At 63.6% G+C, this 222,630-nt stretch carries 225 protein-coding genes, 26 tRNA genes and 9 pseudogenes (2 of these 260 cut by a window edge); 153 read left to right on the top strand and 107 right to left on the bottom strand.

Going from position 1 to position 222,630, the window contains the following annotated elements:
- Positions 1-1,913: the 3' portion of a sensor histidine kinase gene (locus E5P3_RS34555; RefSeq protein WP_162590522.1), read on the top strand. The gene continues 79 nt to the left of window position 1, outside the view; 1,913 of the gene's 1,992 nt are visible here — the last part of the coding sequence; the start codon falls outside the window, past its left edge; the stop codon is at positions 1,911-1,913.
- A 62-nt stretch (positions 1,914-1,975) separates the two neighbouring features.
- Here E5P3_RS34555 and E5P3_RS34550 read toward each other — a convergent pair.
- The 7 genes and pseudogenes from E5P3_RS34550 to E5P3_RS34520 all read right to left on the bottom strand — a co-directional run bounded on the left by E5P3_RS34550 (position 1,976) and on the right by E5P3_RS34520 (position 8,833).
- Positions 1,976-3,459, bottom strand: a pseudogene (locus E5P3_RS34550) (cytochrome c oxidase subunit I).
- A 166-nt stretch (positions 3,460-3,625) separates the two neighbouring features.
- On the bottom strand, positions 3,626-4,324 hold the full coding sequence (locus E5P3_RS34545; protein ID WP_162590521.1) for a CBS domain-containing protein: 699 nt from the start codon (positions 4,322-4,324) through the stop codon (positions 3,626-3,628).
- Between the two features lie 27 nt (positions 4,325-4,351).
- A complete protein-coding gene (locus E5P3_RS34540) occupies positions 4,352-4,780 on the bottom strand; it encodes a DUF488 domain-containing protein (protein ID WP_162590520.1) in 429 nt (142 codons plus the stop codon).
- A gap of 14 nt (positions 4,781-4,794) precedes the next feature.
- Positions 4,795-5,001: a hypothetical protein gene (locus tag E5P3_RS34535; RefSeq protein ID WP_162590519.1), complete on the bottom strand. Its 207-nt coding sequence runs from the start codon at positions 4,999-5,001 to the stop codon at positions 4,795-4,797.
- 510 nt (positions 5,002-5,511) lie between these two features.
- The gene (locus E5P3_RS34530; RefSeq protein ID WP_162590518.1) at positions 5,512-5,793 is read right to left on the bottom strand and encodes a hypothetical protein; all 282 of its coding nucleotides are present in this window, start codon (positions 5,791-5,793) and stop codon (positions 5,512-5,514) included.
- Between the two features lie 445 nt (positions 5,794-6,238).
- Positions 6,239-7,941 (bottom strand): annotated as a pseudogene (gene ybaL, locus E5P3_RS34525) (YbaL family putative K(+) efflux transporter).
- A gap of 517 nt (positions 7,942-8,458) precedes the next feature.
- Positions 8,459-8,833, bottom strand: coding sequence for a hypothetical protein (locus E5P3_RS34520; protein WP_162590517.1), 375 nt, complete (start codon positions 8,831-8,833; stop codon positions 8,459-8,461).
- Between the two features lie 506 nt (positions 8,834-9,339).
- On the opposite strand from E5P3_RS34520, the gene E5P3_RS34515 reads away from it, so the two are divergent.
- From E5P3_RS34515 to E5P3_RS34505, 3 genes are all read left to right on the top strand, one after another.
- Complete coding sequence (locus E5P3_RS34515; protein ID WP_162590516.1) at positions 9,340-9,795, top strand: hypothetical protein; 456 nt, start codon at positions 9,340-9,342, stop codon at positions 9,793-9,795.
- Between the two features lie 46 nt (positions 9,796-9,841).
- A complete protein-coding gene (locus E5P3_RS34510) occupies positions 9,842-10,096 on the top strand; it encodes a hypothetical protein (protein ID WP_162590515.1) in 255 nt (84 codons plus the stop codon).
- An 858-nt stretch (positions 10,097-10,954) separates the two neighbouring features.
- Complete coding sequence (locus E5P3_RS34505; RefSeq protein ID WP_162590514.1) at positions 10,955-11,833, top strand: universal stress protein; 879 nt, start codon at positions 10,955-10,957, stop codon at positions 11,831-11,833.
- Positions 11,834-12,027: 194 nt separating this feature from the next.
- Here E5P3_RS34505 and E5P3_RS34500 read toward each other — a convergent pair whose 3' ends face one another.
- The 3 genes from E5P3_RS34500 to E5P3_RS34490 form a co-directional block, all read right to left on the bottom strand.
- Positions 12,028-12,639 (bottom strand): N-acetyltransferase, encoded by a 612-nt coding sequence (locus tag E5P3_RS34500; protein ID WP_332107428.1) that lies wholly within the window; start codon positions 12,637-12,639, stop codon positions 12,028-12,030.
- Positions 12,640-12,894: 255 nt separating this feature from the next.
- Positions 12,895-13,425: a hypothetical protein gene (locus tag E5P3_RS34495; RefSeq protein WP_162590513.1), complete on the bottom strand. Its 531-nt coding sequence runs from the start codon at positions 13,423-13,425 to the stop codon at positions 12,895-12,897.
- Between the two features lie 80 nt (positions 13,426-13,505).
- Entirely contained in the window at positions 13,506-14,435 is a 930-nt protein-coding gene (locus tag E5P3_RS34490; RefSeq protein ID WP_162590512.1) for a universal stress protein, read from the bottom strand.
- Between the two features lie 855 nt (positions 14,436-15,290).
- Between E5P3_RS34490 and E5P3_RS34485 the strand changes: the two genes are divergently transcribed.
- On the top strand, positions 15,291-15,710 hold the full coding sequence (locus E5P3_RS34485) for a hypothetical protein (protein ID WP_162590511.1): 420 nt from the start codon (positions 15,291-15,293) through the stop codon (positions 15,708-15,710).
- 65 nt (positions 15,711-15,775) lie between these two features.
- Here E5P3_RS34485 and E5P3_RS34480 read toward each other — a convergent pair whose 3' ends face one another.
- The 3 genes from E5P3_RS34480 to E5P3_RS34470 all read right to left on the bottom strand — a co-directional run bounded on the left by E5P3_RS34480 (position 15,776) and on the right by E5P3_RS34470 (position 18,361).
- Positions 15,776-16,168 (bottom strand): hypothetical protein, encoded by a 393-nt coding sequence (locus tag E5P3_RS34480; protein WP_162590510.1) that lies wholly within the window; start codon positions 16,166-16,168, stop codon positions 15,776-15,778.
- 353 nt (positions 16,169-16,521) lie between these two features.
- Entirely contained in the window at positions 16,522-17,118 is a 597-nt protein-coding gene (locus tag E5P3_RS34475) for a DUF1643 domain-containing protein (protein ID WP_162590509.1), read from the bottom strand.
- 196 nt (positions 17,119-17,314) lie between these two features.
- The gene (locus E5P3_RS34470) at positions 17,315-18,361 is read right to left on the bottom strand and encodes a DNA-binding protein (RefSeq protein ID WP_232073670.1); all 1,047 of its coding nucleotides are present in this window, start codon (positions 18,359-18,361) and stop codon (positions 17,315-17,317) included.
- 172 nt (positions 18,362-18,533) lie between these two features.
- On the opposite strand from E5P3_RS34470, the gene E5P3_RS34465 reads away from it, so the two are divergent.
- Both E5P3_RS34465 and E5P3_RS34460 read left to right on the top strand, forming a co-directional pair.
- On the top strand, positions 18,534-18,833 hold the full coding sequence (locus tag E5P3_RS34465) for a YlcI/YnfO family protein (protein WP_162590507.1): 300 nt from the start codon (positions 18,534-18,536) through the stop codon (positions 18,831-18,833).
- The gene (locus tag E5P3_RS34460) at positions 18,830-19,141 is read left to right on the top strand and encodes a type II toxin-antitoxin system RelE/ParE family toxin (protein WP_162590506.1); all 312 of its coding nucleotides are present in this window, start codon (positions 18,830-18,832) and stop codon (positions 19,139-19,141) included. The genes E5P3_RS34465 and E5P3_RS34460 overlap by 4 nt, the downstream gene beginning before the upstream one ends.
- A gap of 178 nt (positions 19,142-19,319) precedes the next feature.
- On the opposite strand, the pseudogene E5P3_RS34455 reads toward E5P3_RS34460, so the two are convergent.
- The 8 genes and pseudogenes from E5P3_RS34455 to E5P3_RS34420 form a co-directional block, all read right to left on the bottom strand.
- Positions 19,320-19,670: pseudogene (locus E5P3_RS34455) on the bottom strand (hypothetical protein); the annotation flags it as partial.
- A 48-nt stretch (positions 19,671-19,718) separates the two neighbouring features.
- Positions 19,719-22,712 (bottom strand): Tn3 family transposase, encoded by a 2,994-nt coding sequence (locus E5P3_RS34450; protein WP_024815559.1) that lies wholly within the window; start codon positions 22,710-22,712, stop codon positions 19,719-19,721.
- A 42-nt stretch (positions 22,713-22,754) separates the two neighbouring features.
- The gene (locus tag E5P3_RS34445) at positions 22,755-24,065 is read right to left on the bottom strand and encodes a site-specific integrase (RefSeq protein WP_024815560.1); all 1,311 of its coding nucleotides are present in this window, start codon (positions 24,063-24,065) and stop codon (positions 22,755-22,757) included.
- Between the two features lie 24 nt (positions 24,066-24,089).
- The gene (locus E5P3_RS34440; RefSeq protein ID WP_153587080.1) at positions 24,090-24,236 is read right to left on the bottom strand and encodes a hypothetical protein; all 147 of its coding nucleotides are present in this window, start codon (positions 24,234-24,236) and stop codon (positions 24,090-24,092) included.
- Positions 24,237-24,370: 134 nt separating this feature from the next.
- The gene (locus E5P3_RS34435) at positions 24,371-24,991 is read right to left on the bottom strand and encodes a superoxide dismutase (RefSeq protein WP_054433628.1); all 621 of its coding nucleotides are present in this window, start codon (positions 24,989-24,991) and stop codon (positions 24,371-24,373) included.
- Positions 24,991-25,338 (bottom strand): hypothetical protein, encoded by a 348-nt coding sequence (locus E5P3_RS34430; RefSeq protein WP_024815562.1) that lies wholly within the window; start codon positions 25,336-25,338, stop codon positions 24,991-24,993. Before E5P3_RS34430 ends, E5P3_RS34435 begins: the two co-directional genes overlap by 1 nt.
- A gap of 149 nt (positions 25,339-25,487) precedes the next feature.
- A complete protein-coding gene (locus tag E5P3_RS34425) occupies positions 25,488-26,717 on the bottom strand; it encodes a chromate transporter (RefSeq protein ID WP_051463546.1) in 1,230 nt (409 codons plus the stop codon).
- 215 nt (positions 26,718-26,932) lie between these two features.
- Positions 26,933-27,904 carry a chromate resistance protein ChrB domain-containing protein gene (locus tag E5P3_RS34420; RefSeq protein ID WP_024815564.1) on the bottom strand — a complete coding sequence of 324 codons (972 nt, stop codon included), beginning with the start codon at positions 27,902-27,904 and terminating at the stop codon, positions 26,933-26,935.
- Positions 27,905-28,107: 203 nt separating this feature from the next.
- On the opposite strand from E5P3_RS34420, the gene E5P3_RS34415 reads away from it, so the two are divergent.
- Positions 28,108-29,145 carry a Cj0069 family protein gene (locus tag E5P3_RS34415; protein WP_230305084.1) on the top strand — a complete coding sequence of 346 codons (1,038 nt, stop codon included), beginning with the start codon at positions 28,108-28,110 and terminating at the stop codon, positions 29,143-29,145.
- A gap of 210 nt (positions 29,146-29,355) precedes the next feature.
- Here the strand turns inward: E5P3_RS34415 and E5P3_RS34410 are convergent, their stop codons facing one another.
- A complete protein-coding gene (locus tag E5P3_RS34410; protein ID WP_024815566.1) occupies positions 29,356-29,862 on the bottom strand; it encodes a GlcG/HbpS family heme-binding protein in 507 nt (168 codons plus the stop codon).
- Positions 29,863-30,592: 730 nt separating this feature from the next.
- Between E5P3_RS34410 and E5P3_RS34405 the strand changes: the two genes are divergently transcribed.
- Entirely contained in the window at positions 30,593-30,910 is a 318-nt protein-coding gene (locus tag E5P3_RS34405; protein ID WP_024815567.1) for a hypothetical protein, read from the top strand.
- 7 nt (positions 30,911-30,917) lie between these two features.
- Here E5P3_RS34405 and E5P3_RS34400 read toward each other — a convergent pair whose 3' ends face one another.
- Both E5P3_RS34400 and E5P3_RS34395 read right to left on the bottom strand, forming a co-directional pair.
- Positions 30,918-31,247: a helix-turn-helix domain-containing protein gene (locus E5P3_RS34400; protein ID WP_024815568.1), complete on the bottom strand. Its 330-nt coding sequence runs from the start codon at positions 31,245-31,247 to the stop codon at positions 30,918-30,920.
- A 65-nt stretch (positions 31,248-31,312) separates the two neighbouring features.
- Positions 31,313-31,616: pseudogene (locus tag E5P3_RS34395) on the bottom strand (type II toxin-antitoxin system RelE/ParE family toxin).
- A 278-nt stretch (positions 31,617-31,894) separates the two neighbouring features.
- Here E5P3_RS34395 and E5P3_RS34390 point away from each other — a divergent pair.
- A complete protein-coding gene (locus E5P3_RS34390) occupies positions 31,895-32,992 on the top strand; it encodes a DNA-binding protein (protein WP_024815569.1) in 1,098 nt (365 codons plus the stop codon).
- Between the two features lie 30 nt (positions 32,993-33,022).
- Positions 33,023-33,607, top strand: coding sequence for a cation diffusion facilitator family transporter (locus E5P3_RS34385; protein WP_443083311.1), 585 nt, complete (start codon positions 33,023-33,025; stop codon positions 33,605-33,607).
- 944 nt (positions 33,608-34,551) lie between these two features.
- Here the strand turns inward: E5P3_RS34385 and merR are convergent.
- Entirely contained in the window at positions 34,552-35,034 is a 483-nt protein-coding gene (gene merR / locus E5P3_RS34380) for an Hg(II)-responsive transcriptional regulator (RefSeq protein WP_162590503.1), read from the bottom strand.
- Positions 35,035-35,107: 73 nt separating this feature from the next.
- Between merR and merT the strand changes: the two genes are divergently transcribed.
- The 7 genes and pseudogenes from merT (at position 35,108) to E5P3_RS36080 (ending at position 39,682) form a co-directional block, all read left to right on the top strand.
- Positions 35,108-35,458: a mercuric ion transporter MerT gene (gene merT / locus E5P3_RS34375; protein ID WP_162590502.1), complete on the top strand. Its 351-nt coding sequence runs from the start codon at positions 35,108-35,110 to the stop codon at positions 35,456-35,458.
- Positions 35,459-35,470: 12 nt separating this feature from the next.
- Positions 35,471-35,749 carry a mercury resistance system periplasmic binding protein MerP gene (gene merP / locus E5P3_RS34370; RefSeq protein ID WP_162590501.1) on the top strand — a complete coding sequence of 93 codons (279 nt, stop codon included), beginning with the start codon at positions 35,471-35,473 and terminating at the stop codon, positions 35,747-35,749.
- Positions 35,750-35,760: 11 nt separating this feature from the next.
- The gene (gene merC, locus E5P3_RS34365; protein WP_162590500.1) at positions 35,761-36,180 is read left to right on the top strand and encodes an organomercurial transporter MerC; all 420 of its coding nucleotides are present in this window, start codon (positions 35,761-35,763) and stop codon (positions 36,178-36,180) included.
- A 36-nt stretch (positions 36,181-36,216) separates the two neighbouring features.
- Positions 36,217-37,899, top strand: coding sequence for a mercury(II) reductase (merA, locus tag E5P3_RS34360; protein ID WP_162590499.1), 1,683 nt, complete (start codon positions 36,217-36,219; stop codon positions 37,897-37,899).
- A 9-nt stretch (positions 37,900-37,908) separates the two neighbouring features.
- The gene (gene merB, locus E5P3_RS34355; RefSeq protein ID WP_232073648.1) at positions 37,909-38,565 is read left to right on the top strand and encodes an organomercurial lyase MerB; all 657 of its coding nucleotides are present in this window, start codon (positions 37,909-37,911) and stop codon (positions 38,563-38,565) included.
- A gap of 237 nt (positions 38,566-38,802) precedes the next feature.
- On the top strand, positions 38,803-39,354 hold the full coding sequence (locus E5P3_RS34350) for a peroxiredoxin (RefSeq protein ID WP_162590498.1): 552 nt from the start codon (positions 38,803-38,805) through the stop codon (positions 39,352-39,354).
- A gap of 42 nt (positions 39,355-39,396) precedes the next feature.
- Positions 39,397-39,682 (top strand): annotated as a pseudogene (locus E5P3_RS36080) (GDCCVxC domain-containing (seleno)protein).
- 88 nt (positions 39,683-39,770) lie between these two features.
- On the opposite strand, the gene E5P3_RS34345 reads toward E5P3_RS36080, so the two are convergent.
- On the bottom strand, positions 39,771-40,454 hold the full coding sequence (locus E5P3_RS34345) for a heme-copper oxidase subunit III family protein (RefSeq protein WP_162590671.1): 684 nt from the start codon (positions 40,452-40,454) through the stop codon (positions 39,771-39,773).
- Positions 40,455-41,033: 579 nt separating this feature from the next.
- Entirely contained in the window at positions 41,034-41,444 is a 411-nt protein-coding gene (locus E5P3_RS34340; RefSeq protein WP_162590497.1) for a hypothetical protein, read from the bottom strand.
- A gap of 219 nt (positions 41,445-41,663) precedes the next feature.
- Between E5P3_RS34340 and E5P3_RS34335 the strand changes: the two genes are divergently transcribed.
- Entirely contained in the window at positions 41,664-42,107 is a 444-nt protein-coding gene (locus tag E5P3_RS34335; RefSeq protein ID WP_162590496.1) for a DUF411 domain-containing protein, read from the top strand.
- A gap of 41 nt (positions 42,108-42,148) precedes the next feature.
- Here the strand turns inward: E5P3_RS34335 and E5P3_RS34330 are convergent, their stop codons facing one another.
- The 11 genes from E5P3_RS34330 to E5P3_RS34280 all read right to left on the bottom strand — a co-directional run bounded on the left by E5P3_RS34330 (position 42,149) and on the right by E5P3_RS34280 (position 50,140).
- Positions 42,149-42,745, bottom strand: coding sequence for an SCO family protein (locus E5P3_RS34330; RefSeq protein WP_162590495.1), 597 nt, complete (start codon positions 42,743-42,745; stop codon positions 42,149-42,151).
- A 12-nt stretch (positions 42,746-42,757) separates the two neighbouring features.
- Entirely contained in the window at positions 42,758-43,414 is a 657-nt protein-coding gene (locus E5P3_RS34325) for a cytochrome c oxidase subunit 3 (protein ID WP_232073647.1), read from the bottom strand.
- Positions 43,415-43,461: 47 nt separating this feature from the next.
- Complete coding sequence (locus E5P3_RS34320; RefSeq protein WP_162590494.1) at positions 43,462-43,845, bottom strand: hypothetical protein; 384 nt, start codon at positions 43,843-43,845, stop codon at positions 43,462-43,464.
- A 190-nt stretch (positions 43,846-44,035) separates the two neighbouring features.
- Positions 44,036-44,545 (bottom strand): peroxiredoxin family protein, encoded by a 510-nt coding sequence (locus E5P3_RS34315; protein WP_162590493.1) that lies wholly within the window; start codon positions 44,543-44,545, stop codon positions 44,036-44,038.
- A gap of 1,025 nt (positions 44,546-45,570) precedes the next feature.
- On the bottom strand, positions 45,571-45,972 hold the full coding sequence (gene arsC, locus E5P3_RS36390; RefSeq protein WP_162590669.1) for an arsenate reductase (glutaredoxin): 402 nt from the start codon (positions 45,970-45,972) through the stop codon (positions 45,571-45,573).
- A gap of 394 nt (positions 45,973-46,366) precedes the next feature.
- On the bottom strand, positions 46,367-46,735 hold the full coding sequence (locus E5P3_RS34305) for a hypothetical protein (protein ID WP_162590492.1): 369 nt from the start codon (positions 46,733-46,735) through the stop codon (positions 46,367-46,369).
- Positions 46,736-46,759: 24 nt separating this feature from the next.
- A complete protein-coding gene (locus E5P3_RS34300) occupies positions 46,760-47,443 on the bottom strand; it encodes a DUF7673 family protein (RefSeq protein ID WP_162590491.1) in 684 nt (227 codons plus the stop codon).
- A gap of 177 nt (positions 47,444-47,620) precedes the next feature.
- Entirely contained in the window at positions 47,621-48,196 is a 576-nt protein-coding gene (locus tag E5P3_RS34295; protein WP_162590490.1) for a hypothetical protein, read from the bottom strand.
- A gap of 80 nt (positions 48,197-48,276) precedes the next feature.
- Positions 48,277-48,693 carry a hypothetical protein gene (locus E5P3_RS34290; protein ID WP_162590489.1) on the bottom strand — a complete coding sequence of 139 codons (417 nt, stop codon included), beginning with the start codon at positions 48,691-48,693 and terminating at the stop codon, positions 48,277-48,279.
- 83 nt (positions 48,694-48,776) lie between these two features.
- A complete protein-coding gene (locus tag E5P3_RS34285) occupies positions 48,777-49,934 on the bottom strand; it encodes a site-specific integrase (protein ID WP_232073645.1) in 1,158 nt (385 codons plus the stop codon).
- Positions 49,931-50,140 carry a hypothetical protein gene (locus E5P3_RS34280; RefSeq protein WP_162590488.1) on the bottom strand — a complete coding sequence of 70 codons (210 nt, stop codon included), beginning with the start codon at positions 50,138-50,140 and terminating at the stop codon, positions 49,931-49,933. The genes E5P3_RS34285 and E5P3_RS34280 overlap by 4 nt, the downstream gene beginning before the upstream one ends.
- A gap of 288 nt (positions 50,141-50,428) precedes the next feature.
- Here E5P3_RS34280 and E5P3_RS34275 point away from each other — a divergent pair, with 288 nt between their 5' ends.
- The 3 genes from E5P3_RS34275 to E5P3_RS34265 all read left to right on the top strand — a co-directional run bounded on the left by E5P3_RS34275 (position 50,429) and on the right by E5P3_RS34265 (position 52,682).
- The gene (locus E5P3_RS34275) at positions 50,429-51,553 is read left to right on the top strand and encodes a DNA-binding protein (RefSeq protein ID WP_162590487.1); all 1,125 of its coding nucleotides are present in this window, start codon (positions 50,429-50,431) and stop codon (positions 51,551-51,553) included.
- Between the two features lie 574 nt (positions 51,554-52,127).
- Positions 52,128-52,307: a hypothetical protein gene (locus E5P3_RS34270; protein ID WP_162590486.1), complete on the top strand. Its 180-nt coding sequence runs from the start codon at positions 52,128-52,130 to the stop codon at positions 52,305-52,307.
- Between the two features lie 111 nt (positions 52,308-52,418).
- The gene (locus tag E5P3_RS34265; RefSeq protein ID WP_162590485.1) at positions 52,419-52,682 is read left to right on the top strand and encodes a hypothetical protein; all 264 of its coding nucleotides are present in this window, start codon (positions 52,419-52,421) and stop codon (positions 52,680-52,682) included.
- Between the two features lie 1,115 nt (positions 52,683-53,797).
- Here the strand turns inward: E5P3_RS34265 and E5P3_RS36070 are convergent.
- Together E5P3_RS36070 and E5P3_RS36065 are read right to left on the bottom strand one after the other, a co-directional pair.
- The gene (locus E5P3_RS36070; protein WP_232073643.1) at positions 53,798-54,538 is read right to left on the bottom strand and encodes a site-specific integrase; all 741 of its coding nucleotides are present in this window, start codon (positions 54,536-54,538) and stop codon (positions 53,798-53,800) included.
- Positions 54,454-54,945, bottom strand: a complete 492-nt coding sequence (locus E5P3_RS36065; protein WP_232073642.1) for a hypothetical protein — start codon at positions 54,943-54,945, stop codon at positions 54,454-54,456. The genes E5P3_RS36070 and E5P3_RS36065 overlap by 85 nt, the downstream gene beginning before the upstream one ends.
- A 75-nt stretch (positions 54,946-55,020) precedes the next feature.
- Between E5P3_RS36065 and E5P3_RS34255 the strand changes: the two genes are divergently transcribed.
- From E5P3_RS34255 to E5P3_RS34240, 4 genes are all read left to right on the top strand, one after another.
- Positions 55,021-56,154: a DNA-binding protein gene (locus E5P3_RS34255; RefSeq protein ID WP_162590484.1), complete on the top strand. Its 1,134-nt coding sequence runs from the start codon at positions 55,021-55,023 to the stop codon at positions 56,152-56,154.
- Between the two features lie 110 nt (positions 56,155-56,264).
- Positions 56,265-57,263, top strand: a complete 999-nt coding sequence (locus E5P3_RS34250; protein ID WP_162590483.1) for an AAA family ATPase — start codon at positions 56,265-56,267, stop codon at positions 57,261-57,263.
- A 15-nt stretch (positions 57,264-57,278) separates the two neighbouring features.
- Positions 57,279-59,783, top strand: coding sequence for a S8 family peptidase (locus tag E5P3_RS34245; RefSeq protein WP_162590482.1), 2,505 nt, complete (start codon positions 57,279-57,281; stop codon positions 59,781-59,783).
- Between the two features lie 209 nt (positions 59,784-59,992).
- A complete protein-coding gene (locus tag E5P3_RS34240) occupies positions 59,993-60,160 on the top strand; it encodes a hypothetical protein (RefSeq protein ID WP_162590481.1) in 168 nt (55 codons plus the stop codon).
- 73 nt (positions 60,161-60,233) lie between these two features.
- On the opposite strand, the gene E5P3_RS34235 is transcribed toward E5P3_RS34240, so the two are convergent.
- The 9 genes from E5P3_RS34235 to E5P3_RS34195 all read right to left on the bottom strand — a co-directional run bounded on the left by E5P3_RS34235 (position 60,234) and on the right by E5P3_RS34195 (position 69,935).
- Positions 60,234-61,289 carry a DMT family transporter gene (locus E5P3_RS34235; protein ID WP_162590480.1) on the bottom strand — a complete coding sequence of 352 codons (1,056 nt, stop codon included), beginning with the start codon at positions 61,287-61,289 and terminating at the stop codon, positions 60,234-60,236.
- A 21-nt stretch (positions 61,290-61,310) separates the two neighbouring features.
- Positions 61,311-61,547, bottom strand: a complete 237-nt coding sequence (locus tag E5P3_RS34230) for a hypothetical protein (RefSeq protein WP_162590479.1) — start codon at positions 61,545-61,547, stop codon at positions 61,311-61,313.
- Between the two features lie 126 nt (positions 61,548-61,673).
- Entirely contained in the window at positions 61,674-62,069 is a 396-nt protein-coding gene (locus E5P3_RS34225; protein ID WP_174263172.1) for a hypothetical protein, read from the bottom strand.
- Positions 62,070-62,156: 87 nt separating this feature from the next.
- Entirely contained in the window at positions 62,157-65,297 is a 3,141-nt protein-coding gene (locus E5P3_RS34220; protein WP_162590478.1) for an efflux RND transporter permease subunit, read from the bottom strand.
- A gap of 13 nt (positions 65,298-65,310) precedes the next feature.
- A complete protein-coding gene (locus E5P3_RS34215) occupies positions 65,311-66,486 on the bottom strand; it encodes an efflux RND transporter periplasmic adaptor subunit (protein ID WP_162590477.1) in 1,176 nt (391 codons plus the stop codon).
- Complete coding sequence (locus tag E5P3_RS34210; RefSeq protein ID WP_162590476.1) at positions 66,483-67,109, bottom strand: hypothetical protein; 627 nt, start codon at positions 67,107-67,109, stop codon at positions 66,483-66,485. The genes E5P3_RS34215 and E5P3_RS34210 overlap by 4 nt, the downstream gene beginning before the upstream one ends.
- Entirely contained in the window at positions 67,106-68,368 is a 1,263-nt protein-coding gene (locus E5P3_RS34205; RefSeq protein WP_162590475.1) for a TolC family protein, read from the bottom strand. The genes E5P3_RS34210 and E5P3_RS34205 overlap by 4 nt, the downstream gene beginning before the upstream one ends.
- A 133-nt stretch (positions 68,369-68,501) precedes the next feature.
- Positions 68,502-68,855, bottom strand: coding sequence for a hypothetical protein (locus tag E5P3_RS34200; RefSeq protein ID WP_162590474.1), 354 nt, complete (start codon positions 68,853-68,855; stop codon positions 68,502-68,504).
- Between the two features lie 201 nt (positions 68,856-69,056).
- Positions 69,057-69,935, bottom strand: a complete 879-nt coding sequence (locus E5P3_RS34195) for a hypothetical protein (RefSeq protein WP_162590473.1) — start codon at positions 69,933-69,935, stop codon at positions 69,057-69,059.
- A 393-nt stretch (positions 69,936-70,328) separates the two neighbouring features.
- Here E5P3_RS34195 and E5P3_RS34190 point away from each other — a divergent pair, with 393 nt between their 5' ends.
- From E5P3_RS34190 to tnpC, 9 genes are all read left to right on the top strand, one after another.
- Positions 70,329-70,583, top strand: coding sequence for a hypothetical protein (locus E5P3_RS34190; RefSeq protein WP_162590472.1), 255 nt, complete (start codon positions 70,329-70,331; stop codon positions 70,581-70,583).
- 266 nt (positions 70,584-70,849) lie between these two features.
- Positions 70,850-71,770, top strand: a complete 921-nt coding sequence (locus E5P3_RS34185) for a 2OG-Fe(II) oxygenase (RefSeq protein ID WP_162590471.1) — start codon at positions 70,850-70,852, stop codon at positions 71,768-71,770.
- 711 nt (positions 71,771-72,481) lie between these two features.
- Positions 72,482-79,507 (top strand): polyketide synthase, encoded by a 7,026-nt coding sequence (locus E5P3_RS34180; RefSeq protein ID WP_232073641.1) that lies wholly within the window; start codon positions 72,482-72,484, stop codon positions 79,505-79,507.
- Positions 79,504-84,513 carry a non-ribosomal peptide synthetase gene (locus E5P3_RS34175; RefSeq protein WP_162590470.1) on the top strand — a complete coding sequence of 1,670 codons (5,010 nt, stop codon included), beginning with the start codon at positions 79,504-79,506 and terminating at the stop codon, positions 84,511-84,513. The genes E5P3_RS34180 and E5P3_RS34175 overlap by 4 nt, the downstream gene beginning before the upstream one ends.
- A 131-nt stretch (positions 84,514-84,644) precedes the next feature.
- Positions 84,645-85,415 (top strand): TIGR04325 family methyltransferase, encoded by a 771-nt coding sequence (locus tag E5P3_RS34170; protein ID WP_162590469.1) that lies wholly within the window; start codon positions 84,645-84,647, stop codon positions 85,413-85,415.
- Positions 85,416-85,453: 38 nt separating this feature from the next.
- Positions 85,454-86,323 carry a methyltransferase, TIGR04325 family gene (locus tag E5P3_RS34165; protein WP_162590468.1) on the top strand — a complete coding sequence of 290 codons (870 nt, stop codon included), beginning with the start codon at positions 85,454-85,456 and terminating at the stop codon, positions 86,321-86,323.
- A 52-nt stretch (positions 86,324-86,375) separates the two neighbouring features.
- Positions 86,376-86,783: an IS66-like element accessory protein TnpA gene (tnpA, locus tag E5P3_RS34160; protein ID WP_162590467.1), complete on the top strand. Its 408-nt coding sequence runs from the start codon at positions 86,376-86,378 to the stop codon at positions 86,781-86,783.
- Positions 86,780-87,112: an IS66 family insertion sequence element accessory protein TnpB gene (gene tnpB / locus E5P3_RS34155; RefSeq protein ID WP_162590466.1), complete on the top strand. Its 333-nt coding sequence runs from the start codon at positions 86,780-86,782 to the stop codon at positions 87,110-87,112. The genes tnpA and tnpB overlap by 4 nt, the downstream gene beginning before the upstream one ends.
- A gap of 119 nt (positions 87,113-87,231) precedes the next feature.
- Positions 87,232-88,752 (top strand): IS66 family transposase, encoded by a 1,521-nt coding sequence (gene tnpC / locus E5P3_RS34150; RefSeq protein ID WP_162590665.1) that lies wholly within the window; start codon positions 87,232-87,234, stop codon positions 88,750-88,752.
- A 501-nt stretch (positions 88,753-89,253) separates the two neighbouring features.
- On the opposite strand, the gene E5P3_RS34145 is transcribed toward tnpC, so the two are convergent.
- Positions 89,254-90,516: a type II restriction endonuclease gene (locus E5P3_RS34145; RefSeq protein ID WP_162590465.1), complete on the bottom strand. Its 1,263-nt coding sequence runs from the start codon at positions 90,514-90,516 to the stop codon at positions 89,254-89,256.
- A gap of 231 nt (positions 90,517-90,747) precedes the next feature.
- Here E5P3_RS34145 and E5P3_RS34140 point away from each other — a divergent pair, with 231 nt between their 5' ends.
- The 25 genes and pseudogenes from E5P3_RS34140 (at position 90,748) to E5P3_RS34020 (ending at position 115,538) form a co-directional block, all read left to right on the top strand.
- Positions 90,748-91,095: a DUF2946 family protein gene (locus tag E5P3_RS34140; protein WP_232073640.1), complete on the top strand. Its 348-nt coding sequence runs from the start codon at positions 90,748-90,750 to the stop codon at positions 91,093-91,095.
- A 105-nt stretch (positions 91,096-91,200) separates the two neighbouring features.
- Complete coding sequence (locus tag E5P3_RS34135; RefSeq protein ID WP_162590463.1) at positions 91,201-91,536, top strand: hypothetical protein; 336 nt, start codon at positions 91,201-91,203, stop codon at positions 91,534-91,536.
- Positions 91,533-92,954: a TolC family protein gene (locus tag E5P3_RS34130; RefSeq protein ID WP_162590462.1), complete on the top strand. Its 1,422-nt coding sequence runs from the start codon at positions 91,533-91,535 to the stop codon at positions 92,952-92,954. Before E5P3_RS34135 ends, E5P3_RS34130 begins: the two co-directional genes overlap by 4 nt.
- A gap of 22 nt (positions 92,955-92,976) precedes the next feature.
- Positions 92,977-94,389 carry a copper oxidase gene (locus tag E5P3_RS34125; RefSeq protein WP_162590461.1) on the top strand — a complete coding sequence of 471 codons (1,413 nt, stop codon included), beginning with the start codon at positions 92,977-92,979 and terminating at the stop codon, positions 94,387-94,389.
- A gap of 44 nt (positions 94,390-94,433) precedes the next feature.
- Positions 94,434-94,937, top strand: a complete 504-nt coding sequence (locus E5P3_RS34120) for a cupredoxin domain-containing protein (RefSeq protein WP_162590460.1) — start codon at positions 94,434-94,436, stop codon at positions 94,935-94,937.
- Positions 94,938-95,012: 75 nt separating this feature from the next.
- Positions 95,013-95,363: a copper-binding protein gene (locus E5P3_RS34115; protein ID WP_162590459.1), complete on the top strand. Its 351-nt coding sequence runs from the start codon at positions 95,013-95,015 to the stop codon at positions 95,361-95,363.
- A gap of 112 nt (positions 95,364-95,475) precedes the next feature.
- Positions 95,476-95,805, top strand: a complete 330-nt coding sequence (locus E5P3_RS34110; RefSeq protein ID WP_162590458.1) for a four-helix bundle copper-binding protein — start codon at positions 95,476-95,478, stop codon at positions 95,803-95,805.
- Between the two features lie 179 nt (positions 95,806-95,984).
- Complete coding sequence (locus E5P3_RS34105; RefSeq protein ID WP_162590457.1) at positions 95,985-96,959, top strand: AcrVA2 family anti-CRISPR protein; 975 nt, start codon at positions 95,985-95,987, stop codon at positions 96,957-96,959.
- Between the two features lie 20 nt (positions 96,960-96,979).
- Positions 96,980-97,828, top strand: coding sequence for a methyltransferase, TIGR04325 family (locus E5P3_RS34100; RefSeq protein ID WP_162590456.1), 849 nt, complete (start codon positions 96,980-96,982; stop codon positions 97,826-97,828).
- Positions 97,829-98,173: 345 nt separating this feature from the next.
- A complete protein-coding gene (locus E5P3_RS34095) occupies positions 98,174-98,767 on the top strand; it encodes a MerR family transcriptional regulator (protein ID WP_232073639.1) in 594 nt (197 codons plus the stop codon).
- Between the two features lie 368 nt (positions 98,768-99,135).
- Positions 99,136-99,471 (top strand): DUF2933 domain-containing protein, encoded by a 336-nt coding sequence (locus tag E5P3_RS34090; RefSeq protein WP_443083310.1) that lies wholly within the window; start codon positions 99,136-99,138, stop codon positions 99,469-99,471.
- Between the two features lie 174 nt (positions 99,472-99,645).
- Complete coding sequence (locus tag E5P3_RS34085) at positions 99,646-100,926, top strand: TolC family protein (RefSeq protein WP_332107427.1); 1,281 nt, start codon at positions 99,646-99,648, stop codon at positions 100,924-100,926.
- Positions 100,923-101,447 carry a heavy-metal-associated domain-containing protein gene (locus E5P3_RS36060; RefSeq protein WP_232073638.1) on the top strand — a complete coding sequence of 175 codons (525 nt, stop codon included), beginning with the start codon at positions 100,923-100,925 and terminating at the stop codon, positions 101,445-101,447. The genes E5P3_RS34085 and E5P3_RS36060 overlap by 4 nt, the downstream gene beginning before the upstream one ends.
- A gap of 90 nt (positions 101,448-101,537) precedes the next feature.
- A pseudogene (locus tag E5P3_RS36055) lies at positions 101,538-101,886 on the top strand (polyphosphate kinase 2); the annotation flags it as partial.
- Positions 101,887-102,045: 159 nt separating this feature from the next.
- The gene (locus E5P3_RS34070; protein ID WP_162590455.1) at positions 102,046-103,734 is read left to right on the top strand and encodes a DUF3141 domain-containing protein; all 1,689 of its coding nucleotides are present in this window, start codon (positions 102,046-102,048) and stop codon (positions 103,732-103,734) included.
- A 385-nt stretch (positions 103,735-104,119) separates the two neighbouring features.
- Positions 104,120-104,554: a hypothetical protein gene (locus tag E5P3_RS34065; RefSeq protein WP_162590454.1), complete on the top strand. Its 435-nt coding sequence runs from the start codon at positions 104,120-104,122 to the stop codon at positions 104,552-104,554.
- A gap of 282 nt (positions 104,555-104,836) precedes the next feature.
- The gene (locus E5P3_RS34060) at positions 104,837-105,175 is read left to right on the top strand and encodes a DUF2933 domain-containing protein (RefSeq protein ID WP_162590453.1); all 339 of its coding nucleotides are present in this window, start codon (positions 104,837-104,839) and stop codon (positions 105,173-105,175) included.
- A gap of 21 nt (positions 105,176-105,196) precedes the next feature.
- Positions 105,197-105,859: a methyltransferase family protein gene (locus E5P3_RS34055; protein WP_162590452.1), complete on the top strand. Its 663-nt coding sequence runs from the start codon at positions 105,197-105,199 to the stop codon at positions 105,857-105,859.
- Positions 105,860-106,097: 238 nt separating this feature from the next.
- The gene (locus E5P3_RS34050; RefSeq protein ID WP_162590451.1) at positions 106,098-107,456 is read left to right on the top strand and encodes an MBL fold metallo-hydrolase; all 1,359 of its coding nucleotides are present in this window, start codon (positions 106,098-106,100) and stop codon (positions 107,454-107,456) included.
- Entirely contained in the window at positions 107,456-108,964 is a 1,509-nt protein-coding gene (locus E5P3_RS34045) for a thymidine phosphorylase family protein (RefSeq protein WP_162590660.1), read from the top strand. Before E5P3_RS34050 ends, E5P3_RS34045 begins: the two co-directional genes overlap by 1 nt.
- A complete protein-coding gene (locus E5P3_RS34040; protein ID WP_162590450.1) occupies positions 108,961-109,848 on the top strand; it encodes a ribose-phosphate pyrophosphokinase in 888 nt (295 codons plus the stop codon). The genes E5P3_RS34045 and E5P3_RS34040 overlap by 4 nt, the downstream gene beginning before the upstream one ends.
- Positions 109,849-109,875: 27 nt before the next feature.
- The gene (locus E5P3_RS34035) at positions 109,876-110,202 is read left to right on the top strand and encodes a hypothetical protein (protein WP_162590449.1); all 327 of its coding nucleotides are present in this window, start codon (positions 109,876-109,878) and stop codon (positions 110,200-110,202) included.
- Positions 110,203-110,221: 19 nt separating this feature from the next.
- Positions 110,222-111,805 carry an oleate hydratase gene (locus tag E5P3_RS34030; protein ID WP_162590448.1) on the top strand — a complete coding sequence of 528 codons (1,584 nt, stop codon included), beginning with the start codon at positions 110,222-110,224 and terminating at the stop codon, positions 111,803-111,805.
- A gap of 59 nt (positions 111,806-111,864) precedes the next feature.
- Positions 111,865-114,264 (top strand): heavy metal translocating P-type ATPase, encoded by a 2,400-nt coding sequence (locus E5P3_RS34025; RefSeq protein WP_162590447.1) that lies wholly within the window; start codon positions 111,865-111,867, stop codon positions 114,262-114,264.
- 11 nt (positions 114,265-114,275) lie between these two features.
- A complete protein-coding gene (locus E5P3_RS34020) occupies positions 114,276-115,538 on the top strand; it encodes an MFS transporter (protein ID WP_162590446.1) in 1,263 nt (420 codons plus the stop codon).
- Positions 115,539-115,766: 228 nt separating this feature from the next.
- Here the strand turns inward: E5P3_RS34020 and E5P3_RS34015 are convergent, their stop codons facing one another.
- The 3 genes from E5P3_RS34015 to E5P3_RS34005 form a co-directional block, all read right to left on the bottom strand.
- On the bottom strand, positions 115,767-116,159 hold the full coding sequence (locus E5P3_RS34015) for a DUF4148 domain-containing protein (RefSeq protein ID WP_162590445.1): 393 nt from the start codon (positions 116,157-116,159) through the stop codon (positions 115,767-115,769).
- Between the two features lie 556 nt (positions 116,160-116,715).
- Positions 116,716-118,314, bottom strand: a complete 1,599-nt coding sequence (locus E5P3_RS34010; RefSeq protein WP_162590444.1) for a phospholipase D family protein — start codon at positions 118,312-118,314, stop codon at positions 116,716-116,718.
- Between the two features lie 503 nt (positions 118,315-118,817).
- Complete coding sequence (locus E5P3_RS34005; RefSeq protein WP_162590443.1) at positions 118,818-119,246, bottom strand: DUF1622 domain-containing protein; 429 nt, start codon at positions 119,244-119,246, stop codon at positions 118,818-118,820.
- A gap of 97 nt (positions 119,247-119,343) precedes the next feature.
- On the opposite strand from E5P3_RS34005, the gene E5P3_RS34000 reads away from it, so the two are divergent.
- The 8 genes from E5P3_RS34000 to E5P3_RS33965 all read left to right on the top strand — a co-directional run bounded on the left by E5P3_RS34000 (position 119,344) and on the right by E5P3_RS33965 (position 126,819).
- Positions 119,344-119,676 carry a copper-binding protein gene (locus tag E5P3_RS34000; RefSeq protein WP_162590442.1) on the top strand — a complete coding sequence of 111 codons (333 nt, stop codon included), beginning with the start codon at positions 119,344-119,346 and terminating at the stop codon, positions 119,674-119,676.
- A gap of 860 nt (positions 119,677-120,536) precedes the next feature.
- The gene (locus E5P3_RS33995) at positions 120,537-120,884 is read left to right on the top strand and encodes a hypothetical protein (RefSeq protein ID WP_162590441.1); all 348 of its coding nucleotides are present in this window, start codon (positions 120,537-120,539) and stop codon (positions 120,882-120,884) included.
- A 265-nt stretch (positions 120,885-121,149) separates the two neighbouring features.
- On the top strand, positions 121,150-121,311 hold the full coding sequence (locus tag E5P3_RS33990) for a hypothetical protein (RefSeq protein WP_162590440.1): 162 nt from the start codon (positions 121,150-121,152) through the stop codon (positions 121,309-121,311).
- Positions 121,312-121,761: 450 nt separating this feature from the next.
- Positions 121,762-122,070 (top strand): hypothetical protein, encoded by a 309-nt coding sequence (locus tag E5P3_RS33985; RefSeq protein WP_162590439.1) that lies wholly within the window; start codon positions 121,762-121,764, stop codon positions 122,068-122,070.
- Between the two features lie 119 nt (positions 122,071-122,189).
- The gene (locus tag E5P3_RS33980; protein ID WP_162590438.1) at positions 122,190-123,005 is read left to right on the top strand and encodes a periplasmic heavy metal sensor; all 816 of its coding nucleotides are present in this window, start codon (positions 122,190-122,192) and stop codon (positions 123,003-123,005) included.
- Between the two features lie 139 nt (positions 123,006-123,144).
- Positions 123,145-125,205 (top strand): 2Fe-2S iron-sulfur cluster-binding protein, encoded by a 2,061-nt coding sequence (locus tag E5P3_RS33975; RefSeq protein WP_162590437.1) that lies wholly within the window; start codon positions 123,145-123,147, stop codon positions 125,203-125,205.
- Positions 125,206-125,207: 2 nt separating this feature from the next.
- On the top strand, positions 125,208-125,957 hold the full coding sequence (locus E5P3_RS33970; RefSeq protein WP_162590436.1) for a hypothetical protein: 750 nt from the start codon (positions 125,208-125,210) through the stop codon (positions 125,955-125,957).
- 1 nt (position 125,958) lies between these two features.
- Complete coding sequence (locus E5P3_RS33965; RefSeq protein ID WP_162590435.1) at positions 125,959-126,819, top strand: cytochrome c3 family protein; 861 nt, start codon at positions 125,959-125,961, stop codon at positions 126,817-126,819.
- A gap of 276 nt (positions 126,820-127,095) precedes the next feature.
- Here the strand turns inward: E5P3_RS33965 and E5P3_RS36050 are convergent, their stop codons facing one another.
- Positions 127,096-127,281, bottom strand: coding sequence for a hypothetical protein (locus E5P3_RS36050; RefSeq protein ID WP_232073637.1), 186 nt, complete (start codon positions 127,279-127,281; stop codon positions 127,096-127,098).
- Here E5P3_RS36050 and E5P3_RS33960 point away from each other — a divergent pair.
- The 10 genes and pseudogenes from E5P3_RS33960 to E5P3_RS33915 all read left to right on the top strand — a co-directional run bounded on the left by E5P3_RS33960 (position 127,280) and on the right by E5P3_RS33915 (position 136,977).
- On the top strand, positions 127,280-127,624 hold the full coding sequence (locus E5P3_RS33960; protein ID WP_232073636.1) for a hypothetical protein: 345 nt from the start codon (positions 127,280-127,282) through the stop codon (positions 127,622-127,624). The genes E5P3_RS36050 and E5P3_RS33960 overlap by 2 nt on opposite strands.
- Before the next feature lie 32 nt (positions 127,625-127,656).
- A complete protein-coding gene (locus tag E5P3_RS33955; RefSeq protein WP_162590300.1) occupies positions 127,657-127,851 on the top strand; it encodes a hypothetical protein in 195 nt (64 codons plus the stop codon).
- 48 nt (positions 127,852-127,899) lie between these two features.
- Positions 127,900-129,279 (top strand): annotated as a pseudogene (locus E5P3_RS33950) (NAD-dependent succinate-semialdehyde dehydrogenase).
- 74 nt (positions 129,280-129,353) lie between these two features.
- On the top strand, positions 129,354-130,388 hold the full coding sequence (gene adhP, locus E5P3_RS33945) for an alcohol dehydrogenase AdhP (protein ID WP_162590433.1): 1,035 nt from the start codon (positions 129,354-129,356) through the stop codon (positions 130,386-130,388).
- A 78-nt stretch (positions 130,389-130,466) separates the two neighbouring features.
- Positions 130,467-130,988, top strand: coding sequence for a four-helix bundle copper-binding protein (locus E5P3_RS36385; RefSeq protein ID WP_332107426.1), 522 nt, complete (start codon positions 130,467-130,469; stop codon positions 130,986-130,988).
- Entirely contained in the window at positions 130,898-132,877 is a 1,980-nt protein-coding gene (locus E5P3_RS33935) for a copper resistance system multicopper oxidase (protein WP_443083309.1), read from the top strand. Before E5P3_RS36385 ends, E5P3_RS33935 begins: the two co-directional genes overlap by 91 nt.
- A complete protein-coding gene (locus E5P3_RS33930; protein WP_162590432.1) occupies positions 132,874-133,641 on the top strand; it encodes a copper resistance protein B in 768 nt (255 codons plus the stop codon). The genes E5P3_RS33935 and E5P3_RS33930 overlap by 4 nt, the downstream gene beginning before the upstream one ends.
- 759 nt (positions 133,642-134,400) lie before the next feature.
- Positions 134,401-134,934: an NAD(P)-binding domain-containing protein gene (locus E5P3_RS33925; protein ID WP_443083308.1), complete on the top strand. Its 534-nt coding sequence runs from the start codon at positions 134,401-134,403 to the stop codon at positions 134,932-134,934.
- A 4-nt stretch (positions 134,935-134,938) separates the two neighbouring features.
- Entirely contained in the window at positions 134,939-136,762 is a 1,824-nt protein-coding gene (locus tag E5P3_RS33920; RefSeq protein ID WP_162590431.1) for a glycoside hydrolase family 15 protein, read from the top strand.
- A 23-nt stretch (positions 136,763-136,785) separates the two neighbouring features.
- The gene (locus tag E5P3_RS33915; RefSeq protein WP_162590430.1) at positions 136,786-136,977 is read left to right on the top strand and encodes a hypothetical protein; all 192 of its coding nucleotides are present in this window, start codon (positions 136,786-136,788) and stop codon (positions 136,975-136,977) included.
- 125 nt (positions 136,978-137,102) lie between these two features.
- On the opposite strand, the pseudogene E5P3_RS33910 reads toward E5P3_RS33915, so the two are convergent.
- A pseudogene (locus E5P3_RS33910) lies at positions 137,103-137,877 on the bottom strand (IS110 family transposase); the annotation flags it as partial.
- Positions 137,878-138,115: 238 nt separating this feature from the next.
- Here E5P3_RS33910 and E5P3_RS33905 point away from each other — a divergent pair.
- The 4 genes and pseudogenes from E5P3_RS33905 to E5P3_RS36570 all read left to right on the top strand — a co-directional run bounded on the left by E5P3_RS33905 (position 138,116) and on the right by E5P3_RS36570 (position 139,452).
- Positions 138,116-138,613: a hypothetical protein gene (locus tag E5P3_RS33905; RefSeq protein ID WP_162590429.1), complete on the top strand. Its 498-nt coding sequence runs from the start codon at positions 138,116-138,118 to the stop codon at positions 138,611-138,613.
- Positions 138,610-138,920 (top strand): annotated as a pseudogene (locus tag E5P3_RS33900) (transaldolase family protein); the annotation flags it as partial. The gene E5P3_RS33905 and the pseudogene E5P3_RS33900, both read left to right, overlap by 4 nt.
- A gap of 140 nt (positions 138,921-139,060) precedes the next feature.
- Entirely contained in the window at positions 139,061-139,252 is a 192-nt protein-coding gene (locus E5P3_RS36575) for a transketolase-like TK C-terminal-containing protein (protein ID WP_443083307.1), read from the top strand.
- Positions 139,249-139,452, top strand: coding sequence for a transketolase-like TK C-terminal-containing protein (locus E5P3_RS36570; RefSeq protein ID WP_443083306.1), 204 nt, complete (start codon positions 139,249-139,251; stop codon positions 139,450-139,452). Before E5P3_RS36575 ends, E5P3_RS36570 begins: the two co-directional genes overlap by 4 nt.
- 109 nt (positions 139,453-139,561) lie before the next feature.
- Here E5P3_RS36570 and E5P3_RS33890 read toward each other — a convergent pair whose 3' ends face one another.
- From E5P3_RS33890 to E5P3_RS33860, 7 genes are all read right to left on the bottom strand, one after another.
- Positions 139,562-140,080 carry a cupredoxin domain-containing protein gene (locus E5P3_RS33890; RefSeq protein ID WP_162590428.1) on the bottom strand — a complete coding sequence of 173 codons (519 nt, stop codon included), beginning with the start codon at positions 140,078-140,080 and terminating at the stop codon, positions 139,562-139,564.
- Positions 140,081-140,118: 38 nt separating this feature from the next.
- Positions 140,119-140,853 carry an amino acid ABC transporter ATP-binding protein gene (locus E5P3_RS33885; RefSeq protein ID WP_162590427.1) on the bottom strand — a complete coding sequence of 245 codons (735 nt, stop codon included), beginning with the start codon at positions 140,851-140,853 and terminating at the stop codon, positions 140,119-140,121.
- A gap of 9 nt (positions 140,854-140,862) precedes the next feature.
- The gene (locus tag E5P3_RS33880; RefSeq protein WP_162590426.1) at positions 140,863-141,552 is read right to left on the bottom strand and encodes an amino acid ABC transporter permease; all 690 of its coding nucleotides are present in this window, start codon (positions 141,550-141,552) and stop codon (positions 140,863-140,865) included.
- Positions 141,552-142,289, bottom strand: coding sequence for an amino acid ABC transporter permease (locus E5P3_RS33875; protein ID WP_162590425.1), 738 nt, complete (start codon positions 142,287-142,289; stop codon positions 141,552-141,554). Before E5P3_RS33875 ends, E5P3_RS33880 begins: the two co-directional genes overlap by 1 nt.
- A 37-nt stretch (positions 142,290-142,326) precedes the next feature.
- Positions 142,327-143,229, bottom strand: a complete 903-nt coding sequence (locus tag E5P3_RS33870; RefSeq protein ID WP_162590424.1) for a transporter substrate-binding domain-containing protein — start codon at positions 143,227-143,229, stop codon at positions 142,327-142,329.
- 22 nt (positions 143,230-143,251) lie between these two features.
- Positions 143,252-144,406, bottom strand: coding sequence for a trans-sulfuration enzyme family protein (locus tag E5P3_RS33865; RefSeq protein WP_162590423.1), 1,155 nt, complete (start codon positions 144,404-144,406; stop codon positions 143,252-143,254).
- 106 nt (positions 144,407-144,512) lie between these two features.
- Positions 144,513-144,965, bottom strand: coding sequence for a hypothetical protein (locus tag E5P3_RS33860; RefSeq protein ID WP_162590422.1), 453 nt, complete (start codon positions 144,963-144,965; stop codon positions 144,513-144,515).
- Between the two features lie 96 nt (positions 144,966-145,061).
- On the opposite strand from E5P3_RS33860, the gene E5P3_RS33855 reads away from it, so the two are divergent.
- Positions 145,062-146,000, top strand: coding sequence for a LysR substrate-binding domain-containing protein (locus E5P3_RS33855; protein ID WP_162590657.1), 939 nt, complete (start codon positions 145,062-145,064; stop codon positions 145,998-146,000).
- 156 nt (positions 146,001-146,156) lie between these two features.
- On the opposite strand, the gene E5P3_RS33850 is transcribed toward E5P3_RS33855, so the two are convergent.
- The 7 genes from E5P3_RS33850 to E5P3_RS33820 all read right to left on the bottom strand — a co-directional run bounded on the left by E5P3_RS33850 (position 146,157) and on the right by E5P3_RS33820 (position 155,003).
- Positions 146,157-146,816, bottom strand: coding sequence for a c-type cytochrome (locus tag E5P3_RS33850; RefSeq protein ID WP_162590421.1), 660 nt, complete (start codon positions 146,814-146,816; stop codon positions 146,157-146,159).
- Between the two features lie 256 nt (positions 146,817-147,072).
- Positions 147,073-147,447 carry a copper-binding protein gene (locus E5P3_RS33845; RefSeq protein ID WP_332107424.1) on the bottom strand — a complete coding sequence of 125 codons (375 nt, stop codon included), beginning with the start codon at positions 147,445-147,447 and terminating at the stop codon, positions 147,073-147,075.
- A gap of 430 nt (positions 147,448-147,877) precedes the next feature.
- Positions 147,878-149,326, bottom strand: a complete 1,449-nt coding sequence (locus E5P3_RS33840) for a heavy metal sensor histidine kinase (protein ID WP_162590655.1) — start codon at positions 149,324-149,326, stop codon at positions 147,878-147,880.
- Between the two features lie 2 nt (positions 149,327-149,328).
- Positions 149,329-150,012: a heavy metal response regulator transcription factor gene (locus tag E5P3_RS33835; protein WP_162590420.1), complete on the bottom strand. Its 684-nt coding sequence runs from the start codon at positions 150,010-150,012 to the stop codon at positions 149,329-149,331.
- A gap of 58 nt (positions 150,013-150,070) precedes the next feature.
- Entirely contained in the window at positions 150,071-152,038 is a 1,968-nt protein-coding gene (locus E5P3_RS33830; protein ID WP_162590419.1) for a DUF4396 domain-containing protein, read from the bottom strand.
- Between the two features lie 53 nt (positions 152,039-152,091).
- Complete coding sequence (gene cueR / locus E5P3_RS33825; protein WP_162590418.1) at positions 152,092-152,580, bottom strand: Cu(I)-responsive transcriptional regulator; 489 nt, start codon at positions 152,578-152,580, stop codon at positions 152,092-152,094.
- Positions 152,580-155,003, bottom strand: coding sequence for a heavy metal translocating P-type ATPase (locus E5P3_RS33820; RefSeq protein WP_162590654.1), 2,424 nt, complete (start codon positions 155,001-155,003; stop codon positions 152,580-152,582). Before E5P3_RS33820 ends, cueR begins: the two co-directional genes overlap by 1 nt.
- Between E5P3_RS33820 and E5P3_RS36380 the strand changes: the two genes are divergently transcribed.
- The 4 genes from E5P3_RS36380 to E5P3_RS33800 all read left to right on the top strand — a co-directional run bounded on the left by E5P3_RS36380 (position 154,942) and on the right by E5P3_RS33800 (position 157,668).
- On the top strand, positions 154,942-155,376 hold the full coding sequence (locus E5P3_RS36380) for a heavy-metal-associated domain-containing protein (RefSeq protein WP_332107423.1): 435 nt from the start codon (positions 154,942-154,944) through the stop codon (positions 155,374-155,376). The two genes, E5P3_RS33820 and E5P3_RS36380, sit on opposite strands and share 62 nt — an antisense overlap.
- A gap of 212 nt (positions 155,377-155,588) precedes the next feature.
- Positions 155,589-155,906, top strand: a complete 318-nt coding sequence (locus tag E5P3_RS33810) for a cell envelope biogenesis protein TolA (RefSeq protein WP_162590416.1) — start codon at positions 155,589-155,591, stop codon at positions 155,904-155,906.
- Positions 155,907-156,098: 192 nt separating this feature from the next.
- Positions 156,099-156,536 (top strand): hypothetical protein, encoded by a 438-nt coding sequence (locus E5P3_RS33805; RefSeq protein WP_162590415.1) that lies wholly within the window; start codon positions 156,099-156,101, stop codon positions 156,534-156,536.
- A gap of 667 nt (positions 156,537-157,203) precedes the next feature.
- Complete coding sequence (locus E5P3_RS33800; RefSeq protein WP_162590414.1) at positions 157,204-157,668, top strand: hypothetical protein; 465 nt, start codon at positions 157,204-157,206, stop codon at positions 157,666-157,668.
- An 18-nt stretch (positions 157,669-157,686) separates the two neighbouring features.
- Here the strand turns inward: E5P3_RS33800 and E5P3_RS33795 are convergent, their stop codons facing one another.
- Positions 157,687-157,908 carry a hypothetical protein gene (locus tag E5P3_RS33795; RefSeq protein ID WP_162590413.1) on the bottom strand — a complete coding sequence of 74 codons (222 nt, stop codon included), beginning with the start codon at positions 157,906-157,908 and terminating at the stop codon, positions 157,687-157,689.
- A 103-nt stretch (positions 157,909-158,011) separates the two neighbouring features.
- On the opposite strand from E5P3_RS33795, the gene E5P3_RS33790 reads away from it, so the two are divergent.
- The 5 genes from E5P3_RS33790 to E5P3_RS33775 all read left to right on the top strand — a co-directional run bounded on the left by E5P3_RS33790 (position 158,012) and on the right by E5P3_RS33775 (position 161,311).
- Positions 158,012-158,458 (top strand): heavy metal-responsive transcriptional regulator, encoded by a 447-nt coding sequence (locus E5P3_RS33790; protein WP_162590412.1) that lies wholly within the window; start codon positions 158,012-158,014, stop codon positions 158,456-158,458.
- Positions 158,455-158,715 carry a thioredoxin family protein gene (locus E5P3_RS33785; protein ID WP_162590411.1) on the top strand — a complete coding sequence of 87 codons (261 nt, stop codon included), beginning with the start codon at positions 158,455-158,457 and terminating at the stop codon, positions 158,713-158,715. Before E5P3_RS33790 ends, E5P3_RS33785 begins: the two co-directional genes overlap by 4 nt.
- 29 nt (positions 158,716-158,744) lie before the next feature.
- A complete protein-coding gene (locus E5P3_RS33780; protein WP_332107422.1) occupies positions 158,745-159,413 on the top strand; it encodes a cytochrome c biogenesis CcdA family protein in 669 nt (222 codons plus the stop codon).
- Positions 159,413-159,658: a GDCCVxC domain-containing (seleno)protein gene (locus E5P3_RS36040; RefSeq protein WP_232073634.1), complete on the top strand. Its 246-nt coding sequence runs from the start codon at positions 159,413-159,415 to the stop codon at positions 159,656-159,658. Before E5P3_RS33780 ends, E5P3_RS36040 begins: the two co-directional genes overlap by 1 nt.
- Positions 159,659-160,150: 492 nt before the next feature.
- Positions 160,151-161,311: an SGNH/GDSL hydrolase family protein gene (locus tag E5P3_RS33775; RefSeq protein ID WP_162590410.1), complete on the top strand. Its 1,161-nt coding sequence runs from the start codon at positions 160,151-160,153 to the stop codon at positions 161,309-161,311.
- Positions 161,312-161,494: 183 nt separating this feature from the next.
- On the opposite strand, the gene E5P3_RS33770 is transcribed toward E5P3_RS33775, so the two are convergent.
- From E5P3_RS33770 to E5P3_RS36370, 10 genes are all read right to left on the bottom strand, one after another.
- Complete coding sequence (locus E5P3_RS33770) at positions 161,495-161,941, bottom strand: DUF411 domain-containing protein (protein ID WP_162590409.1); 447 nt, start codon at positions 161,939-161,941, stop codon at positions 161,495-161,497.
- A 43-nt stretch (positions 161,942-161,984) separates the two neighbouring features.
- A complete protein-coding gene (locus E5P3_RS33765; RefSeq protein WP_162590408.1) occupies positions 161,985-164,255 on the bottom strand; it encodes a copper-transporting P-type ATPase in 2,271 nt (756 codons plus the stop codon).
- Positions 164,256-164,683: 428 nt separating this feature from the next.
- Positions 164,684-164,941: a hypothetical protein gene (locus tag E5P3_RS33760; RefSeq protein ID WP_232073632.1), complete on the bottom strand. Its 258-nt coding sequence runs from the start codon at positions 164,939-164,941 to the stop codon at positions 164,684-164,686.
- A 61-nt stretch (positions 164,942-165,002) separates the two neighbouring features.
- Complete coding sequence (locus E5P3_RS33755; protein ID WP_162590407.1) at positions 165,003-165,365, bottom strand: hypothetical protein; 363 nt, start codon at positions 165,363-165,365, stop codon at positions 165,003-165,005.
- Complete coding sequence (locus E5P3_RS33750) at positions 165,352-168,522, bottom strand: efflux RND transporter permease subunit (RefSeq protein ID WP_162590406.1); 3,171 nt, start codon at positions 168,520-168,522, stop codon at positions 165,352-165,354. Before E5P3_RS33750 ends, E5P3_RS33755 begins: the two co-directional genes overlap by 14 nt.
- Positions 168,519-170,177: an efflux RND transporter periplasmic adaptor subunit gene (locus tag E5P3_RS33745; RefSeq protein ID WP_162590405.1), complete on the bottom strand. Its 1,659-nt coding sequence runs from the start codon at positions 170,175-170,177 to the stop codon at positions 168,519-168,521. Before E5P3_RS33745 ends, E5P3_RS33750 begins: the two co-directional genes overlap by 4 nt.
- Positions 170,178-170,179: 2 nt before the next feature.
- On the bottom strand, positions 170,180-171,505 hold the full coding sequence (locus E5P3_RS33740) for a TolC family protein (RefSeq protein ID WP_162590652.1): 1,326 nt from the start codon (positions 171,503-171,505) through the stop codon (positions 170,180-170,182).
- A gap of 142 nt (positions 171,506-171,647) precedes the next feature.
- Positions 171,648-172,088: a hypothetical protein gene (locus E5P3_RS33735; protein WP_162590404.1), complete on the bottom strand. Its 441-nt coding sequence runs from the start codon at positions 172,086-172,088 to the stop codon at positions 171,648-171,650.
- Positions 172,089-172,384: 296 nt separating this feature from the next.
- A complete protein-coding gene (locus E5P3_RS36375) occupies positions 172,385-172,795 on the bottom strand; it encodes a hypothetical protein (protein ID WP_332107421.1) in 411 nt (136 codons plus the stop codon).
- 78 nt (positions 172,796-172,873) lie between these two features.
- The gene (locus tag E5P3_RS36370) at positions 172,874-173,062 is read right to left on the bottom strand and encodes a hypothetical protein (RefSeq protein WP_332107420.1); all 189 of its coding nucleotides are present in this window, start codon (positions 173,060-173,062) and stop codon (positions 172,874-172,876) included.
- A 122-nt stretch (positions 173,063-173,184) separates the two neighbouring features.
- Between E5P3_RS36370 and E5P3_RS33725 the strand changes: the two genes are divergently transcribed.
- Positions 173,185-173,778, top strand: a complete 594-nt coding sequence (locus E5P3_RS33725; protein WP_162590403.1) for a TetR/AcrR family transcriptional regulator — start codon at positions 173,185-173,187, stop codon at positions 173,776-173,778.
- A 486-nt stretch (positions 173,779-174,264) separates the two neighbouring features.
- Here E5P3_RS33725 and E5P3_RS33720 read toward each other — a convergent pair whose 3' ends face one another.
- Positions 174,265-175,005: a DUF305 domain-containing protein gene (locus E5P3_RS33720; RefSeq protein ID WP_162590402.1), complete on the bottom strand. Its 741-nt coding sequence runs from the start codon at positions 175,003-175,005 to the stop codon at positions 174,265-174,267.
- 418 nt (positions 175,006-175,423) lie between these two features.
- On the opposite strand from E5P3_RS33720, the gene E5P3_RS33715 reads away from it, so the two are divergent.
- Complete coding sequence (locus tag E5P3_RS33715) at positions 175,424-175,807, top strand: hypothetical protein (protein WP_162590401.1); 384 nt, start codon at positions 175,424-175,426, stop codon at positions 175,805-175,807.
- A 20-nt stretch (positions 175,808-175,827) separates the two neighbouring features.
- Here E5P3_RS33715 and E5P3_RS33710 read toward each other — a convergent pair whose 3' ends face one another.
- From E5P3_RS33710 to E5P3_RS33695, 4 genes are all read right to left on the bottom strand, one after another.
- Positions 175,828-176,073, bottom strand: coding sequence for a hypothetical protein (locus E5P3_RS33710; protein WP_162590400.1), 246 nt, complete (start codon positions 176,071-176,073; stop codon positions 175,828-175,830).
- 104 nt (positions 176,074-176,177) lie between these two features.
- The gene (locus E5P3_RS33705; protein WP_162590399.1) at positions 176,178-176,603 is read right to left on the bottom strand and encodes a helix-turn-helix domain-containing protein; all 426 of its coding nucleotides are present in this window, start codon (positions 176,601-176,603) and stop codon (positions 176,178-176,180) included.
- 42 nt (positions 176,604-176,645) lie between these two features.
- A complete protein-coding gene (locus tag E5P3_RS33700) occupies positions 176,646-177,518 on the bottom strand; it encodes a restriction endonuclease (RefSeq protein ID WP_162590651.1) in 873 nt (290 codons plus the stop codon).
- Positions 177,519-177,597: 79 nt separating this feature from the next.
- Complete coding sequence (locus E5P3_RS33695; protein WP_162590398.1) at positions 177,598-178,008, bottom strand: hypothetical protein; 411 nt, start codon at positions 178,006-178,008, stop codon at positions 177,598-177,600.
- Between the two features lie 278 nt (positions 178,009-178,286).
- On the opposite strand from E5P3_RS33695, the gene E5P3_RS33690 reads away from it, so the two are divergent.
- The gene (locus E5P3_RS33690) at positions 178,287-178,496 is read left to right on the top strand and encodes a hypothetical protein (protein WP_162590397.1); all 210 of its coding nucleotides are present in this window, start codon (positions 178,287-178,289) and stop codon (positions 178,494-178,496) included.
- Positions 178,497-179,500: 1,004 nt separating this feature from the next.
- The gene (locus E5P3_RS33685; RefSeq protein ID WP_162590396.1) at positions 179,501-179,815 is read left to right on the top strand and encodes a hypothetical protein; all 315 of its coding nucleotides are present in this window, start codon (positions 179,501-179,503) and stop codon (positions 179,813-179,815) included.
- A 196-nt stretch (positions 179,816-180,011) separates the two neighbouring features.
- Here E5P3_RS33685 and E5P3_RS33680 read toward each other — a convergent pair whose 3' ends face one another.
- Positions 180,012-180,347, bottom strand: a complete 336-nt coding sequence (locus tag E5P3_RS33680; protein WP_162590395.1) for a hypothetical protein — start codon at positions 180,345-180,347, stop codon at positions 180,012-180,014.
- Between the two features lie 477 nt (positions 180,348-180,824).
- Between E5P3_RS33680 and E5P3_RS33675 the strand changes: the two genes are divergently transcribed.
- Complete coding sequence (locus E5P3_RS33675) at positions 180,825-181,655, top strand: metallophosphoesterase (RefSeq protein WP_162590394.1); 831 nt, start codon at positions 180,825-180,827, stop codon at positions 181,653-181,655.
- 135 nt (positions 181,656-181,790) lie between these two features.
- Here E5P3_RS33675 and E5P3_RS33670 read toward each other — a convergent pair whose 3' ends face one another.
- Both E5P3_RS33670 and E5P3_RS33665 read right to left on the bottom strand, forming a co-directional pair.
- Entirely contained in the window at positions 181,791-182,387 is a 597-nt protein-coding gene (locus E5P3_RS33670) for an HNH endonuclease (protein WP_162590393.1), read from the bottom strand.
- Between the two features lie 46 nt (positions 182,388-182,433).
- Complete coding sequence (locus E5P3_RS33665) at positions 182,434-182,925, bottom strand: H-NS family nucleoid-associated regulatory protein (protein WP_162590392.1); 492 nt, start codon at positions 182,923-182,925, stop codon at positions 182,434-182,436.
- A gap of 168 nt (positions 182,926-183,093) precedes the next feature.
- Here E5P3_RS33665 and E5P3_RS33660 point away from each other — a divergent pair, with 168 nt between their 5' ends.
- The 7 genes from E5P3_RS33660 (at position 183,094) to E5P3_RS33630 (ending at position 187,363) form a co-directional block, all read left to right on the top strand.
- Positions 183,094-183,453: a VVA0879 family protein gene (locus E5P3_RS33660; RefSeq protein ID WP_162590391.1), complete on the top strand. Its 360-nt coding sequence runs from the start codon at positions 183,094-183,096 to the stop codon at positions 183,451-183,453.
- Positions 183,446-183,835 (top strand): hypothetical protein, encoded by a 390-nt coding sequence (locus E5P3_RS33655; protein WP_162590390.1) that lies wholly within the window; start codon positions 183,446-183,448, stop codon positions 183,833-183,835. Before E5P3_RS33660 ends, E5P3_RS33655 begins: the two co-directional genes overlap by 8 nt.
- Positions 183,822-184,544, top strand: a complete 723-nt coding sequence (locus E5P3_RS33650) for a YkgJ family cysteine cluster protein (protein WP_162590389.1) — start codon at positions 183,822-183,824, stop codon at positions 184,542-184,544. The genes E5P3_RS33655 and E5P3_RS33650 overlap by 14 nt, the downstream gene beginning before the upstream one ends.
- Before the next feature lie 198 nt (positions 184,545-184,742).
- Entirely contained in the window at positions 184,743-184,982 is a 240-nt protein-coding gene (locus tag E5P3_RS33645; RefSeq protein WP_162590388.1) for a hypothetical protein, read from the top strand.
- A complete protein-coding gene (locus E5P3_RS33640; RefSeq protein WP_162590387.1) occupies positions 184,979-185,278 on the top strand; it encodes a hypothetical protein in 300 nt (99 codons plus the stop codon). The genes E5P3_RS33645 and E5P3_RS33640 overlap by 4 nt, the downstream gene beginning before the upstream one ends.
- Before the next feature lie 73 nt (positions 185,279-185,351).
- On the top strand, positions 185,352-185,588 hold the full coding sequence (locus E5P3_RS33635) for a hypothetical protein (RefSeq protein ID WP_162590386.1): 237 nt from the start codon (positions 185,352-185,354) through the stop codon (positions 185,586-185,588).
- A gap of 146 nt (positions 185,589-185,734) precedes the next feature.
- Positions 185,735-187,363 (top strand): DUF4942 domain-containing protein, encoded by a 1,629-nt coding sequence (locus E5P3_RS33630; protein ID WP_232073626.1) that lies wholly within the window; start codon positions 185,735-185,737, stop codon positions 187,361-187,363.
- Between the two features lie 15 nt (positions 187,364-187,378).
- Here the strand turns inward: E5P3_RS33630 and E5P3_RS36285 are convergent, their stop codons facing one another.
- A complete protein-coding gene (locus E5P3_RS36285; protein WP_269474025.1) occupies positions 187,379-187,504 on the bottom strand; it encodes a hypothetical protein in 126 nt (41 codons plus the stop codon).
- On the opposite strand from E5P3_RS36285, the gene E5P3_RS33625 reads away from it, so the two are divergent.
- A complete protein-coding gene (locus E5P3_RS33625; protein WP_162590385.1) occupies positions 187,503-187,859 on the top strand; it encodes a hypothetical protein in 357 nt (118 codons plus the stop codon). The two genes, E5P3_RS36285 and E5P3_RS33625, sit on opposite strands and share 2 nt — an antisense overlap.
- Here E5P3_RS33625 and E5P3_RS33620 read toward each other — a convergent pair.
- A complete protein-coding gene (locus E5P3_RS33620) occupies positions 187,811-188,362 on the bottom strand; it encodes an HD domain-containing protein (RefSeq protein WP_162590384.1) in 552 nt (183 codons plus the stop codon). The two genes, E5P3_RS33625 and E5P3_RS33620, sit on opposite strands and share 49 nt — an antisense overlap.
- Before the next feature lie 119 nt (positions 188,363-188,481).
- Here E5P3_RS33620 and E5P3_RS33615 point away from each other — a divergent pair, with 119 nt between their 5' ends.
- From E5P3_RS33615 to xseB, 7 genes are all read left to right on the top strand, one after another.
- Entirely contained in the window at positions 188,482-189,729 is a 1,248-nt protein-coding gene (locus E5P3_RS33615) for a site-specific DNA-methyltransferase (RefSeq protein WP_162590383.1), read from the top strand.
- 258 nt (positions 189,730-189,987) lie between these two features.
- On the top strand, positions 189,988-190,587 hold the full coding sequence (locus tag E5P3_RS33610) for a LuxR C-terminal-related transcriptional regulator (protein WP_232073662.1): 600 nt from the start codon (positions 189,988-189,990) through the stop codon (positions 190,585-190,587).
- A gap of 121 nt (positions 190,588-190,708) precedes the next feature.
- Entirely contained in the window at positions 190,709-192,610 is a 1,902-nt protein-coding gene (locus E5P3_RS33605; protein WP_162590381.1) for a hypothetical protein, read from the top strand.
- Complete coding sequence (locus E5P3_RS33600) at positions 192,607-192,948, top strand: hypothetical protein (protein ID WP_162590380.1); 342 nt, start codon at positions 192,607-192,609, stop codon at positions 192,946-192,948. Before E5P3_RS33605 ends, E5P3_RS33600 begins: the two co-directional genes overlap by 4 nt.
- Before the next feature lie 250 nt (positions 192,949-193,198).
- The gene (gene xseA, locus E5P3_RS33595; protein WP_232073624.1) at positions 193,199-194,527 is read left to right on the top strand and encodes an exodeoxyribonuclease VII large subunit; all 1,329 of its coding nucleotides are present in this window, start codon (positions 193,199-193,201) and stop codon (positions 194,525-194,527) included.
- Positions 194,485-194,964, top strand: a complete 480-nt coding sequence (locus E5P3_RS36035) for an exodeoxyribonuclease VII large subunit (protein ID WP_232073622.1) — start codon at positions 194,485-194,487, stop codon at positions 194,962-194,964. Before xseA ends, E5P3_RS36035 begins: the two co-directional genes overlap by 43 nt.
- Before the next feature lie 12 nt (positions 194,965-194,976).
- On the top strand, positions 194,977-195,186 hold the full coding sequence (xseB, locus tag E5P3_RS33590; protein WP_162590379.1) for an exodeoxyribonuclease VII small subunit: 210 nt from the start codon (positions 194,977-194,979) through the stop codon (positions 195,184-195,186).
- A 291-nt stretch (positions 195,187-195,477) separates the two neighbouring features.
- Here the strand turns inward: xseB and E5P3_RS33585 are convergent, their stop codons facing one another.
- Together E5P3_RS33585 and E5P3_RS33580 are read right to left on the bottom strand one after the other, a co-directional pair.
- Positions 195,478-195,849, bottom strand: coding sequence for a hypothetical protein (locus E5P3_RS33585; RefSeq protein ID WP_162590378.1), 372 nt, complete (start codon positions 195,847-195,849; stop codon positions 195,478-195,480).
- Between the two features lie 32 nt (positions 195,850-195,881).
- Positions 195,882-196,301 (bottom strand): hypothetical protein, encoded by a 420-nt coding sequence (locus tag E5P3_RS33580; protein WP_162590377.1) that lies wholly within the window; start codon positions 196,299-196,301, stop codon positions 195,882-195,884.
- A gap of 316 nt (positions 196,302-196,617) precedes the next feature.
- Here E5P3_RS33580 and E5P3_RS33575 point away from each other — a divergent pair, with 316 nt between their 5' ends.
- The 10 genes from E5P3_RS33575 (at position 196,618) to E5P3_RS33535 (ending at position 202,877) form a co-directional block, all read left to right on the top strand.
- The gene (locus tag E5P3_RS33575) at positions 196,618-198,021 is read left to right on the top strand and encodes a methyltransferase (RefSeq protein ID WP_162590376.1); all 1,404 of its coding nucleotides are present in this window, start codon (positions 196,618-196,620) and stop codon (positions 198,019-198,021) included.
- Complete coding sequence (locus E5P3_RS33570) at positions 198,018-198,275, top strand: hypothetical protein (protein WP_162590375.1); 258 nt, start codon at positions 198,018-198,020, stop codon at positions 198,273-198,275. Before E5P3_RS33575 ends, E5P3_RS33570 begins: the two co-directional genes overlap by 4 nt.
- 39 nt (positions 198,276-198,314) lie before the next feature.
- A complete protein-coding gene (locus E5P3_RS33565) occupies positions 198,315-198,713 on the top strand; it encodes a hypothetical protein (RefSeq protein WP_162590374.1) in 399 nt (132 codons plus the stop codon).
- 92 nt (positions 198,714-198,805) lie between these two features.
- Entirely contained in the window at positions 198,806-199,219 is a 414-nt protein-coding gene (locus E5P3_RS33560) for a hypothetical protein (protein ID WP_162590373.1), read from the top strand.
- Complete coding sequence (locus tag E5P3_RS36280; protein WP_269474024.1) at positions 199,216-199,347, top strand: hypothetical protein; 132 nt, start codon at positions 199,216-199,218, stop codon at positions 199,345-199,347. The genes E5P3_RS33560 and E5P3_RS36280 overlap by 4 nt, the downstream gene beginning before the upstream one ends.
- Positions 199,348-199,362: 15 nt before the next feature.
- Entirely contained in the window at positions 199,363-200,037 is a 675-nt protein-coding gene (locus tag E5P3_RS33555; protein WP_162590372.1) for a hypothetical protein, read from the top strand.
- Complete coding sequence (locus E5P3_RS33550; RefSeq protein ID WP_162590371.1) at positions 200,034-200,849, top strand: hypothetical protein; 816 nt, start codon at positions 200,034-200,036, stop codon at positions 200,847-200,849. Before E5P3_RS33555 ends, E5P3_RS33550 begins: the two co-directional genes overlap by 4 nt.
- A complete protein-coding gene (locus E5P3_RS33545) occupies positions 200,798-201,676 on the top strand; it encodes a hypothetical protein (RefSeq protein ID WP_162590370.1) in 879 nt (292 codons plus the stop codon). Before E5P3_RS33550 ends, E5P3_RS33545 begins: the two co-directional genes overlap by 52 nt.
- A 9-nt stretch (positions 201,677-201,685) precedes the next feature.
- Positions 201,686-202,273 carry a hypothetical protein gene (locus E5P3_RS33540; RefSeq protein ID WP_162590369.1) on the top strand — a complete coding sequence of 196 codons (588 nt, stop codon included), beginning with the start codon at positions 201,686-201,688 and terminating at the stop codon, positions 202,271-202,273.
- Positions 202,274-202,382: 109 nt separating this feature from the next.
- The gene (locus E5P3_RS33535; RefSeq protein ID WP_162590368.1) at positions 202,383-202,877 is read left to right on the top strand and encodes a hypothetical protein; all 495 of its coding nucleotides are present in this window, start codon (positions 202,383-202,385) and stop codon (positions 202,875-202,877) included.
- Positions 202,878-202,934: 57 nt separating this feature from the next.
- On the opposite strand, the gene E5P3_RS33530 is transcribed toward E5P3_RS33535, so the two are convergent.
- The gene (locus E5P3_RS33530) at positions 202,935-203,297 is read right to left on the bottom strand and encodes a hypothetical protein (RefSeq protein WP_162590367.1); all 363 of its coding nucleotides are present in this window, start codon (positions 203,295-203,297) and stop codon (positions 202,935-202,937) included.
- A gap of 456 nt (positions 203,298-203,753) precedes the next feature.
- On the opposite strand from E5P3_RS33530, the gene E5P3_RS33525 reads away from it, so the two are divergent.
- Positions 203,754-204,410 carry a DUF6988 family protein gene (locus tag E5P3_RS33525; protein ID WP_162590366.1) on the top strand — a complete coding sequence of 219 codons (657 nt, stop codon included), beginning with the start codon at positions 203,754-203,756 and terminating at the stop codon, positions 204,408-204,410.
- 25 nt (positions 204,411-204,435) lie between these two features.
- On the opposite strand, the gene E5P3_RS33520 is transcribed toward E5P3_RS33525, so the two are convergent.
- Positions 204,436-205,002 (bottom strand): hypothetical protein, encoded by a 567-nt coding sequence (locus E5P3_RS33520; protein WP_162590365.1) that lies wholly within the window; start codon positions 205,000-205,002, stop codon positions 204,436-204,438.
- Between the two features lie 444 nt (positions 205,003-205,446).
- On the opposite strand from E5P3_RS33520, the gene E5P3_RS33515 reads away from it, so the two are divergent.
- The 29 genes from E5P3_RS33515 (at position 205,447) to E5P3_RS33375 (ending at position 210,318) form a co-directional block, all read left to right on the top strand.
- A tRNA-Gly gene (locus E5P3_RS33515) sits at positions 205,447-205,524 on the top strand.
- Positions 205,525-205,678: 154 nt separating this feature from the next.
- Positions 205,679-205,763 (top strand) — tRNA-Leu (locus E5P3_RS33510).
- Between the two features lie 8 nt (positions 205,764-205,771).
- Positions 205,772-205,847, top strand: a tRNA-Trp gene (locus tag E5P3_RS33505).
- Positions 205,848-205,878: 31 nt separating this feature from the next.
- Positions 205,879-205,955: transfer RNA gene (locus E5P3_RS33500), tRNA-Thr, on the top strand.
- Between the two features lie 10 nt (positions 205,956-205,965).
- Positions 205,966-206,042: transfer RNA gene (locus E5P3_RS33495), tRNA-Glu, on the top strand.
- 28 nt (positions 206,043-206,070) lie between these two features.
- Positions 206,071-206,149 (top strand) — tRNA-Met (locus E5P3_RS33490).
- A gap of 50 nt (positions 206,150-206,199) precedes the next feature.
- Positions 206,200-206,276 (top strand) — tRNA-Gln (locus E5P3_RS33485).
- A 14-nt stretch (positions 206,277-206,290) separates the two neighbouring features.
- A tRNA-Pro gene (locus E5P3_RS33480) sits at positions 206,291-206,366 on the top strand.
- A gap of 97 nt (positions 206,367-206,463) precedes the next feature.
- Positions 206,464-206,552 (top strand) — tRNA-Ser (locus E5P3_RS33475).
- Positions 206,553-206,560: 8 nt separating this feature from the next.
- A tRNA-Ala gene (locus tag E5P3_RS33470) sits at positions 206,561-206,636 on the top strand.
- 9 nt (positions 206,637-206,645) lie between these two features.
- Positions 206,646-206,721, top strand: a tRNA-Asp gene (locus E5P3_RS33465).
- Positions 206,722-206,726: 5 nt separating this feature from the next.
- Positions 206,727-206,802: transfer RNA gene (locus tag E5P3_RS33460), tRNA-Phe, on the top strand.
- Between the two features lie 9 nt (positions 206,803-206,811).
- Positions 206,812-206,905: transfer RNA gene (locus E5P3_RS33455), tRNA-Ser, on the top strand.
- Positions 206,906-206,922: 17 nt separating this feature from the next.
- Positions 206,923-207,014 (top strand) — tRNA-Ser (locus E5P3_RS33450).
- An 18-nt stretch (positions 207,015-207,032) separates the two neighbouring features.
- Positions 207,033-207,124 (top strand) — tRNA-Ser (locus E5P3_RS33445).
- Positions 207,125-207,145: 21 nt separating this feature from the next.
- Positions 207,146-207,222, top strand: a tRNA-Arg gene (locus tag E5P3_RS33440).
- Between the two features lie 9 nt (positions 207,223-207,231).
- Positions 207,232-207,316 (top strand) — tRNA-Tyr (locus tag E5P3_RS33435).
- Positions 207,317-207,323: 7 nt separating this feature from the next.
- Positions 207,324-207,397, top strand: a tRNA-Gly gene (locus E5P3_RS33430).
- Between the two features lie 24 nt (positions 207,398-207,421).
- Positions 207,422-208,483, top strand: a complete 1,062-nt coding sequence (locus tag E5P3_RS33425; RefSeq protein WP_232073621.1) for an RNA ligase family protein — start codon at positions 207,422-207,424, stop codon at positions 208,481-208,483.
- Positions 208,484-208,523: 40 nt separating this feature from the next.
- Positions 208,524-208,610 (top strand) — tRNA-Cys (locus tag E5P3_RS33420).
- An 11-nt stretch (positions 208,611-208,621) separates the two neighbouring features.
- Positions 208,622-208,697 (top strand) — tRNA-Arg (locus tag E5P3_RS33415).
- Positions 208,698-208,804: 107 nt separating this feature from the next.
- A complete protein-coding gene (locus E5P3_RS33410) occupies positions 208,805-209,005 on the top strand; it encodes a short-chain dehydrogenase (RefSeq protein WP_162590364.1) in 201 nt (66 codons plus the stop codon).
- A gap of 37 nt (positions 209,006-209,042) precedes the next feature.
- Positions 209,043-209,119: transfer RNA gene (locus E5P3_RS33405), tRNA-Asn, on the top strand.
- A 12-nt stretch (positions 209,120-209,131) separates the two neighbouring features.
- A tRNA-Ile gene (locus tag E5P3_RS33400) sits at positions 209,132-209,206 on the top strand.
- A gap of 8 nt (positions 209,207-209,214) precedes the next feature.
- A tRNA-His gene (locus tag E5P3_RS33395) sits at positions 209,215-209,288 on the top strand.
- Between the two features lie 17 nt (positions 209,289-209,305).
- Positions 209,306-209,392: transfer RNA gene (locus E5P3_RS33390), tRNA-Leu, on the top strand.
- A gap of 57 nt (positions 209,393-209,449) precedes the next feature.
- Positions 209,450-209,525: transfer RNA gene (locus E5P3_RS33385), tRNA-Met, on the top strand.
- Positions 209,526-209,628: 103 nt separating this feature from the next.
- A tRNA-Arg gene (locus E5P3_RS33380) sits at positions 209,629-209,702 on the top strand.
- 52 nt (positions 209,703-209,754) lie between these two features.
- Entirely contained in the window at positions 209,755-210,318 is a 564-nt protein-coding gene (locus tag E5P3_RS33375; protein ID WP_162590363.1) for an HNH endonuclease, read from the top strand.
- A gap of 65 nt (positions 210,319-210,383) precedes the next feature.
- Here E5P3_RS33375 and E5P3_RS33370 read toward each other — a convergent pair whose 3' ends face one another.
- The 13 genes from E5P3_RS33370 to E5P3_RS33310 form a co-directional block, all read right to left on the bottom strand.
- A complete protein-coding gene (locus E5P3_RS33370; RefSeq protein WP_162590362.1) occupies positions 210,384-211,268 on the bottom strand; it encodes a hypothetical protein in 885 nt (294 codons plus the stop codon).
- A gap of 413 nt (positions 211,269-211,681) precedes the next feature.
- On the bottom strand, positions 211,682-212,269 hold the full coding sequence (locus E5P3_RS33365) for a GIY-YIG nuclease family protein (protein ID WP_162590361.1): 588 nt from the start codon (positions 212,267-212,269) through the stop codon (positions 211,682-211,684).
- A gap of 129 nt (positions 212,270-212,398) precedes the next feature.
- Positions 212,399-214,030, bottom strand: a complete 1,632-nt coding sequence (locus E5P3_RS33360; RefSeq protein WP_162590360.1) for a hypothetical protein — start codon at positions 214,028-214,030, stop codon at positions 212,399-212,401.
- Between the two features lie 123 nt (positions 214,031-214,153).
- Complete coding sequence (locus E5P3_RS33355; RefSeq protein WP_232073619.1) at positions 214,154-214,408, bottom strand: hypothetical protein; 255 nt, start codon at positions 214,406-214,408, stop codon at positions 214,154-214,156.
- A gap of 29 nt (positions 214,409-214,437) precedes the next feature.
- Positions 214,438-214,791, bottom strand: coding sequence for a hypothetical protein (locus E5P3_RS33350; protein WP_162590358.1), 354 nt, complete (start codon positions 214,789-214,791; stop codon positions 214,438-214,440).
- Entirely contained in the window at positions 214,788-215,453 is a 666-nt protein-coding gene (locus E5P3_RS33345; protein WP_162590357.1) for a hypothetical protein, read from the bottom strand. Before E5P3_RS33345 ends, E5P3_RS33350 begins: the two co-directional genes overlap by 4 nt.
- A 31-nt stretch (positions 215,454-215,484) precedes the next feature.
- Complete coding sequence (locus E5P3_RS33340; protein ID WP_162590356.1) at positions 215,485-215,949, bottom strand: hypothetical protein; 465 nt, start codon at positions 215,947-215,949, stop codon at positions 215,485-215,487.
- 421 nt (positions 215,950-216,370) lie between these two features.
- Entirely contained in the window at positions 216,371-217,072 is a 702-nt protein-coding gene (locus tag E5P3_RS33335; protein WP_162590355.1) for a hypothetical protein, read from the bottom strand.
- A gap of 65 nt (positions 217,073-217,137) precedes the next feature.
- A complete protein-coding gene (locus E5P3_RS33330) occupies positions 217,138-218,043 on the bottom strand; it encodes a hypothetical protein (RefSeq protein ID WP_162590354.1) in 906 nt (301 codons plus the stop codon).
- Positions 218,044-218,048: 5 nt separating this feature from the next.
- On the bottom strand, positions 218,049-219,044 hold the full coding sequence (locus E5P3_RS33325; RefSeq protein WP_197894039.1) for a hypothetical protein: 996 nt from the start codon (positions 219,042-219,044) through the stop codon (positions 218,049-218,051).
- Positions 219,037-219,594 (bottom strand): hypothetical protein, encoded by a 558-nt coding sequence (locus tag E5P3_RS33320; RefSeq protein ID WP_162590353.1) that lies wholly within the window; start codon positions 219,592-219,594, stop codon positions 219,037-219,039. Before E5P3_RS33320 ends, E5P3_RS33325 begins: the two co-directional genes overlap by 8 nt.
- A 21-nt stretch (positions 219,595-219,615) precedes the next feature.
- The gene (locus tag E5P3_RS33315) at positions 219,616-220,038 is read right to left on the bottom strand and encodes a hypothetical protein (RefSeq protein WP_162590352.1); all 423 of its coding nucleotides are present in this window, start codon (positions 220,036-220,038) and stop codon (positions 219,616-219,618) included.
- Positions 220,031-221,140, bottom strand: coding sequence for a hypothetical protein (locus E5P3_RS33310; RefSeq protein ID WP_162590299.1), 1,110 nt, complete (start codon positions 221,138-221,140; stop codon positions 220,031-220,033). Before E5P3_RS33310 ends, E5P3_RS33315 begins: the two co-directional genes overlap by 8 nt.
- A 517-nt stretch (positions 221,141-221,657) precedes the next feature.
- On the opposite strand from E5P3_RS33310, the gene E5P3_RS33305 reads away from it, so the two are divergent.
- Positions 221,658-222,630, top strand: the 5' portion of a protein-coding gene (locus E5P3_RS33305; RefSeq protein WP_162590351.1) for an ATP-dependent DNA helicase. It continues 1,631 nt past the right edge of the window; 973 of the gene's 2,604 nt are visible here — the first part of the coding sequence; it begins with the start codon at positions 221,658-221,660; its stop codon lies beyond the right edge, outside the window.

Genomic DNA, 222,630 nt, shown 5'->3' with positions numbered 1-222,630 from the left:
TGCCGCTGCTCGGTCTGCTCTTGCTCGTCTGGGGCCATACGGCGTTCGAACGCATGTTGATCACCAAGGTCCGTAGCGACCTCGCGGTGGCCAATGGCTACCTCGAGCGTGTGCTCGCTGAGGTCGGAACAAGAACCGCTGCGGTTGCCGGCTCTCATGGCTTGCACCTGGCGAGGTCGATGTCAGAGATCCACGCGCTGCTTCAGCAGGCCAAGAGCAGGGGAGGGCTGGACTTCCTGAACCTGCGCGCGGCCGACGGCACTCTGCTCGTCACCGACTGGGGCGTGCCGCCTGCAGTACCGCAGCTCGACGCTGCATCGCGGCTGGAGCAACGTTTGGACCGTTGGGAAGGAGACGCGGACCCCACAGCCAGCATCGAAGTGCTGTCGCCCGCCGCGTTCGCAGCACTGGCGCCCTCGCTCCAGTCGCGCGTGGTGGTGCCGATCGTAGCCGGTCGTGGCACCGAGCCGAGCGCCGGCGCGAGGGAAGACCGCGCGATGGTCATGCTTGCGCTGGCCCCCGTTAGAGCCGCTGAAGGCCGCTTGCTCGGCTACGTGCAGGGGGGCGTGCTGCTCAACCGGAACATATCGCTGATCGATCACATCAATGGAGTCGTCTACCCCGAAGGCTCACTGCCCTTCGGCAGCCAAGGGACTGCGAGCCTGTTTCTCGGAGATCTGCGCGTCAGCACCAACGTGCGACTGTTCGGCAATGAGCGTGCGATCGGCACGCGCGTGTCGCAGTCCGTTCGCGACACGGTGCTGGAGAACGGTAGCGCTTGGCTTGATCGCGCTTTCGTCGTCAATGACTGGTACATCTCGGGATACCAGCCGCTGATGGACGGCGCCGGTCAACGCGTCGGAATGCTGTACGTGGGCTATCTTGAGCGACCCTTCGCAAGGTTCAAGTACGGAGTGCTGGTAGGAGTTTCGGCCATCTTCCTCTCGGCAATGATCATCGCCACACTCGTTTCGTTGCGCTGGGCGCGCAGCATTTTCCGCCCCCTTGAACAGATGGCGCGCACGATGCAGCAGGTGGAGGCCGGGGCGATCGACGTCCGTGTGGGTGCGGTGGACAGCAACGATGAGATCGGGCAGCTGGCCGGTCAGCTGGATCACCTCCTCGATGCGATCGACGTCAAGGTCGCCGAGCGCACGCGCGAGCTCGAGGCCAGCCATGTCTCGTTGCAGTCTGCGCAGCAGCGGTTCGTTCGCGCGGAGAAGCTCGCCGCAGTCGGCCGCCTTACGGCGGGCATCGCACACGAGCTGAACAACCCCATCGCAGTGATTCAGGGCAACCTCGACCTGGTGCGCGAACTCCTCGGCGCGGATGCCAGCAGAGTGGGCGCGGAGCTGAAGCTTGCAGATGAGCAGATCGAGCGTATGCGTCTGATCGTGACTCAGCTACTCCAGTTCGCGCGGCCGACGGAGTTTGCTGGCTACGTCACCCATGTCGATGTGCCGGAGGTGATCGAGGAGAGCTTCAGGCTGGTGGGCCATCTACATTCCGCGGCGAACATCAGGGTGGATCGCCAGTTCACCAGCGACCGCACAGCCGCGATCAACCGACAGGAGCTGAAACAGGTGCTCGTGAACATACTGGCCAATGCGATCCACGCGATGCCGGATGGAGGAACGCTGGAGCTGTCCACCCGCGACTGGGACGACGACGGTATCGAGATCTCGATCGCTGACAGCGGCCCCGGTATGAGCGAGGAACTGATCGCGGAAGTGTTCGAGCCCTTCGTCACCCGAAAGTCTGGTGGAACTGGGCTCGGCCTTTGGATCAGCCGCAGCATTGTCGAGAGATATGGCGGTGACATCCGCGCGTCCAATCGCCGCGGCGGAGCGCGCGGCGCGGTGTTCTCCGTGCTGCTGAGAGGCAGGCTGAACCTGGACGGCGAGCCCCCCTGATGGCCAGGTGAGCGTCATCGCGATGTTGTTGTCAGCCCCCGCATCCCGGCCAGGCGGCTGCCTCAGGCCGCGATGCGAGTGGCTGTCGCATCCAGCCTCGGTGGATGCTCGAATGTATGCCAAGGCGCGGGAGACGGGATCTCCCACTCCAGGCCTTCTGCACCTTCCCAAGGTTTCTGTGGTGCGGGCGTCCCCTTGCCACGCAGCATGAGAACCACCACGAAGACGAAGAAGTAGACCTGTGCGAGACCGAAGCCGAGCGCGCCCACAGAGGCCACGACGTTGAAGTCGGCGAACTGCATGGGGTAGTCGGCGTAGCGGCGCGGCATTCCCGCAAGCCCGAGAAAGTGCATTGGGAAGAAGGTGAGATTGAAGAAGATCATCGAGCCCCAAAAATGAACCTTGCCAGCACCTCGCGGTACATGACGCCGGTCCATTTCGGGCCCCAGTAATAGACTCCGCCGAACATGGCAAACAACGAACCTGCGACGAGAACGTAGTGAAAATGCGCTACCACGTAGTAGGTATCCTGTACCTGGGTGTCGATCGGCACTACCGCCACGATGAGCCCCGTGAACCCGCCCATGGTGAACACGAAGATGAAGCCGACGGCGAACAGCATCGGAGTCTCGAAGGTCATCGAGCCTCTCCACATCGTCGCGAGCCAGTTGAAGATCTTGACGCCCGTCGGTACCGCGATCAGCATCGACGCATACATGAAGAACAACTGTCCCGTCACCGGCATGCCGGTGGTGAACATGTGGTGCGCCCAGACGATGAATGAAAGGATCGCGATGGACGCGGTCGCATATACCATCGACGTGTACCCGAACAGTTTTTTCCGTGCAAAGGTGGAGACGATCGCGCTGATGATTCCGAAGGCCGGCAAGATCATGATGTAGACCTCGGGATGGCCGAAGAACCAGAAGATATGCTGGTACATCACAGGGTCGCCCCCCGCTGACGGGACGAAGAAGGCCGTGCCGAAGTGACGATCGGTCAGCGTCATGGTGATGGCGCCGGCGAGCACGGGCATCACGGCGATCAGAAGGTAGGCGGTGATGCGCCAGGTCCAGCAGAACATCGGCATCTTCATCAGCGTCATGCCCGGGGCGCGCATGTTGAGGATGGTCACGATGATGTTGATCGAGCCCATGATCGAGCTGACGCCAAGGAGGTGCACCGAGAAGATGAGAGTATCCATCGACGGTCCCATCTGCAGAGACAGCGGCGGGTACATCGTCCAGCCTCCTGCTGGTGCGCCGCCGGGCATGAAGAAGGAACCCACCAGCATGATGGCCGCCGGAATCAGCAGCCAGAAGCTGAAGTTGTTCATCCGCGCGAAGGCCATGTCGGAGGCGCCGATCTGCAGTGGAAGCATCCAGTTCGCGAAGCCGACAAAGGCCGGCATGATCGCCCCGAAGATCATGATGATCCCGTGCATCGTCGTGAGTTGATTGAACAGCTCCGGGTTCACGAACTGGAGTCCTGGCTGGAACAGCTCCAACCGGATGCCCATCGCCAGCACGCCGCCAACAATGAGCATGGTGAAGGAGAACAACAGGTACAGCGTACCGATGTCCTTGTGGTTGGTGGCGAGTATCCAGCGCCGCCAACCAAGCAGACGTGCAGGGCGGTGAGCCTCCGCGAGCTTGCCCATGACGGGGCCGCCTTGAAGGCGTGCGGCATGAGGTTTGGCACCGTGCGCCACGTCAGACCATCGCCTGCCAGGCGGCGAACGGGATGCGATTGTCTTCCACGGCACGAACACCGGGCACGTTCTCCGCTGCGATGCGAGCTGCTTGCCTCTCATCTTCGCATTCGAGCAAACCGCGGTAGCTCACGACCCCGTCACTGACATACACGGCTGACCAGTCGGAGCGCCACCACCGCTGGTTCTCCAGTTCCGACAACAGTCGCTGCCTGATGCCTTCGTCCGTCTGCGCGCGGAGCGGTGCAGGAGCCTGCGTGTTCTTGGCGAGGGCTCGGACCAGATCTGCACGGGTCACGACGCCAACGAGTTGTTTTCCGCGCAGAACAGGAAGTCGCCTGATGTGACGGGCTTCCAAGTTCGATGCAATCTGCTGGAGCGACGTATCCTCTGTGACCACAACGACTTGCCTCGTCATGATGTCACGAGCCCGACCGGCGTGGGATTTGACATAGTTGGCTGAGAATCGGTCGGGCCTGATCAATCGCGCCCACCAGGAGCGCTGGTCCACGTCGCCGTCGGTACCGATCTCGTACCGATGAAGAAGATCGCCTTCGTTGACTACGCCGACCACGTGCCCGTTCGCGACGACAGGTACCCCGCTGATGCGCTTCTCGAGCAGCAGCGTCACGATGTCACGTATCTGGGCGTCGGGCGCGATGGTGATGACCGGCGTGGTCATGATGTCCGCTGTATTCATCGCCGTGCTCCTCTCGTGGACGGATGTTCAGTCAAAGCGCCTCTCGGCTAGGACGTCTCGCAGCACGACAGCGTTGTTGCGCGACTCGTCGCTCGCGTCGTAGACGAGCGTTACTCGGCCATTGCGGCACAAGTCATCGAGGCGTCGCAGCAGCTCTGGCCGCTGCTCGAGCTCGGAGCGGTACTTCTCGATGAAGGACGTCCAACGTCGTGGATCGTGTCCGTACCAGCGGCGCAACGCACTGCTCGGCGCCACTTCCTTGAGCCACAGATCGACCGCTACCTTCTCCTTCGTCAGGCCGCGCGGCCAAAGTCGGTCGACGAGAACGCGCAAACCGTCGTCAATCGAAGCGCTCTCGCGAACGCGCTTCAAGACGATCGGCTGACACGTTACGCCCCCATTCACGTGTTTCTCAGTTTCGGTACCGGCAAGGACCTTGGAAATGGACAGTCGCATGATGGATCCTTCGCTTACTGTGCCGCTGTCGCGATGAGGCAACGGGCGCCGATCCTGGCCTCAACCATCGTCCAGACCTGGCCGAGAAATCTCACGGAGCGGACAAGCAGAGTGCTTCTGTCTTCCGCTGAGCCCTGCCGGTAGGTGCTCAGCGTCACGGCCGAGAAGAAGCGCACCAAGCTCTCGGGGGCACGGAGGAGGGTGGGCAGCTCGATAGACATTCCTGGCTCCTTCACCACGACGAATCCAGAGGTGAATGTTCGGCCGACCGAATCGGGAAGTACAACGACATATATTGGCCTTTCAATGCAATATTGTTGATATCAACTGCTGTCGACGTCCCCTGAACGGCGGCGAATCACAAAGATGGCTGTCGCGCAATCGGGAATCGTCAGCGAACTCCCGAACAGGAGAGCACCAATGACAGCGAACTCCCAAGGACGACGCCAAGGCACACGGAGGAGATGATGCGCGCGGCCATCATGGCTCGCACCGTTTCGACGGCCCGCTTCAGCCGCGGGGCTGCGCCTAACTCTCGCTCACAGCACTTCATGTGGCGGGCAAGGCTCGCAAAGTCGGTCTCAACGAAATCTGACGGGTCAGAGGATGCTTTGGTGCGTTTGAAGTCTCGCATGTCGATCAAATTGCCATTGCTAAGCAAATCAGAATCGGGCAGGAGTAGCGCGATGCGTCCGACCTGAAGATTTAGAACCTGCAGTCCTTGATCCGATTCAAGGGTTCTGCTGCTGCGTCGGCACTTCCTCGGCTAACGCCATGGCGTGCGAGGCGAAACGGCCCGCCTGCCCGCGGCTCAATGTTCTTCGACCATGCGCAGTGATCTTGAGGACCGTGGCCGGATCCTGCCTTTCACAATCATCGGGGTCTATGTGTGCGGGCGGGATAAGAGCCACGACACAACCGGCAGCGTCGAGTACACGTACTAAGTCGATCTGTGACGTATCGGCGACGCGGACCGGAAGCTTCGAGTTCGCGAGCTTGCGCAACAATTCCATGCACATTTCAACCTCCTTGAATTGAGCGCATCAATGACGACCGATGGCGAGACAGAGGTCTGCGCTTGCGCCTGCAAGCTGAATCCCTCCGATCGGCGTTCAAGATCGCTGTCTCGCGTGCTCTCCAGCGCTTCGTGCGCATGGACGGCAGTCTGCCGCTTGGATCGGCATTCCTACCTCCGCATAGGTAGCGCTGGAAGGCATTGATGTTCAGCCGGCCTTCACCAAAAGGCCAGTGACTTATATTGACCCTTCAATGCAATAGTTTTGGTATCGCGGTGCTGACGTCTGCGCGCAGCCCAACGATGGCCAGCATCTCGGCGCATATCCGCCGTTTCGAACTCGTTAGCTGCGAATCCGCCTGAGGATGAGATTCTCTCTGTGTGCCGCTGCCCTGGCCTCGTTCACCCCAATGGGACCACCGCCGCTCGCAGTCGCGACGCGCCTAGACTTCGTGCTGCTGGGCAAAACGCTGCAGCACATGGCTTGTCATTCCTTTGGCAAGCTCCTCTTCGCCAAAGAATACTGTGCCGACAGCGTCCTTGCGCAGAAGTTGCGACTCGTCCTCATTGTGAGTGCGCACCACCACTTCGATAGACGGGTTGAGCGTGCGAGCGATCTCTGCCATCTGACACACTCCTAGGGTGTCCGGCATTGCGGCGACCAGCATCGCTGCATTCGCAATGTGTGCTTGGATCAATACCTCCGGTTCCACCGCGTCGCCCGAAACCGCAGCGACACCCTGCTTGCGGAGCGTCTCCACCAGTTCGCGATTCCGATCAACGACGATGAAAGGAACGCGGCGCTCGCTCAAGGCGCTGGCGATACGCCGCCCCACCCTCCCGTACCCCACCAGCACCACCTGACCCACGAGGTACTTTTGCTCCGTACTCATGGGCGACGCGGCGAAGGGATCCTCCCGGCGGTCGAGACGCCGCGCGAGCTCCGAACGCCGGAGCAGCCACCTGCTGACGGGGGCAATGCAGGCGAACACGAAGGGGTTGAGCGCAATGGAGATCAGTGCGCCCGCGAGGACCAGGCTTACCCCTTCGGAAGCGAACAAACCGAGCGACATTCCAAGTCCGGCCAGGATGAAGGAGAACTCGCCGATCTGAGCCAAACTGGCTGCGACGGTCAGCGCCGTATTGAGCGGATAGCGAAAGGCGAGCACCAGCCCCGTCGCCGCAATCGACTTGCCGACGATGATGATGGCGACGGCCCCCAGAACATGGAACGGCTCCTCAATCAGCACCCTTGGCTCGAACAGCATGCCGACGGCGACGAAGAACAGCACCGCGAATGCATCACGCAGCGGCAACGATTCCTGGGCCGCGCGATGGCTGAACTCAGACTCGCGCATCACCATCCCGGCGAAGAACGCTCCAAGCGCGAATGAAACCCCAAACAGCGCTGCTGCGCCGTAAGCGATGCCGATCGCGGCCGCAACGACCGATAGGGTGAATAGTTCCCGGGAGCCCGTGCGGGCGACGTGCCACAGCAGCCAAGGCAGTATGCGGCGACCGGCGATCAGCATCAGGGCGATGAAGGCTGCGACCTGAAGAAGCGTCAGCCCGATGGTGCGCCACAGAGGCGCCGCGTTTCCAACTGCTGCAGGCGTTCCGCCCAGCATGCTCGCAAGCGGTGGCAGGAGCACCAGGACCAGCACCGTCACGAGGTCTTCTACGACCAGCCAACCCACGGCGATGCGCCCATTCATAGTGTCGAGAATGCGGCGGGTTCGAGCGCCTTGAGTAACACCACCGTGCTGGCGCACGAGAGCGAGAGTCCGAATACAAGCCCGGCGCCGATGCTCCAATCCCACCACCAAGCCAAAGCCATGCCGAGGACTGTGGCCAGGCTCATCTGCACCACTGCGCCAGGGAGGGCGATGCGCTTTACCGCTAGAAGATCATCAATGGAGAAATGCAAACCGACTCCGAACATCAGCAGCATCACGCCGATCTCAGACAGTTGGCGGGCGATCGATGCGTCGGCGATAAAGCCAGGCGTTGCCGGGCCGAGGACGATTCCCGCGAGCAGATAGCCGACCAGCGCCGGGATCTTGACTCGCTCCGCGATGAAGCCGAGTATCAAGGCGAGGCCGAATGCAGCCGCAATAGTGGTGATCAAAGTGACGCTGTGGTCCATCAGGGGCCCACCTGTTCGGCAGCACTAAGCAAGCGTACCGGCGCGCCAGATGATCTCGTCATGTCACATCGCTCCAGAGAACATGGTGCGCAACATGTTCCGTGTCTCGCGAGCCGCGCGAGCAATGCAGGCTTGGGCGCACAATCGGGGCACGCACTGCGTGCACAGTGACCGCGAAATTGGGGTTGAGCGCCACGAACGATCCGGCGCGCGTGTGGCAGCGCAATGGCCTGAGGCTCTATCCGGCGGCACCTTCAAGCTCTCGCGGGACTCCATGCTTCGAGAACAACTTTTGACATGGTGGGGCTGTAGCATCTAAGCCGCCCGAGCGTCTGCAGATGCCTAGCTGCGACTCCAGCGGCAGTGTCCTTTCCGTGCGGGGCACGGACGCTAGCAGGATCAGCTACGCCCTCTGCGGGACGCGGGCCTGAACATGCCCGCTTAGCGAGTGGCGGAAGGTCTCGCTCCACTGCAGCGCTAAGTTCGAGCTTAGGTGCAACTCGCCCTGCGAGCCCGTTCATGGGGCGCGGGTCGCCCAGGTCGCACTCAGCAACAACAGGAATCCAGCCACGGCAGCCAGCCCATGTACGAAGACAAGCCACTTTGGCAGCGGCACTTGCTTCCAGTGGTAGTTCAGGTTGAGGACAGCACCCCCTGCTGCCGCCAGAAGAAAGAGAACCAGCGCGCCAAGCGCCATTGACGGCAGTCCAACAGTCGCGGCAGCGTAAAGCAGCAGGGTCACGGCCGCGGCGGCCAGAAACCCGTGAAGCATGGCCAACGCGATGGGTGGTTGCCGGACGCCCGCAAATCGGATACCCGCCATGATGAGCCCGCCCACGGCCGCGATGGCCAGCAGGATCGTTGCCGTGCGAAGGATCATTGCGGGCTCCATGATTTTTCTCCTTTGGATCAGCTGCGGTGTTCAGCGTTCAGCTTCGTGAAGGTCGGTTCGTTGACTACGCCCTCCTGCGAGTCCAGATACAGCCATGGAGGGGCAACGGGCTGGAAGAATGTTCGGTCAGCCTAGACCGGAGGACTAGTGACTTTTATTGCACCTTCAATGCAATTGATTTGATATCGCTCGTCACCTGAGGACCGAGTCAGTCTCGTGCCGTGGATGCGTATGCCGCATCGAGAAGCAGTTGCTCATTTCAAGGTATCTAACTGGCATGCATCGTGAGGTCATTGATTGATTGACCCGACGACCGCTCGTACACTGAGGCGCATTCCCACCAGTGCACCTCGTCATTTATGCCGCGCTCCCGATGCCGGAGGCAAGAGTAGCGTGAAGGGTAGAGACAGAAGCTTCGTCCAAGTCAGTGTGCGGTGCGGGTGATCGTTTTTGGGGAGACCGCGAATCTGAGTTTCTAGTCGAAATCAAAGCAGATTGGAGCACCGATGAGCCGTAATGAGTTTGTACGAGATGAGGAAGTGATTGAGACGGAGTTTGGGTTTCGAGTGTCGTTTCTCATTCATCAGCTTGAATGGATGGCCCTCAAAGGGATCGTCTGCGATATCACTCTCAAGAGCGGGAAGCCACACATTGAGGTGACCATTGAGCCAAAGTTCAGTTTCCCACTGATGTATGGCGCTGGCGCAAAGGATATGCGAGAGATGCTGTCCGAGATCAAGTTGTCGAACGGACAAGCACTTGATTTCACGGACATCTGGACTATCCACCCAATGCCGAAGCGGGGCGTCGACCCTGAGAAGCTTGCCGCCGTAGATCTGAGAAATGCAGAAGAGAAGTCTGGGCCGAATGGTGAGACGATCCGGCAAATGATCTCCGCCACTTACCACTGTGAATCACGCGAAGAGGAAGATTACTACCTCCGGAGGTTCTTCGCTTCGTAAGAACGCCTCCGTGCTCTCTTCCTTACCATTGGCCATCGACTTTCACATGAACAACGAGGTTGAGAAGAAATTCGACTATCGGGGCTTGATCGTGACCATCGAGTTGACCGGGGACGGCGAGCAGATCTCCGCGCACGCGGACGTGCACAGAGACGGGGAGTTCGCAGGCCGCGTTGCATTGACGGCGAGCCAAGCCGAGCGCGAGATCCTATTCGACAAGCTCAACCGTAAAGCGAAGGAACTCGTGGACCGGCTCCTAGCGCGGGACGTCTCTGCCGCGGCAAGCCCCGCTGCAGTCTAGCTCCAGATGGCGACCCGCTGCCCGTATCCGCGCGAGGCTTCTCACGCGACCCCGCGGGCGCTTCTAGCCGAAGGGATGTCAGCACGCCCGGAAGCGCGCCTTCGCGAGCGTGCTTGGGCGATCCGCCTCCTGCTGAACTTCGCGCGGCGTCGACGATGCAAAGAATGCCTCGGCGGTGATCAGGAGGTCAATCCGATGGCGGAGCCCCTGCGCTAGGCTGACCTGAAGCGAGCTTCCTCGGGTCCCGCGACTCGAGATTTCGCCGCCATTCCTGCTGTGCTAGTGGAAGCCCGCGAGCGTGACATCGTGGGTTCGCGCGCAACACCAGGAGGTTGGAGGCGATCGTGCATCGCGCTGAGGCTAGTTCTCTATCTGGCACGGAAGGTGGGGGCTTGGTTGCCTATTGCGTTCGGTCTTTCTAAGATGCTTGCATGAGCTTCCTGGCTGTCCCTCTCGGCACTCTTGCAACTGTCCTCCTCCTTCTGACTGGGACAGTTGTGTTGGTGCTCACGGCGGCAAGCAAGGCGAGGTTTCGCCAGCTGGCCGCACATTCCTCGGCCCGGCGATAGGCTTCTTCCTCTTTAGCGCAATCCACCAATCGCCGGGCCTAAGCCCCGCGCTGCAACGGCCAGCGCTTTCGGCGGTCGGGTCGCATCCGTGGGAGTGCCTCGTGCATGCCTCTTCTTGCGATGTGCGGATGCTCACCGGCTGGTTTTGAACAGCCGATGAAGACGCTCGGCGTGCAATGGCCGGATGAACCCGGCGTCAACTGCGCACGCTAAGGCCACTGGCCTCAGTTATGTCATGCCTTCCCCCGCGTGCCGCGAGGGGTTGGAATCTGTTTTCCAAGGAATCACCATGACCATCAGATCAATACTTGCACTCACGGACTTCTCGGCGCAAGGGGAGCAAGCACTTGACCGCGCTGCACTGGTCGCGGTTGAGCACTGCGCTCAACTTCGCATCATGTATTTCGTCGATGTGCCGAATCCGAACCTCATAGACCCTTTCGAACGCCTGGCGCAGCGCGCACAACAACTGGCCCGGCGCCACAGGGTTTCCGTCGCGCCTGTCTCCCGGACGAGCGAAACCGTCGACCGCGTTGTCGAGGAAAGCGCCTGTGCCGATCTGCTCGTTATCGATCATCGACACCATCGCATCTTGATGAGGTTCTGGCAGGGGACAGCGTTTGACCAGCTGGTGCGCCGCTGCCAATGCCCGGTGCTGGTGGTCAAGCGAGAGCCATCCAGGCGATATCGTCGCGTGCTTGTCGCCGTCGACTTCAGCGCTGAGGCGAAGGAGCTGGTGCGGTACGCCGGCGCCTTCGACGTCGAATCGGAGCTTGAGCTCTTCCACTCACAAAGCACGCTGAACCAAACTACGGAGTCTCGGCGCTGTGCGGAGGAACGGCTAGTCCGGCTCACTGAGCCGGTCGGCCCGACTAAGAATCGAGTGATGACCTCCGTCGGGCACGGAGACCCCTCGCGCCAAACCTTCGTCCAGCAGCAGGCTACGGGTGCGGACCTGGTTGTTGTTGGCAAGAACAGGGCTTCGCCGTTGGCTGACTTTCTGTTCGGCGGCTTTGCGCAGCGGCTCCTGAGCTGGGCTACAAGCGACGTTCTGGTCGTGCCCCATGACCATCGCGCCTCCTCACGCGCCGCGGCGAACCTTCGAATCAAAGCCGAGCTGAGCGACGGACGGGGCTCATTCTCCGGCGTCAAGCGAAAGACGCTGTGACAAACGCGGAGCGCGTGGGCCGGGAGCGCGCGAGACTGGCAGCGAAACAGGTCGATGACCACTTGTTCGCTGCTTTCGTCAGAACAGGCGATGAGAAGTTCAACGAAGCAAGGAGGCGTTCGTTTGTTGAATGAGGGGGGGGCGTCGCGCAGCATTGGGGCTGCGTCAGTATCAGCTCGGACGCAAGTGAGCTGCTACGACATTCTCACTGCATCCTTGAACTGACGCAGCGTCCATCCGCCACCCAGCAAGAACATGCGCGTCTGCAATTGGGTGAACGTTGCATCTGAAACCTGGTGCCCCAGATACGCCAGATGCTTCTGGCGCAGATCAACGAAGCCCGATTCGTAGTGTTGGGCAAGGCTCCGCCAGAGTGCGTGTGCTGCGTTCGACTGCCGTGCGCCGGTCATCAGGCAAAGCCCGGAATCCAACGCCCATCGATATATGCCTGAAGCCAGTCCGCGTCGCTGGTAGTTTGGCTCGTATCGGGAGTGCGGTGCCCTCACGTAGTGATCCGCATGGCGGCTCAACTCGATCAATCGATTGAAAACCGTATAGCCGGCGAGGCACCCACGGCGAACGTCTTCAACGTACACATAGAACTCTCCGTCTGCCTCACGAAACCGGATCTGGAGTTCCGGATCCTTCAGACCGACGGAGGGCATGCCGTGAAGGTGGTCGCCTGGGGTATTGATACGTTCGTAGATGGGGGACAGTGCGTCAATCGGAGCCATGGGTGCTGGATTGACGTCGATGCGCAGCTCCATGGGGCGGGCAACCCAGGGAGTCAGAAGATTGGACAACACAAAGATCAACGGTGTCTCCGTACGTCATTGAGGTATTGAAATAGGGGCAGAGAGACGCGACCGAATGCGCCACCCAAGGCGACCATGGCACTGAGCGGACCATGCGCGATGTCGTCAGGGCATCGTGCCTCTCAGTGGGGCGAGCATGTCCGAGCAACGAGGCGCATGTCCTTGAGCATCTTCGCCGGCAAGTCGGTCCGCACTCGAGCTCGATGAGTCCTAGAAGAAGCGCGCCGGATGGCGCTTGCTTGTGCGCTAAGCCCCGTTGATGCTGTAACGCAGTAGCCAGCTCCAGATCACCGCGGAGCCGTTCGTCATCGTGAGCGTCGCTCTCGAATAACCCATGAGATCGGCGAGCCGCGCTTCAGCCCGGATGACCACGTGGTAGCGTTGAAGGTATTCCTCCTTGATACTTGCGCGTCGCCTGTCGAGTTCCTCTAGCAGCGCCGTGGCGTAGCCCCTCGGGCTTTTCAGACGCAGGAACATGATGGGTTCGACTAAAGCATCCAGTCGCGGATCGACGAATGTGTAGATCTCCGGGGCGCGTGATATGACCTCATCTCTGTAAGCGTCCTTGATCACCTGCTGCGCTTCCTCCAGGGAGGCTTCATTGGCCGCGTAGATCCGGCCACCCCTGCCTTCGCAGACGATCACATATCGGTCGGGGCGCGAAAGCCATTCGACCAAGCCACGCTTTGCAAAGATCGCCAGGCCCTTTGCGCTTGGCAGAAGCGATTGCCGCAAGGGGTAGCTGGCGAACTTTTTATCATCATCAGCAGCAAACATCTTGAACCTCCTGTAAATCTGACTTCCAAGAAAGCTCCGCACACCTCCTGGTGGCTACCAGGTTGCGGAGATCGCAGCGCTCATAGCGTTTCCTCCCCGACCGGCAGTGGGGCTTCTCTCATTTGCTTAATCGCGACCGCGGAGCCTGGCGTGTCAACCGCCCGCGTTGAAGTGCGGAGATCGTGAGGCACGACGAGGACGTCGCCGGTGGACCACCCCAAGACGCGCTGGGCTACGCTTCCGAGAATGAAGTCCTTGAATGCGGAGCTTCTGCGCTTGCCAACCACCAGAAGCTCGGCCATCGTGCATTGCTGCCGCACGGAGGCCTGGCGCGCCGGGTCACCGTGACCGATCGTGGAACGCAAGCGGCTGTGCCGCGCGTCCGATGAATCGGTGAGGCAACGCATACGGCCACGGGCATAGCGTAGGCAATCGTGCCGATAGACTTTGATTGCTTCTTCCGAAACGCTCGCGTAGCGCAGCTTGCCTTCACTGAGCACGCTGATGAGAGCATGGAATAGTTCCACTTCAGCGGCGCTGTCCAACGTCCATGCGAGCCTGACAAGGTTCTTGGCTTCCGGCGTGAAGTCGACGGCCACGAGGATGCGTCTGTACCTTCCGCGGGCTGGGAGTCTGGTCACGAGCACGGGGCAATGGACAAGCCGCAACAGACGTTCGACGGGTTGCCCGCAAAAGAGCGCTGTGGCAGAGCGTTCGTGCACATGGTTCAGAACGAGCAGGTCTACCCATCTGGCCTCTTCTGCGAGGTCTTCCAGGCGCACAGCAGACTCGGCCACTTTCTTGACCAACACGCCATGCCGGGCGGCCATTTCTGCGCAGAGTTGGGCAAGGCTGCTTGCGGCCGCGACAAGCGCATTGCTTCCCGCAGCGGGCGCGTACATGATTTTGAGTAGTGCGTGGTGCTCCACTGCGAGCAAGGCGGCCCGCTCCACCGTGCGATTGCCGTGCGCCGACAGATCGGTCACGGCAAGGATCGATTGAATGTTCATCGTTGTCTCTTCCTGCGTGAGACAGGCTGGCCGCCGGCCAATCGTCAAACGGTGGGCAGCAAGCCGGGGAGGGAAGACGGTTCGTCGCTGGGGCGGTGCAGTCGCTGCCACTAGGCTGGGACTGCACCGCCTAAGCGGCTTCCACCGTTCATCGCTCCGTGCGCGTAGACGTGCGATCCAGCGGTGTTGATGGTTGAGACGGGCGGGTCGCACCGTCGAGCAACACCACCGGTTCTCGATGGACTGCCGTCCAGGTCCGGGTGAGGGCAGAGCTGGTCGATGGGAAGTTGCACCTGGCTCAGCAGATCGGCCGACCCCTCAGGAGCGCTGAACCTTATTGCCCATGCCGCGCGCGTCGGATACGCGTGCGGTGGCAGTTGACCGCTAGCTGCCTTTTGGGCTTGAGCAAATCCACTTGCAAGGAGCGTGCGCTCCTCGCGAATCGTTGCATGCATGACGCACTCCAGTCGAGCGCGACCTGCCTTATGTCAGGAGGTCGCTACCGCGCGGGTCTGGTGCCCGACGGTCGATGGTTTGCGCTAAAAAGGCTGACCGCCGGGCTTAAGAATGTGCGAGAGTCTGTTGAGACCCTGGCGTCATCACCAGGAACAAGATCGCACCCGCCTCGGTCCATGCCGATGGCAAGCGATGGAGGGCAGCGCTATTCTTGCTGGGGATGTAAGCCGTGACTTGCATGCACCGAGTGTAAGGTGAGGTGGTTCAACCTACAACAGAAGCCACACGCGGTTTGCCAGATTGGTAGGTGTTCGGGCACTGAGCTCGCAAAGGAAGTACCGAACGACCTGAGAGTGCCAACGTGTGGCAGGTACCAGCGATCGCACAGATCGATGCCTCATGCTCGAAGTGCCGAACCTTGAACAGCTCGTCCACACGCTGCAACTTCTCGGATCGTTCATTGACAATGGGAAGCCGACGGACCTGTCCTTGATGTCGTTTACGTCGATGCGCACTGAACATCGGATCGCCCAGCCGCACGCCAGCGGGCAGACCTATCAAAGCTGGTTGTGGGCGGCCTCTGCCAAACACTCGACCCGCCAGATCAGCGAAGTTCTCGAGCGCATCGAGGTGCTTCGTGGCCTGGACGCGTGCGGCAACTCGTGTATGCCCAGGAATGTGGTCTGCCAGCCTTGCATCGCGCGCCTCCTTGAAAGGGGCGCGAACAATACGCCTGCCGAAAACGATCAGCAACCGCAACCAATCAAGAATGAGGATCGAGACCCGCGCCGTCGTGGCTCTCGCAGGGCCACTGCGTGAACCGAAAACGAGTCGACCCCCATCTCGGCTGTGTGGCTCAGCAGCTGCGTTGACAGCGCAGTAGATCAGCGCAGCCGCACGACGCCCGTGTCGTCGCGGCGAGACTTCAAATCGTCAAACGACCCGAAATCATTGTCTGCAGGAAGACTGTCCGTATGGGCTGCAGTGGTCTCGACGACGGCCGAAGTCTCGGCAAAACGGGGCAGGTCGGCCCAACGCATGACGCGGCCCTGAAGATGCCTACGCTCGACGAGCGTCAGCACATTCTCGAGTAAACGCACCTGGGCCATTCGCTCGGCAGGCTGCAGAGAAAGTTCGAGTTCGGGGAACTCGGGGTGGACAAAGAGAGAACGCATCATTTCAGTCGTTGCCAGAAAACTATATAGCAATACCTGCTCAACGCAGGCCCGCCGCGCGGCAGCAGGGGTACAGGCAACGAACCAGACGAACGTGCCCATCTCCCCGGGCTCGCCAGGGTGCGGATAGCAAGAGACCAGCAGGGCCAGACCACTGGACCACTGGACAGCCGGACCGTTCAGAGACGAGGCGACGATCTGAAAGGCCGCGGTCTGTCGCCGTCAAAATCGCTCAGCAGGTACAAGGCCGTCCGGTCCCGCGCCCAGCTCCAGGCGCGATCCAAGCGCGTTCGGGCGCAACGCAATCCTCCTTTGACGGAGGGCCTTGAAAGCGAACAGAAATTGCAACCAAATCAAGAACTTGCAGACGCACGCCCGCGCCAGCACTGGCTCTGCACACCGTCAGTCTGTGCACCGAAAACGAGTCGACCCCGGCAGAGCGCGCGCGGGAGTTGCTACCGGCCTTGCTCGCCCGGTTGTTCGACGTCCGTCGGTACGTAGTCGAGCGGGACCAGACGCCCCGGCAAGTACAGTGGATGTCCTGGCGTGCCGTCCTTGGTCAACCTCAAGTACTTGAGCTGCACATTGCCGCTGAGCGACTCAACCACCTTCGCCGCCCGAAGCCTCAACGGCTTCGGCGGCAGGCCGTATGCGAGGACAACCATGTCGGCCCTGCGCGCCATGCTTAACAAGCTGGCGTCGTTCTCCGGGCCAACTGGGTCTTCGGCGTGGATCAGCAGATTACTATCGGTAATTCGGTACGCATGAACGTTGCCGACCAATTGGCCGCCGTACCCCCATGCCCTGGCAAACTTGCCGCACTTGATGAGCGTCGGATCGGCGTGCTCGATTCCCGCGACAGACGGATTCATCAAGAGGAACATGACCATTGGCAGCTTCTGGTCCCAGATTTCCGTCAGTTCATAGCGATACTTGGTGCAACCGGAGAATTTCGCATCAACGTTCGAGTCCGACGGCCACGGCGGCTTCTTCCTTCCGCCCGGATCGTGCCTATATGCGCCAAAGCTGATTGGCTGATCGATTTTCTTCATTCCACGCTGATTGTCGCCTGAGCCTCTGGCTGTCGAAGATGGCCTCAGTGATTTCAACGATACGGCATGGGCGTGCCCGCCTGGCAGGCGCAGCAGACTGAACCGTTTGTCTCCTCCACCCCTCTCGGTGGATCTACTCCCGGGGCGAGAGCCCCGAGGGCTTTCTCGCATCGATCCGCTGCGTGACTGTTGCAAGCTACGCTTTGCCTGCGCCGGGGGAGGGCTTGCGTACCCCTCTTGGCTTGCGAACTGCCGTCAACGCATGCGCCAGCAGTGCACGGGTTGCGTCATGTGCTTCCTTCTCTTCGCCGGACCGCCGCTTGATGTCGTCCATGCGCTGCTGCAGCGCTGCGCCTTGCGACTGGGCCTGCGCCAACGCGATGCCTTGGGCGGCGAGTTGATCGCGCAATGCGCGTTCGGTCTGCTGGGCGGACTGCTGTGCATCGCCCAGCGCTTGGCGCTCGGCGTCGAGCAGCTGCGCCGCGGTTTCCTCGCCGCGCACGCGGCGCTGCTGCTCGCGGGCCAATTCGCCCTCGACCTGCTTGACCGCCTGACGCGCACGATCGACGTCGGCAAGCATGCGTTTTTCCTGGGCCGCATGCCGCGCCTCGGCGTCTCGCAGATCTTTTTCCCGAGCCGCAAGCGCCGCGGCGTGCTCCTGTCGCAATTCCTCTTTGCTGGCGCCGGCTTCCAGCAGCAAGGCATTGAGCCGCGCGATCTCGTGTTCTGAAGTCGTGCGGAGGCGCTGGCCTTCGGCCACCTGTTCGGCCAGTTGGCGCTCGAGGGCCTCGCGAGCCTGCTGCGAGGAGGACAGGGCGACGTCCAGGCTCGCTCGCGCCTGCTCGAACGCGGCTTCGCGCTGCACGAGCTCGGTCTTGTCACTCTGCAGGGTTTCTTCACTCGCGCGCAGCTCCGCGTGCGCCGCGTCCATCTCCTGGCGCTGAACCTGCTCGGCCTCGCGCCGTGCCGTCTCCCACAAGAGGCGCGTCGCGTTGCGCACGCTCACCGGCACGCCGTCCGCGTCGTTGCCGGCCGCCGGTACAGGGCCGCCGGCAAGGCGCTGGCCCAGCGACGCAAACCAGCGCTCGAGCATCGGGCTGACAGTATTGGGCGAGCCGCGCCCGATCTTCTGCCGCACGCGTTCGATCGTGGGCCGCAGGCCTTCATGAAGCAGGACGTCGGCCGCGCCCCAGACGTCGTCTTCCTGGATGCCTCGGGAGAGTGTTTGTCGAATTCCAGCCATTTGACCCTCGTACTTTCCGTAAACCACCGCCCTGCCCCTCCAAATATTTACCCTCGATAAGAGAATGTTATCGACGGCTAGTCGGGCGGGGAGGGCGCTGGCGCCGCCCGCACCGGGCAGTCCCACGCTGCAGGTAGAACTTGGCGCATAGCAATTGCTCTACAATTGCTTCATGAAGACCGCCCAGTTGCCTCCCGTACGCGTTGAGCCATCCGTGCGCGATGAAATCGAGAGCGTGCTACGCCAAGGCGAAACTCTGTCGCAGTTTGTGGAGAACGCGGCCGTGCAGGCTGCCCAGCGCCGCAAATCTCAGCAGGAGTTCCTCTCGCGTGGCCGCGATTCATTGAAACGTGCAAAGAAGAGCGGCGAGTTCTACTCTGCCAAGGACGCGCTCGACACGATGCAAGCGCGCCTTGATGCGCGAATCTCGCAGCTCGTGCACGAGAAGCGCGGGGGGACCACTCGTTCGTGACTTACACGGTCACCCTGACGCGTGAGGCGCTTGAGGACCTGCTGCGACTTGAAGATTTTCTCGTCGAGTCTGCTTTGCAGCATGGAGACTTTGATCTGCCGAGCCGTGCGATAGCGGCCATCCGTAGGGAGTTCCGAATTCTGGAAACGAATCCGTTCACTTGCCGCATCGCCGACGCTGACCGGCTCGAGCGCGAACTGGTCATTCCATTTGGGGCTTCGGGGTATGTAGCCCTGTTTCGAGTCATCAGCGAAAGCGAGGTCGTGGTTGCTGCGATCCGCCACCAGCGCGAAGATGACTACCACTAGCATCGGGATCGAGATTGCTGCCTTCGAGCCGTGTCGCGAGCCCCACAAGAAGCGGGTCGGTGCGACGGCGCAGGGCAGAGTGGCGGCGTCCCGTTGACGTCTACAGTGCGTGCAAGGCCGACCGTCAGGCGGGAGGTTGGAAGTAGGTGTGGCCGACGCTGACTGCCTCAGCCCGCGTTCAGGGGTGGCCCTCGTCAACATCAGAGCGGGGTGTCCCTGAATCCATCATCCGAGCCACCGCGCTCACCTGCGCCGCGCCGGCGCGGAAGTAACCCGTCACGACGTCCATGCTGCGGTGGCCGGTCATGGCCATGGTTTCCTGCAGGGGCATGTTCTGGCGGCCGGCTTCGGTGACGAAGCCCGACCGCAGCGAGTGGGCCGAGAAGTCATCGCCGACGCCAGCGAGCGCGCAGCGAGCCTTCACGATGTCGCGGATCGCCGTTCCCGTGAGGGCGTCTTGGCCCAGGCGCCCGGCCTTGTTGATTCGGCGGAAGAGGGGACCTGAGTTGATCCCGCTGGCCTTCAGCCAGAGGGTCGGCAGGGATTCATGTAAAACCCAGCAGAAACGACCCTAAGTCTATGATTCCATTGGGATTATGGTGGCATCGAAGTTCAAGGGGCCAATCTTCCGCCGAAAATCCAGCGTGTAGTCACCAAACCGGTTGATGTGCGCCGTGCGGAACGGCGCCAGGCCGCCCAGGATCTCCAGCGTGATCTCGGTCCCCTCGTCGCGAAGCTCCTGCAGCACCTTCGTCATGCCCACCACGTTGTGCAGAATGATCATGTTGGCCACCAGGTGGTTGTACTTGATCACCTTGCGCTGCTCGTGCCGGATGTTCTCCGCAATGATCCCTTCTCCCCCAAAAAATGACCACTGAGCAAAGCCGTTGAACTGCTCGCTCTTATTGGTTTCGGCATGGATTACCTTGCGCAGCCCGACATCGCCGATGTAGCTCAGCAGGAACATGGTCCGGATGACCTTGCCAAGCTCTACAAACGCGAAATACAGCTTGTTCTTGCGGCTGTAGGTGCCGAGCCGGCGCAGGATCGCCGACGGCGTGATCTTGCCGGTCTTGATGGAAACCGCCACCCGCAGCATCGCCGGCAAATGCAGCTCAATCAGCCGCCAGTCGATCACATCGCTGAACAGCGCATTGATGTTGCGGTAAACATTGCCCGGCTCCGGGCGATGGAATTTGAGGTCTTGGATGCCCCGGATGCGCGGCATGAGCTGGATGCCCAGGAGGTGCGCCAGCGCGAAGACCGGGTAACTCTGGGCCTGGGTGTCCCCGTGAATCGTGTCCGGTCGAATGTCCGATTCGTTGGTCATCAGCCCGTCAAGGATGTGGATGCCCTCATAGGTGCCGCAGGAAATGAAATGGCTGAACAGCGCGATGAACTTGTCCGATACATGGTAGTAGCCGATACCGCCGTACCCACCATAGCGGATATGGTGCTCGGACAGTAGGTTTTGCTCGTAAAGATTCCACTTGGTGCCGTCCGCCGACGCGTGTTTGCCCGTGCCCCAGTAGCCTGGCAGCTCAAACTTGTTGTAGGCGTTGATCACCTTGACAATGGCCTTGTCCAGGAGGTCCTCGCTGACGTATTTCAAGTTCAGCCAGGAAATCTGCCGGCGGCTCAGACCTTTGATCGATTTGGCGGTCTGCACGGGCCCCAGGTTGCAGCCGTAGCAAAACAGCGTCGTGATGACGCGCATGCGCAGATCCTCCAGGCGGCTGTCGGTCCCGGCGAGTGGCCGGAACAGCTTGTGCAGGTCCAACCAGCGCTCGGTGTCGATCATGACGTCCACGATGCTGGCCGCCTCCATTCGCTCGGTGATCAGGGCGTCGATCCGCGCGGCCGCCTCGACGATTTCTGAGCGCGGCGGTTTCCGCAGGATCAGGCGGCCGTCGACGATCTCGGCATGGGCGTTTTCCGGGAAAGTGGCGTCGATGTCGTGGGCCCGCTGGGACATCGCCGATTTGAGCATCGCCACAAAGGTGCCGGGATCTGTCTCGATGCCGGTGACCTGGCCATAGTCGCCCACTTCTCTTTCAAAGGTTTCGTCATCGACCAACTGCTCGCGGTAATCGTCATAGCGCTCGCCGTACTTGATGAAGAGATCGCCCGACTTCAGGTCGTCTTTGACAGCATGCATGACCGCCAGTTCAAAATACCGGCGGTGGACAGCCTCCGCCCGGCCCTTGCCGGATGGACGGACCAACACCAACCGCTTCCACTGGCCTGACATCCAGCGGAAATCCTTGTCTTCAGTCAGGCCCAGCATGTCCAGCGGCACGATGTCCGCACGGTTGTCGCGCAGCTTGTAAAGGGCCTCGATCAGCCGCTCCGCTACCTGGTCCTCGCTGCTGGCCTTGGGCGAGGCGATGCCGATGCAGTTGAGCAACTGGGCCCGGACCATCTTGTAGGGCTGCAGCAGGAAAGGCAGATGGTTGCGGCCCGCATAGGCCAGGTGCTGTTCGCATTCGTTGAGCAGCTCGTCCACGTCGGCCACCAGGGTGGTGCCGATGGCGTCCACACGCTGCGTGTCGGTGCCCTCCAGCTGGTAGGCGCCCAGGATGTCTTTGAGCTGGCCAACCAGCATGTCGGTTTTTTGGACCCGCTCCTGCTGGAACGAGAGCAATTTCTGCCTGGCATTGTTTTCCAGGTTCTGCATCAGGCGAATAAACAGGTCCGCGGCATCGTCCAGGGACTGGGCATGCTGCGCCCGGATGAAGATCACCGCCAGGGCGTAGCGCTTTTGCGGCTTGAGTTCGGCCATCTCGGCCGCATTGAGGGCGCGCGCCAGGTGGCGAAACTGTTTGAGCTTGGGCACCGGCACGTCGGGCTTGGGAAGCTGCTCCACCAGGTACTGCAAGCGCCGGATGTGCTGGATGTAGGTGCGCGTTTCCTTGTTGGTCGGCCGCTTGGGTTCGCGTTTGAGCATTTGCCAGGCAGAAACCGACTCGCCCGTGGCGGTTTTAAGCAAACTGTCGATCAAGGTCCGGGTATGGGCTGTCAGCTGGTTGGTGATTGCGGAGAAATACCGGTTGTTGCTCTTTTCCCGGGCTCGATACGCCATCCGGTCCAGCGTCGAGAAGGCGGGCAGCTCGTAGCGATGGTGGACCAGCTCCTCCAGCATCACGTTGATGATGTCGGCCACCGCGTGTTTGGTCTCGGCCGCCGTGTCGGCCACGACCTCCAGCCAGGCGTGGCCCCCCGGGTTCATAGGTTTGACATTGAGGTGCCGGCGTAAGGTCGCAAACAAGGCGGTGCGCGAGCCCGAGGCCTCGAAGCGCTTGAGGTCCGCCGCCGGGGGCGGCCTAACCACGCCCACCTGCTGCGCAATGTGCTCCCGGATCACCGGCGGCACTTCGGCCAGGGAGATGAAATAGCCCAGGCGCTGGAAGACTTTCAGGTGGATCAGTGCCGCCATGCGCGGCAAGGCGCGCTTGCCGATGCCGGCAGCCAGGAGTTGTTCATCCTTGGTCGGTGTGTAAAGCTCCGCCAGCTCACGGGGTGTCGGATCGGGTTTCAGGCTGGGATAGGCCGTCTCATGGAGCGTGGTCATTCGCGGGGACTACCCCGCCTGGCGGCAATGCTTCCCATCGCCTCAATCCCAGTAGGTGTCGGTCGCGGGTTCGTGAAATGAGGTTTCCAGCAGGCACTGGTTGTCCTCGGCGATGCGGTACATGTCATCGAGCAGCGTGGCGATCACCTCGTCCAGCAAGTCACGTGACAGGTAGGGAACTGCGAGCTCGTAGAGCGTTCCCTCGGTGTTCAGGCGTTGCATGGCGAAACGCTCAAAGCAGGTCTGCTCGATCAGCCGGTGACCGCGAGCCAGGCCGCGCGACTGCTTGCTGAAGCGGGCCAGCACCAGCGTGACGCGCAGGACTGCCATGGGCGTCGTTCCTTCGGCCGGTGGGCGGGGCGCTTCGATTTGTTCGGTCAACAACAATGGCAGTAGCTGCGGAACTGCCGGTGCCAGGGCCGTCAGGCCCTGCTCGAACCGGGCCTGCAGGCTGGAATCCGACGCATCGAGGTAGCGCATGGCCGATTTGACATCCTTCCAGCCGACGTATTCCATCAGTTCCTTGATGTCCCAGCCGCTGGCGCGGGTCCAGCCGGCAAAGCCGCGGCGCAAGGAGTGGCTGCTGTATTCCTCGGGCGACTCGACACCGGCTTCGGCGAACAGGCTGCGCAACAACGGAATCAGGCTGTCGGCATGCAGACTTTCGTCGGCCACATTCCCCCAGCGGTCGATCTTGCGGAACACCGGACCCTCGGTCAACCCGGCCAGGTCGATCCAGGCATTGAAGGCCGTCACGGGACATAAGCGGGACAAGGCTGGGCATTTGAAAACACGGCCCTGCAGCTGCCGGTCGCCTTTGGTGCGGCCCAGGTAGCACGCCATGCCCTGGCCCGGCGTCACCTCGATGTTCTCTACGCGCAGGTTGACCAACTCGTCGGAGCGAAAGCCGCGCCAGAACCCCAGCAACATCAGGCTGCGGTTGCGGGTTTGGCGCAGCAAGGCCGGCCGGTCGCCGGACCGCTGGGCGTTGCCAATCGCGACATCGAGCCACTGGTCGATCTGCTGGAGCACCGCCAGCTCCAGGGGGCGCGCGCGCTTTTCTGGCACGGCGTGAATTGAGCGAATGCCTTTAAGGACCTGGCGCACCAAGGGCGACTTGGTGGGGTCCGCAAAACCTTGGTCGGCATGCCATCGGGACAGTGCCGCCAGCCGCTGGCGAAGGGTGTTGATGGCCAAGGTAGGCGCGTAGTCGGCGAGGTAGCGGGCGATGGCGTCAGCCGTCGAGGGCAGGAGGCCTTTCCACTCTATTTCAAAATGTCGTATGGCCGAAGCGTAGCTCCGACGCGTGTTGTCGCGCTCAGCGGCTTCGATGTAGTCAACAACACGATTCATTTCAGTTTGTTTTTCGCCTGTCCATTAGCGTGGCTTGCCCCGCTCCGCCAGCAGGTAGCCAGCCATGATGGTGCCGAACAAATCGAAGCGCCCCGCCGGGCGCAGGGGGTACAGCAATTGGCGCCAGTTCCATGCACGCACCAGTTGCTCGGCCAGGATGGACAAGGGCACCAAGACCAGCCAGCTTGGGTCCGCGCCTGTGAGAATACCGAGCCGTCGCGCCGTCGCGCCGTCGGTGTCCGGAGATGCCTATCTTCACGTGCACACGAGAGAGTGCCAACCCGCCACATGCAACGCTAAATGCCTCATATCGCACGTGCGCCGGCCAGCCGTGCACTCACGCTCTCCCACTGGATGTTCTGGAAGAAAGCATCAATGTATTTCGCCGCCGCAGCGCCGTAGTCCATCTGATAAGAGTGCTCGTACATGTCCATCACCAGGATCGGAACGGTGGCGGCCGGTCCATGCGCGTGATCGGCCATCCAGTAATTTTCCAGCTGCCTGGTGTGCAGGTTGAACCCAAGAACCACCCAGCCGGACCCCCCACCGAGGCCGGCACCGATGCGGCGGAATTCCCTCTCCCAGTCTTCGAAGCTGCCGAAGGCTTGAGCGATCGCCTCTCGCTCGGTAGCTGCGGCCTCGCCACTGCCCCCGAGGTTCTCGAAATACAGTTCGTGCAGCACCACCGATCCAGTGCGAATTAGGTGCTCGCGCTTCAGGTCGTTGTAGATGTAGGGCGGCAGGTCCTTGTCGCCTGCGGCCTGCACCAGCCGGGCCTTGACAGCGGCCAGTGCCTTGACCGAGCCGCCGTAATTGTTTTCCCAATGGGAACGAATCATTCGTTCGGACAGACCCGTTAGTTTTGACGGATCGAACGGCAGCGGCTTGAGCGCGTCCTGACTTTGAAATGCTGGGGATGTAGTCATCATGAACTCCTTTTAAGAAAACCTTGATATACGAGTTGCTGCCCATCTAGGTACTGCAACTCGTTGCCTCGTCGATGCACCGAGAAGCACGCCGCCTGTGTGCTGCTGATCTCGGGCTTCAGCAGGCACAGCTGGTCGCCTTGAACCGACCATTGGCCCGCTTTGCTTGTCCCGCTCTCGGAGCGGATGAGTCGACCATCGGGGAGGTACTGATGCTCCCAATGTCTCCCGTCGCCGACTGAGCTGCCGCGCAACGCGGAGCGGATCTGCTGGCCATTCAAAGGAGCAAAAGCCGCCGATTCAGCGGCCACGTCCGGCAGCGTCCATGCACCAAGCACGAGCAGCAAGCAACCGCAAGCAACGTTTCGGCGCAGCCGTCCGTCTAGGCGGGTTGAGCCGAGGCCTCCGCTGGCGCGACTTTTCTTGATCGGAGCGACCTTTAACGCGACGCAGCGCGCTGAGCGAGGGCAAGCAACAGGCTGCATACCCTGCTGGCTCACGCGCCGCTCGGCATCAGCAGCCAACCCGCGACTCCGGCCCCGATGATCGCGACTGCGATGTTGAGCTTGTTCTTCCAGGCATACAGGAAGGCCAAGGCCGCGACAAAGATCGATACGGCCACCGCCAACGACGGCACACGCGCGGCGGTGACGAACGCCAGGTCAACCGTGGTCGCGGCGATTAGGCCGACCACCCCGGCGGCGACGCCGTCGAGGAAGGCGTGCATCTCCTTGACCTCTAGCACTGCCTCGAGCCGGTCGTAGAAGATCAGCGAGAAGGCAAACGCGGGAAGAAAGACGCCGGCGGTCATGACCAGCGCACCGAGCGGCCCGCCGGCAACATAGCCAACGAAAGTGGCGAAGATGATGAGCGGCGCGGGCAGCACCCCAGACAAGGCCAGGCCGTCGAGGAACTGGCCGTCGGTGATCCAGCCGCGGCCGACCGCGTCATTGCGGATGAACGGGATCGCCGTGTAGGCACCGCCGAAGGTGAGCAGGCCCGCCTTCAACCCGGCGACGAAGATGAGCAGCAGCGAAGCCTCGCCCTGGACGACCGCCTCCACCAGCGGCTGTGCGCGCGGCGCCCAGAGCGCCATCGCGGCGGCCAGCGCCACCGCGCCGGCAGCGACCAGGAGGGCGAGCCTGCCACGCTTGAGCATCCACAAGGCATAGACGCCGCCGGCGGCTGGCAGGGTGATCCAGAAGGCCACGCCGGCGGCGGAGGCGAGTGCGGCCACGATGGCGATGGCCCACAGCCAACGGTCCACCAGGATGTGCTCGCCGATCCGGTGCACCGCCCGTACGATCAGGGCGATCACTGCTGCCTGTACACCAAGGAACGCGGCGCCCAGTGCCGTGCCAGCGATGTCCATCCGGAAGTAAAGCCATGACAGCGCCAGCATCAACAGGAATCCCGGGAGCATGAATGCGAGACCGGCCAGCACCCCGCCCAGCCGCCCCTTCGCACGCATGCCCAGATGCACGCACAGCTCGTGCGCCTCGGGTCCGGGCAGCACCTGCATCACGGCCAGCAAGCGGTTGAAGCGTTCGCTGGAAATCCATCGTTCCTCGTTCACCAGTTCCCGGCGCAGCATGGCGACCTGCGCCACCGGGCCTCCCCAGGCAAGGAAGCCGAATTTGAGAAACCGCATGAAAAGCTGAAAGTACGTCAGCGTCGGAGGCACGGCCTCGGGGCCGGCAGCGCCGGTGGTCGTCTGCGCACTCATGCTGCCCCCGGTTCAGTGTTGAGGTTGGGACGGATGATCGAAGCGGCGCGCAAGCCGGTCAGGAAAAGTGTCATGGCGTTATCCGGTCATGGTTACAGAACAGGTGGTTGGTTGAATCAAAGTCGCTATCGGCAGTTGGGTGGGTTCCAGGTGTGGCTCGGGGTAACTTGGCGCGAAACTCACCAATGTGCGGGGGGCTGGGCGGATCATCTGGGTCATCCTGGGCGACCGCCAGCTTGTTGAAAGTACGCGTACAGGGAGTCGAGCATTTTGCTCATCTCCGCCAGCAGCGCGTCGTCCTCGTCCAGGCGTTGATGCGCGCCTGCCAGCACGGCCTCGAAGCCTGCAGCCTCGGCGACCGGTTCGCCGCCCACGTCGAGCTGGTGTACAAGCGCGGCGACGCGCATGAGCGCAGCATCCTGCTCCAGGTCGAAGCTAGCCATTAGCGTCTCGAAGGTCACCCGCTCGCCCACGTGCGTAAACGCCGCGCCGTCGAAATCGAAACCGAGTGCGCCTTTCGGGCAATCTGACGGCTGGGACAGCCACTGAAAACGCGCATCGCGGTCGATGAAGCGCTGAATCAACCATGCGCTGGCAACGCGGTCCACCCAGGGCCGACGTCGCGTGGCCCACGTCCGGCCTTGGTAGCTGCTCGCATCCAGCCTGGCAATGCCGCCTGCCGTTTCGTGAGGCTCGTCTGGCGACAACACCCGCTCGATGCGTTGGGTGAACTCCGTCCAGGCCGCCTCTGCCTCCAGGCTCGCGTCGCCGGGGAAGAAGTCAATGGCCCGCACCATGTCGCGCTCGCGCTGCAGCCTGCGCTGCATGCGCGAGACCTCGGACCCCGCCAGCCCGCTGAGCGTGCGTCCCGCCTCCTTCCAGGACTTGCACAGCTCGGCGTAATCGTCGCTGCGGTCAAACAGCTGCCGGTAGGTTGCAGCTTCGTCGACGGACCGCGGCTGCACGTCCATCAGCCACGCGTGGCCTCCCTCGCGCCGGCATTCCTCAGCCAGTTCCTGCAGCGCCACTTCGCGTTCCTCACCAGCTGGTAGGAGATACGCCCCGTCCCGTAATGCCATGCAGCCAAGCGACTTCAACGCCCGCCAAATGCGGGTCCGCGCGGTGGCGCCGGATGTAGGCAGCGAAACAATCAGCAACAACCAGGGTGGCAAGAACAGCAAACTCATGTCATGATCATACTGTAATGTCTTGAACTCGACATTAAAAGAGTCAACAGACCAGAAACGCGAATACTTTGCTGGTCGAGGCTCTCTTCGGCCCAGTGGGGGTATCCATTGCTGAAGCTCTTATGAATGCCATGAGGACCTTATGAAATACGCTTCAATTGCTCTGGCAGCTTGCTGGCGTGTGAGCCGCTGAGGAGTTGCCCTTGCCTACATCAACCGTCGCATTACTTTATCCAGGCGATCGCCGCATGCGGGATCGCTCTGATCCGACCGAGAGCCGGTTTGCTGCGTTGTTTGATGCTTTCGCCCTCGCCGGCGTGACGGCGGTCCCTGCCGTGTACAACGACGACTTCGCCGAAGAAGTGGAGACGCAGCTGCGCAACTGCCGCCTCGTGCTGGTCTGGTGCAATCCCATCGAAGGCGGACGACGACGGGATGTCCTGGACGCCATGCTGCGGCGGGTTGCCGACTCGGGGATTGTGGTCAGCGCGCATCCGGAGGCCATCCTGAAGCTGGGAACCAAGGACGTCTTGTTCCACACGCGCGATCTCCCGTTTGGCAGCGACGTTTGCCGAGTCGACAGCCTCAAACAACTCGAGGAGGAATTGCCAGAACGACTCCGCCACGGCCCACGGGTACTCAAGCAATACCGGGGACAGAGCGGGAACGGTGTTTGGCGCGTGCAACTGGTGGGTCCCATGGCCACACCCGCGCGCCTGCGGGTGCGCCACGCCCAGCGTGGCAGCGACGAAGAGGTGATGGAAATTCCAGCGCTCTTGGCAAGACTGGCTCCGTACTTCGAGCCGGAGAACGGCGGACACATGATCGACCAGGCATGGCAACCGCGCTTGGTGGAAGGCATGGTGCGCGCCTATCTGGTGGAGGATCGGGTCGAGGGCTTCGGGCACCAGTCGGTGAACGCGCTCTACCCCGCCAAACCTGACGAGCCGGCACCGCCGTCCAGCCCGAGGCTGTACCACGCCGCAAATCTGCCGCAGTTCCAGTTCTTGAAGGAACGACTGGAGACTGAGTGGGTCGAGTTGCTCCGCACACGCGTCGGCCTTTCGCGCGAGCAACTTCCGTTCCTCTGGGACTGCGACTTCATGTTCGGAGAATCTATCGCCGATGCCTCTGAGCGCTATGTGCTTTGCGAAATCAACGTCAGCAGCGTAGCGCCGTTCCCGGACTCCGCCATCCAGCCGCTCGTTTCGGCTGTTCAACGTCGTCTAAAGCAGATTTGATCGCCTGTTGCGCACGTTGCCACAGCCAAGTAGCTGCGAACCTGACTTTTGGCCTAAGTGATTGACGCGTGTTCTATCAAGCTGGTGTATGTAGGCTAGCCACCGACTCTCGTCTATTGCAGGATGCATAAGAATACTGGCCATGGCCGGGGTTAGGCTGGCAACGTCAGCAGGGAGCTTGACCACTGACCGCACGAGAGTGCGGCCTAGTCAAAAGTCGAGTTCGTCGCGGATAGCAGCAATGCCCGCTTTGGCGCAGACGTCATCGGCATCCCCGCCCGGCGCGCCCGAAACCCCAATGGCGCCCACGATGGAGCCAGCCGATTCAATGGGAATGCCACCGCCGATGGCCACGATGCGGGGAAGGTGTCGCACGCCAGATGCGGGTTCACCTCCTTGAGTGGAACGGGTGAAACTCGTGGTATCGAGTTTGAAGGTCACGGCCGTGTAGGCTTTGTTGATGGCCGTATCGACTGTGTGTGGACCGGCGAAACGGTCGCGAAGCATAACGAGCGCGTTGCCGGCACGGTCATTGACCGATACGGCAGCTTGATGGCCATTTTTTCGGCAAGTCTCTAGCGCAGCCCGTGCCGCCTTCAAAGCGGCATCTGGCGTCAAGGAGGCTGACGTGAAAGTGGCTTGTTGTGCCAGTAGCAAACCAACAGGCATTCCAAGCAATAAGACGAAGGTCAGAGTTGATTTTTTTGCAGTGCGCATTGGTAGAAAATTCCTTTTCAGCGGTCATGTGATTTGAGTTCAGGTGCCTCGAGGCGCTTTTGCTGGCTAACTTCGATTCTCCCGCAATCTGCTCATTCTGGTGGGCATTTGCAAGCACTATCGAAGCACCCATTATTGGCGTTTTGCCTTGCGCAGAAGCGATATGCATCCGGAAACTCGAAAGCCTGGTGCTTGAGGGTTAAGAAGCCGTGCTTGAAAACGCCGCTGACACGCGGTTGCAATGCCGCCTTGCAGTCAAGCACGTTGAGATAAGCGAGATTCCCGCGCATCCGGCTCAACTGGGTTGAATCGGAATAATGGCATTCCTGGGTCTGCTTAAGAATGGGTACGAAATCACAGCGAACTGTGATGTTCGCCGTTCCTCTGCGCTCAGTTTGGCGCGGCAGTCGCGAAATGGCTCTTTGGCTAACTAATTCGAATAATCAACTTTCACGACAGCTCCTGGTCGGCCGCCCGCCTTTCAGTCATATTTGCCCTCGTAGATAGTCTGGCATCCGCCGAGACACATCAGCAAGGCAGGGAGAAACCATACTTGCGCGTGCGCATGCTTACGCTGTTCATGCAAATGCCGATGACTTGGGACCCGGCAGGCATGTCACGGAGGGAATGATCATGGTGCTCGTCATCGTGGCTAAGCGTGCCATTCCGGCACGGTTATGCTTCGCGGGACAGCAGGATGATGCAGGCAGTTATTTGTAAGGAGAATTCGATGCAACTCAAAACCATGGAGGCCGTGAGCGTGGTGCATCAGATCCGATGTGACCGGTGCGGCAAAGAGACCGAGCGTGGCGAGCTTGGCTTCGCCGAGATGACGTCGATCGGCTTCGACGCGGGCTATGACTCGATTTTTGGGGACGGAAATCGGGTTGAGGCGGATTTATGTGAGACCTGTCTGCGTGACACCTTGGGCGCATGGCTCAGGGTCAGGACACAGGCCGAAACGTCTTTGGCGACCAAGCTGGCAGCATTCAAGCCGGAGGTACATGGAGGGGAGTTCCCTCCACCCAAATCAGCAGGGCCCGGATAAAGGCCAATCAGTCAAACTGCAGTTCGATCTTGCCGGCGCGGCGCCGCACCGGGCCGACCACGATCTTCACGTCATGGCCCAGCCTGGCCACCAGCTCCAACAGTTTGGCCTCGCTGACGCCGCGAAACTGGCCGCGCGTGATGCGCGAAACCTTGGACTGGTCGATCCCCAGCAGCGCAGCCGCATCTTCCTGCGTCAAGCGGCGCGCCTTGATCGCTCGGGCGATCTCGCCGGCGAGCTGGGACTTGCGCTGCATCTCGGCCGCGTCGGTGTAGCCCAGGTCGGCATAGACATTGGTGCTGCCTTCTTCGGTGGTGATGCTTGCGGGTTCACTCATTTGCGTGCTCCTTGCTGTGCCTGCCAAGCTTCGAAGTCCTGCTTCGGCCTTCAGGCGGGTGGTGATCAATCCGGTTTCGGCGTGGCGATGCCGCTTTGGGACTTCTTCTGAAAGCAGTGCAGGACATAGACCCAGCCGGCGAACTTGACGGTGTAGACGCCCGGTGAGTGTCGCCCTGGGGGTCCTCGACCACCTCCAACACGCCGGCCGACCAAAACCCGTCATGACCTTGGCATCCTGATGCTTGCCACTGGCCTGCGCCAGGTCGATGGCATGGCCAAAAACGTCTTTGACATAGTCCGGCATCGCATCCAGATCGCGCTTGGCGGAACTGACCCATTTGACGGGTTTGCGGGTTTGCTTCGACATCGCTTAAATTATGTCTGTTTGGGCATAATCCCGTCAATTCGCCGGGGCGGACCTTTTTCGGGGACGCGAGTTTTGTTCCGCGCGGTCATAAGCGCATATGACGCCACATTAGGCCGACCCCAAACCGCTACCACGGCTGAAACCATCAAAAATTACCCTCACATTGGATAATCCACTATTACCCAGTGTGATATTTACTAAGATCTATGATTTATTGACCTCTTAAATAGTATGTAATATCATGGTACATACTACAGTACGAAATAACGAGGTGAACCATGGCCCGAGCCGGAATCTACAAGTCTGAAGTGCTGCGTGCCCGCGATAAATTGCTGGCCGCAGGGCGCAATCCGTCCATCGATGCGGTGCGCGAAGAGCTGGGCAGCGGCTCCAAAACCACGATCCATCGCTACCTGAAGGAGATCGAGGAAGAGGAAGGGCCAGCCACCGGCAGCCGCGTAGCCGTCAGCGAGGCAATCCAGGACCTGGTGGGTCGCCTAGCCGCCCGCGTCAATGAAGAAGCGGAAGAGCGGGTCACCACGGCGCAGGCCAAGCACGCCGAGCAGCTGAGCCAACAGCAGCAAGCCGTCGCGGCCCTGAAATCCGAGGCGCTGGCCACGCGCCAGCAGCTGGAGCAAACCCAGCGGGCCCTGGCCGACGAAAAAAACGCTCACGGCAAAACCAGCGAAGCTCTGAGCCGCAAGACCCTGGAAAACACTCAGCTCGTCCAGCAGGTGGCCGACCTGCAGGAGCGCCTCGCGGCCGAAGAGCGCCATCGCCAATCCCTGGAAGAAAAGCACAAGCACGCGCGCCAGGCGCTGGAGCATTTCCGGGAATCCACAAAGGAGCAGCGCGACCAGGACCAGCGCAAGCACGAACAGCAGGTGCAGTACCTGCAGGCCGAGTTGCGCACCGTGAACGAGACCTTGGCCACCAAGCAGCAGGAAGCCGTCCATACCCTTCAGGAAAACGCACGCCTCCTGGGCGATTTGTCGCGCGCCCAGGGCGATCTGCACCAGGCTCAGGAAGAGGTGCGAGGCCTGCGGCCGCTCAAGGATGAACTGGGGTTTGCGCAAAGGCGCTCCGAGGAATTGGGCCGGCGCCTGGTTGAGCAGGACGCGGCCGTCCAGCAGCTCAGCACTTCCAAAGAGCAGTTGCAGGCCAAGGTCGACGAGCTGCTTTCCGCCAAACAACAGCTGGAACTGGCGCTGGCGACGGCCAGGTCATCCGTCACGGCCCAGGAGCAGGTCGTGGCCAGCATGCTTGAGCGCTTCAGTACGCCGGCGACTGGCCCTAATTTGGTTGCGAACCCGGTTGAAGAGGCCGGTCGTCCAGGGAAGAGAGAGTCGAAAAAGTCAACGGGGACAGGCACTTAAGCCTGTTTCTGCTGGGTTTTACATGAATCCCTGCCGACCCTCATTCAGACGGGCGCCATGCTCGTCATCGCATCAATGGGTCTGGTGATCAATCTCATCAGCATGCGGCTGTTGTCCTCCGGCAAGGACTCGAGCCTCAACGTGAAGGGCGCCTATCTCGAAGTGTGGAGCGACATGCTGGGCTCTCTGGGCGTGATCGTCGGGGCCGGAATTATCTGGCTGACTGGCTGGACCTGGGTCGATCCGCTCATTGCCGTCGCGATCGGCCTTTGGGTGCTTCCGAGAACCTGGATCCTGCTACGGGACAGCGTCAACATCTTGCTCGAAGGGGTGCCGAGCCACATTGAAGTGCCTGCTATCGAGCAAGCTCTGCTTTCATTGAGTGGGGTCACCTCGTTACATGAACTTCATGTGTGGGCGATCTCCAGCGGAAAGACCAGCCTGAGCGTGCACCTTGTCAGTCCGGTGAGCGATCTCGCGGCCGTCACTGCCTCGGCCAGCGATCTGCTGGCCGAGCGTTTCGATATCCATCACTCGACGATTCAGGTCGAACGCGCGCCCTGCGCCCAAGCCACCGAGGCACATCAGTTTGAGCCGCCGCTCGCGAGTGCCTGACAATTGGAGTGGGGGAACTTTCGCGATGGGAACGGTCTTCCGCGGCCGGATTGCAAATGCGTTCTCAACAGGGAAATGCGCCGGCGTAGCAGGCCCGATCCCTTGCTGTGTGCTTTTTGCGGTAGCCGTGTAGAGCAGATGGATGGCAGGTACGGTCGGCTTGCGGCCTACCCATGAAGCTCGAGGCATCGATGCACCCGTGGACGCCCGATCGTCAACTGGCCATGACGATTCTTTGGCTGTACATCGTCGTGCTGATAGTTGCTGGCGCGATTCTTTGGGGGGTGTTAGCTTGGCGGAGGCAGCGAAGAAGGATGAAGGGCTTCGTCGAAGGTGGCTCCTACGGGCAGTCGCTGTCCAGACGGTTCGAAGTTCGTCGCCGCCGACGTCGCGACGCCATACTCAAACAGGAACGAGGGCGCAAGCGGAGACGGGCGAACAGGCGACAGCGATAGCGATAGCGATAGCGCGCACCGCACGCGAGCGGCTTGGCGGTGTCGACGCGTGTTGTGCACGACGCCATACCTGACCCCGTCAGCTACTTTAAACTGGCCGGTGTCTACGTTCTTGTTCTCGCGTTCGTGGCGGTGGTGTACCTCCTGATCCGATGGTGGCGCGGTCCAGGGCACAAGTTCCAGGGCCGTGCGGCGCGGACGTATTCTGAAAAATTGGTAGGGCGTCTTGCAGATCGCCAAGGAAAGGTACGCAGGAGGGCCGCGTGCAAGCGCAATCAATAAGGGGTAGTTCGCTCGGGTCGCCGGGTCGATGGCCCCTTGGTTTGTCGGCAGACCGATCAGGATGAGTGCGATGTCATCGGCCTCGGGCGCAGGGTGCAAGAGCGCATCCTCGCACGTCCAGGTCGAGAACGGCCCCTAAAGCTTGGCTTGGCCATTGTGGCCGCGATCGCAAGGATGCACGGTGGGGAAACGCGCGCCTCATGTCGATCAGGCGTCACTGAAATCAGCTTTTCCATCGCGGCCGCGGCCCGCACCTAATTTGTCGCTAGGGGGGCTTGTCCACTGCTGTTCCTGCAGGGCAGAAATCAAGGGGCAAGATACCGTCCCGTGACTTGCACAGCAGTCGCGGACCAACGTGGCCAGCACCGACTCGATGCGGCGCAGATCGGCCAGCTTGGACCTCACATCGGCGATCTTCTCCTGCGCCAACTGGCGCGCCTCGTCGCAATGGGTGCCGTCATCCAACGTGAGCAGGCCGGCCACCTCGTCGAGGCTGAATCCCAGGCTCTGCGCGGACTTCACGAACCGGACCCTCGCCACATCGCTCACGCCGTAGCGCCGGATGCTGCCATACGGCCGGTCCGGCTGCGGCAGCAGTCCCTTGCGCTGGTAGAACCTGATGGTCTCCACGTTGACCCCAGCCGACTCGGCGAATGCGCCGATGCTCAGGCTGTCCGCCTGCCTATCCATAACGCTTGACTCCGTACTTGACTACGGAAGTAAGCTTACCCCTGTTCGAAAACACGTGGAAAGGATGAGTGCAATGTCGGAAGGCGAAGCTGGGCGCGGTGCCCTGGTTGCAGGAGGCCTCGCCGCGCTGCTCGCGTCGACCTGCTGCCTCGGCCCCCTGGCTCTGGTGACGCTCGGTTTCAGCGGCGCGTGGATCGGAAACCTGACCGCGCTGGAGCCTTACCGGCCGCTTTTCCTGGGTGTGGCGCTGGGGGCGCTGTTTTTCGCCTATCGCCGCATTTTTCGGCCGGCTCAGGACTGCAAGCCCGGCGAGGTTTGCGCCGTGCCGCAGGTGCGGCGCGCCTACCAAGTCGTGTTCTGGATCGTCGCAGCGCTGGTCATCGTGGCGCTCGCGTTTCCCTATGTGTTGCCCTTGTTCTATTGAAGGGACTTCGTCATGAAGAAGCTATTACCCGTCGTCGCGCTGCTCGCGGCATTCGCCACCCCCGTGTGGGCCACCTCGCAAACCGTCACCCTATCGGTGCCGGGCATGACCTGTGCGGCATGCCCGTTCACGGTCAAGCAGGCGCTGAGCAAAGTCAAAGGCGTGAACAAGGCCGAGGTGAGCTATGAGAAGAAGCAGGCCGTCGTGTCATTCGATGGCGCCAAGACCAACGTTCAGGCGCTGACCAAAGCCACCGCGAACGCCGGATACCCGTCGACCGCCAAGCAATAGGGCCTCCGATCATGGGACTGATCGCGCGCATTGGGGACAAGGCCGGGGCGCTGGGCAGCGTGGTCTCTGCGATGGGCTGCGCCGGATGCTTTCCGGCGCTTGGGAGCCTGGGGGTGGCGCTCGGCCTGGGTTTTCTGAACCAGTACGAGGAATTCTTCATCACCCGATTGCTGCCGCTGTTTGCGGCGATCGCGCTGCTCGCCAACGCCCTGAGTTGGTTCAGCCATCGGCAGTGGCATCGCAGCGTCCTGGGCATGGTGGGCCCCGCGATCGTGCTGGCGGCGCTCCATCCGTTCTTCGGCTATGGGTGGACCGAGCAGCTTCTCTACGCGGGCCTGACGATCATGGTCGGCGTGTCGGTTTGGGATCTTCTCGCGCCCGCGCACCGCAGGTGCACCCCAGCCTCGTGTGCGCCGCCGCAGAGACAGTGATTTCCCATTTCTCAAACTCCACGAACAGGCAGTTGAATGACCAGCTTGCGAATTGAAGGCATGACCTGCGCGTCGTGCGCCGAGCACGTGCGCAAAGCACTGCAGAAGGTGACGGGTGTGCGCTCGGTATCAGTGTCCTATCCGGAACGCCTGGCCAAGATCACGCTAGACGAAGGCACATCACCAGCCGCGCTGACGATGGCGGTGGCAGAGGCCGGCTACCGAGCCCAGCGTACCGACGCTTCGACGCCGGCACTTGCCGGGCTCCTCGGCAAGACGCGTCAATCGCTCGGCGGCGCTGCTCGGCCGAACGCTGTCAACCAGCCGGTCCACGTCGCTGTCATCGGCAGTGGCGGTGCAGCGATGGCAGCGGCGCTCAAGGCGGTGGAGAACGGCGCCCGCGTCACGCTGATCGAACGCGGCACGATCGGCGGCACCTGCGTAAACGTCGGCTGCGTCCCGTCCAAGATCATGATCCGCGCGGCGCACGTCGCACATATGCGCCGCGAAAGTCCGTTCGACGCCGGCCTGTCCGCGGCGAGGCCGACCGTGCTGCGCGACCGGCTGCTGGCCCAGCAACAAGCTCGCGTTGACGAGCTGCGTCACGGCAAGTACGAGAACGTCCTGGACGGCACTCCGGCCATCTCGGTCGTGCACGGCACGGCGCGCTTCAAGGACAGCCATACGCTCGTGGTGACGCTGCGCGAGGGCGGCGAGCAGGAGGTGTCTTTCGATCGCTGCCTGGTGGCCACGGGCGCAAGCGCAGCAGTGCCACCCATTCCAGGCCTGAAGGAGACGCCGTACTGGACGTCGACTGAAGCCTTGGCCTCCGATGTGATCCCCCAACGTCTGGCTGTGATCGGTGCATCCGTGGTGGCGGTGGAACTTGCCCAGGCGTTCGCACGGCTTGGCAGCCAGGTCACCATCCTGGCGCGCAGCAAACTTCTTTCCCAGGAAGATCCGGCCATCGGCGAGGCGGTCGCTGCCACGTTTCGTGATGAAGGCATCGGGGTGTTGAAGCAGACCAAGGCGAGCCAGGTGGCGTACACCGGCGGCGAGTTCGTCTTGGCGACGAATCATGGGGTGCTGCGCGCGGAGCGGCTACTGGTGGCCACCGGACGCTCGCCGAACATTGGCGGGCTCGCCCTCGAAGCCGCGGGCGTGAAGCTCGGCGAGCGTGGCGCCATCGTCATCGACCGCGGCATGCGAACCAACGTCGCGGGCATCTATGCGGCCGGCGACTGCACGGACCAACCGCAGTTCGTCTATGTGGCCGCGGCGGCCGGCACGCGCGCGGCTGTCAACATGATGGGCGGCGAGGCCGAGCTCGATCTGACGGCGATGCCGGCTGTCGTGTTCACCGATCCGCAGGTAGCGACCGTCGGCTACACCGAGGCCGAAGCGCATAAGGCGGGGATCGAGACAGAGAGCCGCACGTTGACGCTGGATAACGTGCCGCGCGCCTTGGTCAATTTCGATACGCGCGGCTTCATCAAGCTCGTTGCAGAGGTCGGTACGGGTCGAATCCTGGGCGTGCAGGCGGTCGCGGCAGAAGCCGGCGAGCTCATCCAGGCGGCGGCGTTGGCGATCCGAGGCCAAATGACGGTGCAGGACCTGGCCGAGCAGCTATTCCCCTATCTGACAATGGTCGAAGGTTTGAAGCTCGCAGCCCAGACCTTCACCAAGGACGTGACGCAGCTTTCGTGCTGCGCAGGCTGAGGAAGTGCCATGCAGAGCGTTGCGCCCGCAATGGCTGAGAGGGGCGCCTTCGCGGCGTTCATCATTGATGGGCTGTCCGGGGGGAGGAGGCTGGAAGGTTTTGGTTCCGTCTTTGTCGCGCTCTTGCGTGAGCTCGCGAAAGGTTTCCCGGTGCCTGCCCGGGCGCTGGCTGCAGCCTCAGGGCAGTCATTGGATCAAGTGGACGCGGTACTGCGGCAGGCACTTGACATCGAGTACGACCCGGTAGGCAACATCATCGGCTACGGCATCACGCTGCGGCAAACGCCGCACGCCTTTGAGGTGGAAGGACGAAGCCTGTACACCTGGTGCGCCCTCGACACCTTGATGTTCCCGGCCTTGATCGGCAAGCCCGCGCGCGTGAAATCCCTCTGCCCAGAGACGGGCATCCCGGTTTCGCTGGTGGTGGATCCGCACGAGCTATGCGCGATGGACCCAGCCGGCGCCGCTGTTTCGCTGGTAGCGCCGCAAACCGACATACGGCAATCTTTCTGCTGCCAAGTCCACTTCTTTGCCTCTCGCGATGCCGGGGATCGATGGGCGCGGCGCCACCCCCAGGTGACAGTCGTCAGCGTCGAGGCGGCTTTCCTGATTGGCCAGGAGGTCGCTCGTCAAATCATCGATCGAGCAGTCACGGCGCCACCTTGACGCGTTGACGCGAAACCGATCGGTCGCAGCATGTACCTGATGGCCGAAGCGTCGGTGGGAAGGCGAACACCGTGTGCTCGAGATCGTCCGCCGTCTGGTCCTGCCGAACTGCTGCATTCATGTTCGACTTTCCGGGTGAGTTGGGGGATGCGGACGCGCGCTCGACCTGGTTTCAAGAAACTGCGACGAGACGCCTCCAGTCCTAGAATTCGCGGTACCCCCTCCCGGAGGTACATCATGATCGGCCAGATTCTCGCGCGTGTCGCCGCGTTCGCACTGTCCGCGACACTACTTCCACCAGCGCTTGCAGCCCTGGACATCGGTGCCCCTGTGCCCACATTCACCGCCGACGCGGCGCTGGGCGGCAAGATCTTCCGCTATTCACTCGCCGAGGCGCTGGCCAAGGGACCGGTAGTGCTGTATTTCTTTCCGGCGGCTGACACGCGCGACTGCTCGATCGAAGCCCGTGCCTTCGCCGAGGCCATCGACCAGTTCACCGCCCTCGGCGCCACGGTGATCGGCGTTTCGGCGGACGACATCGACACGCTGTCGAAGTTTTCCGTCAAGTCCTGCCAGAGTCGCTTTCCGGTAGCGTCCGACGAGTCCAAGACGGTGATCAAGGGGTTCGATGCGTTGATGCAGACGCGGCCTGACTACGCCAACCGACTGTCGTACGTGATCTCTCCCAACGGCACAGTGGCCTACTACTACCAGAACCTCAATCCCGACAAGCACGTGGAGCGCATGCTCGAAGCAGTGAAGGCGCTCCCGAAGGCCGCCGCGCGTTGAACGCCGCGGGACGGAGACCGGCGCGACCCACAAGGTAGATCCATGACCCGGGCAGAGAGCTCACACAGTGCCGAGGTTCTCGCCTCGGTGCTCACATGTCCACACTGCGGCCACCAGAAGCGCGAGCAGATGCCTGTTGAAGCATGCCAATTCTTCTATGAATGCGAGCGCTGCAAGACCTTGCTGCGTCCGAAGCCCGGATTGCTGCGTGTTCTGCTCGTTCGGCTCGGTGAAATGTCCGCCAGTGCAGGCGCAGGCGCCATGCTGTGGGCATAGTTTGCAGGCCATCACGGGCGCACGCCAAGCCACCCCAGCCGTCGATCGTTGACGCAAAGGCGCAGCGGGGACGAATCGGCCGTACGTTAGCCAGCAGAGGACTGTACCTGGGCGGCGCATCTGCTCGCGTGGTCGCGCACTCACCAAAGATAGAACAGCGCGAAGATGAACACCCAAACCAGGTCCACGAAGTGCCAGTACAGGCCGACGATCTCGACGATCTGATAGTTGCCCGCCTGGTCGTAGTCGCCGTGCAGGAGCTTAAAAGCAACGACGAACAGGAAGATCACGCCGCCCGTTACGTGCAGGCCGTGGAAGCCGGTGATCATGAAGAAGGCCGAGCCGAACTGAGCCGCACCCATCGGGTTGCCCCAGGGCCGCACGCCTTCCATGATCAGCTTGGACCACTCGAAGGCCTGCATGCCGACGAAGATCTCGCCGCAGGTCGCGGTCACCAGCATCAGCGTGGCGGCGTTCACCTTGTCGCGGCGGTAGGCGCAGTTGACCGCCATCGCCATCGTGCCACTGCTGCTGATCAGGACGAAGGTCATGATCGCGATCAGGAGCAGCGGGACGTCGGCGCCGGCGATCTGCAGAGCGAACACCTCGCTCGCATTGGGCCACGGTACGGTGGTCGAGATGCGTACCGTCATGTAGCCGATGAGGAAGCAGCTGAAGATGAAGGTGTCGCTCAACAGGAAGATCCACATCATGGCCTTGCCCCACGAGACGTGGAGTGCCTCGCGATCGGACGACCAGTCCGACACCAAACCGCGCCAGCCGGCCGGGGCGACGGCGGAAGGCGTCGCGATCGCGGCGTCCAGGGAACCCGTTGAGCCTTCGTCAGCTTGGATCACGGCACTCCTCCTGGAACGGGGGAAAAGTTGTCGCTACGGCCGACGACATCGTCGCGCGGAAGCTTCTCGCATTGTCAAGCCAAACGTCAGTGTTGAGCGTGCGCTAGCTGCAGATGGCTGAAGGAGGTGGGCAAGCGCCATCAAGACCCATGATGCGCGAGGAAATCCAACAGCTCGTAGCGCGTCGGTGCCGTTGACCCCGGCCCGACATGGCCTGCCCTTCTCGCCAACGTAAAGCCGGGAGCGCGAACGCCGCTGACGGCCAGGCGGCATTTATTGGCAACACCTGCTCGTCAAAGCGGGGCAAGGCCACCCAGCTGTCCTTCAGCGGCGACCCGAACCGCTGCGGTGAATGCAGGCGACGTGCTGCCGCAGCTCCCGGCCGATGTGGTCTTCACCAGGACCGGATTGGGATCCGTCTGCGCGACCAGATGCACCTCGGACGCGTGGAATCAGTTCCGAGGCGTCCAGGCCCATGAAAGGGTAGCCATCTCACGAGGACGCAAGCGACCCGTTCTTGTCCACGGCGTTCCTCTCCGCAGCGTATCAATGTCCTTTGGTTCCCGCGCCCAGGCCGCCGAACTCGCGGCCGCTACGCAATCGCGTGTATTCGGTGGCAACCTGTCGATATGCAGGGCGAGAGACATCGGCGCCCGCTTCACCATTCTGCGCTGCAGCCAGTCCGGATCTCATCCAGATCAGGGTGTCTGCTTGCACCACTGCTCGCGTATTGCTCGAGACGCTGGTTACGGCACGAGGATCGCCTTCGGGATACCCTTGGGTCGGTGAGCTTTGGAGCCAGCGTTGCGTGTCGGCCGCGATGGTGGCGCGATCTGCGGATGCGGTCAACGGTGCCGGCCTTGGGTCGCCTTCAGCGTAGTTTCCTGCCGAAGCGGTGCTTGCGATCGCGGCCAGAAGAACGGTGAGGGTCAGGGAAGTCGTGAGAGAGCGCTTCATTTCGATCCTTTTTTGAAGAGAGGTTGAGGTCTCCGGGTGTGATGAGGCATGCGGTGGTGCGGGCTCATCTCTTCGGTGCAACCAACTTTATGAAGCACAGCCACCAATGTGCAGACCAAACGATTACAGTTTGGTAATCAAGGTCGCTCCCCTTGTAAGCTGGATGTGGTCGCATGCCGTGCCGCTAACAGCTTTCAGGCTATACACAGCTGATTGCCCATGAAAAGACGTCCACTCATTGCCATACTCGCGGCGCTGCCCTTCTTGCAGGCGCGCTTGGCGCATGCCGCCACGCAAGTTCACGTCTATAAGGATCCAAATTGTGGCTGCTGCACCGCGTGGGTCGACCATCTGAAGGCAGCAGGCTTCTCCGTCAAGGTGACAGAGACCGATGACACTGCGAGCGTGCGCAAGCGACTGGGCATGCCCGACCGGTTCGGTGGCTGCCACACCGCCACGCTGGACGGCTATGTGCTGGAAGGGCATGTGCCTGCCGCCGAGGCGAGACGACTGCTGGCGACGAAGCCACAAGCCATCGGTCTCGCCGTGCCCGGGATGCCCGTGGGTTCGCCGGGAATGGAATACGGCTCGCGGCGCGACCCCTATCAGGTCCTCCTCATTGATCGCAATGGTCGGGAGACGGTTTTCGCCAGCTACCCATAGGAACCCCGGGCGCGAGCGCGGTGTCACCCCACAGGAGCGAATCAGCTTTCGGCGAGCAACCGCTTGATGTCGGCCGCCAGCGGCTTCGCGCCAATCCCGTAGCGCGTGAAGAGCCGTACCCGTCCTTGCGGATCGAACACATACGAAGCCGCCGTATGGTCCATCGAGTAGTTTGTACCTTCCTTGTTCGGCACTTTCCTGTAGTAGACCCGGAACTCTTTCGCGGTAGCCTGCGTCTGCTCGGGCGAGCCCCGCAACGCAACGAAGGAGGGGTCGAAAGCAGACATGTACGCCTTCAGGACTTCCGGCGTGTCTCGCTCGGGATCAATGGTAACGAGTACGCCTTGAACCCGCGCCCCATCCTTTCCGAGCGAGCGCTTCACCTCGGCCAGTTCGGTCAGCGTTGTCGGGCATACGTCTGGGCAGGATGTGAAGCCGAAGAACACGACCGTCACCTTGCCCTTGAAGTCCGATAGTGTGCGCACACGGCCATCAGCATCTGGAAGTTCCAGCTTGCGGGCGTACTCGGCGCCGGAGATCTCGACGGAGTTGAACGGCTGCGGCGCCGGCGAGCACGCGGATGCCATCGCCACGATCAAGAGCAGGGACCAACGGCAAAGCTTGAGGTAGGCAGACATACCGTGCTCGCATCAAGGCTTGAGCGTGCCGCAGATGATGCGGACCGCTTCGGGTGTCAGGAGGGCCATCATGGCGAAGAGCACTGCCCAGACGACCCACAGGAAGTGCCAATAGCGTGCGCACAGGCTGATGCGCCAGGCCTCGCGCGCCAGATCGGACTCGGACCAGACGGTTCGCATGGTCAGCACCACCGCGACGATGCCCCCCGCAACGTGAAGGCCATGCATCGCCGTTAGCAAGTAAAAGAAGGATCCCGCAGGATTGCCGGCCAGCATGACGCGGGCAGCCTGCATGTCTGACCACGCCCACAATTGAACGCCCAGGAACAAGAACGTGCATGCGCCCCCAAAGAGCAACAATCCAAGCGCCCTGGAGCGACGAGTCAGGCGCGCCGCGCCGCTGGCTCGCTGCAATGCGATGCTACCGATCGCCAGTAGTCCGGTACTGAGCCAAAGCTGCCAGGGGAGCGCGAGCGGGTAACCCTCGACCCCGTCCAGGCGAAAAACGTACGCCAGGCTCAAGAGTCCGAAGAGCATCGTCGCGACGCCCATGAAAAACCACAATCCCGTCGCGACGACAGCGCCCGGGCGGGGCAGGCTGGTCGATGGGATCATGCCGGGATCGTCACTGCGTCCGGTCGGTACAGGGATGGTGGTCGACACGTTCATGCCTGATCCCCCTAAAAACATCGGGTTCGAATCAACCCCGGGCTCCCTCACTTCAGCGTGAACCGCACCGTGGTCGCGGGCTTGGAGGGCCTCGTGATAATGGCGACGGCCTTGGTGCGGGCGCCGATCTGGAAACTGCCCGTTGCTTCCAGCCTGTCGAAAACGGGGTGAAGGCCCACCACTTGCTTCGACTTGCCTGTCACCAGCGCAATCCTCGCATCGAGTTCTAGCAGGTCAATCCGGGTCCCGTGCCCGCGAATGTAGAGACGGAGGGTGTCCGGCCTGGCGACAAGTTCGTAATCCGCGTCCTCGGTTTCAATCACCACACCACCTTCGATAGGTCCTTTCGGATGGTCGTCAGTCACGCACGATGCGAACGTGCCGGCGCTGAGCAGAAGCAAGACTGAGGCGAAAGCGGTTTGCAGAATCATTGAGCGCCTCGTTCCGAAGGCCGATGAGAACCCCTGAGGCTTGAATGCCCTCAACGGCACTGGTTGCCGGACGTCGCACGACTACTGCTTTGAACGAACACGCGAGGTAAAGTGCCCTCGGTTTCAATCTTTCGCGGCGACGCCCGCACCGCTTCGCACGTGTTCGCGGGCGGCGGATTGCGCGGAGGATCTACCCTTCGGCGAGCAGGGTTTCGATCTGTTTGTTTAGCTCGGTGAAATCGGGCTCGCCGAGGTAGCGCTTGACGACCCGGCCGCGCCTGTCGATCAGAAAAGTGGTCGGTGTCAGCCGCACATCGCCGAAGGACTTGGCGACTGCGCCGGTGTTGTCAATTGCCACAGGGAATGGCAGCCTTCGCGACTCGGCAAAAGCAACTACGTAGGCCGGTGGGTCGTAGCTCATGGCGACGGCCACCGTCTCGTAGCCGCGCGACTTGTACTTCTCGTATGTCGCAGTGATCGCGGGCATCTCCTTGACGCAGGTGGCACAACTCGTGGCCCAAAAGTTGACCAGCACCACCTTGCCACGCAACGCCTGAAGTTCCTGGCGCTTGCCATCGATCAGGGTGTAAGTAACGTTTGGCGCCGCTACCCGCAGGCCTGTCAAGTGCCAAACCAACACCAAGCCGATGACGACCAAAAACGCTACCAAGCCAGCGGTGATACTGCGAGGGATCTTCATGGACCAACTCCCACGGTTCTTGGCAGTATAGGTATTCGCGGCTTGTAGGTCGCGATCAGCTCTGTGCGAGGCCAATGGAAGATGCGCATTCCCATTCGCGCTCCGCCGCTTGGTGGCCGGCGAGGTTGCGCGAGCTGTCCTTCCTCAGGATCCCGCGGTGTAGCATCCCCTCAGTTCAGTCGGGAATTCCCGAACGAAACGCGCCATATTCCTCGTCGGCCTTGTGCACTTTTCGAAGCCTTGTTCGCTAAACCTGGGTGCTTTCCCACGCTGGAGGTGTTGTGCACGACGCCATACCTGATCCCGTCAGCTACTTTGAACACGCCGCCCTCTACTTTCTTGTTCTCGCTGTGGCAGCGGTGGTTTATTTCTTGGTCCAATGGTGGCGCGGTCCAGGCGACAAGTTCCGGGGCCGTGCGCCGCGGACGTACTCCGAAAAGTTGGCAGTGCGTCTTGCAAATCGCCGAGGAAAGGTGCGCAGGAGAACTGCGCGCAAGCGGAATCGTTAGGGCGACAATTCGCTCGTGTCGCCAAGCTGGTGACCACGAGTTTTGTGGGCAGGCTGATCAGGATTGCGATGTCATAGTTGGAAGCCTTCTCCTCCTGTTGATCGGGGAAGGACGCAATCGCCTTCGCTCGCGCATCAGGTCTGAAGCAAGCCGCTGCGCATCACAGCTCGAACTTTCGGGCGTGTTTTGCACCGATCTTTGAATTTTCCTGACTGGCACCCACCCTCGCAATTCATCCGCGGTTCTTCCTAACTGGCTATGCCAGTGTGAACGACGCGGCTGCCATCCGAACTGGCGCAAGGGAATAGAGGAGGGCCCACAGGGTTGAAGATGCGCGGCTCGCCACCCATGGCCTCCAGCAGCCGACCGGCCTCTTCCGTTACGAGGCGGCTATAGGACCGCTCGCGAAGTGAACCGTAGAGCAAGAGAAAGCGTGGCGCGTGTCCAGAAGGCTCCCGGTTCGCAAGGCGGTCGAGCGTGGGACGATCGAACAGCGCCGGATCGACGTTGGGCAGCTCAGGCATGCTGGCGGACACGTCGGCCCTCCGCATCGACGACAGCTTCTCCATCTTCCTTCGCGAAGGCGCCGCGCTGGGGCGATGGCAGGATGTCCAGGACAACCTCGGATGGCCTGCACAACCTGGTACCCAAGGGCGTCACCACGATCGGGCGATTGATCAGGATCGGATGCTTCAGCATGAGATCGATCAACTGGTCGTCAGACCACTTCGGGTCGTCCAAGCCAAGCTCGTCGTAGGGTGTGCCTTTCCGGCGCAGGAGCTGGCGCGTCGTGATTCCCATGGCCCTGATCAAGCCGACCAAGGTCTCGCGGTCCGGCGGCGTCTTGAGGTACTCGATGACCCGCGGCTCGGCGCCGCTGTTGCGGATCAGGGCCAAGAATGGCCTTGCCGCAAGCATGCGCGCCTCGGCTTCATGCAATTCCTCGGGCGAGCTTGTCCGATCGACCTCGATGGCATGTGCCGGCGACTGCGGCGATCGGCCGATGGCGGTGCCGATCAGGGTGGCTTCCGTGCGCGAGATCATCACGGGAATGTGGCAGCAATGCGAGCAGCCGCGGCGGCAGGCCGCGATCCCCTCCAGAGGCTGCGCCCAGGCGGTGGCGGCTCGCTGCAGCGACACCACACGTTGAGCCACCGATCGCGCGCGCTGAGCGGCATGGACCAGCCTGGTGGCGGATAGAGCATTGGTTTGAAGTCGCTGCAGCTTCTCCTCGGCACGCGCGACCGCGATGGGCCAACGCTTGCGCAGGTCTGCTGGCAGGCGATCGATCTCGCGCGGGTCCATAGCGGAGTTAGTCACCCTTCCATTCGCGAACGGGCCGATCGGCGACCCCCATGGTGATCTCGATCCCGTCCTTCAAGGCGGCAACCACCATGTCGTCGGGTGCTGCGGATGGCTTGTCCGGCAGGCGCACGACGAGCTCATCGCCATGGAGTTCGGCCTGAAGAAGACACAGGCCCACGACGGTGTAAGCGCCGCCGGTGCGCAGAGTTTTCGCTTGCTCTGCTAAGCGGTGACTCGGCTCACGGAGATGGGCATCGATTTTCGCGAGCATTTCCCTGTTCACCGGATGAGGTGGCCACCGAGCGATGTAGTCTCGTACTTGCCTCAGGAAGGCAAGCGTCTCTGCATGTCGTTCGTCACTGGAGAACTGCGTCATTTGCGAGCTGCGCGTTCAACACGGCTACCACTGCGCAGGGGCTCTGTCCAACCATGCTGGCCGCATCTCGCCTGGCTTCTTGTCCAGCGGGCCGCGCTCGGCGTTGCGCCAGGCGACGGCGTGGACGCGGGTGATGTGCTGCATGAGGGCTTCGCTGTCGCTGGGCGTAAGCCTCAGCCGAACCTCGGTGTTGCCGCCCTCGCCGAGCCGGGCGACGACCGACACGTCCCGGTAGCCGAAGGCTTCGCCATAGGTGTGCAACGTGGCATCGAACGTACCGCCCTCGTGCAGCGGCGCCGGCGTGCCCACGGGCTGCGCCGCGCGCATCGCATCCGCGCGAACCTTCTCCACGTCCTCGACGCCCCATTTTCTCGCCATCCCCTCGAACAGCTTGCTACCTCCCTCGTCGATGATGTCCCCGATGCCTAATTCCTTTGCCAAGGCTTCGAACCTCATGTCGTCGTCGAAGTACTTGTGCACCTCCTGGCGCGTGACCTGCGCATCCATGCGCAGCACGGTCATGCAGTCCTCGAGGAGATCGCCGTCGATCGCGCGCAGGTCCGTGAGGTCAAAAGGAAAGCGCTGGCCGTTGTACAGGCCCAGCAGGAAGAGCGCGATGTAGCGGCACTGGCCCGAATCGCGATTGGCCACGGCGAACAGACGCTGCAGCGCCGCGACTCCCCTCGTTTCGATGATGTCCCTGTCCACTTCCGCTCCTAATTTAGTGATGCAAGCATGTTAGCAATCAGGAGGGGGTGCAGCTTGCCATCCCGGGCTCCCGCCGCCGCGAACAAAGCACCGGACCTTCGGTGCACGCCTGTGCGGGATCGGGCCTGCCAGGGATGGACTAGGGCTCCACCATGGAATCCGGAGATCCGCGAGCATTCAGTCCGAAACGTCGTCGCCCTTCGACAGCTCCGTGATGCGCTGCAGCACGAGGCCCCGCCAGCCCGGAAGGTCCGGGTCAACGTCGAATCTGGCGCGCACATCGACCTTGGCCTGAGCCTCGTACCTTCGGATCGCCTCGGGCGTCGGGCCGGGGTGGCGGCGTGGAGGCGCCGGCTGGCGCACCGGAAACGGTGCTCGGAACCGGTGCGGTGGCCCGCCCGAGGCTTCGCGGGCGATCGCTGACTGGCGCAGCCGCTGCAGCTTCTCGCGCGCAGCGGCCTGCGCCGCTTCGTGCTCGGCCTCGAACTGAGCGATCAATTGCGCGGCGTTCTCCTGAAGCATCCGGCGCTCCGTGTCCGTGAGCCGACGACCATCTGAAGATCCATAGGCCGGGTTGGCGCCAATCACACCTCCGAACAGCCGCTTGAAGCACTCGGACCCAAGCACCTGCAGCGATCCGTCGATGGACACCACGTGGATCCGCTTGTAGACGGAATGACCACAGCCGCTCGCCTGGCAGGCGACCCGCAACTCCGGCGATACCTCGACGATTGCCAATAGCCGATTGCTCACGCGAACCCCTTCCGGTTAGCGCCGCGGCCCCCCGCGGCGAAAGAATGCGGCATGCTACGGGGCTTCGCTCCTGCCCAGCTCTACGCCCGTGAGAGCGGCACGTGCCAGAACACGTACGAGGTCGACCTGGCCGTCTCTTTCACCAGGTGCGTCTGGCGGTCGTTGAACACGAACCACTGGCCGGGCGCGGTTCGATGGGACTGTCGGCCCTGCTTGAAGGTCAGGCCATCGTTGGCCAGCACGAGCACGAAAACGGCCCCTTCGTCGTCCTCATGCGCATCCGTTCCGTGGGTGCTGTAGACGCGGGAACGCTGGTCCGGCGCCCGAACGAAGCCGAGCTCGAGCAGCGCGCCGGCAGGAAACAGCGGCTCGCACATCTGCATCCAGGCGGCGTCCGGCAGCCAGACCACACTCTCGGCGCAGAACTCCTCTGCCTCGGCTTGCGCATAGGCGAGGGCACCGGCCTCCCGGGCGGCGGCGGCTACCTCATCCGGCAAGACGATCTCTCCTTGGATGGCGCCCCATGCAAGAGGCCTCGCCCTGATGACTTCGACTCCTGCCATGTGCGTCAACCCTCTCCTCAACCGTCCACTTTCTTCGTATCCATCATCCGCGCCACAGCGCTGACCTGCGCCGCGCCGGCGCGGAAGTAGCCTGTCACGACGTCCATGCTGCGGTGGCCGGTCATGGCCATGGTCTCCTGTAGCGGCATGTTCTGGCGGCCGGCCTCCGTGACGAACCCCGACCGCAGCGAGTGGGCCGAGAAGTCCTCGCCCACGCCGGCACGCGAGCAGCGCGTTTTCACGATGTTGCGGATGGCCGTGCCGGTGAGGCCGTCCTCGCCGAGCCGCCCAGCCTTGCTGATCCGGCGGAAGAGGGGGCCTGACGTGATGCCGCTGGCTTTCAGCCAGTCCTCCATTGCTTCAGCGGCGATGCCGACCACCGGCTTCACGTCCTCTGGCTTCACCTTGCCGCTGTGGTTCGTCTTGGAGTTGGCCAGCGTGTAGAGGTAGCCGCCCTCATCGGCGCGGCGCAAGTTCTCGAATGCCGCCTCCGAGACCTCGGATCGACGGCGGCCGCCAGACGACCAGGCGAACAGAAGGAGGGCGCGGTCGCGCTTTCCCTTGAGCGAGTCGTCGCAGGTCTCCAGCACAGCCTCCAGCGGCTCCTTGGTCAGCGCGCGCTGCTTGTGTGGCGTGGCGTTGCGCTTGGCGTAGGCCTTGCGGGTCTTGCTCAGGAGCGCCTTGACCGTCGGATCGATGCACGGGTTGGGCTGGTTGGCCAGGTGGTGGGCCATCGAGAGGACTGAGACCCGGTGCGTCAGCGTGTTCAGTGCCGGCGCGCCGAGCTTGCCCTTGAAGCCGCCCTCGACCAGCGCCTCATCAATGTGGGCCGGCAGCTGGCACGCGAGGCCTGCCTTGGTCGAGCGCTCGGCGTGGTCGACGATGAACTGGACCACCACCGGTACCGGAACCGGCAGATCCAGCTGATGGCCGTAGCGCAGGCCGTACCAGGCACCCCAGTAGCGCATCGCCGTGCGGTACGAGGCGCGCGTGTTGCTCGATTCGCCCTCGGCCATCAGGTCATGGGCGGCTTCCTCGGCCATGTCGGACAGCCGGGCCGGGTCGAGCAGGGCGTGGTTGCGCCTGAGCGGGGTGAGGTTGGCCTGCGGCGAGCCGTCGCCGGCGCGTTGCACGGTCAACTGGCCCATCTGCTGTCCTTTGTCGTCTGAACTCATTCGGCACCTCGCACCGCACGTTCCAGCAATGAAGCCTGCGCGGGCGTGCGCTGCGGGGCGACGCGCGGCAGCGCCAGGCCGCGCTTGCCCAGCTCCACCAGGATCTCCCCGAAGGAAAGGCCCGTGGCGCACGAGACATCCCGCGAGGTCGCGGTCCCGCCCGCGTACTGGGCCAGCAGCAGATCGAGTTGCGATGGATTCGGCATGGGCCGCGGTTCTAGCAATTCGTTTGACATTTCGTGCGGGCTCGACAGAGGGAACGTGGATGCGGCCAAGCAATTCCTTTGCGCGCGCTACCCGCCCACAGAGCGTGGGCCTTGCATGCAAATGAATTGCTGGAACCGAAACGGTCTTTTTTTACATGCGCTGTATGATGTGTTACGCACACTATACCGCACTTTCGATAACTGTTTATTATCGAAAGTTTAAAACCACTGGATGGATGGACATGCTTTCGCGCGCGTCCGAGCATCCACAGCCCCCCGGAAAAGCCCATGGAAACCACCTCGAAATTCAGCACCTTCCCGCCGCTCGGTGGCCGCGGGGTTCAGGAGGCCCAGGTCTGGGAAGCGGCCGATGCGCTCGTGCAGGAAGGCCTGCGCCCAACCATCGAGCGCGTGCGGCAGAAGATTGGCAGCGGCTCGCCCAACACGGTGAGCCCCATGCTGGAGCGCTGGTTCGCCACGCTCGGCAAGCGGCTCGATGGCCGCGGCGCGAACCTGGCCGAGGGCGAGGCGCACCAGCTCCCGCTGGCCATCGTCCAGGCCGCCAAGCTGTTCTGGGAGACCGCGCGCCGGGAAGCTGACCAAGCGCAGGTCCAGCGCGCCGAAGCCGCCCGCCGCGAGATCGAACTGCAGCGCGAGGCGCTCGCCCAGAAGGAATCAGACCTCAGCCAGCGCGAGGCGGCCTTCGAGCAGGCCCGCGTCGCGCTCGAAGAGGCTTTGGCCTCCTCTCGGCAGGCGGTCGCGGCGATCGAGGCCCACATGCACACGCAACAGCAGGAATCGGCGCGACTCTTGAGCGAGTCCGAGGCCGAGGTGCGGCGCCTGCGCAAGGCCCTCGACGAGGCCTTGGTCAGCAAGGAAGCCTTGCGCGAGAAGGCTGCGATGGAGCTGGCCACGGCGCAGCGCGATGCCAAGGAAGCCGAGCAGCGCCACGTCGCGCACGAGCGGCGCATGCTGGCCGACGTGGACCGCGAGCGCGTGGCCGCGAAGCAGGCGGCCGCTGATCTCGCCAAGGAGCAGAAGGCGCGCTCGACCGAGCAGGAGGCCGCCCGTGCCGCCCAGGCTGCGGCAGAGCAGGCTATCCAGGCCGAGAAGGCTGCGCACCGCGAGGCGGCCGCCACCTGGTCGAAAGAGCAGCAGGAGATGCGAGTCGAGCTCGCAACCCTGCGCGAGCGGGCCGCCGGGGCAGAGCAGCGCGCCGCAGATCTGGGCGAGCGGCTGCGGCGCCAGGAAGAGCAGGCCGAGCGCGAGATCGCCCGGTTGCACGAAGAGCAAGCGACGACGGCAGCTGCGCTGCGCCAGCTCGAGGCAGGGCTGGCCGAGAAGCGGGCAGAGGGTGACGGCGGGAAGCCTCAGTCCGGCCGGACAGCGCGGAGCAAGAAGCCATCCGAATGAGCATGGTCGAGCCGACGTTGGACCTGCCGTTGGAGCTTGAACGCGCCTTCGCGAGGCACTCTCGATCATGGCCGAGAGGACGATCGCGGGTTCGAAAGGACACGCGCCGAGGCGCCGGGCTTCTATTCCGAGCGCAGCCATGCGCTGGCGCTCGCCATGCCTATTCGAAGCTCGAAGACCTATTCATCCAACTACTGGAAAAGCGCGGCTTGATGGTTCGTAGAACGGGTGACTGGCGCCCTCTCCTCCTCCGGGCCGTGGTGGCAGACGACCCAAGTGGTCGCCCCGCCCTCCTCGGCCAGGACACCTACGAAGCTCTCGCCTCGATGTTGAAGCTGCACCAGGCCCATCAGCCGGGGAGCGGCGCCGTGAAAGCCCGCCCGGCTTCTCGCGGCGCTGCCAGCCATGCGCGCGACTATTGCGCGGTGCATCGACGACCTCTTCCGATCCTCCCATTGAGCTCGGCCAGCGCGAGGGCCTCCTTCGAGCACGACCGCGTGGCACTCTAGGAAGCGCTTGCGTTGGCCCGGCAGGTCGCCGCGAGGTGCGGCGCCTGCGAGTCCTGGACGAGTCCGTGGCCAGCAAGGAAGCCCTGCGCGAGAAGGCGGCGCTGGAGCTGGCCACGGCACAACGCGATGCCAAGGAAGCCGAGCAGCGCCACATCGTGCACGAGCGCCGGCTGCTGGCGGACGTCGACCCGTCTGAGGCGACGCGGAGCATCGTTCGCCTACCCCCTGGTACACAGATGAAGTGAATCACGTCAGCATCGAGTTAGTGATTGGACCTCTAACCCCCTTTGCAGCCTGATCTCAGCTTCTACCGCCTCGCGAGAATCAGGCGGTGCAAGCCGAGTTACCAAGTCGTAATGGGTGAAGGCGATGTATTTGCTTTTCTGCTCCAAGATCCTGGCCAGATAAAAATGCGCGCGATAGTCGGAATCATCGATGGCGAGACCTTTCTCAAAAAGCGCTTCGGCGAGATCGGCGTCTCCCGTTTTCCCAGCCTCAAACGCCGCAGCGAAAAGCTCTGCGCGGCGGCCTTCGTTTCACGCGGACTCTTTGGCTTCCCTTGTAAGGGGGGGAATACGCACAAAGCCATAGAGCAACATGATTCGACGTCCATCAACTGACGGCAGCAGTCGTGCCGCAAGGGTCTTGACCTCGCACACGTCTGCGGTGCGCTCTTGCTGGCCGAAATCACAGAGAATCGGTTGACCCGCATCCACTCCCCGAACCAACACTGCGTTCTCGCTGTCACGAACGCACACGGATACCGCTGACGTCTGTCGCCCGACGGCGGTTTCACAAAAAGCCGTCCCCGACTTTCCGGTTCGCGCTGTAGCAACTCACTGTCACAGGAGCCGTTCGTATGGTTTGCCCGATCGCCGAAGAGGCCGCAAGGGCCTGAAGGAACAGAACTGCAAGTAGGGCTGACTTCACCATAGTGCCCGCTCCGGGAGGATTCATAGAGCCGATTTCAGTTATGCCGGTCAGGGGCAACATGTAATCGGCGCTTTTCGAATGCCGACGTTTGAGAAGCGTGACCTGCCGCTTTTGATGTCTTTCCACTGATAACGGAATGCCCCCGCGTTCACGCATATGCTGTCGCTGCCAGGCGCTGCCCACGGATTGCTCGTTGCCGTCTCAGCGGATGCGACCACGGTCGAAGAGGCTTTTGGCTGCGAAGCCCACGGATTCTGCGGCGAGGAGTCGCGAGGCGGGGCTTCGGGTCGATCATTGCTGCGAAGCGTATTGGCGGAGCTCCTGATTTCGCCGCGCGGAGTCCACGGATTGGTGATTGTCGGACTCGCGACTGCCGGTTCATTGCCGATGGAATCAAAGCCGGAGAAAATATCCTTCAAGTTGCTTTCGGTCTGCCTTTGCTGCATCCTCATTACGTTCAGGCCGTTTTCCTGAATGTACTGAGATGCCTTATTGGAAGGGAGGCTCTTAAAACCGCCTGGCGGCGGCGCACATGCTGATGCGCGGCAACTTGCGCGCGGCGCCGAAGATTGCAGGTGCAGTGCGCCGGCGTCAAATTCATGATCCGTGGGAGATGAAGCCTCCTATGCGGTGCGCAGTGGTGTCGCTTCGAGTTCTGGGGACCGACTCGGGGTGAAGTTTGGTCTGCCAAAACGTTCCGGTCTTTGAAACGCTCCAAAAAAAAAGCGGGCCGTTCCGTCCCCTTGCCGGCGGCCAGCAATTCCCGCGGCGGGTGACACAAAGCCGAAGATTGATCGGTCCTTCACTCGGCGACCGGGTCGCCGTCGAGCATGCGGCCTGCCTTGCGATCGAGTGGATCCTGCGCGCGGTAATAGCCCATGAAGGTCTCGTAGTGGCGATGGCCGGTCATGGCCATGGCGTCTGCCGGGTCCATCTTGCGCCGGCCCGCTTCGGTCACGAAACCCGATCGCAGCGAGTGTGCCGAGAAGTCGCCGGGAAGGCCGGCCTGCAGGCAGCGGCGCTTGACGATCTTGCGCACAGCAGTCGGGTCGAGCGGCTCATCCAGCACCTTTCCGCCCTTCAGGATGCGCCGGAAGATCGGGCCCTCGGTGATGCGGCTCGCCTCGAGCCAGGCGTCCATTGCCGCGGCGGCCCTCCCGGAGATCGGCTTGGCGTCATCCGGGTTCTCCTTGCCGTCCTGGTTTGTCTTCGAGTGGCCCAGTTTGTAGAGGTATCCGCGCGAATCGACCTTGCGGAGGTTCTCCATGGTTGCATCCGCGACTTCGGAGCGCCGGCGGCCGCCGCTCGACCAGGCGAACAGGAGGAGAGCGCGGTCGCGCTTGCCGATGGGCGAATCGTCACAGGTGGCCAGCAGCGCCTCCATCGGCTCCTTCGTGAGCGCCGCCTGCTTGTGGGGCTTGACGCCGCGCTTGGCTTTCCCGCTGCGCACGTTCTTGATCAGCTCGCGAACCTGGGTGTGGTTGCACAGGTTGTCGACGTTGACGTTCTGGTGGGCCTTGGACAGGACGGCGAGCCGGTGCACGAGGGTGTTCTGCGCATAGGCGCCCAGCTTTTTTTATAGCCGTGCGCTACCAAGAGCTGGTCGACCTCGGGCGGGAGATCAAACACCAGCGGAGCCTTCTTCAGGGCTGCCACCTTCCTGCGGGCTTTCTTGCCAGCAGGAGCTGCTGCTGCATCTTCATCGGCGTCCTCGAGGACCTGCTCGCGCTCCGCGTGATCCACGATGAACTGGACGACAACGGGCACAGGCACGGGCAACTTGAGCTCTTGGCCATAGCGCGCCGCAAACCATGCGGCCCAGTACCGCATGGCGCCCTGGTAAGACCCGCGCGTGTTGGCAGATTGGCCCTGGCGGATCAGTTCACGCGCGGACTCTTCGGTGAGCCGCGACAGGCGGGCCGGATCGAGCACCGGGTGAACCGAAAGCACGGCGGGTAGAGATTCTGGTTTTAGGGTCTTATAAATTTACTTATGAGACCTAAACCTAGCGAACCGGGCCGAGCCATGCAATCAGCAAATACGAGCGTCTCGCGACACCCCTCCGGCGCCGCATCGCGGCCGCGGCCGGGCCGGCCGGGCATCCAGCTCGAGGACGTCCTCGGCGCCGCTGATGCGCTGGTCGCCGAAGGCATAAAGCCCACGATCGAGCGGGTTCGCATGTGCCTGGGTGGCGGCTCGCCAAACACCGTGAGCGCTCATCTGGACGAATGGTTCGCCCGACTGCCGGCGCGCCTGGTCGGCATGCAAGCACCAGCAGCTGCTCCCCGCGACGATGACGCCCCGCTCTCCGTCGTCCAGGCGGCCCAGCAGTTCTGGGACGTCGCTCGCCGCGAGGCCGACCAAGTGCAGGTCCAGAAGTCCGAAGCCACGCGCCGCGAGCTGGAGCTTGAGCGCAGCGCCCTCGTGCAGAAGGAAGCCGACCTCCAGCAGCGGGAGACCGCGTTCGAGCAGACGCGCGTGAAGCTCGATGAGGCCCTGACCTCCTCGAAGGTGGCGCTCGAGGCGATGCAGGTTCAGATGCACGCGCAACAGCAAGAATCGGCGCGCCTGCTGAGCGATTCGGAAGCGGAGGTGCGCCGCCTGCGCAAGGCGCTCGACGAAGCTGTGGCCAGCAAGGAAGCCCTGCGCGAAAAAGCTGCGATGGAACTCGGTGCCAAGCAGCGCTCCGCTGACGAAGCCGAGGAGCGCCATGTCGCGCAGGAGCGGCGTCTCCTCTCGGAGATCGACCGCGAGCGCATGGCCACGCGCCAAGCAACTGCCGAGCTCGCCAGGGAGCAGAAGGCCCGTGTGGCGGACTTGGAGGCGGCTCGCAGCGTTCAGGAAGCAGCCAAGCAGGCTCTTCACAGCGAGAAGGCATCGCACCGTGAGGCGGCCGCCGCCTGGTCGCGCCAGCAACAAGCAAGACAGGTCGAACTTGCGACCCTTCGTGAGCGCGCCGCTGGCGCCGAGCAGCGGGCAACCGACCTCGCCTCCCAGCTGCAGCGCCAGCACGAGCAATCCGAGCGCGAGATCGGCCAGTTGCGAGAGAGCCAGGCAGCGACGACCGCCGCGCTGCGCCAGCTCGAGGCCCGTCGCGGGCATGACGAGAAACCACAGGCCGCGCGCTCGGCTAAATCGACCAGGGGCACAGCCCGGTGAACACCCTCCCCCTCCCTCGTCCCACACGCCAGTACGATCGGACTGGGCATCCTTCCTCGGCGCGGACCAAAAGCGACGACGTTCACGACATACGCGACAATTCCCTGATCATGGCCAACGGCGATCAACTCAAAGCACTACTGCGCTCCCACGCGGACGGGGACGATCGCCATTTCTACTCTGTGGCGATGCAGATGGCTGCTCATGAGGCGAAGCAGGGCCACGGGAAGCTGGCCGAAGAGATCCGCCAACTCATCGACGCCGCGAAGGCCCGCGGCAACGTAAATGAGGCGGGCGGCGCGATCCCAATCGCCCGGCCAAAGGGCGAGCTCGCCTCGCTGCTCAGCGTTTCCTATCCGACGCGAAAACTGACCGACTTGGTCCTCGCCGATCCGCTACTCCATAGCCTTCAGCGCGTACTCAAGGAACAGCGACACCTTTCCAAGCTTCGCAGCCATGGACTCCACCCACGGCGCAAGCTTCTTCTTGTCGGTCCATCTGGCACCGGCAAGACGATGACCGCTTCGGCGCTCGCCGGAGAGCTCGGCATTCCGCTTTTCGTGGTTCGCTTGGACGCCCTCATTACCAAGTACATGGGCGAGACCGCGGCAAAGCTTCGCCAGGTCTTCGACTCCTTGTCCTCCACGCGGGGCGTTTACTTCTTTGACGAGTTCGATGCCATCGGCAGCCAGCGTGGCATGGCGAACGATGTGGGGGAGGTCCGCCGCATCTTGAACAGCTTCCTGCTCATGATCGAGCAGGACGACTCCAACAGCGTAATCGTCGCCGCGACAAACCATCCGGATATCCTGGATGAGGCCCTCTTCAGGCGCTTCGACGATGTGGTCGAATACCACTTGCCAACGCCCCCCGAAATTCTGGCGCTGCTACGCATGCGCCTCGGTGCATACATCGAGTCAAAAAAGGACCTCAACGACCTCGCCGCGGAGGCAACCGGGCTCAGCCATGCAGAAATCGCACGCGCTATCGGCGATGCAGTCAAAGAGGCGGTGATGCACGACCAGGACGCTATTCCGGCGGAGGCCTTGAGCAGGCTGCTGCAACAACGCCAAGCTGTGTCCCGACGCACTGCTGGCAATAAGAAGTAAGCGCAACCGTTCTGCATGGCCACTGAGAATTCGCAACGGCGCAAGCATCTCCTTCCGCAGAACACCCGATCGACCGAGGGGTACACCGCGAAGAGCACTGGTGGTGGCGGCAAAAACGTCGTTCCGCCGCTTCCGCGGGCAGAGCATGCGCAGAACCTGCTCGCACAGCTCGCACAGGTAGAAGCTGTGCAGCAACAGCGCGTGGCTGAGCAAGTTGCTGCCGATGTGAAAGTGGCGATTGGTATCCAGCTCGAGTTTGAGAGTCAGCAGGGAGTACTGCTGGCCGCCGAAAGCTTGGCAAGAGACAAGCGGGGCATCGAGCTCATGAATGTTCGCGAGCAAGATGATCAGGTCTTCGCCACTGTGTTTGTGCCGCAGGGCAAGCTTTCGCATTTCGAATCCCTGCTCGTGTCCTACGCGGAACACAAGACGAACAAGAAAGGTGAGCCACGCGACCATCAGTCCTTGATCGATGCGATCCGGACGGTGCGGGTTGCAACGTTCGACTCACTCTGGACCGACAGCCCGGAGGCCCTGCCGGCCAACGACGCCGAAGCGATCTGGTGGGAGGTATGGCTTCCCGGCGGCGAGAATCGCCTCACGGTCATTGACGAGTTCCGTAGGTTGGGCGAGCTGGCCGGACTTCTCGTGCGCGAGCGGGTGCTGCACTTTCCCGAGCGCTCCATCGTGCAGGTGCACGGCAGCAAGGCTCAGCTCTTGGAGTCACCGCTCGTCCTGAACATGGTCGCCGAGTTGCGTCGCGCAAAGACGACTGCAGAGTTCTTCACCGCGCTGGCGCCGAATGAACAGGCAGATTGGGGCGGGGATCTAGAAGGACGGCTTCAGCCAGATCACGCAGGCAACTCCTACGTCACGTTGCTGGACACTGGCGTCAACCACGGACACCCGCTACTCGCGCCGATGCTTGACGGCGCAGACCGTCACACCGTCGAGCCTGGTTGGGGGCCGGATGACGTTCACGGTCACGGAACAGAGTTGGCCGGTTTGGCGCTGTTCGGGGACCTCACGCCGGCGCTCGCAGAAGAATGGCCGATGTCCGTCCCCCATCGCCTGGAATCGGTCAAGATCCTGCAGGGCCCCGGCGATAACGACGGGCAGTCCTACGGCGCCATCACGGCGGAAGCAGTGGCGCGCGTGGAGATCACGGCGCAGGATCGTCGGCGTGTCTTCGCGATGGCTGTGTCTTCGACGGATGGTCGCGATAGAGGACGCCCGTCCTCCTGGTCAGCAGAAGTCGACCGGCTCGCGTGCGACTACGACGGACAAGGCGAGACGCCACGGCTGTTCGTGCTCTGCGCGGGCAACACGCAAGATCCCAGCGCCTGGAGCGAGTACCCGGCCAGTCTCGCCACCAACCTCATTCATGATCCTGGGCAAGCGTGGAACGCCTTGACTGTGGGCGCGTCCTCGGAGCTCACCACCATCTCGGAGCCTTTCGGAGGTCAGTACGAAGCTCTCGCGCCCGCAGGAGGACTAAGCCCCTACACGACAACGTCTTCGACGTGGCAGACGGGCTGGCCCTTCAAGCCGGACATCGTCATGGAGGGCGGCAATGTAGCGATCGATGCGACGGGCTTCACTAGCGAGCTGGATAGCCTGTCGTTGCTGACAACGAGCCATGAACCGCATGACCGGCTTTTCTCGCTGAGTTGGGCGACGAGCGCCTCGACTGCCCTCGCGGCGGGCATGGCGGCAAGGGTCCAAGCCGCGTACCCGACATTCTGGCCAGAAACCGTCCGGGCGCTGATGGTCCACTCTGCGCGCTGGACGGCCCCCATGCTGAACGCCTACCTGCCGAACGGGGTACGCAACCAGGCAAACACGCGGCAACTGCTGAGGCATTGCGGCTATGGCGTCCCCAGCTTGGAGCGCGCGTTGTACAGCGCATCCAACTCGCTGAATTTGATTGTCCAGGACCAGCTGCAGCCGTACCACAAGGTCAAAGGCGAAGTCCGCACACGCGACATGCATTTGCATGCCCTTCCTTGGCCGATCGAGCAGTTGCAGGCACTTGGAGACGCGGAGGTGATCCTGCGGGTCACGCTGTCGTATTTCATCGAGCCAAACCCGGGCGAGCGCGGCGGCATCGACAAGTATGCCTACCAGTCGCACGCCCTGAGGTTCGCGGTCCGCCGACCGCTGGAAACCGAGGCGTCCTTTCGTGGTCGCATAAATGCACAGGCAGCGGCTGGAGAACAAGGCCTACCCGCGGGCGGCGGCACGGACACAGGCTGGACCATCGGCGAGCGCACGCGCGCCCGTGGTTCGATTATCAGCGACAGCTGGACCGGTACAGCTGCCGAGCTGGCCAACAGAGGCCAACTGGCAGTGTTTCCGGCTATGGGGTGGTGGCGCAATCGTCCCAGCCACGGTCGCTTCGAACGCGCCGCCCGCTACGCGCTGGTGGTGTCGATTGAGGCACCTCAAGTCGAGCAGGACTTGTATGCGGCCGTCGCGCAACAGATTGGCATTCCAATCGCGATCGTGACCGCCGTGTAGGCCTTGAGCGCGTCCGACCTGGAAGCCGCCCGTGATGCCAGGAAGCAGCATCGCCAACCTCGCAGCCCAGCGGCTGGACTGCGGCGATGGACTACCCAATTGAGAGGCGAGAGGCGCAGTCGTCCAATACCAAATATTGGGCTTGCCAGACGAGCCCACCAAGGGAACATTCCATTTACACCGCGTGTCGCGAGGTCAAAAATGACCGCATGGACCTTCCCTCCCGTGATCGACGACCCGGCGATACGCCGATGGCTTCAGCGTGCCGCTACTTGGCAGGCAAAGTCGTTTCGACGGTCATCTTGCTGATTGGTGCTGCTGCCTTGATCGGCTGGGTCGCCGTCGAGCTCTATGTCGCAATCGTGACGCTCGACTGATCGGCTCGACCGCCGGTTCGTTTGCGGCGGAGCCTTCTCCCGATTTAGGAGCGACACGGCCGCCACGACTGCATCAATGTTCGTGCCGATGGTGCGCATCAGGCACATGGCCGTGGGAGTGCCGCAGAGGCTCGTGCGTGTGCCGACGGCTGTGTGGTCCATCGGGCGGCACATCATGGGTATGCGTGTGATGTCCATCGTCGTGCGTGTGAGCGTGCTCATGATCCAGCGGATCGTGTTGATGCTCGTGCCCGTGCGACTCCGCAAGGTGAAGAGTCACGCCCAGCATCATGAGTACGCCGCCCACGGCCATGACCCACGTTCCGCTTCGGTCGCCAAGTGCGATCGCGAGCGCTGCGCCGATGAACGGCGCGAACGCAAAAACGGATCCGGTGCGCGCCGCGCCGAACGCGCGCTGTGCCAGCAAGTAAAAGCGCAGGCTGAGGCCGTACCCGGTCGCGCCGACGAGGAAGAGCGCGGCAGCGGCGCCCCACGTGGGCAGCGGATCGCCGAAGAGCAACGCCAGCGCGGTCGTTGCGAGAGCGCCTATCACGGCCTTGCCCAGGACAACCTGGCCGGGATCACGTTCTGCGAGTCCCCGAGACAGTGTGTTGTCCGCGCCCCATGCCGCAGTGGCCAGGAGCACCGCCAACAGACCCCAGAGCTGCGTGCCTCCACTGCGGCCTTGATCGAGCACCAGTGCCACACCCCCCGCGAGCAGCAGCAGCATGGCGGCCCCGACGCGGCGATCCATCGTCTCCTGATAGAGGTATCGCGCCAGCACCGCCGTGAACAGCGCCTCCAGCGTCAGCATGAGCGATGCGCTGGTGCCGCTGGTGTGCTGAAGGCCCCAGGCCAGCGCCACCGGCCCCAACACAGCGCCCAGGGCCGCCATCAACAACAAGCGCGGAACGTCTCCACGCACGAGTCGGGCCTCCTTTTCCGCGCGCTGACGCGAGAACGCACCGACGGCAGCGGCACCTGCATAAAGCAAAGCCGCCGTCGTGAATGCGCAGAGGCCTGTTCCGAATCGCTGGACCAGCGGCGTGCTGATGCCGAACAGCCCGGCTGCGAACAAGGCCAGGAGGCCGCCGCGCAGCGCGGGTAAGTGGATGAGGCTGTGCTTCATGCGCAATTGCCTTCAAGTGTCTTAGTCTTCGACAGCCACCGGCGGAACATCACAGTGCCGGATGTTGACCTGCACCCTATCCCCGACCTTGATCGTTTCAGCTTCGGACAAAGGCGCGACGTGGTGCGCATATCGGCTGGGCGCTTCAGAGTAGCGCACCAGGGCGTAGCGCTCCCTCGCCGCAGCATCGGGGGCCGCCATCTCGCGGCAATCTCTGGCCATTCGCGCGGCGATGGCCGCGCCCGCGTCGATCTGCACGACCCGTCCCGGCCGCCAGCCCTCCAGGAAGCGAGCGCGCTCGGCGAGCAGGCCGGCGCAGCCCTGTAAGAGGCTGCGCCCCTGCAATTGCCAACGCCGCGCTGGTCGCCGATAAACGCCCGCGGATCACCTCAGTGTGAACCGCACGGTGATGGTCTTCTTGTCCGCCGTCCGCAGCGCCGCTACGACCTTGGAGCCCTTGCCCAGCTTGACGCCTTTCGCTTCCAGCTTGTTGCCGCCCGCGGACTTCAGATCGGCTTCGGATTTTTCGGCGCCGTTGAGCACTGTGAGCTTGCCGCTCGTGCCGGCAGTGTCGAACTCGTCTTCATGGTCGAGCACGTAGATCGTCGCGCCGTCGCCGGCTGCGACCAGCTCGAACGACAGGTCGCTCGCGCTTTGCACGATGCCGCCGTGCTGCGCTTTCGCAGCACCATGCGCAAACGCGCTGTTCACGCTCAGTGTGGACGCGGCCAGGACCACGGCGGCGGCGAGAAGGCGCAAGGGAGAGTTTTTCAGGATCATCGGTTTTTCCTTTGGTCAGGGGAAGGCGCGCTTTGACAAGGCGGCGCCGCAAAGCCTTGGGGAATGGAAACGGGTGTCAGGGCCACCTCAGTACGACTCCTGCGGTACCGGCGGGAGGCCAGGTCCGGGTGACTCCACCTCGAGCAAGCGCTCGGTGCCGCGGCGGCCGAGCAGCCAGAACAGCACCGGTGTGAGCAGCGTGTCGAGCACGGTCGAGCTGACCAGGCCGCCGAAGATCACCACGGCGACCGGATGCAGGATCTCCTTGCCCGGCGCGTCGGCGGCAAGCAGCAGCGGCGTCAGCGCGAAGGCCGCCACCAGAGCCGTCATCAGCACCGGCGTGAGGCGCTCCAGCGAGCCGCGCACGATCATCGGGATGCCGAAACTCTCGCCTTCGAAGCGGCAGAGGTTGATGTAGTGGCTGACCTTCAGGATGCCGTTGCGCGTGGCGATGCCCGCCAGTGTGATGAAGCCGACCATCGAGGCCACAGACAGGCTGACGCCCGCCAGCCACATGGCCACCACACTGCCGATGAGCGCCAGCGGGATGTTGGCCATGATGATCCCGGCCAGCACCGCGGATTTGTAGCGCGCGTACAGCACGAGAAAGATTATCGCCAGCGAGATCAGCGACAGACCGAGGATCAGGTTCATCGCCTGTTCCTGGGCCTGGAACTGTCCTTCCAGGCTCACGAAGGTCCCTGGCGGCAATGGCGTCTTGGCGATCACGCCCCGGATGTCCTGGATCACCCGGCCCATGTCCGAACCGTCGGTGTTGGCGTAGACCACGATGCGCCGGCGCCCGTTCTCGCGGCCGATCTGGTTGGGTCCGTCGGTTTCCTCGACTGTGGCAATGGCCGAGACCGGCAGGCGGCCGGCCGGCGTGTCGATCAGCGTCGCGGCAAGGTCCTGCGGGCTGAGGCGGCCGTCCGGCAGGCGCAGCACCAAGTCGTAGCGACGCAGGCCGTCCACGATCTGGGCACCATGCGCGCCATCCGTCAGTGCCTGCAGCACGCGCACCGCTTCGCCCGGCGAGAGGCCTGTCTGCGCGAGCTTGCGATGATCGAGCCGGACCATGATCTGCGGGATCAGCACCTGCTTCTCGACCGTCAGATCGACCAGGCCGGGAACGCCCGAGAGGCCTTGGCGCATCTGCTCGCCGAGCCCGCGCAGGGTGTCGGTGTCGTCGCCGAAGATCTTCAGCGCGATCTGCGCGCGCACGCCCGACAGCAGGTGGTCCAGACGGTGCGAGATCGGTTGGCCAATGGCGACCTGCGCCGGAAGCACCGAGAGCCGCGCCCGGATGTCCGCCATCACGGTCTCGCGGTCGCGCGCGGAGCGCTTCAGGTCCACATCGATCTCGGCCGCGTGCACGCCCTCGGCATGCTCGTCGAGCTCGGCGCGCCCGGTGCGGCGCCCGACCTGGGTCACCTCGGGAACCTCGGCGATCAGCGTCTCCGCAAGCGACCCCATGCGGTTGGCTTCGGCCAGCGCGGTGCCGGGATTGAAGATCATGCCGAGCACCAGAGAACCTTCGTTGAAGGCCGGCAGGAAGGCCCGCGGGAAGAACGGCACGCTCGCCGCCGCAGCGGCCACTGCCACCGCGGCGATGGCGATCAGCAGCTTGGCGCGCGCGAAGGACCAGCCCAGCACCTTCTCGTCCCAGCGCTTGAGGCGAACGACCAGCGGACTGTCACCGCGATCCAGGCGCTTCATCCTCGGCAGCAGGTAGAGGCACAGCACCGGGGTCACCGTCATCGACACCAGCATGGAAGCCAGGATCGAGACGATGTAGGCGATACCCAGCGGCGAGAAGAGCCGCCCCTCGATGCCCGGCAGCGCGAACAGCGGCACGAACACCAGCACCACGATGGCCGTCGCGTAGACGATGCCGGACCGCACCTCGACGCTCGCCCTGCTCACGACTTCCATCGTGGAAAGCGGATTGCCGGCCGCGCGGTTCTGCTTCAGGCGGCGCAGGATGTTCTCCACGTCCACCACCGCGTCATCGACCAGTTCGCCGATCGCGATCGCCAGGCCGCCCAGCGTCATCACGTTGATGGACTGCCCCAGCAGCTTGAACACCAGCGCGGTGACCGCAAGCGCCAGAGGGATCGCCACCAGGGAAATCAGCGTGGTCCGCGCAGAGAGCAAGAAGGCGAACAGCACGATCGCCACCATGATGGCGCCGTCGCGCAGTGCCTCGCTGACATTGCGGATCGATGCCTCGATGAAGTCGGCCTGGCGGAACAGCACCTTGGGCGCGGCCAGGCCGGGTGGCAAGCCTTGTTGCAGCTCGCCCAGCGCGGCCTCGATGGCGCGCGTCAGCTTCACGGTGTCGGCGGCGGGCTGCTTCTGCACGCTGACGATCACCGCCGGCAGGCCGTTGTAGCCGGCGTCGCCGCGCTTCATGCTGGCAGCGAAACGCACATTGGCCACCTGCTCCAGCAGGACGGGGCGACCCTCCTTCCAGGCAACGGCGATTCCGCGCAGGTCCTCGACCCGGTTGGTGCGGCCAAGATGGCGAATCAGGAACTCGCGGCTGTTGAGGTCGATGAAGCCGCCGCCCGCATTGCTCGCGAAGCCGCGCAGCGCCTGTTCGACCTGGGTCAGGGAGACACCGTACTGGGCCATGCGCGCCGTGTCGGGTTCGACGCGCAGTTGCCGCACGTCGCCGCCGATCGGGATGACCTGGGAGACGCCGGCGACGGACAGCAAGCGAGGGCGCAGCACGAAGTCGGCGTACTCGCGCGCGCGCATCGGGTCCGCGGCCGTCTTGCCGTTTCCTTCCAGGGGCAATGCGATCAGCATCACCTCGCCCATGATCGAGGACACCGGCCCCATGGCCGGGGTGATGCCCGCGGGCAGCTGCTCGCGCACCAGCGCCAGGCGCTCGGCCACGAGCTGGCGGTTGCGATAGATGTCGGTGTCCCAGTCAAACTCGGCGTAGAGGATGGACAGCCCCACGCCGGAGGTCGAGCGCACGCGCGTCACGCCCGGCATGCCGTTGAGCGCGGTCTCCAAGGGGAAGGTGACGAGCTGCTCGACTTCTTCGGGCGCCATGCCGCCGGCTTCCGTGAGCACGGTCACCAGCGGCTTGTTGAGGTCCGGAAAGACGTCGACCGGCGTGCGCCAGGCGGTGATGGCGCCATAGACCAGCAGCAGCGCCGCCAGAGCCAGCACGAAGAGGCGCCCGCGCAGGCTGTTATGAACGATCCAATTGAACATGCAGAGGCTCCGTTCAGCGGATCTGCGCGATCAGCGGAGCACCTTGCACCACGACGCGATTGTCGGCGCCCAGGCCCTGGGTGATGACCACCGTCGAGGCGTCCAGCGGGCGGTATTGCACCGGCTGCGGGATGTAGCGCTCGGCGCCGGACTTGATCCAGACGATGGGCTCGTTGGCGCTGTTGCGCACCACGGCTTGCGCCGGCAGCACATAGCCCTTGATGCGTTCGTTGAGCGATGCGACGACAGTCACCGGCTGGCCGACCGCGAGCGGCATGGCCGAGCCGGATTTTTCGGCCTGGGCCCGGAAGGTCAGCGGCAGCACGCCATCGCGAAGACTGTGGGCCGCGCCCAGCAGCTTGAGCTTCACGCCAGGTGCGCCCTGAAGCGTTGCTTCGCTAACACGCGCGGGCAGCGCCGGATCAGCGGTGGTCGCCTCGACCAGCACACGGGCCGGATCGATCACCTCGAACAGCACGTCGCGGGCCTCGACGATCTGGCCGGATACGGCATCCGCCCGTGCGATGACGCCCGACACGGGCGCCACGAGCGCTTCGCGGGCGCCGAGGCTCGCGCCGATGCTCTTTTCTCGAGCGGACAGGCTCTGCATCTCCGCGCGGGCGGCCTCGATGTCCTTGCGAGGCACCGTGCCCTCGAGCGACTGCAGGCGCTCGACGCGCTGCGCCGCCAGTTGCCGGCTGCTGCGCAGCTCGGCCAACTGCGCCTGCTGGCTCGCCAGCGCGTAGGGGTCGGCATGGTGTCGCACATGCGCGAGCACCTCGCCTTGACGCACGGCCTGGCCAGCCACGGGCAGGCCGCGCGCGCCCGCTTCGATACGCCCGCCATGGATCGCCTGCACGCGGCCGCCGGCGTTGGGGTCCATGACAACGCGGCCGGGCAGTTCCACGGTCGCTGACGCTTCGCCTTCTATCGCCAGGATGGTCCGGATGGCCATGCGCCGCTGCGCCAGCATCGGCACCTGCACGCTGCCGTCGGGCAGCCGTGCGAGGCCGGATGCGGTGCTGTTGCTGCCAGGCGCATCCAGGTGCTCACCGTTGGGTCCGTGTGCACCGGGAGCTGCGAACAAAGCCGCAGGGGCGAGCGCGCCGACCGCCAGTGCGACGACGGTAAAGCTTGCCGAGCGACGCGCTGCCGAAGCGCAGACTTCAAGCCGAAATCCGTGCGTCATTGAGCACCCCCGATCGTGTCCCGCGCGCGAGCGCCACGGTTAAGGACGTAGATGGCAACGCCGCATGTCAAGAGCGCCAATGCGATCCAGACTGTGGCCGGAACGCCATGCCCACGCTCGTCATCGTGGGAGTGGCCGTGCCCCGCGGCTGTGCCTTCAGTGTTGAGGGTGCCCTCCAGGAGATCCGTGTCGGCGCCGGCGAGCACCGTGATCACGAGCGGATGCGCTCCGGGAGCCTTGAGAGCTTTGAGAAAGGCCGGGTCGTCGATCGCGTAGTCGCCGTGGTCGGAATGGAATTTCGCAACCGCCTTGACCGCGCCGGACTCGACTTCCACCTTGGCGTCGAGCACGGGCTCATTGGTTTCGAATCGGTTGATGAGCATCGACAGTTCGTCTTCTCGCAAGTGCGCTACCAGTTCGAACGTCTCTGACTTGGCCTCCATACGGGGCGCGGCGCTTCCAACGCTCGCTGTTTGCGCTGGGCCGTCGAGGTGTTCGCCGTTCGGACCGTGGGCGCCCGGTGCAGCGAAGGCGCTGGCGGACAGCAGGAGCACCAGAGGCAGCACGACGGCCAGCATCAGCCGGTACTGCGTTGGTTGGGGGGAATGGAGAAGGTCAATCATGGGAGGCGTCCAAGTGCTTGTTGGAGTTGGGCCTGGGCCAGGCCCAATGCCGCTTGCTGGCGCGCGAGGGCCGCGTCGGCCAGCGCAGCGGCATTGGCAGCGCGCAGCAGTTCCGGCAGGGAGGTCTCTCCTGCCTGGAACGATTTGTCGATGAGCTGGGCGCGCTCGCGCAGCAGGCCAGCGCGGCTTCGCGTGCTGTCGAGTTGATGCGCAGCGCTTTGTAAGGCGGCCCGCGCTACGCGGACGTCCGCTTCCTGTCGTTCACGCAGCCGCTGTTCCGTGGTTTCGGCCACATCCAGATCGCCGAAAGCCGCCGCTTGCAGCGGCGCATTGCGACCATCGGTGCCGAACGGGATCCGAAGGCCGATGCCGATGCCGCGTTGGGTGCTCTCGCCCATTCCCGGCGCCTCTTCGCGATACCGCAACGTGACTTCGGGCGGGTCCCGCCTGGATGCGTTGACCACCTCCACGCGCTTGCGCGCGCGCTCGACGGACTGCGCGGCCAGGCGCAGCTCGGGGTGCTCGACACCGGCCGCGAGATCATCGGCCGCCGGCGAGAGCGGCGGCGGGGGCAAGTCCGGCATCGCGTCCAGACCGGTCAATGTTCGCCACTGGGCCCGAAGGACCTGCAGGCGCTGATCGATTTCGCTTCGCAGCGCCTGGGCCTCCAGCAGCTCGGCGCGTGCGGCCAGGGCGTCCGATCGCGCAAGATCTCCGGCCTGGACGCGACGCTGCACGTCGCCGGCAATCCGCTGCAGGTATTGACCCTGGGCGGCCGCCGACGCCGCTTCCGCCTGTGCCGCCGACAGCCGCCAGGCGGCCTCACGTACCTGACCGGCAACGCGCAAACGCGCCGCCTCGGTGCTGACGTCAGCCAGCTTCAGCTCGGCATCGGCCGCAGCAGCACGTGCATCGCGCTGGCCCGGCAGCCACAAGGGCCAGACGAAACCTACTTCTGTTTCCCGACGCCCGGCATTGGAATGCGCACGGTCGTTGAGGTGGTTGAGCTCCATCGCTGGAGACGCGGCCCAGAGGCTGGCGGCTGCGGTCTGTTCGGCGCGGGCGCGCCGGCCCTGGGATTCGGCCTCCCGAAACTGGACGGCGCGCTGCCAAGCGGCCTCGGTGGCCTGGGCCAGGGTCACGCCGGCAGCGCCCGGTTGAACGGAAGACGGGGATGGTTGTGCGGCGGCGGGCGCGATCGCCCCCACCAGCGCACTGCCTGCAATGGCACAGGCCACAAACCACGGGACTGATTTCACGGAACTCCTGACTGACTCGGCGGCGATCGGACTCCCAGAACGAACACACGCGGTGCGTGCCTGGATCTGGGAGCAGGAATCGCCAACATGAAAACGGCTCAGCCGCGCAGGCGCGCGGCGAGCAGTGGCGTTTTCAGGCGGTCAGGCGTGGAGGTCGTTGAAGGCGATCGAGCGACGGCCAGGGCGCGGCCATCTGGTCGACCATCAGGGGTCGCGCCGTTTCGGCAGGTGCAAAGGAGAAAGAAGTAGAAGCCCAGATGGCTGAAGCGCCCAAGCAGCCGTCGGCCACCACGTGTTGCACCGACTCGTCCGAGTCATCCTGGGCCACAGATCCATCATCGTCGTGATGATGCGCCTCCCCCTGCCAATGCAGGAAGGCGTGGGCCACGGTTTCCGCCTCTGCAAATGCGGTGGCCTGGCCGGCGATGGCGAAGGCCTGGCAAAACGCAGAGAGCAGGAGGAGGACGAGGGCAAGCCTGCGGCGCATTCTGCAAGTCTAGCCGAGGCGGCCCAGCGCACGCCCAGGTGCGTGCGTTGCAACGGGCGGTTTCGTTGCTCTGGAGATATGGGAAGTTCTGTCGCCGACGCCACGCGTAGGAACTTGTTCGCTGTTCAAGCAACACGGAGCCCGAAGGTATTTGGAAGACGCACCCCGATCTTGGGCGCGGCGACGGCCATCAAGCGGGACTCACCGCGCTGCCTTCATTCGCTCGTACTCTTTTCGTTTCATAGCGAGATAGTCGCTTCGGTTCATTTCATGGAGTTGATGCGAATACTGTTCGGTGCTGTCGAACCACTTGGCGAGACGCTCTTCGAGCTGCTGGTCGTCGGGCGCGTCCAGGTAGGAGTCGATCGCGAGATAGTAGCGCATCGTATTGCGCTCCACGACGCCTCGCATTCCTCCTACGTATTCCGGCCGGCCGGCTGAATCCTTCCCCGTCGCGGTGAACCCCACCTTGCCGCTTCCGACCGTTGCGATGTAGACCTGCATGGCGAGCCGCGCCACCATCCCGTCGGCGTAGGCGTAAGCGAGATGGATGAAGGTCTTGCGATCGTCGAGCGGCGTGGCCTTGAGTTCGATGCGGTAATCACGGGTCGCGAACGGACCGCGGGCAGCGCTCAGTTGCACCGCCAGGTAGTCGGAGGTGATGGTGGCCGGCCGCCAGGCGAAGTCAATGCGCTGTGCATCGGCGAGCGGCTGGTCGTACTTGCGGCCGATCGCGACGGCGAGGGTCGTCGTTCCAGAAGTTTCCCGCACGGCGCAGTGCTTTGTGTTGAGGTGCAGCATGAGAATCTCGCACCAGACGACGGACATGCTTAACGAGTTGCTTACCTTGGCGAATGGATGATCAACGACCGCATGGGCGTCGCCGCTCAGCCGGTCGGCCGTCTCGTTAGATTCGATCACCAGCGGGCGACCAAAAGCGTTTCGCTCGAGCTGCGACCGGCTCGCATTGAACTTTGCCAACAAAGCGGCGGCGCCGCTGCCTTGTGCCACTGCGATCGACGGCAATAGCAGACAACAAAGGCAGAGCAGCACGGCCTTTCGGGCGACGGTTTTCATCATGGCGCCGAATACTTTGGGCCGCCCGCACCGCCAGACGTGACAGACGATCCGCTCAGATGCTGTGGGTCACGGCGTAGCCCGGACTGTGGCGCGCGCGTTGCATCCACCCAGCTGCGGAGCAACCCAGCACCGGCGTACGCCTTGACCCTCACCTTCACGCCCGATTGCCACCTGCGCCTTCGGTCCTACGCATGTGTCGCCTCATGTCCGATGCTGCTCGGTGGGGTGGGCGGCCTACGTTTAACTGGACATCGTGTCTGCAAGCACCAGCGAAAGCAGCTTGCCGACAAGGTGCCGCGCCCGACCAGGCCCCTTCGCCTTCAATGCTCTTCGCGCTTTCGGCGATACAGAACCGCAGGCGGGCTTTCCTCCCACTTAGCTCTGCAGGAGATAATGAAGAATATCGTTACAGCTCTGATTTGCGTGAGCATTGCGCTGGTAACTGGTGGCGCCGCGGCTCAAGATGCGTCGAAGAAGAGCGACTCCGCTGCCAGAGGCAGCACGAAGAGCAACATGACCACGCAGGAGTGCAAGGATCACATGGCGATGGCCAAAAAAGGCGAGATGAAGAAGGACGACGCGCACATGAAAATGTGTGCAGACATGATGAAGAAGGACGGAAAGACAGGCGAAGCGAAGAAGAAGTAGCTGGCCGCGGCCCTGCTTACGGCGGTCCGCTCGCGGCATGCAAGCGACGTCGCAACGCAAAAGGCTCGCAATCAGGTCCCCTCAAGAAACACTTGTCCCGCCCGCTGGAGGTAACCGGCGCTCCAGGATGAACTCCCAGATGACGCTACGGCATGCCGAACGAGCTATGCCGTAAACATGATCGTCACGTTTTGAATCTTTAGGTTACGATTAACACTTAAGGATTCAAAATAAGACGCTTCATAGAGCGTCGTGGAGGTGTTGCCATGGCTGCACTGCTGTCCGAATTGCCTGACCTGCGCGCTCATGAACAGCCGCTGGCCGAAGTGTCACCTGAGGCGCTCTGTCTTCCGCCTGCCGACTTCGTCAGCATCCGGGGCGTGTGCTTGCCGCGTGGGGAACTCGTCAACCCAGCGCTCTTTGCACCCGGACAGCGCGAACGGCTGCGCGAACAATTGGTGAGCGCAATACCGTTCCCTCACCTCGTTCTTGAGAACACGTTCCATCCGACACTGCTCGAACTGGTGGCCGAAGAATTCGACGCGCTTCCGAGCACTTACTGGGCTGAAGTCAAGACTCCATATGAGTCGACGCGCCGCTCGGTGCTCGGCGCGGCGCTGGGCCCGGCCTCGCAGCTGTACTTCGACATCATCAATTCCGGCTGGTTCATCGACTGGCTGTCCTCCATCACCGGCGTGCCCTACCTGCTGCCAGATCCGAAGCTCTTTGGCGGCGGCCTGCACGAGAGCCGCACCGGCGCGACTTTCGCGGTGCACCGCGACTTCAACCGCCACCGCCATCTGGGGCTGAGGAACGAGATGGTCTTCATCACCTATCTCAACAAGGGATGGGACCCGGCCTGGGGTTCCGGGCTCGAACTCTGGGACAAGAAGCAGGACCGCTGCTTGACCACCGTGCAGCCCGAGTTCGGCCGCACCATTCTGCTGCCGCACGGGCCGATCAGCTACCACGGCCATACCAAGCCGCTGCAGGCGCCGGACGGCCGGCCGCGCCGCTCTGTCGCCGCCTACTACTACACCAGCCCGCTCGCCGGCAAGCAGCACGGGGACGAATCGGCCTCGGTCTTCATGAAGATGCACAGCATGGACCGGGCCAAGGCCGTCGCGCGCATGCTCACGCCGCCGGCCGTCTGGATGCTGGCACGAAAGATCGCCGGCCGCGGCTGATCACCGGAAGGAGACGGGCCGCAGGCCAGGGGTGCTGGCCTTCCATGTTTCAGAAGCATGAATCGGCGCGTACATGTAATCCCTAAGTATTCAGATGTAAGAACTTCACGCACAGTCACGGCTGCCGCCGTTTCGTGGCGCGAACAAACGCAAAAAGTGCATCGGCATATGTCGATAGGCGGATGCACGGAGGGGCTAGCTGTACTTCTTGGTGGTTTGCAGCGGGCGTTCGTTCACGCAAGATTCGGCATGAATTGATACTTTGTTCGTAAGAAGAACGGCCAAGCCGAGCAAGTCGGTACAGGTTGTCCTGATTTGTAACAGAGGCTTGATCGAGGAGGCCCAATGGAACGTCGCGCGCATTCCGCTGCCGAGTCAGAACCCGAGCCGGGGGCGACTTCGGGCGACAAGTACGGGCACGATGGGTTTTCGCCAGGTGAGTTCTCGGCGACAGCGCTTCCGTCCGATCGCCGGCGAACGCCGCAATCACCTTCGTCGATGGCCGCGATGAGCCTCAGCCTGGGCAGCGACGCAGTCGCATCAGCCACCCGGCTTGCTGAAGGCGCAGCAGCCTCGATCGAGTCGGTTCTTTTCTGTGTGTTCGCGGGAATGGTGCATTGGCTGACCCAACAGCAGAGCGTCCTCGTTGGCGCACTCCCTGCGAAAGCACCAGGCAAGCTGCTTCCGATGCACTTGCCAGTGGCTCCGGGCATGACCTTGCGCCAACTCGTGGAGCGCAGCGACGCAGCCCTGCGTGAAGGCACTCGGCACCCCGAGAGCCTGGCCGAAGCCTTGCCGTCGGCGGATCAGCTCGGCACAGCACGCCCGACCACCTTCTTTGGCTATGCCACCGAAGCGGTACCGCCCCCCAACCTGCAGACCGACCTGGTGCTGCAAGCCGTCCATACCCCTCTGGATCTGACCCTGAACTCGGCCTTCAACAGCGAGCTCTTTGATCGTTCCACCATCGAGCGCTGGCTTCTCATCTACCGCGCTGCCTTGGTCCGCTGGGGCGCCAACACCGAGATCGCACTGGCGGACGCCTTTGCGCTCACCGACGTCGATCGAGCACTACTTGCATCGTTCAACGCGACTTCGATGGCCTTGGAAGTGGGCTTGCGCATCGAGGTCCTGATCAAGCGCCAGGTCGCCGCCACGCCAGATGCCATCGCCATCACCGCAGGTGGCGTGAAACTCAGCTTCAGGGAGCTGGCTCAACGCGCGAACGGACTCACCGAAGCACTGCAGGCACGTGGTGTCCGCGCCGGCGACCTCGTTGGCCTGTCGTGTGACCGGAATGAGCACATGGTGGTGGCGCTCTACGGCATTCTGCAGGCCGGCGCGGGCTATGTGCCGCTGGATCCTTCGTTCCCCCCGGATCGCCTGGATTTCATGGCCGGCGACGCAGGGCTTCGGGTGATGGTCGTTGATGGCTCGACCGTCGGTTCCTGGTCAGGAAAGGCGGTCTCCCTCGTGCGCGCCGATCAGGTCACGCCCAACGCCGTGGTCCCGACATCACAGGGCGACCCGGAGGCGGTTGCCTATGTGATCTACACCTCTGGCTCGACAGGCCGACCCAAGGGTGTGCGCGTGCCGCATCGCAGCGTATGCAACCTGTTGACCAGCCTGCGCAGCGTTCCAGGAGTCCGAGCCGACCACGTGACGCTCGCGGTAACGACGCTGTCCTTCGATATCGCCGTGTCAGAGGTGCTGCTGCCATTAACCATCGGCTCGCGCATCGTCATGGCCGACAAGGACCAGACCACGGACGGCATGCTGTTGCGCGCTCTCATCGAGCGTGAAGAGGTCACCTTTGTCGACGCAACCCCGTCGACCTGGCGTTTGCTGCTCGGTGCAGGTTGGCCTGGTCGCGCGGACATGCTGGCGATCTGTACCGGCGAGCCGCTTCCCCAGGACCTCGGTCGGAAGCTGCTCCCGATGGTGCAGCAGCTTTGGAACGGCTATGGGCCAACCGAGACGACGGTTTGGTCGAGCTTTCACCGGCTTGAGCAGGTCGATGCGGTCGTGCCGATCGGCCGCCCAGTTGCGAACACCCAGTTCCACGTGCTGAATGCGGCGCTTCAGCCGCTTCCGGTCGGCGTGGTCGGCGAGCTCTTCATCGGTGGCGCGGGCGTGACGCTGGGCTACCTGAATCGCCCCGAGCTCACATCGGAGCGCTTCGTAGCAAATCCTTTCGGTGGACACGACGGCGCGATGCTCTACAGAACTGGGGATCTGGGGCGCTGGCGTGGCGACGGCGTACTCGATTGTCTGGGCCGCAATGACCATCAGGTCAAGATCCGTGGTTATCGCATCGAACTCGGCGAGATCGAGAACGCTCTCTTGCAGCATCCCGGCGTGCGCCAGACAGTAGTCATCCCGCGCGAGGACCAACCCGGCAGCGTGCGGCTGGTAGCCTATTTCACGACAGAGCGCTCGCCGGGCGTGGAAGCGCTGCGCGCGCACCTCGGCACGCTGTTGCCGCCCTACATGGTGCCCAGCGCGTACGTCGTGCTCGAGGCACTTCCGCTGCTTCCCAACGGCAAGCTCGACCGCCGCTCGCTGCCTGCGCCGCTGGCAGAGCGTCCCGACCTGTCCGAGCCTTATGAAGAGGGCCGCAGCCCTGCGGAACGGCGCGTCTGCGCCGCCTTCGCAAGGGCACTCGGGATCGACAAGGCGGGTCGCTCGGACAACTTTTTCGATTTGGGCGGCGACTCACTGCTGGTACTGGCGGTACTGGCCGACTTGCAAAAGTCCAGCACACAGCCGCTCTCGGCCAACCTGTTCTTCCAGCAGCCGACACCGCGCGCATTGGCGCTGAAACTCGAAGGCGAAGCGCCCGCCCCACAGCTCGCCGCCTCAGAGCGGCCTCGGTCCAGGCCTTCTACCGACGCGGACGAGCCGATCGCGCTGATCGCCATGGCCGGGCGCTTCCCCGGTGCGGCCGGCGTCGAACAGTTCTGGGACAACCTCTGCGCAGGGCGCGATTCGATCAGCTTCTTCGACGACGCGACGCTGGACGCTGGCGTCAGCGCAGCGCTCCGGGCCGACCCCAGCTATGTGCGAGCGCGCGGGGTGATCGACGACGTCGAGTGGTTCGATGCCGCCTTCTTCGGCATCAACCCGAAGGAAGCGCAGCTGATGGATCCGCAGCAGCGCCTGTTCTTGGAGATCTGCTGGGAGTGCATGGAACGTGCGGGCTACACGCCTGACCAGTGCCCGGGATCGGTCGGCGTCTATGCCGGCATGTACAACGCCACCTACTTCCTGCAGCATGTCCAAAAGCGACCCGAGCTGATCGATGAGCTGGGCGCGTTCCAGGTGATGCTCGCCAACGAGAAGGACTACATCGCGACGCGCGTGGCGCATCGGCTGAATTTGACCGGACCCGCCATCGCGATCCACACCGCATGCTCGACCTCGCTCGTTGCCGTGGCGCAAGCGTTCCACGCGCTGCGCTCGGGTCAATGCGACATGGCCCTGGCCGGCGGCATCGCGATCACCTGCCCGCCGCGCAGCGGCTATCTCTACGAGGAGGGCGCGATGCTGTCGCCCGACGGCCACACGCGCAGCTTCGACGCCAAGGCCAAGGGCACGGTGTTCGGCGATGGTGCGGCCGTGGTCATGCTCAAACGACTGGGCGACGCACTTGCCAATGGCGACCCGGTCTACGCCGTGCTGCGCGGCGCGGCGGTCAACAACGATGGCGGGGCCAAGGCCAGCTTCACGGCGCCGAATATCGACGGCCAAGCAGCCGTCATCTCGGCGGCGCTGGCTTCGGCCGGGGTCGATGCGCGCAGCATCTCCTATGTGGAGACCCATGGCACGGCCACGCCAATGGGCGACCCGGTCGAGATCGAGGGCCTGACACGGGCCTATGCACGACACACCTCGGATATCGGCTTCTGCCGCATCGGTTCAGTCAAAAGCAACGTGGGTCATCTCGTCACTGCAGCGGGTGCTGCCGGCCTAATCAAGACGGCGCTCTCGCTGCATTACGAACGCATCCCGGCGTCGATCCACTTCGAAGCGCCCAACCCGGCCATCCGGTTCGACGCCACTCCCTTCCGGGTCAACGACTGCCTTCATCCATGGCCGCGCGGGGAAGCCCCGCGGCGCGCCGGTGTCAGCTCATTCGGTGTCGGCGGCACCAACGCCCACGTGATCGTCGAAGAAGCTCCGCTGCGCGCGGATTCGGATGTGTCGGCCACACCTCAGTTGCTTGTGCTCTCGGCCCGCACGCCGACGGCATTGGCGGCGGCGCGCACGCGGCTGGCCGATCACCTCGATGCCCATCCCGGCATCTGTCTACCCGATGTGGCCCATACGCTTCGCGTCGGCCGCAAGGCCTTCGCGTATCGGGCCTGCGTCGTCGCACGCTCCCCCGTTCAGGCGGCAGCCGCGTTGCGCGCGGCCGACGCATTGGGAACGGCCAGCGGGACAACGGCGGCGTGGGTGCCGCAGCCGGTCCTGATGTTCCCGGGCCAGGGCGCGCAGTACGCCGGCATGGGCCGAACGCTGTATCTGACCGATGCGGTGTTCCGTACGGGGTTTGACGAATGCCTGCAGGCCTTCGAAGGCGTGCTCGGCTTCGACCTGCGCGAGCGCATGTTCTCGGACGATGCGGCCGCGCTCGCGCCGACCTCGGTCACGCAGCCCGCGACCTTCGCGCTCGAATACGCGCTGGCGCGCCAGCTCATGGCGCTCGATGTGAAGCCGGCCGCGATGATCGGCCACAGCGTCGGCGAGTTCGCCGCCGCCGCGCTGGCCGGCGTGATGCGGCTCGAGGATGCGGCGCGGCTGGTCGTGCGGCGCGGCGCTCTGATGCAGGCATTGCCCGCCGGCACCATGCTCTCGGTGCGCCTGCCGGCCGCCGAGCTGCAGCCGCTCCTGCCCGAAGGGATTTCGCTCGCGGCCGACAACGGCCCGGCGGTCTGCGTGGCCGCAGGTCCGAGCGACGCCATCGAGAAGCTGCGCGCCGACCTCGAAGCCAAGGGCATCGTCGCGAAGCTGCTTTCGACCTCGCATGCCTTCCACTCCGCGATGATGGAGCCCGCCGTTGCGCCCTTCGAAGTGCTGGTGAGCGAACTAAGCCTCTCGGCGCCGCGCCTGCCGATCTACTCGACCCTCACCGGCCGGCTGCTGACGGCCGAGGAAGCGACCGACCCGCGCTACTGGGCCCGCCACCTGCGCGAGACGGTGCGCTTCTCGCCCGCCGTGCGCGAAGTGCTGGCCCAGCTGGCGCATCCGCTCTTTGTCGAGATCGGCCCGCGCAACACGCTGGCGATGTTGGTACGCCAGCACGCGAGCAAGTTGCTTCCCGCGCCGGCCATCGAATTGCTTGGCGACCGACCCGATGGCGAGTGCAGCGCCTGGCGGCTGGCCGCCGGCCGCATCTGGACGATGGGCGCCGAAATCAATCTCGCCGCGCTCGACGAGCGTGCAAACAAGCATCGCGTGCTGCTACCCACCTATCCATTCGAGCGCAAGCGTTTCTGGATCGACATTGCCGCCTGCGAAGCGCCCTCAGCTTCTCTTGCTTGTGCCGCCCTGCCCATCCCTCTTTCAATTCCGGAGTTGCCGATGACAACCGCCGCTACTGTTGCGCCTCCACGCCGCGCGTCCCTCGTCATGCGCCTGCGCGAGCTGTTCGAGAACCTCTCGGGCATGGACATGAGCGGCGTCCATAGCGGATCACCCTTTGTCGAGATCGGCCTCGACTCGCTCACGCTCACGCAGGCTGCCATACAAGTCAAGAAGCATTTCAAGGCAAACCTGACCTTCCGCCAGTTGATGGAAAGCTATCGCACCTTCGACGCACTGGCGGAATTCCTCGATGAAACGCTGCCGCCAGATCCTGTTGCGGCCTCGGCGCCAGTGGTAGCTGCCGTTCCCCCAGTCGCAGCCGCCGTGACTATGCCGCCTGTGACGGTGGCTACGCAGGCAGCGCCCGTCCCGCCGCTGGCCGGTTTGACGAACGGCAATGGCATCCTCCTGCAGCAGATCATTGCCCAGCAAATGCAACAGACCCAGTTGATGCAGCAGCAACTCGCATTGCTGCTGGGCGGGCAGATAGTTCCAACCAACACCTCGCCGCCACCGACGGCGGAGCAAACGACGCCCATGGCCACCGCCGCGGCCACAGCGTCAAACACCCCCGAGCCGCCTGCCGAGGAGCCGCCTGCCGCGCCGAAGTACGACGTCAAGAAGGCCTTCGGCGCGATCGCACGCATCCACACGCAGAGCAAGGAGCCGACCGAACGCCAGAAGGCACGGTTGGCCGCCTTCATGCGCCGCTACGTGGAGCGCACGCAAAAGAGCAAGGCCTTCACCGCGCGCAACCGCCCGCACATGGCTGACCCGCGCGTGGTCAACGGCTTCCGGCCCGCGACCAAGGAAATCACCTACCAGATCGTGGTCGAGCACTCCAAGGGCTCGCATTTGTGGGACATCGACGGCAACGAATATGTCGACACACTCAACGGCTTCGGCATGAATCTCTTCGGATGGCAGCCGGACTTCGTCGTGGACGCTATGCGCAAGCAACTCGACGCCGGCTTCGAGATCGGCCCTCAGCATCCACTGGCCGCCGAGGTCACCGAACGCGTGTGCGAACTGACGAAGTTTGACCGCGCGGGTCTGTGCAACACCGGCTCGGAAGCCGTGATGGCCGCCATACGCATCGCGCGCACCGTCACCGGCCGCAGCACCGTGGTGCTCTTCACCGGCTCCTACCACGGCACCTTCGACGAGGTGCTGGTGCGCGCGGGCCGCAATGCCAAGGGCATGTCCGCCGCGCCGGGCGTGCTGCAGGGCATGTTCGGCGACGTGCGCGTGCTGGACTACGGCACGCCCGAGGCGCTCGAATTCATCCGCGCCAATGCCGAGGACCTGGCCGCCGTGCTGGTCGAGCCGGTGCAGAGCCGCCGGCCCGACTTCCAGCCGCGCGAGTTCCTGCGCGAGGTGCGCGCCATCACCGAGAAGTCCGATACCTGCCTGATCTTTGACGAGGTCATCACCGGTTTCCGCTCGCACCTGGGTGGCGCGCAAGCGGTGTTCGGCGTTCGCGCGGACCTGGCCACCTACGGCAAGGTGATCGGCGGCGGCATGCCGGTCGGCGTGATCGCCGGCAGGCGGCAGTACATGGATGCGCTGGACGGCGGCCCCTGGCAGTACGGCGACAACTCGGTGCCCACCGTGGGCGTGACCTACTTCGCCGGCACCTTCGTGCGGCATCCGCTGGCGCTGGCCGCGGCCAAGGCTTCGCTCGATTTTCTCAAGCAGGACAACAACAAGCTGCAGACCCAGCTGAACCTGCACACCGCGGCCATGGCCGACGAGCTCACGGCCTTCTGCCGCGAGGTCGGCGCGCCGGTTGAGATCCGCTACTTCTCGTCGCTGTGGCGCGTGAGCTGGCTGGAAGACCATCCGCTGCAGGACCTGCTGTTTGCGATGATGCGCAGCCGCGGCGTCCACATCCTGGACAACTTCCCCTGCTTCATGACCACCGCGCACACGCAGCAGGACATCGCGACCATCAAGTCGGCCTTCAAGGAATCGATCGCCGAGATGCAGGAAGCCGAGCTGCTCCCGCGCCGCGCCGTGACGAACTTGGCCTTCGACGCGTCCCAACCTCCCACGGCCAACGCCCGCCTGGGCCGCGACAAAGACGGGAAACCCGCCTGGTTCGTGCCCGATCCCCGGGCACAGGGCCGATTCACAAAGTACCAAGCATGACCGAAGCAATTGCTCCAGCCGCGGCAGAGAACGCCACGGACGTGTTCGATCCTTTTGCCTCCGGGCCGATCGAGCGAGTTGTCTTGACCACGGAAGCTCAGCGCGAAGTCTGGCTTGGTGATCAGTTGAGTCCGGAGGCATCGCTGGCCTACAACGAAGCAGCGCGCTTGCGGCTCAAAGGTACCCTGAACAAAAACGCCCTCTCTACGGCGCTGGACCGCCTGGTAGCGCGCCACGAATCGCTGCGTTCGACTTTTTCATCCGACGGCACCGAGCTCCTGATCGGCGAGCCGGCCCCGGTCGCGCTGGCGGAGCATGACCTGGGCATGCTCGATCCGGGCGCCCAGAAGCGCCGCCTGGAGGACGACGGCGTGGCCGTGGTGCTCGAGCGCTTCGACCTGGAGCACGGCCCGCTGTTCCGCGCCGCGCTCTACCGGCTCTCGCCCATCGACCATGTGCTGGTGCTGAGCGCCCACCACGCGATCTGCGACGGCTGGTCCTGGGGCGTGATCAGCCAGGACCTGGGCGCGCTCTATGCCGAGCAGACCGGCGCCGGCCCGGCGCTGGAGCCGGCCGCCCAGTATTCCGACTACGCCGCCTGGGAGATCCAGGAGGCCGACAGCCCCGAGATGGACGCCCACATCGGCTACTGGCTCTCGCGCTACGCCGGCGGCAGCCTGCCGGTGCTGGAGCTGCCGCTGGACCGCCCGCGTCCGGCGGTGCGCACCTTCAACGCCTACCGCATCGACCATCTGCTGGAGCAGCCGCTCATCGATGGCCTGCGCAAGTTCGGCGCCGCTGCCGGCACCAGCCTGTTCGCCACCATGTTCAGCGCCTTCGCGGCCATGCTGCACCGCCTGACGGCGCAGGACGACCTGGTGGTGGGCATCGCCGCCGCCGGCCAGATGCCGAGCGACATGCCCTCGCTGGTGGGCCACTGCGTCAACCTGCTGCCGATTCGCGTCGCGGTCGACGCGCAGGCGCCCTTCGACAAGCTCGCGAGCGAGTGCGGAAGCGTCCTGCTCGACGCCTTCGAGCACCAGACCCTGGGCTATGGCGCGCTGCTCAAGAAGCTGCCGGTGCCGCGCGATCCGAGCCGCCTGCCACTGGTGAACGTGCTGTTCAACGTGGACCGCGATGCGGCCCCCAACGACGGAAACTTCCCCGAGCTCAAGGTCGAGCAGAGCACCATCGGCCGGCGCTACGAGAACTTCGAGCTGTTCCTGAACATCACGCCGGTGGTGGGCGGCATGCAGATGGAAGCCCAGTACAACGCCGACCTCTACGACGACGCGACGGTGCGCGGTTGGCTGAACATGTACGAGCAGCTGCTGCAGGACGTCGTGCGCCAACCTTCCCAGCCGGTGGGCCGGCTCGCGCTGCTGTCGGACGCGCAGGCGCATGCCCTGGTGGCGCTGCAGCCGGCGCCCACACCGCTCGAAGGCGCGCCGCTGATGCACGCCGGCTTCCTCGTCCACGCAGCCTCCCAGCCCGAGCGCCCCGCCCTGCGCGACGGCACCCAGCGGCTGAGCTACCGCGAGCTCGACGAGCGCTCCAACCGCCTGGCCCATGCGCTGCGCGCGCGCGGCATGGGCCGCGGCGAACGCGTGGGCCTGTGCCTGGACCGCGGCTTCGACATGTTCGTGGCGCTGCTCGCGGTGCTCAAGAGCGGCGCGGCCTACGTGCCGCTGGACCCGGCCTTCCCGCAGGCCCGCCTGGACTACTACGCCGAGGATGCGAAGCTCGGCCTGCTGCTGACCTCCTCCACCATCGCCGCCGCGCCCAAGGCCTGGCGCGAGGACGCGTCCGATCGCGTGCTGCTGCTCGACCGCGACACGGCGTGGCTCCAGCAGCCCGCCACGGCCCTGCCGCCCGGTCCGCTGGATGCGCAGGCCGAGGACACGGCCTACGTGATCTACACCTCCGGCTCCACCGGCAAGCCCAAGGGCGTGTGCGTGCCGCACCGCGCGGTCGCCAACCTGATGCAGACCATGCAGCGCGAGCCCGGCATCGGCCCGGACGACCGGCTCGCCGCCGTCACCACCCTGTCCTTCGACATGGCGGTGCCCGAGGTCATGCTGCCGCTGGCCGCCGGCGCCGAAATCGTGATCGTGCAGCGCGAAGTCGCGATGGACGGCAACCGCCTGCGCGCCACGCTCGAGTCCGAGGAAATCACCATCCTGCAGGCCACGCCCGGCATGTGGCGCCTGCTGCTGGACGCGCAGTGGTCCGGCCCGCGCGGCTTCCGCGCCTGGATCGGCGCCGAGCCGGTGCCGGCCGAGCTCTCGCTCGAGCTGATGGACCGCACCAGCGAGCTGTGGAACCTCTACGGCCCGACCGAGACCACCGTCTGGTCCACCGTCTGGCGCATGGAGCGCCCGATCGTGGCGGCGCGCGGCGTCTCCATCGGCAAGCCGATGGCCAACACCGGGGTCTGGATCCTCGATGCCAACCTGCAGCCCTGCCCCATCGGCGTGCCGGGCGAGATCTGCATCAGCGGCCTGGGCGTGACCCTGGGCTACCTGGAGCGCCCCGAGCTGACGGCCGAGCGCTTCGTCACCACGGCGATCGACGGCGTGCAAACGCTGATCTACCGCAGCGGCGACCGCGGCCGCTGGCGCAACGACGGCCTGCTGGAGCACATGGGCCGCTTCGACTTCCAGGTGAAGGTGCGCGGCTACCGCATCGAGCTGGGCGAGATCGAGGCCCGCTGCAACGAGGTCGAGGGCGTGGCGCGCAGCGTGGTGATCACCCGCGAGGACCAGCCGGGCGACGTTCGCCTGGTGGCCTACCTCGCGCCCTCGCCCGGTGCCGAGATCGACCTGGCCGCGCTCGACCGCCATCTGCGCAGCCGTCTGCCGCAGTACATGGTGCCGCAGCATGTGGTGCCGCTGGACGCCATCCCGCTGCTGCCCAACGGCAAGGTGGACCGCAAGGCACTGCCCAAGCCCAGCGCCACGCACCAGGATGCCGGCGAGCGCCTGGCGCCGCGCAACGAGCGCGAACGGATCGTGCTGCAGACCATGGAGCGGGTGCTCAACCTCCCGGGCCTGGGCATTCGCGACGACTTCTTCTCGCTGGGCGGCCACTCGCTGCTGGCAGCGCGACTGACCACCCTGCTGAGCCGCGAGTTCGAGCTCACCGTGCCGTTGCGCATGCTCTTCGAGGCGCCGACGGCCGAGCGGCTGGCAGCGGCCATCGAGGGGCTGAACGGCAGCAACGCGCCGCGCAGTGCGCCGATTGCGCACGTGGCCGACCGCCGCAGTGCGCCGCTCACGCCGATGCAGGAGCGCATCCGCTTCATCGAGGAGCTGCATCCGGGCCGGCCGACCTACAACGCGCCCTCGGCGCACCGCCTCGGCGGGCCGCTGGACGTGAAGAAGTTCAAGGATGCGCTTTGCGAGATCATGCGCCGACAGCCGGTACTGCGTTCATTCATCGATCGCGACCCGGCCACCGGTGTCCACGTCATGCGAGTGGCTGCAGGCGACGTCGACCTGGACCTGCCGATAATCGATCTCAGTGAACTACCAGCCGATCAACGAGAGGCTGAGCTGCTCGATCGCATGCAGGAAGTTGCGGACAGGCCGATCAACATTCATCGAGCGCCCCTTTTTCACGCAGCACTCTATCGGCTCGGCGACGATGACCATGCATTCGTCTTTGTGCCTCACCACCTGATCTGGGACGGCTGGTCCTTCGACGTGCTGCAAAGTGAGCTGGCCGTCATCTACGGCGCCTTATTGCGCGGCAAGCCGCATGGCTTGCCCGAGTTGGCTCTCACCCACGGTGACTACGCGGCGTGGTACACGAACTGGCTTGCGCAACCTGAGTTCGACATCCATCTGCGCTACTGGAAAAATCGCTTCGCCAACTCGCCCACGCCGAAGGCGCCGCGCACCGACATGCCGCGTCGTGCCGGCATGAGTGGACAAGGCGGCACCTACTGGATCACCGTCGACAAGGTACTGACGGAGCGCCTGCGCGAGATCGGCCGCAGTCGGGACGTTACGCTCAATATGCTCACGATGAGCGTCTACATCCTCATGATGAGCAGCATCATTGATACTGCCTCAATCGTCATCGCAACACCGGTGCGCGGCCGCGAGGTACCTGAAGCCGAATCAGTGATGGGCTTCTTCAACAACGTGCTGCCGCTGTCCTTCCAGGTCGATCCCTCCCTGCGCTTCGGCGAATTCATGCGCTACATCAAGCAGGAGTTGATCGCGGTGATGAGCCACCAACTGGTGCCGTTCGAGCGCCTGGTCGGCGAGCCCGAGTTCAAGGAGCGTGCCCAGGGCGTGGGGCTCTACCAGGCCTTGTTCTCCTTCCAGGATGCCCGCGAACGACCGCAGGACATCGGAGATCTGAAGCATCAGCAGATGCACTTGCTTCAGCGCGGCGCGACCGACGACCTGGGCATCTGGCTGATGGACAAGCCTCGTGGCATCGAAGGCGCCATCGCCTACAACGCCGACATCTATCAGCGCGAGACCGGCGTCGCCTTCAAGGAGCGTTACCTGGAGTTGCTGCAGCGAGTGGCCCAGCAGCCCGATGCCACGCTGGCCGCGCTCTCGACGCCTGAGGGCTCGGACAGCGCGCTCTACTTGCAGCGCCTGGCCGCCGGCGAGGCGCCGGAGCGCACCCTCACCCGAAGTGAGGAGAGCCGGCCGGTGCAATCGCAGCAGCCACAGGCGCTGCTCCTTCCGGAGCAGGCCAAGCTCGCCCAGATCTGGGCCAGGGCACTCAGCACGGACGTCAACGACATCCGCACCAATGACAACTTCTTCGACCTTGGTGGCGACTCGCTGCTGGCGATGCGCGTAGTGCAACAGGCGGAAGAAGTGATGGGCTTCCGCGTTGAACCCCGCCGCTACGTGTTCGAAACCCTCGGGCAACTCGCTTTCGCGACCGCCGATGCACCGATCAACGCTGCGGCAACCGACAGCGAAGGCAAGCGCGGCAGCCTCCTCGGTCGCGTCTTTCGGTGGGGCCGCAAAGGATAAGGCGCTATGAAGGGGATGTCGCGTGCCGGTCAGCCGATGTTCGGTCCCCGGTGGTACGGCGAACACAAAGTGGATTCGGATATCCGCTTTGAATCGTCAATCTTATGAATCATCAAGTCGAAGAGGGAAACATGCTTGTCAGCCATCTGATGCCAACCACCATACGCGAATCTTCATATCGCAAAAAATTCCTGGAGAACCGCGAAGAGAACCTGTTCATGGGCTCCTTCGAGAGCTTCGCCGGCGCCGAGGCCGGCGCGCCGCCCTCAAAAGCCGTGGGCTACGACAACGCCCCCGCGGAGGCTTTCTACAGCCATCAGGTCGCGTTCTATGACTACCCGGGCCTGTTCTGGCTCGGCCGCTCGCTTGACGACGGCATGCGCAGCATCTTCGACCTGGGCGGCCACATCGGCATCAAGTACTACGCGTTTCGCCGCATGCTGAACTACCCCGTTGACCTGCACTGGACGGTCTGCGACGTTCCCACTGTGGTCAAGGCCGGGCGGGAGTTCGCAGCGAAGCGCGAGGCTACCTCCCAGTTGGACTTCACGACTGATTTCCGCGATGCAAGCGGCTATGACTTGCTCTACGCCTCGGGCAGCCTGCAGTACCTGCCACAGCGCATCTCCGAGATCATCGCGGCGCTGCCCGTGAAGCCGCGGCGCATCGTTCTGAACACCACGGCCGTGCATCCGGAGCGCACGCTCTACACGCTTAACAGCATCGGCTTCGCTGTCTGTCCCTACCGCATCCAGCACCACGACCAGCTGCTGGCCGAGCTGGCCGCGGCCGGCTACAAGCGGCGCGACGCCTGGCGCAACGAAGGAAAGTTGATCGAGGTGCCCTTCGTCGAGGGCGGCGACAAGCCTTACTACGCCGGTTGCTGCTTTGATTTGGCGTAGTGCCTTCTGTTGACCCGAGAACCCAAGGAAAAAAGGCTATGACAACTGGGCTGACTCAAACGGTGCGTGACCTTCTCGAAGGTCCTATCACGAGGCCTGCGCTCCTGCGCTGGCGCCGCCAGCAGTTTCTTTCTCCCCTTCAGGGAGCGGGCGCCTATTTCGGTGTGTATGAAAGCTTCGACGAAGCGCGAGCGTGCTTGCCAAAGAATCCGGAGTTCGATCATGAGGCGTTGGCAGCGGAATATGTCACCATTCGTGCGAAGAAGGTCTTCGCCTATGACTACCCCGTGATGTTGTGGTTGGAGCACGCCTTCCGTGGTGGTGCCTCGAAGGTGCTCGATATCGGCGGCTCGGTGGGTGTTCACTACTTTGCCTATCGGCGCTACATCGAGATGCCTGCCGAACTGAGCTGGCACGTCGTCGAGGTCCCATCGATGGTTGCGGTCGGCCGTAAGATGGCTGAGGAAAACCAGGCCCGAGCGCTAACTTTCACCGAAGATCTTCAAGAGGCCATGGTCGAAGAGGCCTGCGACATCTGGATTGCTGCGGGCGCCATACATTACCTCGAAGATGCGAGACCCAACCACCTTGTTTCACGTTGTGCCTCCCGACCTCGCCATGTGCTTCTCAACAAGTTGCCCCTCTATGGAGGTGAAGACTTCATCACCGCCCAAAACGTTGGCGAAGGTTCGATCGTTCCGCTGCATGTCTACAACAAGCGGCGGCTTGTGCGGGACATGGAGGCCCAGGGCTATATCCTCAAGGACGAATGGCCGGTGCATGAGCGCGGCCTCTATCTCCCGGGCCATCCGCAGCGCTCGTTCCCATGGTTCACGGGCCTTTACTTCGTAGACCAAGCTGCTTCCGAATGTTCGGAGCAACGTAAGCGGCTAGCCATCCCGTCTTGATTTCGGTGTACGCGCAAGGATCCACTACTCCACTTAACTTCTTGGTGGAGTAATGGACACTACAGTTGCTCTTAGCGCAGGTCGTCGGCGGCGACGCAAGCACAGCCCGGAGTTCAAGGCTCACGTGGTGGCGGCGTGCAGTAAGCCGGGCGTTTCGTCAGCGTCCGTGGCCATGGCCAACGGCATCAATGCGAACCTGGTGCGTCGATGGGTACGTGACGCGGAAGTCCCACCGCGCGGACCGGCGCCGCTCGATGCGCCCAAGGCGTTGCCCAGGGCCGCTTCGGCCCCGACGACTGCGGCATTCGTGCCCGTTCAACTGCCCGCTGCGGGCGGGCCGGCTGAGCCGCCCAGTGACATCCGCATCGAGCTGCGACGTGGCGCCATGAGTGTCGTCGTGACCTGGCCAACTGGGTTGGCCAGCGAGTGCGGCGGCTGGCTGCGCGAGTTGCTGCGGTGATCAAGGTCGAAGCCGTCTGGCTGGCCGTGGAACCGCTGGACATGCGCTCGGGCACCGAAGCTGCGTTGGCGCGTGTCGTGCGCGTGTTCGGCGCCGCCAGGCCGCATCACGCCTATTTGTTCGCCAACCGTCGGGCTAACCGAATGAAGGTCCTCGTGCACGACGGCATCGGCATCTGGTTGGCAGCCCGACGCCTGCATCAAGGCAAGTTCATCTGGCCCAACGATGCCGCGCCCACACTTGGCTTGAGCCGTGCGCAGTTCGATGCCCTAGTGCTTGGCCTGCCTTGGCAACGCGTCGGCGAGGCTGGCGTCATCTGCGTGCTGTAGCGCGGCAGCGCAATTGCCGAAGTTGCTGATGCTCGCCCCAGTGTCCTGGGGCATCATTGCCTTCCGTGAGCGACACGGCCACCAACCTTGATCACCTGGACGCGCAGCAACTGCGCGAGATGGTGCAGTCGCTCATGGGCCAGGTGCAAGCCAACAAGCTGGAGATCCAGCGACGCGACCACGAGATTGCGTTCAAGCAGGCTGCCATCGACAAGCTCACGCACGAGATGGCCGTGCTCAAGCGGCTGAAGTTCGCCGCCAAGTCCGAAGCCTTCACTGCCGAGCAGAAGAGCCTCCTAGAGGAGAGCATCGACGCTGATCTCGCGGCACTGGAGCGTGAGTTGGAGCAGATCGCACCTGCCAAGACTGCGCCGCAAGACAAGCAGCAGCCCAAGCGCCAGGTGCTGCCAGTGAACCTGCCGCGCCGCGAGATCCACCATGAGCCTCAGAGCGCCACCTGCGCATGCGGCTGCAGGCTTGAGCGCATAGGCGAGGATGTGTCCGAGAAGCTCGACTACCAGCCCGGCGTGTTCACGGTGGAGCGCCACGTTCGCGGCAAGTGGGTATGCGCGCGGTGCGAGACCCTGATCCAGGCACCGGTGGCGCCGCACATCATCGACAAGGGCATCCCCACGGCAGGACTGCTGGCCCAGGTGCTGGTGGCCAAGTACCTCGATCACCTGCCGCTGTACAGGCAAGAAGCTATCTTCGGCCGCGCTGGCCTGGCCGTCCCTCGTTCCACGCTGGGCGCCTGGGTTGGCCAGTGCGGCGTGCAATTGCAGCCGCTGGTGGACGCGCTCAAGCGCGAGATGCTCGAGGACCGCGTGCTGCATGCCGACGAGACGCCGGTGGCGATGCTCAAGCCCGGCAACGGCAAGACACATCGGGCCTACCTCTGGAGCTACTGCACGACGGCCTACAGCGCCCTGCGTGCCGTGGTGTTCGACTTCGCCGAAGGCCGCGGCGGCCAGCATGCCCGAGCCTTCCTCGGTCTCACGGGTGAGCATGGCTGGTGCGGGACACTAGTGTGCGATGACTTCTCGGGCTACAAGGCATGCTTCGAGCTCGGGGTCACAGAGGCGGGCTGCCTTGCGCACGCGAGGCGCAAGTTCCATGAGCTGTGGGCCAACCACGGCAGTCCGGTTGGTGAGCGGGCGCTGAAGTTCTTCGGCGAGCTTTACGACATCGAGCGCGACGTGGCCGCACTATCCACCGAGGAGCGCAAGCGCATCCGCCAAGAGCGCTCTCGCAAGGTGGCCGATGCGTTGCGCCAGTGGCTCACCGCGCAGCGACAGAAGGTGCCTGAAGGGTCAGCCACCGCCAGGGCCATCGACTACAGCTTAAAGCGCTGGCAGGCGCTGACGCGCTACATCGACGATGGCGACCTACCTGCGGACAACAACCGGGTGGAAAACCAGATCCGGCCCATCGCGCTCGGCCGGTCCAACTGGCTGTTCGCCGGCAGCTTGCGCGCCGGCCAGCGGGCCGCCGCGGTCATGAGCCTGGTGCACTCGGCGCGCCTGAACGGGCACGAGCCGCACGCGTACTTGAAGGACATCCTCGAGCGCTTGCCTACGCAGCCGGCCAGCCGCATCGACGAGTTGCTGCCCCATCGGTGGCAGTGCGCAGCAACCTCCTGATCTGCGCCCGTCGTCAAGACGGGTTCGCCGCGCGCTTACGGAGCAACCAAGAAATGGTGCTGACAGGCCGTCCCTGGTGCATTGATGGCAGGTCGAAGGCAGGGGACCCAGCGGATTGCCTTCGGATGGAAGCATGAAGCTTGTCTGTGGACGCGAGGGCCGCGCTGCTCCGTCCGGTCGAAGCCAGATTTTTTAGCGCCTGAAGCGCCAAGCGCGCCGCTTCCCTCGGCCGCGACGAACCCGGACTCGCTTGCGATCCGGCGGTGGCGGCTTGCGGGTGGTGAGCCAATAGACGATCGCCCCAAAGACAACGGTGGAAATCACCCAGGTCAGCAAGAGTGTGTTGGCCAGATCTATCGGAATCCAACGTCCCCCCAGATTCATGCGCGTCTCCGAATAGGCCACAGGTTGAACATGGGAGGATTCTGCCTCTTGTCGCGCTGCATCGGCGAGGACGCGGAGCGGTCGACGGACGGGACTGCGATTGTCGACCCTACTCTCTCAAAGGGAACGAGATATCTCAAGCAACGGCTTCAGCCCAGTTCCGAACCGAGCGATTGCTTCGCGGTGACTCTTGAGTTCGCTATAGGGCAGATAGCGAATTCCCAGTTCCGCAACCCGAGAGAAGGCTGGTCGCCGTAGCTGAGCCTGGACATCGTCGCGACGGTTGTCAGGTGCAACAAGAAACATGGCGCTGGTGGCTCCGAGCTTGCTACCCAGCGCAAGGTCGAGCATTCGGACGATGCCGGAGTAGATGGATGTGGAGTGCTCAACCTCGAAAGCAGCAGCGACTCTCGATCCATCGGCTTCTACCCACATCACGTCGATCAGCGGCACCGAGTCGAGCCCACCATTCGTTCCATCCGGCAAATGCGCAAGGCATCCGTCGGCAAGTCGTCCGCCTGCGTAGGGTCGGCCTTGGTCGTTGGAGGCAATCCAGACTCCGAACCCGAGCGACTTGCCCAGATCGCGAAGCCAGCCTTGAATTTCGGTATGTGTGGCATCGCTGTCTCGTTCAGCCATCCATTGCTTGTATGCGGCGGCCGACTCCTCGCGGACCTTCTGCAGGTCGGTTTTCCAAGCTTCAAGGGCGCGTGCGTCGTCGGCGCGCGGAGGCGCCGCGTACCGGCCGCTGCCTATGTCGAAGAGCAGACCAGCCAACGCGCCCATGTCGTTCGACAATGCGTGTCGATGCTGCGTATTCAAGCGAATGCAGCCTTCGCGCATCGAAAGATAATGGTCCCAGCGCCCCAGCTTGACGTTGCTGCCGGTGACCGCGTTGTATCCCCTGACGATGGCGGTGTTGAATGGCATGACCAGGGTCGGGTGCACGAAGTAGAGCAGGTTCGCAACTGCCGGGCCCAAACCCTTGATTTGTATCGCATCGATCCGGCGGATCGCCTGGATGATCTCTTCGGCGCTGTCGCAGCAATCGCATGCATGCAGCAGGCGGGCAAAGGCGCGTTGATTGGACGCGTTCTCGTAGATGTCGGGGATACGCAGCTTGGGCTTCCAGAGGAAGGCGTGGTCTGCTCCCTTGAATATCTGGCGCTGCTCAGCCACGGAACCGACGACCGTTTCGAGCGAAGAGCCTCGGAAACTATTGCCGAAAGTACCAGCCTCAATGTCCTTCACGACCTGGGCAAGCCCACGACGGATGGATCGAAAGTTCTTGAGCCGTTCGTCCCACAGAAACCAGGAGTTGTAGGTGCCGAGGGAGTCGGTCTTCCAGTGAGCAATGAGAACATCGAGGCCGATTGACATCGTCTATTTATTGTTGCGCGCGAAGCCTGTATTCAATCACGAGCACCGCAGCAAGCGACGCTCGTCTGGCCTGGCCCATGATGCTGAACCCGCCCCATATGTGCGTTTTCCTCAGTCTTCCGGGCGAAAGTTCAATTTGGCGCCACATTACAAATATGTAACCTGCCCTCCAAGGCAGCCGGGTAAAATTCTCCGATGCGTCGCTTTCGCGCCTTCCTGGTTTGGGCTGCCATGTTCGCCGTGCTCTTTCAAGGGTACGCGGCGGCGTCCATGGTGTGCGCGCCAGCGCATGCTGACGGCAGTGCCGCCCTGGAAATGGTGGAAGTTGGACCGCACGATCATGGCAAGCATCACCATGCGGCGCCCGATCAGGATCATTCCGGCGACCACGAAGACCTTTCTTCGAAGTCGGCCGATGATCACAAGTGTGGCACCTGCAGTGCATGCCACGCCGTCGCTTTGACCACCACCCAGTTCAGCACTTCTCCGCAGCCTCTGCCGGATGCGGATCTGGCAGAGCCATTCATCGCCGTAGCGAGCACCTCGCCCGGCGTCCTCGACAAACCCCCTCGGGCCTAGTCGCGTCCGCACGTCTGCGATCGCATTCGCAGGCCCTCATGCCACGCCAGTCGTCGCGTCCGTGTTTGGCGCGATGCATTCCGTCCATGAACTTCCGAGGATTCCATGTCTTTTTCTTCGCCAGCCCGTTGGCTGGCCGCATTGCCCGCCCTCGTGGCCCTGACAGCGATCGCCCAAACGGCGCCCGCGCCATCTGAGCCACCACCGACCCAACCACCGACGTTGCCCTACCGATCCGCGTTCGAGGGCTATCGCTCCTATGCGGAGGAAAAAGCCATTCCGTGGAAAGAGGCCAACGATACCGTTCATCTGCGCGGCGGCTGGCGCGCGTATGCCAAGGAGGTCAGTGAAGCAACCAGCCCCGTAGACGGTCCGCCGGCCAAGGCGGCCTCCGATCCGCATGCCGGCCACGCGATGCCCGCCAAGAAGGAGCAACCATGAGGCATGTGTTGCGCCTGACAGCCATTTCCGCCGCCGCCGTTTTTCTCGCGGGCTGCGCCACTGTGAGCGTCGACGACGCGCTGCAGGAAACGAACACCAACGCCCAGGCCTTCACGCAAGGCAAGCTGGAAATCAGCCGCACAAAGGAGGAGCGCGATCGTCGCTCGGCGCTGACCGAGGAGTTACTGGCCAAGCCACTGTCCCAAGCCGACGCGGTGCAGGTTGCGCTCGCCAACAGCCCGGCGCTTCAGGCCTTGATTGCAGAGAACTGGGCGAACATTGCAGCAGCCAATCAGACCAGCCGACTTCCCAATCCGATTTTCACGTTCGAGCGCGTGCGCCTCGGCGACGAGCTCGAGATCGGAAGGCTGTTGTCGTTCGGCCTGGTGGACCTGATCCTCTTGCCCCAGCGGCTGGCCATCTCGAAAAGCCAGGCGGCGCAGGCGAAGGTGCAGCTCACGGGGACCGTCGTGGACCAGGTCACGCAGGTGAGGCAAGCCTGGGTGCGCGCCGTCGCAGCTCAGCAGTCACTTCAGTACGCGGAGCAGGTCAAGGAATCGGCGGAGGCCAGCGCGGAACTGGCGCGCCGTATGCAGCTCATCGGCAACTTCAGCAAACTCCAGCGCGCGCGCCAGCAGGTGTTCTATGCGGACGCGGTGACTCAGCTTGCTTCTGCGCGCCATGCGGTCACGGCCACACGTGAGGAGTTGGTTCGCGCGCTGGGTCTGGCGGATGCCCAGGCTGCCAAGCTCAAACTGCCCGAGCGGCTGCCAGATCTGCCAAAGACGCCTCGCGAGCCTCGCGAAGTAGCCGCGACTGCCAGCGAGCAGCGCCTGGACGTGCAGCTCGCCCGGGCCCAACTGGATGTTGCCGGAAAGTCGCAAGGGATCAACCTGCTGTCGACGTTCATCGACGTGGAAGTGGGTGGAAGGCGAGACACCATCTTCGACAACGCCGAAGGCACGAAGAGCACCCGTCGTGGCTTCGAGCTCGACATCGTGTTGCCGCTGTTCGACTGGGGTTCTGCCCGACGCGACCTTCTAGATGCGCGATCTCTTGCCGCTGCCAATCGCTATGACGCAACGGTGCTCGGCGCGAGATCGCAATTGCGAGAGGGGTATTTCGCTTATCGCACTGCCTACGACATCGCCAAGCACTACCGAGACGAAATCGTGCCCCTGCGCCAGACCATCGCGGACGAAAACGTGCTTCGCTACAACGGGATGCTGATCGGTGTGTTCGAACTGCTGGTGGAAGCGCGCGCCCAGATCAGGAGCGTGGCTGATGCGATTGACGCGCAGCGACAATTCTGGCTGGCTGACGCTGCCCTCTCGGCATCTGTCATTGGTAAGCCCATGTCCATGGCGGCGCCGATGCCCAGCACCGGCTCAGAACCAGCTTCGGGCGCTGCCCACTAAGCGGCCCCTCACATTGATTGATATGAAAAACAGACGCAATTTTCTCACCGGGGCAGGTGCCGTCACCGGCGCCATCGCCGCCGCTTCCGTGAGCAAGGTCGCCATGGCGGCCTTGCCTGAGCCGGTGCTTCAGACCAAGCCAGACACGATGCCTCCCTTGGCGCCGACGACGGGGCGCCCCTACAACCCCGTTGTCACGCTCAATGGGTGGTCGCTGCCCTGGCGCATGAACAACGGCGTCAAGGAGTTCCACTTGGTGGCCGAGCCCGTAGTGCGCGAAATGGCCCCTGGCTTCAAGGCCAACCTCTGGGGTTACAACGGCCAGTCACCCGGACCGACCATCGAGGTGGTCGAGGGCGATCGCGTGCGCATCTTCGTCACCAACAAACTGCCAGAGCACACGAGCATTCACTGGCACGGCCAACGCATTCCCAACGGCATGGACGGTGTCGCGGGCCTGAACCAGCCGGCCATCCAGCCCGGCAAGACCTTCGTCTACGAGTTCGTTGCACGGCGCCCTGGCACGTTCATGTACCACCCGCATGCCGACGAGATGACCCAGATGGCAATGGGAATGATGGGCTTCTGGGTCACCCATCCGAAGGGAAAGCACCCCCTGATCGACGAGGTCGATCGCGACTTCGTGTTCCTCCTCAATGCATACGACATCGAGCCCGGCAGTGCGACGCCGAAGATCATGACCATGCTGGACTTCAATCTTTGGTCGTGGAACAGCCGCATCTTTCCGGGCATCGACTCGTTCAACGTCCGACTGAACGACAAGGTTCGAATTCGCATCGGCAACCTGACGATGACGAACCACCCCATGCACCTGCATGGCCACGAGTTCCTCGTCACCGGTACCGATGGCGGCCCGACCCCGAAGAGCACGCGCTGGTACGAGGTGACGACCGACGTGGCGGTCGGGCAAATGCGCCAGATCGAGTTCCTGGCGGATGAAGAAGGCGATTGGGCCTTCCACTGCCACAAGAGCCACCACACGATGAACGCCATGGGCCACGACGTGCCGACCATGATTGGTGTCGACCACAAGGACGTGGCCAAGAAGATCACGAATCTCGTGCCCGATTACATGGTGATGAGCGAGCGCGGGATGGCCGACATGGCCGAGATGGACATGCCGCTGCCCGACAACACCGCCCGAATGATGACGGGCGAAGGCCCATTCGGCTCGGTCGAGATGGGCGGCATGTTCAGCGTCGTCAAGGTACGCAAGGGGCAGAAGCCCGGCGACTACTCGAACCCGGGCTGGTTCAAGCACCCGCAGGGCACGGTAGCCTATGAGCTGAACGGGCCCGTGGCAGAGCCACCTCGGGCGCGCAGCGCGGGCGCCTCCGCCATGCCGGCCAAGAACATGCCGGCCAAGAACATCGAAGTGCAGGTACGCAAGCCCAGCGGGCACTCCGGCCATTGATCCCTCCCTCGCTCTCCAAACCACCCTGAAACGAAAGGACTCTCATGAAAACCCTCCGCTACACGGCCTTGGCCGCATTCACCGCATTGGCGGCCGTCGGCGCCTACGCTGGCGGCAACCACGCCGGCGGTCACGGCCACGATGCCGCCGACGCCATTGGCAAGCCAGGCGTGGCGGCCAAGGCGACGCGCACGGTGAAGGTCGACATGACCGACAACATGCGCTTCACCCCGGCCAGCATCGACGTGAAGCAGAACGAGACGGTGCGTTTGGTCGTCACCAACTCCGGGAAGATCAAGCACGAACTGGTGCTCGGAACCGAGAAGGAGCTCAAGGAGCACTACGAGGCGATGAAGAAGAACCCCGAGATGGAGCACGCCGATCCGAACATGGTGACGCTGGCTCCAGGGAAGACCGGCGAGGTCGTCTGGCAGTTCACGAAGGCCGGCAAGATCGACTTCGCGTGCCTGCAGCCGGGCCACTACGACGCAGGAATGAAGGGCGCCGTGAACGTGGCCAAGACGTCCGAAAAGCACGCAGCCAAGTAACGCGAGCCGACCGGCTCGGCCTATTGACACCTGGCCGGGTCGATTGCGCAGTTTTCTGTTTTCCAAGGAGTCAACATGCTCAACATCCGTCTGGCGTTCATCGCCCCCATGGCCGCCCTCATTTTTGTGGGCTTCGCGCATGCTCAACCGGCCAGCGGCAGCGCAGCGCCGTCCGCGAGTTCCACCGATGCCCCTGCCTCCGCGGAGCTTGCCGATGGCGAGGTCCGAAAGGTCGACAAGGACAACAAGAAACTCACGCTCAAGCATGGACCTCTGAAGAACCTCGATATGCCCGGCATGACGATGGTCTTCCAGGTGAAGGACGACGCGATGCTCGACAAGGTCCAGGCCGGCGACAAGGTCCGATTCCAGGCAGAGAAGATCGATGGCAAGTTCACCGTGACCAAGATCGAATCAGCGCGCTAGGCCAAGGTCTCGCAGCTCATCAGTGTGCCCGGCCGATGTCGGGCTGCATCGTCGGGACGGCACGTCCGTCCTTCTCGCCGGATCTCCGGCAACTCGACCCAAGGAGACAGACATGCCACCTAAGAAGTACGCCCAGTGCATCGATGCCTGCAATGCCTGTGCGACGGCCTGCAATCACTGCGCCGCATCGTGCCTGCGCGAGGAGGACGTGAAGATGATGGCGAAGTGCATCGCGCTGGACATTGATTGCGCCGCAATCTGCCAACTCGCGGCGGCTGCGATGGCCCGCGACAGCGAAACCGCCGCTGCGATCTGCCGCCTTTGTGCCGATATTTGCCAGGTCTGCGGCGACGAGTGCGCCAGGCACGACGCGCAGCACTGCCAAGCTTGTGCGAAGGCATGTCAAAAGTGCGCCGAAGAGTGCCGGAAGATGGCCAAGTAGACCCCCTTTGTAGCCCCGAAGCGTCGCCAAGCTGGCGTCACCGGGACACACGTTGCGCTCTGGGAGGCAACTTGTGCTCTCGCCGGCAAGAGCATTGACCTTGCGCTCAATCCCCGACAACAGAACGTTTGGAGGACCGGATGCAGGCAAACGTAGCGCGCCCACATTCGGCGCGGGCCATGCTCGAGATCATGGGGCGTCAGCTGCCCAATGTGTGGGCCACACACGAGATGCTGCGCTCAACCGGTCGGCTGAAAGCTCAATGGCCGGATTGGTGCTACGCGCCGCTGGCGGTGGCGGAACCGCTTTGCGGCGGACGACCTGATCTTGCATTCAAGATCACTGCCCTGGCTTCTTGGCGCCTGACGCAAGGGATCTACAGAGTCGATCAGACATTGCTCAATGCGTTACTCGATACGCCTCTGGATGACGACATTCCCATCGACGTGCTCATGAGGATGCCCGAATGGTGCATCTATCTTGAGCTTCCGAATATCCTGACTCCGACAGGCCCGGCGCGAGGGGTCTGGGTGTTCATGGAGCCGTCGCACCTTCATTCCAACAGGCCTGTTTTTCTCGGCATGCTGTTCGATACCGAACGTGACATCGCGAGATCTCTCGAGGATGGCGCCATGTACCCGTTCTGCGTCAGGTTGAGCGGCGAATCGATCGCTCAAGCGCTCGCCCAGACCTTCTGTACCGCTGCGTCAGAGTTGGAATCGTTCAAGGCAGCAGTCACCCCCGTGATCTCCGTCCTGCTGTACCTCTGCGCGCAGAACGCGGAGATCACTCGCCATGGCGCCGACGCCTACCCGGTGCGGCCGGTGCCAGTGCGTACCCGCCGACGAGGCCTTCGCATCTTTCCACCGCCCGCGCCGACGGTTTGGAGTCTGGGATACCGCATAGGCGCCGCCCTGCGGGCTTCCCAGCCGCGAAACCGTGATGATCACGACCCAGGAAGCGGTCGTCGGATCGTTGCCCACATTCGCCGAGCCCATTGGCACACGATTCTGAGCGGGCCTCGCAAGGATTTGCCCCCCGAAGCTCGCCAACGTGAGTTGCGTTGGATGCCACCAGTGGCGGTGAACCTCGACATCGGTGCAGAACTGATCGCCACAGTCCGCCCGGTCAACAACACCGTGTCGATCGAATAGAACCGGCGAGGAGATCGGCCATGACTCACCAAAGTGCCTCGCACGTTGTACGTGAGTTCTTGGAAGGCCCGCTCACTCGACCCGCACTGCTGCTATGGCGGCGCCAGCAGTTTCTCTCCCGTGAGGGGCACGGCTTCTACTTCGGCTTGTTCGACAGTTTCGAAGCAGCTCGCGATTGGCTGCCGAAGAACCCGGAATTTGATCAGGACGCGCTGGCTGAGGAGTACGTGAACATCCGTACGAAGAAGATCTTCGCCTATGACTATCCGGTCATGTGGTGGCTCGACCGCGCCTTCCGTGCGGGTGCCACCAGAATCCTCGACATCGGCGGTTCGGTGGGCGTTCACTACTACGCGTACCGCCGATATCTCGACATGCCTGCGTCGTTGACCTGGCGCATCGTTGAGGTGCCTGCCATGGCTTCAATCGGCCGAAAGTTGGCTTCCGATACTGGCTCCAGCGCACTGGACTTCACCGAAGACCTTCAGCGCGCCGTGACCGAAGGAACCGCCGACGTTTGGATTTCCGCGGGCGCCATTCATTACTTTGAGCACGCGACACCAGGACTCCTTCTCAAAGACTGCAAGACCCGACCACAGCATTTGCTCCTGAACAAGCTGCCGCTCCATGAAGGCGAAAGCTTCATTACCACGCAAAACATCGGCGCAGGATCTTTTGCACCCATGCACGTCTACAACAGGGGGCGCTTCATCCGCGACATCGAAGCCATGGGCTACACGCTCAGAGACGAATGGCCCGTCCACGAGCGCTCGCTCTATCTACCTGGCTATCCCGAGCGCTCGTTTCCCAGCTTCACGGGGCTCTACTTCTCGGATCGGTCCGTCAAGGGGCCTTCCAACCAGCGCTGACGTATTCGAAGGCGCGCGCCCAGTCAGCAGGGGGGATCGCCAGCGTCGGTGAGAAGGGGTAAGCGGCTAGTAGCCGCGGCACCTTGATTGCGACGGATCGTTTTAGGATGCTCGTGTCCACTACGTTCGGTGGACACGTGCACACTATTTCCAACGAAGCCAGCGCTGGCCGTCGACGCCCGCGCACACATAGCGCCGAGTTCAAGGTGCAAGTCGGTCGCGGCATGCAGCTCGCCTAGCGTATCGATCGCTGCGGTGTCCGATGGCCCACGGCTCATCGGTAGGCAACGGCGCCTATCAGCCCATCCCCCAGGGCCTAAAGTTCAGGCGGGGAAGGGTTATTCCTTGATCCAGGTCAAAGCCAACACGTACGTGCCGTCGCAACATTGTGACGCTCTCAAACATCGAAGCCATGAAATCGCTGAAGTCCCGAACGCCTCATTTCTGCAGTCCAGGCGGGTGCACAGAACGCGCCATGAGGGAATCTGCATGCAAGTAATCCAATGTGCGCAAGCCGCCGGTGTCAGCCCTGACACAGTGCGTCACTACGCGCGCCTCGGCCTAATCAAGGCTGAACGCAGGACGGAAAGCGGATACCAGCAGTTCTCCCCAAGCACCGTGGCGCGCGTTCGCTTCATCCGCAGCGCAGTTGGCTTGGGGTTCAGGTTGAGCGACGTTGCCGAGCTCCTCGGCATGAGCGAGCAAGGGCAATTGCCTTGCCCCAAGGCACGCACAATCCTCGCCGATCGGCTGAACGAGAAGCAGCATCAGGTCGAACACGAGATGGCGCTGTTCCGTCGCATGAAGCAGGCTCTGAAGGCCTGGGCGGCGATGCCGGATGGCGTCCCGGAAGGTCACCACGTTTGCGGCCTCATCGAGGGCTTGCCTTGGAACGCCGATAACGAGTCCGACGGCAAGCGCCTTCGATCGTTGAAATGATGACCGATGCCTCTGGGGCCAGCGCGCAGCCGCGCCGCAAGTGACGGCCCTCCTTTTTCCAACTTGATGCACAGGCGCCTTACCGTGCACGCCCCTCGCCTCCCCTCGCTCGCATACGTCATCACCTTGTCTAGCACGGTCGCCGTCGCCCAGCCTTCGACGCCTCCGAGTCGGCGCCGAGCATCTCGGCATCGACGCGTGATGACTGCCGCAAACCGATGGCGCGCCATGACCATCTTGCCGACAAGGGCACTACGAGGCCAATGTCGGGTCCCTGTGCCGGCAAGCCTTCGGCCTCCACCGCGAAAGCCCAGGCAAAGCCCATGCACGAACACGCCCCGTTCCACAAGAACCATTGACCCGAGCCCGTGGGCTTCCGCAACGGGCAGATCAGGAGCAATGAAGTGTTACCCAATCACCAAGACCCCGAATCCGGCGGCGGCCTCAATTGGTCCCGCATCATTCAATGGCTGCTGTGGTTGGGCCTGGCCGCCGCGGTGGCCTGGCTGTTCTTCGGGCACAGCGCGTACCTGCTGCAGATCGCGCCGTTCCTGATTCTGCTGGCGTGCCCGCTGATGCATGTCTTTGGACATGGCGGGCATGGCGGGCATGACGGGCACCGCCAGCATGGGGGCGACGACAGCTCGACAGACCGCAAGCCCACGACGGGCTCAAACACAGACGGCGCCAGGCATGTGCGCTGAGTGCCACAACGCCCTGAGGACCGCAGTGTCGGCATCTGGCGCAGCGGGATATCCGGCGGCGCTCGCGGCCGACGGCGGGGCCGGCTCACCCGGTACCGGCCGACATCGGTCCATCACGCTGCGCCGGCGGTCTGACGCACGGCGACCGAACCGGCCTTCCTATGGGATGGTGCTGTGACCATTGATCCCGCGGTCCGTCGCTTGGCACTCGGCGCCTTGATCGGCATCGGCGCTGTGCTGAGCGCATCGGCTCAGCCCGCCGCGCTGGGCGCGAGCGTCGACAGCCTGCTCGATCATGCGCGGGGCAACAATCCCGAGCTCGCGGCGATGCGCCTGGAAGCGGACGCGGCGACGCAGCGCGTGCAGCCAGCCGGCGCCTTGCCCGATCCCGTGCTGCGCGTCGAGCTCGAGAATATCAACAACTACGGCAGCGACGCCCGCCCGAATCTGTTGCCGGCACGTGTCGGCGACACGAAGTACACCGTCATCCAACCGCTGCCTGCCTGGGGCAAGCGGGACCTGCGTCGCGACGTGGCCGCGGCCGATGCGCAGCAGGCCGGCGCGCGTACAGCGGCCACGTGGAGTGAACTCGCAGCACGTATCAAGGCGGCCTACCCGCAGTACTACCTCGCTGCCGCCAACGAACGGCTGACGCAGGAAATCCTTGACCTGATGGCACGGCTGGAGCAGGTGGCGCAAGCGCGATATGCCGGCGGGCTGGCCGCGCAGCAGGACGCGATTCGCGCCCAGCTTGAGCAGACCGCGATGCGCTCTGAACTCATCGCACTGGACAACGAGAAGCGGCAACTGCGCGTGCGACTGAACACGCTGCTCGCCCGCGATGCCGCGGCGCCCCTCGCCGAACCGCAGTCGCTGCGGCCGCTGCCGGCGCTGACTGTGCTCGACTCATCGGCGCTGGCGAGTCGAGCACGGAACGCGAATCCGTCGCTGCAGGCGGAGGAAGCACGCCTGCGTGGGGCCGAGAAGAACCGCGAGTTGACCCGGCGCAACCGCTATCCGGACTTCCAGGTCGGCGTCGTCCCCACGCAGGTGGGTTCGCGCATCACGACCTGGGGCGTGATGGTCGAGGTGAACATCCCGCTGCAGCAGTCCTCGCGCCGCGCGCAGGAGCGTGAAGCCGAAGCCATGGTCGACGCCGCACGCTCGCGCAGCGAGGCCGTGGAGAACCAACTGCTCGGCGAACTGGGCGAGAGCCTCGCCGGCATCGAAGCGGCGAAGCGCAGCGAAACGCTGGTCGCGACGCAGCAGCTGCCGCAGGCCGAACTGAGCTTTCGCTCCGCGCTGGCCGCCTACGAGAACGGCAAGGTCGACTTCGCGACCCTTCTCGACGCGCAGCGGCAGATCCGCAAGGCGCGCCTGGACCGGCTCAAGGCCCAGGTCGAGGCGCAACTGCGTCTGGCCGAAATCGAACGCGTCCTAGGAGAAGACCTGTGAAGACCTCGGTATCGTTGTTGGCGGTCGTGCTGCTCGGCGCCGTGGGCGCCGGTGGCTACTGGTTGGGCGGCCGGTCGCAGGGCACGTCGTCCGCACAGATGCAGGCGGCCGGCGACGGTGGATCGGCGATTGCAGGCGGTTCTGGCAGTGAGCCCGCTCGAATGACGAACCCGATTTCAACTCCAACCTCGAAAGGATATGACATGGAAACGATCGAACTCGAAGTGCAAGGCATGACCTGTGGCTCATGCGTCGACTCCGTGAAGCGCGTACTGCAACGCGTACCGGGCGTCTCCGGCGTGGATGTGAACCTGTCGCTCGGCCGCGCCCGCGTGACCACGATCGGGAACGCTGCCGCGGCCCTCGGGGCCCTGACAGCGGCCCTGGATGCGGCCGGCTATCCGTCCGCTCCTGCGGCGGCCATGGCACTCGATGCTGCGCCATCCTCGGGTCACACACACACCGGCGGCTGTGGCCACGCAAGCGGCCCGAAGAAGCAGGGTGGCTGCTGCTGCGGCTGAGCAGCCTTCAGGAACATCGAAGTGAACAAGAACAACAAGAACAAGAACAAGGCCAAGGTCAAGGCGAGGAACGACGCGCCCGACTACGACGTGCAACTGCACCTGCTGCAGATCGAGCTGGTGAAGTTGCAACGCCACTTCATCGGCTGCGACGACCGCATCCTCCTGCTGCTCGAGGGGCGCGACGCGGCGGGCAAGGACGGCACGATCAAGCGCATCGTGCAACCTATGTCCGCGCAAGACCCGTGTCGTCGAGCTGGGCAGGCCGTCCGATCGCCAACAGGGACAGTGGTACCTCCAGCGTTACGTGCCGCTGCTGCCCGCGCGCGGCGAGTTCGCGCTGTTCAATCGCAGCTGGTACAACCGCGCCGGCGTCGAGCGGGTGATGGGCTCCTGCACGGCCGAGGAGTACAAGGAGTTCATGCAAAGGGTGGTGCGCGCGGACAAGGAGCAAGCGCGGCTGAACCACATGCGGCACGCGCTGCGGCGCCTGCACTACCCCGACAAGAACCCGGAACTGCTGGCCGTGGACGAGGCGGTGATCCTCGACTGGGCTGTCGACGCGGCGCTACCTTCCTTGGGCTGATGCGAGAACACCATGAACACACGTCCGATCGATAACGACCCGCTCGCGCCTGCGCTCACGCCTGCGGCTTGGCCGCTGGTTGCCTGGACACGCTATACCGCCGACGCCTGGTGGCGTGGGATCGCCGCGATGGACACGCTGCGCCAGCGCGCCGACAACATGCTCGATCATGAAGCCGCCGGCATGCCACCGCTGCTGCACTTCGATGCCGAGCCGGTGGCAAACGCGCGGGACTTCGCTTCACCCTGCAACTACCGCCTACTTCGAATCACTCGGTGCGGAACGGATCGGCTGGAACGCCATGTGCGTCGAGACTCCGCGCCGGTGATCGTGGTCGATCCACGGGCGGGCCATGGCCCTGGCATCGGGGGCTTCCGGCGCGACTCCGAGGTTGGCATGGCCCTGCTGGAAGGGCACCCCGTCTACTTTGTCGTCTTCGATCCCGAGCCGGTCGCGGGCCAGACCATGGGATCGGTCGTCGAGGCACTGGCGCGTTTCATCGATATCGTTGCCGAACGCCATCGCGCGCGCGCTCCGATCATCTATGGGAATTGCCAGGGGGGCTGGGCCGTCGCTCTGGCACTGTCGCACTGCAACCGCGAGGCAGGCCTGGCTGTATTGAACGGGTCGCCCCTGTCTTACTGGGCGGGTGAGGCCGACGTCAACCCGATGCGCCTGATGGGTGGTTTGGTCGGCGGTGTCTGGCCGGCACATCTGGCGGCGGATCTGGGCCACGGCCACTTCGATGGAGCGTGGCTGGTCCAGAACTTCGAGGCTCTGCGGCCCGAAGGGGTCTGGAAAAAGTACGACCAGGTGTTCGCAGAGCCGCAGCACGAGAAGGCGCGCTTTCTCGAATTCGAACGCTGGTGGAACGGCTTCTACAAGCTGGGGCGTGAAGAGATCCTGAGCATCATTCGTGACCTGTTCATCGGCAACCGTGTCGAGCAAGGCGTCGTGGTGGTCGACGGCCACTGCCGTGCCGACTTGTCGCAGATTCGGACGCCGCTCGTCATCTTCTGTTCCTATGGCGACAACATCACGCCGCCCAGCCAAGCCCTCGCGTGGCTGAAGACGGTTTTCGGCTCGACCGAAGGCTTAGTCGGCGCCGGACAGCGCGTCGTCTATCTGCTGCACGAGCACGTCGGCCATCTCGGCATCTTCGTGTCGGCCGACGTGGCACGCCGCGAGCACCGCGCCATCCTGCATCACGCTTCGGTCATCCAGGCATTGCCGCCGGGCCTCTACGAGATGAAGCTCGAGTCCGCCGCTCGGACCGAAGACGCCGATCGCGCGACCTTCGAGCCCCGACGCATCGAGGACCTGCCCTTCGAGCCCCGTCCGGCTGCGTTCGAACGCGTCGCCGAAGTGTCGCGCCAGCTGGACGCCCTTTACACCCAGTGGCTGTCACCCTTCGTACAGCAGCTTGGCAGTCCAGCCACGGCACGCTGGCTGGAGGCTTGGCATCCGATGCGCACCAGCCGCCTGATGTGGTCCGAGCGCGTCGCACCGGCCGCTGCGTTGTTTCCCATCCTGGCATGGGCAGGTCAGACGCTGGGCCTCAGCGATGAAGAACGCGCCTTCAATCCCTGGTATCGGGCGGAACGCAGCGCGGCCGATGGCATCGGTAAATACATCGAGTCCTGGCGCCACTTGCGCGATCGCATCGCAGAGATGGCGTTCCAAAGCCTCTACGGAACATGAGGGCCGCCGCCAGACGGCGCGCGGACCGCTGCCGACTCACGGTCAAGTTTCTGCACGACAAAGGCATCTCGCAGCCCCCATCCCGTCCTCTCTCCGGCTCGGTGAACTCGGTGGCACTGATGAGCAAGCCACGAGCCCTTGAATCGCGACAGCTGCTTGGCATTTGTATACCGTCCGGGTCGCAGATCAGTCCCCCTGAGGACGAAAGCTGACGATGCTCGGCCCTCATGCTCACCTGGCTGCGCCCGTCGAGAAGAACCGAGGCCGAGTCCAGTGACGGCATGCCCAGACCTTGATCCATATCAACCGCTCTGCAATGCTGTCGAATAAGCTGTGCTGAAGGATTCATGGTGAATCCCCCGAAACTCGGCGTAGGGACTGCAACATGGCGGCATGGCGAAGCAAACTGGCAAGGAGCGCATGGACTGCGTTCCTGCTGTTGTTCGCTGTACGGGCCATCGCAGGCACGGCCCTGTGCGAGATCTATGGCGAGCACAGAGCGCCACCCGTCTCGCCGGATGCGTCGTTCATCCATGCGCCGCAGAAGGCTCATCAGCCACACAAGCACGCCTTGCGAACCGAGCAGCCGTCGAACGACAGCAAGGGACATGTCTGCGAAGAGCCGGCGCCCCTTACCGGCGGGCCAACTTTCGTCTCGGCCATCAAGTGGTCCCTGACGGTCGATGCGAACGCTTGGTCGCATGCACCGGTGCAGAACTGGGAGCCGGTCGTCGCGATGGTGAGCGTTGCGCCGCCACAATTTGCGCATCCGCCACCGCCGCGCGCCCCGCTGGACATTTCGCCTCGCCTGCGCATTTGACGAGTCGGGAGTGGGGGCAGTCTGATCGTGCGCGCGGATTTGACCTGCGCCCACGTCGCGTGCTCAGGATGGCCCGCACTTCCCACTCCTGTGTCCAGCGAGAGTGCTAGCGCTTGACCTGTGTGCCGCACCCAGGTTGCACACTCAGCTTGCCCTCCCTCCGCACGAACTACCGGCACAACCGAACCACGCGCAGCCACCACACGAGCAACTGCCCGAGCCAAGCCGATTCCTCCAAGAGGGTCGGCACCCGGCCCAGACCGAACACCGACAACGCGAATCATGGCCAACCATTCTTTCCGTCCCGATCCGACCACCAGCCGCCGTTCGCAACGCGGGGCCGCCCTGACCTGGGTGTTCTTCGGCTTCCTCGCGGTGGCCGCCTTCTTCCTTGTTATTGAGCACCGTGCACACCTGATGGGAGCCCTGCCGTTTCTCCTGCTGGCGCTGTGCCCGTTGATGCATTTCTTCCATGGTGGACACGGTGGCCCCGGCGGCCATCAGGAGCACGGCCCCACAGGATCTGGCAGCGCCGATGCCCTCGACAAAACCGGCCTTCAAGGCCGCCCCGATGCCACACCCATCCCTCCGGCCGCCCCGCATCAGCCGCACCAGCACTGAGCCAACCGCAAAGGACATTCCATGACGCAAGACAACGCCCCGGCCTACGGACTGTGGTCCCTGGTGGTCATCAATTCCCTCGTCTTCATCATCTTCGCATTCAGCTTCGCCAAGCCGCAGTCCGGTCGCGACTGGCGCTCGTTCGGCGCCTTCTCCAGCTTCCTGGTGGCGCTGTTCGCCGAGATGTACGGCTATCCCCTGACCATCTACCTCCTGTCGGGATGGCTGGGCACGAAATTTCCTGGCGTGGATTTTCTCTCGCACGACGCCGGCCACCTGCTGGAAGTGATGTTCGGCTGGCGCGCCAATCCGCACTTCGGACCGTTCCACGCGCTCAGCGCCGTCTTCATCGGTGGAGGCTTTTGGCTGCTCTCCGGCGCATGGTCCGTGCTGTATGCGAGCCAGCGTGCCGGGACGCTGGCGAAGACCGGCGCCTATGCCCGGGTTCGGCACCCGCAGTATGTGGCGTTCGTGCTCATCATGTTCGGCTTCCTGCTGCAGTGGCCGACCGTCCTGACCCTCGTGATGTTCCCGATCCTGTGCGCGATGTACGTCCGCTTGTCCTTGACGGAAGAGCGCAACGCAGCCAAGACCTTCGGAGCTGAATGGGAGCGCTATGCGAGTCAGACGCCGAGGTTCTTTCCCAAATTGGGCGCGTCAGGGGCGACGCAGCCCCGTGCGTGACGATCGCGCCGACGCGCCGACGCGCCGACTCTCCCGCGAAACACCAAGGGCATGACGTGACACCGGCTGACCCCGCATTCCGCTGCACGTGGCTGCGATGGACCGTGGCCTTCTTGCTGCCCTGGGTGTTGCTGTTCATGGCCCGGCCGGTCCTGCGCCACCCGATGCTGTGGGTCAGTACGCACGAGACCGGCCGGGAGCGTCAACCGCGCCAAGAACCCACCCCGAGTACCAGACCATGAAGCTCGATTTCTTGGGTGCCGCCGGCACCGTCACCGGCTCAAAGACCCTCGTCACGAACGAAGGGAAGCAGTTGCTTGTCGACTGCGGCCTGTTCCAGGGCTACAAGAACTTGCGCGCCATGAACTGGGAGCCGTTTCCGTTCGAACCCACGAAGCTCGATGCCGTGGTGTTGACGCACGCACACCTCGATCACGCGGGGGCACTGCCGCTGCTCGTCAAGCGGGGCTTTCGCGGGCCGGTCTTCGCGACACCGTCGACGATCGACGTGTGCCGGGTCCTGTTGCCCGACAGTGCGCGAATCCAGGAAGAGGATGCGGAGTACGCCAACCGCCACAAGCTTTCCAGGCACCAACCGGCCCTGCCGTTGTACTCAGAGGAGGACGCGCAGCGCGCGTTGCGCCGTCTCGAGCCGCTGCCGCTAGAGCAGCGAGGGGATGTGACGGGAGGCATGCAACTGCGCCTGCGGCAGGCTGGTCACATCCTCGGCGCCAGCTCGGTCGAACTGACGGCGGGCGACACGACGGTTCTGTTCTCTGGCGACCTCGGACGCCCCGACGATCGCATCATGCGGGCCCCGTTGCCGATAGCGCGCGCCGACCATGTGGTGATCGAGTCGACCTACGGTGACCGGTTGCACGATATGCAGGACGTCGAGGCCGCTTTGGGCGAGGTGATCAGGCGCACGGCGGCACGCGGCGGCATCGTGGTAGTCCCTGCCTTTGCGGTGGGGCGAGCTCAGGCCCTGCTCTACGCGATCTATCGTCTAAAGACCCGTGCCGCCATCCCCGACTTGCCGATCTTCCTGAGCAGCCCGATGGCGATCGACCTGACCGAGATTTATCACCGGCATCGCGCGGAGCACCGACTGTCGGTGGAGCAATGCAGCGGCATGTGCCAGGTCGCGAAGATGACACGTACTGTCGATGAATCGCGTGCTTTGAATTCGCTGCGCTACCCCGCGGTTATCGTGTCGGCCAGTGGCATGGCCACGGGCGGCCGGGTGCTGCACCACCTGAAAGCCCTGGGTCCGGATCGCCGCAACACCATCGTGTTCGCCGGCTATCAGGCGGGCGGCACGCGAGGCGCCCGCCTGCTTGCCGGCGAGCGCCGCCTCCGCATCCACGGCGAAGATGTGACCATCAATGCCGAGGTTGTGTCGCTGCCTGGCATGTCGGCGCACGCCGATGCAGAGCAGCTCGTGCAGTGGCTGGCTACCGCGCCCCAGCCGCCGCGCGGCATCTACCTCAACCATGGCGAGCCGGGTCCGGCCGACGCATTGCGGCAACGCATCGAGCGTGAACTGGGATGGCTCGCAACGGTGCCCCGGCTGGGCCAAAGCGTAGAGGTTGCATGATGAATGCATCGGGCTTGCGCCTGCGGCTGCTGGGCATCGACACGCTGCAGGAGCATGTGATTTACATGCGACGCGACTGTCATGTCTGCAGGGCCGAAGGTTTCGAGGCCCAGACGCGCGTAGAGGTGGCCCTGCGAGAGCACCGCATCATCGCGACGCTCAACGTTGTCGACACCGAATTGCTGGCGCCGGGCGAAGCCAGCCTGTCGACCCGCGCATGGCAGGCTCTTGGCGCCGCGGCGAACGATACCGTCAAGGTGGCGCACGCGCCGACGCTCGACTCGCTGAGCGCGATGCGCTCGAAGATCTACGGCCACCGGCTCGACACCATGGCGCTCGACGCCATCGTCGGTGACGTGGCTGCAGGCCGCTACTCCGACATGCACATCGCTGCGTTTCTGAGCGCCTGCGCCGGCGGGCGCATGGACTTGCAGGAAACCATCGACCTGACAAGCGCCATGGTCAAGGCCGGCGACCGTATCGACTGGGGCCGTACGCCGATCGCCGACAAACATTGTGTGGGCGGCCTGCCTGGCAATCGCACGACGCCGATTGTGGTCGCGATTGCGGCGGCGGCCGGGCTGACGATGCCCAAGACCTCGTCGCGCGCGATCACCTCGCCCGCGGGGACGGCCGACGTGATGGAAACGCTGACGCGCGTCGACCTCAGTCTGACCGCGATGCGACGTGTAGTGGATCGCGAGGGCGGCTGCTTTGTCTGGGGTGGGGCGCTGACCCTAAGCCCGGCCGACGACATCCTGATCCGCGTCGAGCGCCCGCTCGACCTTGACAGCGATGCCCAGCTCGTCGCCTCCGTGCTGTCGAAGAAGATCGCCGCCGGAGCGACGCACGCCCTGATCGACATCCCGGTCGGTCGGACCGCCAAGGTGCGCAGCGAGGAGGACGCGAATCGGCTGCAGACCTTGCTAGAGCAAGTTGCTGTAGCCCACGGGCTGCAACTGCGCGTGCTGCGTACGCGCGGCGCCCAGCCGGTCGGGCGAGGCGTAGGCCCCGCGCTCGAAGCGCATGACGTTCTGGCCGTGCTGCGCGGCGCAGCGGCGGCGCCGGTGGACCTGCGCATGCGCGCACTGGTTCTGGCCGGCGAATTGCTCGAGTTCTGCGGCCACAGCACTCCCGGCACGGGCGAGTCCGAGGCCTGCCGCCTGCTGGACAGTGGCGCGGCTTGGGACAAGTTCCAGGCCATCTGCGAAGCGCAAGGCGGGCTGCGCGAGCCCGGCGTCGCTCCACTGCGCGAGCCGATCGTGGCCGAACGCACCGGTTACGTCTGCGGCATCGACAACCGTCGGCTCGCGCGGGTCGCCAAGCTCGCCGGCGCCCCGGGTGCGCCGACCGCCGGCCTCGTGCTGCACGTGCGGTTGGGGGACCCTGTCGAGCGCGGCATGCCGCTGTTCACGCTGTATGCGCAGGCGCCTGGCGAGCTGGCCTATGCCCGCAGCTACCTCGATTCCCATCCCGTCGTCACGCTGGGCGACGAGGTGACGCCATGAAGCCGGTCGTGGTCGCGATGCCTGGCAACGAGCAGCTCGCCGACGACCTGGCCGCTCACCTTTCGCTGGAACGCGGCGCGGCCACGGTACGGCGCTTTCCTGACGGTGAGTCTTACGCGCGCGTCGAGTCAGCGATCGAAGGACGAGTCACTCTCATCGCCTGCACGCTGGACCGGCCCGATGACAAGCTGGTGCCGCTGCTCTTGCTGTCAGCGGCGGTCCGTGAGGCGGGCGCGTTGTCAGTGGGCCTTGTTGCGCCATACCTGCCCTACATGCGGCAAGACCGTCGGTTCCATCCGGGCGAGACGATCAGTGCCCAGCATGTCGGAGCTTGGATCTCGCACTATGTCGACTGGATGGTGACCGTCGATCCGCACCTGCACAGGATACCGGACCTGTCTCAGGTCTACAGCGTCCCGTCACGTGTCGTCCATGCCGCGGACAGTGTGGCGCAGTGGGTACGGGCGCAAGTGCGCAATCCACTCTTGATCGGCCCCGATGAGGAAAGCGCCCAGTGGGTCAGCGATGTGGCACAGCAGTCCGACGCACCCTTCGTCGTGCTGACCAAGACGCGCCGCGGCGACCGCGATGTCCAAGTGTCGGTACCGGACGTCGAGCGTTGGCGGTCGCACACGCCCGTGCTGGTGGACGACATCGTCTCGACTGCCCGCACCATGATCGAAACGATCGACCACCTGCGCCGGGCCGGGCTCGCCGCACCCGTGTGCGTGGCGGTCCACGCGGTATTCGCTCAGACGGCGTTCGAGGAACTGCGCGCGGCCGGCGCGGGCGACATCGTCAGCTGCGACACGATCCGCCACGCGTCCAATCGCATCTCGCTCACTGCGGCCATTGCCGCCGGCGTGCGCGTGTTTTTGCCCTGATGCCAATAGATGATCCTGGAGATTGCCATGTCATCCGTCCGCTCCAAACTCGCTGGTCTCTTCGCGACGGTCCTGCTTGCACTGGGGGCCCCCCTTACCCTGGAGCAATCGCGCCTGGAGCGCGAGGGCGTGCTGCGTTACTGGGCACTTGTCTCGCTGGCGTTGCTGTCATTCGGCGCGGCGTACGACCTCTACGCCAGGTGGTTCATCTTGGCGTGGCGCCTGTTCGCCGCGCCGATGAGTGCGGTCATCTACCTCCACTTTGCATGGCGCGGCGCCAGACGCTCCTTGCCACCCTATCCGCCCAGCGCCACCGTGTCCGGTCGGTTGGCCAGGCCCACTTGTCTAACCTGATTCACGGGAGAGAACATCGATGAACACAACCGACGCGGCCAAGGCCTACATCATCGGCGGAGGCATCGCCTCGCTGTCCGCGGCCGTCCTGCTGATCCGCGATGGAGGATTCTGCGGTGCCAACATCCGCATTCTGGAAGAGTTGGAGGTGGCCGGCGGCGCCCTGGACGGCTCGGGCGACCCGGTCAAGGGGTACGTCACCCGCGGCGGCCGCATGTGGACCGAAGAGGCATACGTCTGCCTGTGGAACGTGCTCGACTCGATCCCAACGCTTGCTAATCCGACAAGATCCGTCAAGGACGACGTCTGGGCGTTCAACAAGGCTTGGCGTTCAGGTTCGCATGCGCGCCTCATCGGCAAGGATCACACGATCCTCGATGCCACCGATCTGGGCTTCAACCTGCAAGATCGCCTCGAAATCATGCGCTTGCTGGCGATCCCCGAGCGAATCATCGGAACCAAGCGCATCGAGGACTGCTTCTCGTCGCATTTCTTCGCGACCAACTTCTGGGCGATGTGGCGCACCACCTTCGCCTTCCAGAACTGGCACAGCGCCATCGAGCTCAAGCGCTACATGCTGCGGTTCATGCAGGAGTTTCCAAGGATCCACACCCTGGCGGGCGTGCGGCGAAGCGCATTCAACCAGTACGACTCGCTGGTCCGTCCGATCGAGAAGTGGCTGACCGACCAGGGGGTGCAGTTCGAGTACGGAACCAAGGTGATCGATGTTGACCTCGCCGAGAGCGACGGCCAGCGAATCACGGCGATCCATTGCACGCGCCACGGCAAGGAGGTCTCGTACGCGGTTGGGCTGCGGGACTATGCGTTCATCACGATCGGCTCGATGACCGCCGATTCGCGACTGGGAGACAACGATCACGCACCCCAACTCGTGCGCGATAAGACCGATGGTGCTTGGAGGCTGTGGGAGACGATGGCACGGAAGCTGCCGGGTCTTGGTCGACCCTACGCCTTCAGCGGCAACATCGACGAAAGCAAGTGGGAGTCTTTCACGCTGACGATGCGCACGCCGGCTCTCGTTCGCCGGATCGAGGATTTCACCGGCAACAAGGCCGGCACCGGTGGCCTGATGACCTTCAAGGATTCCAGCTGGCTGATGTCCATCGTGGTGCCGCGCCCGCCGCACTTCGCTGGTCAGCCTGACGATGTGTTCACGCTTTGGGGCTACGGCCTCTTCATCGACAACAAGGGGGATTACATCGACAAGTCGATGGCCCAGGCGACCGGCCAGGAAATCCTGACTGAGTTGATGCACCAACTGGGATTCGAGGAGATCCTCGACGAGGTGCGCCGCAGCACAACTGTCATCCCGGTGATGATGCCCTACATCACCAGCGAGTTCTCGCGGCGCGACGTGACCGACCGGCCGCCGGTGATCCCGCACGGCGCGAAGAACTATGCGCTGCTGGGCCAGTACGTCGAAATCCCGGAGGACGTGGTCTTCACGGTCGAGTATTCAGTGCGTTCGGCGATGCACGGTGTTTACGGACTGCTCGGCCTGAAACGAGACATCCCGCCCATCTACCACGCCCTCGCCGAGCCCATGGTGGCCCTCGACGCACTGAAGACGCTGATGGGATGAATGTCCGCAACGGCCACCCTGGAGGCGCGGTTGTCTTGCCCTTTGAGAATGAAACCCGCATGACCACAACAATGAACTTCGAGGTCGGCGGCATGGTGTCGTCGATGTCGGCCCATGGGGTCGAAAAGCAGTTGTCGCGCCTGCCCGGCGTGACCGCAGCCCAGGTCAACTACGCGGCCGGCTCGGCAAGCGTGACCTTCGACCCGGACCAGACGACGCCAGAGGCTATTCGCATCGCCATCGAAGCATGCGGCTACCACTGCGGCGGCGAGGCCACCCCTCGCCATATCTGCGGGCCGCACGCTACGGCGGGCAAGCCGCACGAGCACGAGCATGCAGGGCATGTGACCCAAGGCGCGAAGCCGGCCGCAGCTGGGCACACGATGGACCACGGCACGATGGATGCCATGGCCCACGAGATGGGGCACGGCCCCGGCATGGACGCGCGCGGCATGGCACGCGACATGCGGAACCGATTCTGGATCTGCCTCGCGTTCACGGTGCCCATTTTCCTCTATGCGCCGATGGGCATGGACTTCATCAAGCTGAGTCCGCCGTTCGGCCTCGACCTGAAGCTGTGGCTGTTCGTGCTGGCCACAGGTGCGGTGATCTATCCGGCATGGCCATTTTTCGTCGCCGCATCGCGTGCGCTTCGCAATGGCGTGCTCAACATGGCGGTTCTGGTCGTGCTGAGCGTCGGCACCGGATACCTGTTCAGCGTCGGAGCCACCTTCCTCTTCGAAGGGGCGCAGTTCTACGAGGCGGTGTCGGTGCTGCTTGTGTTCATCCTGCTCGGGCACTGGCTCGAGATGCGGGCACGTGCCGGTGCTTCCGAGGCGATACGCGCCTTGATGGACCTGGCACCGCCGAAAGCCAGCGTCGTGCGCAACGGTGTCGAAACTACGGTCGCGACGGCCGACGTGTTGCTGGGTGACATCGTGCTCATCCGCCCGGGCGACAAGATTCCCGTTGACGGCGAGGTGCTGGAAGGCGGATCACAGGTCGACGAATCGATGCTCACCGGCGAATCGATGCCGGTCAAGAAGGCGGTCGGCGACAGCGTGATCGGCGCCACCATCAACAAGAGCGGCAGTTTCCGCTACCGCGCCACCAAGGTCGGATCCGATACCGCCTTGGCGCAGATCGTCAAACTCGTGCAGGAGGCGCAGAACTCCAAGGCTCCAGCGCAGCTGCTGGCCGACCGGGCCTCGCAGTGGTTGGTGGTGGTCGCGTTCCTGATCGGTCTCGCAACCTTCGGCGTCTGGTACTTCGTGCTCGGCCAGCCCGTGCTGCTGGCCCTCACGCTGACCATCACTGTGTTCGTGATCGCGTGTCCCGACGCGCTCGGACTGGCCACGCCGATGGCGGTGATGGTCGGGACGGGCCTGGGGGCGATGAACGGCATCCTGTTCAAGAACGCCGCAGCGCTCGAAGACGCCACCAAGCTCGATGTCGTGATCTTCGACAAGACCGGCACGCTGACGCTCGGCGAGCCCGACGTGGTCGACCTTGTCGCGGCACGTGGCACGAGCGTCGATGCGCTGCTGACCATCGCCGGCTCGGTGGAGAAGCTCTCCGAGCATCCTCTGGCCTTGGCTGTGCTCCAACGTGCCGGAAACCTGCCACTCGAAGAGGTGAGCGCATTTTCCAACATCGATGGCATGGGAACCGAAGCCGTCGTTCGCGGCGAAAGAGCGCTCCTCGGCAATCGGCTGTTGATGGACGCGAACGCCATCGACCTCAATGGCTTGGAGGCTCAATCGGGCAACCTGCAAGGTCAGGGACGCACGGTGGTCCACGTGGCCCATGGTGGGCGCCTGATCGGTCTGATCGCCATCGCCGACGCGGTGCGCCCTTCTTCGGCAGAGACCGTCAAGGCGCTCCACGGGAAAGGGGTGCAGGTGGCCATGCTGACGGGCGACAACCAGGCCACTGCCGACCGAATCGCCAAGGAACTCGGCATCGACATCGTCCTCGCGGATGTGCTGCCCGGCGACAAAGCCGCCAAGGTCAAGGAACTTCAGGCGCACGGCAAGAAGGTCGGCATGGTCGGCGACGGCATCAATGATGCCCCGGCGCTGACGCAGGCCGATGTTGGTTTCGCGATCGGTGCTGGCACTGATGTAGCGATGGAAAGCGCCGACGTGGTGCTCATGAAGAGCGACCCGTTCGATGTGGTCGGCGCCATCGAGCTGTCGCGCGCGACGCTGCGCAAGATGCACCAGAACCTGTGGTGGGCGGTGGCCTACAACGTGGTGGCGTTCCCGCTAGCCGCCGGCGTGTTTTACCCGTTCACCATCAGTCCAGAGGTGGCCGCCATCGCGATGTCGGGAAGCTCCGCGCTGGTGGCCATTAACGCGCTGATGCTCAAACGCACACGGCTGACCGGCATCCGCCGGGTCCGGGCGACTCCAGGAACAACGGGCGACACCAGGCAGACCGCCCCGGCTGCGGTCTGAAGGCGGCGCGCATGGTGAAGACAGCAGCCCTCAATGCGCCGGCAGCGCCCGACGCAACTGTGGCGGCGGGCCGGGCGATGTTGCTGCTCGGAGCGATGGTATTCGTCGTCGCGCTCGGCTACGGCGCCGGCTTGCCGTTGCTGCAGCTGTTTCTGGGGCTGTACCTCGACGGGGCGACGCCATCCACGCTCGCGTGGCACGTCGGCATGCTGGGCGGCGTCTACACCTTCGCGCTATTCCTCTTCGCGCCGTTGTGGGGTCGACTCTCGGACCGGCATGGCCGTTCCGCCGTACTGGCCGCGGGCTTCGCAGCATTCCTGATCGGCGGCGCTGCAGCCGCGTTGGCACCGAACCTGATAGTCGTGTATGCCGCTCGCTTCCTGGCCGGTGCAGGTGCCGCCTCAATTGTCCCGACAGCACAGGCGTACGTCGACGACATCAGCACGCAGGAGGTGCGCAGCCGCCGCTTTGTGCTGCTCGGCAGCACGTCGTTCATCGGCTTTCTCGCCGGCCCGGCCTTCGGAACCTGGATCGCCGGGCCAGTGATGGGCATGCCGGTCGGGCGCATGCTTGACATGGTCAACTGGCCCGCGTTTGCCATCGTGTTGGGGGGGCTCCCATTGCTGGTGCTCATCCCGTGGGGCCTGGGCCGCAAGCGCGCTGCGCCTGAGCGCGACCTGCCACCTCAGTTGTCGCCAGACCGCCGGAGGTTCGTTCGCGCCTCGATGGGCATGGCACTGCTGGCCTCGTTTGCGGTGGGTACCTTTGAAGTCGGCTTCACTCTGTTCGGCGGGCAGACGCTGGGCCTAGCCAGCGGCACGATGGCCGTTATGTTTGTCACCTGCAGCCTGGCCATGCTGGCAGCGCAGTCCACGTTGCTACTGCAAGGCGTGCGCCGCCGCATCAACCAACGCTGGGTCGCGGCCGCATTTGGCACCTCGGCGCTCGCGTTGACTTTCGCCTTTGCGGTGCCGGACGCCGCGGCGCTCGGCCTGCTGATCGTCGTGGTGTCCACTGGCGTCGGAATGGTCGGACCGGTACTGTCCTACGAGCTGCTCGAGCGCCATGCAGCCGCGCGCGGGGAACTGCTTGGCCGGCAGGCAGCGGCCGGCAACCTCGGGCAGGCGCTGGGTTCGGTGAGCGCCGGGTCGCTTTTCGCATGGCAGCCGGCGGCGTCATTCTGGGCGGCAGCGCTGATTCTTGTGCTGGGGGCCGCCATCGCGCTCGCATCATGGGGGCCGGCACGCAGTGGCGAGATCGCCGCCGGCCTGTGAACGTGGGGTCATGATGGGTGACGCCACACCGCGCCGCGCGCGACCGTGATCTCACCGGTGCAAAGCCTGACGGCGACCTTACATTCCTGGCGCTGTTCGGCTTGGTCGACATTTTCGCGCCAGGAACGCGATCCCTTCGAGGGCACGTTGACGCGAGCCTGTACATACTGGCCGGCCCGCTGCCGAAGGCTGGTCGAGTGCCGCGCTAGACCGCGCGCCACACTTTGTTTACTTCGCCTCCGGCGCAGCCGCCTCACCGCCATGCAGCATGGTTCCGTCTTTGTGAGAGCGGATCGTCTCAGCCTTTACGTCCTTGCGGCTCTTCCCTGATTTGAACGCATCGGATTTCGGCTCGGCCTCGCTATGCAACATGGTGCCGTCCTTGTGAGAGCGGACTCCTGCGGCACTCACTTCCTTCCGGCTTTTCTCCGATCTGAATGGCTCAGATTTCGGTTCCGCTTCGCTATGTCGCATGGTTCCGTCCTTATGGGAGCGGATCGCTTCGGTCCTTACCTCTTCGCGCGACTTCGGCTTGGCGCCGTCGGCGCCTTGCGCAGATGCACTGGGGGCGGCGAGCACGGTCAGGAGGGCTGCAGCAAGTGTGATGTGATTCAATTTCATGACAATCTCCAAGGGGAATGCTTCCGGAAGAAACGTGGTTACACGTAGGTTAGCGTCGGGCTTCGGTCCTCACCCGGTTCGATTACCAACGCTGAACAAAGAATAGGAGTGTGCGGTCTTCGATGGTTTGATCAAGATCAAGCCAAAGAGACACGACTGGACGCTTTTTTCCAATCATTGCCGTTCTGCCATGGATCACACGAGGCTATGCGCCTCTGCGCCTTGCAACTCCGAACTTCGTCTTGAAGTCTGCAAGTCTGCAAGTCTGCAAGTCTGCAAGTCTGCAAGTCTGCAAGTCTGCAAGTCTGCAAGTCTGCAAGACTGCAAGACTGCAAGTGGCACGGCAGTACGGCAAACAGCGAGTTCAGAATTGCACGATCCAGCTCGGCGGCACCGTCGAGCTCGACCCAGGCAACCGGGAGAACGAGTGTTGAACTTCAGTTCCAGGGATAGACAAAGCGAAGCTCAGACCAGCATCGCGAGCTCGCCTTCGCTGCTCAGGCTGTCGCACCGTCATTGCGGCGGCGGACGCGTTGAAGCGCGCTGCGCAGGCGCTTCAAAGCATGTGCTCGGGGAGCAGTACACCCAGAATGCCTCGCCAAACCCGCAGCCCCAAGTCTGTCATGGGTTCAACATCGTGCGTCACAATCTTCCCACCCTCCTCAGCTCTCCACTCGAGCCCTGCTTCGCCGCGAGCTTCGCGTCGCGCGACCTCGAAGGCATGATGAGGATCGGCCCCTTCGTCGAACAACGCCGCCAATTCGCCCGCCAGTTCGACACTGTCGACAGTGATCCAAGCCTCCGTATTGTGTAGTCGTGAGCGTGGATCCTGGTTCAGCGAGCCAACGAGGGCGCGCACACGATCCTGCACGATGACTTTCGCGTGAAAGCTGGCGGCGGACGCACGCCCCCAACGATGCGGCAAGCGGTGCTGGACATCCGGCCGTGGACGCATTTCGAACAACTCCACCCCATTGCGCAGGAGTTCCATCCGATGACGCGCGTAACCTGCATGCGCTGCCGGTGAATCTGTGGAGGCCAGCGAGTTGGTCAAGACGGCTACGCGAACGCCGCGCTCGCGCATCTCCGCCAGGTGGCGGATTCCATCCTCGCTCGGCACAAAATATGGCGACATGATCAGCAGTTCGGCCGCTGTGCGAGAGCCACCTTCACGGTCGTCAATCGATCCGTGCTCAACTCCGGAGGCCACGCCCCTCTTTTGTTCGTCGGGCTGGTCGTAGGTCAGCTGGGCACGCCCCCATGAGAGCTGAACGGTCGCAGACCGCAGGGCGCCAAGCAGGCTGTCTTGCGCCAGCCAGTCGCAAGGCGCGAGACCGTGGCAATTCGCGGCGCGCATGCGCAATGACTGCCGCACCCGCTCGCCTTCGGCGGCGTCGGGGCGTTCGGTAAACGCCTCCATAGGGATTGCGGCCGCGCTGTTCCAGTAAGCGTCGAAGGCGTGCGATAGCTCTTTCACGATCGGGCCGGCGCCCAGCAAGTCCACATCAGCAAAGTTGGACGCAACGTTCGCGTCGAAGTACTCGTCTCCGAGGTTGCGGCTGCCGACCACCGCGGCCACATTGTCCGCCACCCACAGCTTGTTGTGCATCCGGCGATTCAGCCGTGCGCCATCAAGCACAAACTCGCTCAGTCGCCCGAGGCTCGACGTGCCACCCGAAAAGAAGGGATTAAACAGCCGCACCTGGATCGCGGAGTGTGCGGCAATTGCACGGCGCGCGAAGGAGCGCGTCCGCGCGTCGATGTCGTCGAGCAGAATCCTCACCCTAACGCCCCGCTCGGCCGCGGCGAGGATGCGCAGCAACAGCAGGTCGGTCGTCAGGTCATCACCTACGCTGTAGTACTGCAGGTCCAGCGTGCGTTCGGTTGCGTCAGCCAATGCAGCTCTGGCGACAAAGGCAGCATGGCCGGAGGCAAGGACCTGGAAGCCGGACATCCCGGGATAGGGCGCGGCCTGCTCAGCAAATGCGCGTCCGAGCGTCGTGCGCTCGACGTTGACGATTGCACGCGACGGCACACGAGGAACATCCAGCCGCCCAGTTGCGCAGCCGCTTGTCATCGTCAGCAGCAGCCACAACGCAGCCGCAAGAGTGATCCGAAGCCATCCAAGACAGCAGGATGGCAAATTTAAGGCCATTGCAGTGGTTCCATACGGGCATCCGCTCCCACGACAGTCGCGAGCGAAGGGGACGTCGCACTGCACGATGCTATCGGATCGAAGTTGACCGTCGACGCCGGCCGAAGTCGCAAGCCAGATGAGATTCGAACGGACCATCGGCCATTCCCTGCGCCGGCCAGCGGCAGTTCGCCAACGGTCGGTTACGCCGCCATTCCAACTTGCCGGTCTTCTGTGTCCAAAGCGGGACAGGAGACAGCGCCCAATGCATCACCCCAGATTTCATCCTCCAACAATGCTGGCTGTTAGATAGGACGCCAGCCAACTTGTGCCACGTCGAGTAGCCATTGTGGATTGGGAACTTGGCGACCTGAATCTCGACCAAGTCGAGTATAGGCCGGCTCCTTGACCTGAAACACAACGCCTGCGGCGCATGTCAAGGCTTGATATCGCTATCGCTTGATGAGGATCCTATTGGTTTCCTTGACGACCTTGCGCACGGATTCAGGATTCTCCATCACCAACTAGTTGTGGTCTTTGAGTTCATTGCCAGCCGATTTGGAATCTGCGCCTGTCGAGAGCTGCGAACGCGCTTGGATAGGGGCGGAATCACGGTCATGAAGTTGCCAAGGCCAGCGCCCTTCGATCTCTACCTGCAGGGCCATACTCAGAACAGTGCGGATCAGAACTACGATCGCCAGCACGGCAACGTTTTCCAGTGTCGGCGCCACGACGACAGTGCGGATGATGTCGCCCGCCACCAGAAATTCAAGGCCGAGCACGATCGCGCCGCCGAAGTCCTGCCGGAAGCGCCGGACACTCGTCGCTTTTGTACCTGAAGCCCCAGCGGCCAGCCGCCCAGCAGCGATCAGGACACCTCCCGCAATCACCAAAACACCAGTAGCATCGAACGCCAGCCCCACCCACTCCATCACTTCGCGAAAGGTGTTCATGACATCAGGCGCAAGGCCCATTCTTCCGACGAAGATGGCCTAGTTCTTGCTTTTTCCACCGCCATTCCATGGTTCAATCGTTAGTCTAGGAGTCAAAATGAAGTCTACAGTCTTGGCTGCGGTCATATTTTCCCTCAGCACTGTCGTCGCGACCGACGCGCTCGCTCAACGCCACGACGAACCCGGCCGCCAGCACGGAGTCGTCCGAAGTTCCGGCATTGGCGTGATCACTGGCATCGATGCGCAAGGAAGGAAAATTACGCTGGAACACGAAACCATCGACAAGCTCAAGATGCCGCCAGCAACGCATGAATTCAAACTCAAGAACAACCAGACTTTGGGCAAATTCAAGGAGGGCGACAAGGTCGCCTTCGATCTAGAAAAATCCGGATCGGATCTTACGGTGGTGCGGCTTCGTAAGCGGAATTGACCTGGCCCCCCGGTCGACGCAGCGGACATGGAACAGGGGTGGGGCGGAATGAAAGCTTCATGGCTTGGCCCATGGCGATAGCATGATCAGGACCACAGGGGAGGATTACCTGCCCGACTCGTCGGGCTAGTAGCTTTCGGGAGACGGCTCTTCGAAGACGGGTGAGTCTATGGGGCAAGCCGATTTGTCGCAGGGCAGCTGGTTTTCAGTGAGGCTGAGCGCACGCTGTTCGGAATGGGCCAAGAAGCACAGGCTCGGCGAGCCACCTACGCCTGGCCCAATCACTCTGGTGATCTCGCGCCGCCCAAGGCCAGGCGCCTTCGCACTCTTGAGGCCGAGAACGCGCGGCTGATGACGCTGCTGGCAGTGCATCGAGACAACGAGGGGCGCCAGGAGATCCGACAAAAAATGGCGGACGCGCAGGCGCGGTGCGAGCAGAGCGTGTGTTCGCTTGCGAACGTGGCCCGTCCGAGCGAACCTGAGCAAGGAGCTAAGGCTGCCGGTTAAAGATAATCCGGTGCCGAGGGCTCAGTCGGAGCTCTCCTGCCAAATGGCTGCCGGCGCCACTCGGCTTCTCCAGCAACGCCGGAGGCCGTGATTGCGGCGTTCGTCATCAGCGGCGGATACAACCGGAACGCAAGGATCACTCAGGTGCTGCTGAGCGGCGAAGGACGCTTCGGCCCTTCAAGATCGCTATCGATTGATATTTGTCAATGTTCCTTCCAGCGCTTGTACGACAGTTGCGCATCGTTCTTTTTTTGCGGCGATGGAAGGATCCGCCATCCCCTTCGGCCGCACGTTCAACAACCTCAAAGGAGATCATGATGACTAAGCGAATCGGGTTGCTACGAGGACTTGCCATGGCTGCATCTGCCGGAACCCTAGTGATTGCGGCCGGATGCGCTTCGCGCCCGCCGGAGAGTTCAGTGCTTTTGCCGGCCCGGTCGGAGAGGGCGGTCAGCGAACTGGATCATGGAACCATCGCAGCCGAGTATGAGCGGCAAGCGGCCATTGACGCAGCCACGGCAAAGCGGCATTTTGGCTATGCGATCACGTACCGTAGAAACAGAACCCCAGCAAGCGGTGTAGAAGTACACGAGACATTGGCTCAGCACTGCGAGAACCTCGCCCGAAGCTACGAGCACACAGCCAATGAAAATCTCCTTATTGCGAAGATCCATCGGCAAATGGCGAAGCCGGCGAACTGACGGAGGCCAGTGGGGGATCTCAGCGGATTGGACTGAGTTCTTGCGGCGGTCGCAGCGATTAGTTACTGGTCCTATCGTTATTGCAAACGGTTTCAAGTACCGACAAGCTGAGTCAGCTGGAATCAAGCGAACCGAGTCCGGGGATGTACTTCGGTGGGCATGCGTCTCGTGGCCCTCAAGCCCCTCAAGCCCCTCAACGGAGCAGGCTCGTGAGTGCAGCGTTGGCCCGCGCGAAGGCAACCGGCGACCGCCAGGCTGCTTCGCGATGGAGCCTGAAGCCGTGCTCAACCTTGCCGAGTTGCTGGGCAAGCAAGAGGACGTAGTGCACAAGTCAACCGGCGACACGGTGGCTATCGAGCGGCTACTGGCGCCGATGGTACGCCGCGTTGTGATCGCAACCCCGGTTCAGGTACATCCCACCGCCTGAGCCAAGGTCAAGTTCGTCAAGTGACAAGATGACGCTGCCGCGCTAACCATCCCATGCAGCGGGCATCTCGCCCAAGGTTTGTATACCGAGCAATACGGTGAACTCGGAGCGCAGCTGGTCCCCGGGGCGTCGAGGCTGAACGGGCGTGCCGCGATGCGTTCCCACATTCGGCAAGGTCCAATTGCCCCACTGGACGAGGCGCTGAATACCCAGCGCTGCCGCGCCCCGCCAGCCGCTTGACCTGTGTGCCGCACCTAGGTTGATGATAGGCCTCTGCCGCCAATAGATGTTGATGGGAAAGGGGCGGAATGATGCTTCGAACTTGATCTGTATCAAAGGCCGTGTGTCAGGTGCGCCCCAAGATGCATCCATGACTGATTTCGCCGCTGAACCACGAGGCCGGCTACATGTTTCATCCCTTGTTCCACCAACTCTTCCCGGACTTCTACCATGAAGCAACTACTTTATGTCTCATCTGCAATCGGCATCGCCATCGCGATTGCGGCGATTCCCGCGTATGCGCAGCGACCGGCCGCAACAATGCCGACACCGGCGAACTCGGCGACTGTTCCAAGCGGTTGCGGCAAAGCGCCAGTGAAGCGTCACGACCACGTTGACGCACAGGGTTTCGGCATCAGCAGCGATTCGAAGGCTACCGGAGCGCCGTGCGGCCAGGGCGACGCCGCATCCGCTTCCGGTGAAAAAGTCAAGAAAAAGCCGTCACACAACCACGCGCAGTTTCATAAGAACCAACCCTAAATGGTGCATGCCGCGTCGAATAGGGACGCCTCCCCGCTCGTAGGGGCCGAAAGCCGCCTTGAATTCGAGAGCAAGGCAAGCAGGGTGGGCTTCACCGTCTAACCGAAAAGGTGCCAAAAATGTCGACCAAATATTCGAAGACTAGCCTGGTCACCGCCGCAACGGCGGTCACCATTGCGCTCACCATTTCGTCCCCGCTATGGGCGAGATCACCTACGGCCCAAGCGGCGAATCCAAATGAGGCGTGGAGCGGCCTCCGTTCACCCGAAGCTTTACCTTCCGGCTTCCGTCTTGCGATGATGGATGACATGGACAAGATGGAGAAAAAGCGTGGGATGGGCGATGGAATGATGAAAGGCAACATGCCTTCGGATGGCCCTATGCCCAGCACCGACTCTTCCGGCAGTATGCAAGACCCTATGGCCGCTCCGTCGAGTTCAGACATGATGGGTCGAATGCGTGGATCCATGCCGGCGCGGCGCGGCATGGGCAATATGGCACCCTCTGCAACTCTGCCCGGGTTTCCTGGTGCCTCCCACCTGTATCACATTGGCGCGACCGGTTTCTTTCTCGATCATCCACAGCACATTACCGTCTCGACAGAGCAGCAGACCGCTCTGAACCGGATCAAGGAAAAAGCTCTCCTGGATCGGACGAGCTCGGATCGTCGGGTCGAGGACGCCGAACAGGAGCTCTGGATGCTGACGGCGGCCGATACACCGGACGCCGCCAAGATCGAAGCGAAGGTTCGCGCCATAGAAAAGCTTCGCGGCGATCAACGCGTCGCCTTCATCAGGGCGGTCGGCGAGGCGGGAAAGGTGCTTACCTCTGATCAGCAAAAGGCACTGCTCGGCACCAAGCCAAGCGGGCCGTCGCCCGCTACCGGCAAGCCCGCACAGACGCCCGCGATGGCCACGCCGATGAAGATGGAGTGATGTAGAACTTCTTACCGGGGCACACGGGTTCTCAGCGCGTGAGTTCTTTCGAAGCGGATGTGAGCTTCTCGACGCGATGTCATCTATTTCTGCCCATCGACTCGTTGCGAGGCGCTTACCGGGCCAATTGAGGGGCGCGATGAAGCGACTTGCTTGTCTGGCATTGCTGGGTTCTCTGATCGGCAACTCGCCCGCTGCCGCTCAGTCAAAAGAGACCGAGCACGAGTCTCATCATCCCGGCGCAGCGCAGCCGTCCAATCCCGATCCATCCCCGTCCGCTGCAAGTGCCGGCGCCCCCATGGCAGGCGCCTCCGCGCCTGCGCAGGCTCCCGCTGCGATGTCGGCCCAGCCGGACGCCATGCAGGGAATGATGGGAAGCATGCAGAAAATGATGGAAGGGATGGTGGGAAGCGATGGCTGCTGCGGGGGTGGCGCGGGAAAGGAGATTTACCCGTTCCTAATGAGTCTGCCCACGCTGACGCCCGAAAAGCGTGCCGAAGTGCGCCGCCTCTCCGAGGAGCGCATCTACGAAGGCACGATGCTTTTGCAGACGGCGCAGCAACGCCTGTCGACTGCGATCGCAGCGGGCGATCACAACTCAGCCGAGAGCGCGCTGCAGCAGTCCCGCGACGGCCTTGGGCGTGTGGGCAGCGGCGTTGCCATGCACAAGCTTCTTCAGGAAGGAATGCCGCCTCAGAATGTCGCTTCGCAATGGTTCAAGCGCGAGATGAGCCTCGCGTCTCCCATTGGGAGTGAAGACTCAAGGAAAGTTCTCGGCGTCTTGCCATTGCATCTCTTCGTGATGGCATTGCTCATCGCGTTCGCGCTGGCGATGGTCGCCATGTACTTCTTCAAGATGCGCCGAACTGCTGCCCTCTTCGGGCGCATCGAGCCTAATCCGGGAGCGCCGCCCCCCGGAACGTCGCCGCCCCTTGGGGGAGCACCCAACCCGTCTCCACCAGCGGGTTCGCCCCCGGGATCGACGCCGCCGACTGGTGGAACGCCGCCGCCTGCCGACGCGCCGCCGACGGGAAAAGCATCCCCGCCTGTAGGCCCACCCTCGCAGCCTTCTTCCCCTGCTTCAGCAGCCAAGCCCGCGACCGCAACAGCATCGGCAATCGACGCTCCACAGGCTAACGTGGCGTCAGTTCCCAATGCGAAGTGGCGGGGCCAACTCCGCATCGGCAGCATCATCACGGAAACACCAAGCGTGAAGACCTTGCGTCTCCAGCCCATGTCCGGTGATGGCCCCATGCCTTTCATCTTTGCGCCCGGTCAGTTCCTCAATGTCGCATTCTCGGTGGGTGGGGCGAGGATGAACCGCTCATACTCCATCTCATCCTCCCCAACGCAGCGCAACCATGTCGACCTGACCGTGAAGCGAGAACCTCGGGGCGCGGTCTCGCGTCATGTCGACGATGTGCTCAAGGTTGGCGAGCTGATCGAAGCAGGAGGACCCGTCGGAAAGTCCACCTTTACCGGAACCGAAGCGGACAGCGTCGTCCTCATCGCGGGCGGTGTGGGAATCACGCCGATGATGAGCATCACGCGCTACCTTACGGAGCGGTCATGGCCCGGAGACATTTTTTTTGTCTACGCGTGCCGGGCCCCAGTTGATTTCATTTTTGCAAAAGATCTCGCCGAGCTTCAGCGTGTCAACAAGAAACTGCATGTCGCAGTGGCAATGGAGCATCCGGAAGGGACGGACTGGCAAGGGCTACGGGGACGCCTCACGAAGGAACTACTCGCGCAGGCTGTCCCTGACATCGCTGCGCGAAGAATCCATCTTTGCGGGCCGCCCGTGATGATGGACGCGGTCAAGGCGATCCTCACTGAGCTGAAGGTGCCACCCGACCAGGTGAAGACCGAAAGTTTTGGTTCAGCCGCGCCCACCCCCGCCGCAGCCGGGACCATCGCTAAATCCACTGCCCCCGCTACCGGCCCCCTGGTGACCTTTTCGAAAAACAACAAGTCCTCCAAAATTCATGTTGATCAGACCGTTCTTGAGCTGTCCGAAGAGCTCGACATCGGGATCGAATTCTCATGCCGCGTCGGCACCTGCGGCATCTGCAAGGTGAAGATGACTTCCGGCGAAGTCGAGATGGCGGTCGAGGACGGGCTTGATCCTGAAGACAAGGCCAACGGCATGATTCTCGCCTGCCAGGCAAAGCCCACCGGGCCTGTCACTGTGGAGGCGTAGCCATGAAATGGCCTGAACGTGAAGGCATCGTCGTCACCGGCGTGCTCAGCGTATTGCTTCTAGCCTGGCTCGGCTTCTTCCTGCACCGCTCGCCTCGCTTTCCGGGCAGCGGACTCGGAGCGGTATTCGGGATAGCGGGGGCCGTGCTCATGCTCGTCCCGCTTGCCTACCCGATCGCAAAGCGTATTTCCTGGTTCAACGCTCGAATCACACCGCACGTATCGATGAAGACGTTGCTTACCCTGCACGTCTATGCGGGTCTTCTCGGTCCATTGCTCGCGATCATTCACACGGGTCACAAGTTCGACAGCTGGCTGGGAACTGCGCTGACGGCAACGATGCTGCTCGTCGTCGTCAGCGGCTTTGCGGTTCGCTATCTGCTCACCTTTGTCGCCCATGAAATGAAAGACAAGTTGGCGTTGCTGCAGACCGCCAGAGGAGATCTCGACAATGCTTGGTGGAGGCTCGACAACTCCCCGGCTGAAATGAGAGTTCTTCCAAGGACGCCGGTCTTGACAGCAGCGATGGCATCACTCGGGCTCGACGTCCGACCCGCTGGCCCTGCTGGCGAGGCAGCCCGCATCGCCGAATCAGTGGCGGACCTGGAGTACTCGGTCCGCATGCACGAATTCTTCAAACGCTGGTTTGGCCGATCTCTGACGCTTCACATCGTTCTCTCCGTCATCCTCTATGTGCTGCTCGCGCTGCACATCGGCGCCGGCGTGCAGTATGGACTCAGGTGGATTTCGTAGCATGAGCAAAGCAAAATTCATCATCTCAGCGCTCGCTACTGCCGTCATCGCAATTGGCATCGGCGTCGACTGGAGCAAGAGCGACTCACAAACACGCACGTTCTGGCAACAAGCAGTAGCCCCGGGAACGCTGTCGCAGTCGCACGCGTTTCTTGCGAACAACTGTGCCGCTTGCCACACGCCAGTAAAAGGTGTCGAGCCCAAGCTTTGCATCGCGTGCCACGCCGACAACACGGCGCTGTTGCAGCGCCAGCCCACGGCGTTCCACGCGAACGTTCAGATTTGCAGCGGCTGCCATGTGGAGCACCAAGGAACGGCGCGGATGCCGACAACGATGGATCATGCACTGCTTGCCAGGACTGGTCATCGGGAAATGAAAGCCTTCGAGCTGGGCGTGGGACTGAGCGCCCCTGACGTTGAAGCGATGGCCAGTCTATTGAATCGGCTGCCGCGCCAGGAGGCGCAGACGCGGGCGCCCGACTCCCCTTACGCCGAGGTGAAGCAGACAAGCGTTCCTCCACTGCCCATCAATCATCCGCGTCTCGGTGCCGACGAGTCGATGCTCAATTGCGCCAGCTGCCATGCGACCAAGGATCGCCATCAGGGTTTCTTCGGCACGGACTGCGTGCAATGCCACGCCACGACCCAGTGGACCATCGCCGAGTTTGTCCATCCGTCGGCGCGCTCCACGGAGTGCGCGCAGTGTCATAAACCGCCGCCGAGCCACAACATGATGCACTTCTCGATGATGTCAGCCCCACTCGCGCGGCAACCGAATGCCAAAGTGAATCAGTGCTTTCTCTGTCACCAAACAACCGTTTGGAACGACATCAAGGGCTTGGGCTGGAAGAAAGTTCATTGAACTGAGACCAACGCGGAAAAGGATAAACATGGAGAGCGATCCGCTGTTCCTCGCCGCCGTTGTCGGCATGCCGGCGATTGCGCTTTTCTCCTCCCTGTTTGTGGGCAAGGCCGTGACATCGCCGCCCCCGGGTTCTTGGTTCTATCGGGCCGACAACTATTCTGACGCTTGGGGGTACGTTCGGTGCCGTACGGACGCTGAGAAAGTTTTCGGCTATACGGATAGGCTCACTGGCCTTCGCCACAGGCAAGCTAATTCTTGAGAACATGAACGCACTCAACCCTGAAAGATCGCCATGAAGACTTCAATATTGATTTCCGCAATCATCGCCTGTGCCTTGTCGGCACCAATCGCATCAGCGCAGGAAAAGCCCGCGCCCGCCAAACCGGCAATGAACATGGACATGGGAAAACCGGCGCAGGAAAGGCCCGCGCCCTCCACGCCAGCGATGAGCGAGGACATGGACAAACAAATGCCCAAGATGCAGGCGAACATGGAAAAAATGCAGCAACAGATGGAAAAAATCGGGGCGACCACCGATCCGAAAGAACGCCAGAAGCTGATGCAGGAGCACATGCAGACCATGCAGGAAAACATGAAGACGATGCGCGGCATGGGCGGCCCGATGATGAAGGGCGGAGGCAAGCCCGGCGGAATGATGATGGGCGACAAGCAAGGGAGCATGAAAGACGGCGACATGAAGAAGCGCCAGGAAATGACGGAAACGCGCATGGACATGATGCAAATGATGATGGAGCAGATGATGAAGCGCGATGAGGCTATGAAGCCAATGCCAGATAGGTAATCAAAAAACTTTGCGGCGGTGCGCAGCAACCCATGGCGAAACTCGCCAGAGGAGATGAAATCATGTATCAGCAGCGTATTGCATACCTCGGTGTATTGGCGGGTGCGGTTGTTTTTCGGCACCGAATCGCGCGGCAACCGAACGTCAAAGTAGATCCGTGCTTCCTCTGTCACCAGGCGACTTCCTGGAACGACATCAAGGGCGTTGGCAAGGTCACGCACCATTGATCGAGTCGACTTCCCCCGCCCCATAACGACATTGAACGAGATGAAAGCATGACCTATCAAAGCGTCAACCCTTACGACGGCAAGATCGTGGAAACGTTCGCGGAAATCTCCGACGAGCAACTTGAGACGTCACTTCAAATCGCCGCAGCTTGCTTCGAGACTTGGCGACACACGACCTTCGCCGAGCGAACTGCTGTGGTCGCAAGGGCGGCTGGCATCCTGCGCGCGCGCAGCGAAGAGTTCGCCCGCCCGGTGACGCTCGAAATGGGCAAGCTCATTGCTCAGGCCCGCGGCGAAGTGGCACTCAGCGCGGATATCCTCGACTACTACGCCAACAACGCTGAAACCTTTCTTGCGCCTCGGCGCCTCGAGCCGGACTCGGGTGAAGCCGTGGTCGAAAGCAGCCCGTTCGGCGTGCTTTTCGCCGTCCGGCCCTGGAACTTTCCGTACTACCAGCTCGCGCGCTTTGCCGCGCCCAATCTGATGGCGGGCAATGTCGTGATGGTGAAACACGCGGGCTGCGTGCCGCAATGCGCCATCGCCTTCGAGAAGCTGTGGTTGGACGCGGGTGCGCCAGCCGGCGCATACACCAATCTACTCGTCTCGTATGACCAAGTGAATCGCGTGATCGACGATCCGCGGATCAAGGGTGTTGCGCTGACCGGTAGCGTGGAAGCAGGCAAAGTCGTTGCCGCGAGAGCCGGACAAAATCTCAAGAAGTCGACGATGGAGCTTGGCGGCAGCGACGCCTTCATCGTGCTCGAGGATGCAGACCTCGACGAGTCGGTCAGGTGGGCGGTCTGGGGCAAGATGAACAACACCGGCCAGTGCTGCGTCGCCGCGAAGCGATTGATCGTCGTCGAAGGACTGGCCGACCGCTTTCTCGACAAGTTTCAGACCGCGCTGGAGGCACTCGAAGCAGGCAACCCGATGGATGACGCGACGACGCTCGGACCCCTGTCTACGGAGGCGGCCCTGGTCAAGCTGCTGGAGCAGGTCAATCGAGCCGTCGCCCAGGGCGCCACACTGGTGATGGGCGGCAAGCGCATCGATCGACCGGGCGCTTTCATGCAGCGACGATCCTGGCGGACATCAAGCCCAGCAATCCCGCCTACAGGGAGGAATTCTTCGGGCCGGTCGCGCTCTTCTTCCGAGTTAAGAACGAGGACGAGGCGGTGGCGCTCGCCAATGACTCGGAATTTGGATTGGGGGCCCGGTATTCACCAAGGATGTTGCGCGCGGCAAACGCGTGGCGAGCCGCGTCGACACCGGCATGGTGTTCAGCAATCACCCGACCTGGACGACTCCAGACTTGCCGTTCGGCGGCATCAAGAACTCCGGCTACGGACGCGAGCTCTACAGCATGGCATCCAGGAGTTCGTGAACAAAAAACTGGTTCGCGTCGCTTCGATCGACGGGCCGGCATAAGCGTCGCTTCCGGTCCGATCAACCGAGCGATATCCACTGATCCACTGATCCCATCCTGAAAAGAGGAGTTGCACATGGAACGCAGGATGCAAGCCGCCGTTGTCGAGCAGTTCGGAAAACCCTTGGTGCTTCGGGAATGGGACATCCCCTCCCCCGGGGCGGGCCAGATCCTGGTCAAGACCGAGGCCTGTGGTGTGTGCCACACCGATCTCCACGCCGCGCGCGGCGACTGGCCGGTGAAGCCCACACTCCCGTTCGTTCCTGGCCATGAGGGCATCGGGCTCGTCGCAGCCGTCGGATCCGGCGTGAACAGCGTGAGGGAGGGCGACCGCGTCGGCGTGCCGTGGCTCTACTCGGCTTGTGGTCACTGCGAGTATTGCCTGGCGGCCTGGGAGACCGTGTGTGCCCAGGCACAGTTCGGCGGCTATACCAAGAACGGCGGTTTTGCCGAGTACATTGTCGCCGACCAGAACTACGTCGCTCATGTGCCTTCCGGCCTTGCGGCGAAGGATGCCGCACCGATCATCTGCGCCGGCATCACCACCTACAAGGGGATCAAGGAGACCGCAGCGAAGCCTGGCGAATGGATCGCCATCTCCGGCGTCGGCGGCCTCGGTCATCTGGCGATCCAATATGCCAAGGTCATGGGACTCCACGTCTGCGCGGTTGACATCGATAGCGGCAAGCTCGCCCACGCCAAGCTCCTCGGCGCCGATGTCATGATCAATGCCAAAGAGGGCGACCCGGCAGCCGCGGTGAAGAAGGAGACCGGCGGCGGAGCTCATGGGGTTCTGATCACGGCGCCCTCGCTCGCCGCATTCAAGCAGGGCGTCGGCATGACCCGCAAGCGCGGCACCTGCGTCCTGGTCGGGCTGCCGCCGGGCGAATTTCCGGTTCCGCTCTTCGACGTGGTAGCGAATTGCATTACCGTGCGTGGTTCATTCGTAGGCACGCGCCGCGATATGGCCGAAGCGCTCGCCTTTGCCGCCGAGGGCAAGGTCAAGGCCGATATTGAGCTGCAGCCTCTGTCGGAGATCAACCGAATCTTCGAGCGGCTGGAGCATGGCGATGTACCGTCACGCGTGGTCCTCGAATTCGCAAGCGGCTGACGCGAACAATCGCTTGCGTCGTGAGGGAGATGCGATCCCGCAGTGTAGGTTTCAGGCTCACAGGAAACGGAATGAAAAATGAATCTCAGCTCTCCAATTGAATTATTAGACATGAACCGGGAGCCGCGGGTGCCGCGCCGCCGCCTCATCGAGACGGTGCTCGCGGGCACTGCGGGTGGAGGTCTCCAGCTGCTAGCTTCCGTTGACGCCTTCGCTGCAGAGCCGAAGCCAGGACCGCAGACAGCGGCGGGAAAACCATCCGTTTCGCTGCAGAGCAGCAAGGAGTCACCGATGCAAGACGCCATCAAGGCGTGTCTCGACTGTCACAGCATGTGCCTTCGAATGGCGATGGGCTACTGCCTCGAGCAGGGCGGGCGTCACGCCGAGCAGAAACACCTTCGCCTCATGCTCAACTGCGCCGAGCTCTGTCAGACGTCGGCCAACTTCATGCTGAGCGATTCGCCACTGCACGGCCGGGTCTGCCTGATCTGCGCCGAAGCGTGCGAGGCATGCGCCAAGAGCTGCGAGCAGGTGGGGGATATGCGAGAGTGTGTCGAAGAATGCCAGAACTGCGCGAAGAGCTGCAGGACGATGACATGAATCCGCGCCGACGCTTCCTTAGAGCCAGTGCGGCCGCGGGAGCTGGGACGGCGCTTCACGCGTTGTCCCCAAGTTACACGTGGGCCGCTTCGGATCGCGCATTGCCTCTGCAGGAAAGCTCCGGCCCGGTGTCCAACCTCGTGATCGCTAAAGGCAGGCTCGATATCGATGGACAGAGCGCCACGCCAACCGTCGTCAACGGCTTGCTGCCCGGTCCCGTGTTGCGGTTTCGCGAGGGTGAGACCGCGACGATCCGGGTGACCAACCAGCTAGAGGAGACGAGTTCGATCCACTGGCATGGGCTTCTCGTCCCGCCGGATATGGACGGCGTCCCGGGGGTGAGCTTCGCCGGCATTCGACCCGGCGAAACCTTCACTTATCAATACAAGTTGCGCCAAAGCGGAACGTACTGGTATCACAGCCATTCGGGAAACCAGGAGCAGGCGGGCCTGTACGGCCCGATCATCATCGACCCCAACACACCCGACCCGTTCGCATACGACAGCGAATGCGTCGTAATGCTGTCCGACTGGACCTTCGAGGATCCAGCGCGCGTGCTGGCGAAGATGAAAAAGTTCGCTTCGTACTACAACTTCAACCGCCGCACGATTGCCGATATTTTTCGCGATGCGTCCCGCAATGGCTGGCGCGCCACGATCTCGGACCGCATGGAATGGGCAAAGATGCGAATGGACCCGACCGACATCGCGGATGTGACCGGTTCCACCTACACGTATTTGCTTAACGGGCAGACTGCAAATCGAAACTGGACCGCGCTCTTCAAGCCGGGCGAGCGCATCCGCATGCGCTTCATCAACGCGGGTGCGATGACGCATTTCGATGTTCGTATTCCGGGCTTGGAGATGACGCTCGTGCAGGCGGATGGTCAGAACGTCGAACCGGTCGCGGTTGAGGAGTTCAGGATCGCTCCGGCCGAAAGTTACGACGTGATCGTGCAGCCGCGTGCCGCAGAGGCGTACACCATTTTCGCCGAGGCGATGGATCGCAGCGGTTATGCAGCCGGCACGCTTGCGCTGCGCTCCGGGCTGCGCGCACCGATGCCCGAGCGCCGCGTGCGTCCCCTTCGGACTATGGCCGACATGGGCATGTCCGGCGATGCGATGGGGGCTATGTCCATGCCCGCCAGCGTCGGCAAGCCCACGATGGACGCGATGCCCGGCATGGCGACGCCGTCGGACTCCGCGCCTATGCAGCCGAAAATGGATGCGATGCCCGACATGGCCATGCCAGCGAGTACCGCGACTGCGAAGCCCAAGATGGATGCAATGCCCGGCATGACGATGCCGGCGAACGCCGCGCCGGCAAATGCCACGTCAAAGCAAGCCGAGCCCCACGGGCCAGACCGACACGGACCGGGCAATTCCACGATCGCCGAAATGCCCACCAGCCGGGTGAACGATCCAGGCACCGGACTCGGTGATGCTGGTCGGCGAGTGCTCGTCTACAGCGATTTGCGGCGGTTGTCGACCGGAGGACGGGAAGGTGTGCCCGAGCGCGAGATCGAGTTGCACCTCACCGGCAATATGGAGCGGCAGATATGGGGATTCGATGGAAAAAAATACTCCGAGGCCGAAGAGCCGATGCCGTTCGACTACGGCGAGCGGCTTCGCGTCACCTTGGTGAACGATACGATGATGGATCACCCGATGCACCTGCATGGAATGTGGATGGTGCTGGAGAACGGCGCGGGCGCGAAGCGGCCGTTGAAGCACACCATCAATGTGAAAGCCGGTGAACGTCTCTCGTTCGATGTAGAGCCCGACGAGATCGGCAAATGGGCCTTCCATTGCCATCTGCTCTTTCATATGGAACTCGGCATGCTGCGTGTGGTCTCAGTCGTCGATCCGAAAGCGAAGGGGCGAACATGATGCGCTCGTCGAACACCAAACGGGCGCTACGCCGTGCGGGCGTCTTGCTGTCGTGCACGATGTTGCCGCTCGCCGAGGCCCAGACACTTCCCCCGCCCATTGAGGACAGCCCGATCCGCAGTTACTTCTTGTTCGACCAATTCGAGCACACTACGGCGCGTTTCGCCGGCGGCAGCAAAGGCAGCGATGCGCTGCGCTTCAATACGCTGGGGTGGATCGGCGGAGACTACAACCGGCTTTGGATCTACACCGAAGGCACGAAGCCCTACAACGGCAAGATGGAGGATTTGGATGTACAGGTGCTCTACGGTCGCCTGGTTGCCCCCTTCTGGGATCTGCAATCGGGCGTGCGCTACTTCAAGCCAAGGTCGGATGGCCCATCGAGAACCTACGCAGTCTTCGGAGTGCAGGGGCTCGCACCTTATCGGTTCGGGGTTCAGGCGGCGGCCTTCATCAGCGAACGCGGCGAGGTATCTGGTCGGGCTGAAGTCGAGTATGAACTCCTGCTGACCCAGCGCTGGATCTTGCAGCCTCGCTTCGCAACCAATGTCGCAGTTCAAGAAGTGCGGGAACTGGGCATCGGGCGCGGCGTGAACGACGTTGAGTTCGGGCTTCGCCTGCGCTATGAGATCAAGCGCGAGTTTGCCCCTTACATTGGGGTGTCCTGGCAGAAGCGCTTCGGCGGCGCTTCGAAGTTTGCGCGGGAACGGGGCGAAGATGTGCGCGAATGGCGCGTGGTCGCGGGTGTTCGGGTATGGTTCTAGACGACCGTCGGACTTGACGGTAAGCAAGGAAAGTTGATAGAGGAAAAGATGGGCTCGAATCCGCTGTCAGTCTTGGATGCAGCCCGCACCGATTGGTTGATTGCGATCGGATGAGGTGAGCATGAGGCGCGACGTAGAAAAGGACAGAGTAGCGCGCTGCGTATCCCGCCGAAGCTTCAGTTCGTCTAGCTGGCTCATTCATGAATAGCGGGAATCGGAAAGCGCCGTTACGCATTCTAGGCGGCCCGGACACGCCGAACGGCACTCGGCGATGCCGAGAGGGCGTGGGAACTGTTCAGCCCGCTCGAGCCGGTCAATCACGCAAATATTCGTCCAATTCGATGGCAGTCTACAAGACGGAGCCATACGTGATCGCAGGCGACGTCTATCCGCTCGCGCCGCACACCGGCCGCGGCGGCTGGACCTGGTACGCGGGCTCGGCCGGATGGATGTGCATCCTGGAGTCCCTGTTGGGCCTGAGGCTCGACGCCGACAAACTGCATGTTTCCACATGCCTGCGCGCCGAATGGAACACTCCAGGTGCACCTCGGCAGACCGTCTACCACATCACCGTGCTGCAAACGTCCGCGGCGGGTGGCGCACCGGGACTGACGGTCGACGGCGCCCTGCTGCCCTGCTGCCCTGGCAGGCCATCCTTTTGGCCGACGACCGCCGGGAACACTGGGGCGAGGCGCGGATACCACCTGCGCAAATTTGAAGCAGCTGGAATACCCACGGACCTAAGACGGGAGCATCGCAATGCAGATCCGCATGATCGGACTCGGACAAATGGGCGCCAATATGACACGCCGGCTGATGCGCGGCGGCCACGACTGCGTCGTCTACGCCGCGCACCCCGCCAGCGTCGAGCGGCTCACCGCGCAGGGCGCCACCGGCTCGGCGTCGCTGCAGCAGCTGGTGACAATGCCGTCGCGGTCGCGCGCGATCTGGTTGATGGTCTCGGCGGCGGTTGTCGACCAGACCATCGGCGATCTCTTGCCGCTTCTCGACGCCGGCGACATCGCCGGCGACGGCGGCAATTCCTACTGCCCTGACGACCTCCGCCGTGCGGCCGATTTGCGCGCGTCGGGCATTCACTGCGTTGACGTGGGCACCCGGGCGGCGTCGCCGGCCTCGATCGCGGCTACGGAGGCGGCCTGGACTGTTGTCGAGCTGGTGCTCGCCGAGCATCCCCGCGCCACCTCCTACCCGCCCGGCAGTTGGGGTCCGCCCGAGGCGGACCGCCGGATCGCGGCCGATGGGGGCTGGCGCAACCCCGAACCGGCGAGGTGACGCGATGCCGCTGCCCATCGAAGACTACGCGCTGATCGGCGACTGCCATACCGCCGCGCTGGTCGGCCGCGACGGCTCGATCGACTGGCTGTGCATACCGCGTTTCGATTCGGGAGCCTGCTTCGCGGCCTTGCTGGGCGGCCCGGACCATGGGCGCTGGCTGATCGCGCCGTGTCAGGGGGTGAGCACGGTGCGGCGCCGCTACCGCGACGGCACGCTGATCCTGGAAACCGAGTTCGAGAATGATGAGGGCGCGGTGCGCGTCATCGACAGCATGCCACTGTCGAACGAGCGCTGGGACATCGTGCGCATTGTCGAGGGCCTGAGCGGGCGCGTACGGATGCGCACCGAACTGGTAATTCGCTTCGACTATGGTTCGATCGTGCCGTGGGTGCACAAGGCGCACGGCACGCTGCTCGCGACCGCCGGGCCGGACACGCTGGAACTGCACACCGCGGTATGCACGCATGGCGAGCAGATGAAGACTGTGGCCCGGTTCGAAGTCGGCGCCGGCGAACGCGTCCCGTTCGTGCTCAACTATCGCCCTTCGCACGTACCGATGCAGCCAGCGATCGATCCCGAGCAAACCTTGCTGGAGACGCAGCGCGAATGGCTCGAATGGTCGCAGCGCGGCAGCTATCAGGGTCGCTGGCGCTCCGAGGTGCTGCGCTCGCTGATCACGCTGAAAGCGCTGACCTACGCGCCCAGCGGCGGCATCGTCGCGGCGCCCACTACCTCGCTGCCCGAACAGGGCGGCGGCGTGCGCAATTGGGACTACCGCTACTGCTGGCTGCGCGACGCGACCTTCACGCTCAACGCGCTACTGCTCGCCGGCTACACCGGCGAGGCGGTCGCCTGGCGCGAGTGGCTGCTGCGCGCCGTTGCCGGCAGCCCGGCGGACCTGCAGAACCTCTACAGCGTGACCGGTGAGCGCCGTCTCGACGAAGTCGAACTCGGCTGGCTGCCCGGCTATCGTGGCGCCGCGCCGGTGCGCGTCGGCAACGCAGCGGCCAGGCAGTTCCAGCTCGACATCTACGGCGAAGTGATGGACACGCTGCACCTGGCGCGTGCCGCCGGCCTCGCCACCGAGCCGCATGTCTGGCGGATCCAGCGGGCGCTGCTCAACTTTCTCGACACGCACTGGCGCGAGCCCGACGAGGGCATCTGGGAAATTCGCGGGCCACGGCGGCACTTCACGCATTCGAAGGTGATGGCCTGGGTCGCCTTCGACCGCGCCGTCAAGGCGGTCGAACATTTCGGGCTGGACGGGCCGATCGATGCGTGGCGACGCACGCGCGACGCGATCCACGCGCAGGTCTGCGACGCCGGCTTCGATGCTCGGCGCAACAGCTTCGTTCAGTACTACGGCGCATCCGACCTCGACGCCAGCCTGCTGCTGATCCCACTGGTCGGTTTCCTACCGCCCGACGATGCGCGGGTACGTGCGACGGTCGACGCGATCCAGCGCGAACTGATGGCCGGCGGCCTGGTGCTGCGCTACGCGACTGCCACCGGTGTCGACAACCTGCCGCCCGGCGAAGGCGCCTTCCTGCCATGTACGTTCTGGCTCGCCGACAGCTTGGCGCTGACCGGGCGGCGCGACGAAGCAGAGGCGCTGTTCGAACGGCTGCTCGCGTTGCGCAACGACGTCGGCCTGCTGTCTGAAGAACTGGACCCGCACACCGGCCGGATGCTGGGCAACTTTCCGCAGGCACTGACCCACATGGCGCTGGTCAACACCGCCCGGCTGCTGTCGCTGCCGCAGCACAGGATCAAGCACTCGTGCACGCGAGGCGAGCGCCCTGCGGCGGTCGCGCAGACGTCATGACGCCGGCAGCGCGGCGAGCCCCTATGAAAGTCCTGGTGGTCTGTATCGGCGACCCCCATGTGAAGTGCCTTGCGAGCGGCGAGCGGAGCCCGCTCGAGTTCGCGTCGCCGCCGTTGCTCACGCCCGACCTGATGGTCGAGACGGTTCTGCAGCTGCCCGAGGATCGGAACTTCGCCCTCCGCCAGCGCCGCGCGCCGAAAGCGATGAAGCCATGAGCGCGCCCTACGACCTGGTGTTTCTGTTCGACGTCGACAACACCCTACTCGACAACGACCGCGTGGTCAGCGCCCTCGGGGACCACTTTGAACAAGCGTTCGGCAGCGCGAGTGCGGATCGCTGTTGGTCGATATTCGAGCAGTTGCGCAGCGAGTTTGGCTACGCCGATTACTTGGGTGCATTGCAGCGCAATCGCGTGCCGGGCGATGGCCTTGTCCAGCGCGTCGATGTGCCCCAGGTGCAGCTTGAGCATGAAGCGGTGGTGCGCACTGACGCGCCCGCGCAGCGCCTCCAGCAACTCGGCGCGGCTGGCCTTGACGCGGCCAATGCAGCAGATCAGGCGCTCGGGGTCGTCGTGGCCATCGATGATGGCCTGCAGCACCGCGCGCGCTCTTGCCCAGGATGTCGCTGAGCACGACGCTGAGCTTGAGGTTGGCGTCTTCGAGCACCTTCTCGATGCGCTGGGCATGGGCGCTCCTCTCGCGCACGAACTGCTTGCGCGTGCGCGTTAGGGTGCGCAGTTCCTGCACGGCCACCGGCGGCACGAAGCTGGCGCGGATCAGGCCATGGGCCAGCAGATCGGCCAGCCACATCGAGTCGTTGACATCGGTCTTGCGCCCAGGCACGTTCTTCACGCGCGCGGCGTTGGCCAGCACCAGTTCGAAGTGGCCTTCGAGCACATGCCACACCGGCTTCCAGTACACGCCCGTGGCCTCCATACCCACATGCTCGACGCCGAACGAGTCGAGCCAATCGGCCAGGGCCAACAGGCCCGAGGTGGTGGTGGTAAAGGTGCGCACTTCCTGCAACGGGGGGCCGTCGCCGGCGATGCGCACGCACGCCACCACCGTCTGCTTGTGCACGTCCAATCCCGCGCAGCGAGGATAGATGACTTCCATGATCGCCTCCAATGTGCGGCGACATCGGCGTGCGGCCCACGTCATCGAAGTCTGAGATGCGTGCTCAGGGGCGCAACGCCCCGGGCGACAGTGCGGGGTGCTCGTGGAGCCGCGGGTCCAACTGATATACGGGTTCGAGGCACCAAGTACAAACCGACCTCTGTGCCGGACGCCACCCCTCAATTACAACAAGGTTTCATGCGTCGTGGGTCGCGCAACGCGCGGTGGAGCAACTGATATGAGCGCTGCGATGAACGACCCGCGGCTGCTGCAGATGTCGACGTTTCTCATCGACTACCCATTCGCCGACCGGCTGTTTACTGGCGCGCTTCGCGCCATCGAGCACATTCAGCCCGACGGTGATCCGGTCGGACGGCGATGTGGTGCTCCGGTCGCGCAAGGTTCAGCGCTGGGGCTCTGGCAAGCCGTCGATGGCCGCGTGCTGATCTACATTAAGGATCTGATGCTCGACACGGTGCAGTGGCACTATCCCGCGCGCCACTACGTGATGGTGGACGACAAGCTGCGCGTCCTCCCCGCGATGAAACAGTCCCTGGGCCAACGACTGACGACGGTAGTTCTGCGCCAGGGACACTACGCCTTCGACCGGCACAAACTCGCAAGCTATCCCCCAGGCGACATCCCGCTGGAGCGCATCGGCAATCTGGCGGACGTCGATCTGCCGGCCTTGCCGAGGCAGCGCCCGGCCGGCGACGAACTGCAGGAGAACTCATGAACGCGACACAACAGCTGCACGACCTTGGGGCCAAAGCCTCTGGCTTGACAACATCACGCTCGGGCTGCTGCCCGGCGGCACGCTGGGACGTTACATCGACGACTTCGCGGTGACCGGGCTCACCTCGAACCCGACGGTCTTCGAGCAGGCGATCGGCAAGTCCGACTTCTACGATGAGGCGATCCGCCGCAAGGCGGGCGAAGGTGAGTCGGGTAAGGGCTTGTTCTTCGAACTCGCCCTCGAAGACCTGAAGCGCACGGACAACCTGTTCCGACCGGTGCACGACACGACCGGCGGCGTTGACGGCTGTCGCTCGAGCTATCGAGAACGGGCCGATGCACCAGCCGATCGAGCGACTCGCCTCGTTCCGTGCGATGCCGGGCATGGTGCTGTTGCGTCTTGCGGACGCTCGACCGGGGCCGGTATGCGAGCGCCGGGCGCTTAGAGGTGCTCGCCGACGCGACCGACGGCAAGCCCGATGTGCTGCTGCTGGCGACGTGCAGTGAAGTTGCGCAACGCATCGCCGCCTACGAGCAACTCAAGAGCGAAGGGATCGCGGCCCGCGTCGTCAGCATGCCGTCCTGGGATTTGTCGAGGGCAGCGCCCCGAATATCGCGACAGCGTCCTGCCGCACTGTGACGGCGCGAGTCTCGGTCGAAGCGGCGTCGCCGTTCGGTTGGGAGCGCTATGTCGGCCGCGGCGCAACGATCATCGGCATGCGTTCGCTCGGGTTGTCGGCGCCGGGCAAGGTCGCCGAAATGCACGTCGGTTTCGATGCCGCGCACGTCGCCGCCGCCGCCGCCCGACAACAGTTGGCACAACCGGCGCCGGCGGCGTAGCAGCACCATGCCAACGCAAATCAGCCCCCTCGCCGGCAAGCCGGCACCGCTGTCGTCACTCATCGACGTGTCCAACTCGACGAGCCGAGAAATGCCTGCCCAAGCGGCACTAGCGCGCGGCACCTTGCCGTGCACCTGAGGCCGCCACAACCTTGACCTTGCCGACCATGCCAGCTTCGTAGTGGCCCGCAATAAGGCAGGCGAAGTCGAAATCACCGGGCCGGTTGAAAGTCCAGACGATCTCGCCCGTCTTTCCAGGCGCAACGTGCGCCATGTAAGGCTCGTCGTGCTCCATGTTGGGAAACTTCTTCATGAGCGCTGCGTGCTCGTCGAGTTCTTTTTTCGTGCCCAGGACGAATTCGTGCATCAACTTCCCGTCGTTCTTGAAGGAAAACCTGACGGTTTCGCCCTGCTTCACCTGGATACGATCGGGCGTGAAGCGCATGTTGTCCGTCATCCTGACGGCGACGGTCCGCTTGGCCGCCTTCGCATCTCCCGCTATTCCCCAGTCTTTCTGCTCTTTCTTGACCGGACCGGTTGGTGTGCTGTGATCCTCGTCGCCATGCGCGAGTACTACGCCGGAAAGCGCCAGCGAGCTGGCCAGCACCAATATCTTGATCAATTTCATTGTGGTTCCTTCGGTTGAGGCTGCGCAGAACTTGGTTGTCAATGCTGCAGGATTTTGGAGAGGAAGTCCTGGGCGCGCGGTGTCCGGCCCTCCGGCCGACCAAAGAACTCGTCGCGCGCGCAGTCTTCGACAATTCTTCCCTGGTCCATGAAGATCACCCGGTCACTCACCTGCCTGGCAAAGCCCATCTCGTGCGTGACGACCATCATTGTCATTCCTTCGCCGGCGAGCTGCACCATGACCTCGAGTACCTCGCCGACCATCTCCGGGTCGAGCGCCGAGGTCGGCTCGTCGAACAGCATGACGATCGGATCCATCGACAGCGCCCGTGCGATGGCGACGCGCTGCTGCTGTCCGCCCGAAAGCTGACCCGGAAACTTGTCCTTGTGGGCCGAAAGTCCGACCCGATCGAGCATCCGCAACCCTCGCTCGACCGCTTCGGAGCGCGATCGCTTAAGTACCTGAACCTGCGCCAGCGTGAGATTGTCTGTCACATTCAAGTGGGGAAACAACTCGAAGTGCTGGAACACCATGCCGACCCGGGCGCGCAGCCTCGGCAAGTCGGTGCCGGGATCGGCGACCTGGATGCCGTTGACCGTGATGCTGCCTCGCTGGATGGGCTCGAGCGCATTGACAGTCTTGATGAGCGTCGATTTGCCGGAGCCGGACGGGCCGCAAACCACGACCACCTCGCCCTCACGGATGCTCGTGCTGCATTCGGTCAGCACCGGAAATTTGCCGTACCACTTCGAGACACCTTTGATTTCAATCATGGAATTCATTCAAAGCGCTGCCGCGGTCTTGCGCCGTTGCAGCCGCGTGACCCACCAGGCACCGGCCGTGCACAGCGCCAAGTAGACGACGGCCACGAGGATGTAGACCTCGACCACTCGCCCGTCGCGTTGCCCCACTTTGCTCGCGGCCCCGAGAAAGTCGTTCAGACTGATCACGTAGACGAGCGATGTGTCCTTGAGCAGGGCGATGGTCTGGTTGATCAGCGACGGTGTCATGTTGCGAAACGCCTGCGGCAGGATGACGTGGCGCATGGCCTGCCAGGGCGTCATTCCAAGCGACTGAGCCGCCTGCATCTGCCCCGCGCGAACGCTGCCGATGCCGGCGCGGATGATCTCGCAGTAGTAGGCGGACTCCGCGAGCACGAAGGCCACCAGTGCCGCATAGATCGGTCCAACGGTGAGGTTTGGATCGCCGGTGGCGGTTCTGAGCACCACGGGCATCAGGAAGTAGATCCACAGGATCGTGAGAATCAGCGGAATCGAGCGGAACAGGTTCACATAGCCGGCAACGGCGGTCGCGATCGGACGCGGCCCGAAGATGCGGGTGATCGCCAGCAGGGTTCCAAGAGCGATGCCCGCAGCCATGGCGACCACCACCAGGAAGGCGGTCATCTGCAGGCCCTGCATCAGGTATGGCCAGGCGCGCTGCAAAGACGCCCAGTCGAAGTCGTAACCCATCAGGTGCCTCCCAATAGGCCCGGCACGCGCACCCGGATCTCGATACGGCGCATCAGCACGATCACGCCGTAGGTAATCGCCATGTAGATGACCGTCGCGGCGATGAACGCCTCGAACGGATGGGCGCTGAACTCACTAAGCTGGCGCGTCTGCCCGGTCAGCTCCATGAGCCCGATGGTGAGCGCCACGGCCGAGTTCTTGAACACGTTCAGAAAGTCCGAGGTCAGCGGCGGAATGACGATGCGCAGTGCCTGCGGCAGGATCACATGCCGGTAGGCCGCCGCGGTCCCCAGCCCGAGCGCCATGGCCGCCTGTTTCTGGCTGTGTGGCACCGATTCGATGCCTGCACGCACCTGCTCGGCCGCCTTCGCGGCCGTGTAGAGCGTCAGTCCGACCAACACCGTGAGGAACTGGTTGGTCGTCGGATTCATCTGCTTGACCGCATTGCCCCATTCGATGGGCAACAGTTCCGGCACGACGAAATACCAGAGGAACAGCTGGACCAGCAGCGGGGTGTTGCGGAAACAGTGGATGTACACCGTGGAGAGGTAGCGCGCTGCACGGTTGGGAAGCGTCCTCGCCACGCCGGCGACCAGGCCTATGCCCAGCGCCAGCGTCCAAGCCATCAAAGACAGGAGCACTGTCCACAACAGTCCACGTAGCAGCATCAGGCCGTAGAAGCCCTCCCCGGTGACCGAGGGTTTGAAGAAGATCAGCCAATCCCAGGCGTAGTGCATCGTGTGAGACGGTTCATGAGATCGCAACGGCCGGCGATCACAGCGGCTGGTCGTTCGGGTTGCGGATGAGCTCCTGCATGTCGGTCGACATCGGGAAGTTGACGGTGACGCTCCCCTTCACGGCGATCGGCTTGAGGAAGTATTTCTCGTACAGCGACGCAAACTCTCCGGAACGCATCATCCCCACGATCACGTTGTCGACCAGCTTTTTGAAGGCGACGTCGCCCTTTCGCAGCATGCAGCCGTAGGCCTCTTTCTGTTGGGGCACACCCACCACCTCCCAGTCGGCCGGATTCCGGGCGCGAGCGATGTTGCTGAAGAGAATGATGTCGTCCTGGGTGGCCGCAACCGCCCGTCCGGTTTCGACCGTCAGGAAGTTCTCGTTGATGTCCTTCGCCAGGATGATGTTGATGCCCCACTTGTTCTGCTCGTTGAGGCGCCGCAGCATGCGCTCGGCGGTCGTTCCTGCGCTGACGACGACGTTCTTGCCGACCAGGTCGGACCAGTGCTTGATCCCCGAATTCTTGCGCACGAGCAGGCGCGCTCCGACCACGAAAAAGGTGGTCGAGAAGGAAACCTGGTTCTGCCGCTCGGCGTTGTTGGTGGTGGAACTGCACTCCAGGTCGACGGTCTGGTTGGCCACCAGTGGAATGCGCGTCTGCGGCGTGACCTCCAGGGTCTTGACCTCCAACTTCGCGAGCTTCAAGTCCTTCTTTACCTGCTCGACCACGCGCTGCGAAATGTCCCAGGCGAAGCCCGTCTGCTTGTTGTTGTCGTCCAGGTAGTTGAACGGAATGGACGCACCGCGAGTCGCCACGGTGATGGTTCCAGTGTCCTTGATTTTTTTGAGCGTGCCCTCCAGCGGCTCCGCGGCCACTCCGGCGCACAGCGCGAAGCCGACCGCGGCAATAAGGGGCTTGATCATCGGTTTGAAAGTCATCGCGGGCTCCAAGTATTCTGGACTAAAGATTGCAACTGGCTTCGAAGGCGTTCAGGGCGCCCAGCAGCTCGTCGAGCAGCTCTTGCGGATCCTGCAGGCCGACCGACAGGCGGATGACCGGGCCACGCACATCGCAGAACCGGCGCTTGGCCAGCTCTTCCGCGGGGTAGAACGCGGCGATGCTGCGCACGCCGCCCCAGCTCGCGCCGATCGAGAACAGCTTCAGCTCTCGAAACATCGCGCGGTAGGCCTCATAAGGCGAGTCCACCAGCTGCAGCGACATCAGGCATCCCGACAGCTTGAAATCACGGGACCACAGGGCATGATCCGGTGCGTCGGGCAGCGCAGGAAAGAGCATCTGGCGGACCAACGGATGCTTTGAGAGCCGGTCGGCGATCACTTGCGCGCTCGCTGCCTGGCGCTCCATCCGAACCTGCATCGTGTCCAGTCCGCGCGACACGAGGAAGCAGTCCTCTGCGCTGACGGCCAGTCCCATCAGCGATTGGAGACCCCGCAGCGATCGATACAGGCGCTCGTCGTTGGTGGCGATGCTGCCCATCAGCACATCCGAATGGCCGCCCATGTATTTGGTGCAAGCGTGGATGCACAGGTCCACGCCGTGCGCCAGCGCAGAAAAGCCGAGCGGGCTTGCCCAGGTGTTGTCGATCGCCGTCACCACGCCGTGGGCACGTGCGACAGCGGCGATGGCCGGCACGTCTTCCAGCTCCATGGTCACTGTCCCCGGTGACTCCAGCCAGATGAGCCGCGTTGTGGGCCGGATCAGCCGTTTGATGTCCGCGCCGATGCGCGGGCCGTAGAACTCGACCTCTACGCCTAGCGCCTCCAGCCGTTCGAGAGCGAACGATTTGGCGAGGCCGTAGGCGGCGTCGGTCATCAGAAGGTGATCGCCCTTCTTGAGCAGCGCCAGCAGCGTGCTGCAGATGGCCGCCTGCCCCGAAGGGAAAACGACGCAATGTGCGGCGCCGTCCAACTCGGCGATGCGCACCTCGAGTGCGCGCTGCGTGGGTGTACCGGTCGTCCCATAGCTGAAGCCGTCGGGCATGCGGCTGCGCCGATGCACGAAATCGTCGAGCGAATCGAAGACAACAGTCGAGGCTCGCCACACCGGCGGGACCAGACTGGCAAATGCGTCGTTGGTTGAAGTTTGGGAGTTCACAATGGAAGGTTGGTCAGTTCAACAGATGCAAGGATTGCACCCTGCTCAGAAGGTTGTCTTGCAGGCAAGGACATGGTTCTTGCCACGGCCGACAGTGCTGCTGCACTTACTTGCCAGGCGCGGATTCGATGAGCTGCAAGGCCTGCTTCATCTGCTCGACGGCCATGTTCTCCAGGTCGGTGTACACGCGCATTTCGACGGAGAGCCGTGCGAGTATCTCCTTCGCTGCGGCAATCTTGGAAGCGTCATTCGTCTTCGGATTGGCCAGTGCAGCTTCCAGGCGCTTGAACTCGCTGGTCAGGAACGCCGGTTGCTCGCCGAGCGTGCGAAGGCCCGTGTTGGTCATCGAGCGGATACGCAACACCATCTTCACGTCCGACTGCTCTATCTCACCCTGAGCGCGCTCCAGGGCCAGCTTCGCAGCAATAGCCGGCTCGCTATCGAGCTTTTTGGTCGCTGCGATGCTGTTGAACTTGGCGATGTCGGCCGAAAGATCGTGCGCCCAGCAGGGCACGTAGAGAGCCAGAGCGGTCATTGCTAAGACGATTCGAAATTTCACGTCGCTTCTCCTGGAGTGGCTGGGGTTACCGAACTCTACGTCTACGACGATAATCTGAATCACCCGCTAACTTCTTACTTCATAAGTTGTGCTTATATGTTGCTCCGAGAAATCGAGGTGTTCCGTTCCGTGATGTCGGTCGGCTCCGCCAGCAAGGCGGCGGTGCTCATGGGCGTCACGCAGCCTGCGATCAGCCAATCGCTGCGCAGGCTCGAGGAGGCGGCAGGTTTTGCATTATTTCGGCGCCTGCGCGGCCGTTTGCAGCCAACGGCCGAAGCACGGGCGCTGCTGATCGAGGTCGAGCGCGCTTACGTGGGCCTGAGCAGCATCGAGCACCGCATGCGCAGCTTGAAGCGCTATGGTGTCAACACGCTGCGTGTGGCCGTCTACCCGGCCTTCGGCCTGTCCTTCGTTCCACGGGCCTTGTCGCGGCTTGTGGCCGAGCGGCCGGACACCGAGGGAAGACCTCAGATTTCGTTGCAGGTGCTCAGCTCGCGCGAAGTGCACGATGCCGTGTTGGCGGGGCAAGCGGACTTCGGGCTCATGGCCGACGAGATGCCCACGACTGGCTTGGAGCACTCCGAATTCGCACGCTTTCCCGGCGTTGTCGTGATGCATGCGAAGCACCGATTGGCCAGTACCAGAACTGTTCAGCCGCACCAGCTCGCGGAAGAGCCGTTCCTTGCGCTCAATCCCGAGGATGCTTCCCGACGACGCCTGGAGCGCGCGCTGGAGGACTGTGGCGTGAGCCTGAGAGTGGCTGTCGAAACCCCGTACGCCGCGAGCGTTTGCGAGATGGCCATGCACGGGCTGGGAATTGGGGTCGTCAACCCGATCACCGCACTCGAGTATGCGCAGCGCGGTCTGGTCATCCGAGCGCTGTCGTTGGACATCTCCTTTGCCGGGCTGCTGGTGCTTCCCCCAGGTCAGCCATTGTCCAGTGTTGCGCAGCGTGTGCTCCAGCTCATGCGCATCCAGCTGGCAGGAGATCAGAAGGCCCTCGCAACATTCCTGAAACCCGGTTCAAAGTCCTGATCGCCTGGTTGTCGTCCAGCAGCCAGCCATGGCGCTAAGGACCGCCAGTGGACCGGAATGTGCAGCGTCACGGTTGTCGCCAGCATCCTCAGTGATTGCGCACAGTCAAGACATCGGAGACGATCCTTCCTTCGCCTATCGAACGACCCACAGTGTCTAATGCAGGCCCTCGATATAGTCAGACACCGCCCGGATCTCACGGTCGGTGAGCCGAGTGGCAATGCCGGTCATCGGTGCGCTGTTGAGTCGCGCGCCATCGCGAAACGCTGTCAGCTGCGAAGCGACATACTCGGCGTGCTGCCCGCCCAAACGCGGGTACTGAATGGGTATGCCCGCGCCATTGGGACTGTGGCAACCCGCACAGGCTGGCACGCTGCGCTCGCCGATGCCGCCCCGATAGATCTTCTCGCCAAGGGCAACCAGATCTCTCTCCTTCGAGAAGCCGGGTTTGACACGCTGGGATGCCAAGAACCAGGCAACGTCGCGCATCTCTTGTTCAGAGAGGTTCGCCGCCATGCCGCTCATGATCGCGTTTCCTCGTTTGCCGGATCTGAACTCTTGAAGCTGCTTGAACAAGTACTCGGGATGCTGCTGGGCCAGCTTGGGGTTGGCAGGTATGGCCGAGTTGCCGTCAGCGTTGTGGCACGCGGCGCACGCTTTGCCATTGAAAACGATCTCGCCTTTCACTATGTCGGGCTTCGAAGGCTTGGATGATGCCGGCTCGATGACAGCCGGCGCAGGGGAGTCGTCCGCGATCGAGAGGCCGGGAGCGAGTCCACCGAGGATGACAAGCAGAGTGGACGCAAACAGTTTCATAGAGTGTTCCGGGTAGGACCAAAAGCGTGGTTGCGATGGCGGCTGCACGCAACGTCGAGGCGAACGCACGTGATCGTTTGTGGAGCCGATTCCTGCGTCAGGACGCGCGTGGGCGTCCCACACTGCAATTGACTGGGAAAGCCAATCTCGCCTGGCGTGACAGACGTTTCGTCGTCAAGCTTCAGGACGGGCGTGCCGTCTGACCAGGGAACGATGGGAGCGAATGGCGCGGGTGCCAATAGGCTATCAGGTTGGCCTAGTGCGCAGCTTCGATCTTGGTCACCGCGATCTTCCCGTCGATCTTTTCCGCCTGGAAGCGGACCTTTTCGCCAGTTTGCAGCTTGTCGAGTACAGCCTCGTCCTGGACCGCAAACACCATTGTCATGCCGGGCATGTCCAGGTTCTTGAGCGGACCGTGCTTGATCGTGAGCTTCTTCATGTCCTTGTCCACCTTGCGGATCTCACCCTCGGTGAACTCAGCATTGTTAGCCGAATCCGTGCCGCTTGCGGCCGATGCCATCCCCGACATGCCGGACATGTTGGTCTGAGAAGTCTGGGCACTGGCCGCACCTGCGAGAGCCAAGACAGCAGCAAAGGCGGTAAGTGCAATACGAATGTTCAACATCTTCATTTCCTCTAAGTTTGGACTCGTGGACCGATCCACAACCGACGTTCTGGCGGAACGGGACCGTCGCGCTTACTACCGGCGGCCTTGGTCACATCACAACAACCGAACCGGCGATGCCAATCTGTCGGTCAGCATGCATGGGCACTCTAAGGAACCCCGTCCGACAATTGCCCGACGCTTGGATTACAAAAGGGTAATCTTCGCGCGCGACCGCGCCGGTACGCGGAGCCGCCGCGAAGCGACGATGTGGCCGTCGTCCAACGGCCGCAAGCGGCGTCGAGAAGGTTTGGGCAGAGTCGGCCGCTGCACACAAACGATGTGTCTGCCGAAGGAGAGATCGATGCTACCCCCCCCCGAAGTTCACGATGGTTGCGCGGTTTGGGAAAGCGGCTGGGCTTCGGTGCTTGGATGGCTTCGATGATCGCGGGCGCAGCTACGCTAGCGGACGCTTTGGCGTCGGCTGTACGACGCAAGCTGCCCCATGCAAATCGACCGGAATGTGAAGCGTCACGGTTGTCTCGCCACAAGTGCTTCGGGCGTCCACACGTCCGTGGTGGGCCGACATGATCGTGCGTACGATCGCCAGCCCGAGGCCGGTGCCGCCATCGTGACGTGCGCGCGCCGAGTCGATTCGATAGAACCGTTCAAAGATTCGCTCAAGATGTTCTGGCGCAATCCCGCTGCCTTGGTTGACCACCGCGAGCAGTGCGAAGTCGTCGCGCCGAGAAATCTCGACGCGCACTTCGCTGGCGGGCGATGCATGTCGAATGGCGTTGGAAAGAAGGTTGGTCACAGCACGCTGCAAGAGCATGCGGTCGCCCCTAACCTCCGCTTGGCCGTAGACGCCTACCGTGACGTTTCGCTCCTCCGCCAATAGGCTCAGATAGTCGACAACGTGCAGCGCGGCCTCATGCAGCGATACGGGCTCCCTCTCCATGGCAATATCAGCCTGGTCAGCGCGGGCAATGAACAGCATGTCCGAGATGAGCCGACTAAGCCGCTGAAGCTCGTCAATATTGCCCGCCAGTACTTCGCGCAGTTCCTCATTCGTTCGCTGATGCGACAACGCGACCTGCGAGCGTCCCATCAGCGTGGCGACCGGCGTGCGCATCTCATGGGCCAGGTCACCCGAAAACTCCTTGAGCCGGCGCACGCCCTCGTCCATTCGCTCCAGCATGGCGTTGAACTCACGCGCGAGCGCGCTGAGTTCCGCCGGCAGCCCGTCCAATGACAGACGCTGCGCAAGGGACGACGTGTTGACGGACGCGGCCAGGCGGCCGAAACGTGTCATTGGCAGCAGCCCGGTGCGCACGATCAACCACACACCGGCCGACACCAGCACAAGCAGGAAGGGCACACCGAGCAAGGTCGCCCCGACAAACGCCCGAAGCAAGGCCGAATCCGCTCGTCGATCGATCGAGAGATAGAAGCGAACCGGCTGTCCAGAGGCGACGGGCCGAACACCCACAGCGGTGCTGTAGCGCTGCGCCGGGGTCGCACTCCATTCCGTCGAAGCGTCCTCCGTTCCTTGAATTCTGAGGTGCTCAACGGCCCTTTGTGCGACGGCGGAGGACGACCAGATGACCCGATTCGTGCCCATGTCCACGATGGCGAGATGAAGGTCTTCGTGGCCCACCAGCAGGTCGTTGAAACGATGCAGCTGCTCGGAGATCGCAGGGGGTGCTGGCATCTCCGAAAGCAGGTGCGCAAGCAGGAGCACCTTGCCGTCGAGCTCCGCGGCCGTGCGCTTGTCAAGCTGGTCGGACAGCGTCCAATAGCCCAAAAAAATGGCGCCGCCCGCAATGATCAGTCCGAACAGGGAACTCGCCACCGCCAGCCGCGCCGCCAGGGATGCGCCCACCAGCCATCTACGGAAGGTCATCCTCACGACGGCGCGTCCCGCCGCTCGAGCACGTAACCCACGCCGCGAACAGTGTGGATCAACTTGACATCGAATGGATCGTCGATCTTGGCGCGCAGACGTCGTATCGCCACTTCGACCACGTTCGTGTCCGAGTCGAAATGAATGTCCCACACCAATGATGAGATCTGGGTTCGCGACAGCACCTCGCCCGTGCGCTGGACGAGCAACGTGAGCAGCGCGAACTCCTTGGCTGACAGGTCGATGCGCTGACCATGGCGGGTGGCGCGATGCCGCACCGGGTCGACTTCCAGGTCGCCCAGGCGAAGCATGGTTTCCTGGGGGGCGGGCTGGCCGCGCCGCAGGAGCACGCGTACGCGCGCCAGCAGTTCCGGGAATTCGAACGGCTTGACCAGATAGTCGTCAGCTCCGAGATCGAATCCACGCACCTTGTCGCCAGTCTGTCCGCGTGCCGTGAGCATGAGGACCGGCGTCTGCTTGGCAGTACGAAGCGCCGAGAGAACGGCGTAGCCGTCGATGCCCGGCAGCATGATGTCCAGCACGACCAGGTCGTGATCCCCAGTGAGCGCCGCATGCAGGCCGTCTGTGCCGTTAAACGCCAGTTCCACGGTGTAGCCGCTTTCGACCAAGCCCTGGCGCAGGTAGTCCGCCGCCCGTGTCTCGTCCTCGACTAGAAGAATTTTCATCGTGCCAGTTTGAAGCCGCGGTGGGGCCCAACGGAGGGTGCCGCGAGGCCGAGCTCGCTCAAGCTTCCACCTCCAAGATCATCGTCAGGCCGCCGCCGCCCTGATGTTCGACATTATTGTTCGTCGTGTGGTGCGGTATGTGGCAGTGCACCAGCCACTTTCCCGGCCGGCGCGCCTTCCAGATCACGTCATAGCGCTGCCCCGGGCCCACGTTGACCGTGTCGGCATCGAAGCGCGCAGCCTCGGACAGGACATAGCCATCCCTCGCGACCACGGTGAACGGACCGCCGTGCACGTGCATCGGATGCACGAAGTTGTTGTTGCTGCCGATGAAGCGCAGCTTGATGGTTTCACCCACCTTCATCTTCACCGTGTCGGTCGCAGGATAGGCCTTGCCGTTGATCGTGAAGAAGTTCGGCAGCGCGCCCTCCATCAGCATCGCCGGGTAGGTCAGGCCTTCGCGCTTGAGCCACTCCTGCAGTTGGAGAACGTACTCGTGGTCGGCCTTCGGCGCTTCCTGTGTGTTCTTTGGATCGATGATCAATGCGCCGTAGAGGCCAAAGGCCTGCTGGCGGTCCACATGATCGTGCGTGTGATAGAAAAAAGTGCCCGCCTGCTCGGTCGTGAACTCGTAAGTGTAGCTGCCGCCGGGCGGGATCGGCTTCTGCGTGATCTTGGCGGGCCCGTCCATTTCGTTGGGAAGAATCAGCCCGTGCCAGTGAACAGTCGTGCTTTCCGGCAGCCGGTTTGTGACCTTGATGCGCACCCGGTCGCCTTCGGTGAGGCGGATGCGCGGGCCCGGGATCGTGTCATTGAAGGCATAGCCCTCCACCGTCTCGTCCGGCAGGATGTTCCATCGGATGACGCGGGTCTCCAGGTTGAACACCTTCACACCGTCGACGAGCTCGGGCACAAGCTCCGCGTCGCCGCGCGCGTCCGCCTTCGCCTTTCTCGTGACTTCGCGCGGATGAATCGCGGCCATGTCTCGCATCGCTTGTCCCGGCGTGTCCCATCCCATGATCATCGACGGCGGCATGATGGCGCCGCCCACGTCCCTCGCCGACAACCGCATGTTCACGAACAGGGCAGGTATCGTCATGCCGCCCAGCAGCATGAGCGTGGTTGTCATGGTCACGGCCGCAAGTTGGGGGCGGGTGACGTTCGGACGCATGCTGTGGCCGCCATGAGCTTGATGCTTGTCGTGCGCCCGACGGTCCGGCGACTTGCTCTCGCTGGTTGCGTGCTGAAGGCCGCTGTGGCTCGCGTGAACCAGCTGGCCCGCGTGGGCTGGTATCTGCTCGGCATCATGTGGCTGACCGTGGGAGGACAAAGCGGTCGCCGAATCGGAGCGTTCCTTCGGCTTACGCTCTGTCATAAGCCCGTGCTTCATCTGGCGAGCGACCATCCAGACGTTTACCGGATACGCGACCGCGAAGCCCGCGATCACGCCCAGAGACATCACCCCCCAGAACAGCAGTTCGGTCGGATCCATGGCGCGCATGTCGCGGCCCATCATCAGAAGCGCCATGACCGGCGCCATCCCGGCCATCATGGCGTTCATGCTGATGAACTCCGGCATGAACGACTTCCTGACGTTCTCCCAGTAAGTGCCGCCCATCATGCTTTTCATGAAGAGCGACTGGAAGATGAACAGGCCAAAGGCGAAACCTGCCGCGTACTCGACGATGAGGTCGATCCACATCGGCAGGCCAAGGACAGCGGTAATGACCGCCGCCAGGATGATCCCGGTCGCGTCCCCAGCCACGCAGTGGATCGTTGAACCTACGCCCTGCTTCCACAGCGGCTTGACGAACTCCTCGTGCTCGCCGGGCGCCGGTTCCTTGTCTGCCATCACGTACAGCAACAGGCCCAAAGGTCCCATGTACAAGGTCACCAGGATGAAGCCCCACTTCATCACGACCGGTTCGGGATTGTTGCGGAACTGGTCCCACGCGACGTAAGCCGTCGACAGTGCGGCGAGCACGAACCAGACGGCCAGGAAATAGTCCACAGGCTGAGCAAACATGCGGGTCTCCGCAGGGTGAGATCCGAGGCCGGAACTGGCCTCGGGCGAGAACGTCAATTCGACATCGGGAGAGCCCTCGCTGTCTGTAGGCGCTGGCCTTTAGAGCCTGGATGGCAGCCTGCGAGCCCGGTGAGCTCGGCGAGTTCGTCGATGATGGGGCAGTCCGGCCGATGGTCGCCCTGGCAGCAATCCGCCAAGCGCTCCAGCGTGCGCTTCATGGCTTCCATCTCCTCGATGCGACGGCTGAGGTCCTCGGCATGCGCGAGCGCAATGCGCTTGACGGACGAGCTTGCCCGACGCTTGTTCTGCCACAGCTTGAGCAGCTCGGCGATCTCGGCCATGCTGAAACCCAGGGCGCGCCCCCGTCGTATGAAACGCAACGTGTGCACGTCGCTCTCGACGTATTGCCGATAGCCCGAGTCGGACCTCGCTACCTTCGGCAGCAGGCCGAGCGACTCGTAGTGGCGGATCATCTTGGCGTTGACGCCGGAGCGCGCCGCGGCCTCACCGATGTTGAACGGTCCCTTAAAACCAGCGCACATCACGCAACTCCTTTCCAGCGCCGCAGGAGCAGGGCATTGCCTACCACACTCACGCTGCTGAACGCCATGGCGGCGCCGGCAACCACCGGGCTCAAGAGGCCGAAGGCCGCGAGCGGAATGCCGACCACGTTGTAGACGAAGGCCCAGAACAGGTTCTGCCGGATCTTGGCGTAGGTGCGGCGCGAGATGTCGATCGCGTCGCTCACCAGGGCCGGGTCGCCGCGCATCAGCGTAATGCCGGCCGCATGCATCGCGACGTCGGTGCCGGTGGACATCGCGATGCCGACATCCGCCGCGGCCAGCGCCGGCGCATCGTTGATGCCGTCGCCCACCATGGCGACGCGTTCACCGCTTGCCTTCAGCTGCGCGACGATGGAGGCCTTGTCTTCGGGCAGCACCTCGGCGCGCACGGTGTCGATCTTCAGCAGCTTCGCCACCGCCTCGGCGCTGCCGCGGTTGTCGCCGGTGACGAGCGCCGTTCGGATGCCTTGCGCGTGCAGTTGCGCGATGGCCGCTGCGGCGCTTTGCTTAGGTGCATCACCGAAGGCGAGGAGACCGATCAGCTTCGGACCATCACCGATGTCGGCCAGCCAGGACACCGTGCGGCCCTCGGCCTGCAGCTGCGATGCTCGTGCGTCGAGCTTGCCCAGCGGCACCGAGAGCTCGCGCATGAAACGCGTGCTGCCGAGGCGCAGCGCCCGGCCCTCGACGGTGGCGGCCATGCCGCGCCCGGCCACTGCACGTACCTCGCTTGCGCGTGGCACGGGGGCCAGACCTGCGTTTGCAGCTGCTGCGAGAACGGCCCGGGCGAGCGGATGCTCACTGCCCGCCTGGATGGCCGCACTCGCCCGCAGCAAGGCGGCCGCATCGCCGTCGGTTGCCTCGGAGGCCACCAGCTCGGGCCGGCCTTCGGTCAACGTGCCCGTCTTGTCGAAGGCAACGATCTTCACGCCGTGCGCCACTTCGAGTGCCTCGGCGTCCTTGATCAGCACCCCGTGCCGCGCGGCCACGCCGGTGCCGGCCATGATTGCGGTCGGCGTTGCGAGGCCGAGCGCGCAGGGGCAGGCGATCACCAGCACGGCCACCGCGTTGAGGATCGCGGCCTCCCAGTCTCCTGTGCCGAGGCCCCAGCCGAGCACGGTCACGAGCGCGATGCCGATGACGACCGGCACGAAGACGCTGCTGACCCGGTCGACCAGGCGCTGGATCGGCGCCTTCTTGGCCTGAGCCGATTCCACCAGCCGCACGATACGCGCGAGCGTCGATTCGGCACCCACGGCGGTAGTGCTCGCGATGAGTAGCCCCTGACCATTGACCGAGCCGCCTGTCACGGCATCCTCCACATGCTTGGCAACAGGCAGGCTCTCGCCGGTGATCAGCGATTCGTCGATGTCGCTGGAGCCTTCGACGATGACGCCATCCACCGGTACACGTTCGCCGGGACGAACGACCACCAGATCACCGACTCGGACCTGCTCCACGGGCACGTCCTGCTCCATGTCGTCGCGGCGTATGCGCGCCCGCTCGGGGCGCAGCGCATTCAAGGATCGAATGGCCTCGGTGGTCTGACGCTTGGCCCGAACCTCCAGCCACTTGCCCAGCAGCACCAGCGTGATCACCACCGCCGACGCTTCGAAGTACAGGTGCGGCGGCATGCCATGGCCCGCATGCGCGTAGAGCAGGTAGACGCTCAGTCCGTAGCCGGCGCTGGTGCCCAGGGCCACCAGCAAATCCATGTTGCCAGCGCCGGCCTTCAACGCCTTCCACCCGGCGCGGTAGAAGCGTGCGCCTAGCCAAAACTGAACCGGGGTTGCCAACGCGAGCTGCAGCCACCCATCGAGCATCCATTCCCTATCAAAGAGCAATCCGAACATCGGAAGCAGCAGCGGTGCCGACAACAGCGCAGCCACGGCGACGGGCCACCAATCGGGCAAACGGCGTGCTGGCTTGTCGGACACAGCGCCGGCATCGTCTGCTTGGCGCGCGCCATAGCCGGCCTCATGAACCGCCGCGATCAATGCCGACACGTCAACATCTCGGCTTGCGAGTTTGACCTCGGCCTTTTCCGTGGCGAGGTTCACCGTGGCGGAAGCCACGCCGGGAACCTTGGCCAGCGCCTTCTCGACGCGCGCGACACATGACGCGCAGGTCATGCCTTCGATCTGCAAGCCGAGCGTCTGCTCACCGACGCCGTAGCCCGCCTTCTCGACCGCGCCTCTCAGCGCGCCCAGGTCGACAGAGCTGTCGGCGCGAATTTTGGCCGCCTCTGTCGCCAAGTTAACGGTGGCGTCGATGACACCCGGCACGCCGGCAAGGGACTTCTCTACCCGTGCAACGCAGGAGGCACACGTCATCCCCTCAATGGGCAGGGACCACTCCTGCAAGCCGTGGGCGGGTAACGGCATTGTGAAACTGCTATTCATCGACATCTCCTGTGTATCCAAGTATCCGAAGTTCAGGAATGTCATCTTTCCCATCATGGGAAGGTCAAGCCGCCCTCGGCAAATCCCGAGTTTCTCAAGGTTAATCTCGCATCGCGGGTTGACCTTCCCATGGTGGGAAACCAGAGACTTGCCATCTTCCCATCCACCGAAGGAGCTACTGATGCATGAGTTCGAAATCCAATCAATGACCTGCGGCCATTGCGCGAGCCGCGTCACCCAAGCGGTCAAAGGCTTGGACCCGCAAGCCAAGATCGAAGTGAATCTGCCCACCAAGAAAGTGCGCGTCGAGAGCGCCGAGGACCGCGCCAGCGTTGCCACCGCGCTGGCCGAGGCAGGCTACCCGGCAGCCTAAAGGGTACCGCGCTGGGTACCCCGCTAGGAACGAATGATACGAGGCGCTGGGCTTGCTCCATCGTTGCGGCGCGTCCATGTCCTGCGATCGTGCTTCGTGACGGCATTAGATAACAAAGTTGTCATGTACGGGTAAGCCTCTCGTCGCGCCCTACTTTCTACAGTTTGGCCATGATGCAGCGAAACCGGCACCACAGACGGTGCGTCTGCGTCATGCCCAACTTAGAAGGAACTGAAATGAAAAAGACTCTCCTTGCCATTGCGGCCACCATGTTCTTCGGCGGCGCTTACGCGCAGAGCCACACGCAGGAAGCTGCACCGCAGACGAACACCAAATCACAAGCCGCGGCTGAAGCCAAGAAAAGCGCGAAGCCGGCAGGCGTCAGGCAGATCCGGGACGGCAGCACTGCCGAGGGCGAAGGCTCTGGCGTGAAGAAGACCACCAAGTCCGAAATGAGGGGCCAAGATCGCCAGCAAGCGCGCGAGGCACGTCCTCATCAGCACCCCGTGCCGGGCGGGACGCCGCAGTAAGCAGGCCACTCGCCGTGATGAGGCCGCTCAAACCGCCGTCTCATCGCGCCGCAGCTCCCCTTGGAGCTGCCGATTGAGACGCGCCCAGGCAGCTGAGCGTCACAGGTCATTCTTTTTTTTCCGGTAGCCGACAAGCCGCGCAAGCGGACGTCGACTCACCGAGCGTTGAGCACTATTTCTCTGGAGATTCAAATGAAGCACGCTTTCAAGACTTCCCTCGCCCTTGCCGCCCTTCTGACCGCATACGGCGCCCCCGCGCTTGCCGGAAACTATGCTGAGGGGGATCCCCGGCCCGCTCCGATCGTTTCGTCGTTGAACCGCGCGGAAGTCTCTGCCGACGCGCAACGCTGGGCTCAGGCTGCTCCCACGCAGGGCTATCCCGAAGGCGATCCGCGCGCTGTTGCCATGGTCTCAGCAAACAGCCGGGGCGCCGTGATGGCCGACACGCTGATCTGGATGCGATCGGGTCTGGCGGCGGCGCAGAACGGCGAAGCTGGCTCCGACCTGTCGCGCCCGGCTTACAGGCAAGCTGCTGCCGAATACGCGCGGCTGCGTTCTGGTCCAGAGTACACAGCATTGGTGCAAAGCATCGAAAGCAACCGCGCCTCGGCAAGGACGGCCAGCCGCTGATATCGCGAGAGGCTGCGGATGCAGCGCGCGCCACCGCGCAAAGCGACACATGCACGCAGCGGGCATCTGCCCGCTGCGTGCCTTCTCTTTTGCTTGCGGAGTTGGCAATCGAACGGGATAACGCATTTGTAATGCGCGTGTCGGCTGGGTGCAAAGCTTGGACCCGTAGAGTGAGTTGCATGTCGACTGGATCGACATCGCCCGATCAAGGTGATCACGGCAAACACTATGGGAGCCACATCATGCTAACCAAACCATCGCTGGCATTCACAATCGTCTTTGGTGTCTCAGCTGCAGTACCTTTCGCAGCCTCCGCTGACGCCCCCTCTCACTTTGCGCCAAATGAAGCCGGGGTGGTGTACCACCGCGATCATGACGCCGGCAAGGAAATGCCCAGGGCCCAAGTTGTGACTGAACTCGAGACTGCAAGCAAGCAGCGTCATTGGACCTGGGCGAGTCGATACGGCGCTCCGTGGCCTGTTGCCAAGGCCGGCCCAGGCAAGACACGCGAGCAGGTTCGTCAAGAGACTCTCGAAGCCATGCGGAAGAACGAAATTCCTTCCGGCGAGAAGTAGCGTTGAGCTCGGTCAGGCAAAGACGTGCCTGCTGCGCCCGCAGACGGATGTCACGTGAGCAAACGGGACCGCGCATGCCCAGAAGTATGCTGATGGCTGCTCTTCCGATATTCGGCACGCCGCTCGGTGGCAGCGTGAGTTGCCGGCATCTGTCGATGTCGAATAGACCCAAATGGCCACATTCCATCGGGCGCTTGCCCTTGGGGGTGGGTCTGGTGCTCGCCGCCAGCGTCCTCGGCTGCTCGACCTTTCTCGAAGAGGTCGATGCGTTTCAGCGTGGTTGGCGAACTGCCGTGGTGCTTGAAGTAGGTCCGGCCGCTCAACTCCGCCGCGCAGCCATGACAGATTGTCGGAAAGTGGCCTCTGCCGAACAGCTTGAGCAACGTCGCTTCGCTGTTGTCATCGACCGAACGGCAAGCCGTCGACACAGCCATGTCGTCTTGTTGGAAGAGGGTTCAAGTGTGAACCCGGGCGATGTCATCCGCACGAACATCTTGCGCTGCGGCACGCCAGTCGAGGTGCAAAACGCGCACGATCGAACAGCGGCAAGTCCCTGAAGAAATCGAGAGTGTCACTCAGGCATCGACATGGCGATGACCGCAGCAGATCCAAAGGTACGCTTCCTCTACTGCGTGCTTGCCGGCGGGATCGGACTTCGCGAGTTGCTCCAGCGCGCACAGCAACTGCTCGGCAACATCCATGCGTCGTTCAGCCACTGCCTGCTTGTAAAGCCGTAGCAGCCCCTGTTCCAGGGTGGTACTGCCGACGTCAAGTTGCTCTATCACTGCATCTCCCATCGCGGCTTCTTGCCGCTGCCAGCAGCGTAAACCTTCGTCCTATGGTATGGTCAAGTGAGGGGTCGCTTGACCTTCGTCTTAGGGCGAAGGTTTATTCTTCAGTATGGCTGCCGCTCCTCCCTCCGCGCCCGAACGGCTGACCGTGGGCAAACTTGCCGCGCTGGCGGAGGTCTCAGCCAATGCCGTTCGCTTTTACGAGCGCGAAGGTCTGATGCAGGTGCCGAGCAAGTCCGAAAGCGGCTACCGACTGTACGGGCTGGAGGCGGTGCAGCGACTGCGCTTCATCAAGCAGGCGCAGAACTGCGGCTTTACGTTATCGGAAATTCAGGCGCTGCTGCAGTTGCGCGACAAGGCCTCGACGTGTTGCAGCGACGTGCGCGGCAAAGTGATCGAGAAGAAGCTCGAGCTGGAGGCACGCATCAAAGCCATGAAAGAGATGTCCAAAGGGCTGGACCAACTCATCTCCGACTGCAGCAACGACACCCGGCCGGCCGAGGATTGCTCAATTCTCGCTGCCCTTTCCGGAAGCGACCAAGGACCCACGCGATGAAGATCGAAGTGCTTTGCGCTTCTGGGTGCGCGAAATGCAGTCGCGAACTGGACGATCTGCGCGCTGCGGCCTGGCGGGCCGACCCGGCTTTGGAGTGGAAAGAACTCGAAATCGTCGCGGCCCTCGACTATGCCATCGAGCTGGGGGTGCTCCGGCCGCCTGCCGTTGCTATCGATGGCGTACTGGTGTTCGCATCCCTACCCACGCCTGAGGCACTCGCCGCGGCGATTCACGAGCGTCGCCGGCGCGTGGGTTGATTATGGACAACGACGCATTCCAGCAGGCCGTGCAGCACGCCGGCGTGGCGGCGCTTGTGGTCAGTTTCCTGACCGGCTTCTTCTTCAGCTTCAACCCGGTCGCACTGGCCGCAATCCCCGTCTCCCTGGCCTACGTGACCAAGGCACGCGCGCCGCGCCAGGCATTGGTCTTTGGCGGCATGTTCATCGCCGGCATGGTGCTCACGCACGTACTGCTTGGTGCGGTAGCCGGCTCCGGCGGCAAGGGGGTGCAATCCTTGCTCGGGCGCTACTGGGGACTGGTGCTCGGGCCGTGGCTCATTTTGATGGGCCTTCTGTGGCCTGGTTGGATTCGCATGCCGTTCAAGGGCCTCTCGTTGCACGCCAAGCGCGTCACGGGCTCCTGGGGCGCCTTCGCATTGGGTGTTCCCTTTGCCATCGCAATCTGCCCGGCATGCACGCCGGCGCTGATCGTGCTCCTCGGCGTCGTAGCCGGCATCGGTTCGCCGGCCTGGGGTGCGTTGCTGCTGCTCGCCTTCGCGCTCGGGCGCGCTGTGCCGATCGCACTAGGCGCGGGCGCCATGGGCTGGCTTGAGAAGCTGCAGCCGCTTGCCGGTTACCAGCGCGCGTTCGACATTGTTGGCGGTATCGCACTCGTCCTCATGGGCCTGTACATGCTCAACGCCCAGTTCTTCTGGATACCGGAGCTGGCCATCTGATGCCTGAGTCCAGGATCGCTTCGCAACCCACGATCAACGCCGCGCTGTTCAACTCGCTGGTGACCTGCCCTCACTGCGGCCACGCCAAGGTCGAGACGATGCCAGCTGACGCCTGCTTATTCTTCTATAAATGCGAAGGCTGCAAGGTGATGCTGCGCCCCAAACCTGGTGACTGCTGCGTGTTCTGCTCGTTCGGATCGGTGCCGTGTCCGCCAGTTCAGGCGCAAAGCCCTTGCTGCGGCTGAGCAGACCTATTGGACGCAGATGCCATCCGATTTGAATCGGGGCTTCGGCGTTGGGGCCTACCGGAGCGGCAGTTTCAGGATGCTTCCGCTCGCCATCGCATACGCGTCGAAACGCCCACAAACCCCGAGGTCTTCCTCGGCGTAGTGGATGTGGAATCGGTCGCCAGGCTGCAAGACCACCCCAATAGCGTTTCGCAGGATTAGCGTCTCGCGAATGCTTGTCGGCGGCTCCCTAAAGTGATGGAATGTGCCCTCGTATCAATCTGCTGCGCAAGAGGATGGGATCTTGGTTCGCCCCCCTCAACCACTCTTGGAGTTCCCTCATGGTTCCACGCGAAAAAATCGACAGCGCGGCGGCGGTTTGTGCCCACTCGAGAGTGGGTGGCCCGCAATGCAAATCGGGCGGGTTAAAGCATTGGAAATGGGAACGATGGACCTCTGCGAAGGCGGCGCCGTCCGTGATCTCGAGGACTTCGCAGGCCTGATGGTGAAATGCTCGATCAGCCAGACACTCACCGGTTTAATTTTTATTGGCACATCGGATTCGCGGCCTGCACCGTGGCAGTTGTCGTCATCATCTTGGCGGTCTTCATGCTGAGAGTGTGGCCCGATGGCCTGCCTTCCAAGGGCGCAGAGTCCAATGCGCATGCCGCGGCCATTCCGCTTGCCGTGCTGGGCGATTCCAATAGCCAGTCGTATCATGACCCCGTCTGGTTTCCAATGCAAAACGGCGAGCGGGGCGGCGCATTTCGTTCGCGAACCTTTCAGTGGACCGAAGTTTTGGCGCGCCTGCGGGGGGAGGAGTTCGATCTGGGGCCATGGGTCCAATGGGGGTGGCCCGGACCAATCGCGCGCGGACGCGAGTGGCTTGGGCTGGCCGGCGGACGCTCACCGCCCAAGCAGGACTATCTCTACAACTTCGCGAACTCGGGCGCCGCCTGCCGGAATCTCATGCGAGGCCGATTCCGGCAGGCACCGAGGCTGGTCGCGTTGATGAACCAAAGGCCAGAACACTGGCAACGCGGGGTTGTGGTGATCCGGATCGGCCACAACGACTGGAGCGGCCTGCTCGATCTGCAAGCACATGATCCAAACGCCGCGAGGCTTCATGAGACCATCGCGTACTGCAAAGGCGAGATTGCTGCGGCCATGGCACTAATTCGCGCGTCCCATCCGTCAACCCGAATCCTCGTGGTCGGCGTCGGGAACGAGGCCGATGACCCTTCCAACCTGGAGAGCTATCAAACCGAGGCCCAGACGCGCAACCTACGCGCAGCCGTGGCGAACTTCAACGACGCGCTGCGCAATCTGGCGAGCGGCGCCCCTCGGATCGCCTACTTTGATGACTTCGAATGGTTTGAGCGGCTTTGGGGTTCACGCACGAACGATGGCAAGCCAGCGTTCAGCGCCGTCGAGATTGGAACGACTCTGCGGGTGACCTATTCCGCCGGCGACGATCCGCGCAACGCTCTGCTGAAGGATCTTCACCCCGGCCTTGCGTGGAATACGCTATGGGCGCAGTCGTTGGTTCAGCGCCTTAACCAGGTATTCGGCCTGGGCGTGACCCCGATTTCCGATGAGGAGGTCGAGCGCTTTCTCGCGCCTCTAGTTGAGTCACACAAGTTCGAACGTCATGAGGCGATCACGCGGTAACAATTGGCTTCCCCGCACCCGGGCCCGTGGGCGCAGCAGAAGTGGTTTAGCCTGAAAGAACCCTTTTGCATGGGCGACGAGCGCCGCGTCGCGTCGTCAACATGGAATCGGTCGACCGGGCGCGACCCTCGAATTGCGCGCCTTGTGGGATCCCGTCTCTCCTGACGCGGGCTGACGAGGCGCCTACCTGGGATAGCTGGCGAAGACTCTCTCCCGTCCATTGCGATCGACAAGAAGTACTTGGTAAGGCTCACGCCGGTCGCCGAGTTCCATCCCAGGGGACCCCACCGGCATTCCTGGTACAGCGATGCCGATCGCCTGCGGCTTCATGGCCAGCAGGCGCTTGATGTCAGCCGCGGGAACGTGACCTTCCACGACGTATCCATCCAGCGTTGCCGTGTGGCAACCTGCAAGGCGCTCCGGCATTCCGAAGCGCTTTCGCACGCTAGAGGTGTCTGCAGTATCGGTGACTTGCACAGCAAAACCGGCCGCCTTTAGGTGGTTGATCCAGGCGTTGCAGCAGCCGCAATCCGGGTTCTTGTAGACATGGATCGCATCAGCTGCGAAAGACTGGCTTGGCTGCAGGATGGGAGCCGCTGTGATCGCGAGGAGGAGTGAACGTCTTTTCATGTGAGTCCTTTCAAATGTGCTTGTGCTCGCTGGCGCCAGCAGTTCAGTCAATCACCCGGCTTGTGCGCAGGCGCAGCGAGTTTGCGATGACGCTGACCGAAGACAGCGCCATCGCAGCCGCTGCAATCACAGGCGACAAAAGGATGCCAAAAAATGGGTAGAGCACGCCGGCCGCCAGAGGTATACCGGCCGCGTTGTAAACGAAGGCGAAGAACAGATTCATTCGGATGTTCTTCATCGTAGCCTGGGAGAGCCAACGAGCACGTGCGATGCCCATCAGATCGCCGTGCAGCAGCGTCACGCCCGAGCTCTCCATCGCCACGTCGGTGCCGGTTCCCATGGCGATGCCGACGTCTGCAGCAGCCAGGGCGGGAGCATCGTTGACGCCATCGCCCGCCATCGCCACGACGCGGCCCTCGGCCTTCAGTCTCTCGACCACCGACGACTTGTCCTGTGGCAGGACCTCGGCGATCACTTCGTCGATGCCGAGCTCACGCCCAACGGCCTGTGCAGTGGTACGCCCGTCGCCGGTAAGCATGACGACTCGGATGCCTTCCTGCCGCAATGCGGAGATGGCCTGAGGCGTGCTGTCCTTGATCGGGTCCGCGATGCCGACAAAGCCGGCGATGCGCCCATCGATGCCCACGAAGATGACGGTCGCGGCCTTGGCCCGCACGCCTTCGGCGACCGTATTCAAGCCACCGGGCTCGATGCCTTGTTCGGCCAGGAACTTCGCGCTTCCCGAGATCACACGTGCGCCGTCCACGGTCCCCACCACGCCCTTGCCAACGGGGGAGTCGAAATCAGTGACCGGCGACAACGGCAATCGGCGCTCCTGGGCCTCCGCGACGATGGCCGCTGCAAGCGGGTGTTCGCTCGCTCTTTCCACACTGGCAAGCTTCTGAAGCACGGTAGCGGCATCGAAGCCCGGCGCCGGCTCGACGTGCACCACCTTCGGCCGGCCTTCGGTCAATGTGCCTGTCTTGTCGACCACCAGCGTGTCCACCTTTTCCATGCGTTCCAGCGCCTCGGCGTCGCGGATGAGGACCCCGTGCTGGGCCCCCTTGCCGACCCCAACCATGATGGACATGGGCGTGGCCAGGCCGAGCGCACAGGGGCACGCGATGATGAGGACGGCGACGGCCGAGATGAGTGCATACGACAAGGCCGGGCTGGGGCCCCAGATGAGCCAGGCGAGGAATGTCAGGACCGCGACCATGATCACTACCGGTACGAACCAGCCGGCAACCTGATCTGCCATGCGCTGAATCGGCGCACGGCTGCGCTGGGCCGATGCGACCATGTGGACGATCTGGGCAAGCAAGGTGTCTGCTCCCACCTTTTCGGCTCGCATCACGAAGCCGCCGGTCTGGTTCAGGGTTCCCGCCGTGACCTTGGAGCCCGGCGCCTTGGCCACCGGAATCGGTTCGCCGGTGACCATCGACTCGTCGACCGTTCCCTTGCCCTCTACCACTTCGCCGTCCACGGGCACCTTTTCGCCCGGTCGAACCCGCAGGTGCTCGCCCACGGCGATGGTGTCGATTTCGACCGTTTCATCGGACCCGTCGCTCTTCACTCGTACCGCCGTTTTCGGCGCGAGGTCGAGCAATGCACGTATCGCTCCAGATGTCTTCTCACGCGCCCGCAGTTCCAGCACCTGCCCGAGGAGGACCAGGACGGTGATGACTGACGCGGCCTCGAAGTAGATGGGGACCGCGCCATCCATGATGCGCAGTTCCGCCGGGAACAGCGCAGGCGCCACGGTGCCGACAACGCTGTACATCCACGCGACGCCGGTTCCCAGCGCAATGAGGCTGAACATGTTGAGATTGCGGCTTTTCACCGAAGCCCAGCCTCGCACAAAAAACGGCCAGCCGGCCCACAGCACGACGGGTGTGCCGAAGAGCATCTGCACCCAATTGGACGTTTGCTGGCTCAGCAATCGATGCAAGTCGATGAGGTGTCCACCCATCTCGAGCGCGACAACGGGCAGGCTGAGCGCCAATCCGATCCAGAACCGGCGGCTCATGTCCCTCAGCTCCGCGCTTTCCTCGGTCGCCTCGGTCGCAACAACCGGCTCCAGCGCCATCCCGCAAATGGGGCAGTTGCCCGGGCCCATCTGGCGCACCTGGGGATGCATGGGACAGGTGTACTCGACGTCCGCACTGCCGCCCATCTTTCTCGCAGCCCCACGGTGACCACCATGTCCACCTGCGGCACCCTGACCATCAGCACCATGATGTCGATGATCGTGTCCGTGCGAAGCTTCCTGGGGAGTTGCGATGGGCGTGGGATGGTGGGAATGTGGCTTCATTGATATCTCCTATATCGCGAGTCTCAACCCTCCCACCCTGGGAAGGTCAACCGCTATCTGCAGGCTAAGCCCGGCTAGATCATCTTTTTACGGATTGAGCAGTCCTTCTGGACGCACGTGCGCCGGCCCCTCCGCCTTGGACCAACGCCCGTCCGCGTACACGGCAAGGCCATGGCGGCGCGGGCGTGCAATCGCGGCGCTGCAGCAATAACCATAGCGGGCACGATCGGCCACACCGCCGCCCCCTGCGGACCTGGATTCCTGGGCGCCACGCCCCATCGAAGCGGTCCTCGCGGCGCGCCGCGGCAGACCGGCATCGCAGGCACCTTGGTGCGATTCTGGGCCGATCGCGGCAAGCGCCAACAACGAGGTCGCTATTGGCGCAGTGGATTCACTTCATCCCTTCCTTGCACGCCTTCACCTGCGTCTCATGGCGGTTCTTGCGCCGCTGGTTCTCGGCAGGCGTGGTCTGCGCGCGGGCCATGGTCCAGCGGCAGCACCAGCGGCTTGGGCGGACATCTCGGGGATCTCGCTCCGGAGACGGGCCGGGTCGCACGGAGGTCGGCCTGCGCGACCTGCTTCGCCTTGCGCGCCTGCTCGATGGCCTGGAGGTCGGGGCCGGCAAGGACCGGCAAGGTGGCCGCCAGCGTGAGGGCGCCGATGAAGGTGATGAGTAGCCTTTTCATGATGAGCTCCTGAAGTTGATCGGTACAAAGCGAGCGCGAGCGATGAAGCTCGCGCTACCGATCAATCCAGCCACCGGCAGTACAGGATGCGCACTGGCAACCGTACAAGCTGGCCTCCCATGTCGAAATTCTCCGCATCGAGCATCGACGGGGCATGAACCCTCCAAATTGGCGCTTCATGCTCCCTGCACTCGCCACTGAAGCCGTGCGACGCTGGTGCCGGAGCGACGTAGCAGCGCGCGCAGGGCATGCGGTCCGAGGCCATCGGCATCGACTCCGAGGCAATGATCGAGATCGCTTGCGGCCCGGCCTGCTGCATCACAGGCATCGACGCCCGCGCTCCCGCGCCGAGCAGCGCCAGGCACAGGAACAGCGCGACGCCAAAGCGTGCACGCCATCGTCGGAGGCATTCAGCTCGTGCCATGGCGCCTTCTCCAGAACGCAAGCCCAGGTGCGCGTTGCTCACGGGGCCGGCGCATCAGCAAGTACGCCGCCGGAATCACGAACATCGACAGCAGCGGCGCAGTGATCATCCCGCCCACCATCGGCGCCGCGATGCGCTGCATCACCTCCGAGCCGGTGCCGCTGCCCCACATGATCGGGAACAGGCCGGCCAGGATGACGGCGACCGTCATCGCCTTGGGCCGCACGCGCAGCACCGCGCCTTCGCGGATGGCTTCCAGCAGGTCGGCGATTTCGGTGCGTCCCTCGTCGATGCGGTCCTGCCAAGCGTGCTTGAGGTACAGCAGCATGATCACGCCGAACTCGGCGGACACGCCGGCGAGTGCAATGAATCCAACCGCCCCGGCGACGGACAGGTTATAGCTGAGCAGGTACAGCAGCCAGATGCCGCCCACCAGCGCGAAGGGCAGTGCGGCCATGATCAGCAGCGCCTCGTCGAAGCGTTTGAAGGTCAGGTACAGCAGCACGAAGATGATCAGGAGCGTAAAGGGAACGACCACCTTCAGCTTCGCGGTGGCGCGCTCCAGAAACTCGAACTGCCCCGACCAGGAGATCGAATAGCCCGGCGGCAGCTTCACCTCTTTCGCGACCACGCGCTGCATGTCCTGCACCGCCGAGCGGAGGTCGCGCCCACGAATGTCCACATACACCCAGCCGGACAGCCGCGCGTTCTCGCTGCGCAGCATCGGCGGGCCGTCGGTGATGCGGATATCCGCCACGTCGGAAAGCACCAGCCGCGCGCCGCGTTCGGTGACGATCGGAAGCGTCCGCAGCTTCTCCAGAGAATCGCGGATCTCGCGCGGGTAGCGCATGTTGATGGGGAAGCGCTGCAGGCCTTCGACCGTCTCGCCGATGTTCTCGCCGCCCACCGCCGAGGCGATCACCGACTGCACGTCTGCGATGTTCATGCCAAAGCGCGCCGCCTCGTCGCGTTTGATGTTCACATCCACGTAGCGGCCACCGGTGAGGCGCTCGGCCAATGCGCTCGACACGCCTGGCACGTTCTTGAGCGCACGTTCGATCTCACCCGTCAAGCGGTCGATCGTGACGAGGTCAGTGCCTGCGACCTTCACGCCGACAGGGCTCTTGATGCCCGTGGCCAACATGTCGATGCGGTTGCGGATCGGCGGCACCCAGATGTTGGTCAGGCCCGGCACTTTGACGATGCGGTCGAGCTCCTCGACCAGCTTGTCCTGCGTCATGCCGGCTCGCCACTCGTTCTGCGGCTTGAACTGGATCGTGGTCTCGAACATCTCCATCGGCGCCGGATCAGTGGCCGTCTCCGCGCGCCCGGCCTTGCCGAAGACGCTGGCCACCTCCGGCACGGTCTTGATCAGGCGATCGGTCTGCTGCAGCAGCTCGCCGGCCTTGCCCACCGACAGGCCCGGAAGTGCCGACGGCATGTAGAGCAGGTCGCCCTCGTCCAACCGCGGCATGAACTCGCCGCCGATGTGCTGCAGCGGCCACAGGCTCAGCACCAGAACGATTGCGGCGCCCACCAGCGTCAGCTTCGGCCAGCGCAGCACCGCGTTCAGCAACGGCCGATAGGCCGCGATGAGAAAGCGATTGAGCGGATTGGTCTTCTCGTCGGGAATCTTGCCGCGGATCAGGTAGCCCATCAGCACGGGGATCAGGGTCACCGAAAGGCCGGCCGCGGCCGCCATCGCGTAGGTCTTGGTGAAGGCCAGCGGCGAGAACAGCCGCCCCTCCTGCGCCTCCAGCGTGAACACCGGAATGAAGGACAGCGTGATGATCAGCAGCGAGAAGAACAGCGCCGGCCCCACCTCGGCCGCCGAATCGGCGATCACGCGCCAGTGCGGCTCACCGCGCAATGTCTGGCCCGGATGTTCGTGGTTCCACTGCTCGATGTGCTTGTGGGCGTTCTCGATCATCACGACCGCCGCATCGACCATCGCACCGATGGCGATCGCGATGCCGCCGAGCGACATGATGTTGGCATTGACGCCCTGGTAGTGCATCACGATGAAGGCGGCCAGGATGCCGATCGGCAGCGACACGATGGCAACGAAGGCCGATCGCAGGTGGAACAGGAAGATGAAACACACCACCGCGACGACGAGGAACTCCTCCAGCAGCTTGTGGCTCAGGTTCTGCACCGCGCGCTCGATCAGGCTCGACCGGTCGTAGGTCGGCACGATCTCCACGCCCCGGGGCAGGCTTGCCTGCAGCGTCTTGAGCTTTTCCTTCACCGCGGCAATGGTCTCCAGCGCGTTCTTTCCCGAGCGCATCACGATCACGCCGCCTGCTGCTTCGCCCTCGCCGTCGAGCTCGCCGATGCCGCGGCGCATCTCGGGGCCGACCTGGATGCGTGCCACATCGCCCAGGCGCACCGACACGCCGGCATCGGTCGTCATGAGCGGCACCTTGCGGAAATCATCCAAGCTCTGGAGGTAGCCTGAGGCGCGGACCATGTACTCGGCCTCACCGAGCTCGAGCACCGACCCGCCCGTCTCCTGGTTGGCCTTCTGGATCGCTTCGACGACTTTGGTGTGCGGAATCCTGTAGGCGGCGAGCTTGTCGGGGTCCAGCACGACCTGGTACTGCCGCACCATGCCGCCCACCGAGGCCACCTCGGCAACGTTGGGGACGGTCTTCAACTCGTACTTCAGGAACCAGTCCTGCAGGGCGCGCAGCTGCGAGGCGTCTTGCGTGCCGCTGCGGTCGACCAGCGCGTACTGGTAGATCCAGCCCACGCCGGTGGCGTCGGGGCCGAGCGCAGCCTTCGCGCCGGCCGGCAGGCGCGACTGCACCTGGTTCAGGTATTCGAGCACGCGTGAGCGCGCCCAGTACAGGTCGGTGCCGTCGTCGAACAGCACGTACACGAACGAGTCGCCGAAGAACGAATAGCCGCGCACCGTCCTCGCGCCCGGCACCGACAGCATCGTCGTCGTCAGCGGATAGGTGATCTGGTTCTCGACGATGCGCGGTGCCTGCCCCGGATAGGTCGTGCGGATGATGACCTGCACGTCCGACAGATCCGGCAGCGCGTCGAGTGGCGCCTTCGACACCGAATACACGCCCCAGGCGCTGATCATCAGCGTGGCCAGCAACACCAGGAAGCGGTTGCCGATCGACCATCGAATGAGCCTGGCGATCATTGCTTGCTTCCCGTTGCAGCGGGCGCTGCCGCCTTGGCCTCGGGCGCCATCGGCGTCACCCGGGTGAGCTGCGGCAGGTCGTCCTTGTCCATGAAGAACTCGAAGGTCACACGGTCGCCGGTCTGGACATTGCGCGGTGCGCCGCCCGTGGGCAGCTTGAAGTCCATCGTCATCGGGCCCCACTTCATCGTGGAGATGGGGCCATGCGACAAGGTCATCGCATCCTTGCTCAGGCTTTCCACCTTGCCTTCGCCCACGTGTCTTGGAGCGCTCGCGGCTGCAGCGCCGGAAGGCGCAGCGCCCGATGCCGGCACGCTGTTCAGGCGCGCCTCGACGCCCTTGAGGCTGGCCTCCGAGTCGATCAGGAACTGGGAAGACACCACCACGCGCTGGCCGGCCTGCAGGCCGCCCTTGACCTCGGTCTGGCCGCCGCTCTCGATGCCGATCTCGACATCCACCGGGCTGAAGCGGCCGTTCTCCTCGGCCAGCATGACGACGGTGCGCTTGCCCGTCTGGATGACGGCCTCGGTCGGAATCAGCAGCACCTTGCCGGCGCGCATGTCCATGAACTGCATCGACACGAACATGCCCGGCACCAGCCGCGCGCCCGGGTTCGCGAGCTCCAGCCGCGCCTTCAGGGTGCGCGTCGCCGGGTTGACGTCGGGGAGGATGGCCTGCACCTTGCCGTCGAAGGTTTCGCCGGGTGCGGCCGGGCTCCTGGCCTGCACCTTGGCGCCTGGTCGCAGCAGAGCCGCCTGGCTTTCCGGCACCTCGGCGTTGGCCCAGACAGTGGAAAGGCCGTTGATGCGAAACAGCGTGGCGCCCGGCATCACCGTCATCCCCTCTCTCGTCGTCAATTCGGTGATGACGCCACCGATCGGCGCAACCAGCGTGATGCGGGGCTGCGTGCGGCCGGTGCGTGCCACGAGTTCGATCTGGCCCTCACTCATACCGACCTGTCGCATGCGCTGGCGAGCACCATCGACCAATGGGGCCAGGTCGGTCCCACGCATGCGCTGAACCGACAGGAACTCCTCCTGGGCTGCAATCCAGTCGGGAACGTAAAGTTCGGCGAGCGGCTGACCCCTGGACACGCGGTCGAGCGTGGCACGCACGTGCAGGCGCTCGACGTAGCCGGTTGCCCGCGCCTGCACGATGACCTGGTCGCGCTCGTTGAAGGCGATACTGCCGACCGCGGCGACCTGCGGCGACAGCGTGCCCTCCGACACGACTGCAGTGCGCACGCCCAGGTTTTGCTGGACGCGCGGGCTCACGGTCACGTTGTTCTGGTCGCCGTCGCCACCGGAATAGACCGGCGACATCATCATGTCCATGAAAGGCGACTTGGCCGGCTTGTCGAACTTGTTTCCCGGCACCATGGGGTCGTGGTAGTAGAGGATCTTCTTTCCGTTCGCGGGGTCGGTGTCGCCGGCTTTGAGGCCGGCGGCCATATGGCGCCGAGTGGCGTCCTCGCCCGTCTCGTTGCCCTGTGCTGCCGTTGCCGCGGCAGCCGGCGCGGGCGCCGCACTGCCAGATACGGCGGGCGCTCCCGCCAAGCCCATGCCGCGCTGCATGCCGAGGGTGTACAAGCCGAAGCCCGCCGCGGCGAGGACGCCGGCGGCGATCGATCCGATCAAAAGGGGTTTGAGCTTCATGTTCACTTCTCCGTCGCTTCCGATGCGCGACCCTGCAGAGCCGATCGGCGCTCGATCGGAATCAAGTAGTTGAGTTGCGCCCACAGGCCAGCAGTCTCCATCTCGAGACGAACCCGTTCCATGCGCGTGTCGATCTCCATGCGCCGGGCCTCGAGCACGCTGGTGAGCAGCCCACCTCCCCGATACGCCGCCATCGCGGCGCGCGTGCGCTCTGAGGCAAGTGGGATCAACGTCCTGTCGTATTGAGTCAGGCGGTCCCGGTTGCTCTGCCACTCTTGCAGCCAGCTGCGTGCTTCCGCCAGACGCTCGCGAATGGCTTCCTCGCGCTGGTCGTGTGCCTGATCCGCCAGGGCCAGCTTGGCGGCAAGCTCGCGATCCTGTCGTTTCGCCGGGTCGACTTGCAGCGGGATCGAGACATTGAGCGAGACCATGTTCGAGTAGGCGGAGCCGCGCTGGCTGTACATCAGTTCCACGCTCCAATCGGAGTGCTTGTTGCTTCGGGCCACCTCGGCCTCAGCGCGCGCGACTTCCTCTTGCCTGGCCAGCATGGCGATCTGCGGGTGGTTCGCGATCTGGATGTCGAGGCTGCGTGCATCGAGCTGGACGTCCGCTAGGTCCGGCGGGGCGGCAAGCTCCTGATTGGCGCCATCACCGACCCAGCGCGCAAGCTTCGTTTTGGCCGTCGCGATCTGCCTGTCGGCTTGTCGGATGCGGTCATCGATCTGTGCGACGGCCGAACGCGCGGCGAACGCATCGGCCTGCGAGCCTCGGCCCCCTCGGTAGGCGGCGTCGGCAGCCTCGATCTGAAGGCCTGCTTCGTCACGCTGAGCGACCAGAATGGCACGCACACGTTCCTGGTAGTGGCGGTCCAGCCAGGCGGCTGCAGTGTCCCGCTGCAGACTGGCGAGTGCCACGGCACGTCCTGCTTCGGCCGCCTCGGCCTCTCGTTCGAAGCGAGTCGCCCTGGCTTGGCGCTTGTCGCCGCGCGTGAACTCCTGCATCACGCCAATGGAGCGCATGGTCATGAAATCGCGCGTCAGGCTGAAGCGGTCTTCACCATTGACGGGCAGATTGTTGATTCCGGCCTTGAGCGTTGGATCGGGCAACTGCCCGGCGGCGACCGCCATCTCGCGCGAGGCTGACGCGGCGGCATCCTGTGCAGTGAGTTGACGCGAGCGTTGCTGCGCCAGCTCCACTGCGCGTTCGAGCGTCAGCGCGGGCTCGGCGTACGCGCTCAGGGTTGTGAGGGTCAGGCACAACGCAGTTGCCGCGAGCGACAGGCGAGCTCGCCTTCCTCGTGGTGCAGCCAGGAATGAAACGATGAACATGAAATCTCCAGACAGCGAAACAATGGCTTCGTGTTGCGCCCGGTGCGCCAGCGCGAGCAGAAGCTCACGGGCGCAGGCGAGCACGACCGATGCACCGAGCCGACCCCATTGAGGGGCCGTCAGCGCAACGTCGTCTGAGAGATCAAGTTCGGAAACAGCAGTGCAGGATGGCGTGCGGCGGATCCACCGAAGCCAATGCACTCGACGCAGCGGCCGCAGGGCGCGGCCGCATCGCGACATCGGTCGCGTAGGGGGTGATGAGAAGTGTTGTGAGGAGTACGAAGGGCACCGTCAGCGTCGAGGCGTGATCGCTTTGCTGACTGGTGCGGCAATGCTCCGCACAGAGATTCGGAGAGGACGTGTCGGCCGCTCCGGCCATATCGCCGCACTCTGCGACCTGAGCTCCAGCCTGCTGCGGGTTGCCGCTCGGCTCGCGCAGCGCCTCGCTGCCCGACGACATTTCCATCGTGGTTGCGGCGCTGGACAAAAGCGTGGGGCATGCATAGGCGGCGATCGCCATCTGCGCGAAAATCAGAACGCCAATCAGCGCGCGACCTATTGTTTTGAGGAGTTGACGCTTCACGGAAGCACCTCCGGGGCCGTCGAGCAGGCAAGTGACGATGCCATTCCCCAAGCCAGACAACGAGCCATTGTTGGCAACCGCGCACCCGCACCACGACGTGCATCGTGGCGTGCGTGAGCAATGATCAGGTTGTCACTCATGTAAGGTGAACGTCTGAGCGGACGATGCCCGGACGTCGATAGATTCTAGTACGCCATGCCGCGCATAAGGAAGCGCGGGGCCTCTTCCCGTAGCAGACCTCCAGTCGCAACGAACTTTCACGGAAGCGCGAGCGCCGCACTCCGGCGCAACGGTCGCTACAGTGCGTGGCGGCCCGGGCCGTGACCACCGCCGATGTGCATCAGGACGACAAGCAGCATGATCAGGACGAGCACGGCCGTTCCAACCACGTACGCCCAGCGTGCTGTGCTCGTTCTTGGTTCGCGGTCGGGTTCTACGTAGGCGTTGTCAGGCTGCGACAACATGCGCCGCTCGTACTGCCTGCGCTTCCCATACCGGGTCATGCCCCATGGCTTGTACAGCGACAGTGCCACGGGCGCTAGTAAAACCAGCAGGCCCCCACCGGCATGAACCACGAGTTCCATCCTCGCCGCGCGAAGATCCGCATCGGACAACGTCATCTGTGCCGCTACGCCTGCCACGTAAGCAATCAGCTCCATCTTCAACAATAAGACGATGGTGACAAGAACGGTGAGCAGGAGTTTCACGAGGACCCAATAGTGCCGAAACAAACCCCATGTGGTGCCCAGTGATTGGACAAGCCCTGTGAGCACCGAAGCGAAGGCCTACGGAACGATGACAAACCAGGCGGTCAAATCCATCGCGAGATAGGCGGCACGGACCATCTGGGCATCCCGATTGATCAGACCGGCGACAGCGAGCGCCAGGAAACAAGCGACCGCCCCGAGCAAGCCGACTGAAGAAGTGACATGCGCGGTGAGGACGAATCTGCGCAGGCTCGGTGTCATCGTCATAGCCGGCCGCCGCCTTGCAGTGTTGGAGCTTTCACGCCGGCAGTTTATCGATACATTCCGTCCATATCAATTCATGACGTCTCCTCCTTCGACATTTCTGTCCCGGCACCTATACTGGCGCGGTGCCAAAACTGTGGAACGAGACGATCGAAGTGCACCGCCGTGCCGTACAGGACGCGATCCTGGACACGGCCGCGGCGCTGGTAGCTGGGGACGGACTGCTCTCGGTAACGATGTCCAAGATTGCCGAGAAGACCGGAATCGGCCGAGCGACGCTATACAAGTACTTCCCGAGCGTCGAAGCGATCCTCTTCGCCTGGCACAGGCGTCAGATCGCTCACCATCTCGTACATCTCGCGACGATTCGAGACCAAGCAGGCGGCGCTCGCGAGCGGCTTGAAGCCGTACTCGAGGCCTATGCGCTGATTTCCCATGAGCGCCATGGTCACCACGGCTCCGGCTTCGTTGCACTCCTGCATCGAGACAAGGAAGTGGCCCGAGCACAGCAGCAGCTGCGCGACATGATCAGAGACCTGCTGGCGGATGCCGCGGGGGCCGGCGAGCTCCGCAATGATGTCTCGCCTGACGAGCTCGCGAGCTTCTGTTTGCACTCTCTTGAGGCGGCGAGCAGCATGCGCTCCAAGGCTGCAGTTCACCGGCTCGTCGCGGTCACTTTGGCTGGACTGCGCTCTGTCCAGTGGTTCTCCGCCCGCTGAATTCAACTCTCCACTTGGCGCTTTTCCGAACGCAGCCCGTCAATGACGGCATAAGCGGCAACCGGATCTTGAAGCTCGCGGCCGGTGAATAGCGGAAAAGGACGGACTTAGACGATCAGCGCAAACCGGACTAGCCAAGCCAAGCCCAGTAGGCATGCCACGGAAACCATGGCGGTCGCTGCAAGCTCGGATGCGCCCTCGGCGGGAGCGTCGGTTGGAGGGGCGTGAACTCTGGTCGCCAGATCGCCGGATTCAGTTGCAGATGGCGAGTAGATAGCCGCACCCAACTCGACGGAATCGTACAAGAGACCAAAGTGGTGTCCGTCAACCCCTCACCAGAGCATTTTTGAATCTGCGCATGAACCTCGACGCAAAGAGGCCCGAGATCAGCAGTACAGAGCATCCGACAAGGCGAAGCATGACAGACCTGCCTGCCGCACGGCCGTGGCTATAACGCCGGATCGTCGCTCTGCTTGCGTGATCCCGTCAGTCGCCGTCCGCCGCCGCCTCGCCATTGCTCCCGGTATGGCGCCCTTTGAGCCCGCGCAACGGCTGGTAGTCGCAGATGTTCTTCGTCTTGCAGAGCATCTCCCGCATGTCGTTGATGCCCTCAATCTGCGCATGCTGAATGCCGCTGCAGTAGCGCTGGAGGGCCGCATGCTTGAGGTCCGAGGCGACGAGACAGTCTGTCGCCGCCGTGATTGCGAGGTAGTGGTGGCGGCTCAACACTTCCATCCAAAGATGGTCGAAATCAGCACCTGGCCGTGCTTCCTCCAGTAGGCGGATCTGCCGACGGCCCTGCGGCGTCAACGCCGGTTCATGGTTCGTCCCGTACCACTCCCTCAAAAATCGCTGGGCCGTCATGATTTCTTCTCGCTGCATCCGATTCTCACGCCTCGCCATGGACTTGATTTCATCCATTTGGGCCTTGGCCTGAGTGGGCTGAAAGCCTGGTGTGCCCGAGGTTCCTTCCGCCGAGTTCGAGAGCGTCGGGTCGCGCGTGGGGTCCGTCCCAGCGGCCAACTCAGTCATCCTGAGCGCGGAGAAGTGATGGTCGATGATCGAAGTGAGGAACTCTCGCTCGAACTGGGCAGTCAGCCCTACCCCCGGCGCATCGGCATGCGCCACGGCGGCAGCGGCAAACAGAGTTACCGCGACCGCTGGGATTCTCAAACATGAATCGACAAGGGATCGACGCCGAGGGACGGTGGCTGACTTCTGGTTCATGACTTCTCCTTGGCACAAGTTGGACCGTTGATAGAAAGCCGGGTAAGCGCCTCGGACGGAGAATAGATGTTTGCGCCCCGCCTTAGGCCGGTAGATCAGAAAGTCGCGCGCGACGCATTCTTGTGGGAAAAGAAGCCTTCGTGGCGTCGGTTCGCAGCCAAGGTCCTGCTGAGCTGACGGTTCTACCCCACTCTCATCGGTCTGAGGTCGAACGCTGCAGCCAACTCGCCAACTCGTCACAGGGCTATGCGCCAATAGCCGCCGTCGCTCCGGTCTCTCCACCTCGCGCTTCAAACGATGGCATGGTCTTCCTTGTGCCTGGACCAAGTTGGTGTCGGTGCCCGGTCGCGCAAGCTCACCAGACCTCCACGTGGCGCTGGTGATGACCTTGTTGGGCGGTCCACCCGCACGATCCGCGATGATGGCGACCATCACCAAAAGGACACCTGTGATGACTTGGGAATACCGCCTGGTCGCCATCAACCTGTTTGCGGAGGGCGATCCGCCTTTGGAGTTGCGCAAGGTCTACTACAACGACGACGGCTCACTCCGAGCGCATGTTCCATTCGTCACCCTGGGCGGTGACGACCCAGCCGCGATCTTGGCCGACCTGCGGCTGATGGAGGAAGCGTGCGGCAAGCCGACTATCGACGCGAATGATTTCCCCGAACTGGAGCCGCCGCCGAAGCGGGGCGGGCCCATCACCTTCACTTTGTCCACGCGACTCCGGCCCAAGTCACCGCCCGAGCGCAAGACGCCGGAGTTGCGCGTGGTCCCAAAGACCGACAGCGACGACCCCTGAAGCGAAGTGACGCAACCCCATCAGGCGCGCGGGACGCCGACGAGCTGTAGCGTGATTGCTGCTGCAGCGTCTCTGTTCAGGCACCGAAAGGAGAACAGCAGTTCGCCGTCGACCTTCTTGTCCTTCAGGAGGCTGCACCTTTTGCAGTTGACCCCGTAGAACTTGCGCACGTACCGTTCCATGTCAACAGGCCCGTCGACTGTCTGAATCACGGCGCCGAGGGAGATGCGCAGGTGGAACTCGACCTTTGCCTTGGGTGCGGTCATGCTGTACAGCCTTGGTTTCAGGTGAAGCAGAACGTTCGTATGGCCAGAAGACCTGGGCCTTGGGTAGACGCTGCGTACGAGTCAGACCGCACCGCATCCATACCTCAGGGCGCGGCCAGCCGCTCCATCCAGACCCGCATGTGTTCAACGCATTCCACTTCAGACACTTTGCCATGCTCTGCAGCTCGTGCCGCGGTGTCGACAAAGGCCCGGCGCACAGGGGACAGTCGTTGCGCCGCGCGGGTTGTCAGCGGGGTCCAATCGTCATCGCTGGCTACTTGGGCGGCAGGTCGCTCTGGCAATAGGTTCAAGACCGAGACACCAAGCGCGTCTGCGATGGCGAGCATCGTGCTCACCGGCGGGTCGGAGTTACCTCGCAAAATCCTGCTGATGCTTGACTGCGCGACGCCGCATTTCGTCGCGAGCGACGCCTGGGTCTTCAGCTTTGGATGGGCCTCCATGGCCTCGAGAAGTCTCGCGCCCAAAAGGCCGGTCAATTCTGTGCGGGGTAGCTGTACGGGACGTGGCATCAGAAGGTGACTAGTTGGTTCTCGGATCTGGACGTGGCCAAGCTATGCGGTACCGCGACAACGCGGGTAGTTCGAGCAGCCCCAGAATGAGTTTCCGGCATTCGACCCGCGCTTCGCCGTCCGGCGAACCATCTCCGACGCGCACTGTGGGCAGCTTGGACCTGCATCGGACGTGCCGGCATCCGGTGCAGCCACTGGGCTCGGCTCAGGCGACCGAATCGGAGCTGGATCGCGCCTGGGTTGCGCGTCAGGGCGGCCGGCGGAGGCGCGCGCCTGCCTGATCATCTGAAAGAGCGCTTCGCCCTCGATGAGCTCGATGTGGAATCCCTTCGCGAACACCTTCGCCTCAGCGGTGAACCGTCCTGATGTGACCACGAAACCGCCGTCGGCCTTCTCCGCGGTCATCACGCCGAAGTGCTCTCGAATGACTCCGACGCCGACCTTGAACGAGCGCCACTGTTTGCACTGCACCAAGAACTTCTTGCCGCTCTTGCGCAGCACCAGGTCAATGCCGCCGTCGGCACCGTGGCCGCCCGTTTCCTCGATGCGGTATCCCTTGAGACGGAATGCCTCGCCCACCAGCATCTCAAACTCGCGCCACGTCATCCCCTCCAGAACATCGGCGCCGGCGCCGGCCGCCACATGATCCACCAGGCCCTTGCGTTGCCAACGCCGCAGAGCCGAAAGCGCCGCGCCGGCCAGGCACAGGCCCGGGACCAAGTACTGGCCAGCGGTGACCAGCCCCTTCATCACGGCCGCGCTGGCCATCGCTCGGGGATCCGAGCCAATCGGCGCCACCGCGACCCCGTGCAGCAGCCAGTACGCGACTGCAGCAATGGCGACACCCACCCACCACGGCAGCTTCGCCAACACATCCACAAAGTCCTCTGCTCCGCCTGACCTCTTTCGTCCCACACGAGTCCCTTCGCGCGCCGTAGCGGCGCGGCTCACCCCATCATCGCAGTGGACTTGCCCTGGGGCATACGGCCCAGCGTCAGGCCGCGTGACATTTGCCACGCACCCACGATTGGATGTTCGTGAAATCAGGCCCCGCCGCGCTTCCTTCACGCTCGATCTTCATGAGGCGATCGACAACTTCCTCGACCTTCAGCGGCGGCGCGTCGATCGTGTGAACATCGGCCGCCCTCATTGGCCGTACGACCTGGAAGCTCCAAACTATCGGCTCGCCCTCGCCATCCATGGCGTGGGTGTAAGCCCGGCCTGTGTCATCGACGAGCATCTCCTGATCTTGGATGTACTGCGTCGCACCGTTGGCAAGGTCGACGTAAGGCCTGAGCAGCACTTCCGGGCCGTTGTCCAACATCTTGCTTGTGACCCGTTGACCGTTGCAAACGGTGCTGTCAGCCGCCGCCAGTGCCTTAAACAAGGTGGTCTTGAAACTCATGGAGGCATTGTCCGTCCGGGCCGGTCCGGCTCCTGGGGCCTGCGTCAAATTGCATCCGGGTAAAATGCGGAATGTCCGACACCCAACTTACTCAAGATGGCCTGCACTACGTCAAGAAGGCACCAGGCTCCATCATCACAACGCCGCGCGCCGATGCCATGATGTCGTGCTTCAAGTGTGGGAAGTTTGCCTTCCGCACGGAGATGACTTCGCGGCGCTTCCTTGGCAAGAACCACCTCGTTTGCGCTCCCAAGTGCCCATAGGTGCATATCCCAGACATGCCCAAGAACCACGACCTCTTCGTCAGCTCAGCCTCCATTCTGCGCATGCCGTCCTGGCTTGGCCCCGGCGTCCATGAAGAAAGCGATCTCCCGTTCGAGCCGGGTGACTACAAGATCACGCCTGGCGAGCGCTGGTCCGTCACCGCTCTGAAGACTGGCGAAACTGTCTACTCCGGCATTGGCCCGGTGGAAATTCTCAAGGCATAGGCCGCGCGGCGCCTTGGGGAAGTAACCAACTGGCGCGAACTTCTTGGTTAGGACGGGTCCTGCCGCGTAAGAAGGCTTCGACCGATGCGCGGTAGCGCAAGCACGAACAGAGACTGTTCTTGCGATCACGACACCCGCTCCCCCCTCCTCTTACAGTCGTGATTGCCCTAGCCCTCCGGTGAATCGTTGCCGGAGGGCCTTTTCGCGAGTGTCGCGCTGCCGTACGCCCTGTGGGAGGCGCGCGACAGATCTCGGTTTTTGGGATCAACGTGTGATTTTGCGCGGCGCTTTCACGCTTGCCCGTCTCACAATTTCCGCCTATGAGCACCACTCGCACGCCCCTCTGGTACCGCCACGTTTGGTGGCTGCCTGGTGCCTGCTCGGCGTTCACACTCGCCCTGGTAGTGGCCACGCTGAGGCCGAGCGAACAGAGCATCCTCCTATCGGTCGCGATCCTATGTGCCCTGCCCTGGTCTCTCGCCCTGCTCCTCCTCGACTTCGGTGAAGGGTTCGCCGATCGTGCTGCCCTCGTCGTCTGCATCGGGCTTTGCACGAACGCTGCTCTGCTGTGGTGGTCAACCATCCAGCTGCGTGTCCGTTTCCGGGCCCGACACGCAGATCTGCGCGATGCTGGGGCCTGATCTATCCACTACGAGGCACGCCATGACTTCCGAACGCAAAACAATCGTGTGGGGTCAAGAGGCGGTGGTTGAACACCTCGAGAAGCTCCGCGCAGCCGCAAAGGCCGGATAGCTGGACGACGTTGTCATGGCTCACCGCGTTTTCAGGAGCGACGGCACGTTCCAGGACATCGTCTATGGTGGGACGGAGGACGAACGCCAGGCTGCGCTCGCGAGACTGAGAGCCACTGACGATTGACCGCAGTCGCTGCGCTCTGAAGGACCTGACCTAGCGCGAACCGTGGGCGATTGAGCACAATGCTCGCATGACTGAAACCTGCAGCCACAACCGTACCGCCCCTTGGCGGGAATGAAGATCCGTCCATGCGCACAAGCGATTTCGAAGAGCAGCACTACGGCGCGAGCCCTCTCGCGGTCCATCCGGCCATAGCCATGGCATGGATCAACTACGGCATCGGCGCCTTGGTCATGATCACCTCCGTGTCGAACAGCTATTACGCAGCTGCCGGGATGATTGTTGCGGCATGCGTCGGGTTCGCCCTCAGCGGGCGCCCAGTCGCGGCGATCATCCGCAGATTCACGGGATTGGCACAAGGCGCCTGCTATCCCCTTGGCATTGTTCTCGGCAATGCGTTTGGTCTGGTCGCCGGTGCTTCGTTCGCTTCGTACCTGGGGTAGCAGACGACCTAATGAAGCAGCGCGCCCGCCGGAAGTTGTTTCGGCCACCAGCGGCTCGGCCATCGCCGCTGGCGAAATCGCCTTCGGCAGCCCAAGTCCGCGCAAGGATGCGAAAGATCCTGCGAGAACACAAAGCTCTGTTCGACAGGCTCGCGGAAGCCTAGAGCACGGGCTTGAAGTTGCTGCGGCGTCCTGCTCAGTCGGGTCGAGCGTGAGATAGCGCCGAGGCAAGCATCACCCCACCATGAGCGCCCACGGCCTCGCCGACGATCGACCCTTCAGATGCAAGGTCCATCTCCACCATCGAGCTAATGTATTCGCGCAGCGAAGCGGCGTCGAGCATGCCTGGGTAAGCGTCGGCCACATAGCCGAGCCCCGCAACCATGTCGCCATCGGCGAGTCGATAGAGCAGCAGCATCCAATGGTGGTTATCGAGCATGACGGTCTGCGCAGCGGCAGCGCCGAATGCCGGTGAGGTGGCAATCGCCCTGATCCCGGCAGCGAACGTACTAAGCGTCTCAGGGGAGGACATCGCCCCCTCCCTGCCCGGGCCATCGCGCTGGCTCTTGCCATCGCCGCAGCGGCGTCGGCCGGTTTCCAACAGCGCCCGTCTTGCCTACTTCAGTCCTCACGGACACCAGCTGCGCCGGCGAGATCGCTGCGGCCGCTACCCAAAGGTTGCTCGTGTCGACCAGGTAGACAAACGCGTCCGCGGCCAGGGGCGCTCTCCCCGGATGCAGGTCGAGACCCCAGTTCGGCCTGGCTTCGTGCGCATGCGAAACCACGGCTTTCCAGAACGCCTGCTCCGGCGCCGAGCTGGAGGCGATGCGCCGCAAAAGCGCCTGGGTCTTGAGGGATGACAACTTTAGGTTCCAACGGAGCTGGCCCGCATGGTACCCGCGTGAAGCTCACTTCCAATCGTAGGTCGGCTGGCGCGCGATTCGGCCATCTCAATGCGTTGCCGCGCCCCTATCGCGGGCCGGGCCTGGATCTATAAGCTGTACCAGACATGAAGCTCCTGATCCTCTCAGATCTGCACATCGAGTCCGGCACGTTCCGCGTCCCCAATGTAGATGTCGACGTCGTGGATCTGGCCGGCGACATCGCCGCGTCTGCGGCAAAGGCGCTGAGGTGGGTTAGGCGAGACGGCAACTTTGGCCAGAAGACCCCGCTCGTCTTCGTGCCCGGCAACCACGAGTTCTATGGAGGCGTCCTGCAGACCACCATCGCGGACATGCACCAGGCCGCCGGTGCCTCGAATGCCTACCCACTTGATCGCAGCGAAGTCATTCTCAACGGAGTCCGTTTCCTAGGCGCTACGCTCTGGACGGACTTCGCGCTGGCGATCGAGACAGATGAGGGTCCCGTGAGCGACGCACCGCGCGCCATGGCCACCGCACAGTCGAAGATGAACGACTACCGGAACATCCGTCTCGCCGAGAACATTCGGAGAAGCGGCCATGTCGGCACCGCAGAGCGCCGGAAGCGACTCCTTACCCCGAAAGACACCCTCGCGCTCCATCATGCACAGCGGCGATGGCTGGCGGACAAACTGGCCGAGCGATTCGATGGGCCCACGGTGGTGGTCACGCACCACGCGCCTCACCGCGGTTCACTTCACCCGAAGTTCGCGTCGAACTGGTTGTCCGCAGCGTACGTCAACGCACTGCCTGACAGCTTCTTCGAAGTCCCCGTCCTTTGGGTGCACGGACACATCCACGAGAGCCTGGACTATCGGGTCGGCAACAGCCGTATCGTGTGCAACCGGCGCGGCTATGCAAGTTCTTACAAGCCCGAGGTCAACGCTCGCTTCCAACCTGCCCTGATTGTCGAGGTCTGAGCGTCCGCGCCTTTACTCTGGCGCGGACTATTTTTGTTCATTGACCTAGCGCGTTTCGATGCGCGGTCCGTATGCTGAGATCGCAATGAACTCACTGGCGATCGCTCCCAACCTCCCTACTGCGGACAACCGTTCTCAATCTTGATCTTGCGCGCCGGCCTTCAAGGTTCTTTTCCCGATCCGCAAGGCATTCGCCTGGCGCTTATCGCGTATCGCTTGCAGGTGGGCCTGCCTGAGCAGCTCGAACTGACGCGCTGTCATGCGCGAGCGATCGAAGCCTGCTGGAAGGTCAAAGACGGGCCTGCGCAGATCGATCTTCCCGACCGGTGGAATGTCCTCCTGATGCTGGCCGGCAAGGAACACGGAATCCCACTCTTCTTCCGGGCGCGCGGACCCATCGTCGGTGAAATGGATGATGTTGTGGCATCCCTCGCAGACAGTCGCCAGCATGGCGTCGTTCTTTCCCTCTAGAACGTCGCGCTCGTAGCTTCGGTGGTGCACTAAGCTACCGCGGCCGCCGCAAGACTGGCAGATCCCCTTGTCTCGCGCCAGAACACGTTTCTTGATGCGCCGCCATCGCGGGGAGATCAGATACTGCCCGTGGTAGTCCATGAGCATGACATCGGTGATCCTCCGCGGCCGGGCGGCGGCCAGCGCCTCCAACTCGCGAAACATTGCGGCGAGGTCATCCGATGTCGGATTGGGCGGGGAAACGGCCACGTTCAATGGCATTGGGCGCTCCGTTGGGCGTGCAGCCGAGGCAGAGCCTTGAACGACCTCAGGCCTTCAGCTCTTCAAGCGTCTTGCCGGTTGCAACCGCCTCTTTCAGCCAGCGGGGCTGGGGCCCGCGGCCCGTCCATGCATTTCCCCGACCATCGCGGTACAGAACCGTCGAGGGGCGACGCTTCTTCGCCCCTCCTTTTGTCTTCGGCGTAGCCGCAACGCTACCAGTACGAAACTCCTCGAGCGACTTGCCAGCCGCCAGGGCGTCCCGCAACCAGTGCGGACGCTTCCCCATGCCTGACCACGTGTTTCCATTGCCATCACTGAACTTTGCGGCGCTGCCGGCCTTCCCGACCTTCTTACTGGCAGAGGCCTTGGTGAGAGCCTTTTCGCCAGTGAGACCAAGTTGCTCTGAGGTTAAACCATAGTGTTCAATCGCGACCCTGATTCGTGATACGACGCCCTCGACTTCTCGCTTTCGGAGCGCATCGGCTTCCTTCTGAAGAGCCGAGATCTTCTTTTGAATCTGGGCGTAGGTCTGTGCCATCGGATACCTCTGTGTCGTTCGAACGAAAGCGGTAGCTTAAACGCCTTCCGGCCGAGGCTTATGCAGCGCTCGCCGTCTTATGCAACGCGGGCAATATTTCGATGCGACCTTGACGCGCGCGAACGCGTTTCCCCATACTGATTTTCAGTACTTCTCCTCGGGACTCAAATGAGCAACTTCGCATCTGCAGCAGCACCTTCGAGCGTCACCCCACATCCTCTCAGTGCCGACGAATGGCGCGCGCAGGCGATCCATCTGTTCGGCGCCGATGCCTTGAGGTGGCGCTTCGTGTGTCCGAGCTGCGGTCACGTAGCAGCTGTCGAGGACTGGAAGAACGCGGGCGCCACCCAGTCGCAGGCGGGATTCTCCTGTGTCGGCCGCTACACAGGCGCCGACGACTCGAACACCTTCAAGAAGGCTGGCGGGCCCTGCAACTATGCCGGTGGGGGCCTGATTGGGCTGAACCCGGTCCAGGTCATCGGAGATAGCGGCCGCATCACCCGCATGTTCGCGTTCGCCGATGCTTGATACCGCCCCATTTTCCGACGAGCAATGGTGGAGCATGTGCGACGCGAACATGTCACTGCTCGTCCCTTTCGCAAAGGCCGATCTGCAGCAGCCGTTCGTCTATGAGCGCCGCTACGGCGTCTTCTACGTCCCGTTTGGTCAGCACCAGCACGCAATGAGCGTCCTGCTTGCGTTTCAGCACGGTCTGGACAGGGGTTACCAGGTCGCGGAGCAACTGGGCCTCTGCTTCTCCAATGGCACGGCCGACGAGTGGCTGAAGTCAACGCCAGGTGCCTGCTTCCGCAGCTCGGTCGGCAAGAAGGTCCAGGTGGGATCGCGCGCGTCCCTGAACGCTCTTGAGCGGCGATTGATCGGGAAAGACGTGACCTATGTCTTCGAATGACCGTGCGGTCGCTTCAGCGCCGCTGCACCATCACTATCATGCAACGATGACTCCGTACCCGCTCATCCCAGCCGACGACCACGAATACGGCGCCGCTTGCGACGCGCGCTGGGCGAAGCTGCAAGACGGTCCGATGCTCGATGACAAGCTGCTTCGCATGCGAGCTGTGGCGACAACGCACCGGACCGAAGAACGCGCCAGCGATATACTCGACCGCGCCGACAAGTCCCGCAATGCCCGCAGCAAGATCGAATGGCTCCACAAGGCCATCGACCTCGGGGTCGCCCCGTCCGAAGGATTAGCCGCTTGCCGCAAGGGCTGCGTTCATTGCTGCCACATCTCCGTAGACGTCGGAGAGTCAGAGGCACGTGCCATCCAGAAGGCAAGCGGCCGCCGGCTCAATCTCAAAGCCGGTCTCAACGGAGATGACGCGGAGCAGCGGATCCCAGAACGGCAGCGGCGCGCTCTCGGGGTCTCCTGTGCGTTCCTGGCCAGGGGCGCTTGTTCGATCTATGTGGCGCGTCCGTTCGCCTGTCGAGCTCAAGTCAACGTCGACGAGGACGAGCTGCTCTGCCGGCTGACGACCGCGGAAGATGGCTACATGCCCCGCGTGCCCTACCTGAACACCGAAAAGTACAAGGCTGCCTGCAGCGTGATCCTTGGTAACGGCGAGCGGTTCGCCGACATCCGCGACTGGTTTCCAAACTAGGTCCCGTTGCTACGGGTCAACGAGGTCGTTGTCGCGTCGTCGTCGACGTGACGTCGCGAGTACGACCTGGCGAGGACCTATCGCGTTTCCGACCCGTCCCGTATCTTGGTTGCATGACTTCATGCAACCCTCATCCACACCAGCTCGAGCTGCATTGCCAGCGCTGGAACCGTCGTCGCGCCAGCTACCGACCGGCTGGTGAAGTTTTCGATCCGCGGCGCGCCGGCGTGGAGCGGAGCGAGCGAGCCCCTTGACGAACGCGAGGCGAAGGCCTTCGTCGAAGAAATGCACTACTCCGGCAGCTATCCAGCGGCCAGATGTAGAGCCGGCATTTTCGTGAAGGAGCCGTTCCAACAGGCCCGGCTGCCCGGCGTCGGCGTGTTCAGCGTGCCAATGAATCAGAAGGTGATCCCGGCCTATTTTCAGGACCTTGCGTGAAGCGCGGCCATGTGGGCACGATCTACAAAGCAACCAACGCCGCTTACCGCGGCCTGTCCAGCGCACGCACGCTGTGGCTCGCACCGAATGGCGCCAGCCTCGCAGATCGCCTGCTATCCAAGGTGCGCAACTCCGAGACCGGTGAGCGCTACGCAATGGAGCGTCTCGCGGCTCTGGGGGCGCCGCCGCGGCTGCTTCATGAGGACGGCGCAGCGTATGTGCGGCGGCTCAAGGAAGAGCGCTGGCTGCGGCCGGTACGGCATCCGGGGAACCACGCCTTTACCTGGTGGCTGTAGGCGCAAGGGCGGGCCGTCGCACGGCCTCGCCCTTGAAGCGTCACTGCTTCTGGCTCGGCTGCTGCTGCGTGCCTTGACCAGGTTGCTGGCCGGTCTGCTGCTTGCCAGGATCCTGCTGCTGCTGGCCTGCGCCTTGGCCGGCTTGCCCGGGTTGCTGCGGCTTGCCCGGGTTCTGCTGCTGCTGGCCTGTTCCCTCTCCGCCTTGCCCGGGTTGCTGGGACTTGCCCGGCTCCTGCTGCTGTTGGCCGGGATTCTGGTTGCCGGACTGAGTGCTGTCTTGCCCTTGGTTCATCATTTGCCTCTCGAGTAATCGGAGCAACAACGCTCCGATGGCAAGGTAGGCACCCCAAGCTTCCACGCTGGTAGTCGCAGATCCAGTGGGGGCGTAGGACACCTTTCGTCCTCTCGCCCACCTTGCACTTACGGATTCCCGCCGCGGTCAGTATCTTGAAGTGCATGAATAGCAACGCCCAAGAATTACAAGCCGTCGAGCGCGCCGAGTCCGAGCTGGTCGACGAGAGCGCAACCTTCTTCGCACCCGTCAGCAGCGATATGCTCGATGGGCTACTCGGCCAGTACCAGGCTCACAAGCGCGGCATCGAGCAGCTCGCCGAGGCGCTGCTCGGTGACGAGTTCCGGGCCGCGATGAGCTACTTCCTGGAGGCCAGCGAAGTCCGCGGGGGACACTACCTCTCGCTCAGCTCGCTTGCCAATGTCGACGCCGCGATCGCCGTGCTCGATGCCAGCTACTGGTCAAAGGCACTCGCCCTCACCGACGTCCTGGACTGTATGCCCCAGTCACGCAGGGACGAATGGAACAAAGCGATCTCCGAGCGCAAGACCGTGCCCTTCGCCGAAGAGGCCGTGCGGCCCACGATCGCTGACATGCTCGCCTCGCGCCACAAGTACTTCTGCGAGCGGGTGGACGGCATCTTCCGGGGCCTGTCCGGCACGCACGTAACCAACGAGCCGCAGGGATTCTCTAAGCGGATGATCCTGAGCTATGTCCTGCGCGATGGGTACCCGAACCACAGCCGCGCGGGCCTAATCAACGATCTGCGCTCGGTGATCGGGACCTTCATGGACCGGCCGGGCCTCAAGCACTACGAGACCGGAAACCTTCTTCGCCGCATCGCGGAAAGCCATGCCTGGGGCGAGTGGCACGACATCGATGGTGGCGCGGTGCGCATTCGCATCTACCGCGGGGTGGGTACGGCACACGTCGAGATCCACCCTGACGTGGCGTACCGCCTGAACGGGGTCTTGGCCAGCCTTTATCCGACGGCGATCCCGGCCAAGTTCCGCACGCGTCCGAAGTCGAAATCGAAGACCTTCAAGCTCATGGAGCGCCCGCTGCCGTTCGCAGTGCTGCGCCTGCTGGAGGCTGGCGGCGTGGGCCGACACGAGGCGGCCGGCACCTGGGAATTCTCGTTTTCATACAGCGGCAAGGATGAAGGCAAGCCCGCGGTCCGCGAAACAGAGCGCGTGCTGGAGAGCATCGGGGGCGTGCCTTCGAAGTACGGCTTCATGTTCGACTACAACCCGACCGCCGTGCTCAACACGATCCGGATCTCGGGGTGCATTCCGGATGCCGCGTCCTTCCAGTACTATCCTACGCCGATCACGGTGGCCGAGGCCGCCGACGAGATGCTCGGCGCAGATCAGCCGGGGGACGCCTACCTCGAGCCGAGCGCAGGCATTGGCGGGCTCGCGGCCCTGCTGCCGCGCGATCGGACCACCTGCGTCGAGATCTCCAGCCTAAGGTGCGGCGTGCTGCGCGCCCGCGGCTACCAGGCACAACAGGCGGACTTCATCGAGTGGGCGGCAGCGGCGCGCGCGGGCAGCACCAGGTGGAACAAATGCCTGATGAATCCGCCCTACGCCGACGGCCGCGCCCTGGCGCATCTGCAGGAGGCCTCAACGCTCGTCAGGGCTGGAGGGCGGATCGTCGCCATTCTGCCGGCGTCGATGCGCGGCAAGGATCTGCTCGAGGGCTGGGAGGGGGAATGGTCCAGCGTGTTCTCGAACGAGTTCGCTGGTACCGGGGTAAGCGTGGCGATCTATGCGGCGAGCTGCCCTCGATAGCGAGCCCCTCCAGTTTCAATCACGTGCGTCGACCTTGCTCACGGCCGCGGCCGGCACGCGAGCCGGGATCAGAATTTCGCCCAGCGCCTCCTGCACCCCGTCTCGCTGGGCGACCGCAACCCCGACTAGCATAGAGCGCATGTCCAGATTCGCACCGGCCGAAGACCCTCGTTTCCTTGCGATGCTCGCCCAGAACGGCTACACCCACGTGCGGCGGCTCGGCGAGACGTTCGTCGGCCTGCTGCAGCTCAACTGCACAGTTGGCCTCGTCGTTGGCCTGACCTGGGAGGGACACGATAGGCGGTACTGCTACGAGAGCGCCAAGTACGCGCTGGTGGCGCTTGAGGCCTGGGATGGGCAGGGCCACCCCGGCGGCCCGTGGATCAAGTGCAAGGGAGCCGGGATCGATCTGCTGAATCCCTCCTTCGGCATCGAAGAGGACCCCGTTCAGGCGCGCGGACGCAGCTCCTTGAAATCCCCGTTGATCGGCCGCTGAGCCAACACGTCCAATTCGTCCCAGATTGCGTCGCACAGGCCCGAGCGATATGCCGCCGTCCGAAACGCTTCATGCTCCGAGCGATAGACGCCCAGGAGCCTCTCGTTGCCGTCCTCGACACAAGCCCTCATGTTAGCCAGGCGATCGCAGGGCTTCACGGTGAGGGCGAGCCGACTCGTGGTGCCCGCAAGTCGGGCATAGGCCCTTGCCTTCCTCTCCCCGCGATTGGCGCCTGGCGGATCGCTCAGCGAGTCGATCGCCTCCGTCACCTCATCGCCGAAGCGCTCACGAAGCGCGTCGAGCGACATACCGGCCACGTCCTCCTTCACGTCATGCAGGTACGCGGTCACCTCGGCGTCCTCTCCATAGGTCCGAGCTAGCGCCGCCACCGCATCGAGGTGGTGCACGTATGGGTGAGGACCGTACATCTGGTCGCCGTGGGCCTGGACGGCGAACGCCCGGGCGAGCAAGGCCTTTGAGGAGCGCGAAGCGGCACTGGTCATGCTTTCATTGTCAGGCGGCGGCAACCGACCATATCATTTTCGTTCGCTGTCCTTGCGGGTTCCAGTGCGATTGTGCGATCTTGTTCTGCAGTAACAGCAACTTCGCAGGCCACAATTCGATGCAGCAGCCAGACCTTTTCGAGCCCGTGCTTGCGGCGTATCGCAACGTCCAGATCGACGACGAGGGGATCACCAACGCCGCGCTCTACCAGGCGTTGAACTTGGTTGAAGGCGAGCGCAAGCCGGTTGGCCGCGCACGCGCACCGCACAACCTGGAACACCGGAAGATTCGCTGGCAGCAGCAGACGCTGCGGCGCCTGGGCCTCCTCGAGCGAGTCCCCGGTCAGAGGGGCCGCTGGCGCCTCACGCCAAAGGCGCAGAAGGACGGCGCCCTGACACCAGCCCCCGAGGGCGTAGCCCTCGTCGCCTTCAGCACGGACCTGGGCCTCGCCATCTGGACGCGCACCGAGACGCTTGCGGGCAAGCTCACGGACCAGATCTCCGCGATCATCACCTCGCCGCCGTACCCGCTGCGCGAGGCGCGCGCGTACGGGAACTGCTCTGAGACCGAGTACGTCGACTTCATCTGCGGCGCGCTGGAGCCGCTCCTGAAGAACCTGATCGCCGGGGGCTGCATCGCGCTGAATGTCAGTATCGACATCTTCCTGTCGAAGTCTCCTGCCCGCTCGATGTATGTCGAGAGGCTCACACTGGCGCTGCATACCCGCCTGAATCTGCATCTGATTGATCGCGTGGTTTGGCACAACCCGTCCAAGCTCCTAGGCCCGACCTACTGGGCGTCAATCACCCGCCAGCAGCTCAACGTCGGCTACGAGCCGGTGCTGATCTTCTGCAACGACCCTGTGCGATGCGTCGCCGACAACCGGCGCGTGCTGCAGCCCCATTCGAAGCGCCACGCCCAGCTGCTGGCCGCCGGCGGCGAGGCCCGCACTGCCACTTACGGCGACGGGGCGTTCAAGCTGCGGCCCGGTTCATTTGGCAGCGCCACGGCCGGGAAGATCCCCAAGAACGTGATCTCGATCGCCCATGTCAGTAGGGAGGTCGAGAAGACCCGCAAGCAGGCGAAGGCGCACGGTCTCCCGGTGCACGGCGCCCTGATGCCGGTGAAGCTGGCGAAGCTGCTGGTCGAGTTCCTGACACCGCCCGGTGGCCTGGTGCTCGATCCCTTTGGCGGCTGGGGCTCGACGGCGATGGCCTGCGACGAGGCCGGCTACCGCTGGATAATCCTGGAGATGATGGCCGAGTACGCCGCCGGCGGCGGCCTGCGCATGAGCGATCGCCCGGGCTTCCGTGCCTCATTCGATCTGGAAGGATGGGAGCCGCCTGCCTCAGCGGGTCGCAACTGATGGCGAAACCGCGCAAATGTTCGCGCTCCTCGGGGGTGTTTTCCCGCTGGAAGGGGCGGCCCGGCCAGTTCTACGCGAGACTCCGCACCGGAAAGGACGCGATCGCACCGCACTGGCATCATCCTTCGAGCAGATCGCCTGGACAGAACGCCTCCTTTCACGCCGCAGCAGAGCCGTTGCAGCGAACGTCGGCAACGACACCACATTCAACTTTTGCCGCCCCGGATGCGAGGGGTCAGGAGGGCTTTTTTCGTGGCGATGACGATCTACGCGATCGACGATCATCCGATGCTGTTGGACGCCATCGTCATGGCCATGAAGCGCCTGCGACCACGCGCGAACATAGTCGAGCTGGCCAGCCTCGCCGAACTCGATGCCGCCGTCATCAATCACGGGCCGCCAGACCTGGTCTCGATCGACATCAACCTCCCGGACAACGACTCCCATGCGGGTGTTGCCAAGGTCCGCTCCATGTTCCCCGACGCGCGGATCGCAGTGTTCTCTACGCACCCGGCGAGCGCGATGGAGGAGATCTGCATCAACTCTGGCGCGGACATCTACATCGAGAAGGCGAGCGGCCGCAATGAGTACGTCGCAGCCCTGAAGACCCTTCTGGCCGTGGGACCCCGCTCAGAGGACGACATCTCATCCGGAGCCCCCGCGTTCAAGCTGTCCGAACGCCAGCGCCAGATCGTGCAGTTGATGGATCGGGGCCTCACCAACGCGGAAATGGCGACGGCACTCGGCTTGGAAGCGCCCAGCGTCAAGATCCACCTTTGGCGTCTGTATCAGAAGCTTGGCGTGAATAATCGAGCGCGAGCTCTATTCGTACTTCGCCAGAACCACCTTCTCGACTGAAAGTCGTGGCACCCGCCCTGGGCAAGCGGGGTCAGTTCGAGGCGAATCAGTTGGGATTCGGGCTGAAAAAAGCGCGCACCTGAATTTCGCTATATGCGAAAAGTCAGTATCCTTCCGCGCCATGGCTACCCTCCTTCCTCTGCCGCCCGCTATCGCCTACGGACTGCCCTGGAGGATCGTTTTCCCGACGAAGCGAGCGCCAGTGCTATTGGAGCGTCTCGCCTACCCGGATTTCGTTGCCAGCCTGACTCCGGGCGAGCTTGAGTACTGCGAGATCGTTCTCGCCGCCCGCCTCACAAAGATGCTGGCGGCCCGCAAGCTTCCGAACTCGCTCGGGCGGGCACACGTGAACCTGAGCACTTCTGAGATCCTGTTCGCGCAGCTCTCGCCCCCCGGACTGAAGGTCTCACTGGGCTCCTTGCGGTACACCCTGCATCAGGCTCTCGTGTGGGTCGACACCAGCCTGAGCCGCCTAGTGAAAGCGCTGCGCCCGGACCCCGGCACCCGGCAGCCTGAGTATCAGAATCAGTTCACCGAAACGGACTGGGTGACGATCGGATATGAAGACGCGCCGCCGGCGGCCCCACGAGGGCCGAAGCCTGGATCGCCTCCGGTCAGACGTCCTGCAAAACTGCTGCTGACGCCACCGGCCAACAAAATGGAGCGCCGCAAGCGCCAGGACGACGCGCTGCGGCTTCGATCGAAATCAGGCCACACGATCAAGGGCGACGACTATCGGCTCGGCTGGCTGCTCTTCGAGGCCCACAAGGTGGTGTCCCTGAACCGACCGGAGATCTTCGATGCGGATCACGTCATCGGGAAGCTCTCGCGCAGCATCATCCCTGGCGCAACGGACCTCGCGAAGATCCTCGAGACCCAGCTCAACGCGTTGGAGAATATGGATATCACGCAGGAGATTCGTTGGATCCTGCGGGAGCTTCATGCGAACACCTCCTCCCCCAAGCCGTGGACGCTGGAGAGCCTCCTTTGGGCCTTCGGGGTCTCCGAGGACGGCAAGTTCGACCCGCATTTCTGGTCAGCTGCCGCGCCCCCGAACACATTCCATCTCCGCCGCAAGCTCGGGACAATCACCGCGCCATTCCGCGCATCCGCCTTCTACTCGCCGGCCTTGGCGGAGATGGCGGATCACCTCACGTCATTGCCCTTCATGGGCTCTCGCCACCTCCGGACGCGGCTCGGGCCGGTCGTCGGAGATTCGAACGTCATCGGCGTGGCGCGATTCATGACAGACGTTGCTCAGGTGAAGCTAGGACGCATGGACAACGTCCCGGTGGCGCTCGATGGCCGCACCTGCGACCTGTTCTACTGGAATCAGGACATCCAGCTCTCCAGCGTCCTCGACGTGTGTGACCTGGCCCGGGATCTGACGGCTGCGAGGGGCGCGTTCCGGCTTGAAGAGATCGTCGCCGCTTTCGGGAAGCGCTTCGAGACTTCCCGCCAGGAAATGCTGATCCGGGAGATCTTGAACGAGTGGAGTGCCGTGCACTGGCTCGATCTGCCCGGGTATGGCGTCGTCATCGGCGCAAGCCAGATCGTTGGCATCGTCGAACAAATGCTCCACGCGGCCTGGCCCCATGCCGTGCCCATCGACAAGGTCGTCGAGGCGCTGGACATGCTCAGAGCAGTGCCCCGAGACATCCTCTCCGCTCGCGCAAGGCTTCGAGGGCAAGAGGCGGGGCTCGTCGAGAAGGAGGTGCTACTCGAGGCCCTGGCTGCATCGGGCAAGATGCGCAGGGTCGGCCACGCATCGCTCGCGCTCATGCACAAGCCCAAGTCGGACTACTGGGCGGCCTGGCGGCCGGTGGAGCGCGATCTGATCGACTTCCTTCGGTCCGTTGGCGGCACGGCCTCTAACAAGGCGATCTTCCAGCACTTCAAGACTGACAAGTCCGCGGAGCCTGAAGCACTCGCTGATGCCATGAAGACCTATCCGTACCTCTACGCCCCAGCGCCGCGATGGACAGCCTTGTGGCCATGGGCGATGCAAGGGACTGAACAATGACAGCTGAAACGGGTCCCGAAGACCTGAAGAACGCGCTGTTTCTTCACTCCTATGGTGATTTCAAGACCTACAGAGGGTCACTCTTGGGCGACGGCGTCGGCGCCAGCGAAGGGGCCTGGTGGATTGCGGTCGCCGACATGAGGATGGTGTACGAGTTCTACCCGATGCAGGCGAAGACTGACCCCGAAACCGGGATGCTGCTCGTTCACGACTTTCAGAGCAAACGCACCTTCGATCAGCTGCGCGACGAAGGCGAGGCAAGGATATTCTTCTGGGCTGCCCGCGATCCCCGCAAACTCATTGGCCTAATGAGGGCGATCCTCCTTCTCATCCCCTAAAGCGATGGGCGCGGCCAGAGGATTCAAACTGGGAAATCTCAACTTGTCGCGCAGCTGATCCGGCTAAGTCACAAACTCATTGAGGAGGCTGCAGGTTTGGCGGTTGAAGGTCACCGGGAGTTCGCCGTCATGGAAGGACTGCGCTGAAAACCAGTCTGGACCGGGTCGTTCATGAAGGTCTGATCCAGCGAGGCTTGAGGAACGTCTCTCGCGCCGAGTTTCTTCTGGCGGAATGCCCGAAAATCACCTCATGGAAGAGCGCCACTACCTCAACGTCCCCTTCAAGGAGAAAGATGCCGCGAAGGCGTTGGGCGCGCGCTATGACCCCGAGTGCCGACGTTGGTGGGTTCGTCCCGATGTAGATCTGTCGGCCTTCGCGAAGTGGGACCACCTGCCGACCACCACCGGCTCGCCCGCGGTGCCAGCAGCCCCGTCGGCCAACGCCTCGGACCTGTTCGCCCCGCGGGAGGTCGCCGTCCCAGCCGGCGGCGAGCTAGCACCGACGGCGAAGGGCATCCCCTTGTCGCGCCTGCTGGGTGGCGTGGCCACCGCGATCGCACAGGCTTTCAAGGGCGGCGTCTGGACGATGGTCGAAGTCGTGAACGCGAAGCTCGGCAGTGGCCACGTCTACCTCGAAGTGTCGGAGCGGGACAAGGCCGGCCAGGTGCTCGCAAAGGCGCACGCCATGATCTGGGCAAACGTCGCGAGCAAGATCCTGCCCGAGTTCGAGCGCGCCACCGGCGCCTCGATCGCCGCGGGCATCAAGCTGCTCGTTCGCGCCAGGCCAACCTTCAAGGCCCAGTACGGCTTCAGCCTCGAGATCGATGCCATCGACTCGGAGTACACGCTGGGCGATCTGGAAGCCCGCAAGAGGGAGATCCGGGCGCGCCTGCAGCGCGAGGGCGTCTTCGAGCAGAACAAGCATGTGCCACCGCCGTGGGACTTCACCTCGGTGCTGGTCGTTGCGCCGCACGAGGCGGCCGGCCTCGGCGACTTCCGCAAGGAATCCGATCGCCTCGCGCAGTTCGGGATCTGCCGCTTCACCTACGTGCACAGTCGCTTCCAGGGCGAAGGTGCGGCCCGCGAGATCGTCGCGGCGCTATCGGCCGCGCTGGACGAATGCGCAGCGGATGATGACCTGCCCGATGCGATCGCCATCATCCGCGGCGGCGGCGCGGTGAACGATCTTGCATGGCTCGACAACTACGACCTGGCAAGATTTATCTGCGATCAGCCCCTCCCGGTCCTGACCGGCATCGGGCACGAACGCGACAGCACCATCCTCGACGAGGTCGCATTCGCGAAGTTCGACACGCCCAGCAAGGTGATCGGCGCGATCGAGAAGCTCATCGCCCGCCGGGCGCGCGAGGCCAAGGCCGCCTCCGATGCGATCATGGGCGCCGCAGCGCGGGCGGTTCGCGAGATGCGGGCGGCCGTTGAGCGCGCCCATGGCCAGGTGGCGGCGGACGCTACCGCAAGCGTGGCGCGCGTGCGCCAGAAGAGCCGGGACGCGATAATGCGATCGGTTTGGCGGCCGTGCGAGACGTCCACCAGGCCGGCCGGGACAGCCTGCGGCTGATGACCCAGGTGCGCGAGGGCGCCGCGGCCCAGGTGGCCACCGCGCGCCAGCTCGTGCCGAAGCACATGGCCGAGGTACAGGCTCGCGCCACCTCCGGCCTGGCGGAAGCCCGCAGCAGCTCGCGGCTCGCGCTCAACACCGTCCTCGACCGGGCCAGCGCCGGCGCGCGCGCTGCGCGGCGCCAGGCGGACACCCAGTTCGCGGTGATGGGTGAGCGGGCCACAACCACGCTGAGCCGCGCCCGCGCGAACTCAGAAGCGCTGATCCGCGAGGTCACCGGGCAAGGCCCCGAGAAGACCCTCAATCGGGGTTTCGCCATCGTCCGCGACGCAGCGGGCCAGCCCATCACCAGCCTGGCGCAGGCCGCGCCAGAGCAGCCCATTGAAATCCAGTTCCGGGACGGCACCATGGCTGCGCGTTCCGGCAAACCGAAGTGAAGGACATCCAGCATGGAACAGCAGACCTTTCGCACCGCGTACGACGTGCTCCAGAAGCACGCGGAGACCTTACGTGAGCAGAAAGAGCCCAATATCGACGATCTGCTCAAGATCGTGACCGAATCCGTCGCTGCCTACAAGGTCTGCACGAAGCGCATCGACGCGGTGGAGGAAGCCCTCAAGGCTGCGCTTGAGGGGGCCGGCGTCAACGGTATCGAGTGAGGAGAGCGGCGCGGCCGCAAGCGACGGAGGGAGGCGCCGACGGGCCGCCTCGTAGCTCGAAGCGAGGCGGCGGCTTGATCGCGTCGGCTGGAAGCTCCCTCCAAGATCGTCTCACGCCATCGTCGCTTGCCAGGAAGGCAAGAAGACGCAGCTACCTTATCCACGGTGCACAGGCAACGCGCCGCTTAGCAGGCGCCTCCCTCTACTCCAGCATGGGGGTTGCGACCATCGGCAAACTCTATTTTCAGTAGAGCTATTGAAAGTGCCCCAAGGCTTGTTACAGGAAACGGGTCACTTCCCGACCAGGAAGAGTAGCGCGACGAAGATCAGGCCGGCGCCCCATTTCAAGGATGTTCTGAGCTTCTCTACGTTCGCGCTCAAGGCCACGACTGCGGCGGCAACGGGGTCGGCTGGGATCAGTGCGGAAGCCGGGATTTCCGTGTTCGGCTCATCTTCGGATACGTAAGGGTCCGGCTCCGGAGGGGGCGCGATGGCGTGAAGGGTGTTCTTCGTGATGATGCTGTTCACGTACCCGTTGGCGTGCTTCGGCCAGTCCAAGGTATCGCCTGGGTCTGCCGGCCGCAAGAACAAGTTCTCGTTGCGGGCGCCGGGTGCCATCGGGTGATGGGTCGTGAATACCTTTAGGCGCAGCACCAGGATCATGCTGGCGACCTTGCCTTCTGCGATCGCGGCAATCAGAGGCTCGAACGCTGCCTTGGGCAGGTACAGCGCGACGTACCACTGATCCTTGGTGCCGTGCTCCCAATCGGCCCTGTTGAACCCGATGTTGGCGAAGCCAGCCGGGCTGAGAAACCAGGCTGTTCACCGTCGTCTCGGAGCGGAACTTCCCGATCCCAGATGCCCAGCTCAAGGGTTCTGGTCTTCTTGTCGGGCTCGCCGATGATGGAAATGTCGCGGTCCTGAAGCACCGCGGTGCCTGTGATGTACCGCTTGGCCTGGACGCCTTCATCCGTTTCGTCTTGGATCTGCATTGCCTCCTGGATAGAGTGCACGTCCAAGATCACCTGCCATCCAGGGTAGTACCTGCGCTTCTTACCATCCTCGAAGGCAACTTCGATCTCTTTGTGCTCGTTCTCGACGATTTGGATTGGCAAGGTCTTCTCCTTCTTGGTTGTGTCGGTATGTTACTCACCGACCGTTGCCAAGACCTCGCGCCCCGGACTTCCTCCCTCGTCACCGATTTTTTCTCACAAGCAAACGAGCAGCTGCTACTTTCGGCTTAGTGCGTGAAACACACAGGCTAAATCATCTCACCCTTTAGATTCGTGTCTATCTACTATCGCGGACATGAATTCCCGCGATGCTTTCTTCCGCCGCCGCCCCATACTTACGGACTCCCAGGTTGCCGACCTTCTCGAACGGGTCTGCGCGTCCCCATCGCAGACTGCCGGCGGTCCCATCAAGTCGCAGATGTGGCTGAGCCTGCCCAACAACGGCAAGTGGCGCCAGGGCGCATTCGGCGGTATCGATGCGACGCCCGATCTGATGAGCCTTTTCGGTCGCGAAACCCTGTACCACGTCGTCGGCAACGATACGGCCGCAAGCCACTACTACGTCGAACTCGTCGAAAGAGTCGATGGCGCGCATGACCTGTACCTGAAGTACCAGCACATCCTCGGCTCGCGGCTACTCGGCGGCGTCTCCGATGAGCAGATGGAGACGCTTCGCGCCCGCTTCGAGGGTCGTCTGCCCTTGCCCGAGTTCAAAGCCGGCCCGGTCGTCGCGCACGCACGCGAGGTCCCGGCCCTTGCCGCCGGCAATGCGCGAATCGGCTCGCTCCTGAACAAGATCCAGTCGACCATGCAGCCACCCGCAGCGCAGATCGCGCCAGCCGAAGCCCTGGCCGACCAGCCGAACGCGGCGAGGGCTATGGGTCGCTCTGCCGGCGGTGCGCCCACCGCGGTCGCACCTGCACAAGCAGTTGCCCCCGCTCTCACGCTGGACGGCGCCGCCCTGCCCGATGCCGCTGGATCGCGCGGCCGCCGCATCGACAAGGACGTGCTCGCGGTCCTACGCGCCGGGCGCACCGAGGACAACAAGTTCTTCCTCGGGCCGGAACAGCTCGACCCCAAGCTCTACAAGCGCGTGAATGCCGTGCTGAAAGACCTGGGTGGCGCCTGGAAAGGTGGCAAGACGCGGGCCCACGTCTTCGAAGGTGCCGCCGACGAGGCCGTGGCCGCCGTCATCGCCTCGGGCGAGTACCTCACCGCCAAGGATTTTGGCTTCTTCCCGACTCCTGCCGGCTTGGCCGATCGGGCCGTGGCCATGGCGGGCCTGGCCCCCGGCATGAAGGTGCTCGAGCCGAGCGCCGGTGATGGGAGCCTCGCGCTGCGCGCCGCGGCCATCGTGGGTGCACAGAACGTCACGGCTTGCGAGTTCCTGGACCGAAACGTTGCCAAGCTCAAGGCCGCGGGCCTGACCGACGTGATCCACGGCGATTTCCTCGCGACGGACCCAGCGCCCATTTACGACGCCGTGATCATGAATCCGCCCTTCGGGAATTTGCAGGACGTCAGGCACGTCGAGCATGCCGCGCGATTTCTGAAGCCCGACGGCGTGTTGATCGCCATCACGAGCCCCAGCTACCAGCACCGCAACACCGCTGCCGCCACAGCATTCCGTGACTTCATGGACGCGGCCCAGGCCGACGCGGAGGACATCCCGGCGGGCACCTTCCGCGAATCTGGTACCGAAGTCGCCACTGTGCTCCTAAAGATGGACGCCTGCAACTTCCCTTGGCACCTCGCTGAGGAAGACCAGCAAGAAGAGGCGGAAGAGGAGCCGGAAGAGCTGGCCGAAGCGCCACGGGGATGACGCAGATGCTCACCGAACTGATCGCCCGCGACCTTCTGACCGCTGCCCTTTCGCGTCTCGTGGCGCCCGGCGAGACCGTCGAGGTCCTCGGCATGCAAGTCTCCTGCAAGCCCAACGGCAGCACCCTGCAGATCCGCGACAACGAAGGCTACGTGCTGGATCGCCTCGCCGTCCCGCCCCACATCCGCGCCGACGCGGACGCCGCCCTCAACCCGCCCGAAGAGCCCTGCGCCGCGCCGACCGTGCGCGGCTGATCCGCCTTCCCGCCCCGCCCCGAATCCCACATCACCCCGATGAACGCCGCTCTTCAAACCACCGACACCTACTGCGCCCGCCAGATCGAAGCGGTCAAGTACAACGGCTGCCTCCTGCGCACCATTCCACGCCGGGAATGGACCGAGGAGCTGAAGCTCGCAGCGGTTCGGAGCGAAGGCCGTGCCCTGCAGCTCATTGCCGAGCCCAGCCCGGCCGTCGTCCTCGCGGCCGTTGAGCAGGACGGCGACGCCCTCCAGTTCGTGGTCGAGCAGACGGACGAGATCTGCGCGGCCGCCTGCCGGCAATGGCTCGGCGCCCTCCACCACGTCGCCGACGACGACATGCGCGAGCGCGTCATCGAAGGGCTCATCGAGGAAGGCGTGCTCGCCAAGCACCCCTTCAGCGAAGCCGCCAACGCCCCCGGGTACGCCGGCTGACCCTCCAAGGAAAAGAGCACATGTCCAGCCTCATCGCTGCCGCCCCCTCCGCGGCCCCGCCTTCCAGTGTCTCCCTCATGACTATCGAGTACGTGACGCGCGAGCTCTTCAAGGGCAAGTCGCTGCGCACGGCCGCCAAGAGCTTCTGCACGAAGTTCAACGGCCAGGACAACATGTTCCTCGGTCGGGTGAACCACTCGATCGAGGAAGTCATGCAGGCCGTTCTCGAGGATAAAGCCAAGCTCGCGATCGCCGGCGCCGCGCGGATGAAGCCCGGCAACGCCGAGATCGCGATCCGAGGCACGGCAAAGCAGTTCAACCTGCCCCCCGCCGAGCTGGGGCGAGGAGTGGCGACCATCGTCGCCCGCTCGGCTTCGATGGAGTTCATCGAAAGCCGCGACCCGTTCGCCCTCGCCGTGAGCATGTTGAACGCCGTGCACCCGGCCGCGGGCCAGGTGCAGCACGATGAAACCGTACAGGACGCCCCTGCGGCGCCGCGCGCATGACCTGGCTGGCCCACTCCATCTTCACCGTCCCGCTGCGCGAGGGAGTCACCCGCGCGGATGTCGAGGCCGCCGTTCGTCCGCTCACCGACTACTTCAAGCTCACCGTCGCTGCGGCGGACCTGGAGTAGAAGAGCACCTGGGTGATGATGCCCTCCGAACGTGAGCTTTCGGTTCGCTTTGACGGGAAGGTCTCCGAAGACTTCGCCCATCGCGTCCTCGAACCGTCCCTCAGTGCGCTCGAGCCGCTCGCCGCAAGCCCCGCGGCGATCGCCGTCTTCGATCTTCAGCATCGCGTCTACGGCCCGCTCACGCCCGCCACCCCGCGGATCAGCAAGACCGTGGGCGCCACCTCGGTGCTGCCGCAGCTGCAGCCCGTGCACGACCTGATCGACGCCGCTCTCCAAGCCGCCGGGCAGGTTCCCGGTGGGCCGGTTCACGACCGCCTTCTCAAGGCCGTGGCCGAGTTCGCCGACCTCCGGACCACGCAGGGCTGGGCAGTGGCCGACGTGCTGGAGCACGCCCAGAACCTCGACCCCGCGCCGAAGGTGACCCGCGAAACGGCCCGCTCGCTGCTCTTCAAGATGGACGAGCTTTCCGAGACGGCCGACTTCGAGTCAGCTCTATTCGGCCGCTGCGTTGCCGAGGGCCTGCTCGCCGAAGACCCGAACATGCCGGACGCCGATGAATGGGAAGCCATCTGCGAGGAGTTCGGCCTGGACGGTTCCTTCCTGTACACCGACGAGCAGGTGCGTGAGTACACGCAGAAGTACCGGGAAGGGCCGCACGAGACCGAGGTCGAATTGGACTCCCCTCGATGAGCGCCCGCCCCATTCCGCCGACAATTGTCTTCCACGGCACAAGCGCGACGTTCGACGCGTTCGCGCCCAACCCGCGCGGCATCTTCTTCGCGGAACAGTTCAACTCCGCCGCGTCCTACCAGCGCATCCGCAAGGCCGGCGAGCCGCGCGTGATCGCCGCGAGCGTGGACATCAGGAACCCCTGGACCATCATCCGCTACGGGCTGGACGTGCCGTACAGCCAGCAGGCCGACCAGTCCGCTACTGCGCTCAAGGCCCGCGGCTTCGACGGGATGTACATGCCCCACGAACGGGTCTGGGTCGCATTTGAGCCCGAGCAGATCGGCATCGTGGATCACGCCGTCGCTCCGACCTGCTTCGTCGAGCACCTCCAGGCCGCCAGCGACCAGGCCGAGGCTGGATGGCACTTCGAGGAAGACGGCTGCTGGGGCATGGCGCTGGCGCTGCGCACAGCGCTGGGACCGGGTAGCGAGATCGTCCTGCGGGACGGCTTCACGCACGCTTACGTGCGCGCCGGCGGCCGCACCTTCGACTGGCAGGGCGAGAGCGACTTCACCGGCGGCCGCGTGGTCACGCGGGACCAGTTGATCACCGAAGCCCTTGCCCACGGCTGCTCGGCGGAGCAGTTGGACGCTGACTCCGAATGGGCCGACCAAATCATCGAGCGGGCCCGGCAGCTGTACCTCCTCGGAGACCACGCAGCCGAGACCGAGCTCACAACCGCAGGGCAAGCGCCCCATGGGGCTGAGGAATCAATAGCATGGGATACGACGCACGAGTCAGTTTTGAAGTCACCATCCGCGATGGCGTAACGAAGGAGGCTGTCAAGGCAGCTCTCCAGCCCCGGCTGGACGATGCGAAGTTTGACCTCCTCGACCACGACGATCCAATGGAGGAAAGGTTGGCCGCGCTGGTCGATGGCATCCTGATCGTCCGCGCAGACATCACGGCGGGCTACAACTTCCACGACCATGTGTTCCTTCCAGTCGTAGAGGCTGTCGGCGCTCTCGCTGAAGACGCCTTCGAAGCGACGCTCGAGAATCAGGATACGGGCGACGCCGAGGAACGCTACACGGATGTCATCGCCGGCCCCGCTCACCTCATCCCCGAGTACAAATCGCGCGCTGCGCGCTGGGGCCTTCGAGTGGAGGACATCGCTCTGCCCCTGAGCGCCCGCGGCTGGCCGCTGGAGGACATCGCCACGCGCGAGTGCATGACGATCGCCGCCTTCCCGAAGGATGGCCACCAAACGGAAGCCGTGTCTCGAGTGTCCGTCGACCTGGTGGGCCTGGAGCTGGACGGAGCTCGCCGCAATCGCATCGCGCGCCTGGCAGTGCTGCTCGCGCGCGAGATTGCCGGCGACGAGCTGATCCTGCATCCCCGCCCGGGCTACGGCGCTGCCGAGCGCGTGCTGGACGCCGCAGGCGGGGTCATGCGCGCGGTGAACGAGTTCGATACGGGCCTGAACGCCGGCGCGGGCAGGCCGCCCGAGGGCGCCGACTTTGAGGCGCTTCTCGATCTCGTGAAGTCCGGACTCGGGCGCGTGCGAAAGGAGGCTGTGGCTCGCGCCAACGCCGTTGCGGCATCGGTGGCGGAGAACGAGGGCAACACCGATCAAGCGAGCGCCCCCCGGGGCTGATAGACGGACATGGGATTCAACGCATATGCACGGGTCCAGGCAACCCTGCGGACAGATGTCACGCGCGAACAGGTGGAGGCCACGTGCCGTGACTTCCTCGACTGGCGCGGCTACGAACTGCTCGGCGACGACTTCGACCTGCATGAGACGGGCGTCGCCTACGACGTCTCGACGCAGCTTTTCACGCTGCAGATCACGTGCGAATGCCCGCACGGCTTCGCTACAGACACCTTCCAGCCGCTGGTGCTGGCCATCGGGGAATTGGCTGCCGAGCCTTTCGCCGCGACCCTCCTGAACGAGGACACGAGCAACGAGGACTCCCGCGAGTTCGTGGTGCAAGCCGGGCCCGCCGACCAGCTCGGCGAGTTCCGCTTCCGCCGAGCTCGATGCGCCATTGAGGAGCAACTCAAGGACATCGATCTGCCGCCTGGCACGCCGGGCGTGTCGGTCGCCGAACTGGCAGCGCAGGACACGATGACCTTCTCGACGATGGCTCCAGGCGCGCTTGATGAAGTGGCGCGGATCGCGTTGGATCTCACGGGCCTTGACTTCGACGCGGCGCGCCGCGACCGAACGCCCGGCTGGCCACGGCGCTAGCGCGCGAGATCGCCGGGGATGAGCTTCGACTTTCGGCTCGGCCGGGAGCGTCGGCGGCGATCGAGGCCGACGGGGAAACGGAACGCCGCGTCCCCCGCGGCTGATCGCCATGAGCCAAACGCCCACCTACTGGCGCAAGCTGAAGCTTCGGCTGATCGAGAGCGCCGCTGCATATGCGGCGGTCCTTGAACGCGAAGCCCGCGGCGAGGATCTTGGTCGAGCGCTCAGGGACGCTCGCTTCCGATACGACTGGAACCTCTTCGAGCTGGGGCCGCGCAATATCGCGGCGCTGGCCGAGCGATCCCTCGCGCGGGCGGAGGGATCAGTTGGAGGCGGCTCGGCCGAGGCCACACAGAACTTGGTTGAGCGAGCGAAGGAGATGGCCCGCGTGCAAAGCCTCTGCAATCATCCGGACAAGGCTCGCCGTGAGGTTTGGGGGCGCGCCAACGATCGATACGACGGGGCGTTGGAGGCAATGGGTCCAGGTGGTCTGGCCGACCTGGTCCGGCGCGACCTCGATCCGAATGCCGCCATCCTCACGGCACTCGACGACGATGGGCAAGATGCCGCCGATTTTGAAGGCGCCGAGGCCCACAGGCCTTAGCCCTGAAAGCGCGGGGGTCGCTCGGCCAGGCAGCGCGGCGCGCCATCGCAGCGCTGCTCAGCCCAGGCACTTGACTGCTTCCGCTGCCCGCTCTCGCGTTGCGCGCGCCCAGCCCCCGGGCGTGCCGACCCAAGCCTCACCGGTCTCCATGTCAACGGCCACCCATTTGCTGGGCACCCGGGTGGACAATTTCAGCTCGCACACCTCGCGCTGCTCGGGAACCTCTCGCCCCGAGCGAAGCGTGCGACCAGACTGCACCTTGACCCAGTGGAGATGGCCATGGCGCACGACCTTGCCCGCTTTCGCAGCTTCCCGGATCAGCCCGTCGGCGATGACGCTCGTGCGTTCCCTGTCGCGGGACTTTGTCAGGGGATAGATCAGCGCGTGCAGATCCTGGCGACGAAAGGGGCTGGCGCCCACACGGTCAAGCAGGGATGCGAACGCCGTCCGCATCGCTGGGGTGGGGGCAACCTTGCTTGGGGGCGACGCCCCCGTCGTGGCTGCGCTCATCCACCGGACCCGCCCGGCGCGGGGATGGACCAGCCGAAGGCGCGGCTGCAGCGTTCGGTCATCCCCTCCTGCCCGATCTCGCCCCTCAAGCGAGCGTCTTTCTGCCTGATGCACTCGGGATCCTGCCAAGCGGGCACCTCTGCAGCCTTGGCCTTGTCCTGCGCCTCCGAGCCTCTTTCAGCTCGCGCCAGCTCTTGGCTTCGTCGGACTCGCAGCCGGCTGCAAACACACTGGCCAAGAGCATGGCGACGAGGAAGAAGCGGTTCATGGATTTCGTTCTCATGAGGACCAGAATACGGAGCAGGAAAGCGATCCGTAAGGGCAACTCGAAAATAATCCGCTATCACGACGAAAGACCTTCGCACCATGCCCATCGAGCAGATCCTACGCCGTTCGGAAGAGCTTGACGACACCATCGTCCGGATGCTCGACTCCGATAGCTACCCCGTGTATGGTCCCGACAGGTTGCGAATGGGCCTGAGCGTCACAGCCGCATCCCTCTCACTGGAGCATGCCCGCGCGCTGCGCCTGCTGGTCGCCGGCGGCTTTGTCTCTTCGGCCGTGCCGACCATGCGGATGCAGTTCGAAGCGACAACGCGTTCGGCCTGGCTGCTCTTCGCGGCGAGCGACACCCAGGTCGCCCTCGCCGGTGCGCCGCTCACCGAAGAGAGCGAGGAGGCTGCGCGCGGCCTGCCAATGGCGACCGACATGATCAAGGCACTTGCGAAGGTGGCCGCGACCGTGCCAGCTGCGAACGCCCCGGCAGTCATGCTTGGGCAGTTCAACAAGATGCAGCGCAACGCCCTCAATTCCTTCGTGCACGGCGGCATCCATGCGCTGCGCCGCCATGAGGAGGGCTACCCGGTTCAGCTCGTGCGCCAGCTCGTGGAGTGCTCGAACGGCCTGGTGACGATCGGCGCGATGTTGCTGGCGATTCTGTCAGGAGACAGCGTGCTCGCGCGGCGAATGAACTACGTGCACCAGGGGTTCGAGGACTGCATCACGCCGATGCTGCCCACCTGAACGCAGCAAGCTCCCGGCCGCTGCGTCACGCCTCAGGCGGCTTCGTGTGCTCCACCATCAGGGTGCGCAACGCCCGCTTGCCGCGCGCATTCTGGCTACGGTAGGCGCGGCGCGCCAGCTCGATGAAGCGCTCCTCGCCGTGGTCCACTTCAGGCCCCGTCGCGGGCTGCTCCAAATCCATCCACCCCTGGGGCTTGGCGCAAGCGGCCTCGATCTGCCTTGCCAGCTTGTCCGAGATGTTCCTCTGCGTCGTCTCGGACCTGATCTGCGTCCACATGCTCGCGGAGATCTGCAGTTTCTTCGCGAACCGCTCGGCCATGCCCAGCGGCTGGACTCCCTGCACTGCCTGCTCGGCGACGAACTCCCCGAAGAGGATGAGAACGTTGTTGCGACGAATGGTGGAAAGTGACATGCTGGAGGCAGTAGGGGCGGTGGAACGAAGTGCGCGCGCCGCCATGTTGAGAAAAAAACACAACGCCCGAAAAAAAGATTGCACGGCAGTGTAAACCGGGTTTACATTACACCCATCGACGAACTTGCTTCGTCCCGATTCTTCAACCCAACATCGATTCATCGAGAACTTCGCCAGCAACTGGAACCATCGTGAAAGCAAACCTGACCTCACTGAACGTTCGACCCGCATCGGGCCGTGCGTTCGTGCGCGTCGCGTTTTGTGGTGGTCGCAGTCTGACGACATCCAAGATGCATTCGCAACTGAACTCCATTCAATCGATCCCGGCCGCTTTGTGGCTTGGACAGTATGAGGATCAGTTGCACCCGGGTGGAGGTAGCGCGTAGGCGCTTACCTTCCAAGCTCTCTCACCAGAGGCCCGGATTCCGAATCGAATCCGGGCCTTTTTGTTTTCCCCCGTGCAGATCTCGATCCGCACACAACCGCGAATGGCATGCGTGCCGGCCGCCACAGCAGTGATCGCGCTGCCGTGAACTCACCCGCCGAGTGGCGCCGGTGGGTGATCCTTAAAAATTCGCCGCGAGCCGCGCCCCTCACTGGTGGGGCCTCCGACTCGCAAAACATGCAGCCGTAGCTCAGCCAGGAAGAGCGCAACGTCGCCAACGTTGAGGCCGAGGGATCGAAGCCCTCCGTGCTGCTCCATTTCGGGTGTGCCTTTGCAGCACCTTCAGAGGCCAACCGCGTCGGCGGCCTGGGGGGATGTGCATGGTCTGGACCCAACCATCGTGCAGCGATGTCGACGTGAGTGCGCAAGCGCTCGAATCGCGTGAAGACACAACCGAAATGGAAGATTCATCCCCCGATGGTGGAATTGGCAGACACACCGCGTTCAGGGCGCGGCGCCGCAAGGCATGAAGGTTCGAGGCCTTCTCAGGGGACCAAATAATTCGGGTGTCTAGCTCAACTGGCAGAGCGCCGGTCTCCAAAACCGGAGGTTACAGGTTCGACTCCTGTGATGCCCGCCACACCCCGTCGCACCAACCGCATTCGCCCCCCGCCCTTGTAACTCAGCTGGCAGAGTAGCTCCCCTGTAAGGAGACGGTCGTCCGTTCGAATCGAGACCTTGGGCACCACGATCACAACGTCGCGTTCGTCTAGCGATCCAGGACACGGGCCTTTCATGCCCGTAGACGCGGGTTTGAATCCCGCACGCGACTCCAGTTACAGACGCATCGTTCGTCAAAATTCCGCGCGATGGGGGAGCCTGGTCGTCCCCGCGAGTTTCATACGCTCGAGATCGCCAGTTCAAATCTGGCTCGCGCAACCAATATCAGCCGACGTTGATTCTCACGACTCTACGTTGACTTCGAAGCACATGGGCCGTTCGCCAAGCTGGTTAAGGCACCGGATTTTGATTCCGGCATCCGCACGTTCGAATCGTGCACGGTCTGCCAATTTGTTCGCACGCCGGGGTGTGGCGCAGCTGGTAGCGCGGTAGCTTTGGGAGCTTCAGGCCGCAGGTTCGAGACCTGCCACCCCGACCAAACAAGAAGCGAGACTGGGCGATGCACAGATCGTCCTCTCGCGGAAACCGGCCGCAAGATAGGGCGGACTCCGGAACTCGTAACCGGACACCATACCGGGGCGTTGGCCGAGAGGTCCAAGGCAGCGGCTTGCTAAGCCGTGGTCGCTCACGCGGCCCACTCGTTCGAATCGAGTACGCCCCGCCAGTTTCCCTGGGGAGGTAGCTCAGCTGGGAGAGCGCCTGCTTTGCAAGCAGAGGGTCATCGGTTCGATCCCGATCTTCTCCACCAATCAACAGGGCTCCGATAACTCAGCGGCGAGAGTGCCTCCCTGTCTAGGAGGAAGCCGGGGGTTCGATCCCCCCTCGGAGCGCCAACCTCGCAGCTCAAGCTAACCCAGTGGAAGCGCCTGTCTGAAACGCAGGAGGGCGAGGCTCGACACCTCGGGGCTGCACCACCAATAGCCGGAAGACTGGCAGAGCGGCTTATTGCGCCTGGCTTGAACCCAGGTATCGAGGCTTACCCCTCGGTCGCGGGTCCGAATCCCGCGTCTTCCTCCAGCCTTCCGTCAATCCGCGGAGAAGTGCCAGAGCGGCTCAATGGCTCGCATTGGAAATGCGGTGGTCGCAGGAATGCGGCACAGGGGTTCGAATCCCCTCTTCTCCTCCAACCTCTTCAACCTCCCCTGGATGCGTGCCCGAGTGGTCTAAGGGCGCTGATTCGAAATCAGATGGATGGCGCAAGCCGTCACGAGCGTTCGACTCGCTCCGCATCCGCCATCACCCACAACCTCATTCCCTCCCGCGTTAGCTCAATTGGATAGAGCACTGGCCTACGAAGCCGGGGGTTGCACGTTCGAGCCGTGTGCGCGGGACCACCTACACCTGAAGCGCGAGCAGCATGGGTGACTGCACTGGACTGTAAATCCGGCGTCTCTGACATACGGGGTTCGAAACCCTGGCGCTTCACCATCCACACGCGAGCCTGGCCGAGCGGTTAGGCGGCGCCCTTCCAAGGCGTAGAGGCGGGTCCGACTCCCGCGGCTCGCTCCATCCACATTCCCAAGGAGGACCACCATGGAACCGCGGCTTCTCACGCGCGACGCATTCCGCGACGCCGTGTTCTCCAGGGACGGTCACGGCTGTGTGTTCTGCGATCGGCGTGCCGTGGATGCCCACCACATCCTCGAGCGTCGGCTCTGGGCCGATGGCGGCTACTACCTCGCCAACGGCGCCTCCGTCTGCGAGGAGCATCACCTGGCCTGCGAGATGACAACCATCTCGGTGGAGATGGTGCGCGACGCCTGCGGCATCCGCAAGCCCGTGATCCCTTCGCACCTCTACGACGACCAGGTCTATGACAAGTGGGGCAACCCGGTCATGGCCAACGGCACCAGGTTGAAGGGCGAGCTCTTCTTCGACGAGAGCGTGCAGAAGATCCTGGCATCCGCCGGCGTCCTCGGCGACTTCAGCGACAGGATCAAGTATCCGCGCACGCATCACGCCCCGTGGTCGGATGGCATGCACGGCGACGATCGCCGCATCGCCAGCATGGACGCCTTCGTCGGCAAGCGCGTGATCGTCACCGAGAAGAAGGACGGCGAGAACACGACGCTCTACTCGGACGGCATGCATGCCCGTTCCGTTGACGGCCGCCATCATGACAGCCGCAACTGGGTGAAGGGCATGGTCTGGGCCCGCATCGCCGCCGATCTGCCGCCAGGCTGGCGCTTGTGCGGCGAGAACCTCTATGCGCGTCATTCGATCGAGTATCGAGACCTCCCCAGCTACTTCATGGGCTTCTCGATCTGGGATGAATGCAACACACGCCTGGGCTGGGACGAAACCAAGGAATGGTTCGAGCTGCTCGGGATCGTGAGCGTCCCGGTACTCTACGACGGGATTTACGACGAGCGCCTCATTCGTGGGCTGTACGACAGCAAGCGGGACTGGGCGCGCAGCGAGGGCTACGTCATCACCGTCGCGGACGCCATCAGCTACGGGCAGTTCCGCACCCATGTCGCAAAGGTCGTTCGCGCGAATCACGTGCAGACGACCGCGCACTGGATGCATGGCCAAAGGATCATCCCGAACGGCCTGGCGCGCGTCGCCACAGAGACTGTCCCTGCTCGTGCTTGATGGCCGGGCCGGCGCAGTCCCATTTCGCCTACCCAGATCTGCCGCGATAGCCAAGAGGTCGAAGGCGCCGGATTGCAAACCCGGCGAGCATTGCTCCACGTCGGTTCGAACCCGACTCGCGGCTCCATCACCACCACTGCCCTGCTAGTTCAACTGGATAGAGCGGTCGCCTCCTAAGCGGCAGATGGACCTTCGAATGGTCCGCAGGGCGCCAGCCTTACGCCCGTCGCGTGACGTGCGTCACTGAAAAATCTCACCCCGATCTCCGATTCGCAGAGATCATCGATCCACCACCCCATCTCGCCGATTGGAGGACCACACATGCGACTCACCACCAGCCATCGCCGGCCGGCGAACCGCAAAGCGGTGCCTGGCTCCAAGCCCCGCAACCCCGTCGTGCAGGCCGTCGTTCACGGCTTCGGCACGATGACGGGCAAGCGCCACCGGGACGCCGAGCGAGCTCGCGAACGCTTCGAGAAGCTCGACTTCGATCAGCGCGTGCGCGAGGTCGGCGAGTGGTAGCCCGTGGCGGCTGCGCGCCGCCACGTCCTCAGATCATTCCTCCATAGCTCAGCTGGCAGCAGCGGCGCACTGTTAATGCGCAGGTCCCTGGTTCGATCCCAGGTCGAGGAGCCACCTTTCCCCCCCAGCTCTTTAGCTCAGAGGCAGAGCAATCGGTCGATAACCGATAGGTCGACGTTTCAAAATCGTCAAGAGCTACCAGTTCGATGGCGGCCGTAGCTCAAGGGCAGAGCCGCGGGTTGTGATCCCGCTGATTCGGGTTCGAGTCCCGGCAGTCGCCCCATCCCTCGCACATCACTTCCCCGCGTGGCGGAACCGGTAGACGCGGCTGCCTCAAACGCAGCGGCCCACAAGGGCGTATCCGTTCGAATCGGATCTCGGGGACCACTTGGCGCTTGCCCCTTTCATTCGCTGCTGCTGCTGCTTCATTCCTTTTTCCGGCCGGGTGCTGTAGCTCAGTCGGCAGAGTACGTCCTTCATACGGACGGGGTCGATGGATCGTTCCCATCCAGCACCACCAGACACACCTGCACGGCTGGCGGAATAGGCAGACGCGCGACGTTGAGGGCGTCGTGCCCGAAAGGGCATCCCGGTTCGAGGCCGGGGTCGTGCACCAACACATTTCAGCCGCAGCGCAGTCAGACAGCGCGCGCGCCTCCGAAGCGCGAGGTCGCTGGGGCGGATCCAGCCGGCTGGCCCCATCACGCAGGAGATCTTCCACAACCTCGGCCATGAAAGGAGGCCGCCCCATGAAGCCCCAAGTCCTACAGCTCGACATCCAGGGAACGCCGCAGGCCTGGATCTCGCAAGAGCAAGCTGCATCGCACTACGCCACCGGCGCCGTCGTCTGGGAAGACGGCGCGGGGCCGCTGGCCACGATGCGCGGGGGCTTCAATGTGGCGCGCGGCATTCAGTCCCGCATCGACATCTCGCCGATCATTGCCCTGAAGGGCTGCGCCAAAGTGAACCTGTTCGACCAGGCGCCGGCCTTCAGCCGACGCAAGCTGTTCGTGCGCGACCGCCACACGTGCGCCTACTGCGCGCAGCGCTTCCGCGAGCAGGACCTGACCGTCGAGCACATCCTCCCGGAGAGCCGCGGCGGTGCCTGGGACTTCATGAACTGCGTAAGCGCATGCAAGGCATGCAACTCGCTCAAGGCAGCGCGTACCCCCGAGGAAGCCGGCATGAAGCTGGTGTACCTCCCCTACGTGCCGAGCCGCTTCGAGGACTTCCTTCTGGCAGGCCGGAACGTGCGGGCCGACGTGCACGAGTGGCTGGCGAGCCGGCTGCCGAAGGGGTCTCGGCTGTGCTGATGCCAGTAAGCAAAAGGGGCGTTCCTTGAGAGGGACGCCCCTATTTCATTGACCGGGCAGAGTGGTCAGCCGGCCGGTGCGGCCACGGCCTGCCGGTCCGACTCCTCGACTTCGGAGGCCAGCACGCATCCGTAGTCGGGATGCATCGTCCACGGGGCAGCATCGAGAAGGCGCACCACCTCGCCATGGATGGCATTGAAGCTCGCCGAGCAGTCCTCGCCTCGGGCTACGGCCTGGTCCAGGGACTCCTCCATCGACTGCAGCGCCTGGAACACCGGCTTAGACATCGAATCCGGCCGGATGAGGTCCGCGAGGAAATCCGCCTCGCCGAGCTCGTGGGCGCCGAACAGCGCCAGGCGCTCGGCAACCTTCGTGGTGAGCGCGCCCGCGGTGTGGCGCAGGCGGGCGAGCTTGAACTCATCGTAGGTGTCCTTACGCGCGCCGCGATCGAACGCGTTGGCGATGGCGCTCGCGACGGCACCCACGTTGGTGCGCAGCCCGATCGGCTTGCCGGCGCGCTTGCCTTCGATCTCCAGCTCGATGCCGTCGGCCCCCACCTTAGTGATGACCATCCCTGTATTGCGCTTGCCGTCGTTGACGATCAGCGCGCCGACTTTGTCGCCGGGCTGGAACGCCAAGGCCTGGGCCGTGGCCACGAGCTTGCGGTGGTGCCGGATCGCCTCGACCGCGCTACGCGCAAAGTAGACGTCATAGGCAAAGTCACCGCCGTCCACCCGCTGGGTGTTGCGGGCCAGCTGCTCCTGCGTCACGCCCAGGTCCTTCGCAACCGCCGCGTTCACCTCTACGTTGTAGAACAGGCCGGCATCGATCGCCCGCTCGGCAGCCTCCATCACCAGGCGCTGGCGAGGTGTGGGTGCAAAAGTCGGTGACTTGCACAGGCGCCACTCGTCGTAGCAGGCTCCGATGGCGGGAAGTTCGTAGCGGGACATCGAGGAATCTCCTTCGTTGATGCGTAAATTCTCGCCCGCATCCCACTATTTTCGCGATTTTGTTTTCGCCCCCGAGATTTTGGCAGCGAATCTTCCAAGATGCCCGAGAACCTCCCCACCCCGAACAGTTTCCTACCCGGTCTGATTCCCCATATCCGCCCCGTGAAGAGGCCGCCCTGCTGACTTTGCTTTGCGCGCGCGAAGCAGCGCTTGCGCTCCGCTCGAACCATTGAGCACCATCACGCGAATACCGGAGAGCGATGATGCGTCAATGGGCCCGCTCCGTTTCCACCCTCGGCCTGGTTGCTTACGCTGCGGCCCCGCTCGCGCAGCCTGACGTCGCCCCTTCGAAAAGCTCCTCAAACGGCGCTTTTCGGTGGCTGGCGGCAGACATGTTTTGCAAGCCAGATCTCTTACCAAGGTATGCGACCGTCAGGCTGATCGCCTAGCTCGTAGTCGTCATCCACATTTACAGGCCGTCCGAACATTTCCGTCAGCATCTCTTGGGTGTAGAAGGCAAGCCCGGTTGGATAGGAGCCGGCGCTATACCAATTCGCCAAGTAAATCCGATCGACTTCGAGGCATTTTTCAAGTGCCTGTTGCAAATAGCCTGAAGCATCAAGCACGTCCATCTTGAACCACTCGGAGTAAGCGATTAGGTCGCCGTCATCAAGCCAGTGTGCGGGCATGTTGCCGTATGGTCGAATGTGCTCTGCAAACCTAATGCGGCTGCCTTCAAACCAATCATGCACCCACTGTTCGATGTGCTTGATCTCACCCATTGATTCAGGAACGAAAAACGACCCGATCATTGCCAAGTAAGGGTCACCGCATCGAAGCTTCGCCAATCGCTCAATCGGATTGTTCTTGGTCTTTCCAATCTTGACCCTGTTTCCGTCGCTGCGTGTCATCAAAATGTAGATCCACCCTCCACGCATTTCTCTTGGCGCAGTCGGGACGATGGAAAGCAGCCCGTCGTTGCCGGAATTGAAGTTTGTCATTTTTTCTTTTGCTCTCCGAATTTATCAGGGCACACCGCAAGAACTCTCCAACTGGAAGCGCTTTTTGGGCACCGATAAATTGGGAGCTGATCAGTAGTTGAATGACTGCAAAGGGCCGAGGCTGTGTCGTCAAATCCCGTAGCGCTCCAGGCGATCCTCGGAGTGGTCGTCCTCGATGAAGTCCTCGCCGCCGCGCCCGCTCATATCCAGTGCCGCAGCGATCACATCGGGCCGCCGGGCATAGTCGGTGCAGAGGTAGTCCGGGTCGGGAACGACGTCTACTCGGCCGAGGTCCAGCCTATCACTGTCCCAGCAGGCACGCACCCAAGCGTCGCCCTCAGTGTGGCCGTCGCTGTGAAGAGCACAGGCCAGCGCCAGCGCCTCCACTGCCTCGTCCGGCAGGAAGCCGAAGAGGTCCTGCCGGCGCTCGCGCACGAACGCGGCGGCACGCGGGCCGTGCTCCGGGTCGGTACCGTCGTCCAGTCGCTGGCTGTCGTGCACCAGGCCGAAGATGTACGGCACGAGCGGATCGATTCCGAGGGAGCGCGACACCGCCAGGGCATGCTGGCACACGCGGGCCCAATGGTCGGGCCCGTGGTACATGCCGCATGCTTCCGGGTCGAAGTTGCGGTGCACGTGGTCCTCGATCCTGCGGATCTCGCGCGTGTACCGCGTGAGGCTGGCCATCTCGCCGTCACAGAACATGCGCAGCTGCTCGGGCGTGAGCGAGCGCAGGTATTCCTCGCGGCTTGCACTTTCGCGTCGCCAGGCCGCGGGCAGGTACAGGAACTCGCGTTCATCCGAGCCCGCCCAGAAGATGTCCTCTGGATGCACCAGCGGCAGCGCCTTCACAAACGAGCCCTGGCCTCGGCCACGATGCTCGCTGGCGTACTGGGCATTGAGTGCAATCCAGTCGCCCGGCAGGACCTCGTAGGCCGCCGGCACGCCGCGATACACCGGCTGCGGCGCGCCGGTGATCTCCATGGCTTCGAAGTTGCGACGAGGCACCACCCGGTGCACCCGATCTGCACGCTGGTCGTGGTCCGGGCGGCGCATCCGGTCGACGCGCTCCAGCACACCGGCCTGGGGATGGTGGGCCTGAAGCCATGCCTCGACCTCTTCAAACGGCTGCTGCTTGAGCCGGGCGCCAATCTCCTCGCCCAGCGTGGCCATGCGGATGGTGTCGCGCTGGTGGGTCACCCAGACGGGGGCAGGTCGGCTGTTGGTGCCGTCCGTCATGTCGAGCACGCGCACGGCGTCGGCATGGTCAAGGGCGATGCGGAACAGAGCGTTCCAGCGTTCTGCGCTGCCGGTGCCCTCGTAGTCGTAGAGATCGCCCGCCTCGAGGTAGCTCCACGCGTCCCGCGGCTCCCCGCTGATCCGGCATGTCCAGTCGTCGAACCTCGCCATGAGCTCGTCGACGATCGCGCGGTGCTGCGGGTCGGCCGGGTCTGGCGCGGTCAGGTCCAGCACCGCGCGGCCGGACAGGACGCATGCAATCGGCTCGTCTCTCGGATCGCGCCATTCTTGGTTCCCGGTGTAGAGCCTTGCTTGCGAGTAAGCCTCGGTGAAGAACCATGGCCGCTGCCAGTCCCCGCGCTCACGAAGGCGTTTGTCGGGCTCGCCGCGAAAGACGACGGGAGACAGGTCGCGCGCAATGGCCATTTCAGCTTGATGGATTGATCGGCGGCTGGGCCCGGCCGCCGGACGCATGAGGAGGCACATGGAGTGGACGAGGACCATCAACAGGCCCACGTGCATGAGATCCTTGCTGCGTCAACTTAAGGAGACGTTGGGTTTTCACTGCGACTGTGCGCTTCGTCGATTCATGGTGAAAACCATTATCAATCCGCTGTGGCCTGCGCCTCGCCCTCGGACACCTGGTCATTCTGGCGCATGGAGTCGGCGATCCTGGCGAACCTCGTCGTCGACGAAGAGCACCTTGCCGCCCGAGAGATCTTCAGCAGGTCCCGGCGGCGGCGGCTCGGAACGACAGAGCTCGCGCCACTTGGCTTCCTCGCCGAAGATCTCCGCGAGCGCCTGTTGATCGACACGGAAAGCGATGCGCGCGTGCATGTCGATCACGCCAGGGTTCAACTGGCCCGCCCGGCACACCTTGCAATGGAATGCCTGCATCATGTTGCTGACGTTGCCGTCCTCTTGAATACCTACCCGCGCGGGACCTGCGCATCGTCGCGCCCCGCATCTGCGAAAAGGTGGGAAAAGGGGCTGTCGATCCCGTGCTGCTGGAGGCGGCGCTGAATCGCCGGGAGCATCGCAGCGCTCAGAACCTGGGGGCATGCCGCGGTGGCGGCCTCGATCGCCGCTGCGCCTGCCTCGCTCGCGAACGCCTCGAGCAGGTCGTGCTCGAAATCGGCATCCATGTTGTCGAACAAGTCGTCGGGCGATGCTGACAGGATAAGGCCGCAAAGCTCCTCGTCGGGCTCATGACCAGCAAGCTCGAACCGGCCTTCGGCGAAAGTCTCGTGGAGGACCTCTCGCTGCACTTCGTCGAAGATCACCAGGCGGTCCGTCCGATTCGCCTCAACCACGTCCTTGAGCATCTCTCGCATACGGGTCGCTTCGAGGGTGCCCGCCGTAGGTGCGCTGGACCCCATGCTGCAAGCGCCGCGTTGAACACGCGCTCAAGCAGTGCAGCCTTCTCCGCCGCGCGGTCCACGGCATGGTTCCTGGCGTCTGCGAAGGCGATCCACCGGCCGTACTCTGCGGGGCCGCCGGCGAAGAGGTCCGGCTTGGCGATGGTTTGGTGATAGAGCGCCGCCCTGGCAGGATTCAGCGTGAAGGGCTCCGGCTCCCTCGGATCGGCGACAAAGCCTTTGCCCGGGACCTCGCAAATTCGCAGGTCCCAGATCGAACCGTTCACTGGCCACCGCCGGGCCTGCGCCACCTCCCTGGCGTAGGCGATCGCCTCTTCCTTGGTCGGCATGTCGGCGATGCACACCGCGCCGCCGCCTTCCTCGCGCAGAAAAATGGAGCACATTTTCAGGGGGCCGTCCTCGGGCGAAAACACGAGGCGGGTGCAGAAAACCTTGCCGCCGTAATCCTTCTCGATCGCTACCGCCTCGACCTCGATGGCCTTGAATCCCTTCGCAGGGATGTCGGCGATGGTTGGGTACAGCGTCCAGGGCGTAACGGGGACCTCGGGAATGATGGGTGCGGGCACGGTGGCTCCTTCCTCAGGTGGGACCCGGCGATCAGCAGTGAGGCGTTTCGGCTTCGACCCGACTGTTCGTCCAGTCGGCGATGCGGCCGTGAATGCTCTCCGCAAGATCCGGCGGGCTCATCAGGCCTACGCGGCGCACGATCTCCCGCGGATCGGCGGTCCCGACATCGGGGGTGTAGTTGTAGGGCGCCCATTCGCCGAGGAAGGTGCCGTCGGGACCAATCACGCTCAGCAGCAGGCCGCAGGCCGGCTCCCGTGGCTCCTTGGTGAAGGCACGTTCGTCGCCGTCGGTCAGGAGCATCTCCACGTTCACTGCCCCATCCAGGTCAGCGTAGTGGATCGAGAAGCCGACGCCGCGCTCCACATCATGGTCGATCTCGACGAGCCGGCCGCAACGAAGCCCTCGCGCCTTCAGCTGGGCGTTGAGAGATTCCATCGCGCTCTCGATGGCCGGCTTGGCCGCTACTTCGAAGATCTTGTACTGGTCGTTGTTCATGTGTCAGGATGGGCGTCGTTTCGGCGGTGCTTATTGCTCCGCAAACGGCCATTGCTACGGGCAATTCTCAATCATCCAGGACAAAGGGCGTGCGATTTTTTGCGGCCTGCTTGCTAACTTTCGGAGCGCTGTGCGGCCTCGTCGTCGACCTCGTCCACGACCTCGACCCGCCCTGAGGATCTGGTTCCCAGCGGACCGGAATTGGGAGATGGGGTAAGTTCGCCCGCTTCCGCATCGAACTTCACCGTGGCCACGTTGGCAGCCAGAAGTTCTTCGCACAACTGCGCCCGGGTCCTCGTTGCGCCGCACGGGTCCGTAACGGCTGACGCCACCGTGGGATGCCGGGCCTTGCCGGGGCGCGCGGCCGGCGTGGGCGCCGCTTCAGCGACGAGTCGAAGCTTGCTTGCATGGCCTCCTCCGATCAGGCCCGCGGGCCTGGGCCCGCGTCGACTTCAAACTCTGCACCAGTTTCCAGTTCGACCGCGAGCTCGACATCTATCCATTCGCGAAGCACGTTTCGCTTGAGGCCGGCTGGCGCGTTCACGAAGTAGGCCGTCGCGCTCTCAAGGTCGCCCCAGCCGCCCGCCTCGCTCCAGTATTCCGAGCGATCCGGGTGTCTCGCAACTTTCGGAACGAAATGCGTGCCGGTGATGGCGGGCATCCTTTCCTGCACGTCCAGCAGCCACTCGCCAAAGTTGCCCACCAGGTCGCCGCCGTTCACCTCATCGTCGCCGCTGTGCACGGGCCGGAACAGCCTGAAAAGGTCCTTCAGCACTTCGGCCCCGGGATCAGCTTCAGGTGCGGCCATGCTACCCACGGTAGCTTTGTGCTTGCGCAGCCAGCCCCCGAGTTCGTCCACCAGATCGGCGCCGCTGATCTCGCGGTTCTCGAACTGGAAGTCGCTGAAGGTCTCGAACAGGTTCACCAGCAGTGCGCTCGACGCGCGGGTATCGGCATCAAGCACCGTGTAGCCGGTTTCGCGCGCCCACTTCTCTGCTTCCGAGCGGCTGAGCCAGTGGTGGTCGGGACGCTCTCCGGCTCGGTAGCCGCTCTCGATCTGGAGGCAGACACGCGGCGTCTTGCCGTAGGGCTTCCCGGACACGGCCTTGACGAAGATGGGCATGGTTTCTCCAGTTGATGGCGCCTGCTTCGAAGCGCTTCGATTGCGTGCGGTCATGGCTGGGACAGTCATTCTGTGGGCGCCTCCAGGCCAACTGCCTCCTCGTCCTCTTCCTGCTCTGGAAGAGACTGGAGCATTGCGTCGCCCCAGGTCTCGGCGACAGCCTCAAGGGCTTCACGGCTCTGAGGCATCGAGAACAACTCGATCAGCGAATGGCGCTTGCTCTGCTCCTGGTCGCTCCCTCCGACGATGTGCAGCGGGCCACAAATGCCCTCGATGACGTCGTCCAGCGATTCCGTGGCGAGCTTCTGAACCAACTCAGCGTCGGGCGCATGCTCGTAGCCGTGATAGCCGTTCCAAACGACATCCGAGATCCACTCTTGCTCATGGCCATGAACGGCCCGCGTGCCAGCGATCCCCTCGACAAGAAGTTCTCGCTGTGCGTCGGTCAGGAACCGGGCCTGGTCCGTGCGGGTGCGGTCGACCAGAACCATGAGGCCGTCACGCAAGCGTTGGATGGTCGCCCGATCTGTGGGCGCCACGGTGCCCATGGCAAGCTGCACCGCCGCTACCGCGTTGTCCGCAAGGATCGTCGACGATTGGGCCGAGGTTGCCATGCCGATCACGCGCTGGCGCTCGAATCTGACGTTGTCGTAGTGCCGATGGTCGATGGCATCCACTTCGACAGCCCAATCGATCTGGGTGCGGCCACCATCTCCTGCGCTCCAGCCGGGTACGCGCTCGTCGACCAGGGCCGACAACACGCGCGTGACGAGCGCATTGAGGGAAGAGTCTGCTTCGACCGCTCCGTCCCTCTTGGCCAGCACGGCCTGCGATGCCCAGAACCCGCCATCGTTCGCCGCTTCACTGATGAAGCGCACAGTCACGACACCAGCGGTGATCAGCTTTTCGCGCAGTGCCGCGCGTGCCTTAGCCAGCGCAGTGCCATTCAGGTTGGGAATTGGTTGAGTCATCTCGATCAGCCCCTCGGGCGCTCCGTTTCGGGTTCGGTTTCGGCTTGGTCGGGGTCGAGGCGGACGTATCCAACCCCGAACTCCGAGACCAGTTCAGCCCCGCGTTCGGCGAGGTAGGCTTTCAGAGCAAGCTCAACGCGCCCGATCGCCTCGCGATCCTCACTCTCGATGTGAACCCGGCGCTGGGTACCTTCCGTCGACCTGAAGCTTGCTTCGAGACCTTCCGCCAGGGCGACGTTCTGCAGGCCCATAACGATGTCACGCACGTGCACGTCGGCCACGCCCTCGGGCTCGGCGCTGCGGAACGTGCGCTCCAGGAACGGCAGTTCGTTCGGAAACAAGCCTCGGAATTCGAACGGTAGGTCTCGGCGCATGGCTTCCTGCGCCGGCCGGTCGTCATAGACCTTTACCGTCGAGTGCCTGATCTTCGTTCTGCGCTCGATCGGCGTCTCGCCTCGCGCCCGGTCGCAGAAGATCACGGCGTGCCTCGCGGCCTCGTTGCGCACGTCGACAGCGCCGGTGCCCGGCGGCATGCGCACAGTGCTGACACACTCCTTGCCGTACCAGAGCCAGTAGGTGACCAGGCCCGCACCGCGTTGCGCCGCCGGCACATAGTCGGGCACTTCGGCGGGACTGCCTGGTTGGGCGGAACTCGGCGCGGCGGCCTGCTCGCTCGGAACGGCAAGCGCAGCCGGTGCCGGGGCTGGCAGGGGCGCGGCTGGGGCAGCAGCCGGGGCATTCACCGGGCCGATGCGGTCCGCCCGCTTCCTGAACTCGTAGATGTCGCCGCGAAGCGCCTGGGTGAACTCACCGACCGCCTCCTGCGCACGCGCCAGGGCTGCCTCGAGGTCCTCGTCGACTTCCTCACCATCCTCGATGCGCACCAGGATGGAGTCTCTGGTGTGCACCGCATCGATGAAGCGCTCCGCGCCCTTCGCAAGGTAGTGCGCGAACTCGACGGTCTTGCGGAGCTGGGCAATCTGGAGGGCAGCATCAGCCACGGGCAACCTCCGTCGTGCCAAGTTCATCGGCGAGTGCCGACTGAAAGGGGTTGGCCATGCCGCGCCGGGTCAGCTCGGCGTTGAGGCTCCCCAGCAGGCCGAGCCCCGGATTCGCGGGATCGAAGGGGCCTCGAAGCACCATGTCCACGGCCTGCGGGCTCGAAAGTGACTCCAGGATGTTCACACTCAAGGAGCCGGCGGCGTGGACGGGCGATTCGAGCCCAGCGGCGAGGATGTCCTCGTAGGTCAGATCCAATGCAGCCTCGATCACGTGCTCGTCGCTGGCGTAGGCGAGTCCGTGGTGGCCGTTCATGACAATGTCCACGAAGTCGTCCGCCTGGCGCCGGTCCGCCGCAATGGCGCAGATCAGCGCGTCACGCACCTGGCCGGACAGGAACCGAGGGTTGTCGTCCTTGCCATCCTCCAGCAGCACGGCGATCTGGATCTGAAGGTGGCCATATCGCGGCGTGCCGGGCTCTGGCGCCGATTCGCCCAGCGCGGCCAGCGTTGCTGCGAGCACGCTGTCGCGCGCGGAATCGTTGATGCTCATGATGGGGTCTCGCTCTCAGGCCTACAGGCGCGGGCCCTCGGCCTCGGGCTCGGGTTGGTCTTCTGCGGGCAGGGATGCCCGGACCGCGAGTTCGCGGAGGTCCTCGCCCATCGCCAGGTCGTGATCGCTGCCGGGATTGTTGCGGTGCGCGATCGTCACATCGCCTTCGAGGAGCCACTCCAGGACCCCGGCGGAGCGCTGCCACAGCTCGGCACCGCCAGGGTTCGCAGACAGCTGCGAGTCGGCGATGTGACGCAGGTTGTCAGCATCCTTCGGGGCGATCTCGCGAACGGCCTTGCCAGCGGCGTCGAGAAGCTCGGCGCTGATGTACTCGCCCTTGTATCGAAACTTCACCAGCGAGACACCGTTGTGTTTGAGCAAGAGCCGCATGCCGGCTCGCTGGCCCTTCAGCGCGCCCTGGATATCCGACCAGGACTTAGCCACGGAGACGCTCCCCGTCGAATTCGGTCTCTGGCTCATCGAGACCAGCGACGACCGCTCGGTGGTACTCATCAACCCAGAGGCTGTGCCGTCTGAAGTCCTGGTCGTAATTAAGAAGCTCGCCCTCCTCTGTGACGAACAGGGTCTCGCCCGCCGGTCGGGTGTCCACCCATTGCAGAAAAAGCCGTAAGGGAACCTTGCCGCCGTTCATAGGCCATGCCTCTTCGTTGAAGCCGGCCAATTGCACACTCTCGCCGAAATCGCGAATGAGGAGCTGTGGCTCGCGGAAGTAAGCCGAAGCCCCTTTGCCCTTGGCCGCCCCGCCAGCACGGACAGGCAACGCGGCCGTGCCCAGTGTCAGCTCTTGACCCTGCCGAAGCTGCTCTAACGCGGTGCTGTTCAGAGTGAGCTCCGCCCATCGCGGCATCGCATGGCCGAGAGCCGGCTGCAGCTCCATGACAACCACGCGCTCCTCGCGCCAGCCGTCGCCAGTCTCAGGAAGAAGATGGCGATCGAGCGCGGCGGATGCATCGCGCCAGCGCAAGGGCTGAATGTTTCGATCGATGCCTTCAATTCGCACCGAGTGGGTCAGGGCATCGTTCCAGAGGTCCCAACCGATCGTTGAGACCCATGCCGGTTCGACGGATTGGGGCGGCATGCCCCCCAGCAACTCGGCGTCGAGCCGCCTCGCCAACATTTTCAGCTCATCCGTATCGATGTCGCTCTCGGCCGCATGGAGCTCGTCGCCCGAGGCGTTGAATAGCTTCAGCGACGACACCGTCGGCTCCTTGCCACCGCCATCGCGGATCACTTCGATCTGGACCCGGTGGATGCCGCTCTCGTCCATCAAGTAGGCCCGCAATTGCGCGACCTCGACGAAGTCGTCCCCGGCACGCAGGACGTCCACGGTTTCCGCGGCTGCCATGAGCTGGTTGCGCTGCTCCAGCGACATGAGAGACCAGGCCGCGCGCAGAACGTCCTGCAGATCGCCCACCTCGTGGTCGGGACCGTCGTTCTCGCCGTGCTGCTGCGCGGCGATAAGGACGCGCTGAATGCGCGGGTCATTGGGTTGGGGGGTCGTGGTGGTGGTGGTGGTGCTGGTCATGAGTGTGCGCAGATCCCAGAAGAGAAAAACAATTACGCCCTTCTTTCTGCATTATTACTATGCTACGGGCTAGTCGTTATCTTTGTTTCTGGAGCCTCTCACTATGGCGATGACGTCAGCAAGCGTGTCCCCCGAAGCGGAAACCGCTCCAATCCGAGCGCCCGCCCCGGCTCCCGCCGTTCTGCGCTTCGCACCGTTCCGTCGGCTCACGCGCGCTTCCGGCCCCGCCCCCACTCCGGCTCCGGTTGCGGCTCCGGCGCCCACACCAGCTCGCGCCCCGTTGCCAGCGCCGGCAACGGCTCCTGCGCCTGGGGCCCGCCCGCTGGGCCTGCGGTTCCCTGGTGCGGCTGAGGCGCCGGCAGCACTCTCCGCGGCCCCTGCGCCGGCGCTGACCCCCGCTCCTGCTGCCGCCGCCCCGGCTGCCGCTGCACCGGCGGCATTCCGGTTCCGCCCTCTTTCGTTCGGCCGCGCGCCAGCCGCGCCCGTTACCGCCACGGTTGCTGCCGCTGCCACCCCGGTGGCCCGCGCTCGGTCCGCGGTACCCGCCTCCGCTCCAACCGCGCCGGCACCTGCCCCGGCGCCGGCGGCGCTGGCGTCTGCCCCTGCTCAGGAAGAGCTGGACGACCTGACCGCGGTTGCGCCGGCCGCCCCGGTGCCGAAGGGTTTCGGCTTCGGGTTCAAGGCGTCCGCCAGCGAGTCGACGCTTCCGCTGGGCTTCGGCGGCATGGCCAAACCCGCTCCCGAAGAGACTCACGTGGGGATCGTCAAGAGCGTCGCTATCTACGGCGACTGGGCCGTTGGCTACATGGACACGCAGGAGCGCGAGTCCCTGAAGATCACCGGCTCGGCCGTGGCGCATCTGAAGGAAGGGCTCGAGTACGCCCTGACCGGGAGCATGAAGGTGCACCCGAGCCACGGGCAGCAGCTCGATGTCGTGAGCTTCGAGCCGCACATCCAGCCCGACGTCCAATCCATGGCGCGCTTCATCGCCGCTAACTTCTCGGGCATCGGCAAGAAGCTCGCCGAGAAGTACCTCAGCAAGGTCAAGGACGAAGGCGGCGACGAGGGCCTGGAGGCGCTGCGGCTGAAGCTCGTCAACGAGCCGTGGACTGTCACTTTCGAGTCGGTATCCAACCGGAAGACCAGCTTCGGGGACAAGAACGCCACTCCTGGCGATTCCGACAACCCGACCGCACTCGCTGACTCGCCCGAGATCCCCTACATCGAACGCATGCTCGCCACCAAGTTTGGCGCGCTGCGCGAGCTGAAGGCCGCGGCGATGAAGCTGCTGGCGATGAACCTCTTCTCGGAGGCGAAGAAGCTCAAGGACGACTCCCGTCCGATCACCGAGGTGGCCGCGGCCCTTCTCGCGAAGAATCCGTACAGCCCCATGCGCACGATCCCGGGCTACGGTTTCCGTAGCGCCGACGCGATCGGCAAGGCGATGAACATCCCGCGCGACGCTCCCGTGCGGCTTACGGCCCTCGCCT

It is taken from the genome of Variovorax sp. RA8 (genome assembly GCF_901827175.1).
In the GTDB taxonomy this organism is placed as follows: Bacteria; Pseudomonadota; Gammaproteobacteria; order Burkholderiales; family Burkholderiaceae_C; genus Variovorax.
This window is presented reverse-complemented; position numbering and strand designations above follow the sequence as displayed.

Excerpts from the sequence above, each read along its gene's own strand:
- E5P3_RS34545 (WP_162590521.1), bottom strand. The coding sequence starts at position 4,324 with ATGAATACAGCGGACATCATGACCACGCCGGTCATCACCATCGCGCCC.
- E5P3_RS34540 (WP_162590520.1), bottom strand. The coding sequence starts at position 4,780 with ATGCGACTGTCCATTTCCAAGGTCCTTGCCGGTACCGAAACTGAGAAA.
- E5P3_RS34535 (WP_162590519.1), bottom strand. The coding sequence starts at position 5,001 with ATGTCTATCGAGCTGCCCACCCTCCTCCGTGCCCCCGAGAGCTTGGTG.
- E5P3_RS34530 (WP_162590518.1), bottom strand. The coding sequence starts at position 5,793 with ATGGAATTGTTGCGCAAGCTCGCGAACTCGAAGCTTCCGGTCCGCGTC.
- E5P3_RS34520 (WP_162590517.1), bottom strand. The coding sequence starts at position 8,833 with ATGGAGCCCGCAATGATCCTTCGCACGGCAACGATCCTGCTGGCCATC.
- E5P3_RS34515 (WP_162590516.1), top strand. The coding sequence starts at position 9,340 with ATGAGCCGTAATGAGTTTGTACGAGATGAGGAAGTGATTGAGACGGAG.
- E5P3_RS34510 (WP_162590515.1), top strand. The coding sequence starts at position 9,842 with ATGAACAACGAGGTTGAGAAGAAATTCGACTATCGGGGCTTGATCGTG.
- E5P3_RS34505 (WP_162590514.1), top strand. The coding sequence starts at position 10,955 with ATGACCATCAGATCAATACTTGCACTCACGGACTTCTCGGCGCAAGGG.
- E5P3_RS34495 (WP_162590513.1), bottom strand. The coding sequence starts at position 13,425 with ATGTTTGCTGCTGATGATGATAAAAAGTTCGCCAGCTACCCCTTGCGG.
- E5P3_RS34490 (WP_162590512.1), bottom strand. The coding sequence starts at position 14,435 with ATGAACATTCAATCGATCCTTGCCGTGACCGATCTGTCGGCGCACGGC.
- E5P3_RS34485 (WP_162590511.1), top strand. The coding sequence starts at position 15,291 with ATGCTCGAAGTGCCGAACCTTGAACAGCTCGTCCACACGCTGCAACTT.
- E5P3_RS34480 (WP_162590510.1), bottom strand. The coding sequence starts at position 16,168 with ATGGGCACGTTCGTCTGGTTCGTTGCCTGTACCCCTGCTGCCGCGCGG.
- E5P3_RS34475 (WP_162590509.1), bottom strand. The coding sequence starts at position 17,118 with ATGAAGAAAATCGATCAGCCAATCAGCTTTGGCGCATATAGGCACGAT.
- E5P3_RS34470 (WP_232073670.1), bottom strand. The coding sequence starts at position 18,361 with ATGGCTGGAATTCGACAAACACTCTCCCGAGGCATCCAGGAAGACGAC.
- E5P3_RS34465 (WP_162590507.1), top strand. The coding sequence starts at position 18,534 with ATGAAGACCGCCCAGTTGCCTCCCGTACGCGTTGAGCCATCCGTGCGC.
- E5P3_RS34450 (WP_024815559.1), bottom strand. The coding sequence starts at position 22,712 with ATGACCACGCTCCATGAGACGGCCTATCCCAGCCTGAAACCCGATCCG.
- E5P3_RS34445 (WP_024815560.1), bottom strand. The coding sequence starts at position 24,065 with ATGAATCGTGTTGTTGACTACATCGAAGCCGCTGAGCGCGACAACACG.
- E5P3_RS34435 (WP_054433628.1), bottom strand. The coding sequence starts at position 24,991 with ATGACTACATCCCCAGCATTTCAAAGTCAGGACGCGCTCAAGCCGCTG.
- E5P3_RS34425 (WP_051463546.1), bottom strand. The coding sequence starts at position 26,717 with ATGAGTGCGCAGACGACCACCGGCGCTGCCGGCCCCGAGGCCGTGCCT.
- E5P3_RS34420 (WP_024815564.1), bottom strand. The coding sequence starts at position 27,904 with ATGAGTTTGCTGTTCTTGCCACCCTGGTTGTTGCTGATTGTTTCGCTG.
- E5P3_RS34410 (WP_024815566.1), bottom strand. The coding sequence starts at position 29,862 with ATGCGCACTGCAAAAAAATCAACTCTGACCTTCGTCTTATTGCTTGGA.
- E5P3_RS34405 (WP_024815567.1), top strand. The coding sequence starts at position 30,593 with ATGCAACTCAAAACCATGGAGGCCGTGAGCGTGGTGCATCAGATCCGA.
- E5P3_RS34400 (WP_024815568.1), bottom strand. The coding sequence starts at position 31,247 with ATGAGTGAACCCGCAAGCATCACCACCGAAGAAGGCAGCACCAATGTC.
- E5P3_RS34390 (WP_024815569.1), top strand. The coding sequence starts at position 31,895 with ATGGCCCGAGCCGGAATCTACAAGTCTGAAGTGCTGCGTGCCCGCGAT.
- merR (WP_162590503.1), bottom strand. The coding sequence starts at position 35,034 with ATGGATAGGCAGGCGGACAGCCTGAGCATCGGCGCATTCGCCGAGTCG.
- merT (WP_162590502.1), top strand. The coding sequence starts at position 35,108 with ATGTCGGAAGGCGAAGCTGGGCGCGGTGCCCTGGTTGCAGGAGGCCTC.
- merP (WP_162590501.1), top strand. The coding sequence starts at position 35,471 with ATGAAGAAGCTATTACCCGTCGTCGCGCTGCTCGCGGCATTCGCCACC.
- merC (WP_162590500.1), top strand. The coding sequence starts at position 35,761 with ATGGGACTGATCGCGCGCATTGGGGACAAGGCCGGGGCGCTGGGCAGC.
- merA (WP_162590499.1), top strand. The coding sequence starts at position 36,217 with ATGACCAGCTTGCGAATTGAAGGCATGACCTGCGCGTCGTGCGCCGAG.
- merB (WP_232073648.1), top strand. The coding sequence starts at position 37,909 with ATGCAGAGCGTTGCGCCCGCAATGGCTGAGAGGGGCGCCTTCGCGGCG.
- E5P3_RS34350 (WP_162590498.1), top strand. The coding sequence starts at position 38,803 with ATGATCGGCCAGATTCTCGCGCGTGTCGCCGCGTTCGCACTGTCCGCG.
- E5P3_RS34340 (WP_162590497.1), bottom strand. The coding sequence starts at position 41,444 with ATGAAGCGCTCTCTCACGACTTCCCTGACCCTCACCGTTCTTCTGGCC.
- E5P3_RS34335 (WP_162590496.1), top strand. The coding sequence starts at position 41,664 with ATGAAAAGACGTCCACTCATTGCCATACTCGCGGCGCTGCCCTTCTTG.
- E5P3_RS34330 (WP_162590495.1), bottom strand. The coding sequence starts at position 42,745 with ATGTCTGCCTACCTCAAGCTTTGCCGTTGGTCCCTGCTCTTGATCGTG.
- E5P3_RS34325 (WP_232073647.1), bottom strand. The coding sequence starts at position 43,414 with ATGAACGTGTCGACCACCATCCCTGTACCGACCGGACGCAGTGACGAT.
- E5P3_RS34320 (WP_162590494.1), bottom strand. The coding sequence starts at position 43,845 with ATGATTCTGCAAACCGCTTTCGCCTCAGTCTTGCTTCTGCTCAGCGCC.
- E5P3_RS34315 (WP_162590493.1), bottom strand. The coding sequence starts at position 44,545 with ATGAAGATCCCTCGCAGTATCACCGCTGGCTTGGTAGCGTTTTTGGTC.
- arsC (WP_162590669.1), bottom strand. The coding sequence starts at position 45,972 with ATGCTTGCGGCAAGGCCATTCTTGGCCCTGATCCGCAACAGCGGCGCC.
- E5P3_RS34305 (WP_162590492.1), bottom strand. The coding sequence starts at position 46,735 with ATGACGCAGTTCTCCAGTGACGAACGACATGCAGAGACGCTTGCCTTC.
- E5P3_RS34285 (WP_232073645.1), bottom strand. The coding sequence starts at position 49,934 with ATGAGTTCAGACGACAAAGGACAGCAGATGGGCCAGTTGACCGTGCAA.
- E5P3_RS34280 (WP_162590488.1), bottom strand. The coding sequence starts at position 50,140 with ATGCCGAATCCATCGCAACTCGATCTGCTGCTGGCCCAGTACGCGGGC.
- E5P3_RS34275 (WP_162590487.1), top strand. The coding sequence starts at position 50,429 with ATGGAAACCACCTCGAAATTCAGCACCTTCCCGCCGCTCGGTGGCCGC.
- E5P3_RS34265 (WP_162590485.1), top strand. The coding sequence starts at position 52,419 with ATGGGTGAAGGCGATGTATTTGCTTTTCTGCTCCAAGATCCTGGCCAG.
- E5P3_RS34255 (WP_162590484.1), top strand. The coding sequence starts at position 55,021 with ATGCAATCAGCAAATACGAGCGTCTCGCGACACCCCTCCGGCGCCGCA.
- E5P3_RS34250 (WP_162590483.1), top strand. The coding sequence starts at position 56,265 with ATGGCCAACGGCGATCAACTCAAAGCACTACTGCGCTCCCACGCGGAC.
- E5P3_RS34245 (WP_162590482.1), top strand. The coding sequence starts at position 57,279 with ATGGCCACTGAGAATTCGCAACGGCGCAAGCATCTCCTTCCGCAGAAC.
- E5P3_RS34240 (WP_162590481.1), top strand. The coding sequence starts at position 59,993 with ATGGACCTTCCCTCCCGTGATCGACGACCCGGCGATACGCCGATGGCT.
- E5P3_RS34235 (WP_162590480.1), bottom strand. The coding sequence starts at position 61,289 with ATGAAGCACAGCCTCATCCACTTACCCGCGCTGCGCGGCGGCCTCCTG.
- E5P3_RS34225 (WP_174263172.1), bottom strand. The coding sequence starts at position 62,069 with ATGATCCTGAAAAACTCTCCCTTGCGCCTTCTCGCCGCCGCCGTGGTC.
- E5P3_RS34220 (WP_162590478.1), bottom strand. The coding sequence starts at position 65,297 with ATGTTCAATTGGATCGTTCATAACAGCCTGCGCGGGCGCCTCTTCGTG.
- E5P3_RS34215 (WP_162590477.1), bottom strand. The coding sequence starts at position 66,486 with ATGACGCACGGATTTCGGCTTGAAGTCTGCGCTTCGGCAGCGCGTCGC.
- E5P3_RS34210 (WP_162590476.1), bottom strand. The coding sequence starts at position 67,109 with ATGATTGACCTTCTCCATTCCCCCCAACCAACGCAGTACCGGCTGATG.
- E5P3_RS34200 (WP_162590474.1), bottom strand. The coding sequence starts at position 68,855 with ATGCGCCGCAGGCTTGCCCTCGTCCTCCTCCTGCTCTCTGCGTTTTGC.
- E5P3_RS34195 (WP_162590473.1), bottom strand. The coding sequence starts at position 69,935 with ATGATGAAAACCGTCGCCCGAAAGGCCGTGCTGCTCTGCCTTTGTTGT.
- E5P3_RS34190 (WP_162590472.1), top strand. The coding sequence starts at position 70,329 with ATGAAGAATATCGTTACAGCTCTGATTTGCGTGAGCATTGCGCTGGTA.
- E5P3_RS34185 (WP_162590471.1), top strand. The coding sequence starts at position 70,850 with ATGGCTGCACTGCTGTCCGAATTGCCTGACCTGCGCGCTCATGAACAG.
- E5P3_RS34180 (WP_232073641.1), top strand. The coding sequence starts at position 72,482 with ATGACCTTGCGCCAACTCGTGGAGCGCAGCGACGCAGCCCTGCGTGAA.
- E5P3_RS34175 (WP_162590470.1), top strand. The coding sequence starts at position 79,504 with ATGACCGAAGCAATTGCTCCAGCCGCGGCAGAGAACGCCACGGACGTG.
- E5P3_RS34170 (WP_162590469.1), top strand. The coding sequence starts at position 84,645 with ATGCTTGTCAGCCATCTGATGCCAACCACCATACGCGAATCTTCATAT.
- E5P3_RS34165 (WP_162590468.1), top strand. The coding sequence starts at position 85,454 with ATGACAACTGGGCTGACTCAAACGGTGCGTGACCTTCTCGAAGGTCCT.
- tnpA (WP_162590467.1), top strand. The coding sequence starts at position 86,376 with ATGGACACTACAGTTGCTCTTAGCGCAGGTCGTCGGCGGCGACGCAAG.
- tnpC (WP_162590665.1), top strand. The coding sequence starts at position 87,232 with ATGGTGCAGTCGCTCATGGGCCAGGTGCAAGCCAACAAGCTGGAGATC.
- E5P3_RS34145 (WP_162590465.1), bottom strand. The coding sequence starts at position 90,516 with ATGTCAATCGGCCTCGATGTTCTCATTGCTCACTGGAAGACCGACTCC.
- E5P3_RS34140 (WP_232073640.1), top strand. The coding sequence starts at position 90,748 with ATGTTCGCCGTGCTCTTTCAAGGGTACGCGGCGGCGTCCATGGTGTGC.
- E5P3_RS34135 (WP_162590463.1), top strand. The coding sequence starts at position 91,201 with ATGTCTTTTTCTTCGCCAGCCCGTTGGCTGGCCGCATTGCCCGCCCTC.
- E5P3_RS34130 (WP_162590462.1), top strand. The coding sequence starts at position 91,533 with ATGAGGCATGTGTTGCGCCTGACAGCCATTTCCGCCGCCGCCGTTTTT.
- E5P3_RS34125 (WP_162590461.1), top strand. The coding sequence starts at position 92,977 with ATGAAAAACAGACGCAATTTTCTCACCGGGGCAGGTGCCGTCACCGGC.
- E5P3_RS34120 (WP_162590460.1), top strand. The coding sequence starts at position 94,434 with ATGAAAACCCTCCGCTACACGGCCTTGGCCGCATTCACCGCATTGGCG.
- E5P3_RS34115 (WP_162590459.1), top strand. The coding sequence starts at position 95,013 with ATGCTCAACATCCGTCTGGCGTTCATCGCCCCCATGGCCGCCCTCATT.
- E5P3_RS34110 (WP_162590458.1), top strand. The coding sequence starts at position 95,476 with ATGCCACCTAAGAAGTACGCCCAGTGCATCGATGCCTGCAATGCCTGT.
- E5P3_RS34105 (WP_162590457.1), top strand. The coding sequence starts at position 95,985 with ATGCTCGAGATCATGGGGCGTCAGCTGCCCAATGTGTGGGCCACACAC.
- E5P3_RS34100 (WP_162590456.1), top strand. The coding sequence starts at position 96,980 with ATGACTCACCAAAGTGCCTCGCACGTTGTACGTGAGTTCTTGGAAGGC.
- E5P3_RS34070 (WP_162590455.1), top strand. The coding sequence starts at position 102,046 with ATGAACACACGTCCGATCGATAACGACCCGCTCGCGCCTGCGCTCACG.
- E5P3_RS34065 (WP_162590454.1), top strand. The coding sequence starts at position 104,120 with ATGGCGGCATGGCGAAGCAAACTGGCAAGGAGCGCATGGACTGCGTTC.
- E5P3_RS34060 (WP_162590453.1), top strand. The coding sequence starts at position 104,837 with ATGGCCAACCATTCTTTCCGTCCCGATCCGACCACCAGCCGCCGTTCG.
- E5P3_RS34055 (WP_162590452.1), top strand. The coding sequence starts at position 105,197 with ATGACGCAAGACAACGCCCCGGCCTACGGACTGTGGTCCCTGGTGGTC.
- E5P3_RS34050 (WP_162590451.1), top strand. The coding sequence starts at position 106,098 with ATGAAGCTCGATTTCTTGGGTGCCGCCGGCACCGTCACCGGCTCAAAG.
- E5P3_RS34045 (WP_162590660.1), top strand. The coding sequence starts at position 107,456 with ATGAATGCATCGGGCTTGCGCCTGCGGCTGCTGGGCATCGACACGCTG.
- E5P3_RS34040 (WP_162590450.1), top strand. The coding sequence starts at position 108,961 with ATGAAGCCGGTCGTGGTCGCGATGCCTGGCAACGAGCAGCTCGCCGAC.
- E5P3_RS34035 (WP_162590449.1), top strand. The coding sequence starts at position 109,876 with ATGTCATCCGTCCGCTCCAAACTCGCTGGTCTCTTCGCGACGGTCCTG.
- E5P3_RS34030 (WP_162590448.1), top strand. The coding sequence starts at position 110,222 with ATGAACACAACCGACGCGGCCAAGGCCTACATCATCGGCGGAGGCATC.
- E5P3_RS34025 (WP_162590447.1), top strand. The coding sequence starts at position 111,865 with ATGACCACAACAATGAACTTCGAGGTCGGCGGCATGGTGTCGTCGATG.
- E5P3_RS34020 (WP_162590446.1), top strand. The coding sequence starts at position 114,276 with ATGGTGAAGACAGCAGCCCTCAATGCGCCGGCAGCGCCCGACGCAACT.
- E5P3_RS34015 (WP_162590445.1), bottom strand. The coding sequence starts at position 116,159 with ATGAAATTGAATCACATCACACTTGCTGCAGCCCTCCTGACCGTGCTC.
- E5P3_RS34010 (WP_162590444.1), bottom strand. The coding sequence starts at position 118,314 with ATGGCCTTAAATTTGCCATCCTGCTGTCTTGGATGGCTTCGGATCACT.
- E5P3_RS34005 (WP_162590443.1), bottom strand. The coding sequence starts at position 119,246 with ATGAACACCTTTCGCGAAGTGATGGAGTGGGTGGGGCTGGCGTTCGAT.
- E5P3_RS34000 (WP_162590442.1), top strand. The coding sequence starts at position 119,344 with ATGAAGTCTACAGTCTTGGCTGCGGTCATATTTTCCCTCAGCACTGTC.
- E5P3_RS33995 (WP_162590441.1), top strand. The coding sequence starts at position 120,537 with ATGGCTGCATCTGCCGGAACCCTAGTGATTGCGGCCGGATGCGCTTCG.
- E5P3_RS33990 (WP_162590440.1), top strand. The coding sequence starts at position 121,150 with ATGGAGCCTGAAGCCGTGCTCAACCTTGCCGAGTTGCTGGGCAAGCAA.
- E5P3_RS33985 (WP_162590439.1), top strand. The coding sequence starts at position 121,762 with ATGAAGCAACTACTTTATGTCTCATCTGCAATCGGCATCGCCATCGCG.
- E5P3_RS33980 (WP_162590438.1), top strand. The coding sequence starts at position 122,190 with ATGTCGACCAAATATTCGAAGACTAGCCTGGTCACCGCCGCAACGGCG.
- E5P3_RS33975 (WP_162590437.1), top strand. The coding sequence starts at position 123,145 with ATGAAGCGACTTGCTTGTCTGGCATTGCTGGGTTCTCTGATCGGCAAC.
- E5P3_RS33970 (WP_162590436.1), top strand. The coding sequence starts at position 125,208 with ATGAAATGGCCTGAACGTGAAGGCATCGTCGTCACCGGCGTGCTCAGC.
- E5P3_RS33965 (WP_162590435.1), top strand. The coding sequence starts at position 125,959 with ATGAGCAAAGCAAAATTCATCATCTCAGCGCTCGCTACTGCCGTCATC.
- E5P3_RS33960 (WP_232073636.1), top strand. The coding sequence starts at position 127,280 with ATGGACAAACAAATGCCCAAGATGCAGGCGAACATGGAAAAAATGCAG.
- E5P3_RS36050 (WP_232073637.1), bottom strand. The coding sequence starts at position 127,281 with ATGTCCTCGCTCATCGCTGGCGTGGAGGGCGCGGGCCTTTCCTGCGCC.
- E5P3_RS33955 (WP_162590300.1), top strand. The coding sequence starts at position 127,657 with ATGGCGAAACTCGCCAGAGGAGATGAAATCATGTATCAGCAGCGTATT.
- adhP (WP_162590433.1), top strand. The coding sequence starts at position 129,354 with ATGGAACGCAGGATGCAAGCCGCCGTTGTCGAGCAGTTCGGAAAACCC.
- E5P3_RS36385 (WP_332107426.1), top strand. The coding sequence starts at position 130,467 with ATGAATCTCAGCTCTCCAATTGAATTATTAGACATGAACCGGGAGCCG.
- E5P3_RS33935 (WP_443083309.1), top strand. The coding sequence starts at position 130,898 with ATGCGCCAAGAGCTGCGAGCAGGTGGGGGATATGCGAGAGTGTGTCGA.
- E5P3_RS33930 (WP_162590432.1), top strand. The coding sequence starts at position 132,874 with ATGATGCGCTCGTCGAACACCAAACGGGCGCTACGCCGTGCGGGCGTC.
- E5P3_RS33925 (WP_443083308.1), top strand. The coding sequence starts at position 134,401 with ATGCAGATCCGCATGATCGGACTCGGACAAATGGGCGCCAATATGACA.
- E5P3_RS33920 (WP_162590431.1), top strand. The coding sequence starts at position 134,939 with ATGCCGCTGCCCATCGAAGACTACGCGCTGATCGGCGACTGCCATACC.
- E5P3_RS33915 (WP_162590430.1), top strand. The coding sequence starts at position 136,786 with ATGAAAGTCCTGGTGGTCTGTATCGGCGACCCCCATGTGAAGTGCCTT.
- E5P3_RS33905 (WP_162590429.1), top strand. The coding sequence starts at position 138,116 with ATGAGCGCTGCGATGAACGACCCGCGGCTGCTGCAGATGTCGACGTTT.
- E5P3_RS33890 (WP_162590428.1), bottom strand. The coding sequence starts at position 140,080 with ATGAAATTGATCAAGATATTGGTGCTGGCCAGCTCGCTGGCGCTTTCC.
- E5P3_RS33885 (WP_162590427.1), bottom strand. The coding sequence starts at position 140,853 with ATGATTGAAATCAAAGGTGTCTCGAAGTGGTACGGCAAATTTCCGGTG.
- E5P3_RS33880 (WP_162590426.1), bottom strand. The coding sequence starts at position 141,552 with ATGGGTTACGACTTCGACTGGGCGTCTTTGCAGCGCGCCTGGCCATAC.
- E5P3_RS33875 (WP_162590425.1), bottom strand. The coding sequence starts at position 142,289 with ATGCACTACGCCTGGGATTGGCTGATCTTCTTCAAACCCTCGGTCACC.
- E5P3_RS33870 (WP_162590424.1), bottom strand. The coding sequence starts at position 143,229 with ATGACTTTCAAACCGATGATCAAGCCCCTTATTGCCGCGGTCGGCTTC.
- E5P3_RS33855 (WP_162590657.1), top strand. The coding sequence starts at position 145,062 with ATGTTGCTCCGAGAAATCGAGGTGTTCCGTTCCGTGATGTCGGTCGGC.
- E5P3_RS33850 (WP_162590421.1), bottom strand. The coding sequence starts at position 146,816 with ATGAAACTGTTTGCGTCCACTCTGCTTGTCATCCTCGGTGGACTCGCT.
- E5P3_RS33845 (WP_332107424.1), bottom strand. The coding sequence starts at position 147,447 with ATGAAGATGTTGAACATTCGTATTGCACTTACCGCCTTTGCTGCTGTC.
- E5P3_RS33840 (WP_162590655.1), bottom strand. The coding sequence starts at position 149,326 with ATGACCTTCCGTAGATGGCTGGTGGGCGCATCCCTGGCGGCGCGGCTG.
- E5P3_RS33835 (WP_162590420.1), bottom strand. The coding sequence starts at position 150,012 with ATGAAAATTCTTCTAGTCGAGGACGAGACACGGGCGGCGGACTACCTG.
- E5P3_RS33830 (WP_162590419.1), bottom strand. The coding sequence starts at position 152,038 with ATGTTTGCTCAGCCTGTGGACTATTTCCTGGCCGTCTGGTTCGTGCTC.
- cueR (WP_162590418.1), bottom strand. The coding sequence starts at position 152,580 with ATGTGCGCTGGTTTTAAGGGACCGTTCAACATCGGTGAGGCCGCGGCG.
- E5P3_RS36380 (WP_332107423.1), top strand. The coding sequence starts at position 154,942 with ATGGGCAGGGACCACTCCTGCAAGCCGTGGGCGGGTAACGGCATTGTG.
- E5P3_RS33820 (WP_162590654.1), bottom strand. The coding sequence starts at position 155,003 with ATGAATAGCAGTTTCACAATGCCGTTACCCGCCCACGGCTTGCAGGAG.
- E5P3_RS33810 (WP_162590416.1), top strand. The coding sequence starts at position 155,589 with ATGCCCAACTTAGAAGGAACTGAAATGAAAAAGACTCTCCTTGCCATT.
- E5P3_RS33805 (WP_162590415.1), top strand. The coding sequence starts at position 156,099 with ATGAAGCACGCTTTCAAGACTTCCCTCGCCCTTGCCGCCCTTCTGACC.
- E5P3_RS33800 (WP_162590414.1), top strand. The coding sequence starts at position 157,204 with ATGGCTGCTCTTCCGATATTCGGCACGCCGCTCGGTGGCAGCGTGAGT.
- E5P3_RS33795 (WP_162590413.1), bottom strand. The coding sequence starts at position 157,908 with ATGGGAGATGCAGTGATAGAGCAACTTGACGTCGGCAGTACCACCCTG.
- E5P3_RS33790 (WP_162590412.1), top strand. The coding sequence starts at position 158,012 with ATGGCTGCCGCTCCTCCCTCCGCGCCCGAACGGCTGACCGTGGGCAAA.
- E5P3_RS33785 (WP_162590411.1), top strand. The coding sequence starts at position 158,455 with ATGAAGATCGAAGTGCTTTGCGCTTCTGGGTGCGCGAAATGCAGTCGC.
- E5P3_RS36040 (WP_232073634.1), top strand. The coding sequence starts at position 159,413 with ATGCCTGAGTCCAGGATCGCTTCGCAACCCACGATCAACGCCGCGCTG.
- E5P3_RS33775 (WP_162590410.1), top strand. The coding sequence starts at position 160,151 with ATGCTCGATCAGCCAGACACTCACCGGTTTAATTTTTATTGGCACATC.
- E5P3_RS33770 (WP_162590409.1), bottom strand. The coding sequence starts at position 161,941 with ATGAAAAGACGTTCACTCCTCCTCGCGATCACAGCGGCTCCCATCCTG.
- E5P3_RS33765 (WP_162590408.1), bottom strand. The coding sequence starts at position 164,255 with ATGAAGCCACATTCCCACCATCCCACGCCCATCGCAACTCCCCAGGAA.
- E5P3_RS33760 (WP_232073632.1), bottom strand. The coding sequence starts at position 164,941 with ATGAAAAGGCTACTCATCACCTTCATCGGCGCCCTCACGCTGGCGGCC.
- E5P3_RS33755 (WP_162590407.1), bottom strand. The coding sequence starts at position 165,365 with ATGGCACGAGCTGAATGCCTCCGACGATGGCGTGCACGCTTTGGCGTC.
- E5P3_RS33750 (WP_162590406.1), bottom strand. The coding sequence starts at position 168,522 with ATGATCGCCAGGCTCATTCGATGGTCGATCGGCAACCGCTTCCTGGTG.
- E5P3_RS33745 (WP_162590405.1), bottom strand. The coding sequence starts at position 170,177 with ATGAAGCTCAAACCCCTTTTGATCGGATCGATCGCCGCCGGCGTCCTC.
- E5P3_RS33740 (WP_162590652.1), bottom strand. The coding sequence starts at position 171,505 with ATGTTCATCGTTTCATTCCTGGCTGCACCACGAGGAAGGCGAGCTCGC.
- E5P3_RS36370 (WP_332107420.1), bottom strand. The coding sequence starts at position 173,062 with ATGACGATGACACCGAGCCTGCGCAGATTCGTCCTCACCGCGCATGTC.
- E5P3_RS33720 (WP_162590402.1), bottom strand. The coding sequence starts at position 175,005 with ATGAACCAGAAGTCAGCCACCGTCCCTCGGCGTCGATCCCTTGTCGAT.
- E5P3_RS33715 (WP_162590401.1), top strand. The coding sequence starts at position 175,424 with ATGATGGCGACCATCACCAAAAGGACACCTGTGATGACTTGGGAATAC.
- E5P3_RS33710 (WP_162590400.1), bottom strand. The coding sequence starts at position 176,073 with ATGACCGCACCCAAGGCAAAGGTCGAGTTCCACCTGCGCATCTCCCTC.
- E5P3_RS33705 (WP_162590399.1), bottom strand. The coding sequence starts at position 176,603 with ATGCCACGTCCCGTACAGCTACCCCGCACAGAATTGACCGGCCTTTTG.
- E5P3_RS33695 (WP_162590398.1), bottom strand. The coding sequence starts at position 178,008 with ATGAGTTTCAAGACCACCTTGTTTAAGGCACTGGCGGCGGCTGACAGC.
- E5P3_RS33690 (WP_162590397.1), top strand. The coding sequence starts at position 178,287 with ATGCCCAAGAACCACGACCTCTTCGTCAGCTCAGCCTCCATTCTGCGC.
- E5P3_RS33685 (WP_162590396.1), top strand. The coding sequence starts at position 179,501 with ATGCGCACAAGCGATTTCGAAGAGCAGCACTACGGCGCGAGCCCTCTC.
- E5P3_RS33680 (WP_162590395.1), bottom strand. The coding sequence starts at position 180,347 with ATGTCCTCCCCTGAGACGCTTAGTACGTTCGCTGCCGGGATCAGGGCG.
- E5P3_RS33675 (WP_162590394.1), top strand. The coding sequence starts at position 180,825 with ATGAAGCTCCTGATCCTCTCAGATCTGCACATCGAGTCCGGCACGTTC.
- E5P3_RS33670 (WP_162590393.1), bottom strand. The coding sequence starts at position 182,387 with ATGCCATTGAACGTGGCCGTTTCCCCGCCCAATCCGACATCGGATGAC.
- E5P3_RS33665 (WP_162590392.1), bottom strand. The coding sequence starts at position 182,925 with ATGGCACAGACCTACGCCCAGATTCAAAAGAAGATCTCGGCTCTTCAG.
- E5P3_RS33660 (WP_162590391.1), top strand. The coding sequence starts at position 183,094 with ATGAGCAACTTCGCATCTGCAGCAGCACCTTCGAGCGTCACCCCACAT.
- E5P3_RS33655 (WP_162590390.1), top strand. The coding sequence starts at position 183,446 with ATGCTTGATACCGCCCCATTTTCCGACGAGCAATGGTGGAGCATGTGC.
- E5P3_RS33650 (WP_162590389.1), top strand. The coding sequence starts at position 183,822 with ATGTCTTCGAATGACCGTGCGGTCGCTTCAGCGCCGCTGCACCATCAC.
- E5P3_RS33630 (WP_232073626.1), top strand. The coding sequence starts at position 185,735 with ATGAATAGCAACGCCCAAGAATTACAAGCCGTCGAGCGCGCCGAGTCC.
- E5P3_RS33625 (WP_162590385.1), top strand. The coding sequence starts at position 187,503 with ATGTCCAGATTCGCACCGGCCGAAGACCCTCGTTTCCTTGCGATGCTC.
- E5P3_RS36285 (WP_269474025.1), bottom strand. The coding sequence starts at position 187,504 with ATGCGCTCTATGCTAGTCGGGGTTGCGGTCGCCCAGCGAGACGGGGTG.
- E5P3_RS33620 (WP_162590384.1), bottom strand. The coding sequence starts at position 188,362 with ATGACCAGTGCCGCTTCGCGCTCCTCAAAGGCCTTGCTCGCCCGGGCG.
- E5P3_RS33615 (WP_162590383.1), top strand. The coding sequence starts at position 188,482 with ATGCAGCAGCCAGACCTTTTCGAGCCCGTGCTTGCGGCGTATCGCAAC.
- E5P3_RS33610 (WP_232073662.1), top strand. The coding sequence starts at position 189,988 with ATGACGATCTACGCGATCGACGATCATCCGATGCTGTTGGACGCCATC.
- E5P3_RS33605 (WP_162590381.1), top strand. The coding sequence starts at position 190,709 with ATGGCTACCCTCCTTCCTCTGCCGCCCGCTATCGCCTACGGACTGCCC.
- E5P3_RS33600 (WP_162590380.1), top strand. The coding sequence starts at position 192,607 with ATGACAGCTGAAACGGGTCCCGAAGACCTGAAGAACGCGCTGTTTCTT.
- xseA (WP_232073624.1), top strand. The coding sequence starts at position 193,199 with ATGGAAGAGCGCCACTACCTCAACGTCCCCTTCAAGGAGAAAGATGCC.
- xseB (WP_162590379.1), top strand. The coding sequence starts at position 194,977 with ATGGAACAGCAGACCTTTCGCACCGCGTACGACGTGCTCCAGAAGCAC.
- E5P3_RS33585 (WP_162590378.1), bottom strand. The coding sequence starts at position 195,849 with ATGATCCTGGTGCTGCGCCTAAAGGTATTCACGACCCATCACCCGATG.
- E5P3_RS33575 (WP_162590376.1), top strand. The coding sequence starts at position 196,618 with ATGTGGCTGAGCCTGCCCAACAACGGCAAGTGGCGCCAGGGCGCATTC.
- E5P3_RS33570 (WP_162590375.1), top strand. The coding sequence starts at position 198,018 with ATGACGCAGATGCTCACCGAACTGATCGCCCGCGACCTTCTGACCGCT.
- E5P3_RS33565 (WP_162590374.1), top strand. The coding sequence starts at position 198,315 with ATGAACGCCGCTCTTCAAACCACCGACACCTACTGCGCCCGCCAGATC.
- E5P3_RS36280 (WP_269474024.1), top strand. The coding sequence starts at position 199,216 with ATGACCTGGCTGGCCCACTCCATCTTCACCGTCCCGCTGCGCGAGGGA.
- E5P3_RS33555 (WP_162590372.1), top strand. The coding sequence starts at position 199,363 with ATGATGCCCTCCGAACGTGAGCTTTCGGTTCGCTTTGACGGGAAGGTC.
- E5P3_RS33550 (WP_162590371.1), top strand. The coding sequence starts at position 200,034 with ATGAGCGCCCGCCCCATTCCGCCGACAATTGTCTTCCACGGCACAAGC.
- E5P3_RS33545 (WP_162590370.1), top strand. The coding sequence starts at position 200,798 with ATGGGATACGACGCACGAGTCAGTTTTGAAGTCACCATCCGCGATGGC.
- E5P3_RS33540 (WP_162590369.1), top strand. The coding sequence starts at position 201,686 with ATGGGATTCAACGCATATGCACGGGTCCAGGCAACCCTGCGGACAGAT.
- E5P3_RS33535 (WP_162590368.1), top strand. The coding sequence starts at position 202,383 with ATGAGCCAAACGCCCACCTACTGGCGCAAGCTGAAGCTTCGGCTGATC.
- E5P3_RS33525 (WP_162590366.1), top strand. The coding sequence starts at position 203,754 with ATGCCCATCGAGCAGATCCTACGCCGTTCGGAAGAGCTTGACGACACC.
- E5P3_RS33425 (WP_232073621.1), top strand. The coding sequence starts at position 207,422 with ATGGAACCGCGGCTTCTCACGCGCGACGCATTCCGCGACGCCGTGTTC.
- E5P3_RS33410 (WP_162590364.1), top strand. The coding sequence starts at position 208,805 with ATGCGACTCACCACCAGCCATCGCCGGCCGGCGAACCGCAAAGCGGTG.
- E5P3_RS33375 (WP_162590363.1), top strand. The coding sequence starts at position 209,755 with ATGAAGCCCCAAGTCCTACAGCTCGACATCCAGGGAACGCCGCAGGCC.
- E5P3_RS33370 (WP_162590362.1), bottom strand. The coding sequence starts at position 211,268 with ATGTCCCGCTACGAACTTCCCGCCATCGGAGCCTGCTACGACGAGTGG.
- E5P3_RS33365 (WP_162590361.1), bottom strand. The coding sequence starts at position 212,269 with ATGACAAACTTCAATTCCGGCAACGACGGGCTGCTTTCCATCGTCCCG.
- E5P3_RS33360 (WP_162590360.1), bottom strand. The coding sequence starts at position 214,030 with ATGCACGTGGGCCTGTTGATGGTCCTCGTCCACTCCATGTGCCTCCTC.
- E5P3_RS33355 (WP_232073619.1), bottom strand. The coding sequence starts at position 214,408 with ATGATGCAGGCATTCCATTGCAAGGTGTGCCGGGCGGGCCAGTTGAAC.
- E5P3_RS33340 (WP_162590356.1), bottom strand. The coding sequence starts at position 215,949 with ATGAACAACGACCAGTACAAGATCTTCGAAGTAGCGGCCAAGCCGGCC.
- E5P3_RS33335 (WP_162590355.1), bottom strand. The coding sequence starts at position 217,072 with ATGCCCATCTTCGTCAAGGCCGTGTCCGGGAAGCCCTACGGCAAGACG.
- E5P3_RS33330 (WP_162590354.1), bottom strand. The coding sequence starts at position 218,043 with ATGACTCAACCAATTCCCAACCTGAATGGCACTGCGCTGGCTAAGGCA.
- E5P3_RS33320 (WP_162590353.1), bottom strand. The coding sequence starts at position 219,594 with ATGAGCATCAACGATTCCGCGCGCGACAGCGTGCTCGCAGCAACGCTG.
- E5P3_RS33310 (WP_162590299.1), bottom strand. The coding sequence starts at position 221,140 with ATGACCAGCACCACCACCACCACCACGACCCCCCAACCCAATGACCCG.